Here is a 191142-nt window from a genome sequence, read left to right on the forward strand (position 1 = left end):
TCGGCATGACCGTCGGCTCCAGTTCCTTCTCGTCGTAGTTGGGCTGGAAATCGACGGTTTCCTTGTCGATGTCCGCCATCAGCTCATGCGCCAGACGCGACATGCGCGCTTCGGTGTATCGCATTGCCGCGGCGGAGTCGCCATCGATGGAGCCGAAGTTACCCTGGCCATCGACCAGCATGTAACGCAGCGAGAACGGCTGTGCGAGGCGCACCAGCGTGTCGTACACCGACTGATCGCCATGCGGGTGGTACTTACCGATGACGTCACCGACGATACGCGCCGACTTGAAGTAGGGCTTGTTGCTGTGCGCGTTGAGTTCATTCATCGCGAACAGCACGCGGCGATGCACCGGCTTGAGGCCGTCGCGCGCATCCGGGAGCGCGCGGCCCACGATCACGCTCATGGCGTAATCGAGGTAGCTCTTGCGCATCTCGTCTTCCAGGTTGACCTGGATGATTTCCTTGGCGGTTTCTGCCATTCGGGTTCCGTTGTCTGGTAGCGGTCCAGTCCGGCGCAGCCCCCTGCGGGAGGGGGTCGTGCCGGAACCTCGATTCAACCTGCGGATATTACCACAACAGGCCGTTTTCCGCCTCCCTTTACGGGTATTTTACCTGCACAAATCAGGAACTTAGGGGGTTGCCGGCCCGCGGCCGGCACCACCGGGGGCGGAGGTCACGCGGCCCCTCCCCCCGCGCGTCAGCCGCCGAAGGCGGCGCGCATGTTCTCCGGGGTCGGGTTCAGGATCACGCCGCGCTCGGTCACGATGGCGTCGATCAGCTCACCCGGGGTGACGTCGAATACCGGGTTCCAGGCAGCGATGCCCTCTGCCACCGTGCGGGTGCCGCCCACGCCGTACAGCTCGCCCGGATCGCGCTGCTCGATCTCGATCTGGCTGCCGTCCACGGTCTCCATGTCCACCGTCGAGGACGGCGCCACGACCATGAACTTCACGCCGTGATGGCGGGCGGCGATGGCCAGCTGGTAGGTCCCGATCTTGTTGGCGGTATCGCCGTTGGCGCAGATGCGGTCGGCACCGACGATCACCCACTGCACAGCGCCGGTCTTCATCAGGTGCGAGGCGGCTGAATCGGCGATCAGCGTGGCGTCAATGCCATCCTGCTGCAGCTCCCACACGGTCAGGCGCGCGCCCTGCAGCCACGGACGGGTCTCGCCAGCGAACACGCGGGCAATGCGGTGCTGGGCCATGCCGGCGCGGATCACGCCCAGCGCGGTGCCGAAGCCGGCGGTGGCCAGCGAGCCGGTGTTGCAGTGGGTCAGCACGCCGCTGCCGGCTTCGATCAGGCCTGCGCCCAGCGCGCCCATGTGGCGATTGGCGGCCAGGTCTTCCTCCGCGATGGCCTGCGCTTCGGCCTCCAGCTTCGCCTTCCAGTCAGCACCGGCGGCATTCAGGCAACGGCGCATGCGCGCCAGCGCCCAGGCCAGATTGACAGCGGTCGGACGCGAAGCGTTCAGACGCTGCAGCGCCGGTTCCAGCTGCTGCAGCGCGTGCGCACCGTCTGCGGCCTGCACGTCACGTGCGGCCAGCACCACGCCCCAGGCGGCGGCGATGCCGATGGCCGGCGCACCGCGCACGGTCAACGCGTGGATGGCCGCAGCCACTTCGTCACTGTCATGGCAGACCACATGCTCGACCACGAACGGCAGCTTGCGCTGGTCCAGCAGTTGCAGGGCATCGCCGGTCCACAGGATCGGGCGGATATGGTCGTAACGGGCGTAGTCGATGTCGGAGGCAGTGTTCATGGGCCCATTGTAGGGCCACGCCCCCCGGGGTTGGAGCCCGCCCGGGCTCAATTCACAGAGAACTCGGCGCGGCAGCCACCGTCCACCCAGATGCCGTTGCGGCTCCAGCCCCAAGTACTGCCTTCCTCGCACGGCGTGCTGGACAGCTGCTCGGAGACGGCGGCACCGACCGAGATGCTGGCGCCGCAGAAACGGCGCTTCTTCGACTTCGATTCACAGGTCAGCCGGCGTGGTACGTCAACGAATCGGCCGTCCTCGTCAGCCACTTCGAAATCCCCCTGGCAACCGCGGCTGGTCCAGACTTCATTGCGCTTGTAGCCCCAGCCCTGCCCTTCGCGGCATGGCAGCGCCGACAGCTGGCGCAGCAGGCGCACTGGCGCGCCATCCAGGCGCACCGGGCAGCTCTGCGGGCGACCATTGGATTCACAACGCACCACGCGACGGACCAGGCGCTTGCCCTCGCTGGCTACCGGCACGGCACCCGCAGCGCGGCGTGCGCGGAACTCGGCGCGGCAGCCCAGCGTGACCCACACGCCACTGCGGTCGGTGCCCCATTCGCTGCCACGGATGCAGCTGCTGTTGGAAAGCTGGCGCACCAGGTCGACGCCGTTGCTGACATCGATATCGCAATGCACCCAGCCCATGTCGCGTGATTCGCAGGTCACCACTTCACCGTCGTAGCCGGCCTGCTGGGCAGATGCCGATGACGGCAGCCAGGCACCCCAGAGCGCGATGGAGTAAACCGGTGCAGCGACAACCGCAAACCACTTGACCAAAGCCTTCCCCAGCAGGAATGGATGAACTGCGTGCCAGTGTCCGGCATCTGCCGTGATAAGAGCATCATCCTGCTTACCGAAGCAAGCGCGGAATCGCGGAATTCCGTTCAGTCTTTGACGTTCAGGAACGCACGTCGCTCATGCGTGGGCAAAGTCGTAGGCCAGCACGTCGGCAATGCGCGGCGTGCGGTTCATCGCCATCAGGAGGCGATCGACCCCCACCGCCACGCCCGCGCACGCCGGCATCGATGGCAGTGCGGCCAGCAGCGCCTCGTCCAGCGCCGGCTGCACCTGGCCACGTTCATGGCGTCGCTGCAGGTCACGCTGGAAGCGCGCGCGCTGCTCGTGGGCGTCGTTCAGTTCGTGATAGCCGTTGGCCAGCTCCACCGCGCCCAGATACAACTCGAAACGCTCGGCCAGGGGCGGTGTACCGGCACGGATGCGCGCAAGCGCCGCCTGGCTGGCCGGCCAGTCATGGACCACGGTCATCACCGCGTCATCGAAGTGCGGCTGGATGCGATGGGTCATCAACAGGTCCAGCCAGTCGTCGCGGGTCAACCCGACCGGATCGATGTGCACATCACCCAGCGTGGCCCGCAATCCAGCCTCATCGGCCTTGAACGGGTCAACGCCCACATGCTGCTGGAACAGCTCGCGGTAGCTCAGCACGCGCAGGGTCGCACTGCGCCCGACCAGCGCCAGCGCCTGGCCGACCAGCTCGGCGGTCTCCTGCACCAGGCGATGATGATCCCAGCCAACCCGGTACCACTCCAGCATGGTGAACTCCGGGTTGTGGCGGCCGCCCGCCTCGCCATTGCGGAACACCCGGCCCAGTTCGTAACAGTCACCCACGCCCGCCGCCAACAGGCGCTTGAGCGGATACTCCGGCGAGGTGCGAAGCCAGCGGCGGCGTCCGCCGGCATCGACATGGCCGGTGAAATCGGTATGGAAGCTGTCGATGTTCGGCTCGGTGTTGCCGGCCACCGACAGGATCGGCGTTTCCACTTCCAGCACATCGCGTTCGGCGAAGAAGCGGCGGACCAGCGCATTGAGCGCGGCGCGCTGCTGCAGCGCGCGCAGCAGGGCCTCGCTCACAGGATGCCCTCCGGGCGCGGGTGGTCCAGCGGCAGGGTCAGCAGATCGCGGGTGTCATCGATGTAACCGCTCGCCAGATAGAGGCGACGGGCCAGCTCGTTGTGGTGGTTCACTTCCAGGCGCAGGCGGCTTACGCCACGGCCCCGTGCCCGCTGTTCGCAGATGGCCAGCGCCTGCTTGCCGCGGCCGCGACCACGCGCACGATGGCTCAGGTACAGCTCGTCCAGCAGCATGAAGTGGCCGCCCTGCTCCAGGCTGAAGCCCATCGCGATCACTGCGTAACCGACCACCTCGCCCGCCTCGTCCAGCCACAACAGCACTTCGCCGTTGCGTGGGTCGGCCAGCAGCGCATCCACGCCGCGACGCACGCGCGCGTCGTCGAAGTCGATCCTGTCTTCGGCATAGAACTCGCGCATCAACGCGATCAACAGTTCTTCGTCGGCACGGGTGGCCAGGCGGAAATCCAGTGGGGCAGTCTGCATCGGTATTCCTTTGTGCTTCATGCCGGGTGCCGGGCACCCGGCGGCGTCATCATTCGTGTTCGGCAAGATAGGCCAGCAGGCGGTCCTCATCCCACACCGGCACGCCCAGCGACTGTGCCTTGTCCAGCTTGGAGCCGGCCTCGGTACCGGCCACCACGAAGCTGGTCTTCTTCGACACACTGCCGGAGACCTTGGCACCCAGCGCTTCCAGGCGTTCCTTGGCGGCATCGCGGGTGAGCTGGGCCAGGGTGCCGGTCAGCACCACGGTCTGCCCATCCAGCGGACCCGCCACGATCTCGGCCAGCGCCGGCGCCTTGGCCAGGATCTCCCGCATCGCGTTCTCGGCGGCCAACAGCATCGCACCGTGGCCATCAGCGTCCAGCCATTCGGCCAGACCGCGCGCGGTGTCATCGGGCAGACCGGCGTTGACGAACTGGCCATGCTCGGCATCGAGCACCGCCTGTGCGCCGGGAAGCGCAGCCACCAGCTTTTCGGCGCGCAGGCGGGTGATGCCTGGGATCTCCGACTCGACCAGCAACTGCGCCAGATCCAGCCCTTCGCGCAGCTTGGCACTGGGCGCATGCACATCGGCGATGCGCACCTGGCCGACCTGCAGCAGGTCATCGATGGCCTGCTGGTTGCCCTGCTGCTCGAAGAAGTGGCCAAGCGAACGCGCCACTTCGCCACCGATGTCCGGCACACGCTTGAACAACGGCCACGGCAGGTGGCGGATCAGCTCCAGGTCACCGAACCACTGCGCCAGCGCCTTGGCCGTGCTCTCGCCCACATGCTCGATGCCGAGCGCGAACAGCAGGCGCTCCAGCGTGGCCGCACGACTGGCGTCGATCGCTGCGATCAGGTTGTCGGCCCACTTGGTGGCGATCTTCTTCGTGTTCCATTCGAAGCTGGCCGGCTGCGCCAGCGCCTGCGCGCGCCAGCCCGGATCGTTGCCGTCCAGCTTGAGCACCGCATTGAGCACCGCACCACTGCCCTCGGCGGGAAGGTGCAGCTTCAGCGCCGCTGCCAGCGCCGACGGCTCCTCGGCGTCCAGCACCAGCTTCAAGTGCAGCAGCGTATCGCGGCTGAGCCGGTACAGGTCGGCCACGCTCTTGACGATGCCCGCGTCGACCAGGGTTTCGATGTACTTGTCGCCGAGACCGTCGATGTCCATGGCACGGCGCGAAGCGAAATGGGCAATGGCTTCCTTGCGCTGCGCCGGGCAGGACAGTTCGCCCGAACAACGCCACGCCGCCGCCCCCTCCTCACGCACGATCTCCGAGCCGCACACCGGGCAGCGCGTCGGCATCTGCCACGGCGTGGTGCCCTGCGGGCGGCGGTCGAGAATGACGCTGACCACCTCGGGAATCACGTCGCCAGCGCGGCGCACGATCACGCTGTCGCCAACGCGCACATCGAGGCGCGCGATCTGGTCGGCGTTGTGCAGGGTGGCGTTGGACACGATCACGCCAGCCACAGCCACCGGCGCCAGTCGCGCGACCGGCGTGGCAGCACCGGTGCGGCCGATCTGGATCTCGATCGCCTCCACCGTGGTGCTCTGTTCCTGCGCAGGGAACTTGTGCGCGATGGCCCAGCGCGGCGCACGGGAGACGAAGCCCATCGCCTGCTGACCCGCCCGGTCATCCAGCTTGTAGACCACGCCATCGATATCAAACGGCAGGCCGTCGCGGCGTTCACCGATAGTGCGGTAGTAACCGAGCAGGCCGTCGGTGCCCTCCACCACTTTGCACAGCTCACTGACCGGGAAGCCCCAGGCGCCGAGCTGGGCCAGGGTGCCCGAATGGGTGTCCGGCAGCTCGCCGCCCTGCACTTCGCCGGTGCCGTAGGCGAAGAAACTCAGCCTGCGCTGCGCACTGATCTTCGGGTCGAGCTGGCGCAGCGAACCGGCCGCCGCGTTGCGCGGATTGGCCAGCACCTTGCCGCCCTGCAGGCGCGCACGTTCGTTGTAGGCCTCGAAGTCGGCGCGGGCCATGTAGACCTCGCCGCGCACCTCCAGCACATCCGGCCAGTCCTTGCCGTGCAGGCGCTTGGGAATGTCACCGATTTCGCGCAGGTTGGCGGTCACGTCCTCGCCGGTACTGCCATCGCCACGGGTCGCGCCAAGCACGAAATGACCATCCTCGTAGCGCAGGCTGATCGCCAGGCCGTCCATCTTCGGCTCGGCCGAGAACCGCAGGCTGCGACGCCCCAGGCGCTCATCGATGCGACGCACGAAATCGGCCACTTCCTCGTCGCTGAAGGCATTGGACAGCGACAACATCGGTACCGCGTGGCGCACTTCCGGGAAGCGGCCAGAGGGGCGCGCACCGACCTGCTGGGTCGGGCTGTCGGCACGGGCCAGTTCCGGGTGCTCGCGCTCCAGCGCTTCCAGCTCGCGCACCATCCGGTCGTAGTCGACGTCGGGGATCTCCGGCGCGTCCAGCTCGTGGTAGGCGCGGTTGGCCTGGGCGATCTGCCGGCGAAGGTCTTCGGCGCGTTCGGCGGGGCTGGGGCTCATCGGGATCCGGTGGTTCTGGGATGGCCGGGGATTCTACCGCGCCCGGCCGTCAGGCCCTGTAACGCCCCCGCCTTTGCAGCGTCGAGCGTGCTCGACGGGCACTCCCCGCTCCGGTGCCAACCTTCTCCCTCATTCCAGTAGGTGCCAACCTTGGTTGGCACATCTGCATGGCGCGACGCCACGAAAAGCAGCTTGCCGCCCACCCTCGCCGGCGCTAGCGTGCGACGGTCTGCCCTTCGGAATCCTGCCCGTGCCACTGCCCGCTTCCCGTCGACGCTTCCTGCAACTGGCCGGTGCCGGCCTCGCCGTCGCCGGCAGCGGGCTGCCGCAACTCGGCCATGCCCAACCCGCGACTGCCGCCGCCCCCGCCCCCGCCGAGGGCGCGGTACTGCTGAACTTCAACGAATGCCCCTACGGCCCCTCGCCCGCAGCCCAGCAGGCGGCACGCGACAGCATCGCCGGTTGCGGCCGCTACCGTTTCGCACTGGCCGGTCAGGTGCGCGACGCCTTCATCGAACAGGCGCGCATTCCGGCTGATCACGTGCGGCTCTATCCGGGTTCCAGCGAACCGCTGAACCGTGCCGCCGTGCTGTGGACCGGCCCGCAGGCGGGACTGGTAGTCGCCGACCCGACCTTCGAGACGCTGGGCGAGGTCGCCGCCGCACACGGCGCATACGTGCAGAAGGTGCCGCTGCGCAACGATGGCGCACATGACCTGCGCGCGATGGTGGCCGCCGCACACGCGCGCCCGACCGGCCTGCTGTATGTGTGCAACCCGAACAACCCGACCGGCTCGATCAGCCCGCCGGATGAGCTCGCCTGGCTGCTGGCCCACAAGCCTGCGTCCACCCGCGTACTGGTCGACGAGGCCTACCTGCAGTACAGCGAGCAGCCGAGCCTGATCGCGCAGGTGGCGCAGCGCGATGACCTGATCGTGCTGCGCACGTTCTCCAAGCTTTATGGCATGGCCGGCCTGCGCCTGGGCGTGGCGGCCGCGCATCCCGACCGCCTGCGCGAACTGGCCAGCCTGGGCGACAACCCGCTACCCGTGCCAGCACTGGCCGCGGCACTGGCCAGCCTGCAGGATCCTCAGTTGATCGCGCAGCGGCGCCTGCAGAATGCCAAGGTGCGGCAGGCCACCGTCGCGTGGCTGGGCAAGCGTGGTTTCAGCTGCGTGCCGTCGGAAGCGAACTGCTTCGTGGTGGATGTGCAGCGCGACGGTGCCGCCTTTGCCAAGGCGATGGCAGACAACGGCGTGATCATCGGCCGCAGCTGGCCGATCTGGCCGCAGCGCGTGCGCGTGACCGTCGGCACCGAAGATGAAATGGCCGCGTTCCGCAGGGCATTTGCCAAGGTCGCCGGCGTACCGGCCTGACCCTGTTGGTGGGGGCGAATCTTGGTTCGCCCCATCCACGCATGGCGTGGATCTACTGTTGTGGGTGCCGACTGCTGGTCGGGGTGGGTGCCGACCGTTGGTCGGCACACCATGGCGCTCACCAGCGCGGGGTCTTGGTCAGCGGCGGCGCCTGGTGCTGGCGATCATAGGCACGCAGTTCGTCACGGATGTGCGCGATGCGCTGCCGGCCGAGAGCGTTGCGGCTGTCGTCCAGCACCACGCCGTCGAGCAGCTCGGCCATGCGCTGCACGGTGGGCAGCATCTTCTCCCAGGCATCCAGCGCGGTCAGCGGCGCCGGCAGGGTCAGGAAGAAGGCGATGGCCGGGGTCTCCATGGCGCGGATGTTGGCCATGTCGAAGCTGCCCGGCTTCATGATGCTGGCCATCGAGAAGATCGGGCCGCGCTCGGGGTGGCCTTCCACCAGGCGGTGGAACACGTTCATGTGGCCGAACACCAGGCCGGTCTTCTCCGCCGCCACCACGATGTCTTCACCACGCAGCTGTTCGCCGGCGCGAGCGGCCACGAACAGCGACACGATCTTGTCGAAGTCCTGGGTGGCGCGCTTGCCAAGGTCGCTGGCCGCGCCGGCGTCGGTGTCGGCCAGGCCAAGCTCGGCCTGCTCGCCTTCCGAGCCCATGCCCGGCTCTACGCGGCCATCGGCCACAGTGACGCCATCATCGCCCAGCACCGGCTCGCGACGCTCGCCGCCGGTCGGTTCCGCGCTTTCCACGCGACGCCCCTGGGGCTTCTTCTTCGGACGGCCAAACAGGAAGATCGCAGCGATCAACAGCAGGCCGGCGGCCAGGATGCCGATGCGCAACAGTGCCGTGTCGGACATTCGATAGGTTCTCCGGCTAGTTCATTCAGGTAATTAGGATGGCACGTCAGGCCGCGCCCGCCAATCGTGCGGCTTCTTCCAGGTCCACGCTGACCAGGCGGCTGACGCCCGGTTCGCGCATGGTCACGCCCGACAGCTGGTGCGCAGCCTCCATCGTCGCCTTGTTGTGGCTGACGAACAGGAACTGCACCTTCTCGCTCATTTCCTTGACCATGTTGGCCAGGCGACCGACGTTGGCTTCATCCAGCGGTGCGTCCACCTCGTCCAGCAGGCAGAACGGTGCCGGATTCAACTGGAAGATGGCGAACACCAGCGCAACTGCGGTCATCGCCTTTTCGCCGCCGGACAGCAGCGAGATGCTGGACACGCGCTTGCCCGGTGGGCGCGCCATGATGGTCACGCCGGTGTCCAGCAGGTCTTCACCGGTCAATTCCAGGTAGGCGTGGCCGCCACCGAACAGGCGCGGGTACAGCGCCTGCACGCCGGCGTTGACACGGTCGAAAGTGTCCTTGAAGCGGCCGCGGGTCTCGCGGTCGATCTTGCGGATGGCATCTTCCAGGGTTTCCAGCGCTGTAGTGAGGTCGGCGTGCTGCGAATCCAGGTAGTCCGAGCGCTGCGAGGCCTCGCCATACTCGTGGATGGCGGCCAGGTTGACCGGCTCCAGCCGGCGCATGCGGCCATCGATCTGGTGCACGGCCTGCTCCCAGTCGCCCAGGCGGGCGTCCTCGGGCAGTGCATTGAGCACGTCCTGCAGCACGAAACCGGCCTTTTCCACCGCCGCCTGCAGGGTATCCGCGCTGAGCACCAGCGCCTGCTGGTCAAGCTTGCGCTGCGAAATACGCTCACGCTGGGCCAATGCCTGTTCGTCGCGCTGGTGGCGGGTCTGCTCGTAGTTGCGCAGCTCGGCGTCGATGCCGTCCAGCAGCGTGCGCGCCTCGGTCAGCACGCGATCGGCCCGAACGCGCTCTTCCAGCGCATTCTGGTGCTCGGCCTGCAGCGCTTCGACCGGCGAATCACCTTCGTCCAGCTGCGAATGCAGCTCGCCCAGTCGCGAATCCAGCTGCCCGCGCTGGGTGCCCATGCGCTCCAGCGCCTGGCTCAACGAGGCCAGCTGCGCACGCTGCGATTCCAGGGTCAGGGCCAGCGAGTGCGCGCGCTCGCGTACCGCACGGGCGGCGTCGCGGGCCAGGTCACGCGCCTCTGTCAGCTGGCGGCGCTCGCCCTCCAGCCGCTGCCGGGTCGATTCCAGGTCGCCCATGCTGCTGACCGCGTTCTCCAACCGCGAGCGCGCTTCACGCGCTTGTTCGTTGTTGGCTTCAATGGTTTCCTGCAGCTGCTTCAGCTCGCCTTCGATGCGATCGATGCGCGTGCGCGCTGCCTCCACCTTGCCCTGCTGGCCCTGCAGCTGGCCGGCCAGTTCGGACACCGCACGATGGGCCTGGTACAGCGCGCGCTGCGCGTCTTCGCGCTGCTGTTCGGCAGCCTGCAGCTGCTCTCGGAAGCCGGCCAGCTGTTCTTCCAGTTCGGCCTCGCGGTCCTGCAGCTGCTCGATCTGCTCACGCAGCTCCTGGATCTCACGTTCGCGCAGCAGCGCGCCCTGCGCGGCGGCACCGGAGCGCGATACACGCAGCCAGCCCTGGCCCAGGCGCTCGCCACTCTGGGTGATGATCGAATCGCCTTCCGGAAGGCTGGCCTGCAGCACCTTGGCCTCGGACAGATCCCTGGCACCGTGCAGGTGCGCCAGCAGGCGCCGGATCGCTGCCGGGCCACGCACGCGTGCAGCCAGCGAGGTCGGCGCGACCTTCAGGTCCGCGCCATCGTTGGCGACCAGCGCAATGTGGCCCTCGCCCAGTTCGCCCAGCGCGTCGACCAGGCTGGCCGGGTCATCGACCAGCACGCCTTCGATCAACTGGCCGAGCGCGCTTTCCACCGCGTTTTCCCAACCGGCATCGACATCCAGGCGTTCGCCGACACGCGCCGCCGAGTCCAGCCCACGCGCCTTCAGCCAGGCCACGGCAGCACCCTGCTCCTGGCCCAGCGCGGCCTGCTGCAGGGTTTCCAGCGAAGCCAGGCGACCGCGCAGGCCATTGGCCTGCTTGCGCAGTTCGGCCAGTTCGTTCTGGCCATTGCGCTGCTGTTCCTGCACCGCCGCCACGCCCTGCTTGCGCAGCTCGACGTCTTCGCTCAGTTCATCCAGCGCGGTCTTCTGCGTGTCGTGCTGCAGGTGCAGCTGCTCGAAGGCTTCTTCCAGCGCATCCACGTCCAGCCCGGCGCGCTCGGCGGCCAGGGCTTCACGACGCCGGTCGGCATCGAGGATCTGTTTGTCCAGGTAGTCCACGCGCGTGCGCTCGACGTCGCCGGCGCGCGAGGCTTCCGAACTCTGCGAGGTGTGCTGTTCCCAACGCTGCTGCCAGCTGGCCAGCCGGTCTTCAGCCTCGCGCAGGCTTTCCTGCTTTATCTCGTTTTCTTCCTGCAGTTCTTCCAGCTGCGGGGTGGCGGCCTCTACCGCCTCCCGCAGCACCCTCAGCTTGGCCTCGTCGCCACTGATGTGCTGCCCCAGTTCGGCCAGGGCCTGCTGGGTTTCGTCGCGCGCCTTGTGCAGGCGCTGCGACAGCTCGCGCTGGTGCTGGATCTGCTGCTCCAGGCGGGCCAGGGTGCTGCCGACCTGATAGACCGCCGCCTGCGCGGTGTTGAGCGCATCGGCGGCCTCTTCGCGACGCACTCGCGAGGTTTCGATGCGGGCCTCTGCGTCGCGCTGATCGGCGATCAGCTGCTGCAGCTTGGTCTCTTCCTGCGACAGGCCTTCGCGCAGCTTCGACAGGCGCCCATCGAGGCCACGGAATTCCAGCGCCTTCCACTCGGCATCCTTGATCCGGCGCTCTTCCTGCAGGGCCTGGTACTGCTCGGCCTGTCTGGCCTGGCGCTTGAGGTGTTCGAGCTGCTTGCTGATCTCGTCGCGCAGGTCACCCAGCCGGTCCAGATTCTCACGGGTGTGGCGGATGCGGGTCTCGGTCTCCTTGCGACGCTCCTTGTACTTGGAGATGCCGGCTGCCTCTTCCAGGTACACGCGCAGGTCTTCCGGGCGCGCCTCGATGATCTGGCTGATCATGCCCTGCTCGATGATCGAGTAGCTGCGCGGGCCCAGGCCGGTGCCGAGGAACAGGTCGGTGATGTCGCGGCGACGGCATTTGGTGCCGTTGAGGTAATAGTTGCTGGTGCCGTCGCGGCTGACCGTGCGCTTGACCGAGATCTCGTTGAACGAGGCGTACTCGCCGGAAATCGTGTGGTCGGAGTTGTCGAAGATCAGCTCGACCGTGGCCTGCGACACCGGCTTGCGGGCATTGGACCCGGAGAAGATCACGTCGGTCAGCGAGTCGCCACGCAGGCGGCTGGCCGAACTCTCGCCCATGACCCAGCGCACGGCGTCGATGATGTTCGACTTGCCGCAGCCATTGGGCCCCACCACGCCGGTCATGTTGGTCGGCAGGTGCAGGGTGGTCGGATCGACGAACGACTTGAAGCCGGACAGCTTGATCGTGGAAAGACGCATAGGGGTTCCGGACTGGGGCCGGCAAGCGGCCTGCGTTTACCCTCCAAGCCATTGATCCTGTTGGGATCGATGCCCGTGGAACGGGTGTGACGCCCTGAGTATACCGATGTGGACGTATTCTACGAATGGGCGTGGAACATTGCCCACCCCGTCGGACGGACCTGGCCCGACACCGCGGAACGGCGCCAAAAACAAAACGGGCACCCTTGCGGGCGCCCGTTCTGCGGTGATGCCAAGCCTTGCGGCGTGGGATCAGGCTTCGGCGACGACGACGACCTTGACGGTGGTCTCGACGTCGGCGTGCAGGTGGACCAGCACGTCGTATTCGCCGATGTTGCGGAAGGCGCCTTCGCCCAGGATGACTTCGCTCTTTTCCAGCGGCAGGCCGGCGGCGGTGAAGGCCTCGGCGATGTCGCGCGGGCCAACCGAGCCGTACAGCTTGCCTTCGGTCGAAGCGTTGGCGGCGATGGTCACGCTCGCGCCTTCCAGCTTGGCCTTGCGGCCTTCAGCGTCGGCGTGGATGGCCTGGGCCTTGGCTTCGTATTCGGCGCGCTTGGCTTCGAACTCGGCCTTGTTGCTCTCGGTGGCCGGCACGGCCTTGCCCTGCGGCACGAGGAAGTTACGGCCGTAGCCCGGCTTCACGTCGACCAGGTCGCCCAGGTTGCCGAGGTTGGTGACTTTCTGCAGGAGGATCAGCTGCATGGTATTGCTCCAGATAAGTTATTCGTTAGCGAGGCGATGCCCCGCAACAAAGGCTGTCCGAATAGCTGGCACAGCGGGGGCGGCGCCGGGCCGCCCCGCTGGCATCAGACGTCGTGGTTGTCGGTGTACGGGATCAGGGCCAGGAAGCGAGCGCGCTTGACGGCGGTCGCCAGCTGGCGCTGGTACTTCGACTTGGTACCGGTGACGCGGCTCGGCACGATCTTGCCGTTCTCGGTCAGGTACTGGCGCAGGGTGTTGAGATCCTTGTAGTCGATCTCCTTCACACCTTCAGCAGTGAACTTGCAGAACTTGCGGCGACGGAAGAACTTGGACATGGGAAGGCTCCTTAGGCGGCGGAAGCGGCGTCGTCGCCGGCTTCGTTGTCAGCGGTGTTGTTGGACTCGCCTTCTTCGTCGTCACGACGACGGCGCTCACCGCGCTCCGGCTTGTCACCCTTCTCGTCCTTGCTCTTCATGATCAGCGACTGCTCGGTGTCAGCCTCGTCACGCTTGATGACCAGGTTGCGCAGCACGGCGTCGTTGAAGCGGAAGCTCTCGGTCAGTTCGTTCAGAACGGCCTGGTCGGCTTCGATGTTCATCAGCACGTAGTGGGCCTTCACCAGGTTCTGGATCGGGTACGCCAGCTGGCGGCGGCCCCAGTCTTCCAGACGGTGGATGGTGCCGTTGCCGTTCTCGACCAGCGACTTGTAGCGCTCGATCATGGCCGGGACCTGCTCGCTCTGGTCCGGGTGGACCATGAACACGATTTCGTAATGACGACTCATGTTTTTTTCTACCTTTCGGATGTGGCCTTGCGGCCGGACAGCCCCCCGCCGTTGATACCGCGGTGGGGCAAGGATTCCCGCCGGGGAGGCAGGAAGCCGTGCATTATGGCGCAGATGGGGGTGCCGGGCAACCGGCGGGTCACAGGGCAACCTGAACCGGGGGCGCAGCCCCCATGCCGACCCAGGCTGGCCGCTACCGGAGCCCCGCACAGCCCAAGAATCCGTCTGGATTCACCCCAGGTCGACGTGAAGGCGATGCTGGCCGCATTCCAGGCACTGGAACAGGCAGCCGACCATCATCCCGTCCCGGCTCAGGTGCGCCAAGACCCAGTCGGTGTCGCGTGGATTGACTGCCGCCACATCGGGCCGGACCTGGTCGAGGATGGGCAGCAGATCGTCGCTGCCGGCGAAACCGAGGAGGGCACAGGGCCGTTCACAATGGCTCAGCCAGACCGATTGCTGCCAGGACGGGTAGCCCGGGGTGCGCTCGCAGATCTCAAGCAGCAGCTCACGGGCGATGCTCGGCGGCAGGTCGGCGGGGTCTGGCGAGACCCCTTCGATATCACTCCAGCCGGTGAATTCACCCTCGTAGCTGGCCGCCGCCCTGCCGTCGGCGATACACCAGGGGCAAAGGTAATCCGGACGCAGACGGGTGTAGAACGGCCCGCGGTAGCGCAGTGTGCGCGGCTGGCCGCAGCAGTCACAGATTCCGTCGCCCTCTTCGAAGGAGAGGGCGTAGGCGTTGGGGTGATAGGTAAAAGCCGGTCGTTCCATCCGTGGGGTCCCTGCCGAGCCCCGCGTGCCGACCAAGGTCGGCAGCTACCGGGACGCGCCGGGCCGTCAGGCCTTGTCGGCGTCGGTGGTGAAGCTCTCGCCGCAGCCACACTCGGCGGTGGCATTGGGGTTGCTGAACGTGAAGGTCTCGCTCAGGCCGTGCTTGCCGAAGTCGATCACGGTGCCGTCCACCAGCGCCAGGCTCTTGGCGTCGACATAGATCTTCACGCCGTCCTGCTCGAACACGGTATCGCCCTCGCGCTCGTCGCGTGCCAGGTCGGTGATGTGGCCCCAGCCGGAGCAACCGGTCTTGGTCACGCCGAAACGCAGGCCCAGCGCACCGGGGGTCTGGGCGACAAAGCGCTGCACGCGCTCGAAGGCAATGGGGGTCAGGCTGACGGCCATGGGGCTACTCCAGAGGTACGGGGACATTATAAGGAGCCGTTGCCGCGAAAAATGCCTCGCAAGCAGAACGCTGCAACCGGTAAACTCCCGTGTTCACAGATCGAGTCGATCAGCAGAGGATTCAAGTCATGACGGTGGTCAGCGTTGAACATGCGCTTGCCGGGAAGATCCCGGAAGGCGGCGAAGTCACGGTACGCGGATGGGTGCGCACGGTGCGCGGTTCAGCGAATCTGGCCTTCGTGAATGTGAGCGACGGCTCCTGCTTCGCCCCGATCCAGGTCGTGGCCGGCGACAGCCTGGCCAACTTCGACGAGATCAAGCGCCTGACCAGCGGCTGCTCGGTCATCGCCACCGGCACCCTGGTGAAGTCGCAGGGCAAGGGCCAGTCGTTCGAGATCCAGGCCAGTGCAGTGGAAGTGGTCGGCTGGGTCGAAGACCCGCTCACCTACCCGATCCAGCCCAAGCCGATGTCGCCGGAGTTCCTGCGCGAAGTGGCGCACCTGCGCCCGCGCACCAACCTGTTCGGCGCGGTCACCCGCATCCGCAACTGCCTGGCCCAGGCCGTGCACCGTTTCTTCCACGAGAACGGCTTCAACTGGATCAGCACCCCGATCATCACCACCTCCGACGCCGAAGGCGCCGGCCAGATGTTCCGCGTGTCCACCCTGGACGTGGTGAACCTGCCGCGCGATGAGAAGGGCGCGATCGATTTCAGCCGCGACTTCTTCGGCAAGGAAACCTTCCTGACCGTGTCCGGCCAGCTGAACGTCGAGGCCTACTGCCTGGCGCTGAGCAAGGTCTACACCTTCGGCCCGACCTTCCGCGCCGAGAACAGCCACACCACCCGCCACCTGGCGGAGTTCTGGATGATCGAGCCGGAAATCGCCTTCGCCGACCTGGCCGAAGACGCACGCCTGGCCGAAGAGTTCCTGAAGTACCTGTTCCGTGCGGTGCTGAACGAGCGCAGCGACGACCTGGCCTTCATCGCCGAGCGCGTGGACAAGAACGCGATCACCAAGCTGGAAGACTTCATCAACGCACCGTTCGAGCGCATCGACTACACCGACGCGGTCAGCCTGCTGCAGAAGTCCGGCAGGAAGTTCGACTTCCCGGTCGAATGGGGCCTGGACCTGCAGACCGAGCACGAGCGCTGGCTGACCGAGGAACACGTCGGCCGCCCGGTGGTGGTGACCAACTATCCGGAGCACATCAAGGCCTTCTACATGCGCCTGAACGACGACGGCAAGACCGTTGCCGCGATGGACGTGCTGGCCCCTGGCATCGGCGAGATCATCGGCGGCAGCCAGCGCGAAGAGCGCCTGGACGTGCTGGACGCGCGCATGGCCCAGTTCGGCCTGGATCGCGAGCACTACAGCTGGTACCGCGATTTCCGCCGCTATGGCTCGGTGCCGCACGCCGGCTTCGGCCTGGGCTTCGAGCGCCTGGTGGTGTACGTCTGCGGGCTGTCCAACATCCGCGATGCGATCCCCTACCCGCGCGCCCCGGGCAGCGCGGACTTCTAAGCCCCATACGACCACGGAGGTACTGCCCCCATGACCCTGTTCTTCGCCCTCTGTTTCGTCGGCGTTGCAGTGGCCGGGTTCAGTGCCTTCGTGATCTTCTGGCCGCTGACCCTGGTGCACGTGCGCGACCGCCATCCGGCGCTCGCCGCGCGCTTCGGCAGCGGCGCCTTCCTCAAGCCCGATGCCCTGGCCTGGCTGCTGCGCCGCGACTATCGGCAGCAACCGGACCGCTCGCTGTCCGGGCTGGCGACACCGGCCTGGGTATCGCTGCTGACCCTGCTGGCCGGACTGGGCATGGCCGCCCTGCTCTGGCTGGCCTCGCTCTGGTAATACGCTCATGAACGACATCACCGCCTCGCGCGACAGCTGGTGGCTGGCCAGCCTCGGCAACACCCTGATCTGGGCGCGCCTGCGCGTTCGCCCGGCCGGCACCGCCGAAGTGCTCGACAGCGATGGCAACACGCTGAGCTACGACAGCGAAGACACCGCCCGTTCGCAGTTGTTCGACGCCGAGTTCGTCGAGTACGACGGCCTGGACGAGGAGGACGCACTGGTGCGCGGCTTCAGCCTGCACGAAGTGCAGCCGCCGCAGGCCGACAGCGACGAGGGTCTGCGTGGCCGCATGGTCCAGTCGCTGGGCGGGCGCGCCTGACCCCTGCATGTTCACCCCGCGCGCCTTCGCCGAGACCGACCTGCTCTGGCTGGACCGCCTGCTGGCACGCGACCCGTTCGTCACCGTGCTCACCCCCGGCAGCGATGGCCTGCCGGAGCTGACCCGGATGCCGGTGCTGTACCGGCGTGACGGCGACCAGATCGAACTGCGCGGCCACTGGGCCCGCGCCAACCCGCAGTCGCGCCACAGCGGCGCGGCCAAGGTACTGGTCGATGGCCCACACGGCTACGTCTCGGCCAGCTGGTATCCGGACAAGGAGCCCGCCGCGCGGGTACCCACCTGGAACTACGCCGCTGCCGAGCTGCGTGGCCAGCTGCAGACCTTCGACGACGCTGATGCGCTGGCCGAACTGGTCGGCGCGATCAGCGACCGCTTCGAAGCCAGCGTCGGCCAGGCCTGGCGGTTCGATGCCGCGCGCGCCGAACACGGCCCGGAGCTGCGCGCCATCGTCGGCTTCCGCTTCCAGGTGGAACACGTGCAGCTGAAGCTGAAACTCAGCCAGAACCATCCCGACGCCAACCAGCAGGCCGTGATCGCCGCACTGGAAGCGCTCGCCTCCCCGTCCTCCCATGAGCTGGCGCAGTGGATGCGCTGGCACCGTGAACAGTCCGCCTCCAGCGGCTGATCACCCCAGCTTCCCGCGACGGCGCGACCAGAACGGCCGCGCCTTGCCCCCACCCGACGCCAGGGATACCGCACATGAAAGACATCCACCGCCTGCTGCAGAACAACCGCGACTGGGCCGACCGCATCGCCAAGGAAGACCCTGAGTTCTTCCAGCAGCTGTCCAAGCAGCAGCATCCGGAATACCTGTGGATCGGCTGCTCCGACTCGCGGGTGCCGGCCAACCAGATCATCGGCATGGCCCCGGGTGAAGTGTTCGTGCACCGCAACGTCGCCAACGTGGTCGCGCACACCGACCTGAACTGCCTGAGCGTGGTGCAGTACGCGGTGGACCAGTTGAAGGTGAAGCACATCCTGATCGTCGGCCACTACGGCTGCGGCGGCGTGCACGCCTGCCTGCACAATACCCGCGTCGGCCTGGCCGACAACTGGCTGCGCCATGTCGGCGACGTGGTGCAGAAGCACCAGAGCATCCTCGATGCGATCGAGGATGACGAGCTGAAGCATGCCCGCCTGTGCGAACTGAACGTGATCGAGCAGGTCGCCAACCTGTGCCGTTCGACCATCGTCGAGGACGCCTGGGCGCGCGGGCAGAAGCTGATGGTGCACGGCTGGGTCTACAGCCTGAAGAACGGCCGGGTCAGCGAAATGGGCATCGATGTCGGTGGACCGGAAGAGCTGAAGCCAGCCTATGAAAAGGCACTGTCCTACGTGCCCCGCCAGGGCCGGCGCGACTGACCTCACTACGGACCACGACCATGCTCGCCTCGCCGATCAACCTGCACGCCTGGATCGAAGAAAACCGCCACCTGCTGAAGCCGCCGGTGGGCAACAAGATGATCGACAACGGCGACTTCATCGTGATGGTCGTGGGCGGGCCGAATTCGCGCACCGACTATCACTACGACGAAGGCCCGGAGTGGTTCTACCAGCTCGAGGGCGAGATGGTGCTGAAGGTGCAGGAGGACGGCGCGGTGCGCGACATTCCGATCCGCGCCGGCGAGATCTTCCTGTTGCCGGCCAGGGTGCCGCACTCGCCGCGGCGCCCGCCCGGCGGCATCGGCCTGGTGGTCGAGCGCAAGCGCCTGCCGCACGAGAAGGACGGCGTGATCTGGCATTGCGAACGCTGCAACCACAAGCTGCACGAAGAGTTCTTCCCGCTGCAGAACATCGAGACCGACCTGCCCAAGGTGTTCGCGCGCTATCACGCCAGCCTGGAGCTGCGTACCTGCAGCCAGTGCGGGCACGTGGATCCGCTGCCGGTGCCGGCGGCGGGCTGACGCCCACACCGGTAGGCGCCCACTTTGGTGGGCGCATGGATCCACGCGCGCCAACCAAGGTGGGCCACTACCAGAAAACGCGGCGCTCGAAGCGTGGCCGCGTCTACCGGGCCATGCCCCAGGCGCTACACTGGCGGTCCCGTTGCAGCCTGTTGCCCGACCATGTCCGACCTGCTCAGCCGCACCCACGCCATTGCCCTGGACGCCGCCGATCCGCTGCGCCCGCTGCGTAACGAATTCCTGATTCCGCGCCATGGCGGTGGCGAGCAGACCTACTTCGTCGGCAACTCGCTGGGCCTGCAGCCGCGTGGCGCCCAGGCCGCGGTGCAGGAAGTGATGAAGCAATGGGGCGAGCTGGCGGTGGAAGGCCACTTCACCGGCCCGACGCAGTGGCTGTCCTACCACCGTCTGGTGAGCGCGCAGCTGGCCCGCGTGGTCGGTGCACTGCCCAGCGAAGTGGTGGCGATGAACACGCTGAGCGTGAACCTGCACCTGATGATGGTCAGCTTCTACCGACCGACCGCGCAGCGCCCGGTGATCCTGATGGAAGCCGGTGCGTTCCCGACCGACCGACACGCGGTCGAAGCGCAGATCCGTTTCCACGGGTTCGACCCGGCCGAGTGCCTGGTGGAAGTGCAACCGGACGAAGCCAACGGAACGATCACGCTCACCGCGATCGAGCGCGCCATCGCCGAACACGGTCCGCGCCTTGCACTGGTGCTGTGGCCCGGCGTGCAGTACCGCACCGGCCAGGCCTTCGACCTCGATGCAATCACCCGTGCTGCCCGCCTGCAGGGCGCGCGCATCGGCTTCGACCTGGCGCACTCGGTCGGCAACCTGCCGCTGCGCCTGCATGACGTCGCACCCGATTTCGCCGTGTGGTGCCACTACAAATACCTCAACAGCGGCCCGGGTGCGGTGGCCGGCGCGTTCGTGCACGAGCGCCATCACCGCGACACCACGCTGCCGCGCTTTGCCGGCTGGTGGGGCCATGAGGAAGCCACCCGCTTCCAGATGGCACCGCAGTTCACCCCCGCCATCGGTGCCGAAGGCTGGCAGCTCAGCAATCCGCCGATCCTCGGCCTGGCGCCGCTGCGCGCGTCGCTGGACCTGTTCGAGCGCGCCGGCATGGAGGCACTGCGCAGCAAGTCGCTGGCGTTGACCGGCATGCTCGAAGCGCTTGTACGTGCACGCCTGTCCGGCGTGCTCGACATCATCACCCCGGCCGAGCCGCAGCGCCGCGGCTGCCAGCTGTCATTGCGCGTGATCGGTGGCCGCGAGCGCGGTCGTGCGCTGTTCGAGCACCTGCGCGGCATCGGCGTGCTCGGCGACTGGCGCGAGCCGGACGTGATCCGCATCTCGCCCACCCCGCTCTACAACCGCTACCTGGACGTGCACCACTTCGTCGAGGAAGTGGAAGCCTGGGCCGGCCTCTGAGCCGGTCCCTCCCCTACTGCTGGACAGTTCGTTGATCGCACATGCTTCCCGCTCGTTGAGCATTATCGGTGCCGGCCTCGCCGGGTCGCTGCTGGCCATCCTGCTGTCACGCCAGGGCTGGCGCATCACCCTGTACGAACGCCGTGGCGATCCACGCGTGGCCGACTACGAGAGCGGCCGCTCGATCAACCTGGCGCTGGCCGAGCGTGGGCGCAATGCGCTGCGCCAGGCCGGTGTGGAAGACGAGGTCATGGCGCGCGCGGTGATGATGCGCGGACGCATGGTGCATCCGCGCGAAGGCGAAGCGCAGCTGCAGCGCTATGGCCGCGACGACAGCGAAGTGATCTGGTCGATCCATCGCAGCGACCTCAACACCACGCTGCTGGAACTGGCCGAACAGGCTGGCGCGACCGTACACTTCCACCGCCGCCTGCACACTGTCGATTTCGACGCCGGCTACGCACGCTTCATCGACGACCGCGACGACAGCCCGCATGACATCCGCTTCGACACCCTGATCGGTGCCGATGGTGCAGGCTCGGCCCTGCGCGCGGCGATGAACCGGCGGGCGCCGCTGGGCGAGGACATCGCGTTCCTCGATCACTCCTACAAGGAGCTGGAAATTCCGCCGGCCGACGATGGCAGCTTCCGCATCGAGCGCAACGCGCTGCATATCTGGCCGCGCGGCCATTACATGTGCATCGCCCTGCCCAATCACGAAGGCACCTTCACCGTCACTTTGTTCCTGCCCAACCAGGGCGATCCCAGCTTCGCCACGATCAATACCGGCGCGCAGGCCGAGGCGCTGTTCGCGCGCGAGTTCGCCGACACCCTGCCACTGATCCCGAACCTGCGCGCAGACTGGGAACAGCACCCGCCGGGCCTGCTTGGCACGCTGACGCTCGATCGCTGGCACCAGCAGGGCCGTGCCGTGCTGATCGGCGACGCCGCGCATGCGATGGTGCCGTTCCACGGCCAGGGCATGAACTGCGCGTTCGAGGACTGCGTTGCACTGGCCCGCCACCTGATGGAGGCCGATGATCTGGAAGGTGCGTTCGCCGCGTTCGAAGCCGAGCGCAAGCCGAATGCACGTGCCATCCAGCAGATGGCGCTGGAGAACTACCTGGAAATGCGCGACCGCGTCGCCGACCCTGCATTCCTGCTGCAGCGCGAACTGGAACAGGAACTGCAGCGGCGCTGGCCGACCCGCTTCGTGCCGCACTACACGATGGTCACCTTCCTGCACACGCCGTACGCCGAGGCGCTGCGCCGCACCGAACTGCAACGCGACATGCTGGTGGCCGCCACCGCCGGCCATGATTCACTGGACAACATCGACTGGGCCGCGCTGGAAGCGCAGATCCACGCGCAGCTGCCGGTCCTGGAGGGCGCGCACTGATGGCTGACAGCTTCCTGTTCTACGATCTGGAAACCTTCGGCCAGGACCCGCGGCGCACGCGCATCTCGCAGTTCGCCGCCATCCGAACCGACGCCGATCTCAACGAAATCGACACCCCGGTCAGCTTCTTCGTGCGCCCGGCCGATGATCTGCTGCCCTCGCCGATGGCCACCCTGGTTACCGGCATCACCCCGCAGCAGGCACTGGCCGAGGGCATCAGCGAGGCCGAGGCCTTCGACCGCATCAACGAGCAGCTGTCGCGCCCCGGCACCTGCGCGCTGGGCTACAACACGCTGCGCTTCGACGATGAGTTCGTCCGCTACGGGCTGTTCCGCAACTTCCACGACCCGTACGAACGCGAGTGGCGCAACGGTAATTCGCGCTGGGACCTGCTGGACATGCTGCGGCTGATGCGCGCGATGCGCCCGGACGGCATCCAGTGGCCGCTGCGCGAGGATGGCGCCACCTCGTTCAAGCTCGAACATCTGGCCGAAGCCAACCACGTGCGCGAAGGCGATGCACACGAAGCACTGTCCGACGTGCGCGCCACCATCGGCATGGCGCGGCTGTTCAAGCAGTCGCAACCACGCCTGTGGGACTACGCCCTGAAGCTGCGCGACAAGCGTTTCGTCGGCGGCCTGCTGGACGTGGCCGCGATGAAGCCGGTGCTGCACATTTCCATGCGCTACCCGGCCAGCCGCCTGTGCGCGGCACCGGTGCTGCCGTTGGCCGTGCACCCGACCATCAACAACCGGGTGATCGTGTTCGACCTGGAAGGCGAGATCGACGATCTGCTGGAGCTGCCGGCGGAGGTGATCGCACAGCGCCTGTACATGCGTGCCAGCGAGCTGCCCGAAGGCGTGGCACGGGTACCTCTGAAGGAAGTGCATCTGAACAAGGTGCCGGCGCTGATCGCCTGGAACCACCTGCGCGCCGATGACCACGCGCGCCTCGGCCTGGATGTGGCTGCGATCGAAGCCAAGGTGGAACGCCTGCGCGCGTTCGCCCCGCAGCTGGCCGAGAAGGCCCGGCAGGTCTACAACCAGCCCCGCGCCGCCACCGTGGCCGACGTCGATGCCTCGCTGTACGACGGCTTCCTCGGCAACGGTGACAAGCCGCTGCTTGCGCTTGCACGCACCACTGCGCCCGAGCAGCTGGCCGCGCTGGAAGGTCGCTTCCGCGACCCGCGCCTGCCGGAGCTGCTGTTCCGCTACCGCGCGCGCAATCATCCCGACAGCCTCGCGCCGCCTGAACGCCAGCGCTGGCAGGATTACCGCCGCCAGCGCCTGCTCGGAGACGGCGGCCTGGGCGAACTCAACCTGCCCCAGTACCAGCAGCAGCTGGATGCACTGGCCGCCGAAGCGCCCGATGACACCCGGCGCCAGGCCCTGCTGCAATCGCTGCGCGACTGGGGCCAGCACCTGCAGGAGACGCTGTGAGCACTTATTTCTCGGACGCCAGCTTCAAGTTCCTGCGCAGCCTTGCGCGGCACAACGACAAGGCCTGGTTCAACGATCACCGCCAGCAGTACGAAGACCACGTGCGGCAGCCGTTCCTGCGCCTGCTGGGCGACCTGCAGCCGGCGCTGGCCGAGGTCAGCGAGCACTTCCGCGCCGATACCCGTGGCGTCGGTGGTTCGCTGTTCCGCATCCATCGTGACGCGCGTTTTTCCAACGACAAGTCGCCGTACAAGACCTGGCAGGGTGCACGCCTGTTCCATGAGCGCCGCCGCGAAGTGGCCGCGCCCTCGTTCTACGTGCACCTGCAGCCGGGCGAGAGTTTCGTCGGCGCTGGCCTGTGGCATCCGGAACCGGAAACCCAGCGCCGCGTACGCCACTTCATCCTCGACAATCCGGGCAGCTGGAAGGCCGCCGCGCATGCACCGGCCCTGCGCAAACGCTTCGATTTCGAGGAGAGCGAAAAGCTGGTGCGGCCCCCGCGTGGCTTCCCGGCCGACTTCGAGTTCATCGACGACCTCAAGCACCGCAACTGGGTGATGTGGCGCTCGCTGGACGATGCCACCATGACCGGCCCGCGCCTGCTGTCCACGCTGGGCAAGGACCTGGCTGGGCTCGGCCCGTTCGTTGACTACCTGTGCGCGGCGCTGGACCTGGAGTTCTGAGCCGCATCACCTGCCGTTCACCACTGGCTGCCTCACTTGCGGCAGTCTGGACAGCATGAAGAAGCTCACTGCACTGGCTGTGCTGCTGGTCCTGGCCTTGGCTGCGTGGTGGTTCGGCGGCCCGTACATGGCCGTGCGTGGCCTGTCCAAGGCCATCGAAGAACGCGACACGGCGCGACTGGAACGCTATGTCGATTTCCCTCGCGTGCGCAGCAGCCTGCGCGCCCAGCTCAACGACTATCTGGTACGCCAGGCCGGCCCGGATGTAGCGGCCAGCCCGTTCGGCGCCCTGCTGTACGGCCTCGGCGACCAGCTCGGCGGTGCAGCGGTGGAGACCATGGTGACCCCGACCGGGATCGGCGCAATGCTGCAGGGCCACGTGCTGTGGAAGCGCGGCCGCAATGAACTGCAGGGCGGTGATGCCTTCGGCGCGACCGAGCCGGCACGGCCATTGAAGAACGCCGAGCATCACTTCGAAGCGCTGGACCGCTTCGTGATCGACGTCGATCGCGGCCCCGACCAGCCGCCGATGAAAGTGGTGCTGGAACCGCAGGGCCTGCGCTGGAAGGTGGTGGATCTGCAGTTGGGGATGTCGGCCACCCCGTGACGGGTCATGCCCTTCGACGGTGCTGCTTTCGGTAGATGCCCACCTTGGTGGGCATGGATCCAGGACGGCGCCAACCAAGGTTGGCGACTACCGCGGTACAGCGCTCTGGTAGCTGCCCACCTTGGTGGGCGTCGATGCATGGCAGTGCCAACCAATGGCTGGCACCCACCCGGCATGGTCTCACCCCTCGTTGGCGACACCGTGCGGTACGTGGCCGGCGGCCACGTGTTCGCGCGCACTGTCGATGTTGTGCTGCGAATCATCGAAGAAGATGTCGGCACCGAACGCCTGCAGGAACGGCCCCTTGTGGCGGCCGCCGAGGAACAGCGCTTCGTCGAGGCGCACTCCCCACTCGCGCAGGGTGCGGATTACGCGCTCATGCGCCGGTGCCGAGCGTGCGGTCACCAGCGCAGTGCGGATCGGCGCGCTCTCGCCCGCCGGGAACACTTCCTGCAGCGTATGCAGGGCCGACAGGAAACCGCGGAATGGGCCGCCGCTGAGGGGTTCGCGGGCCCGTTCACGCTCGTGCCGGCCAAACGCCTCCACGCCCTGCTCGCGCGAGATGCGCTCGCTCTCGTCACCGAAGATCACTGCGTCACCGTCGAAGGCGATGCGCAACTGGCCGGCCGGGCGACCGGTATCGATCTGGTCGGCCGCCGCGGCGGCGGTTTCGCCAGGCGGCTTGGGCAGGATGGTCGCCGCGGCGATGCCGTGGCGCAGCGCGCTGCGCACCGATTCCGGGTTGGCTGACAGGAACAGGTCGGTGCCGAACGGCTTCACATACGGCCAGGTCGGCTCGCCGGCGGTGAACGTTGCACGGATGATGCCCAGGCCGTAGTGCTGGATCGAATTGAAGATGCGCAGGCCGGTATCGGCCGAGTTGCGCGACAGCAGGATCACCTCGACGCGAGGATTCTCCGGGCTGGCCCCCTGGTTCAAAGCCAGCAGCTTGCGCACCACCGGGAAGGCCACGCCGGGGCCGAGGATGTCGTCCTCGTGCTGGCGCTGGAATTCGGCATAGGCCGCCACGCCATCGCTCTCGAACAGCGCGTGGCTTTCCTCGAGGTCGAACAGCGCGCGCGAGGTCACCGCGACGGTCAGCAAACGGGGGGAGTTGTCGCCCATCGGTGGGGGTCCTTCAAGCGGTCGGCACGGCCGGCTGCCCATTGTCCTCAAAAAACGAACTGTTCGCTCAGGATCCGGTCTTCCAGGTTGTGCTCCGGGTCGAACAGCAGGGTCACGCGGCGGTCCTTCGACTCACGGATGGTCACCTCGACCACGTCGCGGGTCTCGTGCGAATCGGCAGTCACGCTGACCGGGCGCTTGTACGGATCGAGCACGCGGAAGCGCACTTCGGTATCAGCCTTCAGGATCGCGCCGCGCCAGCGCCGCGGCCGGTACGGGGCCAACGGCGTCAGCGCGATGGTGTGCGAGCCCAGCGGCAGCACCGGACCATGCGCGGAATAGTTGTAGGCGGTACTGCCGGCCGGGGTGGCCACCAGCACGCCGTCGCCGATCAGTTCGGCCACGCGCTCCTGGCCGTTGAGGTCGATGCCAATATGCGCGGCCTGCCGGGTCTGGCGCAGGAGCGAAACGTCGTTGTAGGCCAGCGAGCCGGTACTGGTGCCGGACTCGGTCAGCGCCACCATTTCCAGCGGGCGCAGGTTGGCCGGTTCTGCGCGTGCGATGCGGGCCTGCACGTCGTCGTCTCCACGGTACTGGTTCATCAGGAAGCCGACCGTGCCCAGCTTCATGCCGAACACCGGCTTGCCCAGGTGCCCATGCCGATGCAGGGTCTGCAGCATGAAGCCGTCGCCCCCCAGCGGGCACAGCACGTCGGCCTGCTCCGGCGCGTGATCGCCATAACGCGAGATCATCGCCGCGCGGGCCATCTGCGCGGGCTCGGCGGTGCTGGCCAGGAAAGCGATGCGGGGGGTGTCGCTCATCGGTGGATCCGGGGGGAAGGCATGAGGAAGAGCATAACCGAGCGCCGGGGGTTGAACCCCGCTGGGCGGATGACCGGCCCGTCCGCCGGGACACGCCGTAAACCCATCCATGGGGGCTCGGTCGCGCCATCCATGGCGCTCACGGTCCCGGCGGACGGGCCGGTCATCCACCTGGCAGGTTCACGGCCGGCGTCGGGTCAGATGGTCGCAAAGGTCAAGGGCAGAAACAAAACGGCCCCGCTTTCGCGGGGCCGTTCCGGTTCACGCATGCCAGGCATGGCCTGGCACTACTTCACTTACGCGCCGTGTGCCGCCAGCTGGCCCAGGCGCTGCACCGCGACCGAAACGGTCGGGTAGTCCAGGGTCTTCTGCTCGGCCAGTTCGGCCAGCATCGCCAGGGTGAAGCGCAGGCTGTTGTCGTCACGGCCCATCCAGGCTGCGACCTTGGCTTCCGCGCTGCTGCCCTTGGTGCCCAGCACCTGGCCGGCCAGGTTGCGGTGGTTGGCGGCCAGCTCGTCACGCAGCACGCCACGTGCCACGGCGTGCCAACGACCGTTGACCTCCAGCGCATCGACCTGCTCGAACAGCCACGGCAGCTGCAGGGCATCGCCCAGGCGGAAGTGGACCTTGGACACGTCCACCGGCTTCAGCTTGCGGGTGCGGGCCAGTTCGATGATGTCGAACGCCGGCTCCAGGAAGTGCAGTTCGGCCAGCTGCTGCGCCAGCGCGGACGGCAGGCCCTTTTCCTTCCACTCGGCCACCAGGGCTTCGTAGGTCGGACGCTGCGAATCCGGCAGCACACCCGAGGCAACGCGGATGTCGTTGAACGGACCCTGGTAGCGGTTGACCGCTTCAGTGATGCCCGGCATCGCGCCCGGGCGCGACAGCAGCCAACGCACGAACGAACGCTGCAGCTTCCAGATAACTTCCAGCGCGTCGATCTGCACCGACTCCGGCACCTTGCCGTCGAGTGCATCGATCTGCGCCCACAGCGCGCGCGCATCCAGCGTTTCGCGGCTGATGGTGTAGGCCTTGGCGACTTCGGCGATGGAACGGCCGGTGTCTTCCTGCATGCGCATCAGGAAGGTGGCGCCCATGCGGTTGATGGTCTGGTTGGTCACGGCCGTGGCGATGATTTCGCGCTTCAGGCGGTGACGCTCCATCGCGTCGGCGTACTTCTTCTGCAGCGGGGTCGGGAAGTAACGCTGCAGTTCCTTGGACAGGTACGGATCTTCCGGGATGTCCGATTCCAGCAGCTGGGCGAACGCCACCAGCTTCGAGTAGGACAGCAGCACCGACAGTTCCGGGCGGGTCAGGCCCTGGCCGCGTGCCTTGCGCTGGGACAGCTCGGCGTCGGACGGCAGGAACTCGATCTGGCGATCCAGCAGGCCCTGCTGTTCCAGGGTACGGATGAAGTGCTGCTTGGAACCCAGGCGCTTGACCGCCATCCGCTCCATCAGGCTCAGCGCCTGGTTCTGGCGGTAGTTGTCATTGAGCACCAGCTCGGCGACTTCATCGGTCATCGAGGCCAGCAGCTTGTTGCGCTGCTCGACGGTCAGCTTCTTGGCCCGCACCACATCGTTGAGCAGGATCTTGATGTTGACTTCGTGGTCGGAGGTGTCCACACCGGCCGAGTTGTCGATGAAGTCGGTGTTGAGCAGCACGCCGGCCTGGGCGGCTTCGATGCGGCCCAGCTGGGTCATGCCCAGGTTGCCGCCCTCGCCCACCACCTTGCAGCGCAGCTCGCCACCGTTCACGCGCAGGGCGTTGTTGGCGCGGTCGCCGACATCGCTGTGCTGCTCGCTGGCAGCCTTCACGTAGGTACCGATGCCGCCGTTCCACAGCAGGTCGACCGGTGCCTTCAGGATCGCGCTCATCAGATCGTTCGGCGACAGCGCCTTGACGTTGTCATCCAGGCCCAGCGCTTCACGCACCTGCGGGGTGATCTCGATCGACTTCAGGCTGCGCGGGTACACGCCGCCGCCCTTGCTGATCAGCTTGGCGTCGTAGTCCGCCCAGCTCGAACGCGGCACGGTGAACAGGCGCTCACGTTCGACGAACGTGGTGGCCGCATCCGGGTTCGGGTCCAGGAAGATGTGGCGGTGGTCGAAGGCAGCGACCAGGCGGATGTGGCGCGACAGCAGCATGCCGTTGCCGAACACGTCGCCGGACATGTCGCCGACGCCGACCGCAGTGAAGTCCTGGGTCTGGCTGTCACGGCCCAGCGCACGGAAGTGGCGCTTGACCGATTCCCACGCACCGCGTGCGGTGATGCCCATGCCCTTGTGGTCATAGCCAACCGAACCACCGGAGGCGAACGCATCGCCCATCCAGAAGCCGTGCGCGATGGCCAGGCCGTTGGCGATGTCGGAGAAGGTCGCGGTGCCCTTGTCGGCGGCCACCACCAGGTACGGATCGTCCATGTCGTGGCGCACGACATCCACCGGCGGCACGATCTTGTTGTTGACGATGTTGTCGGTGATGTCCAGCAGGCCCTGGATGAACAGCTTGTAGCAGGCCACGCCGTTGGCGAAGATCGCGTCGCGGTCGCCGTTCACCGGCGGGGTCTTGGCGAAGAAGCCGCCCTTCGCGCCGACCGGCACGATTACGGTGTTCTTGACCATCTGAGCCTTGACCAGGCCCAGCACTTCGGTACGGAAGTCTTCGCGACGGTCCGACCAGCGCAGGCCGCCACGGGCGACCGCGCCGAAGCGCAGGTGGGTACCTTCCACGCGCGGGCCGTAGACGAAGATCTCGCGGTACGGGCGCGGCTTCGGCAGGTCCGGCACCAGCGCCGAATCAAACTTGAAGCTGATGACATGGCCGTGCTGGCCGTTGGCATCGGTCTGGTAGTAGCTGGTGCGCAGGGTCGCGTCGATCACGCCCATGAACGAGCGCAGGATGCGGTCCTCGTCCAGACTGGACACACGGTCCATCAGCTTCAGCAGCGCATCGCGCGCGGCCTGCATCTGCGCGTCGCGGTCACCCTTGCGGGCGTCGACCACGGTCTTGAGCACCTTCAGGGTGGCGTCGTCGCCAGCAGCCAGCACATCGAAGTGGGCCTTCAGCTGGGCCTGGCCGGCGGCGATGTCGTCCTTGCTCTCGTGGCCGGTAGCCGGATCGAAGCGCGCTTCGAACAGCTCGACCAGCAGTCGGGCCAGCAGCGGGTAGCGCGCGAAGGTGCCTTCCACGTAGGCCTGCGAGAACGGCACGCCGGTCTGCAGCAGGTACTTGCAGTAGCCACGCAGCATGGCGACCTGGCGCCAGTGCAGGCCGGCAGCCAGCACCAGGCGGTTGAAGCCGTCGTTCTCGGCATCGCCGTGCCAGACGCGGGCAAAGGTCTCGCCGAAGGCTTCATCGACGCTGGCGGCATCGATCGCGCCGGCGGTCGATTCGACCTCGAAGTCCTGCACGTACACCGGGGCGTTGTCGACCGACAGGCGGTACGGACGCTCGGCGATCACGCGCAGGCCCATGTTTTCCATCATCGGCAGCGCGTCCGACAGCGGGATGTCGTCCAGCTGGCGATACAGCTTCAGGCGCAGGCCATCACCGCTTTCGCGCGGCACGGCCTGCAGGCTCAGGCGCAGGTCGTCCGGGCCGGTCAGGGCATCAAGCTGGCTGACATCGTTGGCTGCAACCGCGGTGCTGTTGTCTTCGATGTAGCCGGCCGGCAGCGCCTTGCCGATACGCGCGGCGATGCGCAGGCCTTCGGTCTCGCCGTGGCGGGCCACCAGCGCTTCGCGCAGGTCGTCCTGCCAGTTGCGCAGCACCTGGGCCAGCTTCTGCTCCAGTTCGGCGGTATCAACGTCGAGCATTTCACCCGGCTTCGGGCGCACGATCAGGTGCACCTGGGCCAGCGGCGATTCGCCCAGCACCACCGAGCTGTCGACGTACTCGCCGTGCAGCGCGTCCTTCAGCATCGCTTCGATGCGCAGGCGCACGTCGGTGTTGAAGCGCTCACGCGGCAGGTAGACCAGCGCGGAGATGAAACGGCTGTACTTGTCGCGGCGCAGGAACAGGCGGCTGCGCACGCGTTCCTGCAGGCCCAGCACGCCCATCGCGGTGCGGAACAGTTCGTCCTCGCTGGACTGGAACAGTTCTTCGCGCGGCAGGGTTTCCAGGATGTGGCGCAGGGCCTTGCCACTGTGGCTGGCCGGGGCCAGGCCCGACTGCTTCATCACGTGCTCGTGGCGCTGGCGCACCAGCGGGATCTCCCACGGGCGACGGTTGTAGGCGCTGGAGGTGAACAGGCCAAGGAAGCGCTGCTCGCCGATGATCTTGCCCTTGGCGTCGAATTCCAGCACGCCGATGTAGTCCATGTAGCCGGCGCGGTGCACGCGCGAGCGGGCATTGGTCTTGGTCAGGATCAGCGCGTCCTTCAGGCCGGACGTGGCGTTCAGGCCCTGCGCGGCCAGGGTCTTGACCGGGCGGGCCGCGGACTTGTCCTTGCCGCGCATCAGGCCCAGGCCGGTGTCGTTCAGCGGCGCCAGTACGTCTTCCTTGCCCTGCTTCTCGACGCGGTACTCGCGGTAGCCGAAGAAGGTGAAGTGGTTGTCGGCGGCCCAGCGCAGGAACTCCTGTGCTTCCTTGCGCGATGCATCGTCGACTGGCAGCTGGCGCTTGCCCAGGTCGTCGGCCAGCGCCAACGCCTTGTCCTTCATCGGCTGCCAGTCGCGCACGATCGCGCGCACTTCGTCCAGCGCCTTGTTGATGGCCTGTTCGATGGCGGCCATGGCTTCGGCCGGCTGGCGGTCGATCTCCAGCAGCATCACCGACTCGGCATCACCCTCGCCGACCTTGACCAGCTTGCCGGCCTTGTCGCGGGTGAAGCGCAGCACCGGGTGGCCCAGCACGTGGACGCCCACGCCCTGCTCGGCCAGCGACATGGTGACCGTATCCACGAGGAACGGCATGTCATCGTTGACGATCTGCAGAACGGTGTGCGGCGATTCCCAACCGTTGGCCTTCGCGGTCGGATTGAACACGCGGACGTTGGCCTTGCCGGCCTTGCGGGCACGCGCGAATTCCAGCGTCTCAGCCGCGAGAGCGGCCCACTCTTCAGCGCTGTGGTGCGGGAACTCGTCCGATTCCATGCGCTTGTAGAAGTCAGTGGCAAAGGCCACTGCTTCGGCCTGTGCGGCCGCGGGGTAGCGCTTGCGCAAGGCCGTGTACACCGGCTCCAGGGAGAAACCAGCGGTCACTGCGACCTCCGACTCTGCTGGTTTCGTCTTGTTCTTCACGGTCTTGGCTGCGGTTTTTTGCGGTTTCATGGCAGAGCGATGCGCTTGCTCAGTTGGGAAAATGAAATTGTAGCCCTACCGCGCGAAAAGGCCTTGCTGCAGGACGGAATAAGCAGATTCGGGTTTGCTGCGGTTCAAACGCCTATTCAGTTCGCACCGGTATGGTGCTGGCGCCTGTTTCAGCACTGCCGACAGGATCGGCAAAACGTGTTACCGGAAGACACACGCGGCGACGCCGATGCGATTCCACAATCCTGAACTGGACGGTATAGTCCACCGCGTGAACCCGGCCTACCTCCCCGTTGCCCTCGATGCACGCGATGAGCGTGTGTTCGACGCCGTACGCGAACTGCTGGCCCAGCAGGGCATGCAGATGAGCATGGAGGCGGTGGCCCAGCACGCCGGCTGCTCCAAGCAGACCCTGTACTCGCGCTACGGCAGCAAGCAGGAACTGCTGCGCCGGGTGATGCAGCGCCACGTCGGCCACGCCACCGGCGCCATGGTTCGTGCACTCCGCACTGACGACCTGCGTGCCAGCCTGCTCCAGTTCGCCACCGACTTCCTGGAGCACTTCAACCAACCGCACGTGGGCCAGGCCTGCCGGCTGATCGCCGCCGACGCGGCCCAGTTTCCCGAAGAGGCGCGTACGCTGTACCGGCACGGAGCCGGCGCACTGACGCTTCATCTTGCTGAATGGATTGAAACCGTTTGCATGCGTGGCCAGCTCCGGCATGACGACCCGCACTTCATGGCCGAACTGCTGCTGAGCATGATTGCCGGTCAGGATTTCGACAAACAGCGTTTCCATACCCCCCATCGTGATGACGCGCGGCTGCGTCGGCGCTGGGCAGAGTTCTCCGTCGACAGCTTCCTGCGCGCCTTCGCGCCTCAGCCGTCGCCGGCCCCGTCTTCAAACCAACCCCGGAGTTCCTCCTGATGACCGCCCCACTCCGCACCCTTGCCTTGACGTGCGCCGTTGCTGTCGCGCTGGCTGCCTGCAAGAAGCCGGAACAGCAGACGCCCCCGCCGCCGGAGGTGGGCGTGATCGACGCCAAGCCGCAGACCCTGCCGCTGCAGCGCGAGCTGGTCGGTCGCCTGTCGCCGTTCCGCAGCGCCGACGTGCGTGCGCGCGTGCCGGGCGTGCTGCTCAAGCGCGTCTACCAGGAAGGCTCGCAGGTCAAGCAGGGCCAGACCCTGTTCCTGATCGACCCGGCGCCGCTGCGTGCCTCGCTCAACGCCTCCGAAGCACAGCTGGCATCGGCCCGCGCGACCTACGCCAACGCCAAGGTGGCCGCCGACCGTGCACGTTCGCTGGCGCCGCAGCAGTTCGTCTCCAAGTCCGACCTGGACAACGCTGAATCGGCCGAGCGTACCGCGCTGGCGGCGGTCAAGCAGGCCGAAGCAGCGGTGACTTCCTCGCGCATCAGCCTGGGCTACACCGAAGTAGCCGCACCGATCAGCGGCGTGGCCAACAAGCAGCAGGTCACCGAAGGCGCGCTGGTCGGCCAGGGCGATGTGACCCTGCTGACCACCGTCGACCAGCTCGACCCGCTGTACGTGAACTTCTCGCTGAGCGTGGACGAGCTGACCCAGCTGCGCGCGCAACAGGCCAAGGGCGCGCTGGCGCTGTCGGGCGACGGCAAGGCCACGGTGAACGTCAAGCTGGCCGATGGCAGCACCTACAGCGAGCCGGGCACCCTGGACTTCTCCTCGACCACGGTCGACCCGGCCACCGGTGCGGTGTCGTTGCGCGCGTTGCTGCCGAACCCACAGCAGATCCTGCTGCCGGGCGCCTTCGTCAGCTTCCAGGCCAACCTGGGCGAACGCAACAATGCCTTCCTGGTACCGCAGCAGGCCCTGCTGCGCGACACCACGGGCGGCTACGTGATGGTGGTCGGCGCCGACGGCAAGGTCGCGCGCAAGAACGTGAAGACCGATGGCGCGCAGAACGGCAACTGGCTGGTCAGCGACGGCCTGGCCGCCGGCGACAAGGTGATCGTGGCCGGCGTGCAGAAGGTCAAGGAAGGTGCACCGGCGGTGGCCAAGCCGTGGACCCCGGGGCAGGACGCCAACGGCAAGCCGGCCGCAGGCGGCGCCGCTCCGGCGGGCACCGCACCGGCTGCTGGCAAGGCACCGGCCGACGCGGCCAAGCCCGAGCAGGCCGATGCGGCCAAGCCGGCCGCCACCGATTCGAACAAGCAGTAACGGGAACCTTCCGTCATGCCTAAATTTTTCATCGAACATCCAGTCTTCGCCTGGGTGGTGGCGATCCTGATCTCGCTCAGCGGCGTGATCGCGATCCTCAACCTGGGCGTGGAGTCCTATCCCAACATCGCCCCACCGCAGGTCACCGTCTCGGCCACCTACCCGGGCGCCAGTGCCGACACCACGGAAAAATCGGTCACCCAGGTGATCGAGCAGCAGCTGACCGGTATCGATCACCTGCTGTACTTCAGCTCTTCCTCGTCGTCCAACGGCCGTGCGCAGATCACCCTGACCTTCGAGACGGGTACCGATCCGGACATCGCCCAGGTGCAGGTGCAGAACAAGGTCTCGCTGGCCACGCCCCGACTGCCTTCGGAAGTGACCCAGCAGGGCGTGGTGGTGGCCAAGGCCAACGCCGGCTTCCTGATGGTGGTGGCGCTGCAGTCCGATACCCCGACCATCAACCGTGATGCGCTGAACGACATCGTTGGTTCGCGCGTGCTCGACCAGGTCTCGCGTATCCCCGGCGTCGGCAGCACCCAGCAGTTCGGTTCCGAGTACGCCATGAACATCTGGCTGAACCCGGAAAAGATGCAGGGTTATGGCCTGTCGGCCAGCCAGGTGCTGGCTGCGGTGCGCGCGCAGAACGTGCAGTTCGCCGCCGGTGCGCTTGGCTCGGATCCGTCGCCGGAAGGCCAGCACTTCACCGCCACGGTCTCGGCCGAAGGCCGCTTCAGTTCGCCGCAGGAGTTCGAGAACATCATCCTGCGCGCCAACGCTGACGGCTCGCGGGTGCTGTTGAAGGACATCGCCCGCGTTGCCTTCGGTGCCAACAACTACGGTTTCGACACCCAGTACAACGGCAAGCCGACCGGTGCCTTCGCCATCCAGCTGCTGCCGGGCGCCAACGCCCTGAACGTGGCCGAGGCGGTGCGCGCCAAGATGGACGAGCTGCAACCCAGCTTCCCGGCCGGCGTGACCTGGTTCTCGCCGTACGACAGCACCACCTTCGTTAAGATCTCGATCCAGGAAGTGGTCAAGACGCTGTTTGAAGCAGTGTTCCTGGTGTTCCTGGTGATGCTGATCTTCCTGCAGAACTTCCGCGCCACGCTGATCCCGACCCTGGTCATCCCGGTGGCGCTGCTCGGTACCTTCCTGGGCATGTGGATGATCGGCTTCACGATCAACCAGCTGACCCTGTTCGCGATGGTGCTGGCGATCGGCATCGTGGTCGATGACGCGATCGTGGTGATCGAGAACGTCGAACGCATCATGACCGAGGAAGGCCTGGCGCCGAAGCCGGCCACGCAGAAGGCGATGACCCAGATCACCGGCGCGGTGGTGGCGATCACCGTCGTGCTGGCTGCGGTGTTCATCCCGTCCGCCCTGCAGGGCGGCGCCGCCGGTGAGATCTACAAGCAGTTCGCCCTGACCATCGCCATTTCGATGGCGTTCTCGGCGTTCCTGGCGCTGGGCTTCACCCCGGCGCTGTGCGCGACCTTCCTGAAGCCGACGCACAACGACAATCCGAACATCGTCTACCGCACCTTCAACAAGTACTACGACAAGATCAGCCACACCTATGTCGGCCACATCACCTCGGCGGTGCGCCATGCGCCGCGCTGGATGATCCTGTTCGTGGTGCTCACCGCACTGTGCGGCTTCCTGTTCACCCGCATGCCGGGCAGCTTCCTGCCGGAAGAAGACCAGGGCTATGCGCTGGCGATCGTACAGCTGCCGCCGGGCTCGACCAAGGGCCAGACCAACGAAGTGTTCGCGCAGATGCGTGGCATCCTGGAAAAGCAGGATGGCTATGAAGGCATGCTGCAGGTGGCCGGCTTCAGCTTCGTCGGTTCCGGCGAGAACGTCGGCATGGGCTTCATCCGCCTGAAGCCGTGGGAGGAACGCAAGTTCACCGCGCCCGAGTTCATCCAGAACATGAACGGCGCGTTCTACGGCATCAAGGAAGCGCAGATCTTCGTGGTCAACCTGCCCACCGTGCAGGGCCTTGGCCAGTTCGGCGGCTTCGACATGTGGCTGCAGGACCGCAGCGGTGCCGGTTACGAGCAGCTGACGCAGGCCCGCAACATCCTGCTCGGCCAGGCCGCGCAGAAGCCGGACCACCTGGTCGGCGTGCGCCCGAACGGCCTGGAAAACGCGCCGCAGCTGCAGCTGCATGTAGACCGCGTGCAGGCGCAGTCGATGGGCATGTCGGTGTCGGACGTGTACAGCACCATCCAGCTGATGCTGGCCCCCGTGTACGTCAACGACTTCTTCTACGAAGGCCGCATCAAGCGCGTGACCATGCAGGCCGATGGTCCGTACCGCACCGGCCAGGAATCGCTGAAGAGCTTCTACAGCCCCTCCAGCCTGACCAAGAACGCCGATGGCACCAATTCGATGATCCCGCTGAACACGGTGGTCAAGTCCGAATGGGTGTCGGCACCGCCGTCGCTGAGCCGCTACAACGGCTACTCGGCGATCAACATCGTCGGCTCGCAGGCCCCGGGTACCAGCTCGGGCGAGGCGATGCAGACCATGGAGAGCATCGTCAACGACGACCTGCCGGCCGGCTTCGGCTACGACTGGTCGGGCATGTCCTACCAGGAAATCCTGGCTGGCAACGCGGCGACGCTGCTGCTGGTGCTGTCGATCGTAGTGGTGTTCCTGTGCCTGGCCGCGCTGTATGAGAGCTGGTCGATCCCGGTGGCAGTGCTGCTGGTGGTGCCGCTGGGCGTGCTCGGTGCCCTCGGCCTGTCGATGCTGCGCGGCCTGCCAAACGATCTGTTCTTCAAGATCGGCCTGATCACCGTGATCGGCCTTGCGGCGAAGAACGCGATCCTGATCGTGGAGTTCGCGGTGGAGCAGCGCGCCGCCGGCAAGAACCTGCGCGATGCCACCATCGAAGCGGCCCGCCTGCGTTTCCGCCCGATCCTGATGACCTCGTTCGCGTTCATCATGGGCGTGATCCCGATGGCGATCTCCACCGGCGCGGGCGCCAACTCCCGCCATGCCATCGGTACCGGCGTGATCGGCGGCATGCTGTTCGCCACCCTGCTCGGCCTGTTGATGATCCCGGTGTTCTTCGTGGTCGTGCGCCGCATGCTGGGCGACAAGCTGGATGAACCGTCCAAGGAGTTCATGGAACGCCAGCGCGACGCGGATGCAGCACACCGTCCGGATCGTTGATCCAGCGGTGAACTGAAACGAGAAAGGCCCCGGAGCGATCCGGGGCCTTTGTTGTTGCCGCTTCTGGATCCATGCCGCCCCAGGTTGGCATCTACCGGGGCAACGGCATACCCGGTAGTCGCCAACCTTGGTGGGCGCTGTCCGGGCAGCGTCTCAGCGTAACACTGCGATCACCACGCATGCCGCCACAATCGCCAGTGCAGGCCATTGCATCGGCAGGAAGAAGAAGTGATGCGGAGCATGCTGCCCAGGTGCACGCGGCTTTCGATTGAGCACGAAACCCAGCACCGTGTTGATTGCCGAGCCAAGGCCGAACGCCAGCAGGACCTGACTGAGTGAAGTATTGCCGCGACCTACCGCTGGATCCGGGAACAGGATGAGGATGAGCAGCACGGCAGCGATCGGTGTGAGCAGGGTCAGCAGCCCTGCGCCTCGATAGATGAGCATGTGGTGGCGTCCATGAACGGTGGAGCATTCTGCGACCAAGGAGCGGGAATGCCAATGGACCGTTGGCATGTCGACTGCCCGGAGACCGGTCGCATACGGCCTGTACTGAAAAGTCCCTTCCACTGCTGCGCCGACAACGAGGCGCTCAAGGCGTCTACCGGTTTCGCATAAGGCCCCCGCTTTGGATTCCTGGGCGCGCAGTAGTGCGGCACGCCCGGATCGTTGCTATCCAGATACCTCCACGGCAATCGATCCGATGCCGCCCAGGAGACAGTTCATGGAAAGAGCACCACTACGACGCTTCAGCCGCCCCGCCCTTCTGCTTGGTGCGCTCTTCGCGGCCAGCAGCGTCCAGGACGCACATGCGGCAGGCGTTCTCGTCTGCGACAACTGTCGCGATCCACGCGCGCTGGCGCTGTCCTCGGGCACGGGGCCCACCATCGTCGCCGACTTCCAGCAGCGCCGGATCCATGGCTTCGATGTGGAATACGATCGCGAGCTGCGTCGCTATCGCGCCACCAGGGCGCAGATTCCCGGGCCAATCAACGCATCCTTCAATCGGATCATGGGGATGCTCGACAACAACGTGCCAACCGTACAGTTCGCGCCGCGGCAGTGGGCCGGAAGAGGAGTCCAGTACGAGGTTCATCCTGATGACCCGCAATACGCCAACAGCATAGGCTTCCCGGAAGAGCACAAGAACCTCAACGCCTACGATGTCGTGCAGATGGCAACCGAGCGATTCAGGCTGGAGAGCGCCATGGGCAAGGCATTCACTGGCGCCACGACATCGTCGAGGGCCTGGAACAGCATGGCGATATTCCTGTCCTCGATCGGCCTGAGCTTCGTCAGCAAGGCCCTCGGAATCGACGGTGCAATCTACAGGATCACCTGGCGCGATGGCTCGAAGACTACGCTGGTCATCGTCTCTTCGTCAGTGGACACCGCCAGATACGTGCAAGGCCAGAGCAAGGACGCCAATGGCAACATGATTCCCGACGGCGCGGCAACCAGCCCCGGCCTGGCCCAACACTTCGCCGGCACCTACAACTTCAACAGCCGGGACGATCTGGATCGATGGATCGACTCCGGTCGCCTCTATGGGGTGAACATGTTCCCCGGTGCTCCACCTGAGTCGCTGCAGATCGTCTGTGAATGGAACGGAACGGATATCGTTTGCCGATTGCCACGTTGATCGCACAAAGGAAACGGGGCGGCAATCGCCGCCCCGTCGCGTCCATCAGCGCAACCCGGTCTCGTTGCGCGCGATCACCAGGCGCTGGATCTCCGAGGTGCCCTCGTAGATCTCGGTGATCTTGGCATCACGGAAGTAACGCTCCAGCGGCATCTCCTTCGAGTACCCCATGCCGCCGTGGATCTGCACCGCCTGGTGCGTGATCCACATCGCTGCTTCCGAAGCGGTCAGTTTGGCCACCGCTGCTTCGGTGCTGAAACGCTTGCCCTGACCCTTCACCCACGCGGCACGCAGGGTCAGCAGCAGCGCTGCGTCCAGCTTGCACTTCATGTCGGCGATCTTGGCCTGGGTCATCTGGAAGGTGCCGATGGCCGCGCCGAAGGCCTTGCGCTCCTTCACGTATTCCAGGGTCGCCTCATAGGCGGCTCGGGCGATGCCGATGGCCTGCGAGGCGATGCCGATGCGGCCAGCATCGAGCACGCTCATGGCGATCTTGAAGCCCTCGCCTTCCTGGCCCAGCACGTCTTCGGCCTGCGCCACGTAATCGTTGAACTCGATCTCGCAGGTGGCCGAAGCGCGGATGCCCAGCTTCGGCTCGGTCTTGCCGCGACCGAAGCCCGCCTTGTCGGTATCGATGAGGAAGGCGGTGATGCCGCGCGCGCCCTTGTCCGGCTCGCTCATCGCGAACAGCACAATGTACCTGGCCACCGGGCCGGAGGTGATCCAGCTCTTCTTGCCGTTGATGACGAAGGTGCCGTCGGCCTGCTTCACCGCGCGGCAGCGCATGGCGGTGGCATCGGAGCCGGACTGCGGCTCGGTCAGCGCGAACGCGCCGATGGCCTCGCCCTCGGCGATGGCACGCACGTAGGTCTGCTTCTGCTGCTCGGTACCGTGGGTGAGGATGCCGTTGCAGAACAGCGAGTTGTTGACCGACATGATGGTCGAATGGGCTGCGTCGGCGGCGGCGACCTCCACCATCGCCAGCACGTACGCAACCGGGTCCATGCCCGCGCCACCGTATTCGGTCGGCACTTCGATGCCCATCAGGCCGTTCTCGCCCAGCAGGCGGATGTTGTCGAGCGGGAACTCGCCGGTACGGTCATGGTGCTCCGCGCTCGGGGCGATCTTCTCCTGCGCGATGCGCCGCGCAACGTCCTGCAGCATCAACTGCTCTTCGGTAAAGCTGAAATCCACAACACCCTCCCGGGTACATGAAGTTATGGGCTACATACGGCGCGCCCAGGTGCCCCGATTGTACCGGGGCCCGGCTGTTTCCGTACGCTGGCGACTTGACCGCGACGGGCCCTTTCAGCGAATATATCTCTATATCGCGATAGGTAGATATTTATGGATCTTGAAGACTGGTCGACCCGCCTGAAGGTGTTCGCCGATGCGACCCGCGTGCGCCTGCTGGCGCTGCTGGAGCAGGAGGAACTGACCGTGGCCGAACTGTCGGCGATCACCCGGCTGGCACAGCCACGCGTGTCCACCCACCTGGCGCGCCTGAAGGAAGCCGGCCTGGTCCGCGACCGCCGTGCGGGCGTATCGGCCTATTACCGCTTCGACGAGGCCCAGCTGGACCCGGCGCAGCGTGCATTGTGGCATGCCTTGAGCAACGGAAGCGATGACCCGCTGCTGCGCCAGGACGCTGAACGCGTCGCTGCCGTGCTGGCCCACCGCGCCTCCGACCAGAACTGGGCCGACAGCGTGGCCGGCGACATGGAACGCCACTACTCCCCGGGGCGCACCTGGGAAGCCCTCGCCCGCACCGCGCTGCCGCTGCTGGAGACCGGCGACGTGCTGGACATCGCCTCTGGTGACGGCGTGCTGGCCGAACTGGTGGCCCCGCATGCCAAGCGCTACATCTGCATCGACACCAGCGCGCGCGTGGTCGCCGCCGCCAGCGAGCGCCTGCGCCGTCTGCCCAACGTGGAAGTGCGCGAGGGCGACATGCATGCGCTGCCCTTCAAGGACAACAGTTTCGATCTGGTAGTGCTGATGCACGCGCTGACCTACGCCAGCAAGCCGGCGCAGGCGGTGACCGAAGGCGCGCGCGTGCTGCGCCCGGGCGGGCGCCTGCTGCTGTGCAGCCTGGCCCGCCACGAACACAAGGCCGCGGTGGAAGCCTACGGCCACGTCAACCTCGGCTTCAGCGACAAGGAGCTGCGCAGGTTCGTCGACAAGGCCGGCCTGCAGGTATCCAGCCTGGAGACGGTCACCCGCGAGAAGCGTCCGCCGCACTTCGAAGTGATTTCGCTGATCGCCCACAAACCCTGAGCCCGAGAACGCCATGCCTGCCCTGCCCTGGTTGCATCCTGAGCGTGCCAACGCCCTGCTCGACGCCCTGCGCGAGCGGATCCTGATCATCGACGGTGCGATGGGCACGATGATCCAGCGCCACGGCCTGCAGGAAGACGATTACCGTGGCGAACGCTTCGCCGGCGGTTACGACCATGCACATGGCCCGGGCTGCGACCACGCGGCACCGGAAGGCCATGACCTGAAGGGCAACAACGATCTGCTGCTGTTGACCCGGCCGCAGATCGTCGCAGACATCCACACCGCCTACCTGGAAGCGGGCGCGGATCTGGTCGAGACCAACACCTTCAACGCCACTTCGGTCAGCCAGGCCGACTACCACCTCGAACACCTGGTGTACGAGTTGAACAAGGCCGGCGCTGCGGTCGCGCGCACCTGTTGTGACGCCGTGGCCGCAACCACCCCGGGGAAGCCGCGCTTCGTGATCGGGGTGATCGGCCCGACCAGCCGCACCGCCTCGATCAGCCCGGACGTGAACGATCCGGGCTTCCGCAACACCAGCTTCGACGAACTGCGCGACACCTACCGCGAAGCCATCGAGGGCCTGATCGACGGCGGCGCCGACACCATCATGGTCGAGACCATCTTCGACACGCTCAACGCCAAGGCCGCGCTGTATGCGCTGGAGGAAGCGTTCGATGCGCGCGGCGCGCGGTTGCCGGTGATGATCTCCGGCACCATCACCGACGCTTCCGGTCGCACCCTGTCCGGGCAGACTGCGGAAGCCTTCCATGCCTCGCTGGCGCATGCTCGGCCGCTGTCGATCGGGCTGAACTGCGCGCTGGGCGCCGATGCGATGCGACCGCACGTGGAAACCCTTGCACAGGTCGCCGACTGCTACGTCAGCGCACACCCCAATGCCGGTCTGCCCAATGCCTTCGGCGAGTACGACGAGACGCCGGAGGACATGGCCAGCACCCTGCGAGGCTTCGCCGAAGATGGCCTGCTGAACCTGGTCGGCGGCTGCTGCGGCTCCACGCCCGACCATATCCGCGCCATTGCCGCGGCTGTGGCCGGGCTGCCGCCGCGCGCACTGCCCGGCACCCGGGAGCAGGCCGCATGAATGTCGCCGCCACCGTTCCGCACTTCCCGCCCTATTGCTGCTGAGCCGACGCCTGCCATGACGCCTGTCCGCCCTACCCGCCTGTCCGGCCTGGAACCCCTGGTCATCACTCCGGACCTGCTGTTCATCAACGTCGGCGAACGCACCAACGTGACCGGCAGCGCGCAGTTCCGCAAGCTGATCAAGGAAGGCCGCTACGAAGAAGCGGTGGACGTGGCCCGCCAGCAGGTGGCAAGCGGCGCGCAGATCCTCGACGTCAACATGGACGAGGGCCTGATCGACTCGGAAGCGGCGATGACCCGCTACCTCAACCTGATCATGTCCGAGCCGGACATCGCCCGCATCCCGGTGATGGTCGACTCCTCCAAGTGGAGCGTGATCGAGGCCGGCCTGAAGTGCCTGCAGGGCAAGAGCGTGGTCAACTCGATCTCGCTGAAGGAAGGCGAGGCACTTTTCCGCGAGCACGCACGCAAGGTGCTGCGCTACGGTGCTGCCGCGGTGGTGATGGCCTTCGATGAAAGCGGGCAGGCCGATACCTGCGCGCGCAAGGTCGAGATCTGCACCCGCGCCTACCGCATCCTGGTCGACGAGATCGGCTTCCCGCCGCAGGACATCATCTTCGACCCGAACATCTTCGCCGTCGCCACCGGCATCGAAGAACATGACAACTATGCAGTGGACTTCATCGAAGCCACCCGCATCATCAAGCAGACGCTGCCGCACTGCCATGTGTCCGGCGGCGTCTCCAATGTCTCGTTCTCGTTCCGCGGCAACGAAACGGTGCGCCAGGCCATCCATTCGGTGTTCCTGTACCACGCCATCGCCGCCGGCATGGACATGGGCATCGTCAATGCCGGTGCCATGCCGATCTACGATGAGCTGGAGCCGGAGCTGCGTGAGCGCGTGGAGGATGTGATCCTCAACCGCCGCAGCGATGCCACCGAGCGCCTGCTGGAGATTGCCGAGCGCTACAAGGGCAGGAAGGGCGCGGCGAAGACCGAAGACCTGGCATGGCGCGACAAGCCGGTGGCGCAGCGCCTGGCGCATGCGCTGGTACACGGCCTGGATGCCTTCGTGGAAGAAGACACCGAGTTGGCTCGACAGGCCTCCAGCCGCCCGCTGGACGTGATCGAAGGCCCGCTGATGGACGGCATGAAAATCGTCGGTGACCTGTTCGGCGCCGGCAAGATGTTCCTGCCGCAGGTGGTGAAATCCGCGCGTGTGATGAAGAAGGCCGTGGCCTACCTGCTGCCGTACATCGAGGCGGAGAAGGCGCGCAGCGGCGACACTGCCAAGAGCAACGGCAAGATCATCATGGCCACGGTGAAGGGCGATGTGCATGACATCGGCAAGAACATCGTCGGCGTGGTCCTGGCCTGCAACAACTTCGAGGTGGTCGACCTTGGCGTGATGGTGCCGGCGCAGAAGATCCTCGATGCCGCGCGCGAGCACAATGCCGACCTGATCGGCCTGTCCGGTCTGATCACTCCCTCGCTGGAGGAGATGAGCCACGTCGCCCGCGAGATGGAGCGCCAGGGTTTCAATCTGCCGCTGCTGATCGGCGGCGCCACCACCTCGCGCGCGCACACCGCGTTGAAGATCGACCCGCACTACAAAGCGCCTACGGTGTGGGTGAAGGACGCCTCGCGCGCGGTCGGCGTGGCCCAGTCGCTGATCTCGCGCGACCTGCGCGAAGCCTTCGTTGCCGCCAACGAGGCCGACTATGCCGAGATCCGGGCACGGCACCGCAATCGTGGCGATGCCAAGCGCCTGGTGTCGCTGGAACATGCACGCGGGCAGAAGTTCCAGGGCGACTGGGGGAACTACACGCCGCCCGCACCGAAGCAGCCAGGCCTGCACGTCTTCGATGACTATCCGCTGGCCGAGCTGGTCGAGTACATCGACTGGACGCCGTTCTTCCAGGCCTGGGAGCTTGCCGGCAAGTTCCCGGCAATCCTCACCGACGAGATCGTCGGCAGCCAGGCCAGCGAGCTGTACCGCGATGCCCGCGCGATGCTCGACCGCATCGTCGGCGAGAAGTGGCTGACCGCCAAGGCCGTGTTCGGCCTGTGGCCGGCCAACAGCGTCGGCGACGACGTGCGCGTGCAGCACCCACAGGGCGAGACCACCCTGCACTTCCTGCGCCAGCAGGTGGACAAGCCGGCCGAGCGTCCGGATTTCTGCCTGGCCGATTTCATCGCGCCGACCGACAGCGGCAGGCAGGACTGGATCGGCGCGTTCGCGGTCACTGCCGGCATCGGCATCGATGCCCACGTGGCGCGCTTCGAAGCCGAGCATGACGACTACAACGCGATCCTGCTGAAGGCCCTGGCCGACCGCTTCGCCGAAGCCCTGGCCGAGCGCCTGCATCAGCGTGTACGCACGGAATTCTGGGGTTATGACCAGGCCGAGACGCTGGACAATGACGCCCTGATCGATGAGCAGTACCGTGGCATCCGCCCCGCTCCCGGCTATCCGGCGTGCCCCGAGCACAGCGAGAAGCGGCGCCTGTTCGATCTGCTGCGGGCCGAGGCCAACGCCGGCATGGAACTGACCGAGAGCTTTGCGATGCTTCCGACCGCCGCGGTATCGGGCTACTACTTCAGCCATCCGCAAAGCCAGTACTTCGTGGTCGGGCGCCTCAGCCGCGAGCAGGTCACCGACTACGCCCGGCGCAAGGGCGTGGAGCGCGCCCAGGCCGAGCGCTGGCTGGCCTCCAACCTCGACTACGATCCCGAATGACCCGAAAAGGGGACGGAGGGGATTAAGTCGTTTGTGCCTCAAACGACTTAATCCCCTCCGTCCCCTTTTTGCTTCATCATTCCGCGATGACCGTTCCCGTTGCCCGTCTTTCCAGCTTCTACCTGTTCTATTACGCGGCGCTGGGCGCGTTCACTCCGTACTGGAGCCTGTTCCTCACTGCACGCGGGATGAGCGTGACCGCCATCAGCGTGATGATGGGGCTGTGGTATGCCACACGCGTGGTTGCACCCAGTGCCTGGACCTCGCTGGCAGCCACCTCACCGCGGCCGATCCGACTGTTGCGCATCGGCTGCGTACTGACCCTGATCAGCTTCGCCGCATTCCTGCTGCCTCTGCCGCAGCCATGGATGTATCCGGCGATGATCGTGTTCTGCTTCTTCTACAACGCGGTGATGCCGCAGTTCGAGTCGATCACCCTCACCCATCTCGGCAGCGACAGCCATCGCTACGGCCTGATCCGGGTCTGGGGTTCGCTTGGCTTCATCGCCATCGTCACCCTGTTCGGCTGGCTGATCGAAGGTGACGGCACCGCCGGCCGCGCCGGGCTGCTGCCCTGGATGATGCTGCCGCTGTTCGTCCTGCTGGTCGCCTCGGCCTTCAGCAACCACTACGCACGCGACATCGGCAGGACCGGCGGCGATGCCAGCGGCTTCTGGCAGATCGTGCGCCGCCCGCCGGTGCTGGCGTTCTTCCTGGCCGCTTTCATGGAGCAGCTCTCGTTCGGCCCGTACTACACCTTCTTCTCGGTCTACATGGACCACCACGGCTATCGCACATCCACGCTCGGCCTGCTCTGGACCATCGGCGTGGTGTTCGAAGTGGGCGTGTTCTTCACCATCGGCCGCTTCTTCCGCCGCTATGACGCCAGCTGGATGCTGCTGATCGCCCTGGTCAGCTCCTGCCTGCGCTGGGCGGTGACCGCGCTGTTCCCGGAAAACCTGCCGGTGATGCTGCTGGCGCAGACCGCGCACGCGCTGGGCTTTGCCGCGTTCTTCGCCGCGGCGATGCAGATGCTGGCGACCTATTTCCCCGGTCGCCTCAATGGCCATGGCCAGGGCCTGCTGTACGGTTTCTCGTCCGGTGTCGGCGGCGTGCTGGGCGCGCTCATCGCCGGCCAACTGTGGAAGATCGACGAGGGACGCACGGCCTTCCTCGCAGGTAGCGGATTCGCTCTGGTCGGCGCACTGCTGTGCTTCTTCGCGCTGAGCCTGCCGTTGATCCGTGCACGCCACAGCACTGCGCGCGTCCGGTAACGAAAACGCCGGGCAATGCCCGGCGTTTTCATCGTGCAGCAGGTGCAGTTACCAGACCAGGTCGTCCGGTACCTGGTACTGCGGGTCTGCGTAGGGATCTTCCTCGGCCGGCGCGTTCGGGTCGACCTTCAGTGCCACCGATGCGGCAAACACCGCTTCGGACTGTGCCAGCACTTCGGCGGTCACCAGCAGGTAACGGCCATTGAGCTGGACCACGCCCAGCTCACCGGCATTGAGCGCGGTCAGCTGTTCGGCGGTCACGTAGATGCGCTTGATCTTGCCGCCATACGGGAAGTGGCGAGCGATATCAGCCGCCTCGGAGTTCAGGCCCTTGTCCTTCAGCAGTTCTTCCAGCTTGGCCTTCGCCTCGCGGCGCACGCGTGCTTCTTCCTGCTTCAGGCGCTCGGTCTCGATGCGCTCTTCCTTCTCACGCTGCGCACGGATGGCATAGGCCTTGGCCAGATCCATCTCTTCGGCGCTGCGCGGCTTGCGCGGGCCCTGCTGGCCCGGGCCACGCGACTGGCCGGGCCTGCCCGGGCCACCGTGGCCATGCCCGCGACGCTCACCGGGCTTGTGCTCGCCCTTGCCAGCGCCCTGCGGCTTTCCATTGCCGTTGCCACCCTTGCCCTGCGGGCGGCCATCACGGCGGGGGCCATCATTCTTGCGCTCGGGCTTGGGCGCGGGCTTGAAGCCCAGGCCCATCAGCTGGTCGCGGAGGGTATCGCTCATAGGATTCGGATCAGTAGTGCGGCGGCGGCGGTTCGCTCGCCGGATCGGAAGAATTCAGTGCGTTGCGGACCTTGCCCAGGTCCTCCAGCAGCACACGCAGCACGTCGGCGTTGCGCATGCCCTGCATGCGGGCATCGGCCAGCGCATCGCTCAATTCGGCAAGCGCCTGTTCCTGGAAGGACACGCGCATTTCCAGTTCGACCAGGCGCGCTTCCAGCGCCTGCTCGCGTTCGGTCGGCAGCAGGTCAGACATGCAGCGAACGCCCCCGGCCAATGCCGTAGTACGCCAGGCCGGCAGCTTCCACTTCGGCAGGATCGTACAGATTGCGCCCATCGAACACCGCCGCGTCCTTCAGCTGCTCGCGCAGCTTCTGGAAGTCGGGGCTGCGGAACTGCTTCCACTCGGTGACCACCACCAGCGCGTCGGCCCCTTCGAGGGCCTCATCAGCACTGCTGCAGAACACCAGGTCATCGCGCTCGCCGAAGATGCGCTGCGATTCATGCATCGCTTCCGGATCATAGGCACGCACCGTGGCACCGCCTTCCCACAGCTGCGCCAGCAGGCGACGGCTGGAGGCTTCACGCATGTCGTCGGTATTCGGCTTGAAGGCCAGGCCCCACACGGCAAAGGTCCTGCCGCGCACGCCTTCGTCCTCGCCCTTGTCGTAATGACGCTGGATGAGGGCGAACAGGTGGCCCTTCTGCGCATCGTTGACCGCTTCCACCGCGTTCAGCAGCTTCGGCTCAAGACCATGCTGCTGGGCGGTGCGGGCCAGCGCCTGCACGTCCTTGGGGAAGCAGGAGCCACCATAGCCGGCGCCCGGGTAGATGAAGTGCCAGCCGATGCGCGGGTCCGAGCCGATACCCTGGCGGACCTGCTCGACGTCGGCACCGACGCGCTCGGCGATGTTTGCGATTTCGTTCATGAACGAAATCTTGGTCGCCAGCATCGCGTTCGCCGCGTACTTGGTCAGCTCGGCCGAGCGCACGTCCATTTCCACCACGCGGTCGTGGTTGCGGTTGAACGGCGCATACAGACGACGCATCACCGCGACCGACTCCTCGCTGGTCGCACCAATGATGATGCGGTCCGGGCGCATGCAGTCGGCGACCGCGTCGCCTTCCTTCAGGAATTCCGGGTTGGACACCACGTCAAAGGTGATGTCCGCGCCACGCGCGGCAAGTTCTTCAGCAATGGCCGCACGCACCTTGTCAGCGGTGCCCACCGGCACCGTCGACTTGTTGACCACCACGGTCGGCACGCTCATGTGCCGGCCAATGGTACGGGCCACGGCCAGTACGTACTGCAGGTCAGCGCTGCCGTCCTCGTCCGGCGGCGTGCCGACGGCGATGAACACCACCTGGCCATGCGCGATCGCGGACGCGGCATCGGTGGTGAATGCCAGCCGCGACGCGGCGTGGTTGGCCTTCACCATCGGCTCCAGGCCGGGCTCATAGATCGGGATGATGCCCTGGTTGAGGCCATCCACCTTGGCCTGGTCGATATCGACGCAGACCACCTGATGACCGACATCGGCCAGGCAGGTACCGGTCACCAGACCTACATAACCGGTACCGAAAATCGCAACGCGCATGTCCGTGCAGGCTCCGTGGTGGCTTACGGCAGGACGCCCAGCAGCTCGACGTCGAACGTCAGAGTCGCGTTCGGGCCGATCGGGCCACCCGGCGTACCGTTCTCGCCATAAGCCAGATTGCCCGGGATCCAGAAGCGGTACTTCGAACCGACCGGCATCAGCGCAACGCCCTCGGTCCAGCCCTTGATCACCTGGTCCAGGCCGAACTCGGCCGGCTGACGACCATAGGAGCTGTCGAACACGGTGCCGTTGAGCAGCTTGCCTTCATAGTTCACGCGCACCTTGCTGCTCGGCAGCGGGCGCTCGCCGCTACCCGGGCGGATCACCTGGTACTGCAGGCCCGAGGCCGTCGTCACGACACCCGGCTGGGTCTTGTTCTTGGCCAGGAAGGCATTGCCTTCTTCGCGGTTGGTCTGCGCAGCAGCGGCAGCCTTGGCCTGCATTTCAGCCTGCTTGCTGCCCATGAAGGCCTGGATGGTGGCGGTCGCGTCAGCTTCCGTCATCTTCGGCTGGCCCTTGGTCAGGCCGGTGCTGATCGCGTCAAACAGCGAGGCAACATCGATGTCGTCCTTCAGCTGCGCCAGCGACGGGCCCACAGAGTAGGAACCGATCATCTGCGACACCTTGACGCGGTCGACCTTCGGCGGCTGCGAACCCGGCGCCATGCCCGGCACCTGCTGGCCGCTGCGGGCCATCACGACCTGGCGCAGGGCCGCGTCGGTGGCCTTGGCCTGTTCCTGGGTGATCTGCGGCTGCAGGCCTTCGAACGAACGCTCCACGGCGGTGCGCAGCGCGGCCACGTCGATCTCATCGGCGATCGGGGTGAACGACTTGGCCACGTCCAGGCCGATGGCGTAGCCGAGCTTCTGCTTGGGGGAATTCAAGGTTGCGGTCTCCTTGGCGGCTGCGGGGGCAGCCGATTGTTGCGACAGAGCGACACCTGAAGTGCCCATCGCCAGAATCAGAACCGACGCCGCGGCGCCGCGCATTCCCATCTTCATTCGCTGCATTCCTGGAAGTGTCTGGGCGCCGACGTCGGCGCGAAAAGAAGCATTGTCGCACGCATGCCGTCGATGTCGAGGCATCCGTGCCGGATATCAATGTGCGGCCGCTGCGGCCAGCGCCTTGTCGATGGCCGCAGTCAGCTGCGGATCATCCGGCGTCACCTTGCTGGCGAACTGGGCGATGACCTTGCCATCGCGGCCGACCAGGTACTTGTGGAAATTCCAGCCCGGTGCCACCCCGGTGGCCGCGGTCAACCGTTGATAGAGCGGCGTCGCCTCCGCACCGACCACGTGCACCTTCTCGAACATCGGGAACTTGACCCCGTAGGTGAGCGTGCAGAAATCCTGGATCTGCTTCTCGTCACCGGGCTCCTGGCCCTTGAAATCGTTGGACGGGAAGCCGAGCACGGCAAAGCCGCGGCCGGCATAGCGCTTCTGCAGCGCCTCCAGGCCTTCGTACTGAGGGGTATAGCCGCACTTGCTTGCGGTATTGACCACCAGCAGCACCTGCCCGTGGTAGCGCTGCTGCAGGTTGACCTGCTGCTTGCTGGCCAGCGGGCGGTAGTCGAGGTCGAGAAGATCGGCCGCCAGCACCTGGGTGGAACCGGCCAGGCCGGCTACCAGCAGGGTCAGCAGGGACAGGCCGCGCAGGCGGCGCGGCATAACGGTCGGCAAGGGCATCGAGAGCAGTCCGCGGTGGCCATTCACAGGGCCGGCCGGTAGCGGCCGGAGTCGGCCGAACTATAGCACCGGGCCCCCTTCCCCCTTGTTGCAAGGGGCGCCTGCGGCTTTGCGCGGCGTGGCGCTTTCCTGCACGACCCGCCAGCAACGGCGCAGTAATGACATAGCATGGACAACACTGAATGGAAGGCGGGCCTGGGTCGGCCCGCGCCAGAACCTGATTTCCCTTCCGAATCAATCGGATAAACGAATATTTCAGCGATTTGACCACCCCTGCCATCAGTTGGGGACGGCAAGGGGTTGCACGTAGGCGTGCCGGTGTTATAGTTGCATACAACACCAGTCACCTGAGACAGGGGGAAGCCATGAACGCCCGGATCCGTCGCAACCTCACCGCACCCGCGGCCGCTGCTGTTTCGACCCTGATCGTGCTGGCCTGGCTGGCCACGCCCACCGCCCCCGCCTCGCCCGACAGTGCGCAGGATGCAATCGCTACACCGGCCGGGAACGCCGATTCCTCCCCCCCTCCCCCGCGTCGGCTGCACAGCTCCCTGTCCATGCCGTATTTCTCGTTCGCCCAGCCGCTGACCCCACGGAGCTGAATATGAGCGACATCCAGTGGAGCGACGGCGCTCCCATCTACCGTCAGTTGAAGGAGCGCGTGATCGCCATGATGCTCGACGGAATCCTCAAGCCGGGCGATGCCCTGCCTTCGGTGCGCCAGGTGGCCGCCGATTACCAACTGAACCCCATCACCGTTTCGCGCGCTTACCAGGAACTGGCCGACGAAGGCCTGGTCGAAAAGCGCCGCGGGCTGGGCATGTTCATGACCGAGCAGGCCGCCACGCAGCTGCGCAGCAGCGAGCGCGAGCGCTTCCTCAATGAAGAATGGCCGGCCGTGCTGGAGCGCATCCAGCGCCTGGGCCTGAGCCTCGACGAATTGCTGCCCCAGGGGAAAGTCTGATGAATAGCACCGCAAGCGAACCGGTCATCACCGCCCGCGGCCTGCGCAAGGCCTACAAGTCCACCGTTGCCCTCGACAGTGCCAGCTTCAGCATTCCGGGCGGGCGCATCGTCGGCCTGATCGGTCCCAATGGCGCCGGCAAGACCACCGCGCTGAAGGCCATTCTTGGCCTCACCTCGGTGGAAGGTGAGTTGAGTGTGCTCGGGCGCGACCCGCGGCTGCACCGCGACGAACTGATGAACGACATCTGCTTCATCGCCGACGTCGCCGTGCTGCCGCGCTGGCTGAAGGTGCGCGAAGCCATCGATTTCGTCGCCGGCGTGCATCCGCGCTTCGACCGCGCCCGCTGCGAGCGCTTCCTGGCCAACACCAAGCTGCAGCCGAAGCAGCGCGTGCGCGAGCTGTCCAAGGGCATGATCGTGCAGCTGCACCTGGCACTGGTGATGGCCATCGATGCCCGCATCCTGGTACTGGACGAGCCCACCCTGGGCCTGGACATCCTGTACCGCAAGGAGTTCTACCAGCGCCTGCTGGAAGACTACTTCGACGAGCAGAAGACCATCATCGTCACCACCCACCAGGTGGAAGAGATCGAGCACATCCTCAGCGACGTCATGTTCATCCGTGATGGCCGCATCGTGCTCGATGCGGAAATGGACGAGGTCGGCCAGCGTTACACCGAACTGCTGGTCAACGCCGACCAGCTGGAGACCGCACGCGCCCTGAAGCCGATCGACGAACGCAGCCTGGCGTTCGGCAAGACCGTGATGCTGTTCGACGGCGTACCGCGCGCCCAGCTTTCCACCCTTGGCGAGACCCGCAGCCCGGGCCTGGCCGACCTGTTCGTCGCCGTCATGAAGGGGACCTACGCATGAATGCCGTCAACCATCCCGTCAGCCCCCTCGGCACGCTGCGCTGGCTGCTCAAGCGCGAGTACTGGGAAAACCGCGGCGGTTTCCTGTATGCCCCGCTGATCGCCGGCCTGATCTCGCTGGTGATGAGCACCGTCGGCATCGCCTTCGGCCTGTTCGCGCTGAACCGCGCGGCGCGCAACGGTGCGCTGCATGTCGATGGCGAGAGCGTGAACGTCAATGGCCTGGACCTGGCGCTGCTCACCCGCAACATCGACGGCAAGGACCTTGCCGACCTCGGTAACGGCCTTGACCTGACCCTGGTGCTCAGCTCGGCATGGCCGTTCCTGGTGCTGGCCTTCGTGGTGTTCTTCTATTGCCTCGGCGCCCTGTACGACGACCGCCGCGACCGCAGCATCCTGTTCTGGAAGTCGTTGCCGCTGTCGGATACCCAGACCGTGCTGTCCAAGGTCATCAGCGCACTGGTCGTGGCACCGCTGATCGCGGTGATTGCCGGCATCATCACCATGTTCGGCTTCATGCTGATCATCAGCATCGTCGCGCTGATGCACGGTGGCAGCCCGATGGCGCTGATCTGGGGGCCCGCCAGCCCGTTGACCCTGGCCGCTGGCCACCTGAGCTGGATTCCGGTCTACGCGCTTTGGGCCCTGCCCACTGCAGGGTGGCTGCTGCTGTGCTCGGCCTGGGCCAAGAGCAAGCCGTTCCTGTGGGCGGTGATGCTGCCACTGTTTGCCGGCGTCATCGTCAGCACCACCAAGATCATGCCGCTGTTCGGCCTGACCACCGGCTGGTTCTGGCAGAACATCGTCGGCCGCCTGCTGCTGGGCGGCGTGCCCGGCATGGACCTGCTGTACCGCCTCGGCGCAGGTGAAGGTTCGCGCCGCGACCTGGATTCGGTGGTCAGCCTGATGTCCCCCGCCTCTCAGCTGAAGTCGCTGGCGATGCCGGAGCTGTGGATCGGTGCGGCCGTCGGGGCACTGTTCATCTTCCTCGCCATCCGCCTGCGCAAGCGCGCCGGCGAGATCTGATTCCATCCACCCGGAGGCACCACCCATGCGTTCTTTGCTCGCCTGTTCTGCGTTGTTGCTGTTGCCGTTGTCGGCGCTGGCCGCCGATGCTCCGAACTGCAAGTTCACTGCCGCCCGCGCGCTGAAGCTGGACGTGGCCGGTGCCAAGACGGTGGTGTTCGAGGTCAACCAGCATGACCTGAAGGTGGTCGCCAGCGCTGGCGGCGGCCAGCTGGACGGCCGCGCCTGCGCGTCCAGCCAGGAATGGCTGGACCAACTGGTACTGGACCAGCGCAAGGTGGGCGACAAGCTGGTGGTGAGCCTGCGCCGCGAAGGCCGCCAAAGCGGCATCAGCCTGGGCAACAGCTACGCCTGGCTGGATATCCGTGGCAGCGTGCCGGACAACCTGCCGCTGCAGTTCAAGGTCGGCTCGGGTGACGCCAGCGTGGAAAACGCACAGTCGCTCAGCGTGGACGTCGGCTCCGGTGACGCGGTGGCCCGCGGTACCCGTGGCAGCATCCACGCTGCAGTGGGTTCCGGCGACCTCAACATCGATGGCGGCAGTTCGCTGAATCTGCTGTCGCTGGGTTCGGGCGACGTCAATGCCCGCAACATCGGCGGCGATGCCATCACCGGCACTGTCGGTTCGGGTGACCTGAAGATCACCGATGTGCGTGGCAACGCACGCCTGGATACGGTCGGCTCCGGCGACATCGAGTTCAAGCGCGTGCAGGGCAGCGTCGAAGTCGGCGTGGTCGGCTCCGGTGGCATCGATCTGGCCGATATCGGCGGCAACGTGCATGTGCGCAGCCACGGCTCGGGCGACATCCAGGTGGACGGCGTACGCGGCAGCCTGACCGTCGATCACAGCGGCAGCGGCGATATCGAACACCGCAACGTCAGCGGCCGGGTCACCCTGCCGCGCAGCAAGTAATCCTCTTCCACACACGTTCAGGGGAACATCATGAACCTGTTGCGCCTGCTGCCCGCCACCCTGCTGTGCCTGCCGCTGATCGCCTGTGGTGGCACGTCCTCCGCCCCCGACAAGAGCGTCGGCAAGAGCGTCGCCGAAGCCACCAGCGGCGTCGGCCAGACCGTCAAGGAAGCCATGGACGATGCCCGCAAGGACATCGCCCAGGGCAACATCAAGATCTCGGCCGACAAGCAGCCGCGTGCGGAGATCACGCCGGATGGCCGCCTGCTGATCGCCGGCAAGGAGGTCGCCGCCAACGACGTCCAGCGCCGCCACCTGCAGGAGTACCGCGGTCACGTGGTCGCCGTTGCGATGGCGGGCATGGATGTCGGGCTGGCCGGCGCCAAGCTCGGCGCCAACGCCGCCGGTGAAGCGCTGAAGGGCATCTTCAGCGGCGACAGCGAAGGGGTGGAGAAGCGCATCAACGCCGAAGCCGCCAAGATCGAGGCCCAGGCCAAGCGCATCTGCGATCGCCTGCCGGCGATGCTGGCCAGCCAGCAGGCACTGGCGCGCGAGCTGCCGGCGTTCAAGCCCTACGCGACGATGGACCAGAGCGACGTGGACGACTGCGGCAAGGACAACTCGGTCACGTTCTCCAACTGAGACAAATCGACGCACCCGACCGGCTGCGGCCTTCCGTTGCCGGTCGGGCACTGTCGGCGGGCTTACAATGGGGGCCCCGGATGCCCCCGAACCGAACGCCATGAAGAAGTTGTTCCTGCTGCTGGCCACCCTGCTCTGCCTGGGTCTGGTCGGCTGCGACAAGGATTACCGCAATCACCGCGCCGAGCGCGGCAAGCCCAAGATTTCCGTCAGCGAAGGCATGGTGACCGTGCGCCGCCCGCCGGCACCGAACATCATCATCCTCGGCGACGGCACGATGAAGGTGGACGAGATCCAGATTCCGCTGGACGACGGGCAGAAGCAGATGCTGCAGACGATGTTCGGCAAGCTGCAGGTGCTGCGCCAGAACACGCTGGTGGCCGCACCGGCCGATCCGAACATGCAGCCGGTGAAGATCCAGCCGCCGGAGGGCATGGAGGTGATCCCGGCCGACCTGATCCAGCGCATCCCCGAGTTCAAGGATTACACCGACACCTTCGGCAACATCGTCGCCGACCGTCGCTGAAGAAAAACGCCGCCCGAGGGCGGCGTTCTTCGTTTCCGTAGAGTCGAGCCATGCCCGACTCCGGAACAACCGTCGAGCGTGGCTCGACTCTGCAACCGGCAGATCACCCCCCGGCGCCACCACCGCCAGCCTGGATGCCACCAGCAGTCAGCGCAGTCGGGTCCAGCAGGCGACGCAGCTCGGCCTCATCAAGCCCGCTGTCTTCCAGCGCCACGTCCAGCACCGGGCGCTGTTCCTTGTAGGCACGCTTGGCAATCGCCGCTGCCTTCTCGTAGCCGATGATCGGGTTCAGCGCGGTGACCAGGATCGGGTTGCGCGCCAGCGCCTCGGCCACGCGATCCTCGCGCACCTTCAGCCCGGCGATCGCGCTGTCGGCCAGCAGCCTGGACACATTGGCCAGCAGGCCGATGCCATCGAGCAGGTTCACCGCGATCAACGGCAGGGTGACGTTGAGCTGGAAGTTGCCGGTCTGCCCGGCCACGGTGATCGCGGTGTGGTGGCCGATCACCTGCGCGCAGGCCATCACCGTGGCTTCCGGAATGACCGGGTTGACCTTGCCCGGCATGATCGAGCTGCCCGGCTGCAGTGCCGGCAGTTCGATCTCGCCCAGCCCGGCCAGCGGACCGGCATTCATCCAGCGCAGGTCATTGGCGATCTTGATCAGTGCCACGGCCAGCGCATTGAGCTGGCCGGACAGTTCCACCGCATCGTCCTGCGCGGCCAGGCCTTCGAACTTGTTCTCGGCGCTGTCGAACTTGAAACCGGTCTGCTGCTTCAGCGCCTTGGCCACCTGCGCGCCGAAGCGCGGGTCGGCGTTGATGCCGGTACCGATGGCGGTGCCGCCCAGCGGCAACCGGCGCACGCGCTTGAGGCTGTCTTCGATGCGCTCCTGCGCCGAGGCCAGCTGCGCCGACCACGCACCGAATTCCTGCTCGAAGGTGAGCGGCATCGCGTCCATCAGGTGGGTACGGCCGGTCTTGACCACCTTGCGCAGGCTGCGGCCCTTCTTGTCCAGGGTCTTGCGCAGGTGCACCAGCGCCGGCAGCAGCTGCTCGTGCGTCGCCAGCACCGCCGACACCCGCAGCGCAGTCGGAATCACGTCATTGGAGCTCTGCCCCTGGTTGACGTGGTCATTGGGATGCACGGTGGTCTTGCCCGCCTTGCCGGCACGGTTGGCCAGGGTGGCGATGACCTCATTGGCATTCATGTTCGACGACGTGCCCGAACCCGTCTGGTAGACGTCGATCGGGAACTGCGCGTCCCAGTTGCCGGCGGCCACTTCGGCAGCAGCGGTCTGGATGGCCTTGGCCACATTCTTCGGCAGGTGGCCCAGCTCGGCGTTGACGCCGGCGGCTGCGCCCTTGACCAGGCCCAGGGCGCGGATGAAACCGCGCGGCATGCGCTGGCCCGACACCGGGAAATTCTGCACGGCGCGCTGGGTCTGGGCGCCCCACAGGGCATCCGCAGGCACCTGCAGCTCGCCCATGCTGTCGTGTTCGATTCTGAAACCCTTGCTTGCAGCTTTGCTCATTGCATCAACTCCGCACTACTTCAGTTGGGGAAAGGGAAGCGGCGGCTGGCAGGGTGTCGCTTCCCGGGCTGGCGGCTGCGGCCACAATACTCCCTTGCCCGCAGCATGGGATGACGAGGGCGGGCCAGATCGTTCCACCTGCACGGCCGTTCTGCGCGCGCAAGGGTAGTGCCGGGCGCTGGCCGGCAACCACGCCCGGCCTACGCCGCCATGGCTTGCCGGCCAGCGGCCGGCACTAGCTGACCGGCACGTCGTAGAATATGGCCCCCGCCGCTCGTCCCAGCCCTGCCGACATGTCCGATTCCGCCCTGCTCGCCCTGTCCCCGCTCGATGGCCGCTACGCCGGCAAGGTCGACGCCCTGCGCCCGATCTTCTCCGAATACGGCCTGATCAAGGCCCGCATCGTGGTCGAGGTGGAATGGCTGCTGGCGCTGGCCGCCGAACCGGGCATCGTCGAACTGGCGCCGTTCTCCGACGCCGCCGTCGCCCGCCTGCGCGAGCTGGCGGCCCGCTTCAGCCCGGCCCAGGCCGCGCGCGTGAAGGAGATCGAGCGCACCACCAACCATGACGTCAAGGCGGTGGAGTACTTCATCAAGGAACAGCTGAAGGACGACGCCGAGCTGGCTCCGGCGCTGGAATTCGTGCATTTCGCCTGCACCAGCGAAGACATCAACAACCTCAGCTACGGCCTGATGCTGGAACAGGCCCGCCGCGAGGTGCTGCTGCCGACCCTGGACGGCATCGCCACCACGCTGCGCAACCTCGCCCACGCCCAGGCCGGCCAGCCGATGCTGTCGCGCACCCATGGCCAGACTGCCTCGCCGACCACGCTGGGCAAGGAGCTGGCCAACGTGGTCGCGCGCCTGGAGCGCCAGCGCAGGCAGATCGCCGCGGTCGAGCTGACCGGCAAGATCAACGGCGCGGTCGGCAACTACAACGCCCACGTGGCCAGCTACCCGGACGTGGACTGGCCGGCCTTCGCCGAGCGCTTCGTGACCGGCCTGGGCCTGGTGTTCAACCCGTACACCACGCAGATCGAACCGCACGACAATGTTGCCGAGATCGGCGATGCCGCACGCCGTGCCAACATCATCCTGATCGACCTGGCCCGCGACATCTGGGGCTACATCTCGCTGGGCTACTTCAAGCAGCGCCTGAAGGAAGGCGAAGTCGGCTCGTCGACGATGCCGCACAAGGTCAATCCGATCGATTTCGAGAATGCGGAAGGCAACTTCGGTATCGCCAACGCGCTGTTCGAGCACTTCAGCGCGAAGCTGCCGATCAGCCGCTGGCAGCGTGACCTGACCGATTCCACCGTTCTGCGCGCACTGGGCACCGCGTTCGGCCACAGCCAGGTGGCGCTGGATTCGCTGGCCAAGGGCCTGGGCAAGCTGGAAGTGAACCCGCAGCGCCTGGATGCCGATCTGGACGCGGCCTGGGAAGTGCTGGCCGAGGCCGTGCAGACGGTGATGCGCCGCCATGGCCTGCCGAACCCGTACGAGCAGCTGAAGGCGCTGACCCGTGGCCAGGGCATCACCGCCGAGTCGATGCGTGCGTTCGTGCAGGGGCTGGGGCTGCCGGCGGATGCGAAGCAGCGCCTGCTGGAGATGACCCCCGGCAGCTACACGGGTCTGGCCGAGGCCCTGGCGAAGAAGATCTAAGGGGTTCCTTTGCGGCGGCGGCCGCGAGCGCTGCCTGCGGCAGGCAACGGCAACAGCAACAGCAACAGCGATCCAGGCTCTGGGTTGCTGGGGGCTGGGCGGGGCGGGAGGGGCCAGCGGGACACGCCGTGAACCCATCCATGGGGGCTCGATGGCGCCATCCATGGCGCCAACGGTCCCGCTGGCCCCTCCCGCCCCACCTCTGACAGATTTCCGGTGACGGATCGAAGAGCGTGGGGTTGTCGGGACGGAATTTGAAAGAGGGACGCGGCTTCGCCGCGTCCCTCTTTTGTTTTGGGATGAGCAAGCGCAGCGCGCGACCCGCTGTTGCCTTTGATCTTCTTCTTTCCATTCCGTGGCGGGCCGCGCAGGAAACTGCCAGGGGCCGGGCGGGGTGGGTTCGCGGGACCGTTGGCGCCATGGATGGCGCCATCGAGCCCCCAGGGACGGGTTCACGGCGTGTCCCGCGAACCCACCCCGCCCGGCCCAGCCCATGAAGCCAGCGCTTTGCGCGACCAACCACCCCGCCACGAGGGGCTCCGCCGTTGGCCGGACACCCCGCGACAATCCCGCGCACGTGCGCAATCCCCACGAACGGCGGACAATGGAACCCTTGGCGGCCCGCTGCGCCGCCCCTCCCGCTTTCCGCTGCAAGGATTCCCCCATGGCCGCCCGCAAGTCCTCCGCCCCCCTCATCGAAGTCACCGCCCGCCCCGGCCAACCGCTGGGCATGGCGCCGGCCACCTTCCTGCGCGACTTCTGGCAGAAGCGCCCGCTGCTGATCCGCAACGCCTTCCCCGACTTCCAGACCCCGGTGCAGCCGGAAGACCTGGCCGGGCTGGCCTGCGAAGAAGGCGTGCTGGCGCGCCTGATCGAGCACGACAAGACCCAGGACGGCTGGCGCGTGCGTACCGGCCCGTTCCAGGAAGACGTGTTCCCCGCCCTGCCCGACCACGACTGGACCCTGCTGGTGCAGGACGTGGACAAGTGGGACCCGGACGTGCGCGCCCTGATCGAGCACTTCAGCTTCCTGCCGCGCTGGCGCATGGATGACGTAATGATCAGCTTCGCCGCCACCGGCGGCTCGGTCGGCGCCCACGTCGACCAGTACGACGTATTCCTGCTGCAGGCCCACGGCCACCGCCGCTGGCAGATCGATGCCAGCGAATCGATCAAGGGCAGGCAGCCGCCGCTGGGCTTCCGCCCGGACGTGGAACTGAAGCTGCTGAAGGTGTTCAAGCCGACCCACGACTGGGTGCTGGCGCCGGGCGACATGCTGTACCTGCCGCCGAACGTGCCGCACCACGGCGTCGCTGAAGACCCCTGCCTGACCTTCTCCTTCGGCATGCGCGCGCCATCGTCGGCCGAACTGATCAGCGACTACCTGGACACCCTGATCGCCGATGCCGACGAGAACATCCGCTACCAGGATGCCGACCTGAAGGTGCCGGCCGACCCGAACGAGATCGACACGGTGGCGATGGCGCGGGTGATCACCGCGCTCAATGCCATCCGCATGAACGATCCGGACAAGCTGGGTGACTGGTTCGGCCGTTTCATCACCACCTACCGCGCGGCCGGCGAAGTGATGGCCCACCAGGCCGCACCGGCACAGGAGGAAGTGGTCCAGGCCCTGGCCTCGGGCCTGCTGCTGCAGCGTCATCCGTGGGCACGCCTGGCCTGGCGCCGGGCCAAGCGCGGCGCCAGCCTGTACGTCAGTGGCCAGGACTTCGCGCTGCCGGTGAAGGACGCGCAGCGCCTGGCCGGCGCCGAGCAGCTCGATGCCGCCGCCTATCGCGGCCTGTCCGACAAGGGCCGCGCGGTGGTCCAGCAGCTGTTGGTCGGTGGCGTGTTCCAGCTGATCGATCCGAACGAGGTGTATGACGCTGAAGATGAGGATGACGGCGAAGACGCCGTGGTGCTCGGCGAAGTGGTCGAAGGCCGTGACCGTGTCGACGCGATCGACGCCGACGCGGTGTCCGACGATGTCCACACCGTGACCGTGCACGACGACGGCATCGAGGTCATCGTCAACTTCGAGGATCACGACGAAGACGACAGCGACGACGGTCGCGCCTGAGCCCTGCCATGGTCCGGGTCCAGCAGGTCAGCCACGCCGACGCCCACGTTGCCATCCACGACGTGCGCCAACGCGTGTTCGTGCAGGAACAGGGCATCGCCGCCGAACTGGAACGCGATGCGCTGGACCCGCTCAGCGCCCATGTGCTGGCGCTGGACAGTGACAACCAGCCGGTCGGCACCGGTCGGCTGGCCCCGGACGGCCGCATCGGCCGCATGGCGGTGTTGGCCAGCCATCGCAGCCACGGGGTCGGTGAGGCCCTGCTGGAGGCACTGGTCGAGGCCGGGCGCAGGCTCGGCCTGGCCGAGCTGCACCTGCACGCCCAGCTGCCCGCCCGCGATTTCTATGCCCGCCAGGGCTTCCTGCCGGAAGGCGAGGTATTCGAGGAGGCCGGCATCGGCCACCAGCAGATGCGCCGCCGGTTGGGCGCGGCCAGTGCCATCGACAGCCGCGAGCAGGCGGTGGCCATCACCACGGCCATCGTCCACCGCGCCCGCCGCCAAGTGTGGCTGCACAGCCGTCAGCTGGACCCGGGACTGCTCGACGCGCCGCCGGTACAGGCCGCCCTGCGCCGCTTCGTCACCGCCCGCCACGACAAGCAGCTCCGGGTGATCGTGCACGACGCCGCCGCCATCGCGTCTGCCGGGGCACCGCTGCTGGCCTTGGCCCAGCGCCTGCCCAGCGTGATCCAGTTCCGCGAGGTCACCGACCCGATCGACCGTGCGTTGGCTTCGGCCTGCCTGCTCAACGACGCCGGCGACTTCTACTTTCGTCTGATCGGTCATCGCCTCGACGGCGAGGCAGGCGTCGCGCTGCCTGCACGTTCGCAGCCGTTCGAGCAGCAATTGCAGCGGGTCTGGGACCGTTCGCGCGATTGCAGCGAACTGCGTGCGCTCGGCATCTGAGTGGGTACCGCCCACTCAACCTGTCTGGAAGCGGCACCGGGGGACCCGGGATGCCCGTTCTGGTGCCCCTTCCTGTCCGGATGGGGGTACAATTTGGCTGTTTGAACGCGCCCGCGCAGGGCTATTCATCTTCCTGCCGGGTCCTTCTGAAGCCATACCCCACAAAGCGAATCAACACCCTCCATCGTGGACAATCAACTGAAGCAGTTTGCGCAATCTTCGCAGCTCGCCGGCGGCAACGCCTCCTATGTCGAGGACCTGTACGAGCAGTACCTGGTCTCCCCGGACAGTGTCGATCCCAAATGGAAGACCTACTTCGACGGCTTCAAGGGCCGCGAAGCAGGCGACATTCCGCACTCGGCCGTCATCTCCCACATTGCGGACGCGGCCAAGGAAGCGCTGAAGGCCGGCACCGGCAACGGTGCGGGCGACGAGCGTGAACGCAATGTCGGTCGTCTGATCACCGCCTACCGCTCGCGCGGCCACCTGGACGCCCGCCTCGATCCGCTGGGCCTGGCCGCGCCGGTCAACACCCCGGACCTGGGCCTGCCGTTCCACAGCCTGTCCGATGCCGACCTCAACAGCGAGTTCAGCACCGGCGGCGTCGGTGGCCAGCCGCGCATGAAGCTGCGCGACCTGCTGGCACGCCTGAAGGCGACCTACACCGGCTCGATCGGTGCGGAGTTCATGCACATCTCCGAGGTCGAGCAGCGCCAGTGGATCTACAAGAAGCTGGAAGCAGCCGGTGGCAACTACCAGCTGGACGCTGACACCCAGCGCCGCACCCTGGAGCGCCTGACCGCGGCCGAAGGCCTGGAGCGCTACCTGCACACCAAGTACGTCGGCCAGAAGCGCTTCTCGCTGGAAGGCGGCGACTCGCTGATCCCGATGATGGACACCATCATCCGCAGCGCCGGCAAGGATGGCGTCAAGGACGTGGTGATCGGCATGGCCCACCGCGGCCGCCTGAACGTGCTGGTCAACACCCTCGGCAAGAACCCGCGCAAGCTGTTCGACGAGTTCGAAGGCAAGTTCGAGCACGACGAGCACGCTTCTGCCGGCGACGTGAAGTACCACATGGGCTTCTCGGCCGACGTGGCTACCGACGGCGGCCCGGTGCACCTGGCGCTGGCGTTCAACCCGTCGCACCTGGAAATCGCCGACCCGGTCGTGGCCGGTTCCGTGCGTTCGCGCCAGGAGCGCCGCAAGGACACCGCACGCAAGCAGGTCATGCCGATCCTGATCCACGGCGATGCGGCCTTCTCTGGCCAGGGCGTGGTCATGGAGCTGTTCCAGATGTCGCAGGCCCGCGGCTTCGCCGTCGGCGGCACCGTGCACATCGTGGTCAACAACCAGGTCGGCTTCACCACCTCCAACCCGCTGGACACGCGCTCCACGCGCTACGCCACCGACGTGGCGAAGATGATCGCCGCCCCGGTGCTGCACGTGAACGGCGATGATCCGGAAGCGGTGGTGTTCGCCGCGCAGCTGGCCTTCGAGTTCCGCCAGAAGTTCGCCAAGGACGTGGTCATCGACCTGATGTGCTACCGCCGTTGGGGCCACAACGAGGCCGACGAGCCGGCGATCACCCAGCCGCTGATGTACCAGGTGATCCGCAAGCACCCGACCACCCGCGAGATGTACGCCGAGCAGCTGGAAAAGTCAGGCGTGATCGCTGCCGGTGCCGGCAAGGCGATGGTCGATGCCTACCGCGAGAAGCTCGATGCCGGTGAAGTGACCACCGAGCTGGCCAAGGTGGAGAAGACCCCGCCGACCAGCCCGCTGTTCGTCGATTGGCCGAAGCTGCTGGAAGGCAAGCTGTCCGACCCGGTCTCGACCAAGGTCGAGAAGAACAAGCTGGTCGAACTGGCCAAGCTGATCAACACCATTCCCGAAGACGTGCAGCTGCACTCGCGCGTGGCCAAGGTCTATGACGACCGCCGCAAGATGGCCGCCGGCGAGATCCCGGGCGACTGGGGCTTTGCCGAGAACCTGGCCTACGCCACCCTGCTCGACGAAGGCCACGCACTGCGCCTGGTCGGCCAGGACGTCGGTCGCGGTACGTTCACCCACCGCCACGCGATCCTGCACGACCAGAAGACCGACAACTACTACATGCCGCTGCGGCAGCTGGTGGATTCGCCGGAGAAGGCCACCGTCATCGATTCGCTGCTGAGCGAAGAAGCGGTGATGGCCTACGAGTACGGCTTCTCCACCACCGATCCGAACACGCTGTGCATCTGGGAGGGCCAGTTCGGCGACTTCGCCAACGGCGCCCAGGTGGTGATCGACCAGTTCATCGCCGCCGGTGAAGCCAAGTGGGGCCGCATTTCCGGCCTGACCCTGCTGCTGCCGCATGGCTATGAAGGGCAAGGCCCGGAGCACAGCTCGGCGCGCCTGGAGCGCTTCCTGCAGCTGTGTGCACTGGAGAACATGCTGGTGGTGGTTCCGTCCACCCCGGCACAGGCCTTCCACATGCTGCGCCGCCAGCTGCACCTGACCACCCGCAAGCCGCTGGTGGTGATGTCGCCGAAGTCGCTGCTGCGCCACAAGCTGGCCGTGTCGACCCTGGACGAACTGGCCAACGGCGAGTTCCAGCACCTGATCGGCGACGCCAGTGCGGACGCCAAGAAGGTCAAGCGCGTGGTGCTGTGCTCGGGCAAGGTCTACTACGACCTGCTGGAAGACCAGACCAAGCGTGGCCAGGACGACGTGGCGATCATCCGCGTGGAGCAGCTGTATCCGTTCCCGCGTGCGCTGCTGGCTGCCGAGCTGAAGAAGTACGGCAAGGCCACCGACGTGGTGTGGACGCAGGAAGAACCGCAGAACCAGGGTGCGTGGTACCAGATCCGCCACCACCTGCAGTTCTGCCTGGCCGACGGCCAGAACCTGCACTACGCCGGTCGCGCACGTTCGGCGTCGCCGGCTGCCGGTCACATGGCTGACCACGTCCGCGAACAGCAGCAGCTGATCGCCGACGCGCTGGTCAACCCGTTCAACGACACGTTCGCTGAATAATCCTCCCCCTATTTAGAAGACAAACCAGGAAGCTCCCGCAATGGCCACCGAAGTCAAAGCCCCGGTACTGCCCGAATCCGTCGCCGACGGCACCATCGCCACCTGGCACAAGAAGGTGGGCGACGCCGTCAAGCGCGACGAAAACCTGCTTGACCTGGAAACCGACAAGGTCGTCCTGGAAGTGCCGTCGCCGGTCGACGGCGTGCTGAAGGAAATCAAGTTCGCCGAAGGCTCGACCGTGACCTCCAGCCAGGTCGTGGCGATCATCGAAGAAGGCGCCGTGGCTGCTGCCCCGGCTCCGGCTGCCGAAGCCGCTCCGGCTGCAGCCGCTGCCCCGGCCGCTGCTGCTCCGGCCGCTGCCGCCGCTCCGGCCCCGGCCGCCAAGTCGGCCGCCGATGCGCTGCCGCCGGGCGCCCGCTTCACCGCCATCACCGAAGGCGTGAACCCGGCCGACGTCGACGGCACCGGCCGTCGCGGCGCGGTGACCAAGGAAGACATCGTCAACTTCGCCCGCAACGGCGGCGCCGGCAAGGCCGGTGGCGCACGTCCGGAAGAACGCGTGCCGATGACCCGCATCCGCAAGCGCATTGCCGAGCGCCTGATGGAGTCGAAGAACTCCACCGCGATGCTGACCACCTTCAACGAAGTCGACCTGTCCAAGGTCTCGGCGGCGCGCAAGGAACTGCAGGACGAGTTCGTCAAGGCACACGGCATCAAGCTGGGCTTCATGAGCTTCTTCGTGAAGGCCGCCGCCAACGCGCTGCAGCGCTTCCCGCTGGTCAACGCCTCGATCGACGGCGACGACATCATCTACCACGGCTACTCGGACATCTCGATCGCCGTCTCGACCGAAAAGGGCCTGGTCACCCCGGTCCTGCGCAATGTCGAGCGCATGTCGTTCGCCGACATCGAGAAGACCATCGCCGACTACGCCAAGAAGGCGCGTGACGGCAAGCTGGGCCTGGATGAACTGCAGGGCGGTACCTTCACCGTGACCAACGGCGGCACCTTCGGTTCGCTGCTGTCGACCCCGATCATCAACCCGCCGCAGAGCGCCATCCTGGGCATGCACGCCATCAAGGAGCGTCCGATCGCCCAGAACGGCCAGGTCGTGATCGCGCCGATGATGTACCTGGCGCTGTCGTACGACCACCGCATCATCGACGGCAAGGATTCGGTGCAGTTCCTGGTGGACATCAAGAACCAGCTGGAAAACCCGGGCCGCATGCTGTTCGGCCTGTAAGACACCTCCCGCCCCTCCGCGCCTGCGCGGAGGGGTTCTGGTAATGCATCAAGGAATAATTCAATGGCTGAACAATTCGACGTCGTCGTCATCGGTGCCGGCCCGGCCGGTTACCACGCTGCCATCCGCGCGGCCCAGCTGGGCCTGAAGACCGCCTGCATCGACGCGGCGCTGGGCAAGGACGGCAAGCCGGCCCTCGGCGGCACCTGCCTGCGCGTGGGCTGCATCCCGTCCAAGGCGCTGCTGGATTCCTCGCGCCAGTTCTGGAACATGGGCCACATCTTTGGCGACCACGGCATCAGCTTCAAGGATGCCAAGATCGACGTCGAGGCGATGGTTGGCCGCAAGGACAAGATCGTCAAGCAGTTCACCGGCGGCATCGGCATGCTGTTCAAGGCCAACAAGGTCGCTGCCTATTATGGTTTTGGCGAACTGCAGCCGGGCAACGTGGTCAAGGTCACCCAGCATGACGGTTCCATCGTCGAGCTGAAGGGCACCAACGTCATCATCGCGGCCGGTTCGGATTCGATCGAACTGCCGTTCGCCAAGTTCGACGGCGAGACCATCGTCGACAACGTCGGCGGCCTGGACTTCACCGAAGTGCCGAACCGCCTGGCGGTGATCGGCGCCGGCGTCATCGGCCTGGAACTGGGCAGCGTGTGGAAGCGCCTGGGCGCGGAAGTCACCATCCTCGAAGCCATGCCGGAGTTCCTGGCGGCTGCCGACGCAGAAGTGGCCAAGACCGCTGCCAAGGAATTCAAGAAGCAGGGCCTGGACATCAAGCTCAATGCCAAGGTTTCCAAGACCGAGATCACCGGCAAGGGCAAGAAGAAGGAAGTCATCGTCACCTACACCGACGCTGAAGGCGAAAAGACCCTGACCGTGGACAAGCTGCTGGTGGCCGTTGGCCGTCGCGCCGCCACCAAGGGCCTGCTGGCCGAAGGCACCGGCGTCAAGATCAACGAGCGCGGCCAGATCGAAGTCGACGCGCACTGCCACACCGGCGTCAACGGCGTGTGGGCGGTCGGCGACTGCGTGCGCGGCCCGATGCTGGCGCACAAGGGCTTCGAGGAAGGCATCGCGGTGGCTGAGCTGATCGCCGGCCTGCCGGGCCACGTCAACTTCGACACCATCCCGTGGGTCATCTACACCGAGCCGGAACTGGCGTGGGTCGGCAAGACCGAAGCCCAGCTGAAGGCCGAAGGCATCCCTTACAAGGCCGGCAGCTTCCCGTTCGCCGCCAACGGCCGTGCCGTGGCGATGATCGAGCCGGCGGGCTTCGTGAAGATCCTGGCCCATGCCGAAACCGATCGCATCCTCGGCATGCACCTGGTCGGCGCCAACGTCTCCGAACTGGTGCACGAAGGCGTGCTGACCATGGAGTTCAGCGGTTCGGCCGATGACCTGGCCCGCATCTGCCACGCCCACCCGTCGCTGTCGGAAGTGATCCACGACGCGGCGATGGCGGTCAGCAAGCGCGCCATCCACAAGGCGAACTGATCGGCATCATGGCAGGTGCCGACCGTTGGTCGGCGCTCACCTGCAGACGAAAAACCCCGCTTCGGCGGGGTTTTTTGTTGCCCGTTTTCCTGCAGAGCCAAGCCCATGCTCGGCTCTCCGGTCGGCAGCCGCGGAGCGTGAAGCCGAGCGTGGGCTCGGCTCTACACCTTTCCAGCCGGCTTCTTCGGCGGATCGTCACAGATGCGGTGCTGGGCCACGGTTTCACCGGCCTTCCACTCCTTCACCACCCGGCAGCGCTCCTTGGGTTTGACCGCCTTGGCCGCTGCCGCATCCGCCTCATCGGCAGCGGCGGTCTGCTGGCGTTCCAGCCATGCGGACGGCGGCACCGGTGTGGCCAGTGTCGGCCCCGCGAGCAATGCCAGCGCGACCAGCAACACAGCCCTCATGCCGCCACCGGGCCGCCGCCGAGCAGGCGCGCGGGCAGCATGAACAGCGCGCGCAGGAACGCAAACAGCGCCGAGAAGGTGATGCCGACCAGGCGGAACGGCAGGCTCAGCAGCCACACGAACGGCCAGGCGATCAGGGCAAGGATCGCCAGCGGCCAGCACAGCACGAACAGCAGGCACCACACACCGAGCGCGAACAGGGTCTTCATCACGGTCTCCTTGTGGCGGCACCTTGCCGCCTGCGGACACCTTGGCGCCCCGCTCTGGCCGCCCGCAAACGGTTTGCGACGAAACCCGGCTCGGGGCGATGAATCCGGTGGTGGGGAAACCGAAGATTGATCAGGTTGCCGGCCAGCGGCCGGCACGACCGAACGGATTCACACCGGCACTGCGCCCGGGCGGCCGTGGGTGACCTGGAAGCGCGCCGCAGTGCGCACCGGCGCATCCGCGTGCAGCACGCTGTCGGCGAAGCGCAGCTCCGCATCCACGGTCTGCCGGTTCAGCTGCAGCTTCCACCAACCACGGCGGTCACCGTCGAAATAGCGGATATGCGGGTTCTGCGGAATCGACGAACCGTAGTACGGGCCATAAGGCGTATCGTCGCCGCCACTGCTGATTGCCGGCGCGATGAACTCGGTGGCCACCACCGGGGCATCGGCCGCGTCGAAATCCAGCTTCAGGTCATTGACGAAAGTGGAATGCCAGTCACCACCGAGCACGATGGCATTGCCCTGCCCGCCTGCCTGCATCGCCTGCAGCAACCGCTTGCGTGCGGCGGGATAGCCGTCCCAGGCATCGTTCCAGAAGCGCTCTCGCGCCGTGCCGCCGTCCAGCCGCAGCTGCGCCATCAGCAGCTGCTGCACCACCACGTTCCAGCGCGTGCCCCGTGCGGCCGCCATCGACTGCGCGAACCAGGCTTCCTGGCCCACGCCCAGCATGCTAATGCGTGGATCCAGCGCAGCGTCGCAGCGCAGCGACTCGCCCACCCCGCAGGGATTGGCCGGACGGAACTGGCGGCAGTCGAGCAGCGCAAGCTGTGCCAGATCGCCGTAACGCAGGCGCCGATGCACGCGCAGGCCACCGTTGCCCGCAGGCGTACTACGCATCGGCAGGTGTTCGTAGAACGCGCGGTAGGCCGCCGCGCGGCGAACGATGAAGTCCTCCGTCGAGACGCCGGGCTTCTCCGGATGGATGCCGGAGTAATCGTTCTGCACTTCGTGGTCGTCCCAGATCACCGCGAACGCGTGGGCGGCGTGCGCGGCCTGCAGATCGGGATCGAGCTTGTACAGCGCGTACTGGTCGCGGTAGCGCTCCAGGCCGACGGTCTCGCCACTGAAGCGTTCCGCATCCAGCGTGAGACCACGCGCGTTCTGCAGTGGGCTGTACTCGTACAGGTAGTCACCGGCATGCAGCACCAGGTCGACATCATTCTTCGCGATATCGCGCAGCACCGGGTAGTAGCCACTGTTCCAGGCCTGGCAGGTGCACAGGGCCAGCCGCAGCTGCTGCAGCTGCGTGTCGGGCAGCGGCGCGGTGCGGAAGTGGCCGACCGCGCTTTCCTCGTCACCGTCGCAGGCAAAACGGTAGTAGTAGTCGCGGCCTGGGCGCAGGCCATTGACCTCCACGTGCACCGAATGCGCCAGCTCGGGCACCGCCGCGGCGACGCCACGCTGCACCAGCCGGCGCATGCCCGGGTCTTCGGCCACGAACCAGCGCACCGGCACCGCCCGCGATGGCATGCCGCCGCCGTTGAGCGGGTCCGGCGCCAGACGCGTCCACAGTACGGCTCCCTGCGGATCCGGATCGCCGGCGGCGACGCCCAGGGTGAACGGATCACGCCCCAACCGCGGGCGCGGGCCGGCCGTGGCCAGCCCCGGCATCGCCGCCAGTGCGATCGCCGCCCCCGTGCCCTGCCACGCCATGCGCAACAGGCGACGACGGCTTTCCGGATCGACGGGGCCGCGCATCAGAAGTGCACGGTGGCGGTGGCCATCACCTGCCGCGGCGCGCCAACCTGCATGGTCGCCAGGCTGCGGGTCGGGTCGGCGGCGTAGGTGCCGTTGGTGTTGATCGAGGACAGGTAGCGCTTGTCGGTCAGGTTGGTCAGGTTCAGCGCCACGGTCAGGTTCTGCGCCGGGCCGAGCGTGCCGAAGTCATAGGCCACCGAAGCGTTGACCAGCCAGTAGCTGGGCACCGACACGTCGTTGGTATAGGTCACGTAACGCTTGCCGACATGGTTGGCGGCCAGGCGCAGGTCCCACGGGCCCGGGGTCCAGGCCAGGGTGCTGGCGAACATCCATTCCGGGGTGTCGACGGTCTTCTTGCCGCGGGTCGGCACCACGCCGTTGTTGACGTAGTCGTTGTCGTAGGTGCTGTCATTCCACGACAGCGCGTTGGACCAGGCCAGGTCCTGCATCGGCTTCAGCTGCAGGGTCGCCTCGGCGCCGCGGCTGGTTACCGAACCGACGTTGGAGAACAGCGCCGGGCAACCGAGGATGCCCACGCACTGCGCGATGGCCAGCAGACGGTTGTCGAACTTGACGTCGTACACCGCTACCGAGGCTTCATAGCCCTGGCCGTAGCCGCGCCAGCCCAGCTCGATGGTGCGCGACTGTTCCGGCTTCAGGTTCTTCGCGCTGGCATCGAAGGCGGCCTGCGGCACGTTGAACGGGCTGCCCACGCCCAGCGCGTAGGCGGCCACGTTCTTGGCGAACGAGCCGAAGATCTCGTTGCCCTCGTTGAGCTTGAAGTTGAAGCCCGCCTGCGGGAGCAGGCCCTTCTTCGAGGTCAGGCTGCTGTTGTTGGCATAGCTGCCCAGCGGCGTGCGCACGCGGGTGCGGGTGTGCGGCGACTTCGCGCCGATGTCGATGGTCAGGCGGTCATCGAACAGGCGGAAGCGGTCCTGCACGTAGAACTGGCGGGTGATGGTGGTGTAGCGCTGGTGCCACACGCGCTGGTCCGGATTGCGCAGGAAGAAGTCGTCAGTGATCGGGCCGTCGATGTAGTAGAAGTTGCGCTGCACGCTGTGGCCGTTGTCTTCGTACCACAGGCCCGCCTCCAGTTCGTGGCCCGCCACGTTCCAGGTGAACGCCGAGGTTACGCCGGTGCGGTCGATCGCATACTCGGTGGTGCGGATCGAGATCGGGATCTCGCGGCTGGTGCCCGGGTTGGACGGATTGGACGGGCTGAACCAGTGGCCCTGGCCACGGTTGCTGTGGTTGTAGACGTTGACCTTCAGGCGCATCGACTCGTTCAGGCCGAAATCACCGGCAATGCTGGACACATCGTCATTGCGCAGGCCGTGGCCGGAGTAATAGGCGTCCCACGGGCTGTTGACGCCACCACTGTACTTTCCGCGTGCAGCAGCCACCGCGCGATCCCAGTCCGGCGCGTAGTTGTCCCAGTCCCAGCCGAGGCGATCGATCATCTCCAGCGACAGGTCCTGGTAGTCGGCCTCGACACGGCGCGAAGCGTTGAACAGCGCGGTGATCCTGCTGTCCGTGCCGAAGTTGTAGGTGGCCTTGCCGTTGAACTGCTTCAGTTCCTGCGAGCCCTTGCCCTTCCACTTGTCGCCTTCGGAATACACGCCGGACAGGTAAGCGGCAAAGCCCTGGTGGTCGCCGGTATCGAGGCGCGCATAGCTGCGGCGCGCATTGTCGCTGCCGAAGCTCTGTGCCAGCACGACCCCATATTCGGTGGACGGATCGATCGAGTAGAACTGGAACACGCCGCCGAGGTTGCTGGTGGACGGCGTACCCAGCGCACCAATGCCGGTGGAGACCTCCGCACCGCCCAGGTTCTCGCTGATCACCGCGCGGCTGATGTGCAGGCCGTTGCTGTTGCCGTAGGCCATGTTGCCCAGCGGGATGCCATCGAGGGTGTAGCCCAGGCGATTCTGGTTGAAGCCACGCAGGCTGATGCTGGTGGACCATTCGTAGGCGCCGGTGGCATCGGCCGATTCGAAATGCACGCCCGGCTTGGCCGCCAGCAGCTTCAGCGGGTTGGCACCGGGCGGCAGGACCTTCATGTCCTCGGCGGTCACGCGCTGCACCTGGCGGGCTTCGCCGCGGCCGATCACCGAGATCGAATCGAGAGTCGTGGCCGACTGCGCGTCGGTCGCCGGGGCGGTTTCAGCGACAGCCAGCGACGGCAGCGAAGCACAGACCAGCAGGGCCAGCAGATTGCGGCGAAGCGGAGCGTGGGACGGCATGGAGGCGGATTCCTTGGGCACGCTGGACGCCGAAGGGCGGCGTCGAAGAGCAGCAGCGGCGGAATCGTAGAAGCCTCGCGTTACATGTCATTTACACGCCACGTACGGAAGATTGGCGTTCTGAATGGTTTGCAAGCCGTGGGGTGGTTGCCGGCCAGCGGCCGGCACTACGGTTATTCGAATGAGCCGACCGAGTCGTGGGCCAGGTTGTCGAAGCGGGTGTACTCACCGAAGAACTTCAGCTTGCACGATCCGGTCGGGCCACCACGGTGCTTGCCGATGATGATCTCGGCCAGGCCCTTGTCCGGCGAATTTTCCTTGTTGTAGTAATCGTCGCGGTAGATGAACACGATCATGTCCGCGTCCTGCTCGATTGCGCCCGATTCGCGAAGGTCGGCCATCACCGGGCGCTTGTCGGTACGTGTTTCCAGCGAGCGGTTGAGCTGCGACAGCGCGATCACCGGCACGTGCAGTTCCTTGGCCAGGCCCTTCAGCGAACGCGAGATCTCCGAGATTTCGGTGGCGCGGTTTTCGCTGTTGCCCGGCACGCTCATCAGCTGCAGGTAGTCGATCACCACCAGGCCCAGGTCGTGCTCGCGCTTGAGGCGGCGGCACTTGGAACGCAGCACTTCCGGCGACACGCCCGGCGTATCGTCGATGAAGATCTTGGTTTCCTTCAGCATCTTGATTGCGCTGGTGACGCGGCTCCAGTCTTCATCTTCCAGCTGGCCGGTACGCAGGCGCTGCGCGTTGATGCGGCCGTTGGAGGAGATCAGGCGCATCGCCAGCTGCGAGGCCGACATTTCCATCGAGAACACCGCCACGCCCTTCTTCGACTTGATCGCCGCGTACTCGGCGATGTTCAGTGCAAAAGTCGTCTTGCCCATGGCCGGGCGCGCGGCGAGGATGATCAGGTCGGTCGGCTGCAGGCCGGCGGTCATCGCATCGAAGTCGTTGTAGCCGGTCGGCAGGCCGGTGATGTTGCCGCCGTTCTCGAAGCGGTTGCGCAGTTCCTCGAAGGCATCCTTCAGCGCGCCAGGCATCGCCACGAAGTCGGTACGGCCGCGTGCACCCTGTTCAGCGATGGCGAACACGCTCTTCTCCGCAGAGGCCAGCAGCTCACTGCTGTCACGGCCCTCAGGCTGGAAGCCATCGTTGACGATGTCGGTGCCGACCTGGATCAGCTGCCGCAGCACGGCCTTGTCACGCACGATCTCGGCATAGGCCACGATGTTGGCCGCCGACGGCGTGGTGCTCGCCAGCTCGATCAGGTAGGCACCATCGCCCACCAGTTCCAGCTTGCCCTGTGATTCGAACCACTCGCCCAGGGTCACCGCGTCGAACGGCCGCTCGCGCTCGGACAGCTCACGGATCGCGCGGTAGATCATCTGGTGATCGCGGCGGTAGAAATCGCCCTCGGTCAGCTGGTCGTTGACCCGGTCGTAGGCCTCCGGCGCCAGCATCAGGCCACCCAGCACCGCCTGCTCGGCTTCCACCGAATGCGGCGGAACGCGCAACTGGTCGATACGCGATTCATCGCGATCACGATCAAAGCCATCACCGCGCTCTCTGCGGTTGGAACGGAAGCCGGAACGAGCGGACATGCTGCGGTGTTTCCTGCAAAAGTGGGCCGGACGAGTGTAGGCATGCGCCGACCCCGGCAGCCATGGACAAGCCTGTGGATAAGCCGTGGAGAAACGGGGGATATCCGCCAGTGCCTGGCCACTCTGGCGCGGGGGCGTCGCAGTGCCTGCGACGGGCGCCGTTGCGGCGCCCGGGTGGGTCATTATCGCAGATCAGGCGGCCAGGGTCGGATTCCGTGCAGCGCACGGACTCCGGTGCTCAGCGGAACGTGGGGCCAGGGCCCGCCGCTGCGCGCCGGGATCCGACCCGCGGCCTGGCTGCTGCCACCCCATCGGTCTCAGTCGCCCTTCACGTGCACCGCGATCAGTGCCAGGAACCGGTCCACGTACCCCTGCAGGAATTTCTGCGTGCCCTCGTTGTGGATCGTGCCGTCGGCGTCGATCAGGCCGTCCTTGAAATGGATGAACGCCTCGGGCTGGCCGAGCACGTGCATGTCCAGGAAGGCCAGGCTGTTGCGCAGGTGCTGCTGGGCCACGGCGGTGCCGATCTGGCCGATGGAGGCGCCGATCACCGCCGCCGGCTTGCCGGCAAACGCACTGTCACCGTAGGGGCGCGAGCCGATGTCGATGGCGTTCTTCAGCACGCCCGGCACCGACCGGTTGTATTCGGGGGTCACGAACAGCACCGCGTCGGCGGCGCGCACCTGATCCTTCAGCCGGGTGCCCTGAGGCGGGTACTGGCCATCGAAATCCTGGTCGTACAGCGGTAGATCACCAATCTGCACGTACTGGAAGCGCGCGCGGTCGCCAGCGATCTTCTCCAGCGCATGGGCCAGCTTGCGGTTGCAGGAATCCTTGCGCAGGCTGCCGACGAACACGGCGATGGTGGGGACGGACATAGGGACATACTCCTCACGGTGCGGGAGGCCCAGCCTAGACGCCGGGCCCGTGCCGTCCGGTGAAGATCAGCCCCCGGTCACGCGGGCCCGCACCTGCCGCCAATGCGCCTGCCAGGCCTGGAACATCAGCACGTTCCACAGGTGGGTATGCCACTTGCGCTGGCCGCCCAGGAACTGCTGCCACAGCGGCTGCACCGCCGCCGCCGACAGCACGCCTTCGCGCTCCAGGCGCGCCGGCTGCAACAGATCCTCGGCCCACGGCCGCAGGTCGCCCTTCAGCCAGTCGCTGACCGGCGCGCCGAACCCGCGCTTGGGCCGGTGCACCATTGACTGCGGCACGTAGCGGCCAAGCACGCGCTTGAGCAGCACCTTGCTGGTGGTTTCGCTGCGCTTGAAGCCCAGCGGCAGCGACCAGGCGAACTCGGCCACGCGCCAGTCCAGCAGCGGCGCGCGTGCCTCCAGGCTGACCGCCATCGAGGTGCGGTCGACCTTGCAGAGCAGGTCATCCGGCAGGTAGGTCACGTAATCGGCCAGCATCATCGCGTCGGCCGGCGTGCCGGCACCGTGCAGCGGATCGGCCAGGTCGTAGAAGCTGCCGGCGGCCTGTGCGCCGGGCACTGCCGCGGCGGGGTCGCGCCAGCGCGAGATGCGGTTGCGGTACACGTCGCCAATGCCACGCGCGCCGGACTCGGCCAACAGCGCGGCCAGTCCGCCGGTCCGCGAGGCCTCGCCCTGGTGCTGCGCGCGCGCGCCCATCCAGCGTCGCAGCGGGCCCGGCACGCGGCCCAGCATCTGCCAGTTGCGCAGCGCGCGCACGTAGCGGGTATAGCCGAAGAACAGCTCATCACCGCCGTCGCCAGACAACGCCACGGTCACGCCCTGCCGCGCCAGCCGGGCGACCAGCGCGGTCGGCACCTGCGAGGCATCGGCAAAGGGTTCGTCGAACATTGCCGGCAGCTGCGGCACGACTGCCAGTGCATCCGCGCCGCTGACGTAGAGCTCGGTGTGGTCGCAGCCCAGATGCGTGGCCAGTTCCCTGGCCAGCGGTGCCTCGTCGTGGCCCGAATCGGTGAAGCCGATGCTGAAGCTGTGCACCGGCTGCCCGCTCTGCGCCTGCATCAGCGCCGCCACCAGCGACGAATCGGTACCGCCGGACAGGAACACGCCCACCGGCACGTCGGCCACCATGCGCAGCGCCACCGCGTCGCGCAGCAGCCCGTCCAGCTGCTCCTCTGCTTCCTCGATGCGGCCCTGGAACGGCGCAGCCAGTGCCGCCTGCATGCGTGCACGCGCATCCCAGTACGGGCGCTGCGCCTGCTCCGGGCGATGCGCCGATGCCCCCGCCGCTACGGCTTCGGCGTCCAGGCGCAGCATGCGGCCGGGCATCAGCTTGTAGCAGCGCTGGTGGATGCTGTGCGGGGCCGGAATGTAATCCAACCGCAGCAACAGGGTCAGCGCGTCGCGGTCGATGTCGTTGTCGAACGCCGGGTGCTGCCACAGCGCTTTCAGTTCGGAACCGAACACCAGGGTGTCACCGGCCCAGCCGTAGTACAGCGGCTTCTTGCCAACGCGGTCGCGTGCCAGCCACAGGCACTGCGCCTGGCGGTCCCACAGCGCGATGGCGAACATGCCGTTGCAACGCTGCAGGGTTTCTTCCATGCCCCACTGCAGGATCGCCGCGAGCAGCACTTCGGTGTCGGAATGGCCACGGAAAGCATGCCCCAGCGGCTCCAGTTCGGCACGCAGGGCGGCGAAGTTGTAGACCTCGCCGTTGTAGGCCATCACGTAGCGGCCATCGGACGAGGCCATCGGCTGGTGGCCCAGCGGCGACAGATCGAGAATGCTCAGCCGACGGTGCGCCAGCGCGATGCCTGCCCCGGCATCGACCCAGCTGCCGCCATCATCCGGCCCGCGGTGGTGCAGCGCCTCGCCCATGGCCAGGACCTGCGCCTGCAGCACCTCGGCCGACGCCACCGGCGCCGGCAACAACATTCCCGCCAATCCACACATGCATCAAGGTTCCTGCGCCAGTTCAAGGGCGGCGCCAATCACCGCATTGTCGCTTGGAAGCCCGAACATTGCTGCCCCTGCCAGCGGGGTATAGGTATCGGCGCCGCAGACCCGGCGCAGCGGCAGGTGGCCGAAACCGGCCTCGACCAGTGCGGTGACCACACCCTCGCCCACCCCTCCACTGTGGCGGCCCTCGTCCAGCACCAGCACACGCCGTGCGCTGGCGGCCTGGCTGGCGATGAAGCCCGCATCCAGCGGCACCAGCCAGCGCAGGTCGACCACCCGTACCTGCCAGCCCAGTTGCTGTTCGATGGCCCGCGCTGCGCGCAGCGCCATCGGCACGCCATTGCCGTAGGTGTAGACCACCAGGTCGCCAGCCTCCGGCCCGTAAACACGGCCTTCGCCCGGCACCAGTGCCCGGCCCTGGGCCGGGTAGTCGAACAGCCACTGGCCATCGCCCGGCTCATGCAGGTCCTTGCTCATGTACAGCGCGATCGGCTCCAGGAACACCGCCACGCGCCCATCCACCCGGGCCAGCGCCGCCAGCGTGCGCAGCATCATCACCGCGTCGTCGCCGCGCGATGGGCAGCCGACCACCAGCCCGGGGATGTCGCGCAGGGCGGTGACCGAGTTGTCGTTGTGGAAATGGCCGCCGAAACCCTTCTGGTAGCCCAGCCCGGCCACCCGCACCAGCATCGGGTTGCGGTACTGGTCGTTGGAGAAGAACTGCAGCGAACAGGCTTCGCCACGCAGCTGGTCGATGGCGTTGTGCAGGTAGGCCAGGTACTGGATCTCCGGGATCGGCAGCATGCCCATGTTGGCCAGGCCCTGCGCCATGCCCAGGATCATGGTCTCGTCCAGCAGGGTGTTGAAGACCCGGCGCGGCCCGAAGCGGCGCAGCAGATCCTTGGTGACGGTGTAGACACCGCCCTTCTGCGCCACGTCCTCGCCGAACAGCAGGCTCTGCGGATACTTGGCCAGCAGCTCCTGCAGACCATGATTGATCTGGATTGCGAGATGCCGCGGCGCCTGTCGTTCCGGCAATGCCTCGGCACCGCCATAGAGTGCCTCGCGTGCTTCGGCAGCGACCTCGCGCTGCGCTTCGGCCTGCACCGCTGCAGGGGTGTACGGTGCCAGCGGCGCCATCACCTCCCGCAGCGACTGCAGCTTCGCACTGCCTTCGGCATCGGCGGCAGCGGCCATGCAACGCGCGCGCATCGTTTCGTAGGCCACTTCGATGGCGGCCGCATCCATCCAGCCTGATTCCAGCGCGATCTGCGCCGAGCGCAGCAGCGGATCCTGCGCCTCGGCCGCGCACAGTTCCGGCAGCGCGCGCCATTCCACTTCAAAGTCGGTGCCGGCATGGCCCATCAGGCGCGTGGTGCGCAGATGCAGGAAGGTCGGCCGCCGCGTGCGCCGGCAGTGTTCCACCGCCGCCTGCACCTGGGCGTGCCCGGTGGCCAGGTCGAGGCCATCGGCAAAGAAATAGTCCAGCCCCGGCTGGTGGCTGAAGCGCTCGGCGATCCAGCCATCGGGGGTCTTCACCGAGATGCCCAGGCCATTGTCCTCGCAGACGAACAGGATCGGCGCCGGTAGTTTCTGGTAGGCCGACCACATCGCGGTATTGAAGGCGGTCTGCGCGGTGGCGTGGTTGGCCGACGCATCGCCGAACGAGCACAGCACGATGCTGTCGGTGGGAATGGGCAGCGCGTGCCCCAGCCGCTTGCCACTCTCGATGGCCAGCGCGGTACCCAGCGCCTTGGGCAGGTGCGACGCAATCGTCGAGGTCTGCGGCAGCACCCACAATGGCTTGCTGCCCCACACCTTGTGGCGGCCACCGCTGGCCGGATCATCCGCGCTGGCGGCGAAGGACAGTGCCGCATCGCGCAGCGGGTCGATGCCCGGCACCTGCCGCGAACGCTCGGCCATGAAGGCGCCGGAACGATAGTGCAGGAAGGCAGGATCGGTGTGCCGGCAGGCCCGCGCCAGCAGCGCGTTGCCTTCATGGCCGGACGAACCGATGGTGTAGAAGACCTTGTTCTGCACGCGCAGCACGCGCGCCATCAGGTCCAGCTGGCGGCTGGCCAGCTGCGAGTCGAACAGTTCATCGAAGGCGGCAGCGGTGAGCGTACTGCCCGGCAGGATCGGAGCATCTGCCGCGGGTCGCGGGCGCGGCGTCCCGCGCCACCCGCGCACCGCCTCAAGGAAATTGACGTCGCACACCTCGGCGCGGTTGAGCCCCCGCATGCGTGCGGGAATCGGATCCGGAACCACAGCGAACATCGAACACCCTCCGTGTCGTTGTTGCGTTCCGCCCGGCAATACCGGGCGCTACCCTGTGGGCATCAAGCCGCCTCGAAGCGCGAGCGCACCTCGGCGGTCACCGCCGGCATCGGCAGGAAGCGCGGCTGCGCACGCACGCGCTGCAGCCAGGCGCGAACTTCCGGGAACGGCTCCAGGCTGATGCCGCCCTCGCCCGCCACATCGGTATAGGCAAACAGGGCGATATCGGCAATGCCGTATCCGCTGCCGGTGAACCACTGCGCTTCGCGCAGGTGCTGCTCCATCACCGCCAACGCGGTGGCGGCACGCTCGTGCAGGCGTGGCAGTTCGGCACGGCGTGGCGAGTCGGGCGCCGTCCAGCCCCGGATGAAGCGCGCTACCGCCACGCACGGCTCGTGCGTGTACTGCTCGAAGAACATCCAGCTCAACGCCTGCGCACGCTCCCAGCCATCGCTGGGCAGGTAGGGCGTGCCTTCGGCCAGCCAGAACAGGATCGCGTTGGACTCGGTCAGCACGCGGCCGTCGTCGCGGACGATCAGCGGCACCTTGGCATTCGGGTTGAGCGCCAGGAATTCGGGCGTGTGGGTCTGGCCATGGGCACTGTCCACTTCCACCCAGCGGTAACGGCTGCCGAGCTGCTCAAGCAGCAGCCGGACCTTGTGGCAATTGCCCGAGACCGACATGCCATGCACCGTCAGCGGGACGCGCTCTTCCACCATTGCCTGCTCCATCGGATCCGGCCGGCGGCCGGCTGCGTGCAGTCTGGCAAGTGCGCCAGGGAATGCCAAGCGCGGATGCAGCATGGCACCCCGGTAGTGCTTGCCGCTGGCCGGCAATCGCACGAATCCTGCTGCAACGAGGTTGCCGGCCAGCGGCCGGCACTACCGGGCCACGTTCAGCGTGCACGCTGCCGCCACTGTTCGCGCGACTGGCCCCAGATCTGCATCGGTTTGTCGTTGTACGGCGGCGGCAGTTCGCCCATCCGCAGCAACGTGCTGCCCAGCTTGCGCGCGACCGCCCGCGAGTTGTCGTTGTTCTCGGCGATGGTATGGATCACCTCGTGCCAACCCAGCGTGTCGAAGGCCCAGTCGATCGCCGCGACCGCCGCTTCCGGCGCATAGCCCCGGCCCCAGCTGGCGCGGCGGATGCCCCAGCCGACCTCGGTACCCGGCCAGTCCTGCGGTTGCCAGGGGCCCATCCGCCCGATCCAGTCCCCGCTGGATTTTTCGATCACGCTGAACATCGAAAAGCCGAACAGCTGCCAGGCGCCAGCCAGGCTGCAGAAGCCGCGCCAGGCTACCGAAGGCGGCTGCACGCCACCGAGCGTGCGCATCGTTTCCTCGTCGGCGCAGAACGCCAGATAGGGTTCGTAGTCCTCGCGCAGCAGCGGACGCAGGATCAGGCGCTCGGTTTCCAGGCGCAGGTCGAAGATGCTCATGCCGACTCCATGTCGAAGGGGCCACCATGATGGTGGATTCCGCCTCCACACGGATGAATGCCCGCGCTCACAACGAAACGGGCCGGCATGCGCCGGCCCGTCGGGTACAGCACGTATTCTGGATTACTGGCGCGTGGCCGCAGTGGCGCCGGCAGCAGCGGTCTGCGTGACCAGCTGGCCATCGACCACCGGCAGGCGATCGCTGGCCGGCTTGTTGTCCATGCGCACGGTCTTCTCGGCGCCGTCGTAGCGGTAGGTCACGTTGTAGCCCTTCACCACGTCATTGGTGCCCATGGCGATGCGGTTGCCCGGCTTGCTGGCCATGCGCATGGTGCCGGTGGTGCCGTCCTCGTTGCGGTAGGTCACGTTGTAGCCGGTAACACGGCTCGACTCGGAGGTGGCGGTCTCGGTGTGGCACTGGCGCTCGGTGCGGTTGACCACGCGGCCACCCACATGGCGCTTGTCGATCTGGTTGCCGATGAAGCCACCGGCCACGGCACCGGCTGCGGTCGCGGCCTTCTTGCCGTTGCCACCGCCGACCTGGTTGCCGAGCAGGCCGCCGACCACCGCGCCGACCACGGTGCCGCCGACGTTGCCGTCACGCTCCGGCAGGCGCTCCTGCACGGTCACGTCCTGGCAGACCTCGTGCGGGGTCTGGGTGGTGGAGGTCTCGCGCACGGGATCGGTGCCGATCACGGTGGCGTAGGCCTTCTGCTTCTCGGTGATCGGGTCGACCTTCAGCACGTCGGCGTATTCCAGCCCGCGCGGTGCAGACGGGTCGAGCTTGTCACCACGCGCGCCATCGTCAACGGCATTGCCGTCAACCAGCCGCGATTCACCGTTGGGGGTTCCGGCGCTGATGGAATCAGGCGACTTGTCGCCACTCTTCATGAAGGCGGCGGTGGCGATGCCACCGACCAGCAGCGCGCCCGCTGCGACCAGGACAGTTGTAGTTGTGCTTTTCATGACCTGCTCCTTGCGGACCATCCGCAACGTTCTCGGCCCAGATTGCAGCATGCACTGCCTGAACGGAATCTCCACATTTCCTGCTCATTCCTGTAACCCATTCAGCATCGGGAAATGCTGGGCCCGTGGTAGCGTTTGCATAGTCCCCACGAGGATCCACGCCATGGCCAACCCGATGCTGCTGCCGGTACTGCAATGGGCCCGCCGGCTGCGCTACCCCACCCTGTTCAAGCTGACCGCCGGCCTGTTCGTGCTGACCCTGTTCATTCCCGACCCGATTCCGTTCGTCGACGAGCTGGTACTGGGCTTCGGCACCCTGCTGCTGGCCAACTGGAAGAGCCGCAATACAGTCCCGGCCCCGCCGCCGCTGGAACAGCGTTGATTCCGCTGGTCGACAGCCACTGCCATCTGGATGCCAGTGAATTCGATGCTGACCGCACGGCGGTGATCGAGCGCGCGGGCGCTGCGGGCGTGCGCGAGCAGGTGGTACCGGCCGTCACGGCCGCCAGCTGGCCGAAGCTGCGCGAGGTCTGCCGGCAGGCACCGGGGCTGTACCCGGCCTACGGCCTGCATCCGATGTTCCTGGCCGAGCACCGGCCCGACCATCTGCCGCTGCTGCGCGAATGGATCGTTCGCGAACGCCCGTGCGCGATCGGCGAATGCGGGCTGGACTTCTTCGTCGAGGGACTGGATGCAGAGGCGCAACAGGCGTACTTCATCGGCCAGCTGCAACTGGCCCGCGAGTTCGAGCTGCCGGTGATCGTGCATGCGCGACGCGCGGTGGATGCGGTCATTGCCGCGATCCGTCGCGTCGGCGGCCTGCGCGGCGTGGTGCACAGCTTTTCCGGCAGCCCGGAACAGGCCGCGCAACTACATCGGCAAGGCTTCCTGCTCGGTCTCGGTGGTCCGCTGACCTACGATCGCGCGCAACGGCTGCAGCGCCTGGTGCGCGGGATGCCGCTGGAACAGCTGCTGCTGGAGACCGACGCGCCCGACCAGCCTGACGCCGGCATCCGCGGCCAGCGCAACGAACCAGCGCGACTGGCAGTCATCGCCCGCCACGTGGCCGCACTGCGCGGGATGGAGCTGGACGCGGTGGCCCAGGCCACGACGGAGAATGCGCGGCGCCTGTTCGCGCTGCCGGCAATGTAACGGGCAGGTGCCGGCCGCTGGCCGGCACGATCCATCACACCTCGCTGGACTCGACCACTTCGGCCTTCACCTTCTTCGGCTCCAGCAGCATTTCAAGCGCCTTGCCGACCGCCGCAAAGGCGAAGGCACCGGTGATGTGGGTTGCCGCACCGAGGCCTGCGCCACAGTCCAGTTTCAATGCAGAATCCGCACCGAGGTTCGGGCGGATGCCGCAGACGCTGCCATCGGCCTGCGGATACTTCACGTTTTCCAGCGAGTACACCGCCGGTACGCCAAAATAGCGCTTGGCATTCTTCGGGAAATTGAACTCGCTGCGCAGCTTCTTGCGGATCAGCGCCAGCATGGCGTCATGCTCGGTGCGCGAGACATCGCGGATGCGCACCAGGGTCGGATCGGTGCGACCACCGGCAGCCCCCACGGTCAGCAGCGGCAGCTTGCGGCGACGGCACCAGGCGATCGTCTCGACCTTCACCCGGAAGCTGTCGCAGGCATCGATCACCAAGTCGAAGCCACGGTCCAGCAACTCGGCCATGTTCGACACGGTCAGGAATGCCTGCACGGCATCCACCTCGATGTCAGGGTTGATCGCACGGCAGCGCTCGGCCATCGCCTCGGCCTTGTTGCGGCCGTAGTTGCCTTCCATCGCCGGCAGCTGCCGGTTGGTGTTGGACACGCAGATGTCATCGGCGTCGATCAGGGTCAGGTGGCCGACCGCCGAACGCGCCAGCGCTTCCACCACCCACGAGCCGACCCCGCCCATGCCCACCACCGCCACGCGGCTGCCCTGCAGGCGCTCGAGCGCACCTACGCCATACAGCCGTTCGATGCCGGCGAAGCGTTGTTTGACCTGTTCGTTCATGCGGCTATTTTAACGTGCAGGCGCCAGCGCCTACAGCGCGCCGGCATCGAACCCAACGTTGCACGCCAGGAGAGCCCGCCATGAACGCCAGCCCGCCCCGCCGCCCGTCCACTGCCCAGCGGTACCTGTTCGTGCTGTGCCTGGGCCTGCTGATCGGCCTGGTCGCCACGGTCATGGTCGGCCGCGCCCTGCAGGCCCGCCGCGACCCGTTCCCGGACAGCCTGATGCAGGTGATGCAGCGGCAAGCGCAGCTGCTGCAGCAGGCCCAGCAGCAGAACCGCTGCAGCCTGGCCGACAGCGTGCCGCGGCTGCAGGCCCTGCGCCTTCTGTCCAACGACCTCGACCTGGCCTTTCCCGGGCTGAAGGACAACGGCCGGTTCCAGCAGCACGCCAGCCAGCTGCGCGGCAACCTCAACGCCGCATTGGCGGCTCCGCCCAGTGACTGCACCGCCCTGGCCAAGGTCGTGGAAACCGTGCAGGCCGACTGCCGCGCCTGCCACCAGGACTTCCGCTGACGCGCATTCATCCTGTAGCCGGGCAAGGCACACCTGGTTGGCACCTTGTTCACGTTCGAAAGGAGAGGATTCGTCCACCCTGCTGCATGACGCAGTACCACCCAACACACCCGCCTTCACGGCCAGGAGACGCTCCATGAAGATCCAGCTCATTGCCGCCAGCGCCATCGCTACCCTCGCCCTGGCTGGCTGTGCCACCTCGCCCGGCTACGGTGGCGGTGGTTACAACAACGGCTACAACAATGGTGGCTACGGCAACAACGGCGGTTACAACCAGGGCCGTTGCGCTGACTGTGGCATCGTCACCCGCATCAACACCGTGCCGTCGGGCCGCACCGCGCCCAGCGCGACCGGCGCCATCCTCGGCGGCATCGTCGGTGCCGTGGCCGGCCATGAGATCTCCGATCACACCGGTGGCAGCCGTGGCAACAAGAACATCGCTGCGGCCGCAGGCGCAGTCGGTGGCGCGCTGGCCGGCAACCAGATCCAGAAGAACGTGACCAGTGATACCTACGACATCAGCGTGCGCATGGACGATGGCCGCACCATCGTGGTCAACCAGCGCGACCTCGGCGGCATCCGCGAAAACACCTACGTGCGCGTGGTCAACGGCAAGGTCATCCTGCGCTGACCTGCGCCGGGCCGGCGGCAAAGAAAAAAGGCCCGCTTGCGCGGGCCTTTTTCATGTGACGGCTTGCAGCGCGATCAGGTCGGCTGCACGGCGTCGGCCTGCAGGCCCTTCTGGCCCTGCACGACGGTGAAGGTGACCTTCTGGCCTTCCTTCAGGCTCTTGAAGCCCTGGGTCTGGATGGCACGGAAGTGCACGAACACGTCTTCGCCGTTTTCACGGCTGATGAAGCCGAAGCCCTTTGCATCGTTGAACCACTTGACGGTACCGGTCTCGCGATCAGACATCTCACTAACTCCCTGGTGACTCTCTCTTGTTGTTGGAAACGCCTGGTGGGCGGCTGACAAGCAAGGGGGAAGCGAGGTGCATCGATGCAGCGGATCGGGAAGATCTTGCTTCATCAGGCCACGATCCACGGTGACCTTGCCAAGCTCAGCGACTGCAACTTAACCCGCCCAAAACGAAAAAGCAACTGGCAAAATCTTTCACTGTCAACCCCAAAACGGCGACCATACGGGACAGCATGGGACTCTCATTCATCTTATATCTGCTAGCGGTCATTTTTGTCCTTGTCGGCATCGCCGGAATCATCCTGCCGGCCCTGCCCGGCATCCCGCTGGTGTTCATCGGACTGCTGCTGGCGGCCTGGGCGGACGGCTTCACCCACGTCGGCTGGCCGACCCTGGTCGCGCTGGGCGTACTGACCGTCCTCTCGCTGCTGGTGGACGTGCTGGCCACGGTGGTGGGTGCGCAGCGGGTCGGTGCCAGCCGCAAGGCACTGTGGGGTACGTTCGTCGGCAGCATCGTCGGCCTGTTCTTCATGCCGATCGGCCTCTTTGCAGGCCCCCTGATCGGCGCCCTGGCCGGCGAGTACTGGCACACCCGCGAACTGGGGCGCTCGACCAAGGTAGGCCTGGCCACCTGGCTCGGTATCCTGCTCGGCCTGGCGCTGAAACTGGCCGTGGTGATCGCGATGCTCGGCCTGTTCGCCTTCGCCTGGTTCCTGTAACCCGCACTGCCTTCACGCCGCGCGCACGCGGTGCCCGTGCATAAACCGTGGGGGCTGGCCGTGAACCGGTGCAGCCGCCACACTGTGCGATTCCCGTATTCACCTAAGGGCCTGCTGCAATGACCCTGTCTCCGCTGCTTCCCCGTCTCGCGCCGCTGGCGCTGGCCCTGGCCAGTGCGCCGCTGGCCGCGCAGGAGTTCGCGCCCAGCGCCGAAGCCTCGCCGGCCGCGTGCGCGGCGATTACCACCGATGCTGCCCGCCTGGCCTGTTATGACCGCCAGTTCGGCCGTACCCCGCAGGCCACTGCCGAGGCCGACGCTGCGGCCGAGGCGGCCGCGCAGGCCCGTCGCGAAGAACGCCAGACTGCACGCGTGAGCCAGGGCGAAGAGAAGCTGCGCGAGCGGGTCAGCGATCTGTTCCGTCCAGCAGCCCCTGACAGCGCACTGGCCAATGCTGGCCGCGGTTCGTTGCTGGACAGCCGCTGGGAACTGGCCGAGGACTCCAAGCTGGGCCCGTTCCAGCTGCGCGCCTACAAGCCGGTGTACCTGCTGCCGGCGTTCTGGACCAGCGATCGCAACACCACGCCGCATTCGCCGAACCCGGCCAACACGGTCACCACGCCGCAGGTGCTGGACAGTGCCGAGCTGAAGTTCCAGATCAGTTTCAAGACCAAGATCGCCGAGAACCTGTTCGGCGACAACGGCGACATCTGGGCCGGCTACACCCAGAGCTCGCGCTGGCAGGCCTACAACGGCGAGGATTCGCGCCCGTTCCGCGAAACCAATTACGAGCCGGAAGTGATGATGGTGTTCCGCAACGGCTACTCGATCGGTGGCTGGCGCGGGCGCATGACCGGCATCGCGCTGAACCACCAATCCAACGGCCGCGCCGACCCGCTTTCGCGCAGCTGGAACCGGGTGATGCTCAACATCGGCCTGGACCGCGAGAACTGGGCGCTGGTACTGCGCCCCTGGTACCGCATTCCCGAGACCCGCAGCGACGACAACAACCCGGACATCGAGGATTACATGGGCCGCGGTGATGCGACCCTGACTTGGAACCGCAACGGCCACGAAGTCTCGCTGATGGCGCGCCATTCGCTGCGCACCGGCAGCCGCTCGCACGGTGCCCTGCAGCTGGATTACGGTTTCCCGATCAGCAACCTGCTGCGCGGGCATGTGCAGGTGTTCGACGGTTACGGCGAAAGCCTGATCGACTACAACCACAAGGCCACCTACGTGGGCGTGGGCGTGTCGCTGCTGGAGTGGTTCTGATGCCCGTGACGATCTGGCACAACCCGGCCTGCAGCAACTCGCGCGGCGCATTGAAGCTGATACGTGATGCCGGCTTTGATCCAGCGGTGATCGAGTATCTCGGCAATCCACCCGATGTGGCTACACTGCGCCAGGTGCTGGCCGAATCAGGATTGAGCGCACGTGATCTGGTGCGCAGCAAGGAGGCGCAGTTCGCCGAACTGGGCCTGGAAGGTGCGGACGAGGCCACGCTGCTGGCCGCGATGGCCGAACACCCGCGACTGATCAACCGCCCCGTGGTGCGCACGGACAAGGGCACACGCCTGTGCCGTCCACCGGAAACAGTGCTGGAGATCCTGTAACCCGCCTCGCCGCCGCGTAGCGGAGCGTGTTGGTAGAGTCGACTGTTGGTAGAGTCGACTGTTAGTCGACTCCCTCCTCACCCTTCATATGCATCCGCGGAAAAGCCCGCACTGCGTGCGATAGTCGACTGACAGTCGACTCTACCCCAGCGCCCTCTTCTACCCGGATGCCCTCCCCCCCGGCTGGCTTACAGCCAGTCGGTGATGCCTTCGCGGCGGTACACCTCGGCGAACGCCGGGCGCGCCTTCATCGACGTGGCGTGCGCCTTCAGTACCGGCCAGGTGTCGGTGGGCCTGGGCATGTTGCGCGACCAGCGCATCAGCATCACCAGCATGTAGTCGACCACGCAGGGCGTGGCGCCCAGCAGGTAGGGGCCATGTGCATGCAGGTGCGCGGCCACATGCTGCCAGGCCGCTTCCAGGCGCTGCCGTGCCATGCCGCGGCTGGCCTCGATATTCGCCTCGCCCGCCATTTCGTGTGGATAGAACCAGGCTCGATAGGCCGGCTGCAGCGTATTGGCACACCAGAACATCCAGCGGTAGGCATCGGCGCGCTGCGGCGTGCCCAGCGCGGGCAGCAGGTTGGCGTCCGGATGGCGATCAGCCAGGTACAACGCAATGGCCGCCGCTTCGGTCAGTACCAGGCCATCGATCAGCAGTGTCGGCACCACACCGGCCGGATTCAGCGCCAGGTACTGCGCCGACTTGTGCTCGCGCGCGTCGAAATCCAGCAGCACCAGTTCATGCTCGATGCCCAGCTCGATCAGCAGCCAGTGCACCACCAGCGCGGCGGTACTGGTCGAACCATACAGCGTGGTGCTCATGCAGAAGATCCTGTACAGGTGGATCAGCCGATTATGCGCCCGCGCGCACGATCGTTGCTCAGCCGCAGCTGCTCATGCAGGAATCCCGGCGTTCGCCACAGGACATCATCGGCGCGCGCATCGTACAGTCATGCGTCTTCAGTTCGCAGGCATGGCGCAGGTCCGGGTTGTCCACGTCCTTGCAGCGCTTGTCCGGCGCCGGCACCATCCGCTGCTCGCAATTGCTCTGGCGGCTGCCGAGAGAGTCATTCTGCGCCATGCAGCTGCGATAGCCGGCCTGGCACTGCACGCGGCACTGCGCCGATGCAGGGAAATCCGCGCCTTCGTACGACGCTGGGGTGTTGCAGCCGGCCAGCGCCAGCAGCATGCCTACCACGATGAATCGATGCAGGGCCATGGACACGTCCTGTGCGAGGGTGTGCCGACCGTAGCAGAGCAAGGGCTACAGGCGCGTTAATCCCCCCCCCCGGATACAACAACGGCGCCACACGGGCGCCGTTGTCTGGACCGAAGCGTGCGGGGAGTTACTCCACCACCACCGGAATCTTGCCGATGCGGGCCTGCCATTCGCGCGGGCCGGTCTTGTGCACCGATTCACCGGTGGAGTCGACTGCCACGGTCACCGGCATGTCCTGCACGGTGAACTCGTAGATCGCCTCCATGCCCAGGTCAGCGAAACCAACCACCTTGGCGGCCTTGATCGCCTTGGACACCAGGTAGGCCGAGCCACCGACGGCCATCAGGTAGGCCGACTTGTGCTTCTTGATCGCCTCGATCGCGGCCGGGCCGCGCTCGGCCTTGCCGACCATGCCCAGCAGGCCGGTCTGTGCCAGCACCTGCTCGGTGAACTTGTCCATGCGGGTGGCGGTGGTCGGGCCGGCCGGGCCCACCACTTCGTCGCGCACCGGATCGACCGGGCCGACGTAGTAGATGAAGCGGCCCTTCAGATCGACCGGCAGTTGCTCGCCCTTGTTGAGCATGTCGACCATGCGCTTGTGCGCGGCATCGCGGCCGGTCAGCAACTTGCCGTTGAGCAGCAGGGTCTGGCCCGGCTTCCAGCTGGCCACGTCTTCCGGCGTGATCGTGTCCAGGTCCACGCGGGTGCCCTTGGACGCGTCGTAGGTCAGCTTCGGCCAGTCTTCCAGCGACGGCGGGTCCAGCATCACCGGGCCGCTGCCATCGAGGGTGAAGTGCGCATGGCGGGTGGCCGCGCAGTTCGGGATCATCGCCACCGGCAGGTTGGCCGCGTGGGTCGGGTAGTCGTTGATCTTGATGTCGAGCACGGTGGTCAGGCCACCCAGGCCCTGCGCACCGATGCCCAGCGCGTTGACCTTCTCGTACAGCTCCAGGCGCAGCTCTTCGATGCGGTTGGACGCACCACGGGCCTGCAGCTCGGTGATGTCGATCGGCTCCATCAGCGCTTCCTTGGCCAGCAGCATCGCCTTCTCGGCGGTGCCACCGATGCCGATGCCGAGCATGCCCGGCGGGCACCAGCCGGCGCCCATGGTCGGCACGGTCTTCAGCACCCAGTCGACGATCGAGTCGGACGGGTTGAGCATGGCGAACTTGGTCTTCGCTTCCGAACCACCGCCCTTGGCGGCGACGATCACGTCGACCTTGTTGCCCGGCACCACCTTGACGTTGACCACGCCCGGGGTGTTGTCCTTGGTGTTGATGCGCTTGCCGGCCGGATCAGCCAGCACCGAAGCGCGCAGCTTGTTGTCCGGGTGCATGTAGGCACGGCGCACGCCTTCATTGGCCATGTCTTCCACGCCCATGGTGGCGTCGTCCCAGCGCACGTCCATGCCGATTTCCAGGAACACGGTGACGATGCCGGTGTCCTGGCAGATCGGACGGTGGCCTTCGGCGCACATCCGCGAATTGATCAGGATCTGGGCCATCGCTTCCTTCGCGGCCGGCGACTCCTCGCGCTCGTAAGCGGCGGCGAGGTTCTTGATGTAGTCGACCGGGTGGTAGTACGAGATGTACTGCAGCGCGTCGGCGATGGACTGGATGAGGTCTTCCTGCTTGATCGATGTCACGTCTTGCTCGCTTGCTCGAGGCTGGCGGGGGTAATCCGCCCATTTTACCCCCTCCCCCGGCCCCGGGGTGGTAGTGCCGGCCGCTGGCCGGCAAGATTCCCCCGACGCTCTGTCACGCCACGCGCCACTGCGGCGTCCTTGCCCACATGAACGCCGAAAACGCTTTCCAGACCCACCGCCCGCGCCTGATGGCCCTGGCCTACCGCCTGCTTGGCAGCCGCGCCGACGCCGAAGACGTGGTCCAGGATGCCTGGCTGCGCTGGTCCGGCGCCGACCCGGCGGCCATCCGCGACCCCGAAGCCTGGCTGGTCACCACCACCACCCGGCTCGGCCTGGACCGGCTGCGCGCGGCCAAGCGCGAGCGCGTGCACTACGTCGGCCCATGGCTGGCCGAGCCGCTGGCGGTCACCCTGGAGCCCGACCCGGCGCCCGGCCCGGCCCAGCTGCATGCCCTGGCCGACGACGTTTCGGTCGCCTTCCTGACCCTGCTTGAACAGCTCGGCCCCGAGGAACGCGCCGCTTTCCTGCTGAAGGAGGCCTTCGACCACGACTACCGCGAGATCGCCGAGCTGATCGGCCACAGCGAGGCCAACTGCCGGCAGCTGGTGCACCGTGCCCGGCAGCGCCTGCAGGCCGGACGGCCGCGCTTCAACGCCGATGCCAGCCAGCACCGGCAGCTGCTGGCGCGCTTCATGGATGCCTCGCAGCGCGGCGACAGCGAGGCGATCCAGGCCCTGCTGCACACCAACGCGTTGCTGGTGTCCGACGGCGGCGGCGTGGTCACCGCAGCGGTGCGCCCGCTGCTGGGCGCCGAGCGCATCGGTCGCCTGTTCTGGGCCATTGCCCGCCGCGGCGCGGTGCATCCGGCGCAGTTGGGCTACGTCAACGGCGAGCCGGCGATCCTGCGCTTTGTGGGTGATCGCTTGCACTCGGTCACCACCATCGAGGTGGTCGATGGCCGCATCGCCAACGTGTACAGCGTGTTGAATCCGGAAAAGTTGCCGAAGGTTGTCACGCGCGGCGACGCTGCGGCGTCCTGGTAGTGAAAGGCGGCCATCGTGGCCGCCGTGGAGCCCCCGATGTCCAATCACACTTCTCCCCGCGTCCCCTACACCCGCCTGGCCGCCGAGGCCTTCAAGGGCCTGCTGGCCACCAGCCAGGCGGTGCATGACAGCTCGATCGATCCGACCCTGATGGAACTGGTGTTCCTGCGCGTGTCGCAGCTCAACGGCTGCGGCTACTGCATGGACATGCACGGCACGGCGCTGCGCAAGGGCGGCATCGAGCCGCGCAAGCTGGACACACTGCCGGCATGGCACGAGAGCCGCTTCTTCGACGAACGCGAGCGCGCGGCGCTGGGCTGGGCCGAGGCACTGACCCGGCTGACCGACGGCGCGCCGTCGCAGGCGGCGTTCGATGCATTGGCGCCGCACTTCGATGAGAAGGGCATCAGTGACCTGAGCATGGGCATCGCGGTGATCAATGCCTGGAACCGCCTCGGTGCGGGGTTGCTGCCGCCGCTGCCGGCCTGACCCACCCCGCCTTCGACAGTTCATCGGTGCTGCTGGTAGGTGTCGACCTTGGTCGACACGGTAGATCCACGCCATGCGTGGATGCGGGAGAGTCGGATCCCTTCGCTTCGCGAAGGGCCCTGACCCGCTGTGGGTCGCTGGGGTCAGAGCCCTTTGCCGCGCAAAGGGATCTGACCCCGGTGCCGGCCACACGCCTGCACTGACCCCCTCTGCACGTATCAGGCGCGCACAATACGCGCATGCCTGCTACCCCCACCGCTGGCGCTGCCGCCGCGAAGAAACCCAGCCTGCGCCAGCGCTTCAGGGCGATGCGCAACCTGCCGCCGTTCCTGCGCATGGTCTGGAAGACCAGTCCCGCGCTCACCCTGGCCAGCCTCGGGCTGCGCCTGATCCGCGCGCTGCTGCCGGTGGCGATGCTGTACGTCGGCAAGCTGATCATCGACAGCGCCCTGCACCTGAGCCAGCACGACGCGGGCTTCCCGCCGCTGGGCGAAGCGCTGTCCAGCGGCGTGCTGAATCCGCTGCTGGGCCTGCTGGCGCTGGAATTCGGCCTGGCCATCGCCTCGGACCTGCTCGGCCGGCTGGTCAGCTACGCCGATGCCCTGCTCTCCGAGCTGTTCGCCAACGTCACCAGCATCCGGCTGATGGAACACGCGGCGACGCTGGATCTGGAGGACTTCGAGGACCCGGACCTGCAGGACAAGCTGGACCGTGCGCGGCGCCAGACCATGGGCCGGATGAACCTGATGAGCCAGCTGTTCGGCCAGGTCCAGGACGCGATCACCGTGGCCAGCCTCGCCGTTGGCCTGCTGGTCTACGCACCGTGGCTGATCCTGCTGCTGGTGCTGGCACTGGTGCCGGCCTTCATCGGTGAATCGCACTTCAATGCGGCCGGTTACAGCCTCAACTTCCAGTGGACGCCCGAGCGCCGCCAGCTCGACTACCTGCGCCAGCTCGGTGCCAGCGTGGAAACGGCCAAGGAAGTGAAGATCTACAACCTGCACCGCTTCCTGGTGGAACGCTACCGGCGGCTGTCGGTGGCGCTGTTCCAGGCCAACCGTGCACTGGCCCGGCGCCGCGCGTTCTGGGGCACGCTGCTGGCTGCGCTGGGCACGCTGGGGTATTACACCGCCTACGCCTACATTGCCTGGCGCACGGTGCGCGGCGACTTTTCGATCGGCGACCTGACCTTCCTTGCCGGCAGCTTCCTGCGCCTGCGCCAGCTGCTGGAAGGCCTGCTGATCGGCTTCTCGCAGGTGGCCAGCCAGGCGCTGTACCTGGACGACCTGTTCTCGTTCTTCCAGATCGAGCCGGAAATCCACTCGCGTGAAGGCGCCATACGCGTGCCGCAGCCGATCCGCCAGGGCTTCGTGTTCGAGAACGTCGGCTTCCGCTATCCCGATGCCGAACAGTGGGCGGTGCGCCACCTCGATTTCCAGCTGCAGGCCGGCGAAGTGCTGGCCCTGGTCGGCGAGAACGGCGCGGGCAAGACCACGCTGGTGAAACTGCTGGCACGGCTGTACGAGCCGGACGAAGGCCGCATCCTGCTCGACGGCCGCGACCTGCGCGACTACGACCTGGACGACCTGCGCGCCAACCTCGGGGTGATCTTCCAGGACTTCGTGCGCTACAACCTCAGCGCCGGCGAGAACATCGGCGTCGGCCAGGTCGAGGCGATGGACGACCAGGCAAGAATCGCCGATGCCGCGCGACGAGGCATGGCCGAGGAAGTGATCGACGACCTGCCCGGCGGCTACGACCAGCTGATCGGGCGCCGCTTCAAGCAGGGCGTGGACCTGTCCGGTGGCCAGTGGCAGAAGATCGCCATTGCCCGCGCGTGGATGCGCAATGCGCAGGTGATGATCCTGGATGAGCCAACGGCAGCGCTGGACGCGCGCAGTGAGTTCGAAGTGTTCCAGCGGTTCAGGGAGCTGGCGGATAATCGTACGGCAGTGCTGATTTCCCACCGTTTCTCTTCGGTACGCATGGCCGATCGCATCCTGGTGCTGGCCGATGGCCGCATCGAGGCCAGCGGCACCCATGCGCAGCTGATGGCCCAGGGAGGACGGTACGCCGAGCTGTTCGAGCTGCAGGCGGCGGGTTACCGCTGAGAACGCCTCTCGTTCCGCCCAATGAGAACCCATCTCATTTGAGATAGAATCAACCCCGACGACTTTCGATAGATACGCCCATGTCCTCCGCTTTCGGCGCCGAAACGGTGCTTGAGGTCCGTCACTGGACCGATGCCTACTTCAGTTTCACCACTACCCGCGACAGCGGCTTCCGCTTCGAGAACGGCCAGTTCGTGATGATCGGCCTGGAAACCGAGGCACGGCCGCTGCTGCGCGCCTATTCCATCGCCAGCGCCAACTGGGAAGAGCACCTGGAGTTCTTCAGCATCAAGGTGCAGGACGGCCCGCTGACCTCGCGCCTGCAGCACATCAAGCCGGGCGACAAGGTGCTGGTCGGCAAGAAGCCCACCGGCACCCTGCTGATCAGCGACCTGCACCCGGGCAGGAACCTGTACCTGCTGGGCACGGGCACCGGCATGGCGCCGTGGCTGTCGGTCATCAAGGACCCGGAGACCTACGAGCGCTTCGAGAAGGTGATCCTCTGCCACGGCGTGCGCTACGAGAAGGATCTGGCCTACCGCGATTACTTCGAGAAGGAACTGCGTGAGCACGAGTTCCTGGGCGAGATGATCGGCGACAAGCTGCTGTACTACCCGGCCGTCACCCGCGAGCCGTTCGCCAACCAGGGCCGCCTGACCCAGCTGATGGAAAGCGGCCAGATGCAGCGCACCCTCGGCCTGCCGGAGCTGAGCCCGGAAAACGACCGCGCGATGATCTGCGGCAGCCCGCAGATGCTGGCTGATCTGCGCAGCGTGCTCGATGCCCGCGGCTTTCAGGTCTCGCCGCGCATCGGCCAGCCGGGTCACTACGTGTTCGAGCGCGCGTTCGTCGAGAAATGATCTGCAACGGCAGCCGGCCGCCGGCCGGCTCTCCGTGCGCTCCGGGATTGCCGGCCAGCGGCCGGCACTCCCCCCCTCACAGCAGCGCTTCGATCGCGCTGCGCAGCTGTTCCGGCCTGGTGGTTGGCGCAAAGCGCGCAGCCACCCGCCCCTGGCGATCGACCAGGAACTTGCTGAAATTCCACTTGATGCGGGCGCTACCCAGCAGGCCGCGCTTCTCGCGTGACAGCCATGCCCACAACGGATCAGCCCCCTCGCCGTTGACCTCGATCTTCTCCGAAAGCGGGAAGCTGACCGGATAATCCAGCGAACAGAACTGGCGGATCTGCGCGGCGTCCCCCGGCTCCTGCGCGCCGAACTGGTTGCATGGGAAGCCGATCACCACCAGGCCACGCTCGCGATACTCCTGCCACAGCTGTTCCAGCCCGGTGTACTGCGGGGTGAAGCCACAGCGGCTGGCGACATTGACCAGCAACAGCGGGTGACCCCGGTACCCGGCGAGGGCCTGTGGCTGGCCGTCGAGGTCGCGGAAGCTGAAATCGTAGGCAGTCGTCATGGCGGTGAACCGTGGGCGGTGAATGCATGGTACCCGCGCCCGGCCGCGGCAACATGCCTTTTGACACAAGTGCGGGCGCCGCCGGCCGGGTTACCCTCGGGCCCTTGTTTGCCTTACCGGAGTTCCTGCCTTGACCACCCGCCTTGCCCTTGCCGTGGCCATGTCCCTCGGCCTTGCCCTGCCCGCCTTCTCGGCCGGCGCCGCCACCCCGGCCGCCAGCAGCACCGCCCAGCAGGCCAATCCGTTCTTCGCCGAAAGCCCGCTGCCGCTGCACTTCCCGCAGTTCGACAAGATCAAGGACAGCGACTTCGCCCCGGCCTTCGACGCCGGCATGGCGCAGCAGCTGAAGGAAGTGGAGGCCATCGCCAACAACAAGGCCAAGCCGACCTTCGACAACACCATCATCGCCCTGGAAAAGAGCGGTGACATCCTCGACCGCGCGACCACCGTGTTCTTCAGCCTGGTCGGTGCCGACACCAACGACACCCGCAAGAAGCTGCAGGCCGACTACTCGGCGAAGTTCGCCGCGCACAGCGATGCGATCGCGCTGAACGGCAAGCTGTTCGCCCGCATCCAGGCGCTGTATGACACCCGCAGCCAGCTGGGCCTGGACGCCGAAGGCGTGCGCCTGGTCGAGAAGTACTACGACAACTACGTGCGCGCAGGCGCCAAGCTGTCCGACGCCGACAAGGCCAAGCTGAAGGAGATGAACGCCGAGCTGGCCAACCTGGGTACCAAGTTCAGCCAGAACGTGCAGTCGGAGGTGAACGCTTCGGCGATCACCGTCGACGACGTCAAGGAACTGGACGGCCTGTCCAAGGAGCAGATCGCCGCCGCCGCCGAAGCCGCCAAGGCCCGCGGCCAGGACGGCAAGTACGTGATCACCCTGCTCAACACCACCGGCCAGCCGCCGCTGACCAACCTGGCCAACCGCGCCCTGCGCCAGAAGATCTACGAAGCATCGGTGAGCCGCGGCAGCCGCGGCGGTGAGTTCGACAACACCGCTCTGGTCTCGCGCATCATGCAGCTGCGCGCCGACAAGGCCAAGCTGATGGGCTTCCCGAACTTCGCCGCCTACAACCTGACCAACCAGACCGCCAAGACCCCCGAAGCGGTCAACGCGATGCTGGGCAAGCTGGCCCCGGCCGCGGTGGCCAACGCCAAGCGTGAAGCCGCCGACCTGCAGGCGATGATCGACCAGGAACAGAAGGCCGCTGGCAAGCCGACGTTCAAGCTGGAACCGTGGGACTGGGCCTTCTACAGCGAGAAGGTGCGCCAGGCCAAGTACAACTTCGACGAGTCGCAGCTGAAGCCGTACTTCGAAATGAAGAACGTGCTGGAGAACGGCGTGTTCTACGCCGCGGGCCAGGAATTCGGCCTGACCTTCAAGCAGCGCACCGACCTGCCGGTCTACCACGATGACGTCACCGTCTACGACGTGTTCGACGCCGACGGCAGCCAGCTGGCGATCTTCATCTTCGACCCGTATGCACGCGCCTCCAAGCGCGGTGGCGCGTGGATGAACTCCTACGTCTCGCAGTCCAAGCTGACCGGCTTCAAGCCGGTGGTCGCCAATCACCTGAACATTCCGAAGCCGCCGGCCGGCCAGCCGACCCTGCTGACCTGGGACGAGGTGAACACCACGTTCCACGAGTTCGGCCACGCCCTGCACGGCATGTTCTCCAACGTGAAGTACCCGTACTTCTCGGGCACCTCGGTGCCGCGTGACTTCGTCGAGTTCCCCTCGCAGGTCAACGAGATGTGGGCCGACAACCCGGTCATCCTGAAGAACTACGCCAAGCACTACCAGAATGGTTCGGCGATGCCGCAGGCACTGCTGGACAAGGTGCTGGCGGCAGCCAAGTTCAACCAGGGCTTCGCTACCACCGAGTACCTGGGTGCGGCCATGCTGGACCAGCGCTGGCACCAGATCGGCGCCGACCAGGTGCCGGCCGCCAAGGACGTGATGGCCTTCGAGCGCGCCGCGCTGGAGAAGGACGGCATCTACTACGCGCCGGTGCCGCCGCGCTACAAGACCCCGTACTTCAGCCACATCATGGGCGGCTATTCGGCCGGTTACTACGCCTACATCTGGTCGGAAGTGCTCGACGCCAACACCCAGAAGTGGTTCAAGGACAACGGCGGCCTGAGCCGCAAGAACGGCGACCACTTCCGCGCCACCCTGCTGTCCAAGGGCGGCAGCGTCGACGCGATGCAGCTGTTCCGCGATTTCGCCGGCCACGAGCCGCAGATCGAACCGCTGCTGGAAAAGCGTGGCCTGACCGGCGCCGGCAACTGATCGCCCGCGCAGTAGCCTGAAACGAAAAACCGCCCGGGAAACCGGGCGGTTTTTTTGTTGGGACATCCACGCATGGCGTGGATCTACTGGTGGGTGCCGACCGTTGGTCGGCACGATCCATTCGCGCCACGAACCCCGGCATCATCGATCCACACATGACGCACTCCAGTAGATCCGCGCCATGCGTGGATGCGCTTCCAGATCAGCGCCGAAACAGTCGCTCCCACCACCGTCGTTTCGGCGCACCGGGCGCGGCAGCGGCAGTCGATGCGATATCCGGGTGCGCTGCCACGAACTCCGCCAGCTGGGCCGCCGCGGCTTCCGCATAAAGGATCGCGCCATCCGGCGCGCAGTTCAGCAGATTGCTCAAGCTGGTCGATGCATTGAGATCCATCGGGTTCGGCTCGACCACCTCGCTGGCCTCCAGCAATCCGCATCCGCTGGCGATCGCTTCATCGACAACACGCCAGAAAACGACCAGGCGTCCATCGGAGAACAGCTCCTCCAGGCGCGCAGCAAGTGCGCTGTCCACTGCATAATCAGCGCGTAATTGCTTCAGCCGGGCATGCGTGATGAACACGCCACCACCATAGTTTTCACGTAGATGGTTGCCGGCGGCAGCATCCGCCCACTGCAACGGCACCAGTTGCCGCCAGTCCGCGAAATACCGGGCGACCACCGGATCGTCGATGAAAAACGAAAGGGCGCTCCCGCGGAGATAGTGATACCGCCGAAGGTGGCCGGCCACGATCGCCAGGTACAAAGCGTGCCCCTTCTCGAAAGGCACGTCGGCGCTGATCGAGCGAGCCTCGTCGATGCGTTCCTGCAACTGCTCCATGTAGAACGGCTCGATCCGGAACCGCTGTTGCAGCGCCTCGACCAGCGTCACGTCCTCCAGAGCACGGAAATAGATGTCACGGATCTCCGAATCCGCGACTGGATGGTAGGTGATGTCCCAACCCATGCTGCAACGCCTTCAGGAATGCGGTAACCCCGCCGACCCAACAGCGTAGCGTCGACGACGCCCACGCGCGGAGCTGACCGTGCAACACACGGATTTGGCGTCAGTAAGTATCGCATCCGGCCTGATCTACCCCTGCGCACCCTCAGCGTGGCGCCACGTACCCACCCGGTACGCCTTCCGGCGACAGCACCAGCTGCCACAGCTGCGCGTGCCGGCAGCGGAAGGTGGCCATCGATCCGGCCAGGTAGAACCGCCACATGCGGCGGAAATGCTCGTCGTAGCGCGCGTCCAGCTGCGGCCACGCCGCTTCCACGTTGCGTCGCCAAGCCTGCAGGGTGAGGTCGTAGTCGGTGCCGAAGTTGTGCCAGTCCTCCAGCACGAAGCGCCCTTCGAACGCCTTGCTGATCTGCACCGCCGACGGCAGCATTGAATTGGGGAAGATGTAGCGCGCGATCCACGGATCGGTGCGATGCCGCGAGATGTTGGTGCCGATGGTGTGCAGCAGCAGCAACCCGCGCGAAGACAGGCAGCGCCTGGCCACCTCGAAGAAACTGGCGTAGTTCTTGTCGCCGACATGCTCGAACATGCCGATCGAGAAGATCGCATCGAACGGCTCATCCAGTTCGCGATAGTCCTGCAGGCGGATCTCGATCGGCAGGCCGGCGCACAGTTCGCGTGCGAACCCGGCCTGTTCCTGCGAAATGGTCACGCCGACGCCGCTGACGCCGTAGCGCTCTGCTGCGAACTTCAGGGCTTCACCCCAGCCACAGCCGATGTCCAGCACACGCTGCCCGGGGCGCAGCCCCAGCTTGCGGCAGACCAGGTCCAGCTTGGCCTCCTGCGCGGCATCGAGATCACCGGCATGGCGCCAGTAGCCGCAGCTGTACACCAGGCGTTGGCCGAGCATGGCCTGGTAGAGGTCGTTGCCAAGATCGTAGTGGCGGCGGCCCACTTCGTAGCTGCCCTGCCCGACCTGCAGGTTGAACAGGCGCGCCTTCAGCGCATCGGCCACTTCGCGCCAACCGTGCACCCGTTCATCCAGGTGTGCCTGCATCAGGTGGACGAGGAATTCATCGAGGACGTTGGCATCCCACCAACCGTCCATGTAGCTCTCGCCGAGGCCAAGCGAGCCGTGCGCCATGACCCGCGCGAAAAAGCGCGGGTCATGCACCTGGATGTCCTGTGGCTGGGTGCCGCCGATGCGGACCCCGGCTTCCTGCAGCAGGCCGGCGACCCGCTCCTGCAACCCTGTATCCACGCCACCTCCTCGACTGCGGTCAACCGCGTGCGAACAGCTCCACGTAGTCCTTGGCCACGTGCGGCAACAGCACCGCCGCCGGTACGTCGGCGGTCTGGGTGCCGTCCGAGTATGGACCCACCTGGTACGGCGGGAAAACAAAGCGCAGCGCGGTGATCTGCCCCTTGTCGTTGGTCAGCGGCTGGAACTGGCTGAAATTGTCGGCCTGGGGGCCGGTACCGTCGGCAATCATGCGCGATGCGTTACGCAGCGATTCCTGCAGCTGGGCCGGGTCCATGTCCTCGCCACTGAGGCGGGTGGCCACGCGTTCGCGCAGCTGGTCGGCGACGAAATCACTGATCGCCTTCCAGCCCTTGGCATCGGCCACCAGCTTGTCGGCACTGAGCATCTGCTGCTGCGCCGGCAGCCACACGAAACGCGCCACCAGCGGCTCGCCGTGGGCGCCACCGGTATAGCGGCTGCCATCGGCACTGACCACCACCAGCTGCGGCGTTTCCAGCAGCTTCTCGAAGCTCAGCGACAGTTCGTAGGGCATGGTCGGCTTGTCATTGCCGAGCCCGTCCAGTGCCTGCTGCAGGTCGCTGCGTGCGCTGGTTGCGTAGTTCTGCAGCGCGCGCGCCAGGCCCGGGTAGCGATCGATGCCGGCCGGGTAGCTGATGCCCACCACTTCGCGCTCGTTGTTCTCGATCACGTCGCGCAGGTCCAGCGGCGCTTCCGTGGCCGGCGTTTCACCTGCGGCAGTGGCCTCGGCGGCGGGGGCCGCGTCGGTCGCCGGTGCCGGCTCGCTTTCACGCTGGCAACCGGCCAGCAACAGCACGCCCACCACGCCGGCCAGCACGCTGCCGTGCAATGGCCGGTTGTTTCCAATCTTCATCGGGATCCCCTGTTCATGTTTGTACATCATCGCCTGCCATGGCTGAAGCGTGGCCCGCTGGCATTCAGCCAGCGAGCAGGTCGTGGTACTCCTCGTGCCGCTGCAGGAAGGCTTCGGCGTAGGAACATGCCGGCACCACCTTGTACTTCTGCTCGCGGGCAAAGCGCAGTGCCACGCGGGTCAGCTCACCTGCGATGCCACGGCCGGCAATCGGCTCGGGTACCTCGGTGTGGGTGATGACCATGCGCCTGCGTTTGATCTGGTAATCGAGCACCGCCAGCTGTCCGCGCACACGGGCGGTGAAGCGATGGTTGGCCAGGTCGTGTTCGACCTCGTAGGCCAGACCGGGGGGCGTGACCGAAGCCATGGAACTGTCTCCTGCGGCGACTGCGTGGATGGTGCGCAGCCGGGCGCCATGATCGCGTGAAGCCTGAACAGGGGCAAGTCCAATCCATTCACGTCAGTTTTCGACCCTCAAGCTGGAGCGAGGACGGCCGCTATCGCCTGTGGAGGGGTACGGCCATGCTGGCACGGCCCTTGCGACCGTTGATCATGCGCACCACCGCGGAGGCTCCGATGCACCCCAGCGATTCCCATTCCGACACCGACCGCGCCCTGCTGGAGGGCCTGCTGCAGCTGGCGGTGGAAGGGCAGACCGAAGATCAGGATTTCCAGCGCATCGGCGAAGAGGTATTCGCCCGCCTGCTGGACACCTACGGCCAGCAGACCCGCGCCTGACCAGGAGCGGGTCCCTGCCCCAGGGGGCGGATCCAGTGGATCCGACCCCGGCCCCTCAACCGCCGCCGAGGCGGAAGGTCGGGTTGGAAAGCTCGCGCAGGAAGTGGGTGAAGATGCTCGGCTGCATGGCCAGCATGAAGATCACACCGAACGCCGCGCCCGCCAGGTGGGCGCTGTGGTTGATGCGATCACCACCGCGCTTGTCCATCCAGATACTGTAGCCCACGTAGAACGCGGCATAGACAATGGCCGGTGCCGGGATGAAGAACACCAGGATGATCGACCACGGCTTGATCAGGATGAAGGCGAACAGCACCGCCGACACCGCACCGGACGCGCCCAGGCTGAGGTAGTTCGGGTTCTTCTGGTTCTTCAGGTAGCTGGGCAGGATCGAGACCAGCAGCGCACCGATGTAGAACGCCGGGTAGGTCAGGTAGCTGCCGGTCAGCTGCACCATCACGCTCTCGATGAATCCCCCGAAGAAGAACAGGGTGATCATGTTGAAGATCAGGTGCGACCAGTCGGCGTGGATGAAGCCATAGGTCACCAGCCGGTCGTACTGGCGGTGACGGTCGATGGCCGGCGGCCACAGGATCAGGCGGTCGGCCAGCTTGCGGTTGTTGAACGCCATCCACGACAGGAGGGCGGTGATGGCGATCAACAGCAGATTGACGGGGGTCATGTCAGGCTCAGGCGCTACGGTAGTTGTCGACCATACGATAGCGTTTCGCGTACCAACCGAAGGCCAACGCCGCGACGAAGGCGAAACCGGCGAAGAAGAACATCAGGAATGCCGCCTCGCTCAGGCCCGTACTGGCGATCTTGTGGGTCACCGCATCGTTGCGCACAGCAGCGTTGGACAGCAGCACCCACAGGTTGCCGATGGTGGTGGTCAGGTTCCAGAAGCTCATCACCACGCCCTTCATCGCCTGCGGCGCCTGGCTGTAGGCGAACTCCAGGCCGGTGGCCGAGACCAGCACCTCACCGAAGGTCAGCAGCGCATACGGCAGCATCTGCCAGAAGATCGACATGGCATTGCCACCATCCATCACCACCTGGATGCCGCCGACCACGATCCAGGCCAGGCCACTGAAGGCGATGCCGGCGGTCATGCGGCGCAGCGCGGTCGGCTCGAAGCCGAAGCGGCGCAGGGCCGGGTACAGCACCAGGTTGTTGAACGGAATCAGGATCATCACCAGCAGCGGGTTCAGCGCCTGCATCTGCGAGGCGGTGAACCAGCTCGGCATCTGCATCTGCTGGCCCTGCAGGACCCAGGTCGAGGCCTTCTGGTCGAACAGCGAGAAGAACGGCGTGGTCAGCGCGAAGATCACCAGCACGCGCAGCACCGAGCGCACGCCTTCAACCGCTTCGGCCGGATGCTGGCCACGGGCGCGATCGAGCTGCAGCCAGGTGCCACCGCCGATGCCCGCCAGGATCGACACCAGCGCCAGGCACAGGCAGATGACGATGCCCAGCGAGCCGACCAGGCCGAACGAGGCCGCTGCCAGCACCAGGCCGAGCACGGCGATCACCAGGCCCGGACGGCCCTGGCCGGCCACGCGCGTGGTCAGTGCGGTACGCACCACGTTGGCGAACGAATGCGGGTCCTTCGGCGGCAGCGGTACCAGCACGTAGCGCTTGCGACCCAGCCAGAACACGAAAGTGGCGATGAACATCAGGATGCCCGGGATGCCGAACGCCCACTGCGGGCCCCAGTTCTTCAGCACCAGCGGGATCAGCAGCGAGGCGAACAGCGAGCCGAAGTTGATGATCCAGTAGAAGGCGTCGAAAACGATCTTGGCCAGGTGCTTGTTGCTCTGGTCGAACTGGTCGCCCATGAACGAGGCCACCAGCGGCTTGATGCCACCGGCACCCAGCGCGATCAGGCCCAGGCCGAGGAAGAAGCCCTCGCGGCTGTTCTCGAACAGCGCCAGGCACAGATGGCCGGCACAGTAGACCAGGCTGAACCAGAGAATGGTGTGGTACTTGCCGAAGAACCTGTCGGCCAGCCAGCCTCCGAGCAGCGGGAAGAAATACACGCCGATCATGAAGCTGTGCATGATGTCCTTGGCTTCACCGGCACGGCCTTCCGCAGTGATTTCCTGCAGCAGCAGCGAGGTGATCAGGAACTGCACCAGGATGTTGCGCATCCCGTAGAAACTGAACCGCTCGCAGGCCTCATTGCCGATGATGTACGGGATCTGGCGCGGCATCTTTCCCTGGCCGGCGATGGGGGCAACTGCGTCGTGGCTCATCCTGTAAGGCAATCCTGCAAAGCGAAAGGCGCAAGGTTACCGGAAGCGGGGCTTGCGAAGCACGCTGCAGGGCTGCATGACAACGGTGCCAATCCGTGGCAGGCAACGTCACTACATGCCGGAAGTCACGGCACCTGCACGACAAAAGCGTAAACTTATCGTTATGCGCCCCCTCGCCCACGCCCGTCTCCTGCTCAGCTGTCTCGTGCTGCTGCTGGCGTTGCAGGCACAGGCGCGGCCGCAGGCACCGGCCGCCGCCAGCGGTGAGGCCGAGCCCCGGCAGCTGACCGTGGCCGCGCTGGAATTGCCCAGCCGCGATGATGCGCAGTGGAAGCAGCGCCGCGAACAGGTGGCGCACCTGCTCACCGAGCTGCAGCCGGACGTGATCTCCGTACAGCAGGTGCTGCAGCAGCAGGGCCGCAATCCGGCCTGCTGGCTGGCCAGCCGGCTGCGCTACAGCTGCGACTTCGTTACCGCCGATCCGCCCAGCCAGCCGTTGCGGCACGGCAACGCGATGCTGACCCGGCTGCCGGTCAGCGAGGATGGCGTGACCCTGCTGCACCCACCCGGCACCTTCAGCGCCGCCGGCATGATGCGGCTGAAGCTGGGCCAGGCGCTGGTAAACATCTATGTGGCACGGCTGCGCCCGGACCCGGACGAGGCCACTGCCCGCCAGCACCAGACCAGCGACCTGATGACCTGGATCGGCGCCACCGCCGAGGGCATGCCCAGCCTGATCGCCGGTGATTTCTCGGCAACCACCGTCGAGCTCGTGCGCAGTACCCCGGGGTTCCAGCCGGCCCGGCGCAATCCGGGTGGCCGCCCCGAGCCGCCGGCGGCCAGCGGCGGTGGCGCCAGTGGTCATGGCCTGGACGTGCTGTTCCAGGTCAAGCACTTCGGCGGCATCCGCCAGCAGCCGATCCTGCTGCCGGCCGACGGCGACCTGCCGGGCCTGCGTCTGGGCGTAATGGCCACCCTGCGCCTGCAGGGCGATGCGGCCACGGCCGAATAGGTAGTGCCGGCCGCTGGCCGGCATTCCAGGGCTGCCGGCCAGCGGCCGGCACTACCAATGCGGAAAACAAAAAGGCCGGGGTTTCCCCCGGCCTTTTCTGTTCATCCTGTTACCACGATCAGGCAATCGCTTCCTGGTAACGGCGCTCGACTTCGTTCCAGTCGATGACGTTGAAGAACGCGCCGATGTATTCCGGGCGGCGGTTCTGGTACTTCAGGTAGTACGCGTGTTCCCACACGTCCAGGCCGAGGATGGGGGTGTTGCCTTCCATCAGCGGGCTGTCCTGGTTGCCGGTGCTCTCGACCACCACCTTCTTGTCCGGAGTCACGCTCAGCCAGGCCCAGCCGCTGCCGAAACGGGTCAGCGCTGCCTTGGTGAAGGCGTCCTTGAACTTGTCGAAGCCGCCCAGGTCCTTGTCGATGGCCTTGGCCACGTCGCCCACCGGGTTGCCGCCCGCGTTCGGTGCCATCACGGTCCAGAACAGCGAGTGGTTGGCATGGCCGCCACCGTTGTTGCGCACCGGACCCTGCAGGTTCTCCGGCAGCGACTTGAGCTTCTTCACCAGTTCTTCGACCGGCAGGTCAGCGTACTCGGTGCCTTCCAGCGCCGCGTTGACGTTGTTGATGTAGGTCTGGTGATGCTTGGTGTGATGGATTTCCATCGTCGCCGCATCGATATGCGGTTCCAGCGCGTCGTAGGCGTAGGACAGCTTGGGCAGGGTATAGGCCATGATGCATCTCCTGATTGCGAGGGCACCCGACGGTGTCGGGCGTTGCGCGGTGAATGATGGGGACAGACCGCCAGATTACCAAGGGGGATGTAAAGGAAATTGCGTCCTGCCGGTGAGCACGACGGCAATTGTTACGCAGCGGTGACGCGGCGCCGTCCTCATGCACCGTGCAGCGCGCAGGCGCTACAGTGCGAGCACCACCCTCGCCCGCTTCCTTGCCCATGCGCAACCCCCGGCTGCTGATCACCGCCATCGCCCTGCTGCTGCTCGGCCTGGTCGTCAACCATTTCATGCAGCGCCCGCCGGCGCCGCAGTTCGCGCCGGACCTGCAGGGTGCGACTGCCGCGCGCGCACCGGCCACGGCCACGCCCGGCAAGGGCAACGGTCTGCCCGCCTTCCTGCCCGCCGAAGCCCTGCAGACGATCGCGCTGATCCAGCGCGGCGGGCCGTTCCCGCACCGCCAGGATGGCAGCACCTTCGGTAACCGCGAACAGCAGCTGCCGCAGCGTCCGCGCGGTTACTACCGCGAATACACCGTGGACACCCCCGGCGCGCGCACCCGTGGCACGCGCCGCATCGTCACCGGCGGCGATCCGCCGGAGGCGTGGTACTACACCGACGACCACTACGAATCGTTCCGCAGCTTCACCGTACCGGCCCAGGGAGCGCAGTGATGAGCCACGATGATTTCGGCCTCGGCCTGCATGACATCAACAATGCCGGCGTCTACGCCATCGACAGCGACGACATCGGCGCACTGGCCGCAGCGATGCGCGATGCCGGCCTGAAGGTGATCCGCATCGACCTGGAAGGCGTCGCCGACAAACGCACCCTGCTCGCCCGGCTGGCGGCGCAGCTGGATTTCCCGGCTGGCTTCGGCGGCAACTGGGATGCACTGTCGGACAACCTTCGTGATCTGCAATGGCTGCCGGCCGACGGTTACGCGCTGTTCCTGGCCGACGTGGATACGTTGCGCGCCTCCACACAGAAGGATTTCGACACGTTGCTGGACGTGATGGACGAAGCCAGCCGCGACTGGGTCGGCCGCGACGTGCCGTTCTGGGTGTTCCTGTCGCAGAGCGCGTAGGGCAATGCCCTGGTAGAGGCCGACCTTGGTCGGCGTTCCTGTGCCAACCAAGGTTGGCACCTACCCAAGCGCGAGCCGGCCAGCGTGTGGCGCGCGCGCCTTGCCTAGCGGCTCCCGTTATCTTCCTGCAGCTCTTTCTTGAACGGAATGTCCGGCGGCGGCCGTGCCACCGCCGGCTGGTCCTGCATGTTCGGATTGGTGAGGCCGCAGCCGCCACCCGCCTGCAGGATCGAGATCACGCAGGAGATCTTCGTACCGGTGCCCGGCAACGGAATCTCCATCGACTTGATGCCCTTGCGCACCCATTCGGCCAGCAGTGATTCCTGCGGCACCCAATACTTGTCGAACGAAGTCGGCGTGTAATCGTACGGCGGTCGCTTCAACCAGGTGCCAGACTGCGCGATGCGCTCCTTGCTCCAGCCATCGTTGGCGCCACCTGGGGCACCACGTTCGGCGTGACCGCCGCCTTCCTGCCCCGGCACGCGCACGCTGCCGTCGGCATTGAACAGGCCATTGCCCTTGCCGGCGGCACTGGCCTGGCTTGCGCCCCTGCTGGCGCCGTCGTGGTTGCGGCTCGACGCGCCCCAGTCGTCGCCCTTGGCAGGCGTAGCCCAGTTGCCCGGGTTGGGAGCCGGACGCGCGCCGGCCTGGGCCGGTGTCGTGCTGGAGGCGGATGGCCGTGGCGTGCTGCTGTTGGCCTGGGTTGCAGTGCTCCTGGCCGCAGGCGCGGGCGTTGCCGCTGGCGCGCTGCCACTGGACGTTGAAGGCGCCGCCGCGGGTGCCGACGCAACTTCGCGCTCGCGCACCTGCAGGTCACGGCCTGCCGGCGCACGCACGGTCGGCTCGCGCCCGGCCACAGCAGCCATCCGTACCTGCGGATCGACCACGGCCTGCACTTCGCGCTCGCGCACCTGCACATCGCGCTGCGGCACACGGACCTGTACATCGGCCGTGCGCAGCGGCTGCGATATCGCCGGTGCATCGACCGTACTGATTTCACGCTCCTGCACCGGGATGTCACGCAGCTGCGGCGTCCGCACCGCGATCTCCGGCGCACGCAGTGCGGCCGGGGCCGGCGGCGCCTGCACCGGCTGCACGCTGCGCTCGCGCACCGTCGGTACCGTGTCGCGCGGCACGATGCTGATCTCCGTGCGCGGCACGCTGACAGGTGGCACCACGAAATCCGTACTGGCCTCGGCTACTTCGGTGGCCTGCACCGGAGACGGCGGCGGTGCCGCGACCGGCGCCGGCTCGGATTCGGCGGGCGGCGGCGGCACGCTGGCCACTGCAGCCGGAGCGGGTGCGGACGCAGCTGCCGACGCGGACGCCGGACGCGGCTCAGGTGCCGTTGCGGCCCCTGCGTTCTGGCCAGCTGCAACCTGGCCCGGCGGTGCAGCGGCCGCCGCTTCCGCACCTGGCTGATCGCCGCCGCCCTCCCGGGTAGCGCGACCGACGAACTCCACCTGCACGCGCTCGCCCTCGGCGCCTTGTTCTTCCGGTGCCGAGGTGCGGATCACTGCCACCCATAGCAGCAGCATGAAGAACAGCAGATGCAGCAGCGCACTGGCCAAGGCCGAGACCCAACGCATCCAGCGCTGGTCGCGCGGCGCAGCATCCCAGTCCTGCCAGAACAGACGGCGCATCGCTTGCCAGGGTGACAACCGGGGCAACTGCCCGGGTGGCCCTGGCAGCGGACGCGGCAGCAGCACCGAGATCAACTCGCTGGCGTGCAGCGGCCGCGGCAACGGACCGAGCGAGCGCAGCCACAGCGCCCAGCCATACGGCAGGCGCGTGGTTTTCTCGAGGACGGCCCTGGGCTGCTGGCGGGCCAGCAGCAGGTCGATGAACTGCTCGGCCCGGGTCAGAGGCACGCGTCAGCGATCAGGCGGCGTTGCCGCGAGGGATATACGGCGCGTGGCCACTGTCGTGGTCGGTCGCGTCGCGCACGGCGGTCACGCCCGGCACGCGGCCCATCAGGGTCTTTTCAATGCCCTGCTTGAGGGTCACGTCGGCCATGCCGCAGCCCTGGCAACCGCCACCGAAGCGCAGCAGCACCACGCCTTCGGCCGAAACTTCCTGCACGGCCACCTTGCCGCCATGCGAGGCCAGCTGCGGATTGATTTCGTTTTCCACCACCCAGTGCACGCGCTCGACCAGCGAGGCGGCATCGCCGGGCGCTTCGCCCTTGATGCGCGGTGCCTTGATGGTCAGCTGCTGGGTACCGGCACTGCCGGCGACGATGTCGATCTCGGCGCCATCGAGCCAACCGACGCTGCCAGCATCAACATAGAGCGTGAAACCGTCGCAGTCCACCGCCCACTCGTCGCCGAGCAGGTCGGTCGGTTCGGCGAACTCCAGCCGGGCGTCGGCGCGCGGGGTGCCGGGATCGACCGCGCTCAAGCGCACACCCATGCCGGGCACGCCCTCGCGTTCGATCAGCTTGCGGAAATGGGTCTGGGCAGTGTCGGAGATCTGGATCATCAGGCTATTCTAGCCAAGTAAGCGTCAGCCGCTCATTCGATTTATACACCGTCCGGCGCATTGTTCAGTCAACACGAGGTGGAGATTCCCATGGCCGACCTGATTCCACTGGCCCAGGCCCGTTGCGTGCCGCGCAAAGGCAGCGACCACAAGCTCGGTGAAGCCCGCCTGGCCGAACTGCTGCCGCAGATTCCCGGCTGGGAGCTGAGCGAGGGCGGACAGGCCCTGACGCGCACCTTCCGCTTCAAGGATTACTACGCCACCATGGCCTTCGTGAACGCGCTGGCCTGGATTGCCCACCGCGAGGACCACCATCCGGACCTGGGCGTGCACTACGACCGCGCTGTGGTGCGCTTTTCCACCCACGACGTGGGCGGCCTGAGCGAGAACGACTTCATCTGCGCTGCGAAGACTTCGGCCCTGACGGAGCAACTGCCATGAACGTACGCTTGCTGAGCCTGTCCCTGATTGCTGCGACCGGCCTGGCCGGTTGTGGCCCGTCGGAACCGCCGGCACCACCGCCGCCGCCGCCGACCGAAGTGGCCGCGGTGAAGACGCCGCCACCGCAGTACCCGCTTGAACTGGCCTGCATGGGCGTAGGCGGCACCAGCACCTTCAAGGTGACCATCGGCACCGACGGCAAGCCAAGCGAGGTCGCCCTGTTGACCGGCGCCGGCAACCCGCAGCTGGACGAACTGGCCAAAACGGCCGTTCAGGGCTGGCAGTTCAAGGCCGCCACCCGCAAGGGCGCTGCCGTGCCGGCCACCATCCAGGTGCCGGTCAGCTTCAACCCGCCGCAGCCGAAGCCCGATCAGTGCTTCGCCATCGAAGAACGCCTGCGCCGCGGCGGCTGATCGCGCGCGCCCCGACGAGGCCAGCCGACGCCCGCCTCGCCCTCCCCGCCCCGGGCTCATCCGGGGCGGCTGTCTGTTGACCAGGACCGCGTCGGTACATGCTGCAGATTCCCCCCGAAAATGTCTGGATCGCACTGGCGGTCACCCTCGCGGCCGGCCTGGCCACTGCCATCGGCAGCCTGCTGGTGCTGTTCTCGCGCCGCCCCAATCCGCGCCTGCTGGCGTTCGGCCTGGCCTTCGCCGGCGGCGCGATGGTCTACGTGTCGCTATCGGAAATCCTCAACAAATCCATCGCATCGTTCGCCCTGGCCTATGGCGAGCGCACCGGCTTCACCTACGGCACGCTGGCCTTCCTGGCCGGCGTGATCGTGATCGTGCTGATCGATCACTTCATTCCCAATCCGCATGACAGCCTGGACAAACAGGACCCTGCGTTCCGCGAGAACAGCCGCGAGTACCTGAAGCGGGTCGCGCTGCTGACCTCGGTGGCGATCACCGCGCACAATTTCCCGGAAGGCCTGGCGACCTTCTTCGCTACGCTGGAAAGCCCATCGGTGGGCATGCCGCTGGCCTTCGCCATCGCCATCCACAACATTCCCGAGGGCATCGCGATCGCGGTGCCGGTGTACTTCGCCACCCAGAACAAGTTCTATGCGTTCAGCGCCAGCCTGCTGTCCGGCCTGGCCGAACCGGTCGGCGCGACACTTGGCTACTGGCTGCTGTCCGGATCACTGTCGCACGCCACCTTCGGCTGGGTGTTCGGACTGATCGCCGGCGTGATGGTATTCCTGGCGCTGGACGAGCTGCTGCCGGCAGCCAAGCGCTATGCCAAGGGCCACGAGACGGTATATGGCCTGGTGGCCGGCATGGGCACCCTGGCGATCAGCCTGGTGCTGTTCAAGTGGTGAGGGGTTCCCGGCCAACGGGCTGAGCCCCCTCGCGGCTGGCACGTTCCGCAGTATCGAGAGGTCACGGGCGGGGCCGGCTTGCAGGGGACGCCGTGAACCCGTCCATGGGGGCTTGTCCGCGGCATCCATGCCGCAGACACCCCTGCAAGCCGGCCCCGCCCGTGCCCCGTCATTCTTCCGTGCACGCCAGCCGCGCGATGAAAAGATTGAAGAGCGAAGCGCGCGCTGCGCGCGTGAGTCGAGTACGACTCGAGTCTACAAAGGCTGCGTGCGGGTATGGGCCTACGCTGCGGATGTCCGGGTCCGCCTTGTAGCGAGCCGAGCACCGCAGGTCCGGCGAGGGCGAAGAGGCGCGGGTGTCTGAGCGCTGCGAATGGCGCCGACCAAGCGCCCGGCGCCGCCGAACTGCCGTCAGCGCAGGCGGTCCAACGCCTCGACCAGCTCATCGGCCAGCGGCGCGTTCAGCACATACGGGCTCTTGCCGTCGTCCAGCGCGAACTCCAGCGAGGCCGCGTGCAGGAACAGACGCTTCAGCCCGATCTGCTCACGAAGCCGCTTGTTGACCGCCGGATCGCCGTATTTGTCGTCGCCGGCCACCGGATGCCCCAGGTGCTGGGCATGCACGCGGATCTGGTGGGTACGGCCGGTCTCGATGCGCACCTCGCAATAGGAATGGCCGCCGCGGCGCTCCAGCACCCGGAAGTGGCTGATCGATTCCTTGCCGATCGCGTTGACCTGCACATGGCGCTCGCCGCCCTGGCGCAGGCCGACATGCAGCGGCGCATCGACCGTCATCACCCCGTCGGGCATGCGCCCGGCCAGCAGGGTCAGGTAGCGCTTGCGGATGCCGGCGCCGTGGTCTTCACGCAGCAGCGCCTGCAGTTCGCTCAGCGCCGAGCGCTTCTTGGCCACGATCAGCAGGCCCGAGGTGTCGCGATCCAGCCGGTGGACCAGCTCCAGGGTCTGCCCCGGGCGCAGCGCGCGCAGGGTCTCGATGGCGCCGAAGCTGATGCCGCTGCCGCCGTGGCTGGCCACGCCGGTGGGCTTGTTCAGGGCCAGCAGGCGCGCGTCCTCGAAGACGATGGCCTGCTCCAGCCGGCGCATGAATGCCTCCGGGGGACCCACCTTGTCTCCCTCTTCGGTGAGACGAACCGGCGGCACGCGCACTTCGTCGCCCGCCTCCAGCTTGCGCTCGGCCTTGGCGCGGCCGCCGTTCACCCGTACCTGGCCACTGCGCACCAGCTTGTAGACAAGGCTGCGCGGGGCACCCTTCAGCTGGCCGAGCAGGAAGTTGTCCAGGCGCTGGCCGGCGCGGTCGGCGGGAACGGTGATCATGCGCACGGAAGGCTTGTCGCCAGCGGGCTTGGTGGGGTCTTGGGCGGTCATCAGGCTGTTTATTCTGTTACACTCGGGGGGCGAGATAAGGGATTGATTTCGTTGGAAGTTACTCAGGGCCAGAAGCCCAGCTTCCGACGAATCCGGCACAGTGCGCGACCACCGCCCGCGGGGCGGCCATGTTAGCGGCTCACCGGCCTTCCCGGCCATCGCCGGATGCCTGACACGCAACCGTGCTGAACATGTCCCGCGTGGCGCTCCAGCCTGGCTGACAGCTGCCTGCGGCCCTGCAACACCCAAAAACCATAAGAGTGAAGCGCTCCCGCGGCCTGCCGTGGTGTCGTAGCGCTGGAAACCCAAGCCGCCCTCCCCGCGCTTGCGCGAATGGGCGGCGAGCCGTGTCCAGAGGCGAAACCCCATGGCGTTCCGCGCGGTAGCCGCTTGCGAGGAACGCAACAATGAAGCGAATGCTGATCAACGCCACGCAGGCTGAAGAGCTGCGTGTTGCCATCGTGGATGGCCAGTCGTTGTATGACATCGACATCGAACAGCCGTCGAAGGAACAGAAGAAGTCCAACATCTACAAGGGCCGGATCTTCCGCATCGAGCCCTCGCTGGAAGCGGCCTTCGTCGAGTACGGCGGTGGCCGCCATGGCTTCCTGCCGCTGAAGGAAATCTCCCGCGACTACTTCCAGGCCGGTGTCGACCACAACAAGGCCGGCATCCGCGAGCTGCTGAAGGAAGGCCAGGAGATCGTCGTCCAGGTCGACAAGGAAGAGCGTGGCAACAAGGGCGCCGCCCTGACCACGTTCATTTCGCTGGCCGGCCGCTACATGGTGCTGATGCCGAACTCGCCCAGCGCCGGCGGTGTGTCGCGCCGCATCGAGGGCGAAGACCGGGCCGCGCTGAAGGACGCCCTGGACAAGCTGAACATCCCCGACGACATGGGCGTGATCATCCGTACCGCCGGCGTCGGCCGCGATGCGGAAGAGCTGCAGTGGGACCTGGACTACCTGCTCAATGTCTGGCGCGCCATTGCCGAAGCGGCACTGAGCAAGCCCGCCCCGTTCCTGATCTACCAGGAATCGCGCCTGATCGTGCGCGCCCTGCGTGACTACCTGCGCGCCGACATCGGCGAGATCCTGGTGGACACCGAGGAGATGTACGAGCACGCCCGCGAATTCATGCAGCAGGTGATGCCGCAGACCCTGCGCAAGCTCAAGCACTACAAGGACGACATTCCGCTGTTCAACCGCTTCCAGATCGAATCGCAGATCGAAGGCGCCTACGAGCGCAACGTGCGCCTGCCGTCGGGCGGCTCGATCGTGGTCGACCAGACTGAAGCGCTGACCGCGGTCGACGTGAACTCCTCGCGTGCCACCAAGGGCAGCGATATCGAGGACACCGCGTTCCAGACCAACCTGGAAGCGGCCGAGGAAGTGGCCCGCCAGCTGCGCCTGCGTGACCTGGGCGGCCTGGTGGTGATCGACTTCATCGACATGGCCTCCAACAAGCACCAGCGCGAAGTCGAGAACCGCCTCGCCAACGCGCTGAAGTACGACCGCGCGCGCGTGCAGGTCGGCCGCATCTCGCGCTTCGGCCTGCTGGAAATGAGCCGCCAGCGCCTGCGCCCGAGCCTGGGCGAGTCCAGCCAGATCGTCTGCCCGCGTTGTGACGGCCACGGCCGCATGCGCAGCGTCGAGTCGCTGTCGCTGTCGATCATCCGCGTGGCTGAAGAGCATGCGATGAAGGAGAACACCGGGCAGGTGCTGGTGCAGGCCCCGGTGGAGATCGCCAATTACCTGCTGAACGAGAAGCGCAGCGCCCTGCGCGAGATCGAACAGCGCCACGAGGCGCCGATCGTGATCGTCGCCGACGAGCAGCTGCACACCCCGCACTACACCGTGACCCGCCTGCGCGAGAACGAGCTGGGTGAAGAAAGCAGCAAGCCCAGCTACCAGCGCGGCACCCCGCGCAAGCTGCCGGTGCACGCGCTGACCAAGGGCCAGCTGAACATCCCGCCGCCGGCGGTGACCCAGGTCAAGCACACTTCCCCGGCCCCGGTGCGCGAGGAAGTGGAGCCGGCCGCGGCCGCTCCGGCCCCGGTCGCTGCAGCGCCGGTTGCGCCGGCCCCGGCGGGCGGCGTGATCGGTTGGCTCAAGCGCGTGTTCGGTGGCGAACCGGCGCCCGCGCCGGCACCGGCCGCCCCGGCTGCACGCCAGCAGCAGGACGGCGGTCGCAAGGACCGCAACAAGGATCGCAACAAGGACCGCAAGGACCGTCGCGACGACAATCGTGGCAATGGCAACGCGCAGCAGCAGAAGGATGGCGGCAACCGCAAGGACCGCGGCGAGCAGCGCAAGGACGGCCGCAACGGCAACAATGGCAATGCGCAGCAGCAGCCGCAGCAGGGCAAGCAGAAGGAGCCGCAGCACAAGGATGGCCAGCAGCCGCCGCAGCAGCAGAACAAGCCGCGCAACGAGCAGCAGGGCCAGAACCAGAACCAGCAACCGAAGCTGAAGCAGCCCAAGCAGCCGCGCCCGCAGCAGCAGGACGGTGACAAGCCGGCCGAGAAGCCGCAGCGCAATGCCGCCGAAGCACCTGCCGAAGCCGCGACCGCAGCTGCAGCCGTAGCCGCTACGGCCGTCGCCGCCAATGGGGTGAACGCGCAGGAAGCCACCGCGCCTGTCGCCCCGGTCGCCCCGGTGGAAGCGGCCGCACCGGTCGACACCGCTGCCAATGCGGCCAGTGCGACCGACGTGGTTGCAGTTGCCGGTGAAGAGGCTGCAACCGACGCCAATGGCGAGCAGGCTGGCGAAGGCGCAACCCGCCGTCGCCGTGGCCGTCGTGGTGGCCGTCGTCGTCGCCGCGGTGGCGCCGAAAACGCCGCCGGCAGCGACGCCCTGGGTGATGACCAGGACGAGGGTGATGACGGTGATGACGCCGACGGCGCCGAGCCGAACATCGACAGCACTGCCGGCACTGCGCCGGTCGCGGCTGTGCAGCCCACGCGTTCGCAGCCGGAGTTCGACTTCGATGACGAAGCCGAGCCGGTCGCTGTCGAAGCCGAGAAGCCAGCCCGTGCTGCCGCCGCTGTTGTCGCCGCGCCGGTTGCCGTGGTGAGCAGCGCTGTGGTCGAAGCCGCCGCCCCGGTCGTGGCTGAAGTGCAGGCACCGGTCGAAGCTGCGAAGACCGAAGCGGTGTCCTCGCCGGTGCAGACCAGCATGCTCGATGCCATCGACGCCGCGACCCCGGTCCAGCCGGTCGCCGCTGCCGCACCGGTCGCCAACGCCACTCCGGTGGTGGACGCTGCTGCGTCGGCCATCGAAGCAAAGCCGGTTGTGGCTGAAGCGGCCGCGGTGGTTGAAGCCGCTCCGGTGATCGAAGCGAAGCCGGTCGCAGTCGAGGCCGCGCCGGTCGTGGAATCGAAGCCGCAGGTGGTTGAAGCAACCCCGGTGGTTGAAACCAAGCCGGTAGCCAGTGAGAGTGCCCCGGTGGTGGAGGCCGCCCCGGCCGTTGAAGCCACGCCGGTCGTCGAGACTGCGCCGATCGTGGAACAGCCGGTCGCTCCGGTAGCGGTCGAAGCCGCACCGATCGAAGCCGCCGCCCCGAGCGCTGATGCGGTGGTGACGCCGTCGATCGATCCGGTCGCCGATGGCCATGCCGACGCTGCAGCCCAGGCTGCAGAAGCCAAGGCTGATGAAGAAGACGAAGAGGCCGCCAAGCGCACGCCGCCGGCGAACTGATCGCTCCTTGATAGCGTGAAAACGAACCGGCGGGGATCAATGATCCCCGCCGTTTTTGTTTGTGCTTCGGGCCGAACCGTGCCAACCAAGGTTGGCACCCACCAGGGCACAACCCGCGCACGGTCACCGCTTTGGTAGAGGCCAACCTTGGTTGGCGCCGTTGATCGAGTGCACGCGGACACGCCCGTGCCAACCAAGGTTGGCACCTACCCAGGCGTGTCCCGTCAGGGTTTCGGCGCGAACTGCAGGCGGGTCCACACGCCGTAGTGGTCCGAGGCCCAGCGACCGCTGTCGTCGGGCTGGTCGAACAGGATCTTCGCCTCGCGCGCGACCATCTCGTCCTGCTGGAAGAAGATGTGGTCGATCCGCGACGGCGCCTGGTAATAGTGGCGGTTGAGCGTACTGACCCCGGACAGATCGGTGTTGACGTGCACGCTGCCGTAACTGTCGCCGTAGTGGCTGCGCAGCTCGCTCAGATCGCCGGCATCCACCAGTGCATTGAAGTCACCTGCGATCACCACCGGCGCGCCCGCCGACGTGGCGCTGATGAAGCGCAGCAGGTCCTCGACCTGGCTGCGACGGATGCGTTGTCCGCTCTCATCACTGCGCTCGTTCAGATGCGTGGCGTAGACGTTTACCGGCGTACCATCGACGTCGATGCGCAGGTGGGCCACGGTGCGGTAGTCGTCCAAGGGCTGCAGCAGATGATCCCCCTGGGCAAGGATCGGCCGCCGGGTCAGAAGCGCATTGCCGTAGCGCTTGGGCGCGCCGACCGCATCGGTGGACACGAACACGTACTTGTAGCCAAGTTGGCTGGCCAGCCATTGCGCCTGGTTTCGCACGTTGCGGCGTTGGATCACCTCCTGCAGGGCAACCGCATCCGGCTGCAGGCGCTTGAGTTCGGCCAGGATGGTGCGGCGCCGGCGTGGCCAGTCCTCGCGGTCATGATGCAGATTGAAGGTGACCATGCTCATGCCTGGCGCGGTGGCGACATCAGCCGCTGCCCCGGCGGCTGGATCGGCCGCCATCGCGGCGCCCGGCAGTGCCAATGCAATGGCCAGCCCCAGGGCGCGCACGATCGTGCGCACTCTTGCCCCCTGCTGCTTCATCGTTACTGCCCCTTGCGCTCGGCGCGGCGCACCGCGCTCGGTACATCGATCTCGACCCGCGCCGGCAGCTGGTGCACGTGCAGTTCCTTGTTGACCCATTCGGCCGCTTCGCCGTTGATGGTCGCCTCACCCGGATCACCGGCGTACGGCCATGGCAACACCACGCCACCGACCGGTGGCACCAGGCCCGGCTGCACCTCCAGCACCAGCTGCTTGTCGCTGCGCTGCAGGCGGTAGTTGAGCTGGCCCTGCGGCGTGCGCAGGCCCTGCACGGCGATGCCCTCGCCCTGCAGCCAGGCGCTCGGAATGCCGGCGGCCAGCACCAGCGCATCGTCCATGTCACGACTGTACGCGAACATGTCCAAGGCCGAGCGCACGAAGTCCGAGGCTACCCAGGCGTGCGGCAGGTCACCGACGAAGAACGGCTTGCGCGGCGTGCGCGAGACCACCTCGGCCCACTGGTTCCAGGCCTGCGGCGCACGGTCCCTGAAGAAGAACTCGGTGGCCTGCCAGGCGCGGTCACGCCAGCCCAGGCGTACGAACGCCGCCACGTTGCGCCACTCGTACGGGGTGTAGTCCTTCCACTCACGCTTGCCGTCACGGCGGGCCACGAACTCCTTCCAGTAGCGCTCGAAGGTCGCCTCCAGTGCCTGCTGCGGCAGTCGGCCCTGCTCGCCGCCCGGCGCCAGCGCGATGGTGGTCGAGGTCGCATCGAAATCGCCCAGCTCGGCCGAGCCCGGCAGGTAGTCGATGTCGTGCTGCTGCATCGCCGACAGCAGCGAGGCCTGCAGGTCATCACGGAACTGGTCACGCGATCCGGCGATCTGCATCGCCTCGACCTTGCCCAGCTGGGCCGCCAGCGATGCCGCGTCCTTGTAGCCGCGCAACGCCCAGAAATTATCCCAGTACGAATGCATCGGCTTGGCCGAATAGCCTTCGTGGCTGATCGAGGCCGGCATCATCCCGTAGAAGGCAGGATTGCGTGCGCGGTTTTCCTCGGTGCGCTCGCTGGCGCGCAGCTGCTCCATGTAGTTGTAGGCGCCCTGCACGTGCGGCCACATCAGCTCGGTGAACGTGCTGTCGCCGGTGTAGCGTCCATACTCGGCAATGCTGTAGATCAGTTCGCCATGGCTGTCGTTCTCCGGTACCGGGTCGCTGCCGCGCGCGTCGACGCAGCACGGCACCTTGCCGTTCTCGAACTGGTACGGCGCATACCAGTTGATGTAGTCACGCACGGCATCGCTGCGCCCCATGCGCAGCAGGCCCTCGGAAATCATCGCGCCATCGCGGATCCAGCTGCGCGCGTACGAGCGCGTGCCCGGCTGCAGGCGTGGGCCAACCCGCGAGATCAGCATGTGCGCGACGGCCGTGCGCAGGGTATCGACCAGTGCCTGGCCCGCAGCCGGCACCTGCAGCGAGACCACGCCCAGCTTCTGCCGCCATTGATCGGCCACCTGCGCCTGCGCCTTGGCCACGTCCAGCGCCTGCGGCGCCCAGCCACCGGTCTGCGGCAGCACCACCGCCACTTCGCGGCTCTGCCCGGGCTCGAGCTTGATCGTGTACATCAGCGCACCCGACGCCATGCCGGTGCTGTCCTTCACTGCGGTCGTGGCCGGGTACTTGCCGCTTTCCAGATGCATCGCATCGAGCTTGCCATCGAACGTACTGGCAAAGCGCGCATCCGGCACCTGCAGCGGATAGATGCGCGGCTCACCGTTGACCCGAACCAGCTGTTCGCCCACATCCAGTGCATCGATGCGGCTGAAGCCACCGACGGTGTTGAGGAACTGGGTGGGCGGGTTGACCTGCCACGGACGGATTGCCAACGCCAGGGTGTACTCGTGGGCGACCTTGTCCGGATTGCTCAGCCGGTAGCGGCCGATCAGCTGCGCGCGCTCGGGCGTGCCCTGCACGAAACTGGTCACCGAAAGCCCGGCCTTCTCATGCACCCAGTCGACGGTGGCGATCGGCAGGTAGTGATCCTGCAGCGACTGGGTGATGGCGACCTTCGACCAGTCCAGCAGCTTGCCATCCAGGCGGATGAACGGCTCGATGCTGAAGCTGCCCTTGGCCGGCTCCAGCGCGCCATCCTCGCTGATCAGCGCCTGCTCCTGGCCACCATCGAGGCCGAGCAGGGTCCAGTACGGCTGTTCGCCCACATAGGCACGCGGCAACGAGCCGCGCGGCAGATCGGCGGCCACCGAGGACAAGAAGGCATTGGGCGTGGCGGCGAAGGCCAGCGGCTTGAGTGCGATGTCACGGATGCCATAGCGCCAGTTCGGGCCATCGCGCAGATCGAAACGCACGTAGCGCGCGTCGGTATCCGGCAGCGCCAGCCAATCGCGCCCCCCCGCACCGCCGGTCACCTCGCGCACAGTGCGCCAGTCCCGGCCATCCTCGGACGTCCGCACGGTGTAGCGATTGGCTTCCAGGTTCGGCAGCCAATCGATCACTACACCGCCGATCTCGCGGCTCTTGTGCAGGTCCAGGCTGATGGTCTGCTGCTTGACGCCACCGCTGATCCAGAACGTGTCGCTCTTGCCGTCGATCATGCGGTCCTGCAGCGCGGTGGCCGTATCGGCAATCACCGATGGCACCAACGCCGAATCATCCTGCGGCGGCAGGCCCTGCAGGGTCAGCTTGTCGAAGCACACCGTGCCGCGGCCACCGACCTTGCTGTAGATCGTGAACTCGACGGCAGCGCTTCGTGCCATCTCCTTCTCGGGCGAGGGACCCCACGCCTTGTCGATCTGGCGGCGGCGGTACTCGACCGGCGTCCACGCCTTGGGGAAGCTGTAGCCGGGCCGGTTGACCCACCAGACATTGTCGCCGCTGGCATCGATCAACTTGAACTGCAGGTCGTTGCCCGGCGATTCGCCACGCAGCTGGAATCCGAAGCGGTAATTGACCGGGTATTCGATGTTCAGCGCGCGGCGGATGCCGACGTAGCCGGAGACATCGTGGAAGTCATAGTCCAGGCACAGCGCGCGGCCACCACCGGCACCACTGACCGGACGCAGCGAACCGCTGACCTGGTCGGACAGCACCAGCGTCCAGGCCGCGATGTCGTCGAAGTCGTCCAGCACCTTCGGTGCCGGCAGCGCCGGTGGTGCGGCGATCGCCAGGGAAGTCCACAACAGGCCCAGTCCAACGGCGATCGCTCGCTTCATCCCTTGACGCTCCCCAGCAACAGACCTTGGATGTAGTACCGCTGCAGCACCAGGAACAGCGCCAGCACCGGGACCACGGTGACCACCGCGCCAGCCATCATCATTTCCACGTCCATGATGTGCTCGCGCGAGAGGGTGGCCAGTGCCACCGGCAAAGTGTAGTGCTCCTGGTCGGTCAGCACGATCAATGGCCACATGAAATCGTTCCATGCGCCCATGAAGGTGAAGATCGCCAGGGTCACCAGCACCGGCTTGAGCATCGGCAGCACAATCTGGAAGAAGATGCGCAGCTCCCCTGCCCCGTCGATGCGCGCCGCTTCCAGCAGTTCGTCCGGGATGGAACGCGCGTACTGGCGTACCAGGAAGATGCCGAACACGCTGGCCAGCGCTGGCACGATCACGCCACCGAAGCTGTTGACCAGGCCCAGCTGCTTCATCAGCAGGAACAGCGGCAGCATCGCCACCTGCGCCGGAATCACCAGCGCAGCCATCAGCACCTGGAACAGGCGCTCGCGGCCGACGAAGTTGAGCTTGGCGAACGCGTAGCCGGCCATGGTGTTGAGCAGCAGCGAACCGACCGTGATGCCGAGCGACACCAGCAGGCTGTTGGCGAAGTTGCCGCCCATGCCAGTGCGCGCGAACAGCTCATGGTAGTTGTGCGTGGTGATGCTGGAAGGCAGCAGCGGCGGCGGGAAATGGCTGGCCTCGCCCTGCGGCATGAACGAGACCGAGAGCATCCACAACAGCGGTGCCAGGCTGACCAGGGCCAGCACCAGCAACGCACCATTGATCAACCACGGGTACCAGCGCGACTGGCCGATTTCACGACTCATACCAACTGCCTCTTGCGGCCGAAACGCAGCATCACGGTGGTCACCGCCAGGATGATCAGGAACAGCAGGAACGCCACGGCGGAGGCGCGTCCCAGGTTCCACCACTTGAAGCCTTCCTCGAACATGAAATACAGCACGCTGACGGTGCTCTGCAGTGGGTCGCCGCGGGTCATCACGTAGGGTTCGGCGAACAGCTGGAAGTAGCCGGACACGGTAATCACGCCGACCACCAGCAGCACCGGGCCGAGCATCGGCAGGGTGATGTGCAGGAACTGCTTCCAGCGCGAGGCACCGTCGATGCGCGCGGCCTCGTACAGGTCATGCGGGATCGCCTGCAGGCCGGCCAGGAAGATCACCATGTTGTAGCCGAAGTTCTTCCACACCGCGAACAGCATGATGGTCGGCATCGCCCAGTTGGGATCGCCCAGCCAGTCGATCGGGCTGATGCCCAGATGGCCCAGGCCGTAGTTCACCAGGCCGTAGCTGGTATGGAACAGGTAGCGCCAGATCACCGCCACCGCCACCAGCGTGGTCACCACCGGCGCGAACAACGCAGTGCGGAACAGCGCCTTGAAGCGCGCAGCCGGCGCATTCAGCAGCATTGCCGCGCCCAGCGATACGCCGATCGACAAGGGCACGCCGATCAACACGAAGTAAGTGGTATTCCACAGCGACTTCCAGAACATCGGTGTCTGCAGCAGATCGATGTAGTTGCCGAGGCCGACAAAGCGCAGGTTGCTGCTGTCAGCCAGGGCATACAGGTCGAAGTCGGTCACGCTCAGCGCCAGCGCCGAAGCCACCGGCAGGCCGAAGAACACGCCCAGCACGATCAGCGAGGGACCGGCGAAAATCCAGCCGGCAAGCGAAGTACGTTTCATTGCGCGCTCCCGGCGGCCACGGCACTGCTCGATTGCGGCGACGGAACGCGCTGCTGCAGGCGTTGTTGTTCATGCATCCAGCGGCGCTTTGCCAGCACCTTGTCCACGCGCTGGTCGAGTTCTTCGACGGCCTTGTCCTGCGGCAGGCCACCGCGCACCACCTTCTCGGTGACGATGCGCATTTCCTGCACGATGCGCTCCCATTCGAGCACCTTCGGCGTCGGCTTGACCCGCTCCAGCTGGTCACGGAACGCTGCGGCCAGCGGATCGTTGGCCAGCGACGGCGCACTCCACGTGCTGCGGCGTGGCGGCAGGTCGCCGATGATCGAATGGAAACGTGCCTGGATCTGCGGGCGCGACAGGAACTCGATCAGCTTCCACGACGCCTCCTTCTGCTGCGACTTGCGGAAGATCACCAGGCTGGTGCCACCGGCGATGCCCGCGCCCGGACCTTCCGGCCCCGGCAGCGCTGCGGTGCCCCACTGCCCTTCCAGTTCCTTCGGCTGCAGCTTCTTGAACTCGCGGATGTTCCATGGGCCGGAAATGTAGAAGACGTTGAAGCCGCGGAAGAACTCATCCCAGACGTTTGAGATCTGCGTCTCGGACATCTTCGGCGCCCAGCCCTGCTCGAACATGTTGGCGTAGAACGCCAGCGTGCGGCGGAAGCCGGGGCTGCTGAAGTTGCCGCGGGTGTCATCATCGCGCAGCAGCGGATCGGGCTGCTGCAGTGCCAGCGACAGCTGCTGCTCGAACTCGTTGATCGGCATCAGCACCGCATAGCGGTTCGGGCCCTGCATGCGCTTGATCGCTGCCATCTGCTCATCCCACTCCTGCCACGTGCGCGGCGGGTGGTCGTAGCCGGCCTTGGCCAGCAGGTCCTTGCGGTAGTAGATCAGGCGCGTATCGACATACCACGGCACGCCGACCAGCTTGCCGTGGATCACGTTGGTGTCCCAGATGCCCTGGAAATAATCCTTCTCATCGACCACGGCAGAGCGATCGACGAACGGCTGCAACGGGGTCAGCGCATCGAGCTCGGCGAACTCCGGCACCCAGGTGTTGCCGAGCTGGCACACGTCCGGCAGGCCGTCGGCGGCGAACGCGGTCAGCAGCTTTTCGTGCGCAGCGGTCCACGGGATGTTCTGCACGTCCACCTTGATGCCCGGGTTCTCGGCTTCGAACTCATGGATCAGTTCGCTGACCACCTCGGCTTCCCGGCCCATTGCCCAGAAGCGCACAGTGGTCGTGTCCGGTTCGGTGCGGGCGCAGCCGGCCACGGCCAGTGCGGCCAGTGCGGCCAGGGCTGGCAGTGTCCAGCGGCGCAGACGGTCGATCCAGTTCGGCATCGGGTTACTTGCCCTGGCCTGTGTTGCGGTTGGCATTGTTCTTCTGTTCCTGCGCGGCAGCCGCGCGTGATTCGGCGATACCCACCGCGCGTGCCGCCGCGGCCTTTTCGTCTTTCTGCAGTTCCAGCGGCTGGAACGAACCTTCCGGCGCCAGCCAGCCACCACTGAACCCCGCCCGCTCCAGGCCCTTGCGGATGTACGGGTTCTTCTTCATCACTTCCCAGACGAAATCATTGCGATAGTTGGCGATCATGGTCAGGATCGGCCCCTGGTCGATGGCGATGTAGTCGCTGGCGACCCAGCCACGATCCGGCACCACGCGGCCGGTCTTGATCGGGATGTCGTAGTTGAAGCTGGGATTGAACGAATCCAGGAAGCCGTAGCTGGAATAGATGTAATCGCCGTAGCGCTTGTGCATTTCCAGCGTGGCCGGGATCACCTGTTCCGGCGCGAACACCACCGACGCGATCGCGGCGGTCGGAGCGATGGTGCCGTCATCGAAGTTCTCGCGCAGGCCAGCGCCGCGCGAAGAGTAATGGCGGAACTGGCGCTGCTCGCCACGGTATTCCTGCGTGGTGTTCTGCGGGCCATCGCTGGCGGTCAGGCCCCAGACGTTCTCGCCGTAATCCTTCCACTGCATCGGGTTGGCGATGGCGTACTCACGCTGGGCAAGTGCAGCCGAGCGGCTGTTGAGGAAGTAGGTACTGCCGCGCTCGCGCATGTAGGCGTCCTGGATGTCGCGGAAGTCGATCCAGACGTGGCTGTACTGGTGGCCGAACAGCGGGCCGAAGGACAGGTATTCCTGGCCCTGGTAGACCCCCCAGTCGTTGTCATAGGTGCGCGTCCACACCGTCCACGCATCCGGGCTGACCGGGTGCGTCGGCGAACCCAGGGCAAGGATGTAGACCATCATGGCCTCGTTGTAGCCCATCCAGTCGTGGTCGATGAAACCGCTCTCGGGGAACCAGCCCATCGAGATCAGCGGCGCACGCTGCTGCAGCCAGGGCCAGTCGACCTTCTTGTACAACGTGTCGGCGATCTGGCGGATTTCCTTCTCACGCGGATCGTCACCGTCGTAGTACGACTGCGCGAACAGCACCCCCATCATCAGCAGCGCGGTATCCACCGAGGACAGTTCGACCCAGCTGTCGTAGCGACGGCCTTCCTGCATGTCCAGGAAGTGGTAATAGAAGCCCTTGTAACCCGCCTTGCCGGTACGCTGCGGGCCCATCGGCACATCGCGGAAGAATTTCAGGGTAGTCAGGGTGCGGTCGATCGCCTGGTTGCGGCTGACCCAGCCGTTCTCGATGCCGATCGGATACGCGGTCAGTGCGAAGCCGACCGAGGCGATGCTGGCGAACGGCCGCGACGGATAGCGGTCCGGGGTCAGGCCATTGATCTCGTTGGTGGTATCCCAGAAGAACTGGAAGGTGCGGCGCTCGATGTCATCGAACAGCGGCGGCAGCTCAGGTTTCATCGGCCGCGGCGGTGCATCGGCCTCGATCAGGATCACCGGCGGGCGCGGCTTGGCAGGCTCCTGCTGGGCCGGCTGGCAGGCGGCCACGGCCAGGCTCAACGCTGCGGCGGACAACAGATGACGTGCCTGCATGGCGCGATTTCTCCGGTGGTCTGATCGATGGGAAAGCATACCGTCCAATGATCTGAAATCGTTTACAAGGTGCGTTCTTAAAAAACCACGAAAAACGTGGTTTGACACCGCGATCATTGCCCATGCCGATGCCCCCTGACCGGCAGCGGCATGGGCAATGGACCGGCACAGGGCCGGCCATTGCTGTTTTCACGCGCCCGATGCCGCCGGCGGAGCGGCGGCATCGGGGTCATGCATCCATCCGGGCTTAGAAGCGGAAGCCCACTTCGGCCTTGACCTGGCGCGGCGTACCGACGATGTCGCCGGTCTCGTTGTAGCTCGCGGTCAACTTGCCATTCTTGTAGTAGTTGTAGTTCGAGAAATTGTCGAAGTTGAACACGTTGATGATGTCGATACGCGCATACAGCTCGGTATCGCCCGGCATCTTGAACGTCTTCGTCGCCTGCAGGTCGACCGAGCGATAACCGAAGATCTTGCCACCCAGCAGGAACTTGCCGTTGCCACCCGGAACCGCCGCCATCGGGGTCGGCAGGTCGAAGCCATTGGCCTGCGGCACGCCGTACCAGTCGTTGATCGCGGTCGGGGTGGCCAGGGTGATCTTGCCACCGAAGGTGATGCCCCAGAAGCCCGCATACGAACCGGTCACCACCAGGCGGTGACGCGGCGCGCCGTTGGAGCGGATGGTCGGGTAGTCACCGATCACGCCACGGTCGAACGCGTAGTGCTCGTTGATGTCACGGTTGTGGCGGGCGGTGGTCCAGGTATAGGCGATGGAGGTGCCCCAACCGCTTTCCTGGGTGAACGGCTTCTGCGCCGACAACAGGATCTGGGTAGCACGGGTCTTGATGCCCTGCTGGCCGATGATCAGGCTGCCGAAGCCCGGTACGTTGCAGCTCCACGCCTGGCCCAGACCGGCTTCGGTGCCACCGCACAGACGCGGATCGTCGAAGAAGTTGCCGGTCGGGTAGCGATTGCCCAGGGTGAAGGCGAAGCCGTCATAGGTGAGCGTGCGCGAGATGGTGGCGTCGGTCAGCCAGTCGCCGATCTGGTTGCTCATGCCCAGGCTGAACTGGTCAGCGTAGGGCACCTTCAGATTGTTGTTCAGCAGGTCGACTTCCAGGCCGGCATTGCTGGTCGAACCGACCAGGCTCTGGAGGTTGCCGATACCGTTGAGCAGGTTCGGGTTCCAGTCATAGCACGCGGCGTTGCCCTGGAAGCACTGACCGGTTGCCGGATTGCGGAAGTAGATCGTCGGCTGCGGCAGGGCCAGCTTGGTGGTTTCCAGCTGCAGGTAGTCGAACAGGTCGCGGTCGTAGGAACGACCGGCACCACCGTGGATCACGTGCTGCTCGTCGGCATTGATGTCATACGAGAAACCCAGACGCGGCTGCCAGGCATTCTTGAATGCCTTGCGGTTGTGGCCGTTGCTGATGTAATCGTTGATGTTCAGGCCGCTCAGCGCCAGCGTGTCGGCGTAGCTCTGGCCAGCGGCGGCACGCGGATCCTGCGCGAACAGCGCATTGACCACTTCCGGCGGGGTCACGAAGTCCAGATAGGACGGGTTCTTCTCGTAGTCCCAGCGCAGGCCGAGGTTCAGCTGCAGGTGGTCGTTGACCTGCCAGTCATCCTGGATGAACAGACCGATCTGCTTCACCTTCGAGCGCACTTCGCCGGACACGCCGGACACGCCGGTGACCGGCTTCACGAACTGGGCCTTGTACGGGATGCTGTCCGGGAAGGTCGGGTTGTCGATGGTGTAGTAGAACTGCGGATTGATCTGCGCCGCATCGGAGGCGTACAGGTCGATCTGCTTGTACTTGGCACCCATCTTGATGGTGTGGTCGCCCGCCCACTGGATGCCATCCAGGGTCAGGTTGTCTTCGATCGACCAGCCCTTCTGGCCCTTCACCTGCGACGACATTGCCGAGGAACCACCGATCGAGACGATGGCGCGCTCCTCGCTCTTGCCGTCCGGCGCGGTGTAGTTGAAACCGTTGCCCATGCTCAGCGGCTTGGGATTGTTGAACGAATCCTCGTGGGTAACCATCAGCTCGTTGTAGTAACGCTCACCGCTGTGGTTCCAGCGCAGCGCGTAACGGCGGTCAGTGTTCTTGGTTTCCTTGCCGTGCATCGGCGCGGTCTGGTCCGAGAACTGCTGCTGGGTTTCATCACGGTCCTGGAAGGTCAGTTCCAGGCGATCGTTGTCGGTCGGCTCGAAGTCGACCTTGGCGAAGATCAGGTCCTGCTGGAACGGCTGGCTGGCCGGGCCCAGGCCGGCCTGGGCATCAGCCGGGACGCGGTTGGCCTTGTTGGTCACCGAACCATGCGGTGCGATGGTCACCGGCAGATCGAAGCGCTTGGCTTCATAGGTCACGAAGAAGTGGGCCTTGTCCTTGACGATCGGGCCGCCCAGGGCGAAGCCGTATTCCTTCTCGGCCGAATCCTCCTTGCCCTTGCCCGGCTGACGCTCGGCCGGGGTCATCGCGCGCATGCTGTCGTTGGTATAACGGTAGAAGGTTTCACCCTTGAACTCGTTGGTACCCGACTTGGTCGCGGCCGTGACCGCTGCACTGGACACCTGGCCGTACTCGGCCTTGTAGTTGCCGGTGATGACCTTGTACTCGCCGATGGCCAGCTGCGGGAACGGGTTACCGGCACTGCCGGACTGACCGGCCACGCCGCCGCCCTTGACGTAGCTCTTCTGGCCCACACCGTCGATGTAGACGTTGGTGCCGTCGGAGTTGGTGGCACCGCCGCGCAGCGAGGTGTTGCCCTTGGCGTCGCGGGTGAAGATCATGCCCGGCACCGCGTCGGCGAACTCCAGGAAGTTGCGCGAGACCTGCGGGGTGGTCTGGATCTGCTGCAGGCTGACGGTCTTGCCGACTTCGGACGTGCGCACTTCCTGCAGCAGGGTCGGCGCGACGACGTTGACAGTGTCCAGGTTGGTGGCTGCGGTCGTACCCGGGGTGCTGCTGGCAGCGCCGGCAAAGTTCAGGGTAGCGGTCGAGGCCACGGTGACGGTGACCTTCTGCGACTGGCCGTTGGCGACCACATCATAGGTGCCCGGGTCCAGGCCCATCAGCGAGTAGCTTCCATCGGCACGGACGGTACCGCGACGGACGGTGCCGGTGGCCACGTTGGTGGCGGTCACCTCGGCGCCGGCCTGCGCGCCGGAAACCTGGCCGCGCAGGCTGGCATTGGCCGACTGCGCCATGACGTTCGGAGCAGCAGCCAGCATCAGGCAGCTGACCAGTGCGGTGCTCAGCAGCCGGCGCGCCGGCGTGCGGAAGGTGGTGTGCATCATCAACTCAATCTCCGGGTGGCGGTAACCGCTTGCGCGGTCCCTGCGATCAATCAAAAAAGAAGGAACGCCTCCGGCTTCAACGGCCGGATGGCGGAGTGGTGGAATCGCGAACTATCAAGCGGGGAACCAGGGTCTGCTTGTCCCCTGTCCCATCCGTGGAGGTGCCGTCCATCAACTGCATCAGGCGCGTCATGGCCCGATCGCCGAGTTCGGCGATGCTGACCTGCATGGTGGTCAGCGACGGGTGGACGAAACGCGCCAGTGGAATGTCATCGAAACCGGCCAGGGCGACGTCGGACGGAACGTGGACACCTGCCTGCGTGAACGCATACAGGCAACCCAGCGCCATCATGTCGTTGGCGGCGAACACGGCATCAGGCAGCGCTCCGGCTGCCAACAACTCCTGACCGGCGCGATGGCCGGAAGCTTCGTCGAAATCACCGGGCAGCTCGATGCCTTCGGCGTCACTGCCGAAAGCCGCCAACGCGTCACGGAAGCCACGCAGGCGCTCGCGCGCGTCGAAGTTGAGGTCCGGGCCAGAAATGAAAGCGATACGGCGGTGACCCGCGTCAAGCAGATGGCGGGTCATCGCCATCGCACCGGCATGGTCATCGATGCTCAGCACCGGGTGGTCCTGCCCGGGCAGATAGGTGTTGATCAACACCGTTGGCAACGACTGCGGCAGGTTGTCGGTCAGGAATCCCGGGCTCTCCGCATAGGGCGAGAGCACCAGCAGGCCGTCGACGCGGCCGCGCATGGCGCGCAGGGCCGCGCCCTGCTGCTCCTGGTCACCGTGGTAACTGGACACCAGCAGGTGCTGGCGGCGGTTGCGGGCGACGTTGTCGATGCCGCGCATCAGCTCGGAGAAGAATTCGCCGTACAGGTCAGGCAGTACCACGCCCACCGTATTGGTGCGACGGCTGCTGAGGCTGCGGGCGGCGGCGTGCGGGGTGTAACGCAGCCGTGCGGCCACCTCCAGCACAAGCTGGCGGACCGGTTCGGCGACATTTTCATGCCCGTTGAGCGCGCGGGAAACCGTGGCCACGGAGACCCGGGCTTCGCGAGCGACGTCTTTGATTGTGATAGCTGCCTTGTTCACGAAGCCGCCCTCCACGGCTTGGACCTACCAGCATTGGCGCGGAATGTAAGCGTTTCCATCTGGGCTTGTAAACAGTCCGTTAGGCGAATGTCCTGAAATGGACATGGAAATCTGTCTGTGGCGGGCCCGCTGACGGACCCGCCAGGACAGTGTGGGACAAGGGCTCAGCCCTGTTCTGACGGGGTCAATGCGCGAATGGACAGCGCGTGGATGTCGGTCTCCATCATCGCGCCCAGCGCGGCATAGACCGCGCGATGCCGGGCCAGTGGACCGAGTCCGGCGAAGCGTTCACTGACCACATGCACGCTGAAATGGCCGCGGCCATCGCGCGCACCGGCGTGGCCTGCATGACGATGACTGTCGTCTTCGATTTCCAGCACGCTCGGGGCCAGCGCCTGCTGCAGTGCGTCACGCATCCGCTCGATCCGCCCCGCGTTCACGGCAGGACCTTGCGGAACGGACGCACCTGTACATGGGTGTAGACGCCCGCGGCTACGTAAGGGTCAGCATCAGCCCAGGCCTGGGCCTGCACGAGCGACTCGAACTGCGCGATCACCACCGAACCACTGAAGCCGGCCGGGCCCGGGTCCTCGCTGTCTACTGCCGGGCACGGTCCGGCCAGCAGCAGGCGGCCTTCGTCGCGCAGCGCGTGCAGGCGCGCCAGGTGTTCCGGACGTGCCTGCAGTCGCTGTGCCAGCACGTCCTGGCCGTCATAGCCTTCAATCACATACCACACGGCATTTCCTCGCTTGCGTTGTCGGGTGCGCAGATTCTAGCCAATGCCGCCCTCGCCCCAGCCCGGCTGGACACTGGCGCGACAAAGGCTTACCCTAGACACCATTGCACGTGGCTGGATGCAGCAGCCCGTCGGTTTCTGAGGCCAACGCAGCCCCCGACGACCGTCCCGCTGCTTCGAACCGGACCACCTGGCCGGGCCACGTAGACGACCTCCCCGTAGTTCCGTCGCTGCCGTTTACTGCGGCGCGTCCTGCTGTTTGATATGTGTGGAATCGCGCCGATCCCGGCGTGTCTGGTGCCGTGGGGCGCCGTGGCGTTGGCCCGGTGAACCCGCTGCCGCGACTGGTCCGATGCAATCCTGATGTCCATTAGATGACTTCCGAACTCGCGCTCGACGCGAACCCGCCAACCCGGCCGCCCGCCCCCCAGCAGCAGGAAATGCCGCTGGCCGTGGTGCATGGGCAACCGGTCCTGCAGATTCCGCAGGACCTGTACATCCCGCCGGACGCGCTGGAAGTCATCCTGGATGCCTTCGAAGGCCCGCTGGACCTGCTGTTGTACCTGATCCGCCGCCAGAACCTGGACGTACTGGACATTCCCGTGGCCGAGATCACCCGGCAGTACGTGGAGTACATCACCGTGATGCGCGAGCTGCGCTTCGAGCTGGCCGCCGAGTACCTGGTCATGGCCGCGATCCTGGCCGAGGTGAAGTCGCGCATGCTGCTGCCGCGCCCGGTCAGCGAGGAAGGCGATGAGGCCGACCCGCGCGCCGAACTGGTGCGCCGCCTGCAGGAGTACGAACGCTTCAAGCAGGCCGCCGAGGACATCGACGCCCTGCCCCGCCAGGACCGCGACACCACGGTGGCACACGCCTTCATGCCCGAACGTGCTGCGGTGAAGCTGCCGCCGCCGGTGGACCTGAAGGAAATGCTGCTGGCCCTGCACGACGTGCTCAAGCGCGCCGAGCTGTTCAGTGGCCACGCCATCAAGCGCGAGGCGCTGAGCGTGCGGCAACGCATGGGCGAAGTGCTGGGCCGGCTTGAAGATGGCAAGTTCTACCGTTTTGAAGGGCTGTTCACTGCAGAAGAAGGCAAGCTGGGCGTGCTGGTCACGTTCCTGGCGGTGCTGGAACTGGCCAAGGAACAGCTGCTGGACATCGTCCAGGAAGAGCCGCTGGCGCCGATCTACGTGAAGTCCCTGGCCGCCGGCAACACCAATGCCCCGCTGCAGTTCAGCAGCGAGTTCGACGACAACGACGCCGCCAACGAGAACGAGTGAGCGCTGACTGCCGATGGACCAAACGCTGATCAACCGCATTGTCGAGGGTGCCCTGCTGGCCTCCAGCCAGCCGCTCACCCTGGCCCAGCTGAAAGACCTGTTCCCGGAAGAGGAGCCGGCACCGCCGGGCAGCATCGAACGTGCGCTTGAGCGCCTGCGCGAAGCCTGCGAAGGCCGTGGCGTGGAACTGGTCGAGGTCGCCTCCGGCTTCCGCTACCAGGTGACCGGCGAAGTGCATGGCTGGATCAGCCGGCTGTGGACCGAACGCAAGACCCGCTATACCCGTGCCACCCTGGAAACCCTGGCGCTGATCGCCTACCGGCAGCCGATCACCCGTGGCGAGATCGAGCAGGTGCGCGGCGTGGCGGTCAGCAGCAACATCATCCAGGCGCTGGAGGAACGCGAGTGGATCCGCGTGGTCGGCCACCGCGACGTGCCCGGCAAGCCTGCCCTGTTCGGCACCACCAAGGGCTTCCTGGACTACTTCGGCCTGAAGCGCCTGGACGAGTTGCCGCCGCTGTCGGAACTGAAGGACCTGGGCGAGCTGGAACCCCAGCTGGCCCTGGACCGCGACGCACCGGCCGCCGCCAGTGCCGAGGGTCCGGACATTTCGGCTGGCGCCGATGGCGCTGCTGCCAACGATGACGCCGGCCTGGCCGGCAGCGACACCCCCGATTCCGCCGACGCAGCGTCTGCGTCGGCTTCCGATGAGCAAGCACCTTCGCCCCTTGATGATGGGCACCCCGATTCCGCGCCGGGCGAGCGCGCGGTGCCCCTGAACGAACGCGAAGACAACGCCGTCGCGATGACGACCGTGGCTGTTGACCAAGCCGATTCCGAACCAGAGGCCGACCCCGAAACCGTCGGCCGGAGCAAAACTGATGAGTGACACCCCCCGTAACAAGCTCTCGCTCAAGCGCGAAGCCACCTCCGAACAGTTCAAGCTGGAAGAGCGCCTGCACAAGGTGCTGGCCCAGGCCGGCCTGGGTTCGCGCCGCGCGCTGGAACAGCGCATCGCCGAAGGCCTGGTCAAGGTCAACGGTGAAGTCGCGCAGACCGGCATGTCGGTCAAGAGCGGCGACAAGATCGAGCTGGATGGCCGCGGCTTCGTCGCCACCGCCCTGGCCGAACCGTCGCGCGTGCTGGTCTACAACAAGCCGGAAGGCGAAGTGACCACCCGCGAAGACCCCGAAGGCCGCCCGACCGTGTTCGAATCGCTGCCGCCGCTGAAGGGCGCGCGCTGGATCGCCATCGGCCGCCTGGACATCAACACCACCGGCCTGCTGCTGGCCACCACCGACGGTGAACTGGCCAACGCCATGATGCACCCGTCGTTCGAGGTCGAGCGCGAGTACGTGGTGCGCGTGCGCGCCCCGGAAGGCGAGGAGAAGGTCTCCGACGCCATCGTCGACCGCCTCGCACGCGGCGTGGCACTGGAAGACGGCCCGGCCAAGTTCGACGAGATCGAACGCATCGGCGGCACCGACTCGCACGACTGGTTCCGCGTCGTGGTGAAGGAAGGCCGCAACCGCGAAGTGCGCCGCCTGTGGGAGTCGCAGGGCTGCCAGGTCAGCCGCCTGAAGCGCACCCGCTACGGCAAGGTGAGCCTGCCGCGCGAACTGGCCCGTGGCCATTCGGTGGAACTGGGCACCGCCCAGGTTGAAGCCCTGCGTGCGCAGCTGAAGCTGGAAGAAGGCGCGCCGTCGGCTCTGACCCTGCAGCCGGTGATCGGCCAGCGCCGCGCCGCCAAGACCACCGTGCGCGTGCGCGAAGGTGGCCGTGGCAATGCCTACGTCAACGGCCATAACACCGCAGACGAAGGCCGCGAGCTGCGTCGCTTCGACAACGTCCGCGAAGACCGCGGCCGTGGCCGCGGCGGCAAGGGCGGCGGTTTCAAGGGTGGCCTGACGGTCAGCGGTGAAGCAGCAGCCAAGCAGTCGCAGAAGCCGTTCAAGCAGCGCACCCAGAAGAATGACCGTTCGCTGCCGGAAGGCAACCCGGCCGCGTTCCGCACCTGGTACGTGCCGGATGGCGTGAGCACGGGCCCGAGCGGCCATCGCAATGCCGGTCCGGGCGCGCGCGGCCCGGGTGCCCGTGGTCCGGGCGCAGGCGGCCAGGGCCGTCCGTACGGCAAGCCGAAGGGTCCGGGCGCCGGTGGCGGACAGGGCCGTGGCGGTTTCGGCGGTGAAGGCCGTGGCGGCGCAGGCGGCCAGGGTCGTCCGGCCGGTGCCGGCAACCGCTCGCAGGGCCAGGGCAACAAGCACCCGTATGGTCATCCGGGCAATGCCCCGAGCTTCCCGTCCGACCACGCCACGCCGGGCTTCAACCCGTATGGCAGCCCGAAGCCGGCGCAGGGCGCCCGTCCGGGCGGTCGCGGGCCGGGTGGTGGCAACCGTGGTCCGGGCGGCAATCGCGGCCCCGGCGGTCCGGGTGGCAACCGTGGCCCGGGTGGCCCCGGCGGCAACCGCGGTCCGGGCGGCCCGCGCCGCAGCGGCCCGCGCGGCGGCTGATCACCGGCACGCCTGAAATGAAAAACCCCGGCGCAGGCCGGGGTTTTTCGTTGAAAAGGGGACGGAGGGGATTAAGTCGTTTTTGCCACGGCCTGTATCAAAGGGGCGAAAGCGACTTAATCCCCTCCGTCCCCTTTTGCGTGGCGCTGGAACGCGGCGGGTGTGGTGCCGGTCATGCCGCGGAAGAAGGCGATGAACGGGCTCTCGGCGGAGAAGCCGGTGTCCTGCGCCACGTGCGCCACGCGTTGGCCCAGCAGCAGCAACTCCATGGCCCGCATCAGTCGCCATTGCTGGCGCCAGGCCTGGTAGCTCATGCCGGTATCACGCTGCATCAACCGGCCGACGGTACGCGCGCTCAGGCCCGTGCGCGCGGCCAGCTCCCCCAGTTCGGGCGGCAGCTGCTCGGCCACCGGGAGGCACCGTGCGATCCGCGGATCACGAGGCAGAGGCAGGTCCATCGGTGCCACCGGTGCAGCAGCGATCTCCAGCACGCACAACGCCAGTTGATGGCGTGCGCGCGGCGACTGCCAGTCGTGGTCGAACGGCGCCTGCGCGATCGGCTCCAGCAAGGCCTGCAGCAGCGGCCCCACGCCGATGATCGCCGGCTGCCGGGGCAGTTGGGCCGACAGCGTGGCGTCGAAGTACAACGAACGGTAGTCGACCGCCTGGCGCATCTGCGCGCGATGGCGCAGCCCACCCGGAATCCACGCGGCGCGCGCGGGCGGCAGCAGGCTGATGCGATCACCGTAGGTCAGGCGCGTGCAGCCCTGCCGGGTGTACAGCAGCTGCGCGCGTGCATGCTGGTGCCAACCCGAGTCGTGATCCGCCAGTGAGGCTGCAATCCCCAGCACCGGAGCGCTCCAGGCATCGGCGTCGAAGTGCGCGTGCGGCTGCAACCAGGCCATGTCTGATTTCATACATTCGATGACAAGATAGACAGAGTGCGCCATTGCGGACGCGACCACAATGCGGGGCCCTGTTCCTGGAGCGCCCGCATGTCGCGCCGCCTGTTGTTGCTCACCATTGCACTGCTGATGTTCCCGCAGTTGGCACAGACCCTGTACAGCCCGGCCCTGGCCGATCTGGCCGAACGCTTCGCCCTGCCGCCGAGTGCCGCCAGCCAGGCCATGAGCCTGTACCTGTTCGGCTTCGCTGCAGGCGTGCTGCTGTGGGGGCGCCTGGCCGATCGTATCGGTCGTCGCCCTGCCCTGCTATGCGGCCTGGCCGTGTTCGCACTGGCCGCCTGCGGCGGCCTGCTGGCCAGCACCTTCGGCCAGGTCCTGCTGGCACAGGCACTGGCCGCGCTGGGTGCGGCGGCGGCCTCGGTGGTAACCCAGACCGTACTACGCGACCACCTGCAGGGACCCGCGTTGGCGCAGGCATTCTCCTGGATCGGCATGGCCCTGGCCCTGAGCCCGGCCATCGGCCTTGCACTGGGCACGCTGCTGGTCGCCGCCCATGGCTATGTCGGCGTACAGTCCGGCCTGCTGCTGATCGCTGCCCTGCTGGCAGTCGCATGCCTGGCGGGCCTGCGCGAAAGCCGCCCTGCACAGATCCCGCACGCGCCCATGCTGCCGCTGCTGCGGGAACTGCTGCGCGATCGCTGGATCTGGTCACACGCGTTGCTGGTGATGGCCTTCAACGTGGCGATGTACAGCTGGTATGTGCTCGGCCCCTTCGTGTTTGCGCGCCTGCACTGGCCAGCCACCTGGTTCGGCGCCAGCGGCGCGGTGCTGGCACTGGGCTCGGCACTGGGCGCGTGGGGCAATGGCCGCCTGCTGCGTGCAGGCGTTGCCGCAACCACGCGTATCCGCATCGCCGCAGTACTGGTTCTGACGGGAGGCCTGCTGGCCGCGCTGCTGCATGATCACCATGCCCTGATCGCGGCGATGGTGCCGGTGGTGACGGGCTTCGGCCTTGCCATTCCCAATGTGCTCGGCCAGGCCCTGCGCGGCTATCCACACTGTCTCGGCAGCGCAGGCGCGCTGTTCGGCCTGCTCTACTACCTGTTGATCGGTGCGGCAATGGCGCTGGTCGGTGCAGTGCAGATGCTGGCACCGACCGTTATCGCGTGTGGCCTGCTGGCCTTGTGGCTGCAACGGCGGCGTCCCGCTGCAGCCTAGGAATTGCTGCAAAAGCAGCGCACTGTGCTGGCCTTCCGGGAACGGCTTTGATTCCCCGGCTATCGTGCGCGCGCTCCCACACAAGGCAGATGCCCATGATCACCATCACCGCCGAACAGGCCCGCGCCAACGTCGATGCCGCCAAGCGCCCGATCGAACTGTTCTACCGCGATCTCGACAACGCCATCCAGATCGGCTCGGAAAATGGCCGCCGCTACATCGTGTTCGGCTTCAGCCAGGTGATGGCCAGCGAGCAGCTCGTCGAAGACGTGGTCGCACAGCTGCTGAAGAATGGTTTCGGTGTCGAACGGTTGTTGAGCGATTCCGAACAGCACTACATCCGCATCAGCTGGGGAACTGCCGCGCCGTCGCGCCTCAGCGCCGGCTGAGGGTGAACGCGGTGCCGTCCACGCCCAGATCCCAGCCCTTGCCGGTACCGGACAGGGCCAGCGAGATGTCGCCCTTGGTCATCACCTGCGCGTTGCTGGACTTCACCGCACCGGCATGCGCGCCCACCGAGGCGTAAGTACCCAGCAGCTCGTTGACGCTGACTGCGCCGGTGAAGCTGCCACGTCCGTTGGTGATCTTCGACTTGCCCACGGTCAGGCCGCCGCCCTTCATCTGGATGCGCACCGGCATGCTGGCGCCATTGCTGCAGGTGACCGTGCCATTGCCGGATGCAGTCTTGTAGATCAGCGACCAGCCAGAGAGGTTGTAGCGCAGCTCACAGTCGAGGTTGCCAGCGGCGTGCGCGGCCGGGGCCAGCGATGCGGCAGACAGGGCAAGCAGCAGGGCGAAGGGCTTGTTCATGGCAGGACTTCCAGTTCGGTCGGACTGCCGGCGAATCTAGCAGCGCGCGCGTGCACGCTGGATGCAGGCGCACGCGCTGGTGCAGCAGTGTTCAGGCCGGTGCTCAGGCCTGTTCGTCCAGGTGGAAGGCATCGGCATCGAGCATCGCCGGGAAACGCGCGCGGTGTGCGGCCAGCGCCTCGGCCGAGATGGTGGTGGTGACCACCTGTTCGCGCTCGCGGATCTCCACCTGCGGCTGGCCGAGGAAATCCAGCACCGCGCTGTCGCCTGCGTAGTGCAGCCCGTTGCCATCGACACCGACGCGGTTCACCGCTGCCACGAAGCACAGGTTCTCGATCGCCCGCGCACGCAGCAGCGTCTTCCACGCATAGGCGCGTGCCGACGGCCAGTTGGCGACGAAGATCTGCAGGTCGAAATCCAGCTGCTGCGGACGCTCCACGTTGTAGCGGTTGCGGCAGAACACCGGGAAACGCAGGTCGTAGCAGACCTGCGGATTGATCCGCCAGCCCTTCCATTCCACGCTCAGGCGGTCGCGACCGGCGGCATAGCGCTCGTGCTCGCCGCCGTAACGGAACAGGTGGCGCTTGTCGTAGTACTGCAGGTCGCCATCGGGCGTGGCGAACAGCAGGCGGTTGTAGACGCCCTCGCCGTCGCGCAGCTGCACGCTGACGATCACCGCCGCGTTCAAGGTCCTGGCCTGTTCGCGCACCCAGGCCACGGTCGGGCCGTCCATGCCTTCGGCCTGGGCAATGGCGTCGTTGGAGAAACCACTGGTGAAGGTCTCCGGCAGGATCACCAGGTCAGTGGTGCCGGCCAGCGGTGCGAGCAGCGCGCCGTAGTAGGCGCGGTTGCCGGCCGGATCGTGCCAGCGGGTGTCGCCCTGGACGAGGGAAATGCGCAGGTCCTGCATGTTCAAGCCTCGCTCAGAGCAGGCGCAGGCGTTCGATCGCCGCGTCCATCGTTGCTTCATTCTTGGCAAAGCACAGGCGCACCAGGCGCTGGCCGGCCGGCGGGTTTTCGTAGAACGGCGACAGCGGGATCGCGGTCACGCCCTTCTCGATGGTCAGCCACTTCACGAACTCATGGTCCGGCAGGTCGCTGATGGCCGAGTAGTCGACCAGCTGGAAGTAGCCGCCGGGGACCGGCAGCGCCTTCAGGCGGGTGCCGGCCAGCTGCTCGCGGAAACGGTCGCGCTTGGCCTGGTAGAACGCGCCCAGCTCCAGGTGGTGTTCGGGTTCGTCGCGGATCATCGCGGCGAAGCCGTACTGCGCCGGGCCGAAGCTGGTGAAGGTGTTGTACTGGTGCACCTTGCGGAACTCGGCGGTCAGTGCCGGCGGTGCGATCGCATAGCCGATCTTCCAGCCGGTGCAGTGATAGGTCTTGCCGAAGCTGGAGATGACGAACGCGCGCTCGCGCAGTTCCGGGTAGCGCAGCGCCGATTCATGGCGGCGGCCGTCGTAGATGATGTGTTCGTACACCTCATCGGAGATCAGGTAGATCTGCGTGCCACGCAGCAGCTCGGCCAGTGCCTGCATGTCCTGCGCCGACAGCATCGCGCCGGACGGGTTGTGCGGGGTGTTGACGATCAGCATGCGGGTGCGCGGGGTGATCGCCGCACGCACGCGGTCCCAGTCGACCGCGAAGGTCTGCGGATCCAGCGACACATGCACGGCCTTGGCACCGGCCAGGTCGATCGCCGGTTCATAGCAGTCATACGCCGGGTCGAGCACGATCACTTCCTCGCCGGCACGCACCACGGCGTGGATGGCGTTGAAGATGGCCTCGGTACCGCCACTGGTGACGGTGATCTCGCTGTCCGCATCGACCTGCGCGCCGTAGCAGTCCAGTGCCTTCTGCGCGATGGCCTGGCGCAGCGGCGCCACGCCGGTCATCGGCGGGTACTGGTTCAGCCCGGCGGCCATCGCCCTGGCGGTCTCGTCGATCAGGCGCTGCGGCGCCGAAAAGTCCGGGAAACCCTGGCCCAGGTTGACTGCGCCGTGTTCGGCGGCGAGCTGGGACATCACGGTGAAGATCGTGGTACCGACCTTGGGCAGCTTGGTGTTCGGTTGCATCGGCCTGGGCTGTGGGGGAACAGGCCTGCGAGTTTACGCAATCCGCGCGTCGGTAGTGCCGGCCGCTGGCCGGCACTCCTGGGACGATCTGCGGCGCCGGGTCGCATCTGCCGGCCAGCGGCCGGCACTACCATCGGCATTCACCGCTACAATTGCCATCGCACTCCGGCATGAAGACCCCTGCCCCTTGAACACCCCTGCATTGCTGGCCGCCAGCGGCCTGAGCTTCTCCCGCAATGACGAGCCGGTGTTCGGCCCGCTGGACTTCCATGTGGACGCCGGCGAAGCCCTGCTGGTGCAGGGCGGCAATGGCGCCGGCAAGACCACCCTGCTGCGCGTGCTGGCCGGCCTGGCCCGGCCCGGCGCCGGCCAGGTGCGGATCGACGGCAAGCCGGCGAGCAATGCCGAACGTGCACGCTACGTGGCCTACCTCAGCCATCTGCCGGCCCTGAAGCCAGACCTGGACACGCTGGAGAACCTGCACTTCCTGTGCGGCCTGCATGGACGGCGTGCGCGGCAGATGCCCGGCAACGCGCTGGCCATCGTGGGCCTGGCCGGTTATGAGGACACCCTCGTTCGGCATCTGTCCGCCGGGCAGAAGCGGCGGCTGGCACTGGCACGCATCTGGCTGTCGCCGGCGCCGCTGTGGCTGCTGGACGAGCCCTATGCCAACCTCGACCTGGAGGGCATCACCCTGGTCAACCGGATGATCTCGGCGCACCTGCGTGCCGGCGGCGCTGCGCTGGTCACCACCCATGGCGCCTATGCCGCACCGCCGGTGCGTACCCGCCAGCTCGACCTCGGCGGTGCCGCATGATCGCGCCGGGTACCGAGCCAGGCCTGTGGCAGACCGCAGGCGCCCTGCTCAAGCGCGACCTGCGCCTGCTCTGGCGCCGCCGCGGCGATGCGCTGCAACCCCTGCTGTTCGCGGTGCTGGTAGTGGTGCTGTTCGCGCTGGCCCAAGGCCGCGAACCACAGCTGCTGGCCGCCACCGCGGGCGCGGTGCTGTGGCTGGCCGTGCTGCTGGCGGGACAGCTGTCGCTGGATTCACTGTTCCGTTCCGACGCCGAAGATGGCTCGCTGGAACAGTGGCTGCTGGCGCCGGTGCCGCTGGCCTGGCTGGTGCTGGTGCGCGTGCTCCTGCACTGGGCGACCACTGCGCTGCCGCTGATCGTGGTCAGCCCGCTGTTGGCCGAAATGCTGCATCTGCCGCATGACCAGCTGCCGATGTTGCTGGCATCGTTGCTGCTGGGAACGCCGTTGCTGAGCCTGATCGGTGGCGTGGTCGCCGCACTGACCGTTGGCATCCGACGCTCTGGTATTCTCGTGGCGCTGCTGTCGCTGCCGCTGTACGTGCCGGTGCTTGTGTTCGGCGCCGGCAGCCTGGCGGCAGCCGGACGCGGGCAGGATCCGGTCGGTGCGCTGCTGATGCTGGGCGCTGGCCTGCTGCTCGCGCTGGTGCTGGCTCCGCTGGCCACTGCCGCTGCAATACGTATTTCTCTGAGTTGACCGAGCTGAGAGCCAATCCACCCCTGCTGGATAGCCGCCACGCATGAATCCGATTGTCCGCTGGTTCCACCAACTCGGTTCGCCTCCCACGTTCGACCGTTTCGCTGCCCGCTGGTCGCGGGTGTTCTACTTCGCGGCGGTGCCGGTGCTGCTGGTCGGCATGTGGCAGGCGCTGCTGGTGGTGCCGCCGGAAGCCAAGCAGCTGGACAGCTTCCGCATCCTTTACATCCACGTGCCCAGTGCCTGGATGAGCCTGTTCGTATTCGCGCTGATGGCGCTGTATGCCGCCATCGCGCTGATCTGGCGGATCAAGGTCTGCGAGATCCTGGCCATGGCCTGCGCGCCGATGGGCGCCGGTTTCACCCTGATCACCCTGCTGACCGGCAGCATCTGGGGCAAGGGCACCTGGGGCACCTGGTGGGACTGGGACCCGCGCATGACCAGCGAGCTTGTGCTGCTGTTCCTGTACCTGGGCGTGATCGGCCTCTACCACGCCATCGAGGACCGCCGCAGCGCCGCACGTGCGGCGGGACTGCTGGCCATCGTCGGCGTCAGCCTGCTGCCGGTGATCCGCTATTCGGTGGACTGGTGGGGCGGCCTGCATCAGCGCCAGTCGATCAACGTGTTCGGTGAATCGGCGATCAGCAGCGCGATGATCGCGCCGCTGTGGTGGATGGTGATCGGCACCAAGTTCTGGTTCGCCGGTTCGGTGCTGGCCAAGGCCCGCGCCGACAATCTCGACCGCGAGGCCGGCAAGGCCTGGGTCGGTGGACGCGTCGGTGCCGAACGCCCGGTCCGGGAGGCCCAGCCATGACCCACCTTCCCTATGTGATCGGCGCCTACGCCGTGTTCGTGCTGGTGCTCGGCGCCGACGCCATCGGTTCGTGGCTGCGCCTGCGCGTGGCACGCCGGCTGGCACTGGCCCGCCAGCAGCGGCAGCAGACCCGCGCCGGCAGGCAGGACGCAGCTGTGCCGCTGTCGACGGAGCTGGAACGATGACCCCGGTACAGCGTCGCCGCTTGGCATGGGTGCTGCTGGCCCTGCTCGCCTCCGGCCTGGCCACGGCGCTGGTGGCGATGGCACTGGAGCGCAACATCGCCTACCTGTACACGCCTTCGGAAGTGCTGCGCGGTGATGTCGATGCGCAGTCGCGCTTCCGCTTGGGCGGCATGGTGGTGAAGGGCTCTTTCAATCGGCCGGTCGGCTCGCTGGAAGCGCGTTTCGAAGTGACCGACGGCGACGCGCAGCTGGCAGTGACCACCTCGCGGATCCTGCCGGACATGTTCGCCGAAGGCACGGCGGTGGTCGCCAGCGGCCGCCTGCAGGACGGCACCTTCGTCGCCGACGAAGTGCTGGCCAAGCACGATGAGAAGTACGTGCCAAAGGAAGTGGCCGACAAGATGGGCGATGCCCACCGCAAGCACGATGTGCCGGTGACGGCCCCCGAGGTGCGCTGAGTGCTGCCCGAACTGGGTCAGATCCTGCTGATGTGCGCATTGCTGGCCTCGCTGCTGCAGGCCGGCCTGCCGCTGGTCGGCGCACATCGCAACAACACGGCATGGATGGCGGTGGCACGGCCAGCCGCGTTCGCGCAGCTGCTGCTGCTCGCCGGCGCGTTCGCGGTGCTGACCGCCGCGTTCGTGCAGCAGGATTTCTCAGTGCGCTACGTGGCCGAGAACTCCAATTCGCTGCTGCCGATGATCTACCGCTATTCGGCGGTCTGGGGCGCGCATGAAGGCTCACTGCTGATGTGGGCGCTGGTGCTGGCATTGTGGACCGGCGCGGTGGCGCTGTTCTCCCGGCACCTGCCGGCACCGGTGCAGGCGCGCGTACTGGCGGTGATGGGCATCGTCAGCGTCGGCTTCCTCGCCTTCCTGATATTCACTTCCAACCCGTTCCTGCGCCTGAACCCGGCGCCGCTGGAAGGGCGCGATCTCAACCCACTGCTGCAGGACCCGGGGCTGATCATCCATCCACCGATGCTGTACATCGGTTACGTGGGTTTCGCCGTTCCGTTCGCATTCGCGGTGGCGGCGCTGCTGGAAGGTCGCGTGGATGCGCGCTGGCTGCGCTGGACGCGGCCGTGGACGAACGTCGCGTGGGGCTTCCTGACCCTGGGCATCGCGCTGGGCAGCTGGTGGGCCTACTACGAGCTGGGCTGGGGTGGCTGGTGGTTCTGGGACCCGGTGGAGAACGCCAGCTTCATGCCATGGCTGGTCGGTGCGGCACTGATCCATTCGCAGGCCGTCACTGAAAAGCGCGGCACGTTCGCCAGTTGGACCCTGCTGCTGGCGATCGCCGCCTTCGCGCTGTCGCTGCTGGGCACCTTCCTGGTCCGCTCCGGTGTGCTGACCAGCGTGCATTCGTTCGCCGCCGATCCCTCGCGTGGCCTGTTCATCCTGGTGTTCCTGTCGGTGCTGGTCGGTGGCAGCCTGCTGCTGTATGCGCTGCGCGCCAGCCAGCTGAGCGTGGACGCCGACGACCCGCGCCGTGGCTTCACTGCCACCTCGCGCGAGACCCTGCTGCTGGCCAACAACCTGCTGCTGGCCACGGCCTGCGCGATGGTGCTGCTCGGCACGCTGTATCCGTTGCTGGCCGATGCGCTGTCGCTGGGCAAGATCTCGGTCGGCCCGCCCTACTTCGGCAGCCTGTTCCTGCTGCTGATGGCGCCAATGATCCTGCTGCTGCCGTTCGGCCCGCTGGTGAAATGGCAGCGTGACCAGCCCTCGCGCGCCTTCGCGCTGCTGGCACCGTGGCTGGGCCTGGCGCTGCTGCTGGGCGCGCTGGCCTGGTGGCAGGCGCCGCAGAACGGCTGGAAGGCCGGCATCGGCGTGGCCGCTGCGGCCTGGGTCGCACTCGGTACCGCACGCTTCGTCTGGCAGCGACTGCGCGGCAACGGCCGCTTCACCGCCGAAATGCTCGGCATGATCGTTGCCCACGCCGGCATCGCCGTGTTCCTGGCCGGCGCGCTGCTGGTGGAAGCCTTGAACGTGCAGCGCGAAGTGGCGCTGGCCCCGGGTCAGCAGCTGGTGGTCGGTCGCTACGAAGTGCGCTTCGAGGGCGTGGACCACCGCGAAGGCCCCAATTTCATCGCCGACCGCGGTCACCTGCGGGTGTTCCGCGACGGCCGCGAACTGGCCCTGCTGCACCCGGAGAAGCGCCAGTACGCCAGCGGCGGCCAAGTGATGACCGAGGCCGGCATCGATGCACGCTTCGACGGCGATGTCTACGTGGCATTGGGCGAGCCGCTGGGCAACAATGCATGGGCGGTACGGGTGCACATCAAGCCGTTCGTGCGCTGGATCTGGCTGGGCGCGCTGTTGATGGCCCTGGGCGGATTCATCGCCGCCGCCGACCGCCGTTTCCGTCGTCCGTAGGAGTTTCCATGTCCGAGTCCCCCGCCCCGCGCCCCTCCCGCCCGCTGCCGCCGGTAGCCATCGTGATCGGCGTGCTGTTTTTCTTCGGCCTGCTCGGGCTGATGATCTACGGGGTTATGAAATCGGGTGATCCGCAGCGCGACGTGCTGCCGTCGGCGCTGATCGACAAGCCGGCGCCAGCGTTCGCGCTGCCGGTGCTGCACGACCCGGAAATGATCGTGCGCAGCGACGAACTGCGTGGCGCGCCGTACCTGTTGAACGTGTGGGGCAGCTGGTGCGCGGCCTGCCGCGAGGAACACCCGGTGCTGACCCGTTTCGCCGAGAGCAAGCGCGTGCGCGTGATCGGCTACAACTGGAAGGATGACCCGACCGATGCCCTGCATTGGCTGGAACAGCTGGGCAACCCGTTCATGGTCGTGCTCAGCGACGTGGAAGGCCGCACCGCGATCGACTGGGGCGTGACCGCTGCACCGGAAACCTTCCTTGTCGACGGCAGCGGCATCGTGCGCTGGAAGTACAGCGGTGCGATGACCCAGCGCGTGGTCGACGAGAAGCTGATCCCGGCGCTGGAGAAGATCGAGAAGGCCCAGGGCAATGCCGGCAGCACGTTGCACACGGCGCCCTGAGCCCATGCGCTGGCTGCTGGCGCTGCTGCTCCTGATGCTGCCGCTGGCCGCGCTGGCACAGCAGCCGCTGCATGATCCGCAGCCGCTGCAGTTCCGCGATGGCGCCGAAGAACGCCGCTTCCACGACCTGGCCGCGCAGCTGCGCTGCGTGCAGTGCCAGAACCAGTCGCTGGCCGATTCCAACGCGCAGATCGCGCAGGACCTGCGCCGCGAGGTGCTGCAGCTGATGCAGCAGGGCCACGACGACGCGCAGATCAAGCAGTTCCTGGTCGCGCGCTACGGTGAGTTCGTGCTCTATCAGCCACCGTTGCAGCCGGGCACCTGGCTGCTGTGGGGAGGTCCCCTGCTGATGCTCGGTGCGGGTGCTCTGGTGGTGCTGGGCATCGTCCGCCGCCGTGGCCGTACGGTTGGCGCCGCAGCGGCCGGCAAGGCCGATGAAGGAGACGGATGGTGAGCCAGTGGCTGCCGATGCTGGCCGGTCTGGTTGCTGCGTTGATGGCAGCGCTGGTGCTGTGGCCGCTGCGCCACTCTGGCCGCCGCGGTTTCATGGTCGGCGTATTCGCACTGGGCGTGGCCGGTGCCTGCCTGTACCTGCTGGTCGGTGATCCACGTGCCGCACAGATGCAACCGACGCCTTCGGTAGCCACCCTGCGCGATGGCGTGCAGGCCCTGCAGGATGCACTGAAGCGTGACCCACAGCGGGCCGATGGCTGGGCGCTGCTGGGCCGGTCGCAAGCCGAACTGGGCAACGCCGCGGCCGCGGCGGACGCCTTCGCACGTGCCGCCGCTCTCGCCCCCGAAGACCCCGGCGTGCTGGTGGAAGCGGCGCAGGCACGTGCGCAGGCCGATGCCGGCAAGCAGTTCGATGACACCGCGATGGCCTGGTTGCAGCAGGCGCGTGCGCTGGCGCCCGATGCCGAGCGTGCCAGCTGGCTGCTGGGTATCGCCCTGCGCCAGCGCGGAAAGAATGCCGAGGCCGCAGATGTGTGGAGCGGCCTGCTGCCACGGCTTGAGCCCGGCGCCGCGCAGGCGCTGCAGGCGCAGATCGCCATCGCCCGTGAAGCCGCCGGTCAGCCGTCCGATGCAGCCGTTGCGGCGCCACCGGCGCTGTTGCAGGTGCGCGTGCAGTTGCCCGCGTTGAAGGGCACCGAGTGGCCGGCCAGCACCCAGGTATTCGTGCTGGCCCGCGCCGTGGGTGGACCGCCGATGCCGGTGGCCGCACGCAAGCTGCCCTTGGCCGGATTCCCGGCCACGGTCGGGCTGGGTGACGCTGACAGCCCGATGCCAACCGCACCGCTGTCGGCCCATCGCGAAGTGGAAGTGCTGGCACGCATCTCGCGCACCGGCAGCGCCAACCGCAGCGAGGATGACCTGCAGAGCGTGCCGGTGAAGGTGAGCCTGCCCCACGACGGTGTTCTGGAGCTGCGCTTCCCGTAACGCGCCGCGGTAGTGCCGGCCGCTGGCCGGCAACCCCACAGCCGCATCACGATTCATGAGGTTGCCGGCCAGCGGCCGGCACTACCTGCATCGCCGATGGAAACCAGCGTGTCGCCAGCTCCACATGCGGCCCCGCTAGAATGCCTGCATGACCGAATTCATCCCGCCCGGCACCCGCTTCCACGCCCTGCCCTCGCCCTTCCCGTTCAAGCGCGGCGGCGCCCTGCACGGCGCGCGCGTGGCCTATGAGACCTGGGGAACACTGGCGGCCGACGCCAGCAACGCGATCCTGATCGTGACCGGCCTCTCGCCGGATGCACACGCGGCAGCCAACGACGCCAACCCGGCAGCGGGCTGGTGGGAAGGCATGGTCGGACCCGGCAAGGCGATCGATACCGACCGCTGGTTCGTGGTCTGCGTGAACTCGCTGGGCAGCTGCAAGGGCTCAACCGGTCCGGCCTCGCTCAACCCGGCCACCGGCCAACCGTATCGTCTCGACTTCCCCGAGCTGTCGATCGAAGACGGCGCGCGCGCCGCGATCGAAGTCGTGCGCGCCCTGGGCATCGAACAGCTGGCCTGCGTGGTCGGCAATTCGATGGGCGGCATGACCGCGTTGGCCGTGCTGATGCTGCACCCGGGCATTGCGCGCAGCCACGTCAACATTTCCGGCAGCGCGCAGGCGCTGCCGTTCTCGATCGCGATCCGCTCGCTGCAGCGCGAAGCGATCCGCCTTGATCCACGCTGGAATGGTGGCCACTACGACGACGACGCGTATCCCGAGTCCGGCATGCGCATGGCGCGCAAGCTGGGCGTGATCACCTACCGTTCGGCACTGGAATGGGATGGCCGCTTTGGCCGCGTGCGGCTGGATTCGGACCAGACCGACGACGATCCGTTCGGCCTCGAATTCCAGGTGGAAAGCTACCTGGAAGGCCACGCACGGCGCTTCGTGCGATTCTTCGACCCCAACTGCTATCTATACCTGAGCCGCTCGATGGACTGGTTCGACCTGGCCGAGTACGCCGATGGCGATGTGCTGGCCGGGCTGGCGAAGATCCGGGTGGAGAAGGCGCTGGCCATCGGCGCCAACACCGACATCCTGTTCCCGGTGCAGCAGCAGCAGCAGGTCGCCGATGGCCTGCGTGCCGGAGGCGCTGACGCCCATTTCATCGGATTGGAGTCACCGCAGGGTCACGACGCCTTCCTGGTCGACTTCGATCGTTTCGGCCCCGCCGTGCGCGGCTTCCTCGACGCGCTGTAGTGGCTTGGCGGCGCAACCTGGCGCTCGCCGCGTTCGGCGCGTTGATCGCGCTGATGGTCAGCGGTGTGCTGCCGCTGTGGCTGGGTGGCTGGTGCATGCTGGCCAGCGCGGTGTCGTTCGCGCTGTACGGCCAGGACAAGCGCGCGGCGCAGCGAAAGCAATGGCGCATTCCCGAACGCACCCTGCAACTGCTGGCCTTTGCCGGTGGCTGGCCGGGCGCGCTGCTGGGCCAGGCGCTGTTCCGACACAAGCACCGCAAGGCCGCATTCCAGTGGGTGTTCTGGTTGTGCGTGCTGGCCAACGTGGCCTCGATCGCGGTGATGCTGCGCGAGTTCTCGCGGTAACCCTCGCAATCGGTAGTGCCGGCCGCTGGCAGCCAATTCCGTGTCCGTATCAAGCGCCATGAGGTTGCCGGCCAGCGGCCGGCACTACCGGTTCACGCTTCGCGGACCAGAGCCCCGTCGCGCAACCGGTACTGCGCATCGACCACGCCTTCGGGCAGGTCATCGTGGGTGATCATCAACAGGCTGCGCCCGTCCAGCAACCCGGAAAGGTCCTGCAACAGCGCGCGTGCGGTATCCACGTCCAGGCCTTCGGTCGGTTCGTCCAGCAGCAGGATCGGCGCATTGCGCAGCAGCGCACGCGCCAGTGCCAACCGCCGCGCCTGCCCGGCCGACATCGTCGCGCCGTTCTCGCCCACCCAGGCCTGCAGGCCGCCGTTGCGCTCGGCCCATTCGCCCAGGCGCACGCGGCGCAGCACCGCCCACAAGGCGGCGTCGCTGGCATCGGGATCACCCAACCGCAGGTTCTCGGCCACGCTGCCGGCAAACACCGGCGCGTTCTGCGGCAGCCACGCCAGTTGCCGGTGCCAGTCGGCCTGGGCGAAATCACGCAGATCGCGGCCACCGTAGGTCAGCCGCCCCTGCTGCGGATCCCACAACCGCAGCAGCAGGCTCGACAGCGTGGTCTTGCCGCTGCCGCTGTCTCCACGGATGGCGATGCGTTCGCCTGGCGCCAGGGTCAGCTGCAGGCCGGACAACACCGGCCGCGCGCCGCCTGGCCACTGGAAATGCACGTCATCCCAATGCACGCGCGCAGCCGGCGGCACCACCTGTGGCGCCTGCGGATCGTCCACCGTCGGCGGTTGCTCGACGATCGCCTGCAGGCGATCGGCGGAAATGCGCCCGGACTGCAGCGACTGCCAGGCCAGGCCCATGCCGGCCCACAGCTCGATCAACGCCACGGTGAGGAACACCAAACCTGCGGCCATTTCCGGTGCGATGCGCCGCTGCTCGGCCGCGTGCAGGGCCAACGCCAGCATCGCCACCAGGCCCAGCCCGGCCACCAGGCCATGCAGGGTCGAGGCCGCGATCAGGCGCCAGCGCCGACGACGATCCCGCGAGGCCAGCTGCTTGGCAGCTACGCGTACCTTCAGCTGCCAGGCCGCATCGGCGTGCAGCGCGGCCAGGTCACCCGCACCTTCCAGCCCTTCGAATGCAGCGGTACGCAATGCGGCACGATGCGCGGCACGGTCGGCCTCTTCGTCGTCATGGCCACGCACGCCCAGCCACGGCACCCCGAAGGCGATCAGCAGCGCCAGCACCGCCAGCAGCACCGCAGCCGACGGCAGGATCAGTGCCGCCGAAACGATCGCGACCAGCGACAATCCGCCCAACGCCAGCAGCGGCCCGATCGCACGCACCAGCAGGCCGTCCACTTCACCGATGTCGCCGAGCAGGCGCGCCAGAAGGTCGCCGGTGCGCGTAGCCCCCAATCGTGCGGGTGCCAGCGGCAACGCGCGGCGGAAGAACCACACGCGCAGGTCGCGGGCGATGCGCAGCGTGGCGTCGTGGCCGACCAGCTTCTCGAAATAGCGCGACACGATGCGCGCCATCGTCAGCCCGCGTATACCCGCGGACGGTGAGAAGAAGTTGAAGCCTTGGCCGAGGCCGGCCGCACCAGCCAACGCGGCGGCGGTGAGGAAGCCACCGGACAGGCCAAGCAAGGCGGTGCCGGCCAGCATGGTGGTCCACAGCAGCAGCACGGTCAGCAGCAGGCGCGGCCGATGGCGCAGGAACACCGCACGCAGCGAATCAGGCGAACGGCTCATGCGCGCACCGCCTGTGCCGGTTCGACCAGGCGCCCTTCCGGCAGCAGCAGGCAGCGGTCGGCCCAGGCGATCACCGCCGGGCTGTGGGTGGCGACCACCACACTGCGGCCCCGCGCATAGGCAGCCAGGCTGCGCAGCAGTGCGGCCTCGGTATCGGCGTCGAGAAACGCGGTGGGTTCGTCCAGCAACAGCACCTGCGGGTCGCGCAGCAACAACCGGGCCAGGCCGATACGACGGGCTTCGCCGCCGGACAGGCCGAAGCCACGTTCGCCGATCACCGTGTCCAGGCCCTGTGGCAGGCGCTGTGCGAACTGCAGCACCTGCGCGGCCTCGGCCACCGCACGAAGACGCGCATCGCTGGCACCGGGATCAGCCAGCCGCAGGTTGTCGGCGATGCTGCCGTGGAACAGGTAGGGGCGCTGGCTGGCATAGGCCACCTGCACGCCAGGCCGCAGCTGCAGCTTGCCGGCGCGCGGCGGCAGCCAGCCGGCCAGCGCTTCCAGCAGGGTGCTTTTACCGGAGCCGCTGGGACCAACCAGGGCCAGGCGCTGGCCCGGCTCCAGCCGCAGGTCCAGATCCTGCAGCACATCCTGCGGCGCGCCCAGCGGACGCAGCACCAGCCCTTGTGCCTGCAGCGGCGGCAAGGCGGCCTCGGCCGGCTCCACCGCCAGCGGTGCAACCTCGTTCTCGACCAGGCCCTGCTCATCGGGCAGCGACTGCAGCAGACGCTCCACTTCGGCGGCGGCGGCCAGTGCATTGGCGCGATCATGGTAGTGCGCGGCCAGCCGTCGCAGCGGCGCATAGAATTCCGGTGCCAGCAGCAGGCAGAACAGCCCCGCACCCAGCGTCGGCACCGCTGCATGCAGCGACATCATGCCCAGATAGCTCAGGCCCAGGTACAGCGCCACCATCGCCACGCTCACCGAGGCGAAGAATTCCAGCACCGTGGACGACAGGAAGGCAATCCGCAGCACTTTCAGCGTGCGCACGCGCACGCCTTCAGCGGCGGCCTCGATACCCTCCAGCTCGGCGTCACCGCGGCCATACAGGCGTAGCAGGCCCAGGCCCTTGATGCGGTCGGCGAAATGGCCGCTCATGCGTGCCAGCTCACCCAGCTGCGCACGGCCGGCCGCTTCGGCGCCCCAGCCCACCAGCATCATGAAAAATGGCACCAGCGGCGCAGTGAACAGCAGGATCAGCGCCACCACCCAGTCGACCCAGGCGACAGCGGCCAGGATCAGCAGCGGCACCACCACCACTTCAGTGCGCACCGGCAGGAAGCCGCTGTAATAGCTCTCTATCGCATCACCGTGATGCAGCATCAGTTCGCCCAGTTCGCCGGTGCGGCGCTGCCGCAGCCACAGTGGGCCGTGGCCCAGCAGGCGTGCGAACACGCGTTCGCGCAATGCCAGGCGTGCGGCGTCGGCCACGTCACCGGCGGCGGCCTGGGTGGCGCTGCCCAGCAGGGTGCGCAGCACCAGGATCACCGCCAATCCCGCCAGCACCGGCAGGCCAGAGGCCAGCGGCACGCGCTCCACCAGCACCTGCTGCACCAGCCAGGCGATGGCGGCAGCCTGGCCGATCAACAGTGCGCCGGACAGGCTGATGCAAAGCGCGGCCAGGCGCTGGCGGCCCCGGGCGGAGCGTGCCAGGTCGGCCAGCCAGGCCGTGCGCACACGCCGCTGGCGGGCGGTTTCAGCTTCCGGGGACAGGCCGTCAGGGGTCGTTTCGGCAGCGCTCAAGAGGTCTTCACGGGCAACGGGGGAGACACGGCATTGTAGGCGCAGGCAATAGCCCGCCCCTGCGGCCGGCGGTCGCAGTCTTCATCAGGTTGGCATACGATCAACCGGGGCACCTGTTCATACATTGATCTGGATCAAGGCTGTTTGAAGTAGTCGGTCACATCATTCACGTCGTAGACCACCCTTCCCGCCACCTGCAACGGCACTATCCAACGAGGTAGCCAGGCCATGATTGATCAGACAGTCGTAGAACTGTCGCGGCTGCAATTCGCGCTGACCGCGATGTACCACTTCCTATTCGTACCGCTCACCCTCGGCCTGTCCTTCATGGTGGCCATCATGGAGAGCGTGTATGTGATGACCGGCAAGGAGATCTGGCGCAGGATGACCCTGTTCTGGGGCGTCCTGTTCGGCATCAACTTCGCCATGGGCGTTGCCACCGGCATCGTCATGGAATTCCAGTTCGGCATGAACTGGTCCTACTACAGCCACTACGTGGGTGACATCTTCGGTGCGCCACTGGCCATCGAAGGCCTGATGGCGTTCTTCCTGGAAGCGACCTTCGTCGGCCTGTTCTTCTTCGGCTGGAACCGCCTGAGCAAGGTCAAGCACCTGATGGTGACCTGGCTGATGGCGCTGGGGACCAACCTGTCGGCGATCTGGATCCTGGTGGCCAATGGCTGGATGCAGAACCCGACCGGTGCGGTGTTCAACCCGGAAACCATGCGCATGGAAGTGGTCGACTTCATGGCGGTGGTGTTCAACCCGGTGGCGCAGGCCAAGTTCGTGCACACCGTCAGCGCCGGCTACGTGACCGGTGCGGTGTTCGTGATGGCGATCAGCGCGCTGTTCCTGCTGCGCAACAAGCACAAGGACCTGGCCCGTCGTTCGTTTGCGGTGGCCGCGGCGTTCGGCCTGCTGTCATCGCTGTCGGTGGTCGTGCTGGGTGACGAGAGCGGTTACGCCGCCAGCGAACACCAGAAGATGAAGCTGGCCGCGATCGAAGCGATGTGGGAGACCGAGCGTGCGCCGGCCGACTTCACCGCCTTCGGCATCCCGAACCAGGAGACCCACCAGAACGACTACGCGGTGAAGATCCCCTACCTGATGGGCCTGATCGCCACCCGCTCGTTGAACCAGCCGATTCCCGGCATCCTGGAACTGGTCGAGCGCGCCGAACACCGCGTGCGTGGCGGCCAGCTGGCCTACGGTGCATTGGAACGCCTGCGCGCCAACAAGAACGACGTTGAAGCGCGCGAGATGTTCGACCGTCACTGGCAGGACCTGGGCCACGGCCTGCTGCTCAAGCGCTATCGCGATGACATCCTCAACGCCACCCCGCAGGAAATCTCGCAGGCGGCGATGGACACGGTGCCGCGCGTGATGCCGTTGTTCTGGACCTTCCGCGTGATGGCCGGCCTCGGCTTCTACCTCATCGCTTTCTTCGCCCTGGCCTTCTACTACTCCTGCCGCAACAATTTCCAGGACAAGCGCTGGTTCCTCAAGCTGGCCCTGTGGACGCTGCCGGCACCGTGGATCGCGATCGAGTGCGGCTGGTTCGTGGCCGAGTATGGTCGCCAGCCGTGGGCGGTCGATGGCGTGCTGCCGACCTTCTATGCAGCATCGGGGCTGGCCCTGCATGAAATCGTGCTGACCCTGGCCGGCTTCACCGCCATCTACACCGCGCTGATCGTGGTCGAGATCAAGCTGATGCTCAAGGCGATCCGCAAGGGTCCGGACGAGGTGCTGCCGTCACTGCAGTCGCCCCAGCCGCATGCTTCCCACAATGCCTCGGCGCCGGCCGCCGGCCAGGCCTGAGGCAGGAGAACCAAGATGGATTTCATTCTTCTGGACTACACCACGCTGCGCGTGATCTGGTGGCTGCTGCTCGGCATCCTGCTGATCGGTTTCGCCGTGATGGATGGTTTCGACCTGGGCGTGGGCACCCTGCTGCCCTTCGTCGCCCGCAACGACGCTGAGCGCCGGCTGGTGATCAATACCATCGGTCCGGTATGGGAAGGCAACCAGGTGTGGCTGATCCTGGGCGGCGGCGCGATCTTCGCCGCATGGCCGCCGCTCTACGCGGTCAGCTTCTCCGGGTTCTACCTGGCGATGTTCGTGATCCTGTTCGCGCTGATCCTGCGACCGGTCGGCTTCAAGTTCCGCAGCAAGATGCCCAGCGAGCGCTGGCGCAACACCTGGGACTGGGCGCTGTTCATCGGTGGCTTCATCCCTGCGCTGATCATGGGCGTGGCGGTGGGCAACGTGGTGCTGGGCGTGCCGTTCCACTTCGATGACAGCATGCGCATCTTCTACACCGGCTCGTTCTTCGGCCTGCTGATGCCCTTCGCGCTGCTGGCCGGCCTGCTCAGCGTGTCGATGCTGGTCGCCCACGGTGCCGCCATGCTGGTGCTGAAGACCGACGGCCCGGTGGCCGAACGTGCGGCCCGTTTCGGCAGCATCGCCGCGATCATCGCCTTCGTGCTGTTCGCGGTGGGCGGTGCCTGGGTGGCCTTCGGCCTGCCGGGTTACCAGATCACCTCGCAGGTGGTCACCGACGGCGCCACCAATCCGCTGCTGAAGACCGCCGAACTCGGCGCCGCCGGTGGCTGGATGCGCAACTACAGCGCCATGCCGGCCACGATCCTGGCGCCGCTGCTGGGCCTGGCCGGACTGCTGGCCAGTGCGGTACTGCTGCGGGCCCGTCGCGGCGGCCTGGCCTTCATCGCCTCGGGGGCCGCCATCGCCGGCATCATCCTGACCGTCGGCTTTGCGATCTTCCCGTTCCTGCTGCCGTCCTCGAGCCAGCCCACCTCCAGCCTGACCGTGTGGGACGCCTCGTCCAGCCACCTGACCCTGTGGATCATGCTGCTGGCCACGGCGGTGTTCCTGCCGATCATCCTCGCCTACACCACCTGGGTGTACCGCGTGCTCAAGGGCAAGACCACCACCGAAGAGATGGGCAACAACCCGAACGCTTACTGATTGACGGTGTGCCGGCCCACGGCCGGCACACCCTTGAACAAAGGAGACTGATCATGTGGTATTTCGCCTGGATTCTCGGTGCCGGCCTCGCCTCGACGGTGGCCATCCTCAACGGCATGTGGTTCGAAGCCCGCGAGCAGAACCGCATCGAGAAGGAAAATCGTCGCTGAGCTGTAAAAAAGCCTTGCCGCCTTGGCCTTCACACGGTATCTTAGGCGGCTCCTTCGGGGTGTAGCTCAGTCTGGTAGAGCGCTACGTTCGGGACGTAGAGGTCGCAGGTTCGAATCCTGTCTCCCCGACCACTTCGGTGGTCGCATTGAAGCCTGGTGAAGTCGTCCAGGCTTTTTTGTTCCCTGAAGTGGCACTGCTTCGGCAGTGTGAAGAAAACAGCATTCACCCCTTGCCGCCATCGGGGTGAATCGCTAGAATAGGCGGCTCCCTTCGGGGTGTAGCTCAGTCTGGTAGAGCGCTACGTTCGGGACGTAGAGGTCGCAGGTTCGAATCCTGTCTCCCCGACCACTTCGGTGGTCACCAAGAAGCCTGGAAGACATCACTGTCCTCCGGGTTTTTTTTGTATCAGGCACCTGGCCTCCCGCATGACGGGACCTTGCCGGAGCCCGCACGTACAATGGCCGCGCTGCCGGCCCGCCAGCAGCCCCTCCCCCACCTGCCGCTTCGGCGTAGACCGATGCCGGCGCTGCATGCCATTGCCCCGGCGTGCGACACCTGCAAGGACCACCGATGAGTTCCTCCACTTCCGATTCGCCGTCGCTGCTGCACGGTCGCGTCCTCGCATTCGCCGCGATCCTGCTGGCAGCGGTCAACCTGCGCACCGCGGTCACCTCGATCACCCCGCTGCTGGACGTGCTCGGCCAGCAGTTCGGTTTCGGTACCACCATGACCGGCGTGCTGGGCATGCTGCCGACCGCCTCGTTCGCGCTGTTCGGCGTGGCCACGCCGGCGCTGGCGCGGCGCCTCGGGCTGGAGCGCACCACGCTGCTGGCGATGGTGATGGCGATGGCCGGCCTGCTGCTGCGCTCCAGTGCCGGCAACGTCGGCACGCTGCTGCTCGGTTCGGTGCTGGCACTGGCCGGCATGGGCATCGGCAACGTGGTGGTGCCGCCGCTGGTGAAGCGCTACTTCGCCAACAAGGTCGGCACCATGAGCACGCTCTACATCAGCGTGCTGCAGCTGGGCACCATGCTGCCCGCATTGTTCGCGGTGCCGATGGCCAACGCCGCTGGCTGGCGCGTGTCGCTGGGCATGTGGGCACTGCTGGCACTGGCCGCAGCATTGCCGTGGCTGGTTCTGGCCAGGCGCGCACCGAAGCCGCAGGCAGATGCCACCGACCCGGCCGCACAGCCGCATGGGAAAGTCTGGCGCACCTCACTGGGCTGGAGCATGACGCTGATGTTCGGCATGACTTCGCTGATGACCTATTCGATGTTCACCTGGCTGCCACGCATCGTGGTCGAGGCCGGCGGCACACCGGCCTTCGGTGGCGTGATGGTGGCGGTGTTCTCGGCGCTGGGGCTGCTGCCGTCGCTGGTCATTCCATCCATGGCAGTTCGCATGCAGAACCCGTTCCCGCTGGTGCTGATCGGCTTCTTCTCGTTCGTGATCGCCTTCACCGGCCTGCTGCTGGCACCGATGACGGCCCCCCTGCTATGGGCGTGCCTGCTCGGCGTCGGTCCATCCACCTTCCCGCTGGCGCTGACCCTGATCAACCTGCGCACGCGCACCCCCACCGGCTCGGCGGCACTGTCCGGCTTCATGCAGGGCGTGGGTTACAGCTTCAGCTGTCTGGGGCCGTTCCTGGTCGGCTGGCTGCATACGGTCAGCAACGGCTGGACGCTCCCGTTCAGCTTCCTGTTCGGCTGCGCCACCCTGATGCTGTGCGCCTCCTGGGTGGCCTGCAAGCCGCGCAAGCTGGAAGACCTCTGGTAAGCCGCGCAGGGCCTCGCAACCGGCCCTACCTACCGCTCGTCAGCCCGTCTGCGCATTTTGACACCGGGCTGACAATTCCGGGCGGATAGTGCCCACGAATGCCCATCCTTGCCGCGTGCCGGCATCGGGCATGGGGGCGGCAGCGCCGCCCAGGCCGCCATTCGGTGTGCGGGGGACTCTCGTTTCAGACAAGACATTGCAGGTCGCTGTCCGGGTTTGTATCCGTCCTTGCTGGACGGGAATGCACGAAGGGAGTGACGCGGGCCACGGCCACGCCAAAAGCTGGCATGTGATGTGCGTCACATTTCTCAGGTTGTCTGGTTCGGAAGCCAAGGGGGTCCCCAATGGTTGTCCACCGCCGGCTGGCGCTCTGCGTCGGCCTTGCCTGTACCGCCCTGGCCTGGGCCAGCAGCGCTGCCTCGCCTGACCGCGAGGCGGCCCTGGCCGAGATCGGCCGCTACCGCGACCAGGCCCGCTGGCTGGATGCCCTCGGCGCGATCGAGCGCGCCAGCCAAGAGCAACCCAACGACGACCTGCTGTTCAAGCTGCGCGTACTGACCCTGGGCGACATCGGCAACGCCTGGCGCGCCTGGGAGCTGTACCAGCAGCGCCCGCAGCTGTTCGACGCTGCACAGAAGCAACGCATCGAAGGCGACTACCTGGCCAAGCTGGTGGTCTGGAGCCTGGCCTACAGCAGCAGCGAAGACAGCCGCCTGGAAGAAGCCGAATCGACCCTGGCGCGCATGCAGCGCTACCTGGGCAGCGAAGGCACCCCGCCCGCGCAGGCGCCGCTTCGCGTCCGCATGGACCGGCTGATCCTGCTCAACCGGCTGGGCCGCCATGCGCAGGTGCGCGAGGAAGCCCGCGCACTGCAGGCCGAAGGCCATGCCCTGCCCGACTATGTGCTGCCTGCGGTCGGCGATTCGCTGATGGGCACCCTGCATCCGGAAGAAGCCATACCGGTGCTGCAGGCGGCAGTGGCCGGCGACCCGACACGCGATGCCTCGCATTCGGAACTGGCCTATGCCTACCTGGAGAGCGAGCAGCAGGAAAAGGCGATCGACCTGCTGCAGGCCTGGCGTGACAAGGAGCCGGCGTGGCGCTGGAGCAACGGCAAGTCACCGTACGCGAACTGGTCACGTTACGAGGCCGACCTGAATCTGGCGATGGTACGCGCCTATAGCGGCGACCTGCGCACCGCACAGCACGACCTGGAATCGATGGTCGACATCGCACCGGGCAACGGCGGCCTGCAGAGCGCGCTGGGCAGCGTGTACATGATGCGCGGATGGCCACGCATGGCACTGCAGCGCCAGCAGATGGCACATGCGCTGGACCCTCGCGACATCGAGCCGCGGCTGGGCATGGAGGAGGCCTACGTCGCCCTGCAGCGCGATGACCTGGCAAGGCCACTGCACGACGATCTTGTCGCACGCTACCCGACCCAACCCGCCGTCGAACGCATGGACCAGGCCTGGCGCGCGCATCGCGGTTGGCAGCTGAAGGCATGGACCGACATTGGTCGCAGCTCCGGCGGTGGCGGCACCTCGCCGCTGGGCAACAACGACCGTCACTACGGCATGGAAGTGCAGACACCGGTGCTCGACGACCGCTGGCGGTTGTTCGCCTTCGCCGACAGGCGCTCGGTCGACTTCCAGGACCAGCGCATCGACCCGCTGTGGCTGGGCGCGGGCGTACGCTACCGCTTTGGCCAGCTGGATGCGGAAGCGGCGGTACTGCGCGCCAACGACCACATTGGCGATACCGGCCTGCGCATCGGCGTGGGTTGGCAGTTCAACGATTACTGGCATGCCGGGCTGGTGGCCGCACGCAATGACCCGGAAGCCTCGATGCAGGCGCGCGTGGCGGGCATCAGCGCTGACAGCGTGAGCGCGCAGGTCGACTACCGGCGCAGCGAGCTGACCCACTGGATGTTCGGCGCCAGCCGCTTCCGCTACGACGACGGCAACCACCGCGAGCTGTTCAGCACCAGCCTCGAACAGCGCCTGCTGACCCGCCCGCGCTGGTTGATCGACGGCCTGGCCAGTGCCTACACCAGCCGGGGCAGCCGCGACGACGCGCCCTACTTCAACCCGAAGCGCGACCGCATGGTCGAGATCGGGCTGCGCATCGACCAGCAGCTGTGGCGGCACTACGAGCGCCACTTCCGGCACCGCCTGACGGTCTCGCTCGGTGACTACTGGCAGGACGGCTTCGGCAGCGCTCTGGTCCCTTCGGTGTCCTACATGCACGAATGGCAGCTGGGCCAGGGCCGCGTGTTCGAGTACGGCGTGCGCTGGTCGCGGCCGGTCTACGACGGCCACCGCGAGCGTCATATCGGCTTCGAAGCCGCACTGCGCTGGGGAGAGTGACATGGCCCGCATCCTGCGACTGATCGTGCTCCTGCTGCTGGCCGCCACGCCGCCGGCGTTCGCGCAGCAGGCCCTGCATCTCGATGCCACTGACAACGGCCTGCTGATCCTCAGCTACCACGACATCCGCGACCGGGTCGCGGCCAAGGGCGACGCCGATACCTACGCGGTGAGCACGCAGAACTTCGCCGCGCACCTGGATTGGCTGGGGGCACACGGCTACCACCCGGTGTCGCTGTCGCAGGTGATCGACGCCTCCCAGGGACGCGCCACGCTGCCACCGAAACCGGTACTGCTGACCTTCGATGATGGCCTGCGCAGCGTCTACGACAAGGCGTTCCCGCTGCTGCAGGCGTACCGCTACCCGGCGCTGGTGGCAGTGATCACCGATTACGTGGACATGGCGCCCGGGCGCACGATCGACTATGGCTACCGGCCGTTCGGCCACGATGACTTCGTTACCTGGGCGCAGCTGAAGCAGATGCACGACAGCGGCCTGATCGAAGTGGCCAGCCATACCGACGACCTGCACCACGGAGTGCTTGCCAATCCGCAGGGCAATTCGACGCCAGCGGTGGTCACCCGCATCTACCGGCCGGCCACGCGCAGCTATGAGAGCGAGGCGCAGTACGAGCAGCGCCTGCGCGCCGATCTCGGCCGCAGCGTGCAGCGCATCCAGCAGCACCTGGGCGTGCGCCCGCGCGCCATCGTCTGGCCGTACGCCGCCTACAACCAGTTGAGCAACGACATCGCCGAACAGCTGGGCATGCCGGTGTCCTTCGATCTGGAAGGCCGCAGCACGCCAGTGGCCAGCGACCTGCATGGGCTGGCGCGCTTCCTGGTCAGCGACAACCCGACCGTGGAGGGCCTGGCCTACGAGCTGCGGCGCGACGTTGCGCTCGACGGCATCCGCGCGTTGCAGGTCGACCTGGATGATGTGTACGACCCGGACCCGGCGCAGCAGGGGCGCAACCTCGATGCGCTGATCGAGCGGGTCAAGCGCATTTCGCCCACCCACGTCTACCTGCAGGCGTTCGCCGATCCGGACGGCAACAACACCGCCGATGCACTGTACTTCCCCAACCGGCACATGCCGATGCGCGCGGACCTGTTCAGCCGGGTCGCCTGGCAGCTGAAGTCGCGCGCGGGGGTGAAGGTTTACGCATGGCTGCCGGTGCTCGGCTTCGAGCTGCCCGACCCCGTGCAGCGCAAGGCACTGGCGATCGACAACGGCGATGCCGACGGCATGTACCGGCTGGACTTCACCAATCCGAAGGCACGCCAGATCATGCTCGACATCTACGAGGATCTGGCCGTCAACTCGTATTTCGAAGGCCTGCTCTTCCATGATGATGGCTACCTGCGCGACACAGAACTGCCCACGCTGGCGGCCGGCGACGATGGCAGCGCTCGCACCCGGGCGCTGATCGACTTCACCCTGGCCCTGCGCGACAGTGCGCAGCGTTGGCGGCCGAAGCTGGCCACAGTGCGCAACCTGTACGCGGAGCCGGTGCTGCGTCCGCAGAGCGAGGCCTGGTTCGCGCAGCGCCTGGACCTGTTCAACAAGGCCTACGACCAGACCGCACTGATGGCGATGCCGTGGATGGAAGGCAGCAGGCATCCGGAACGCTGGCTCGACCAGCTGCTGGCCGCGGTGCGTGCGCACGATCCCCAGTTGCAGCACACCCTGTTCGAACTGCAGACCGTCGATTGGCGCAGCGGGCAACCGATTCCCGCCGAGCGGCTGCGCGCGCAGATCCGCCAGCTGCAGGCGCACGGCGTGCACCACTTCGCCTGGTACCCGGATGACTTCATCGCCGGCCAGCCTTCCACCCATGATGCCCGCGCGGCGATGTCCGCCGGCAACTTCCCGTACCCGGAGAAGTGACATGGACATGCACCCGCTGCTGCAGGTCCTGTTCCAGTTCGCCTTCTACTACCCGATGGTGATGGCGTTCTTCTGGATGTCGGGCGGCCTGTATTACTACTTCCGGCGCGAACGCCATTCGCGCCCACGCAACGACCCGCCGCTGATGGTCGATCCACCGTTCGCGAGCCTGTTGATTCCCTGCCACAACGAGTCCCCGAACCTCGACGACACACTCGGCGCGGCGCTGGCACAGCGCTATCCGGCCGACTACGAGGTGATCGCCATCGACGATGGCAGCAGTGATGACACCGGCGCCCGGCTCGACGTGCTGGCGGCGAAGCATCCGCGGCTGCGCGTGCTGCACCTGGACCGCAACCTCGGCAAGGCCAACGCGCTGCGCATGGGTGCGCTGGCGGCCCGCTCGGAGTACCTGGTGTGCATCGATGGCGATGCCATGCTGGAGGAACACGCCCTGCACTGGATGGTCTGGCACCTGGTCAGCGGCAACCGCGTCGGTGCGGTCACCGGCAACCCGCGCATCCGCAACCGTTCCACCCTGCTTGGACGCCTGCAGGTGGCCGAATTCTCCTCGATCATCGGCATGATCAAGCGCGCGCAGCGCGTGTACGGGCGCATCTTCACCATCTCCGGAGTGATCGCAGGCTTTCGCCGCACCGCCCTGCACCAGGTCGGCTGGTGGTCGGACGACATGGTGACCGAGGACATCGACATCAGCTGGCGCCTGCAGCGTGCGCATTGGGACATCCGCTACGAACCCAACGCGCTGTGCTTCATCCTGATGCCGGAAACGCTGAAGGGTCTGTGGCGGCAACGGCTGCGCTGGGCGCAGGGTGGCGTGGAAGTGATGCTGCGGCATGCGCGTTCACTGCTGCACTGGAAGGAACGGCGCATGTGGGGCGTACTGCTGGAGTACGTGCTGAGCGTGATCTGGGCCTACACCATGTTGTTCATCGTGGTGCTGTGGGTGCTGGGCAAGCTCATCGACGTACCGCCGCAGCTGTACATCGCCAGCCTGCTGCCGCAATGGCATGGCGTGATCCTGGCCCTGGTCTGCCTGATGCAGTTCGCCAGCAGCCTGATCATCGACCGTCGTTACGAAACACAGATTGGACGCAACTACTTCTGGGTCATCTGGTACCCGATGGCGTACTGGCTGATCAGTCTTTCCACCACCCTGGTGGCGTTGCCGAAGACCCTGCTGCGCCGTCGCAGCAAGCGCGCCACCTGGACCAGTCCCGATCGGGGGATCCGATGAACGCACAACGCCCGTCCAACCGCTTCGACTCGCGGATGATTCGCAAGCCGCATCGCCAACCACGCTTCCAGCGCACCGCCTGGGGGTTCGTCACCCTCGCGTTCTGGGGGTTCTACTTCTACCTGTGGGCACCGTTGGTGACCCTGTTCTCGTGGCTGATCGGCGGCCAGCTGGCCTGGCAGCAGCTGTACGAACGGCAAAGCCAGTTCGACCCCTATGTGCTGGTGGCACTGCCGCTGATGCTGCTGTGTGCCAGCGTGCTGCTGATCGGCTGGGCCGAGTACAACCGCGCGCGCTTCCGTGGCCACGAGCGACGCCTGCCGCGACCGCTGGCCAGCCTCAATGAAGTCGCGGCCGATCTGGGTGCCAGCACCGGCCTTGCCGAGCGCCTGCTGGGCTGCAAGGCCGCCACGCTGCACATGGACGATCACGCGCGGCCGATCGGTATCCGCCGCGAGGTGGTGTGACGCCCCGGTAGTCGCCGACCCGGGTCGGCGCTTGCTTGGGTAGCTGCCGACCCTGGTCGGCGCTTGGGCCTGGTGGGCGCCGACCTTGGTCGGCACCGGGGTCTACCGCGAAGGGCATCCGCGCATCGCGTGGATCTACTTGCGCGTCTGCCCTTCACCGCGCACGACGAATCGTTCGACGGTGAGTGCTTCCAGGCCCATTGGGCCGTACGCATGCAGGCGCGTGGTGGAAATGCCGATCTCGCTGCCCAGGCCCAGCTGTCCACCGTCGGAGAAGCGCGACGAGGCATTGACCATCACCACCGCCGAGCGCAGTGCGTTGACGAAGCGCTCGGCATGGCCGGCGTCTTCGGTGACGATCACTTCGGTATGGTCGGAGGTATAGGCACGGATATGCGCGATGGCCGCATCGAGGTCGTCGACCACCCGCACGGCCAGCACCAGGTCGAGGAACTCGGCAGCGTAGTCGTCTTCGCTGGCGGCGGTGCTGCCCGGCAGCAGCGGCTGCGCGTTCGTGTCGGCGCGCAGCTCCACGCCACGCTCACCGAGCGCCTGCGCCACGCGCGGCAGGAAGGCTTCGGCCACATCACGATGCACCAGCAGGGTTTCCAGCGAGTTGCAGGCCGACGGACGGCTGCACTTGCCGTCCACCAGAAGGTCGATGGCTTTGCCGAGGTCGGCGCTGGCGTCCACGAACAGGTGGCAGACACCCTTGTAGTGCTTGATCACCGGCACCCGCGCATGCTCGGAAACGAAGCGGATCAGGCCTTCGCCGCCGCGCGGAATCGCCAGATCGATCAGTTCATGCAGCTGCAGCAGCTCCAGCATTGCTTCGCGGCGCAGGTCGGTCAGCACGGTCACTGCCGCCGCCGGTACGCCATTGGCCTGCAGGGCGACGGCCAGCGCCTGGGCGATGGCGGTGTTGGAGTGGACCGCTTCGGAACCACCGCGCAGGATCACGCCATTGCCGGCCTTCAGGCACAGCGCAGCCGCTTCGGCGGTCACGTTCGGGCGCGCCTCGTAGATCATCGCGATCACGCCCAGCGGCACGCGCACCTTCTGCACGCGGATGCCGTTTGGACGCACATCGTCGCGGGTGATCTGGCCGACGGGATCGGGCAGCGCGGCGACCTCACGCACGGCTTCGGCCATCGCGAACAGGCGTGCCGGGTCCAGCGCCAGGCGGTCGAGCATGGCACTGCCAATGCCTTTCTCGCGCGCAGCGGCAAGGTCGCGCGCATTACCGGCCAGGATCAGCCCGGCATTCACTTCCAGTGCCTGGGCCATTGCCAGCAGCAGCGTGCGGCGCGCCGCATTGTCGAGGCCGGCAACGATCTGGGCCGCGTCACGGCAGGCACGCGCCTGCGCTTCGATTTCGCTCATCGGGGAGTCCTTCAAACCGGTCATGGCAGCACCAGATCGTCGCGATGGACGACACTGCCACCGTAGTTGTAGCCCAGCACGGCCTCGATGTCGCGCGAATGGCGGCCGGCGATCCGGCGCACATCATCGGCCGCGTACTGGCTGACGCCGCGCGCCACGCAGACGCGGCCCTGTGGCGCGTTCCAGCACACCTGCACCATGTCGCCACGGCGGAACATGCCCTCCGCGCCGGTGATGCCGCCGGGCAGCAGCGAGGCGCCCTTCTCGCGCATCGCCTGCGCCGCGCCGGCATCGATCACGATCGCTCCCTCGACCAGCGGCGCGTGCCGCAGCCAGTGCTTGCGGGCCGCCTCACGGCTGCGCGCGGCGTGGATACGGGTACCGAACAGGCGGTCCTGGGCCAGCGCGCGTACCACGTCACCGCTACGGCCATTGAACAGATAGGTTTCGATGCCGAGACGACCCGCCTTCGCTGCCGCTTCCAGCTTGGTCCGCATGCCGCCGGTACCGGCGCGCGAGCCGGCGCCGCCGGCCATCGCCAGCACCTCGTCACTCAGTTCCGGCACGTCGTGCAGCGGCCGCGCGTCGGCCACGGTGCGCGGGTCGGCGCTGTACAGGCCATCGATATCGGTGGCGATGAACAGCGCATCGGCATCGACCAGCGCCGCCACCGTCGCCGCCAGGTTGTCGTTGTCGCCAAGCTTGAGCTCGTCCACCGACACGGTGTCGTTCTCGTTGACCACCGGCAACGCGCCCAGCCGCAGCAGTTCGTTGAGCGTGGCGCGGGCGTTGAGGTAGCGGCGGCGGTTGCGCAGGTCGTCATGGGTCAGCAGCACCTGCGCCACCGGGCGCTCGAAGAAGCGCTGCCAGAGCCCGATCAGCTGGGCCTGGCCGAGCGCAGCCAGCGCCTGCCGCGCCGCCATCGCCGCGCCAGGTTCATCGGCCCGCGGCAGGATCGCGCGCCCGGCAGCGACCGCGCCGGAAGACACGATCACCACCTCGCGCCCGGCCAGGACATTGGCCGAGACGAACTGCGCCAGGCCCAGCGCGTGGCGTGGTGACAGGCCGCCGCCATCGGCTGCCAGCAGGCTGCTGCCGACCTTCAGCACCGCACGCCGCCATGGCGGCAGCGCTTGTTCGGGGAACGGCGAGGCGACGTTGGCAGCGTGCGGGATCATCGGTCAGTGTCTCAGCGGGTGTTCCATTCGTGCACGGTCAGCTCGGAGGCCTGCATCGTCACCAGCGGATCGGTGGCGACGATGGCCTGCGCCTGCGCCAGGCTGTCCACGTTGCACAGCACATAGGCGCCACCACTGCCGTCGGCGAAACCACCAGTCAGCTGCAGCTTGCCCTGCGCCTGCAACGCATCGAGGAAATCGCGGTGCGGCTGCACCGCTGCATCGTTGAAGTCCGGCCGGCGCATCGCCATCACCAGGTAGACAGTGCCCGCCATCAGGACAGCGCCTGCCAGCGCGCGCGCAGTTCGTCCAGGCGCAGGTCGGCGGCCGAACCCGGCGACACGCGCGCGGCGAGGCTGCCTTCCGGGGTACGCCCCTGCCCTGCACTGTCGGCACCGGCCGCAGCGGCCTTGTAAGCCTCACGGAACGGCACGCCGGCCACGGCCGCTTCCACCGCCACGTCGGTGGCATACATGCCCGAATCGATGGCCGAACGCAGCTTGTCGTCACGCCATTCCAGGTTGGCCAGCAGCGCCGGCAGCAGCTCCAGCGCGGCCAGGCCACGGCCGAAGCCGTGGAAGATGGCACCCTTGGACGACTGCAGGTCGCGGTGGTAGCCCGACGGCAGCGACAGCAGCTGCTCGATCTCGGTGCGCGCTGCGGCGACGCTGGCGTGGGTCGCACGCATCAGCTCGATCACGTCCGGGTTGCGCTTGTTGGGCATGATCGAACTGCCGGTGGTGTACTGCGCCGGCAGCGCGACGAAGCCGAACTCGGCGCTGGTGAACAGCGACAGGTCCCAGGCGATGCGGCGCAGGTCCAGCGTGGCACCACCGAGCGCTTCCAGCGCGGCCAGCTCGAACTTGCCGCGCGACAGCTGTGCGTAGATCGGCGAGATCTGCATGCGCGCGAAACCGAGCGCGGCCGTGGTGTGTTCGCGGTCCAGCGGCAGGTTCACGCCGTAGCCGGCAGCCGTGCCGAGCGGATTGGCATCGACCAGCGCATGGGTGTCACGCGCGCGGATGGCATTGTCGATGAAGGCCTCGGCCCAGCCCGCCCACCACATGCCGGCCGAGGACACTACGGCGCGCTGGATGTGGGTGTAGCCGGGAATCGGCAGGTCCTTCTCGGCCTGTGCGCGGTCCAGCGCGACCTTGGCCACTTCGGCGCTGAGCTGTGCCACGCGCTGCAGCTTCTCCTTCAGCCACAGGCGGGTGGCGACCAGGATCTGGTCGTTGCGGCTGCGGCCGGTGTGGATCTTGCGGCCGGCATCGCCGAGGCGTTCGGTCAGGCGCGCTTCGATCGCCGAGTGGCCATCCTCATACTGGGTATCGAGCACGAAGCGGCCTTCGCGGAAGTCCTGCGCCAGCACCTCCAGTTCGCGCAGCAGGCCGTCCAGCTCGTCGGCACTGAGGATGCCGATGTGCTGCAGGCCTTGTGCATGTGCGGCGCTGGCGGCGATGTCATGCAGGAAGAACTCGCGGTCGAGGATCACGTCGTCGCCGGCGAGGAAGGTCTGGATCTGGGCGTCGACAGCGACGCCGGGCTTCTGCCAAAGAAGGTCTGCCATGGGGGCTCCGGAAGGCGTGTTCAGTGCGGGATGGACATCAGTTCATCGATGCCCAGCGCGAGGTTGAGGTTCTGCATGGCCTGGGTGGCCGCGCCCTTGAGCAGGTTGTCCAGGGTCGCCACCACGACGACCCGCTTGCCGCCCGGCGCGAGCGTGAAGCCACCGACCTGGGCACCGTGTCGGCCGGCGATGCGACTGACCCACGGCGCGTCATCCACCACGTCGATCAGGGGTTCGCCGGCATAGGCCTGCTGGAAGCGCTCGACGATCTGTTCGCGGGTCTGCACCCGGTTCAGCCACAGATTGGCGGTGAGCGTGATGCCACGGAAATGCGGCGCGACGTGCGGCATGAACTCGACCGCCACGCCCAGCTGCACGGACACTTCGCGCTCGTGCACGTGGTTGGTCAGCGCATACGGCATCAGGTTGTCGGCCAGCAGTTCAACGTTGTTCTTGTCCGACGGCGTGGTACCGGCACCGGAGTAGCCGGAGACACCGAAGCACTGCGGCGGACCGGCCAGCAGGTCCAGCAGCGGATGCACCGCCAGCTGCATTGCCGTGGCATAGCAGCCCGGGTTGCTGATGTGCTTCTGGCCGTTGTAGCGGCCGCGGGTCAGCTCCGGCAGGCCGTAGTACCAGCCGTTGTCGAAGCGATAGTCGGCCGAGAGATCGACGATGACGGTGTCCGGCTTCGCCGCTTCCAGCGCAGCCACGAACGGTGCGGCCAGGCCATTGGGCAGGGCCAGGATCACTGCGTCCACACCCTTGGCCGCCACCGCGTCGGCGTCCAGGTTCTCGTACTGCAGATCGCCCTGGAATTCCGGGTGATGGTCGGACAGGCGCTGCCCGGCGCGCTCGCGCGAGGAGACGAAAGCCAGTTCCAGCCGCGGATGGGCGGCCACCAGCTTGATCAGCTCGGCACCGGTATGGCCGCGGGCACCGACGATGCCAAGGGTAAAGGTCGAATCGTTCATGCGTGGCTGTCCAGGCGGTACTGCAGGTGGCGCTTCACGCCCTGCCATTCCGCATCGATGATGGAGAAGATGACGGTGTCGCGCGGCGTGCCGTCGGCATGCCGCTTGTGATTGCGCAGCACGCCGTCCTGCTTGGCGCCGAGGCGGGCGATGGCAGTGCGCGAGGTGGCGTTGAACCAGCTGGTTTCCAGCACCACGCTGATGCAGCCCAGCGTTTCGAAGGCGTGCTGCAGCAGCAACAGCTTGGCTTCGGTGTTGGCGCCGGTACGCTGCACGCGCGGCGCATACCAGGTGTAGCCGAGGCTGAGTTTCGGCACACCGGCATCCATGTCATAGAAACGGGTACTGCCGACGATTCCGCCAGCCGCATCACGGATCACGAACGGCAGCACCTTGCCTTCGCTCTGCGCCTGCAGCGCGGCCCGCACATAGGTCTCGGCCTGTTCCGGCGACGGCACCTGGGTGTACCAGAGCTGGTCCAGGCCGCTGCCTTCAAGCGCATCGCGCAGGCCGGGCACGTGTTCCATCTGCAGCGGCTGCAGGGTTACGTGCTGGCCGCGCAGGGTAGGAACCGTGTTCCAGGCATCGAGGTTGCTCATTGCTCAGCCCTGCAGGCTCGGGGTGCGCTGCGCGCAATGATCGACATAGGTCTTGATCCGGTCGATGCCATCGGCACCGAACCAGAATACCTTCCAGTGGTCCTGCTTGTAGCAGCCGTCGGATTCGGCGTAGTAGAAGTGATTGATCGGGTTGCCATGGCGCGAGCGCCAGAACAGCTGCGGCGTCTCTTCCAGCATCACGTTCCAGACCGCACGGCCCAGGCCCTCGCCCTGCGCGTCGTCGAGCACGGCGAACTTGTCCAGGTACACGCCCTCTGCCTCGTCGGTGAGGATGACCGCGGTGCGGTAGTTCTCGCTGACGTAGGCGCGCAACAGCTTGGTCTTCTCGAAATAGTCCGGCACCAGCGCGCGGCCGAAGCTGGATTCGATCAGGCCCTTCAGGCGCGGCAGGTCCAGTTCGTTCCAGGCGGTGGCGCGCAGCACCTTTTCACCCTTGCGCACCAGCGTGCCCGAACCCTTGTGGGTGAACAGTTCCTTGGCCAGGTCGGCCGGGCGCGTGATCGACACCGACGATTCCAGCGGCAGGCGGTCGAGCAGATCCTTGATCTGTTCGATCTTCACCTTCATGCCGCCGTGGATCCACGGCTGCGCGATCAGGTGGTCGTACTCGGTGGACAGGTTGATCGAATCGATCACGTTGCCCGCCTCGTCCAGCAGGCCGCCCGTGCCGGTCAGGAAGATGATCTTGTACGGCTGCAGTTCCTGTACCAGCTCGTTGGCGGCGAAGTCGGCGTTGACGTTGAGGATCTGGCCGCCGGCGGTCTCGCCCAGGCTGGTAATGACCGGGATCGAGCCGGCGCGCAGGCTGGCCTCGATCGGTGCCAGGTTGACCTTCTTCACTTCGCCGACCAGGCCGTAGGTATCCACATCCAGGTACTCGGCTTCGAACACGCCGCCGGTGATCGAGGTGGCGCGCGCGCCGTTCTGCTGCAGCGCCTCGACCAGCCGCAGGTTGGACTGCTGGAACACCCGGCGCACGATCGCCAGCGCTTCCGGCGAGGTCACGCGCAGGCCGTTCACGGTCTGCTTCTCGATGCCGGCGGCCGACAGTTCGGCATCCAGCTGCGGGCCGGCGCCGTGCAGCACGATCGGGGTCAGCCCGACTTCCTGCAGGAACGACAGCGAAGAGGTCAGCGCGTCGAGGTCGTCGCGCAGCACCGCGCCGCCGACCTTGACCACGGCGAAGCGCTTGGCATCCAGCTGCGAGAAGCGCTTGAGGTACTGGCTGATCTCCTTCGCGCTGGCCATGCTGGAAAGCAGGCGCACGATGGTCTGGCGGGTCTGGCGATGGGGCTGGAGGGCAGGAGACATTTCGGTTTCGTCGGAAAGGGAAGAATCAGGCGCCGGCGGCGATGATGCGGTGCACGGCTTCGGTGTAGCGCTGCAACTGCTCCAGCGTCACGAACTCATCGGCGGTGTGGGCCTGGGCGATGTCACCCGGGCCGAACACCAGCGTGGTGTAACCACCGGCCGAGAACAGCGAGGCCTCGGTCCAGAAGTCCACCGCGTTGCCGATCGGCAGTTCCAGCGCATCGGCCACGTCACGTGCCAGCAGGCGGCGGTTCTCGGCTTCGGCGATGTCGCCGGCCGGCAGGCTGGGGCCACGGAAGGTTTCGGTGAATACCGCCGCTTCCGGCTCGGCGAAACCGGCGAAGGTGGCCAGCAACGCGTCGATGTTCATCGACGGCAGCGGACGGAAGCCGAAGCGCACTTCGGCAGCGGGCGCGATCATGTTGGCCTTGATCCCGCCTTCGACGCGGCCGATGTTGAAGCGCAGGCCCGTCAGCCCACCGAAGCGCGCCGATGCCAGCGATTCCACATGGTCCAGCGCGCGGTTGCCCCAGCGCATCGCCTGGTGCAGCGCGCTGGCAGCCGCATCCTGCTTGCCCGAGGCGTGCCCTGCACGACCGGTGAACTGCATCAGCACCGAGCTGATGCCGCGATGCGCCAGCACCGCTTCGCTCATGGTCGGCTCGGCCACCAGCACCGCTTCGTACGGCAGGCCACGGGCCAGGAACGCGGCGATGCAGCGCGGATCGTTGGCTTCTTCATCGCTGGAGAACAGGAACGCGGCATCACCATCGCTGGCATTGGCCGCAGCCACCAGTGCAGCGGCCGCGCCCTTGATGTCACACACGCCCAGGCCGACCACGCGGTCGTCCAGGCGCCGCATCACATGCGGGTCGGCACTCCAGTGCGGCGAGTCCGGCACCGTATCCAGGTGCACGTTGAACAGGTACTTCGGCGTACCACGCACGGCGTATAGGCTGACCGCGCCCGCGCCATGGTCGATCACCTCGACGTTGAAGCCGGGCAGGTTCGCGCGCAGGTAATCGAAGATGCCACCGGTGGTGATCGCACGCGGCGGGTTGCGGGTGTCGAAAGACACCAGGGCCTGCAGGTGATCGAGCGTCTGTTCAAGCATGTGTCTGAATATCCGTAGGGTTCGAAATCGGTAGTGCCGGCCGCTGGCCGGCTCCGCAATGATCCAGCCGTGCCACGAGCCGGCCAGCGGCCGGCACTACCCTCCATCGACGTTGCGAGGCGCCGGCCAGCGGCCGGCACCCCGTCACAGGTCAACCACGATTGACCTGCGCATAGACAGTGGAGCTCATCCCGAACAGCTTGATGAAGCCTTCGGCCTCTTCCACGCCCCAGTCGGCCGACTGCGCGTAGGTGGCGCCCTTGGTGTTGAGCAGGTGCGGCGACTTCACCGCCACTGCATCGACGCGGCCACCGCGGGTTTCCAGCACCACTTCGCCGTTGACCTTGGCCTGCGAGGACTTCAGGAAGGCTTCGATGTCGGTCTTCAGCGGGTCGTGGTAGAAGCCTTCGTACACCAGCTCCACCCACTTGCGCGCCACGTCCGGCTTGAAGCGGTTCTGCTGCTTGGTCAGCACCGCATCTTCCAGCGCGCGGTGTGCGGCCAGCAGCGAGACCAGGCCCGGGGCCTCGAACACGATGCGGCCCTTCAGGCCGATCACGGTGTCGCCGGTGTACACGCCGCGACCGACGCCGTACGGGGCGAACAGCTTGTTGAGCTGGGCCAGGATCTGGTCGCCCGGCAGCGCCTTGCCGTTCAGTTCAACGGCTTCGCCTTCAACGAACTTCAGGGTGACGGTCAGCGCCTGCTCCGGCCACTCGCTGCGCGGTGCGCACCAGCCACGAGCGCCCTCGCCCGGGGCTTCCCAACGGTCGATCTCGCCGCCGGACATGGTCAGGCCCAGCAGGTTCTCGTTGATGGTGTAGGCCTGCTGCTTGGCGCGCACGCCGAAGCCGCGCTCTTCCAGGTACTTCTGCTCGTAGGCGCGGGTCTGGGTGTGTTCCTTCTGGATCTCGCGGATCGGCGCGATGATCTGGTAGTCACCCAGCGCCTTCACGGCCAGGTCGAAGCGGACCTGGTCGTTGCCCATGCCGGTGCAGCCGTGGGCGATGATGTTGGTGCCCAGTTCGGCGGCACGCTTCAGCGCGGCATCGACGATCAGGTAGCGGTCCGAGACCAGCAGCGGGTACTGGCCCTGGTAGCCTTCGCCGGCCCACACGAACGGCTTGACGAAGCCTTCCCAGATGGCCGGGCCACCGTTGACGGTGACGTGGCTGGTCACGCCCAGTTCGGCGGCGCGCTTTTCGATGAAATCGCGCTCTTCATCATCCACGCCGCCGGTGTCGGCGAACACGGTGTGCACGTTGTAGCCGCGCTCCTGCAGGTACGGCACGCAGAAGCTGGTATCCAGGCCGCCGGAGAAGGCGAGAACGACGTCTTTGTTGCTCATGGGAGTCAGGTCCACTTGGGGGATGGGAATTCGGTAGAGCCGACCGTTGGTCGGCTGGAATGTTGGATGCGCCGCTGCGGGAGCAGCCGACCAACGGTCGGCGCTACCCCTTGTTCGATCTAGCGCCCGGCAACCGCCGCCATGATCGCCTTCTGTACGTGCAGGCGGTTCTCGGCTTCGTTGATGGCGATGCACTGCGGCGAATCCATCACCGCGTCGGTGGCCTTCACGTTCCGGCGCAGCGGCAGGCAGTGGCTGAACACACCGTTGTTGGTCAGTGCCATCTTCCGCTCGTCCACGATGAAGTGCTTGAACTGGTCGCGGATCGGCTTCTCCGGCTCCCAGTTGCCGAAGAACGGCAGCGCGCCCCAGCTCTTGGCGTAGACCACGTCGGCGCCGGCGTAGGCGCTGTCGATGTCATGGCTGATCTTCAGCGAACCGCCGCTCTCGGCCACGTTCTGCTCGGCCCAGCCCATGTAGCGATCGTCGAGGATGTAGTCGGCGGTCGGGCACAGCAGGGTCACGTCCATGCCCATGCGGGTGGCGATGGTCAGTGCCGAGTTGGCCACGGCGGTGTTCAGCGGCTTGGGGTGGTAGGTCCAGGTCAGCACGTACTTCTTGCCACGCAGGTCCTGGGTGCCGAAGTGCTCCTGCAGGGCCATGACGTGGGCCAGTTCCTGGCACGGGTGGGTGATGGTCTCCATGTTGATGACCGGCACCGGCGAATACTTGGCGAAGCTGTTGAGGACGATGTCCTGGCGGTCGTAGGCCCAGTCGATGAACTTGGGGAACGCACGCACGGCGATGATGTCGCAGTAACGGCCCAGCACCTTGGCCACTTCCGCAATGTGTTCTTCGGTATCGCCGTCCATCACCGTGCCGAGGTTGAACTCGATCGGCCACGCATCCTTGCCCGGCTGCAGCACCACCGCGTGGGCGCCGAGCTGGAACGCGCCCAGTTCGAAGCTGGTGCGGGTGCGCATGGAGGGGTTGAAGAACACCAGCGCGATCGACTTGCCCTTGAGCTGGTCGCCGAGCTTGTTGCGCTTGAACAGCGCGGCCTGGGTCAGCAGCGCGTCAAGATCACTGCGGCTCCAGTCCTGGGTGTTCAGGAAGTGCTTGGGGGACATCATCTTTCCTTGCGTGGCGGCGCCGGGTTCGACGCGGTGGAAGGGAAAAGCAGGAAGCAAAGGTGGATCGAAAAGGTTGCAGTTGCAGCTTTCAGCACATGCATTTTTGAAGCGCGGAAACGAAAAAACCCAGCCGGCGGGCTGGGTTTTTTTCGGACGAACAGCAGAAAGCTCCGGTTACCCAGCGAGGATGTGGGGTTCCGGTCGACGCGCACGCGAGGTCATGCCCGACGCCTGTCGGGCTGCGCTGCTGTCGTGCTGGAAGTCGGTGAGCTTCATGGCCGCCAATCTTTGCATGCGGCCGGGGCCGACGCAAGGGGCCGGGGTCGCAGAATCAGGGATTACCGGCGGCGCCCTGCTCGGGGCCGACCCAGGGGGTGATCGAAACCCGGATCTTCAGCCGGTTGCCGGGGTCTTCCGGCAGGCGCGACCGGTACTTGGTGCCCTTGTAGACGTAATCCACGTCATAGGCGATCGGCCGGCGGAATTCACGCCCGACCGGCACGATGCGGCAGTCGCGGGTCAGCATCGGGCCGTTGTTGGCCGGTGCCGGGGCAGGCGTCTCGGCGGCGGTCTCCTCGGAGACCTCTTCATCGCTGCGCTTGAACATCGAGCGCACCGAGTCCCAGAAGCGGCTGATCCGGCCCTTGTCCTCGACCGGCTCTTCACCGGTGACGTTGACCGGGGCCAGGGTGCGGGTCGAGATCGGCTCGCAATGCTCCTCGGTGCGGGTCGCGCGCAGGGTCTGGAACACCGGCTCGACGTTCAGCACCTGCGCATAGTCGAACTTCACGTTCTCGACGATCACCACCCGGTTGCGCGGCTCGGCCTCCTGCGCCTGGGCCACGGCGGCCGTCGCCGACAGGCAGGCCAGGGTCAGCAACGCGGTGGATTTCAATGGCGACGGGAGCAAGGACACGGCAATAGTGTAGGCAGTGACGAGCGCAAGGGGCTGAACATTACCCGTCCACGCCGCTCCTGCCCACCCCACCTTGGGTGGAGCCGGCGTCCACCGGTGGCAATCGGCGCCCCAAAGCGGGCCGACACGTTCTAAAATCACAGGCTTGTCCCCCAGCCACAGCCCCATGACCCTGCGCCTGCACAACAACCTGACTCGCCAGCTCGAACCGTTCACCCCGCTCGATCCGGCCTGTCCGACCCTGTATGTGTGCGGCCCCACGGTCTACAACTACGTGCACATCGGCAACGCCCGTGGCCCGGTGGTGTTCGGGGTGCTGGCCGATCTGCTGCGGCGGCGTTTCGGTGGCCTGCGCTACGCGCGCAACATCACCGACGTGGACGACAAGATCAACACCGCTGCACGCGAGCAGGGGGTGCCGATCAGCACCATCACCGACAGGTTCGCCGCCGCCTACCGTGAAGACATGGCCGCGCTGGGCGTGGTGCCGCCGGACATCGAGCCGGAAGTGACTGCGCACATGCCGCAGATCATCACCATGATCGAGCAGCTGATCGCCAATGGTCATGCCTATGCCGCCGAAGGCCACGTGCTGTTCGCGGTGGCCAGCTTCGACGGCTACGGCAAGCTCTCGCGACGCGATCCGGAAGAGATGCTGGCCGGCGCCCGCGTCGATGTCGCCCCCTACAAGCGTGATCCGGGCGATTTCGTGCTGTGGAAGCCGTCCAGCGACGACCTGCCCGGCTGGGAATCGCCATGGGGCCGCGGCCGCCCGGGCTGGCACATCGAATGCTCGGCGATGGCGGCCGCCCATCTGGGCGAGACCATCGACATCCATGCCGGCGGTGTCGACCTGCAGTTCCCGCACCACGAGAACGAGATCGCGCAGAGCGAATGCGCGCATGGCGGCAGGATCTTTGCCCGCTACTGGCTGCACAACGGCATGCTCAACTTCGGCGGCGCCAAGATGAGCAAGTCGCTGGGCAACATCGAGCGCGTACACGACCTGGTGCGCCAGCATCCGCCGGAAGCGCTGCGCCTGGCCCTGCTGTCGGCCCATTACCGGCAGCCGCTGGACTGGTCCGATGGCCTGATCGAGCAGTCGGTGCGCACCCTGGACCGCCTGTACGGCACGCTGCGCGAGCTGGCGTCGATCGAAGCCAGCGCGGTGATCCCGGCCAGCGTCGAGGCGACCCTGGATGACGACCTGAACACCCCGCAGGCGCTGGCCGAAGTGGCCCGCATCGCCGCCGATGCACGCCGCGCCACCGACCCGGCCGAACAGGCACGGCTGAAGGGCGAGCTGCTCGGCGCCGGCCTGGCGCTGGGCCTGCTGCAGGCCGATCCGGCGCAGTGGTTCGGTACCGCTGCGGGCGACGGCGGCGACGATGCCCGCATCCAGGGCCTGATCGACGAGCGTGCTGCGGCCAAGAAAGCGCGTGATTTCGCCCGTTCCGATGCCATCCGCGACCAGCTGGCCGCCGAAGGCATCGTGCTGGAAGACACCCCGCAGGGCGTGCGCTGGTCGCGCAAGCGCGGCTGACCTGCCCTGCCCCGTGGCCGGCCCGCCGGCCACGCCCCCACTGTAGAGACTGTTGTGACCGACTCCCCGTTCCCGCTTGAACCTACCGCCGCCGAGGCCCAGACCGCCATCGCCGAGGAATTCGGCTTCTTCGGCGACTGGTCCGAGCGCTACCAGTACCTGATCGACCTCGGCCGCAAGCTGCCCGCCTTCCCGGACGAATGGAAGACCGAAGAGCACCGCCTGCTCGGCTGCCAGTCGATGGTCTGGATCGTGCCGGAAGGCAACGCGCAGTCGCTGCGCTTCCATGCCATCAGTGATTCGGCCATCGTTTCCGGCCTGATCTTCCTGGCCCTGCGCGTGTACTCCGGGCGCTCGGCACAGGAAATCCTGGACACCGAGCCCAGCTACATCCAGGACATCGGCCTGGCCCGTCACCTCTCCCCCACCCGCAGCAACGGCGTGGCGGCGATGCTGGCCTTCATCCGCGAGACCGCGCAGGCCCAGCTGCAGCGCGACCCGTCGTGAGCGAGCCTGCCACAGCCGAAGACACCGCGCTGGGCCTGCTGTCCCGGCCCGGTTTCGCCAAGCTGCTGGCCTACCGCATCTTCGCGATGCTGTCCTACCAGGTGGTGGCGGTCACCGTCGGCTGGCACATCTACGAAGTCACCCGCAATCCGTTCTCGCTGGGCCTGGTCGGCCTAGCCGAGGTGCTGCCGTTCTTCTGCGTGGCACCGTTCGCCGGCTATCTGGTCGACCACCTGCCGCGCCGCCGGCTGGGCATGGTCGCCTGTTCCGGGCTGATCGCCACGGCGCTGGTGCTGACCGGCGTTGCGACGGGTTGGCTGCCGTTCGAGGGCGTGTGGCCCATCTATGCGGCCATCGCCCTGACCGGCATGGTCCGCGCCTTCCTGTCGCCAATCTACAACGCACTGTTCGCCCGCGTGCTGGCCCGCGACCAGTTCGCGCGTGGCGCCGGACTGGGTGCCGTGGTGTTCCAGGCCGGCATGGTGGCCGGCCCGGCGCTGGGCGGAGTGCTGGTCGGCTTCGGCGGCAAGGGCCTGTCCTACGCGGTGGCTACGGCCTTTGCCCTGGTGGCGATGGCCTGCCTGGCCACGCTGAAAGTGGAGGAGCCGGTGCACACCGGTCCGGCCGCGCCGATCTTCAAGAGCATCGCCGAAGGCGCGCGATTCGTGGTCGGCAACCGGATCATGGTCGGCGCGATGGCGCTGGACATGTTCTCGGTGCTGCTGGGCGGCGTGGTGGCGATGCTGCCGGCCTTCCTGCACGAAATCCTGCACCACGGTCCGGAGGGCCTCGGCATCCTGCGCGCGATGCCGGCGCTCGGTTCGGTGTGCGTGGGCCTGTGGCTGGCCCGCCACCCGCTGCACCGCAATGCCGGCCGCGTGTTGCTGTTCGCGGTGGCGGGGTTCGGCCTGTGCGTGATCGGCTTCGGCCTGTCGCAGCACTTCTGGCTGTCGGCGCTGATCCTGCTGTTCTATGGGGCCTTCGATGGCGTTTCGGTGGTGATCCGCTCGACCATCCTGCAGTTGGCCACGCCGGAAGAAATGCGCGGACGGGTGTCGTCGATCAACGGCATCTTCATCAGTTCGTCCAACGAGCTGGGCGCGTTCTATGCCGGCACGATGGCCCGTCTGCTGGGGCTGGTGCCTGCAGTGGTGCTGGGTGGGTTTGCGGTGCTGAGCGTGGCCGGGATCACCGCGTGGAAGAACCCGACGCTGCGGAAGTTGAATCTTCGCGACCTGCAGTGAGCCTGCGAACAGCGGATTCGGCGGCGCCGGGCGTTTGGCTGGCCACGTCACTTTCCCTCGATGAATGGGTTTGTCACTTTCTTTGCGCGCGCAAAGAAAGTAACCAAAGAAACGCGCCGCCATCCGCGAGCCGGTGCTGCGCACCGGTGCCCTGCGCTCCTCGGTGAATCAGGGGACGGCGCCGAACTCGCTGCGCTCAAACAGCGGCGCCTCTTCGCCCCGATTCCCCTGCGGTGCTCGGCTCGCTACAAGGCGGACCCAAGTCAACGGCCACAACTGCCCGTGCCAGCCACGGTCGCTTACCGACGATCCCCCAACAAAAAACCCGGCCGAAGCCGGGTTTTCTGCATGACCATACAACGAGCGGGAATCAGTCGCCCTGCTGCTTCTGCAGGTGCTCCCAACGCTCCTGGGCGTCGATGGTGCGTTCGGCGGTGAGGCGCGCTTCCAGGCGCTCCAGGCCGATTTCCTCGCCGGTGTCGACGCAGTAACCGTAGTCGCCCGCTTCCAGGCGCTTCAGGGTGCTGTCGATCTTGCCGATCAGCTTGCGATAGCGGTCGCGGGTACGCAGTTCCAGCGAGTTCTCGGTCTCGCGGGTCGCACGCTCGGCTTCGTCGCCGATGTCACGCACTTCCTCGCGCAGGTTCTCGATGGTCTGCTTGGACTCTTCCACCAGGTCCGCGCGCCAGTTCTGCAGGCGCTGGCGGAAGTACTCCTGCTGCAGCGGGCTCATGTATTCCTCTTCCGAGGACGGCTTGTAGCCAGCCGGCAGGATCGGGCGGCCGGTGGCCTCGTCGGTCTTGTACTCGACCACCTTGTACTTGCTGCGCGGGGCCGGTGCCGCCGAGCGGGCGGCGACGGCCACGGCAACCTTGCCGACAGGGCGCGACACGGTCTTCGGGGCGGAATCGGATTTCACGGCGGTTTTGGCAGGCGATTTCGAAACGGGCACGGGATTCTTGGATTGCGGGGCCTTCGAGGCGGCAGGAGCGGCGGCCGGGGCCGGCTTGGAGGCCGGTTGGGCTGCTGCCACTGCCACGGTCTTGGCCGGGACAGGCTTGGCCGGAGCCGGCTTGGCAGCAGGCTTCGGTGCGGACTTCACTACTGGGGCCGGGGTCGGCTTTACGGCCGGCGCGGCAACATTCTTGGCAACCTTCTTTACAGCGGCAGGCGTGGCGACCGGCTTGGCCGCAGCGACCTTCTTTGCTGCGGGCTTGACGACCGGCTTGGCTGCAGCCTTCTTCACCACCGCCTTCGGCGCCGGCTTGGTTGCTGCCTTCTTCGCCACTGGCTTGGCGGCAGCCTTCTTCACCGGGGCAGCCTTGCTGGCGGCCTTCTTCACCACCGGCGCCTTCTTGCTGGCAGCGGCAGGCTTGGCCTTGGCGGGCGCAGCAGCCTTCTTCGCCACCGGCTTAGTTGCCTTGACCGGCGTCTTCTTTGCGGTGGCCTTCCTGGCCGCCGGTTGCGAGGACGCTGCCTTGGTCGCCGGCTTGCTGGCCGGTTTCCTGGCAACGGGCTTTGCCGCCAACTTCTTCACAACAGGCTTGGCGGTTTTCTTGGCGGCCGTTGCGGCCTTCTTTGCAGTTTTTTTAGCAGCCACGAAACGCTCTTCCTTGGATTCCCCGGGGCCCGGGAAAGCGGGCCTTTATAGCCTACCCGACCCGCAGCAGCAACCTCGGCACCCTGCTCCATTCAGTCCTGGAGTCAAGGCGCCCTTGGAGGCAGTCCGACGAACACGGACCGCCTTGCGCGGTACGGAACCTGGCCAGCACCCGCAGGTGCTGGTACCGGTCGCAGGCCATCGGCGACATGCGACCAACGGCCCATCCTGCACAAATGCGGCCTTCATGCCAACTGGCATAAGATGACTGGGTGATCTCGCGCCTGCTCATTGCCCTGCTGCGCTTCTACAAGCGCTTCATCAGCCCCTTGCTTGGGCCACGCTGCCGTTTCGTGCCGAGCTGTTCTGAATACGCGATGGAAGCCATCTCGCGGCACGGCCCGCTGCGCGGCAGCTGGCTGGCTGCACGACGGCTCGGTCGCTGCCACCCGTTCCATCCCGGCGGCTTCGACCCCGTGCCCGAGTCTCCCAACGCCCCCTCTTGCCGTTGCACAGGAAAACACTGACATGTCCTCCACCCTCATCACCAACGCCCGGATGGTCAACGAAGGCCGCACCTTCGACGGCGACCTGCGCATCGAGAACGGCCGCATCGCGCAGATCGGCAGCGGGCTGGCGCCGCGGGACGGCGAGCGGGTGGTGGATGCGGCCGGACGCTGGCTGCTGCCCGGCATGATCGATGACCAGGTGCACTTCCGCGAACCGGGCCTGACCCACAAGGGCGACATCGCCAGCGAATCGGCCGCGGCCGTGGCCGGTGGCCTGACCAGCTTCATGGACATGCCCAACACCAACCCGCCGACGCTGGATTCGACCATCCTGGAAGCCAAGTACGAGCTCGCGCGCGGCCGCGCCTGGGCCAACTATGGCTTCTACCACGGCGCCAGCAATGACAACCTCGACGCGATCCGTGCTCTGGATCCAAAAAAGGCCCCGGGCGTGAAGGTGTTCATGGGTGCTTCGACCGGCAACATGCTGGTGGACAACCCGGAAACGCTGGATGCGATCTTCCGCGAATGCCCGACCCCGATCATCACGCACTGCGAAGACACGCCGATGATCGATGCCAACCTGAAGGCCTTCCAGGAAAAGTACGGCGATGCGCTGACCCCTGACATGCATCCGGACATCCGTTCGCGCGAGGCCTGCATCAAGTCGACCCGGCTGGCGATGTCGCTGGCGCGCAAGCACGGCACCCGCCTGCATGTGCTGCACATCTCCACCGCCGACGAGCTGGCGCTGTTCGAGAAGGGCCCGCTGATCCGCGCCGACGGCAGCCGCAAGCAGATCACCGCCGAGACCTGCGTGCACTTCCTGCACTTCGCGCGCCCGGACTATGCGACCAAGGGCAACCTGATCAAGTGCAACCCGGCCATCAAGGAAGTGTCCGACCGCGAGGCGATCACCGCTGCGCTGGCCGACGACGTGCTGGACGTGCTGGCCACCGACCACGCGCCGCACACCTGGGAAGAGAAGCAGAAGCCGTACGCGCAGGCACCGTCGGGCCTGCCGCTGGTGCAGTACGCGCTGGTGGCCGCGCTGGAGCGCGTGCACGAAGGCAAGCTGACCCGCGAGCAGGTGGTGCAGAAATTCGCCCACGCGCCGGCACAGTTGTTCGACGTGGAAGAGCGCGGCTTCCTGCGCGAAGGCTACTTCGCCGACCTGGTGCTTGTGGAAGACGTGCCGTTCACCGTCAAGCGCGAGGACGTGCTGTCCAAGTGCGGCTGGTCGCCGTTCGAAGGCACGACCTTCCGTTCGCGCGTGGCCTCCACCTGGGTGAACGGCCAGCTGGTGTGGGACGGCAGCAAACTGGTGGGCGAGCCCGCCGGCCAGCGCATGACCTACGACCGCTGATGCGCGCGGCACTATTTACCGGGGCGCTGCTGCTGGCGGCGCCCCTGCTCAGCGTACCGTCGGCTCACGCGCAGGATGGCATCGGCAGCCTGATCGACAGCCGCGTGGTGTTCCCGGCCAGTGCGTCGCAGGGCGCACTGGTGATCGGCAAGGTTCCCGCCGGCAGCCGCGTGCAGTACGCCGGTCGCCAGCTGCGGGTGAGCGGCTACGGCAGCGTGGTGTTCGGCATCGGCCGCGACGAGAAGGGACCATTGCGCGTGCAGGTGCAGCGCCCCGATGGTGGCAGCGAGACCGCGACCATTGCGGTGACGCCGCGCGACTGGCCCACCGAGCGGGTCAACGGCGTGCCGCCGAAGACGGTCAATCCGCCGCCGGCGATTGCCGAGCGGATCAAGCGCGAACAGGCGCAGGTGACCGCCGCGCGTGCTCGCGATGACGACCGCACCGACTTCACCCAGACCTTCATCTGGCCGGTGCAGGGCCGCATCAGCGGTCGCTTCGGCAATGCGCGCGTGTACAACGGGCAGCCCGGTGCCGGTCATTCCGGCATGGACGTCGCGGTACCGACCGGCACCCCGGTGAAGGCACCGGCCGCCGGCATCGTCACCTTCGCCGGGCCGGACCTGTACCTGACCGGCGGTACGCTGCTGCTCGACCACGGTTTCGGGGTCAGCTCCAACTTCCTGCACCTGTCGCGCATCGACGTAAAAGTTGGCGACCGTGTGGAACAAGGCCAGGTGATCGCCGCGGTCGGCGCCACCGGCCGTGCCACCGGCCCGCACCTGCACTGGGGCATGAACTGGTTCGATACCCGTATCGATCCGCTACTGGTACTGGAACGCAAGTAACGCGCGCAATGCGCTTTGGTGGGTGCCAACCTTGGTCGGCACAACCTCACAGAGCGTGCGGACCAAGGTCCGCACCCACCAGAAGCAGTCAACAGCGCGGATCGATCAACCGCGCGCGGCCCACCACACGCGCAACAAGGTGCGCACCGGGGTCGCTTCAATCGGCTTGCCTGCGGCCTGCGCGGCAACGCGGGCGCGCGCCAGGCTGGACCACACACGGCGCGGGCGCGGGCCGGGCACGCGCGTGCCCCAGCCCTTCAACAGATGCTGCGCCCAGCGCTGTGCAGCCGTGCTGGCATCACCGTCCAGCAGGCTGCGCGGCACACCGGCCACGCCGGCATCCTGCAGGCGCTGGGCCAGGGTCTGCAGCTGCACCGCGCGACCGGCACCGGTGCGCGGCTTGTCCGCGAACAAGGCCGCCTCGACCGCGGCCACGGCTTCAGCGTAGTTGGCCAGCGCACGCTCGGCACTGGCGGCGTCCAGCGCGACGGTGCGTGCTTCAACCAGGTCCGGCAGCGCCTCGGCCAACTGCGCCCACGGCGCACGCACCGGCTCCAGCAGGCGGCCCAGTGGATGACGCGAACGATGCCCGGCCCAGCTGCGCAGCTCCTCGCCCCACCATGCCAGCTTGGCATCGGCCGGCAGCGGATCGCCGCCGGTATTGAGCATGTCGTCGAACTCCTGCAGCAGCGCGAACCACGCCACGGCAAGCTCGCGTTGCGATTCGGCCACGAACGGGGCGGCCACCGACCATTCCGGCCAACGGCTGCGCCACTTGTCGAGGAAACTGTCCAGCGCGGTACTGCTCACTACGTGATTCCTTACGGCTGGGCCGGGGCTGCCGGCCGGGTCGGCCAGAGACTGGCCAGTTGCAGAAGTTCGGCGTTCTCGACCAGCACGTCGGCCTGCCAGGCCAGCGGGTCGTCGCTGTGCAGGCGGTAGCCCCACAGCGCCGCCACCGACGGCATGGCGGCAGCGCGTGCGGCGATGATGTCGCGCTCGTCGTCACCCACGTACACGCAGTCTTCGGCGGCAATGCCAATGGCCTGCGCTGCGTGCAGCAGCGGCAGCGGGTGCGGCTTGCGTTCGGCCAGGCTGTCACCGCCGACCAGCACCGCGCAGCGCTGCTGCCAGCCATGCTGCGGCAGGATCAGGCGCGCCAGGTACTCGGGTTTGTTGGTGACGATGCCCCACACCGTACCGGCCTCATCCAGCGCGGCGAGCACGCCGGCCACGCCGTCGAACAGCACTGCGTGCTGGCCGATCAACGCTTCATAGCGCTGCAGGAATTCCGGGATCAGCGCGTCACGTGCGGCGACGTCCAGTTCCGGGAACGCGGCCGAGACCATCGCCCGCGAGCCTTTCGACACCACCGGGCGCAGTGCGGCCGGATCGATGGGGGCACGACCACGTTCGGCCAGCATCGCGTTGCAGGTGGCGACGAAGTCCGGCGCGCTGTCCAGCAACGTGCCATCCAGGTCGAACAGCACCGCGCGCGGGAAGCGGGCGGAGGTCATGCCGGCTTGACCGCGTAGGCCAGGTAGTTGATGTCGGTGCGGCTGCTCAGGCGGGCGTGGTTGCGCCACGGCTCGTAGGCCATGCCGCTGACGTCCACCAGCTGCATGTCGGCCTCGCGCAGCCAGCGCGCCAGCTCGGCCGGCTTGATGAACTCCTGGTAGTGGTGCGTGCCCTTGGGCAGCAGCCGCGCCACGTACTCGGCACCGACAATCGCCACTGCGAAGGCGGTAGCAGTGCGGTTGATGGTCGACAGGAACAGATGGCCGCCGGGCTTCAGCAGGCGCTTGCAGGCCTCGATGATCGCGCCCGGGTCCGGCACGTGCTCCAGCATTTCCATGCAGGTCACCACATCGAAGCTGCCCGGCTGCTCGGCGGCCAGGTCCTCGGCGGCCTGCACCCGGTAATCGACCTTGGCGCCGCTTTCCAGCGCATGCAGGCGCGCGACCTTGACCAACTCCGGGGCCAGGTCGATGGCGGTGACGTCGGCGCCGGCCTGGGCCAGCGCTTCGCTCAACAGGCCGCCACCGCAACCGATGTCGAGCACACGTGCGCCGCGCAGCGGCACGCGGTCGGCCACGTATTTCAGGCGCACCGGGTTCAGCGCATGCAGCGGCTTCTGCGGGCCGTCAGCGTCCCACCAGCGGTTGGCCAGCGCGGCGAACTTGTCCAGCTCGGCCTGATCGAAATTGGAGGAAGCGTGGGGGGCAGTCATGAGGGAGTCCTTGCGGCGCCGGGGTTCAGGCGCGGATATGACGGATGCGCTCGCGCCACTGGCGCGCGTTGGCGATGATGCCCGGCAGGTCCATGCCGACCAGCTCGCGCTGCACCAGCTTCGGCTTGCCGGCGATCCAGACGTCGCTGACCTGCTGGCGGCCGGTGGCGTACACCAGCTGCGACAGCACGTTGTGCAGCGGCTGGGTTTCCAGTGCGGACAGGTCGACGCAGACCAGGTCGGCCTGCTTGCCGACTTCGATCGAACCGATGCGCTCGCCGAAGCCCAGCGCGCGGGCACCGCCCAGGGTGGACGCGCGCAGCGTGGTCGCCGCGTCCAGCGCGGTGGCGTCATCGGCCACGGCCTTGGCCAGAATCGCCGCGGTGCGGTTCTCGCTGAACATGTCCAGGTCGTTGTTGCTGGCGCAGCCGTCGGTGCCGATCGCCAGGTTCACGCCGGCGCGCTGCAGGGCGCAGGCCGGGCAGAAACCGGAGGCGAGCTTCAGGTTCGATTCCGGGCAATGCACCACGCTGACGCCACGCTCGGCGCACAGGTGGATTTCCGCATCGGTCAGCTGGGTCATGTGCACCGCGATCAGGCGGTCGTTGACCAGGCCGAGGCGATCCAGCCGCGCCAGCGGGCGCTGGCCGTGCAGCTTGATCGAATCGTTGATCTCCTGCGCGGTCTCGTGGGTGTGCAGGTGCACCTGCATGTCGAGCTGGTCGGACAGCATCCGCACCCGCTCGAAGTTGGCATCGTTGACCGTATACGGCGCATGCGGCGCGAACGCGGTGCCGATCAGTGGATCGGTGCGCCACTGGTCATGCAGTTCACCGGCCTTGGCGAAGTACTCGTCGTCGGTCTTGGCCCAGGCGGTGGGGAAATCGATGATGACCGCGCCGACCAGCGCGCGGAAACCATGCTTCTTGTAGACGGCGGCCTGCACATCGCCGAAGAAGTAGTTCTCGTTGGCGCAGGTGGTGCCGCCGCGCAGCATCTCGGCGATGGCCAGGGTGGTGCCGTCGGCGACGAATTCGGGGCCGATCACCGCCGCTTCCACCGGCCAGATGTGCTGCTGCAGCCAGGTCATCAGCGGCAGGTCGTCGGCGACGCCGCGCAGCAGGGTCATCGGGTTGTGCGTGTGCGCATTGACCAGGCCCGGCATCAGCGCCGCCTCGGGGCGGCTGACCACCTGGGTGGCGCGGAACCGTGCGCGCGCCTCGGCACGCGACAGGATGGCCACGATCTCGCTGCCACGCACGGCAACGGCATGGTCTTCCAGCACCACCGCATGCGGCTCGATCGGAACGACGTAACCGGCTTCGATGAGCAGGTCGCAGGCTTCGGGGAGGTGCGGGCTATCGCTCATGCGGGCTCACTGGCTGGGGGGCGGCGAGATACTTCTGGGGGACACGCCCCTGAGTCAGGGGCTGCCGCGAAGCGGCGGGGTCTGGAGACCCGTGAAGCGGGGCCCATGATCTGCCGAAGCAGATCATGGGAGCGCCAGCGCGAACGCGATGGCGCGTATCCGGCCAGCGGCCGGCACTATCGTAATCCGGCTGCGCCGGATTACTTGACGCGTGCGGAGTATTCGCCCGAACGGGTGTCGACGCGGATCACTTCGTCCTGGTTCACGAACAGCGGCACGCGGACCACGGCGCCGGTTTCCAGCGTGGCCGGCTTGCCGCCGCCGCCCGAGGTGTCGCCACGGACGCCCGGATCGGTTTCGGTGATCTTCAGCTCGACGAAGTTCGGCGGCTGCACGAAGATCGGCTCACCGTTCCACAGGGTGACCACGCAGGACTCCTCGCCCTTCAGCCACTTCTCGGCGCCGCCCATGCCGGCCTTGGTGGCCTGGACCTGCTCGAAGGATTCCGGGTCCATGAAGTGCCAGTACTCGCCGTCGCTGTACATGAAGTTCATGTCGGTATCGACGACGTCGGCTGCATCCAGCGAGTCGGTCGACTTCATGGTCACTTCCTGGGTACGGCCGTCCTTGATCAGGCGGTACTTCACGCGGGTGAAGGCCTGGCCCTTGCCCGGCTTGACGTATTCGGTGTCGATGATGACGGCCGGTTGGTTGTTGACCAGGATCTTCATCCCGTTCTTGACGTCGTTCATGCCGTAGCTGGCCATGCGTAAACTCCTGAGTGGCAAAAACGCCGCGGGTGCGGCGAGCCGTTAGAATGGAAAGCCCACCGGATGCCGGTGGGCGACTGTTTTTCTGCCCCCATGATAACCGCAGGCCCCCTCTCCATGCAGCTTTCCGCCTTCCCCCGGCCCCAGTCGCCAGGCGCGCCCGCGCGCTGGCAGCAGCTCTGGCGCCAGGCACTGCGCGACCCGCAGGCGCTGCTGGCCCGGCTGCAGCTGGACCCGGCGGCACTGGGCGTCTCCGAAGCGGCCATGGCCCAGTTCGCGCTGCGCGTGCCGGAGGGGTTCGTGGCCCGCATGCGCAAGGGCGATCCGGCCGATCCGCTGCTGCGGCAGGTGCTGCCGATCGACGAGGAAATGCGCCCGGCGCCCGGGTTCAGCTTCGATGCGGTGGGTGATGGTGCCGCCAAGAAGGCCACCGGCGTCATCCAGAAGTACCGTGGCCGCGCCCTGCTGGTGGCGACGGGCAGCTGTGCGATCAACTGCCGCTACTGCTTCCGCCGCCACTTCGACTATGGCGCGGAAAACGCTGCCAAGGGCGGCTGGCAGGAGGCCGTAGCCGCCATCGCCGCCGACCCCGACATCGACGAGGTGATCCTGTCCGGCGGTGACCCGCTGTCGCTGGCCACGCACAAGCTGGTCGAGCTGACCGACGCCCTGCGCGCGATCCCGCATATCCGCCGCCTGCGCATCCATACCCGGCTGCCGATCGTGCTGCCCGAGCGCGTGGACGATGAACTGGTCACCTGGCTGGGCAGCCTGCCGTGGCCGCTGGCGGTCGTGGTCCACGCCAACCATGCCAATGAATTCGATGCCAGCGTGGACGCGGCGATGGCCCGCCTGCGCGGCATCGGCGCCCAGCTGCTGAACCAGGCGGTGCTGCTGCGCGGGGTCAACGACAGCGTGCAGGCCCTGCAGGACCTGAGCGAGCGCAGCTTCGCCGCCGGCGTGCTGCCCTACTACCTGCACCAGCTGGACCGGGTCGAGGGCGTGGCCCACTTCGAAGTGGACGACACCCGGGCCAAGGCATTGATTGCCGGGTTGACCGCGCGCCTGTCCGGCTATCTGGTCCCGAAGCTGGTACGCGAACTGCCTGGCGACCCGAGCAAGCGCCCGGTGTAATTCCGTAGCGGGGGTCATCCCTTTTCCTGCGGAAAAGGGATGACCCCCGGCACAACGTCAATCGGTCAAACGCCCGATTCGATCATCCGCACCACTTCGGTGGCGGTGACCGGGTGGCTCAGCCAGTAGCCCTGCCCCAGATCGCAGCCGCGCTGCGCCAGCAGCTCGAACTGCGCCTGCTGCTCGATGCCCTCGGCCACCACCGTGATGCCCAGCGCGTGGGCCATGGCGATGATCGCCGTGGTCAATGCGAGGTCGTCGGGATCCCGCTGCATGTCGGCCACGAAGCTCTTGTCGATCTTCACGCCGTCCACCGGCACCTGGCGCAGATGACTGAGCCCAGAGAAGCCGGTCCCGAAATCATCCAGCCAGACCTTCACGCCGGTGCGGTGCAGCTTGTCCAGCAGCTGCGCGGCGACCATCTCGTCACCGATCACCGCGGTCTCGGTCAGCTCCAGATGCAGGCGCGACGCTGGCAGCCCGGACTCATGCAGGCACTGCGCGACCAGCGCCGGCAGTTCGCCGCCGCGCAGCTGCCGCGGTGACACGTTGACCGATACGAACAGGTCGTCGCCTGCCACGCCACGTGGCCATTGCGAGGCCTCCATGCAGGCCGCACGCAGGACTTTCGGACCGATGATCTCGATCAGGCCGCTCTGCTCGGCCACCTCGATGAACACCGATGGCGGAATCGTGCCCAAGGTCGGATGCTGCCAGCGCAGCAGCACTTCGACGCCGACCATGCGGCGGTCGCGCATGCGGAAGATCGGCTGGTAGGCCAGGCGCAGTTCGCCGCGCTCCCAGGCCCCGCGCAGCTCCTGTTCCATATGCACGCGACGTTCGACCGCGTGGTCCATCGCCCGGCTGTAGTAGCGATAGCAGTTCTTGCCGGCCATCTTCGCCTGGTACATGGCGATGTCGCCGTTTTTCAACAGGGTGGTCGCATCGGCCGCATCGTCGGGGAACAGGGTCACGCCGATCGAGGTGCCCAGGAACAGCTCCCTGCCCTGCACCACCAGCGGCCTGCCCAGCTCGCGCACCAGCACTTCGGCCAGCAGCCGCGCGTTGGCGGCCACATCACCGTCGCCCACCAGGATCACGAACTCGTCACCGCCGAAGCGGGCCAGCAGGGCCTCGTCGCCGCCTGCCTCCGCAACGGCGCGGCCGATGCGCTGTGCGAACTGCAGCAACGCCTCGTCACCGGCCTCATGGCCAAGCGTGTCGTTGACCCGCTTGAAATCGTCGATGTCGGCGAACAGCAGGCCCAACCGGTGATTGGCGGCACGCGCCGCCATCAGCCGATGGTCCAGCGCTTCGCGGAATGCCAGCCGGTTGGTCAGCCCGGTCAGCGCGTCGGTATAGGCCATGCGCCGCACTTCACGGTCATGGCGGGCGATCGCATCGCGCATGCGGGCGAAGCCGCGCACCAGCTCACCCACTTCGTCGTCACGGGTGTTCTCGGCCAGGGGCGTCTGGTAGTCACCGGCCTCGATGCGGCGCGCGGCCGCGGCCAGATCGCGGATCGGCGCGACCAGCGTGCGCTGCACGTACAGGATCACCACCACGCCGATCACCACCAGCAACCCCAGCATCAGCAGCAACCAACCCAGGTGGCGGCTGCCGACCAGTTGCAGGCGCTCGCCAAGGGTGGCGTTGGCCGCCTGTTCGCGTTGCTGCACTTCGTCCAGCGCCATGCCGACGCGGACGCCGCCGATGCGCTGGTTGCCAACCATGATCGGCATCGTGTTGTCCAGCACCTTCGGCGATTCCTGCACCAGCAAGGCCTGCGCCGCCGCAGCCTTGGGTGCCAGGGGATCGGCCATCGGCTGGCCGAATCCCGGGACCTCGACCGAGCCGTCGTGCACCAGCCGGCCGCGCTCGTCGAACACCAGTACATAGCGCACCACCGGCTGTCGCGCCGTGCTGCGCACCAGCACGCCGACCTGGTCCAGGTCGCGGTAATACAGCGGGTTGGCCAGCGCATCGGACAACTCGCGTGCCATCGCCTCGCCGCGGCTGCGCACGCTGCGGTCGAACAACTCATGGATGACGCCACCGCTGAGGGTGCGCACCTCGCTCTGCATCGCCGTCTGGCGCCCCAGCAGCACCGCCAGGATGGCGACCACCACGACCATCGCTCCGCCCATCGCCAGCAGGAACCGGGCCTGCATCCCCGAGCCGAGCCACTTCATTCCACTTCCATCCGCACGCGCGTCAATCCTTGTTTCAATTCATCCAACCGCTGCTGCGCATGCGCATCGACACGGTGGAAACCGGAAGTGCCAAAAAACCGATGCAACGCACCCTGTGCCTGCGGGTCGCTGGCGGCCTGCAGCAGGACTTCCTGCAGGCGGTCGCGCACCCGGGCATCGAGGTCGGCGCGGACCATCTCCACCGCACGCGGGTAGGGTTCGGTGCGCAGCAGTTCGCGGAAATCGCGCCGGAATGCAGCCGGCACCCGCCGCTCGTCGTTCCAGTCCACGCTGCTCACCGCCCCCACATCCGCCATCCCCTTGTGCACGTACGTCGCGATGTTCAACTCGCTGCGCGCGAACACATACCCCACGCTGTCACGCCCGGGCACGTCCCAGACCCCGGCCAGGATCTGCGGCGACAGGCCATGGTCCAGCAGGGTCATCACCGGCACCAGGTAGGCGCTGGTGGATGCCGTGTTCTGCAGGGCCAGGCGATGGCCGCGCAGATCCTGCACCCGCTGGATGGGACTGTCGCTGCGCACGAAGAACACCGTCTGGTATTCGCGCACCCCGTTGCGCTCGGTCAACAGCAGCGGCCGCGCACCACTGCGCTGGCCCAGTGCCACCGCCGTACCGGAGGTTTCCGTGACCCAGTCGACCCGTCCCCGCCGCAGATAGCTGGCCATCTGCTGCGGGTCGCGGGCCATCAGTACCCGCCCCTCCTGGATGCCGACGTCATGCATGCGCGCCACCACGTAGTCCAGCAGGGGTTGCAGCTGCTCGTAGTGAGCCTGGGGGTCATCGCTGATCCGGCCCAGCACCAGCACCGGATCCGGTGCTGCATGCACGGCTCCGGCCAGCAGGACCATGGCCAGGCTCAGCAGTCCCCCCTGCATTGCCTTTCGCAGACCCGACACAGACGTCATCCCCCCCTGGGTATCCAGACAGACTACCCGAAAAAATGAGAACGTCGTCAGCTGTCCTTGCTGCCGGCCTGGGCCAGACGCGCCATGCGCTGGGTGTCGGCGAGGATGCCACGCAACAGGCGCACTTCCTGCTCGCTCGGCTCGCTGCGCAGGAACAGGCGGCGCAGCTTGCGCATCGCCGATTCCGGCGCGCGGCCCTTGTGGAAATCGATCTCGTCCAGGGTGTCGCCGAGCTGGGCGAAGAAGCTCTCCATCTGCTCATGGCTGGCGGCCTGTTCGCGGAAGCCCGGCTCGGCGTCGGCGGCCGGCTGCGCGCCCAGCAGCTGCATGCGCGTTTCGTACGCCAGCACCTGCACGGCGGCGGCCAGGTTGAGCGAGCTGAACTCCGGGTCTGACGGGATGTGCACTGCGGCGTGGCAGAGCTGCAGCTCCTCGTTGGTCAGGCCGGTGCGCTCGCGGCCGAATACCAGTGCGACCTCGGCACCTTCGCCCGCCTTGGCCACCGCACGGGCAGCGGCATCGGCCGGCAGGTACTCCTCCAGCTGGACGCGGCGGGCACGGGCCGTGCAACCCAGTACCAGGCGGCAATCCGCCACGGCCTCGGCCAGGGTAGCCACCACCGGAGCGTCCCCCAGCACGTCTTCGGCACCGGCCGAGCGGCGGAAGGCCTCCTCGTCCAGCGGCTTTTCGGGGGCGACCAGCACCAGGCGGGCCAGGCCCATGGTCTTCAGGGCGCGGGCGGCAGCCCCCATGTTGCCGGGGTGCTGGGTACCGACCAGGACGAATCGGAGGCGGGTGGCGGCGGGAAACTGGGACATGAACAGGGAAAAGGTCGAGCTGGACGATGACCAATGGTAAACTGTGCGGCCGGCCACTGCGCCGGACCCGCTCTTTTCCCCCGCCAGTCCATCTCTTCTGCCTTTCCGGGAGCCCACGCCATGCAGAAACCCGCCGTCACCGTCATGGTCAAGGCCGCCCGCCTCGCCGGCAACGTCCTGTTGCGCAACATCAACAAGCTCGAGGCACTGAACGTGGTGCAGAAGGGCCGGATGGACTACGCCAGCGAAGTGGATGCGGACGCGGAAAAGGTCATCGTCAAGGAACTCAAGCGCGCCTACCCGGATTACGGCATCTTCGGTGAAGAAGGTGGCGTGCAGGGCGAGCGCCGCCAGATGTGGGTCATCGACCCGCTGGATGGCACCAGCAACTACCTGCGCGGCGTGCCGCACTACTGCGTGTCGATCGCCCTGGTCGAGAACGGCGAGCCGACCGATGCCGTCATCTTCGATCCGCTGCGCAATGAACTGTTCACCGCCAGCCGTGGCGCCGGCGCCGTGCTGAACGACCGCCGCATCCGCGTGGCCGACCGCAAGGATCTGGAAGGCACGATGATCCACACCGGCTTCGCCCCGCGCGAACGCAGCCGCGCCAGCGCGCAGCTGAAGTCGGTCGACACCCTGCTGGTCCAGGCTGAGGACATCCGCCGCACCGGTTCGGCCGCGCTGGACCTGGCCTACGTGGCCTGCGGCCGCGCCGACGCCTATTTCGAAGCCGGCGTGAAGGCGTGGGACATCGCTGCCGGGCTGCTGCTGGTCCGCGAGGCGGGTGGCAAGGTCTGCGACTTCAAGGGCGCGACCCTGGGCCGGATGGACAACCGTGGCCCGGAGACCCACCAGATCGTTGCCGGCAACCTGAAGGTGGCCGAGTCGCTGCAGAAGGTGCTGGTGAACACGGGCTACGCGGCGGAGTTCGACGCGAAGTTCTGAGGTTTCGCGTAAAGCGGTTCATGGAGACGGCACCTGCGAAGGTGCCGTTTTCGTATCCGCAGTGATCGTGCTTGTCACTTTCTTTGCTCGTGCAAAGAAAGTAACCAAAGAAACACGCCGCCAGGGCGCGAGCCGATGCTGCGCATCGGTACCCTGCGCTCCTCGGCCCGCCGAGGGACGGTGCGGGAACTCGCTGCGCTCAGACACCCGCACCTCTTCGCCCTCGCCGGACCTGCGGTGCTCGGCTCGCTCAAGGCGGGTCCCAAGGTCAAATGCCACAGCTGCACCCAGTAGCAACTGTCTTGTCAGGGGCAGCCGAGGGCCACCTCGGCGTCTCGCTTACGGGCGTTGAGGATCACCAGCATTTTGCGCATGACCGCCACGAGCGCCACCTTGCTCGCTTTGCCCTTGGCCTTCAGGCCAGCGTAA

At 66.8% G+C, this 191142-nt stretch carries 172 protein-coding genes, 2 tRNA genes and 1 pseudogene (1 of these 175 only partly in view); 87 read left to right on the top strand and 88 right to left on the bottom strand.

Annotation, left to right across the window (positions count from 1 at the left end; translation table 11 throughout):
• The 6 genes from gyrA to ligA all read right to left on the bottom strand — a co-directional run.
• On the bottom strand, positions 1–481 hold the beginning of the coding sequence (gyrA, locus tag AC5P6S_RS05085) for a DNA gyrase subunit A (protein ID WP_005410218.1). 2240 nt of this gene lie to the left of the window's left edge; only the first 481 of its 2721 coding nucleotides appear in the window; its start codon is at positions 479–481; its stop codon lies beyond the left edge, outside the window.
• Positions 482–699: 218 nt separating this feature from the next.
• A complete protein-coding gene (mtnA, locus tag AC5P6S_RS05090; RefSeq protein WP_005413901.1) occupies positions 700–1764 on the bottom strand; it encodes an S-methyl-5-thioribose-1-phosphate isomerase in 1065 nt (354 codons plus the stop codon).
• A gap of 47 nt (positions 1765–1811) precedes the next feature.
• Entirely contained in the window at positions 1812–2540 is a 729-nt protein-coding gene (locus tag AC5P6S_RS05095; protein ID WP_005410220.1) for a DUF3011 domain-containing protein, read from the bottom strand.
• 138 nt (positions 2541–2678) lie between these two features.
• A complete protein-coding gene (epmA, locus tag AC5P6S_RS05100) occupies positions 2679–3635 on the bottom strand; it encodes an EF-P lysine aminoacylase EpmA (RefSeq protein ID WP_495204502.1) in 957 nt (318 codons plus the stop codon).
• Positions 3632–4117 (bottom strand): GNAT family N-acetyltransferase, encoded by a 486-nt coding sequence (locus tag AC5P6S_RS05105; protein ID WP_010480482.1) that lies wholly within the window; start codon positions 4115–4117, stop codon positions 3632–3634. The genes epmA and AC5P6S_RS05105 overlap by 4 nt, the downstream gene beginning before the upstream one ends.
• A 49-nt stretch (positions 4118–4166) precedes the next feature.
• Complete coding sequence (ligA, locus tag AC5P6S_RS05110) at positions 4167–6638, bottom strand: NAD-dependent DNA ligase LigA (RefSeq protein ID WP_176414797.1); 2472 nt, start codon at positions 6636–6638, stop codon at positions 4167–4169.
• A 244-nt stretch (positions 6639–6882) separates the two neighbouring features.
• Between ligA and AC5P6S_RS05115 the strand changes: the two genes are divergently transcribed.
• The gene (locus AC5P6S_RS05115; RefSeq protein WP_262247726.1) at positions 6883–8007 is read left to right on the top strand and encodes a pyridoxal phosphate-dependent aminotransferase; all 1125 of its coding nucleotides are present in this window, start codon (positions 6883–6885) and stop codon (positions 8005–8007) included.
• Positions 8008–8125: 118 nt separating this feature from the next.
• Here AC5P6S_RS05115 and zipA read toward each other — a convergent pair whose 3' ends face one another.
• The 7 genes from zipA to AC5P6S_RS05150 all read right to left on the bottom strand — a co-directional run bounded on the left by zipA (position 8126) and on the right by AC5P6S_RS05150 (position 15081).
• Complete coding sequence (gene zipA / locus AC5P6S_RS05120) at positions 8126–8866, bottom strand: cell division protein ZipA (RefSeq protein WP_005410225.1); 741 nt, start codon at positions 8864–8866, stop codon at positions 8126–8128.
• A 46-nt stretch (positions 8867–8912) separates the two neighbouring features.
• Complete coding sequence (gene smc, locus AC5P6S_RS05125) at positions 8913–12416, bottom strand: chromosome segregation protein SMC (protein ID WP_099481440.1); 3504 nt, start codon at positions 12414–12416, stop codon at positions 8913–8915.
• A gap of 252 nt (positions 12417–12668) precedes the next feature.
• Positions 12669–13118 carry a 50S ribosomal protein L9 gene (gene rplI / locus AC5P6S_RS05130; protein WP_005410227.1) on the bottom strand — a complete coding sequence of 150 codons (450 nt, stop codon included), beginning with the start codon at positions 13116–13118 and terminating at the stop codon, positions 12669–12671.
• A gap of 104 nt (positions 13119–13222) precedes the next feature.
• Entirely contained in the window at positions 13223–13453 is a 231-nt protein-coding gene (gene rpsR / locus AC5P6S_RS05135) for a 30S ribosomal protein S18 (protein WP_002804494.1), read from the bottom strand.
• Positions 13454–13464: 11 nt separating this feature from the next.
• Positions 13465–13902: a 30S ribosomal protein S6 gene (gene rpsF, locus AC5P6S_RS05140; RefSeq protein ID WP_005410228.1), complete on the bottom strand. Its 438-nt coding sequence runs from the start codon at positions 13900–13902 to the stop codon at positions 13465–13467.
• A gap of 231 nt (positions 13903–14133) precedes the next feature.
• Complete coding sequence (locus AC5P6S_RS05145; protein ID WP_495204503.1) at positions 14134–14676, bottom strand: CbrC family protein; 543 nt, start codon at positions 14674–14676, stop codon at positions 14134–14136.
• Positions 14677–14742: 66 nt separating this feature from the next.
• A complete protein-coding gene (locus AC5P6S_RS05150) occupies positions 14743–15081 on the bottom strand; it encodes a HesB/IscA family protein (RefSeq protein WP_005410230.1) in 339 nt (112 codons plus the stop codon).
• 128 nt (positions 15082–15209) lie between these two features.
• On the opposite strand from AC5P6S_RS05150, the gene asnS reads away from it, so the two are divergent.
• The 11 genes from asnS (at position 15210) to AC5P6S_RS05205 (ending at position 24746) form a co-directional block, all read left to right on the top strand.
• Complete coding sequence (gene asnS, locus AC5P6S_RS05155; RefSeq protein ID WP_495204504.1) at positions 15210–16604, top strand: asparagine--tRNA ligase; 1395 nt, start codon at positions 15210–15212, stop codon at positions 16602–16604.
• A 30-nt stretch (positions 16605–16634) separates the two neighbouring features.
• A complete protein-coding gene (locus AC5P6S_RS05160; RefSeq protein WP_005410232.1) occupies positions 16635–16934 on the top strand; it encodes a hypothetical protein in 300 nt (99 codons plus the stop codon).
• A 7-nt stretch (positions 16935–16941) separates the two neighbouring features.
• A complete protein-coding gene (locus AC5P6S_RS05165) occupies positions 16942–17256 on the top strand; it encodes a hypothetical protein (protein WP_005410233.1) in 315 nt (104 codons plus the stop codon).
• A gap of 7 nt (positions 17257–17263) precedes the next feature.
• Complete coding sequence (locus AC5P6S_RS05170; RefSeq protein ID WP_049448997.1) at positions 17264–17902, top strand: FMN-binding negative transcriptional regulator; 639 nt, start codon at positions 17264–17266, stop codon at positions 17900–17902.
• Positions 17903–17976: 74 nt separating this feature from the next.
• Positions 17977–18639 (top strand): carbonate dehydratase, encoded by a 663-nt coding sequence (can, locus tag AC5P6S_RS05175; RefSeq protein ID WP_005410235.1) that lies wholly within the window; start codon positions 17977–17979, stop codon positions 18637–18639.
• A gap of 20 nt (positions 18640–18659) precedes the next feature.
• On the top strand, positions 18660–19181 hold the full coding sequence (locus AC5P6S_RS05180; protein ID WP_005413911.1) for a 3-hydroxyanthranilate 3,4-dioxygenase: 522 nt from the start codon (positions 18660–18662) through the stop codon (positions 19179–19181).
• Positions 19182–19343: 162 nt separating this feature from the next.
• Entirely contained in the window at positions 19344–20618 is a 1275-nt protein-coding gene (kynU, locus tag AC5P6S_RS05185) for a kynureninase (protein ID WP_062607377.1), read from the top strand.
• Between the two features lie 31 nt (positions 20619–20649).
• Positions 20650–22017: an FAD-dependent oxidoreductase gene (locus tag AC5P6S_RS05190; RefSeq protein ID WP_062607379.1), complete on the top strand. Its 1368-nt coding sequence runs from the start codon at positions 20650–20652 to the stop codon at positions 22015–22017.
• Positions 22017–23456 carry an exodeoxyribonuclease I gene (gene sbcB / locus AC5P6S_RS05195; RefSeq protein ID WP_012480766.1) on the top strand — a complete coding sequence of 480 codons (1440 nt, stop codon included), beginning with the start codon at positions 22017–22019 and terminating at the stop codon, positions 23454–23456. The genes AC5P6S_RS05190 and sbcB overlap by 1 nt, the downstream gene beginning before the upstream one ends.
• Positions 23453–24139, top strand: coding sequence for a DUF2461 domain-containing protein (locus tag AC5P6S_RS05200; RefSeq protein ID WP_005410240.1), 687 nt, complete (start codon positions 23453–23455; stop codon positions 24137–24139). The genes sbcB and AC5P6S_RS05200 overlap by 4 nt, the downstream gene beginning before the upstream one ends.
• A 55-nt stretch (positions 24140–24194) precedes the next feature.
• The gene (locus AC5P6S_RS05205; RefSeq protein ID WP_012480767.1) at positions 24195–24746 is read left to right on the top strand and encodes a DUF2939 domain-containing protein; all 552 of its coding nucleotides are present in this window, start codon (positions 24195–24197) and stop codon (positions 24744–24746) included.
• A gap of 180 nt (positions 24747–24926) precedes the next feature.
• Here AC5P6S_RS05205 and AC5P6S_RS05210 read toward each other — a convergent pair whose 3' ends face one another.
• The 3 genes from AC5P6S_RS05210 to AC5P6S_RS05220 all read right to left on the bottom strand — a co-directional run bounded on the left by AC5P6S_RS05210 (position 24927) and on the right by AC5P6S_RS05220 (position 31965).
• On the bottom strand, positions 24927–25871 hold the full coding sequence (locus tag AC5P6S_RS05210; RefSeq protein WP_005410242.1) for a 5'-nucleotidase: 945 nt from the start codon (positions 25869–25871) through the stop codon (positions 24927–24929).
• A 47-nt stretch (positions 25872–25918) separates the two neighbouring features.
• Positions 25919–26692, bottom strand: coding sequence for an NAD kinase (locus tag AC5P6S_RS05215; protein ID WP_005410243.1), 774 nt, complete (start codon positions 26690–26692; stop codon positions 25919–25921).
• A 296-nt stretch (positions 26693–26988) separates the two neighbouring features.
• Positions 26989–31965, bottom strand: a complete 4977-nt coding sequence (locus AC5P6S_RS05220; RefSeq protein WP_044570577.1) for an NAD-glutamate dehydrogenase — start codon at positions 31963–31965, stop codon at positions 26989–26991.
• Positions 31966–32215: 250 nt separating this feature from the next.
• Between AC5P6S_RS05220 and AC5P6S_RS05225 the strand changes: the two genes are divergently transcribed.
• Genes AC5P6S_RS05225 through AC5P6S_RS05235 form a run of 3 tightly spaced genes read left to right on the top strand, consistent with a single transcriptional unit; the run spans position 32216 to position 37329 of the window.
• Complete coding sequence (locus AC5P6S_RS05225) at positions 32216–32872, top strand: TetR/AcrR family transcriptional regulator (protein WP_005410245.1); 657 nt, start codon at positions 32216–32218, stop codon at positions 32870–32872.
• Positions 32872–34140: an efflux RND transporter periplasmic adaptor subunit gene (locus tag AC5P6S_RS05230; protein WP_495204505.1), complete on the top strand. Its 1269-nt coding sequence runs from the start codon at positions 32872–32874 to the stop codon at positions 34138–34140. Before AC5P6S_RS05225 ends, AC5P6S_RS05230 begins: the two co-directional genes overlap by 1 nt.
• Positions 34141–34155: 15 nt before the next feature.
• Positions 34156–37329: a multidrug efflux RND transporter permease subunit gene (locus AC5P6S_RS05235; protein WP_005413921.1), complete on the top strand. Its 3174-nt coding sequence runs from the start codon at positions 34156–34158 to the stop codon at positions 37327–37329.
• Between the two features lie 153 nt (positions 37330–37482).
• Here AC5P6S_RS05235 and AC5P6S_RS05240 read toward each other — a convergent pair whose 3' ends face one another.
• On the bottom strand, positions 37483–37776 hold the full coding sequence (locus tag AC5P6S_RS05240; RefSeq protein WP_033833585.1) for a hypothetical protein: 294 nt from the start codon (positions 37774–37776) through the stop codon (positions 37483–37485).
• Between the two features lie 277 nt (positions 37777–38053).
• Here AC5P6S_RS05240 and AC5P6S_RS05245 point away from each other — a divergent pair, with 277 nt between their 5' ends.
• Positions 38054–38971 (top strand): hypothetical protein, encoded by a 918-nt coding sequence (locus AC5P6S_RS05245; RefSeq protein WP_049397586.1) that lies wholly within the window; start codon positions 38054–38056, stop codon positions 38969–38971.
• A gap of 45 nt (positions 38972–39016) precedes the next feature.
• On the opposite strand, the gene AC5P6S_RS05250 is transcribed toward AC5P6S_RS05245, so the two are convergent.
• Entirely contained in the window at positions 39017–40165 is a 1149-nt protein-coding gene (locus AC5P6S_RS05250) for an acyl-CoA dehydrogenase family protein (protein ID WP_005410250.1), read from the bottom strand.
• Between the two features lie 153 nt (positions 40166–40318).
• Between AC5P6S_RS05250 and AC5P6S_RS05255 the strand changes: the two genes are divergently transcribed.
• The 4 genes from AC5P6S_RS05255 to AC5P6S_RS05270 all read left to right on the top strand — a co-directional run bounded on the left by AC5P6S_RS05255 (position 40319) and on the right by AC5P6S_RS05270 (position 46369).
• Positions 40319–41248 (top strand): ArsR/SmtB family transcription factor, encoded by a 930-nt coding sequence (locus AC5P6S_RS05255; RefSeq protein ID WP_005410251.1) that lies wholly within the window; start codon positions 40319–40321, stop codon positions 41246–41248.
• A gap of 13 nt (positions 41249–41261) precedes the next feature.
• The gene (locus tag AC5P6S_RS05260) at positions 41262–42353 is read left to right on the top strand and encodes a homocysteine S-methyltransferase family protein (RefSeq protein ID WP_099490774.1); all 1092 of its coding nucleotides are present in this window, start codon (positions 41262–41264) and stop codon (positions 42351–42353) included.
• Between the two features lie 57 nt (positions 42354–42410).
• Positions 42411–45095 (top strand): methionine synthase, encoded by a 2685-nt coding sequence (gene metH / locus AC5P6S_RS05265; protein WP_495204506.1) that lies wholly within the window; start codon positions 42411–42413, stop codon positions 45093–45095.
• A gap of 86 nt (positions 45096–45181) precedes the next feature.
• Positions 45182–46369: an MFS transporter gene (locus AC5P6S_RS05270; RefSeq protein WP_005410254.1), complete on the top strand. Its 1188-nt coding sequence runs from the start codon at positions 45182–45184 to the stop codon at positions 46367–46369.
• A gap of 48 nt (positions 46370–46417) precedes the next feature.
• Here AC5P6S_RS05270 and AC5P6S_RS05275 read toward each other — a convergent pair whose 3' ends face one another.
• The 5 genes from AC5P6S_RS05275 to AC5P6S_RS05295 all read right to left on the bottom strand — a co-directional run bounded on the left by AC5P6S_RS05275 (position 46418) and on the right by AC5P6S_RS05295 (position 50378).
• Positions 46418–47098 (bottom strand): DUF2058 domain-containing protein, encoded by a 681-nt coding sequence (locus AC5P6S_RS05275; protein ID WP_005410255.1) that lies wholly within the window; start codon positions 47096–47098, stop codon positions 46418–46420.
• A 10-nt stretch (positions 47099–47108) separates the two neighbouring features.
• The gene (locus tag AC5P6S_RS05280) at positions 47109–47351 is read right to left on the bottom strand and encodes a SlyX family protein (protein ID WP_005410256.1); all 243 of its coding nucleotides are present in this window, start codon (positions 47349–47351) and stop codon (positions 47109–47111) included.
• Positions 47344–48693 carry a UDP-glucose dehydrogenase family protein gene (locus AC5P6S_RS05285; RefSeq protein ID WP_005410257.1) on the bottom strand — a complete coding sequence of 450 codons (1350 nt, stop codon included), beginning with the start codon at positions 48691–48693 and terminating at the stop codon, positions 47344–47346. Before AC5P6S_RS05285 ends, AC5P6S_RS05280 begins: the two co-directional genes overlap by 8 nt.
• A gap of 23 nt (positions 48694–48716) precedes the next feature.
• Positions 48717–49694, bottom strand: a complete 978-nt coding sequence (locus AC5P6S_RS05290) for an FKBP-type peptidyl-prolyl cis-trans isomerase (protein ID WP_005413927.1) — start codon at positions 49692–49694, stop codon at positions 48717–48719.
• A gap of 96 nt (positions 49695–49790) precedes the next feature.
• The gene (locus AC5P6S_RS05295; protein ID WP_005410259.1) at positions 49791–50378 is read right to left on the bottom strand and encodes a glutathione peroxidase; all 588 of its coding nucleotides are present in this window, start codon (positions 50376–50378) and stop codon (positions 49791–49793) included.
• 365 nt (positions 50379–50743) lie between these two features.
• Here AC5P6S_RS05295 and AC5P6S_RS05300 point away from each other — a divergent pair, with 365 nt between their 5' ends.
• From AC5P6S_RS05300 to AC5P6S_RS05330, 7 genes are all read left to right on the top strand, one after another.
• Positions 50744–50980 carry a hypothetical protein gene (locus AC5P6S_RS05300; RefSeq protein WP_005410260.1) on the top strand — a complete coding sequence of 79 codons (237 nt, stop codon included), beginning with the start codon at positions 50744–50746 and terminating at the stop codon, positions 50978–50980.
• A 2-nt stretch (positions 50981–50982) separates the two neighbouring features.
• Positions 50983–51342 carry a GntR family transcriptional regulator gene (locus tag AC5P6S_RS05305; RefSeq protein WP_005410261.1) on the top strand — a complete coding sequence of 120 codons (360 nt, stop codon included), beginning with the start codon at positions 50983–50985 and terminating at the stop codon, positions 51340–51342.
• On the top strand, positions 51342–52217 hold the full coding sequence (locus AC5P6S_RS05310; protein ID WP_062607394.1) for an ABC transporter ATP-binding protein: 876 nt from the start codon (positions 51342–51344) through the stop codon (positions 52215–52217). Before AC5P6S_RS05305 ends, AC5P6S_RS05310 begins: the two co-directional genes overlap by 1 nt.
• Positions 52214–53242, top strand: a complete 1029-nt coding sequence (locus AC5P6S_RS05315; protein ID WP_005410263.1) for an ABC-2 transporter permease — start codon at positions 52214–52216, stop codon at positions 53240–53242. Before AC5P6S_RS05310 ends, AC5P6S_RS05315 begins: the two co-directional genes overlap by 4 nt.
• Before the next feature lie 25 nt (positions 53243–53267).
• Positions 53268–54155 (top strand): GIN domain-containing protein, encoded by an 888-nt coding sequence (locus AC5P6S_RS05320; protein ID WP_495204507.1) that lies wholly within the window; start codon positions 53268–53270, stop codon positions 54153–54155.
• 30 nt (positions 54156–54185) lie between these two features.
• Positions 54186–54797, top strand: coding sequence for a YggN family protein (locus AC5P6S_RS05325; RefSeq protein ID WP_005413931.1), 612 nt, complete (start codon positions 54186–54188; stop codon positions 54795–54797).
• 100 nt (positions 54798–54897) lie between these two features.
• On the top strand, positions 54898–55323 hold the full coding sequence (locus AC5P6S_RS05330) for a hypothetical protein (protein WP_005413932.1): 426 nt from the start codon (positions 54898–54900) through the stop codon (positions 55321–55323).
• A 103-nt stretch (positions 55324–55426) separates the two neighbouring features.
• On the opposite strand, the gene AC5P6S_RS05335 is transcribed toward AC5P6S_RS05330, so the two are convergent.
• Entirely contained in the window at positions 55427–56854 is a 1428-nt protein-coding gene (locus AC5P6S_RS05335) for a class II fumarate hydratase (RefSeq protein WP_012480781.1), read from the bottom strand.
• Between the two features lie 293 nt (positions 56855–57147).
• Here AC5P6S_RS05335 and purB point away from each other — a divergent pair, with 293 nt between their 5' ends.
• The 6 genes from purB to lpdA all read left to right on the top strand — a co-directional run bounded on the left by purB (position 57148) and on the right by lpdA (position 67261).
• Entirely contained in the window at positions 57148–58515 is a 1368-nt protein-coding gene (gene purB, locus AC5P6S_RS05340) for an adenylosuccinate lyase (RefSeq protein WP_495204508.1), read from the top strand.
• Positions 58516–59179: 664 nt separating this feature from the next.
• Positions 59180–60595 (top strand): ribosomal protein uL16 3-hydroxylase, encoded by a 1416-nt coding sequence (locus tag AC5P6S_RS05345; RefSeq protein WP_088431271.1) that lies wholly within the window; start codon positions 59180–59182, stop codon positions 60593–60595.
• A gap of 8 nt (positions 60596–60603) precedes the next feature.
• Positions 60604–61500, top strand: a complete 897-nt coding sequence (locus AC5P6S_RS05350) for a GNAT family N-acetyltransferase (protein WP_024956655.1) — start codon at positions 60604–60606, stop codon at positions 61498–61500.
• 186 nt (positions 61501–61686) lie between these two features.
• A complete protein-coding gene (locus AC5P6S_RS05355) occupies positions 61687–64518 on the top strand; it encodes a 2-oxoglutarate dehydrogenase E1 component (protein ID WP_076739332.1) in 2832 nt (943 codons plus the stop codon).
• Positions 64519–64558: 40 nt separating this feature from the next.
• Complete coding sequence (gene sucB, locus AC5P6S_RS05360) at positions 64559–65761, top strand: dihydrolipoyllysine-residue succinyltransferase (RefSeq protein WP_005410272.1); 1203 nt, start codon at positions 64559–64561, stop codon at positions 65759–65761.
• A 63-nt stretch (positions 65762–65824) separates the two neighbouring features.
• Positions 65825–67261: a dihydrolipoyl dehydrogenase gene (gene lpdA, locus AC5P6S_RS05365; protein ID WP_005410273.1), complete on the top strand. Its 1437-nt coding sequence runs from the start codon at positions 65825–65827 to the stop codon at positions 67259–67261.
• Positions 67262–67422: 161 nt separating this feature from the next.
• Here the strand turns inward: lpdA and AC5P6S_RS05370 are convergent, their stop codons facing one another.
• The 11 genes from AC5P6S_RS05370 to AC5P6S_RS05420 all read right to left on the bottom strand — a co-directional run bounded on the left by AC5P6S_RS05370 (position 67423) and on the right by AC5P6S_RS05420 (position 81057).
• Positions 67423–67668 (bottom strand): hypothetical protein, encoded by a 246-nt coding sequence (locus tag AC5P6S_RS05370; protein WP_111687477.1) that lies wholly within the window; start codon positions 67666–67668, stop codon positions 67423–67425.
• A complete protein-coding gene (locus tag AC5P6S_RS05375; protein WP_005410275.1) occupies positions 67665–67877 on the bottom strand; it encodes a hypothetical protein in 213 nt (70 codons plus the stop codon). The genes AC5P6S_RS05370 and AC5P6S_RS05375 overlap by 4 nt, the downstream gene beginning before the upstream one ends.
• A gap of 168 nt (positions 67878–68045) precedes the next feature.
• Positions 68046–69635 carry an alkaline phosphatase D family protein gene (locus AC5P6S_RS05380; protein WP_495204509.1) on the bottom strand — a complete coding sequence of 530 codons (1590 nt, stop codon included), beginning with the start codon at positions 69633–69635 and terminating at the stop codon, positions 68046–68048.
• Positions 69635–71878 (bottom strand): TonB-dependent receptor family protein, encoded by a 2244-nt coding sequence (locus AC5P6S_RS05385; protein ID WP_076739330.1) that lies wholly within the window; start codon positions 71876–71878, stop codon positions 69635–69637. The genes AC5P6S_RS05380 and AC5P6S_RS05385 overlap by 1 nt, the downstream gene beginning before the upstream one ends.
• Positions 71879–72051: 173 nt before the next feature.
• Positions 72052–73482, bottom strand: a complete 1431-nt coding sequence (locus AC5P6S_RS05390) for a replicative DNA helicase (RefSeq protein WP_005410278.1) — start codon at positions 73480–73482, stop codon at positions 72052–72054.
• Between the two features lie 317 nt (positions 73483–73799).
• Positions 73800–74360: an NADPH-dependent FMN reductase gene (locus tag AC5P6S_RS05395; protein WP_005410279.1), complete on the bottom strand. Its 561-nt coding sequence runs from the start codon at positions 74358–74360 to the stop codon at positions 73800–73802.
• A gap of 66 nt (positions 74361–74426) precedes the next feature.
• Positions 74427–76370 (bottom strand): asparagine synthase (glutamine-hydrolyzing), encoded by a 1944-nt coding sequence (gene asnB / locus AC5P6S_RS05400; protein WP_024956651.1) that lies wholly within the window; start codon positions 76368–76370, stop codon positions 74427–74429.
• Between the two features lie 3 nt (positions 76371–76373).
• On the bottom strand, positions 76374–78653 hold the full coding sequence (locus AC5P6S_RS05405) for a transketolase C-terminal domain-containing protein (protein WP_005410281.1): 2280 nt from the start codon (positions 78651–78653) through the stop codon (positions 76374–76376).
• A 62-nt stretch (positions 78654–78715) separates the two neighbouring features.
• A complete protein-coding gene (locus AC5P6S_RS05410; RefSeq protein ID WP_005410282.1) occupies positions 78716–79372 on the bottom strand; it encodes a glutathione S-transferase family protein in 657 nt (218 codons plus the stop codon).
• Between the two features lie 176 nt (positions 79373–79548).
• Positions 79549–80091: a GNAT family N-acetyltransferase gene (locus AC5P6S_RS05415; protein ID WP_005410283.1), complete on the bottom strand. Its 543-nt coding sequence runs from the start codon at positions 80089–80091 to the stop codon at positions 79549–79551.
• Positions 80092–80214: 123 nt separating this feature from the next.
• Positions 80215–81057 carry a glycine zipper 2TM domain-containing protein gene (locus AC5P6S_RS05420; protein ID WP_005410284.1) on the bottom strand — a complete coding sequence of 281 codons (843 nt, stop codon included), beginning with the start codon at positions 81055–81057 and terminating at the stop codon, positions 80215–80217.
• A 163-nt stretch (positions 81058–81220) separates the two neighbouring features.
• Here AC5P6S_RS05420 and AC5P6S_RS05425 point away from each other — a divergent pair, with 163 nt between their 5' ends.
• Together AC5P6S_RS05425 and AC5P6S_RS05430 are read left to right on the top strand one after the other, a co-directional pair.
• Complete coding sequence (locus AC5P6S_RS05425; RefSeq protein ID WP_005410285.1) at positions 81221–81439, top strand: DUF6116 family protein; 219 nt, start codon at positions 81221–81223, stop codon at positions 81437–81439.
• Positions 81436–82209 carry a TatD family hydrolase gene (locus tag AC5P6S_RS05430; protein WP_080353398.1) on the top strand — a complete coding sequence of 258 codons (774 nt, stop codon included), beginning with the start codon at positions 81436–81438 and terminating at the stop codon, positions 82207–82209. The genes AC5P6S_RS05425 and AC5P6S_RS05430 overlap by 4 nt, the downstream gene beginning before the upstream one ends.
• A 34-nt stretch (positions 82210–82243) precedes the next feature.
• Here AC5P6S_RS05430 and AC5P6S_RS05435 read toward each other — a convergent pair whose 3' ends face one another.
• Positions 82244–83068, bottom strand: coding sequence for a tRNA threonylcarbamoyladenosine dehydratase (locus tag AC5P6S_RS05435; RefSeq protein ID WP_495204510.1), 825 nt, complete (start codon positions 83066–83068; stop codon positions 82244–82246).
• A gap of 80 nt (positions 83069–83148) precedes the next feature.
• Between AC5P6S_RS05435 and AC5P6S_RS05440 the strand changes: the two genes are divergently transcribed.
• Together AC5P6S_RS05440 and AC5P6S_RS05445 are read left to right on the top strand one after the other, a co-directional pair.
• On the top strand, positions 83149–83583 hold the full coding sequence (locus AC5P6S_RS05440; RefSeq protein WP_012480790.1) for a hypothetical protein: 435 nt from the start codon (positions 83149–83151) through the stop codon (positions 83581–83583).
• A gap of 136 nt (positions 83584–83719) precedes the next feature.
• Positions 83720–84214: a glycine zipper 2TM domain-containing protein gene (locus AC5P6S_RS05445; protein WP_005410289.1), complete on the top strand. Its 495-nt coding sequence runs from the start codon at positions 83720–83722 to the stop codon at positions 84212–84214.
• Between the two features lie 74 nt (positions 84215–84288).
• Here AC5P6S_RS05445 and AC5P6S_RS05450 read toward each other — a convergent pair whose 3' ends face one another.
• Entirely contained in the window at positions 84289–84498 is a 210-nt protein-coding gene (locus AC5P6S_RS05450) for a cold-shock protein (protein WP_005410290.1), read from the bottom strand.
• Between the two features lie 236 nt (positions 84499–84734).
• Between AC5P6S_RS05450 and AC5P6S_RS05455 the strand changes: the two genes are divergently transcribed.
• The 3 genes from AC5P6S_RS05455 (at position 84735) to arsC (ending at position 86835) form a co-directional block, all read left to right on the top strand.
• A complete protein-coding gene (locus AC5P6S_RS05455; RefSeq protein ID WP_033835435.1) occupies positions 84735–85220 on the top strand; it encodes a DUF456 domain-containing protein in 486 nt (161 codons plus the stop codon).
• Between the two features lie 119 nt (positions 85221–85339).
• Positions 85340–86494: a phospholipase A gene (locus AC5P6S_RS05460; protein ID WP_005413953.1), complete on the top strand. Its 1155-nt coding sequence runs from the start codon at positions 85340–85342 to the stop codon at positions 86492–86494.
• Positions 86494–86835 carry an arsenate reductase (glutaredoxin) gene (arsC, locus tag AC5P6S_RS05465; RefSeq protein ID WP_062607409.1) on the top strand — a complete coding sequence of 114 codons (342 nt, stop codon included), beginning with the start codon at positions 86494–86496 and terminating at the stop codon, positions 86833–86835. The genes AC5P6S_RS05460 and arsC overlap by 1 nt, the downstream gene beginning before the upstream one ends.
• A gap of 188 nt (positions 86836–87023) precedes the next feature.
• Here arsC and AC5P6S_RS05470 read toward each other — a convergent pair whose 3' ends face one another.
• The 3 genes from AC5P6S_RS05470 to AC5P6S_RS05480 all read right to left on the bottom strand — a co-directional run bounded on the left by AC5P6S_RS05470 (position 87024) and on the right by AC5P6S_RS05480 (position 89701).
• Positions 87024–87659 (bottom strand): glutathione S-transferase family protein, encoded by a 636-nt coding sequence (locus tag AC5P6S_RS05470; RefSeq protein ID WP_012480793.1) that lies wholly within the window; start codon positions 87657–87659, stop codon positions 87024–87026.
• A gap of 58 nt (positions 87660–87717) precedes the next feature.
• A complete protein-coding gene (locus AC5P6S_RS05475; protein WP_005410295.1) occupies positions 87718–88056 on the bottom strand; it encodes a hypothetical protein in 339 nt (112 codons plus the stop codon).
• Between the two features lie 127 nt (positions 88057–88183).
• Positions 88184–89701 carry a fumarate hydratase gene (locus AC5P6S_RS05480; protein ID WP_005410296.1) on the bottom strand — a complete coding sequence of 506 codons (1518 nt, stop codon included), beginning with the start codon at positions 89699–89701 and terminating at the stop codon, positions 88184–88186.
• 146 nt (positions 89702–89847) lie between these two features.
• Here AC5P6S_RS05480 and AC5P6S_RS05485 point away from each other — a divergent pair, with 146 nt between their 5' ends.
• The 4 genes from AC5P6S_RS05485 to AC5P6S_RS05500 all read left to right on the top strand — a co-directional run bounded on the left by AC5P6S_RS05485 (position 89848) and on the right by AC5P6S_RS05500 (position 94204).
• The gene (locus tag AC5P6S_RS05485; RefSeq protein WP_012480795.1) at positions 89848–90744 is read left to right on the top strand and encodes an RNA polymerase sigma-70 factor; all 897 of its coding nucleotides are present in this window, start codon (positions 89848–89850) and stop codon (positions 90742–90744) included.
• A gap of 36 nt (positions 90745–90780) precedes the next feature.
• Positions 90781–91233: a carboxymuconolactone decarboxylase family protein gene (locus AC5P6S_RS05490; RefSeq protein ID WP_005413960.1), complete on the top strand. Its 453-nt coding sequence runs from the start codon at positions 90781–90783 to the stop codon at positions 91231–91233.
• Positions 91234–91472: 239 nt separating this feature from the next.
• Positions 91473–93344 (top strand): ABC transporter ATP-binding protein, encoded by a 1872-nt coding sequence (locus tag AC5P6S_RS05495; RefSeq protein WP_024956642.1) that lies wholly within the window; start codon positions 91473–91475, stop codon positions 93342–93344.
• Positions 93345–93424: 80 nt separating this feature from the next.
• A complete protein-coding gene (locus AC5P6S_RS05500) occupies positions 93425–94204 on the top strand; it encodes a ferredoxin--NADP reductase (protein WP_005410300.1) in 780 nt (259 codons plus the stop codon).
• Positions 94205–94280: 76 nt separating this feature from the next.
• Here the strand turns inward: AC5P6S_RS05500 and AC5P6S_RS05505 are convergent, their stop codons facing one another.
• The gene (locus AC5P6S_RS05505) at positions 94281–94760 is read right to left on the bottom strand and encodes a glutathione peroxidase (RefSeq protein ID WP_005413962.1); all 480 of its coding nucleotides are present in this window, start codon (positions 94758–94760) and stop codon (positions 94281–94283) included.
• A gap of 130 nt (positions 94761–94890) precedes the next feature.
• Here AC5P6S_RS05505 and AC5P6S_RS05510 point away from each other — a divergent pair, with 130 nt between their 5' ends.
• Positions 94891–97059, top strand: a complete 2169-nt coding sequence (locus AC5P6S_RS05510; RefSeq protein ID WP_005413963.1) for a M3 family metallopeptidase — start codon at positions 94891–94893, stop codon at positions 97057–97059.
• Between the two features lie 202 nt (positions 97060–97261).
• Here the strand turns inward: AC5P6S_RS05510 and AC5P6S_RS05515 are convergent, their stop codons facing one another.
• From AC5P6S_RS05515 to AC5P6S_RS05530, 4 genes are all read right to left on the bottom strand, one after another.
• Entirely contained in the window at positions 97262–98023 is a 762-nt protein-coding gene (locus tag AC5P6S_RS05515) for a hypothetical protein (RefSeq protein WP_012480798.1), read from the bottom strand.
• Between the two features lie 142 nt (positions 98024–98165).
• Complete coding sequence (gene cfa, locus AC5P6S_RS05520) at positions 98166–99281, bottom strand: cyclopropane fatty acyl phospholipid synthase (protein WP_049451468.1); 1116 nt, start codon at positions 99279–99281, stop codon at positions 98166–98168.
• A gap of 19 nt (positions 99282–99300) precedes the next feature.
• Complete coding sequence (locus tag AC5P6S_RS05525; RefSeq protein ID WP_005410304.1) at positions 99301–100182, bottom strand: DUF3298 and DUF4163 domain-containing protein; 882 nt, start codon at positions 100180–100182, stop codon at positions 99301–99303.
• A gap of 37 nt (positions 100183–100219) precedes the next feature.
• Entirely contained in the window at positions 100220–100522 is a 303-nt protein-coding gene (locus AC5P6S_RS05530; RefSeq protein WP_005410305.1) for a GNAT family N-acetyltransferase, read from the bottom strand.
• A gap of 209 nt (positions 100523–100731) precedes the next feature.
• Between AC5P6S_RS05530 and AC5P6S_RS05535 the strand changes: the two genes are divergently transcribed.
• A complete protein-coding gene (locus AC5P6S_RS05535) occupies positions 100732–100893 on the top strand; it encodes a hypothetical protein (RefSeq protein WP_005413966.1) in 162 nt (53 codons plus the stop codon).
• A gap of 55 nt (positions 100894–100948) precedes the next feature.
• Here the strand turns inward: AC5P6S_RS05535 and AC5P6S_RS05540 are convergent, their stop codons facing one another.
• Together AC5P6S_RS05540 and AC5P6S_RS05545 are read right to left on the bottom strand one after the other, a co-directional pair.
• On the bottom strand, positions 100949–101575 hold the full coding sequence (locus tag AC5P6S_RS05540) for a rhomboid family intramembrane serine protease (RefSeq protein WP_005410307.1): 627 nt from the start codon (positions 101573–101575) through the stop codon (positions 100949–100951).
• A 7-nt stretch (positions 101576–101582) separates the two neighbouring features.
• Positions 101583–103148 (bottom strand): POT-type proton-dependent oligopeptide transporter, encoded by a 1566-nt coding sequence (locus AC5P6S_RS05545; protein ID WP_005413967.1) that lies wholly within the window; start codon positions 103146–103148, stop codon positions 101583–101585.
• Between the two features lie 163 nt (positions 103149–103311).
• On the opposite strand from AC5P6S_RS05545, the gene AC5P6S_RS05550 reads away from it, so the two are divergent.
• Entirely contained in the window at positions 103312–104160 is an 849-nt protein-coding gene (locus AC5P6S_RS05550; protein ID WP_043034725.1) for an endonuclease/exonuclease/phosphatase family protein, read from the top strand.
• A gap of 118 nt (positions 104161–104278) precedes the next feature.
• On the opposite strand, the gene AC5P6S_RS05555 is transcribed toward AC5P6S_RS05550, so the two are convergent.
• Positions 104279–104890 (bottom strand): superoxide dismutase, encoded by a 612-nt coding sequence (locus tag AC5P6S_RS05555; protein WP_005410310.1) that lies wholly within the window; start codon positions 104888–104890, stop codon positions 104279–104281.
• Positions 104891–105111: 221 nt separating this feature from the next.
• Between AC5P6S_RS05555 and AC5P6S_RS05560 the strand changes: the two genes are divergently transcribed.
• On the top strand, positions 105112–105564 hold the full coding sequence (locus tag AC5P6S_RS05560) for a guanyl-specific ribonuclease (protein ID WP_005410311.1): 453 nt from the start codon (positions 105112–105114) through the stop codon (positions 105562–105564).
• Positions 105564–105977, top strand: coding sequence for a barstar family protein (locus AC5P6S_RS05565; RefSeq protein WP_005410312.1), 414 nt, complete (start codon positions 105564–105566; stop codon positions 105975–105977). Before AC5P6S_RS05560 ends, AC5P6S_RS05565 begins: the two co-directional genes overlap by 1 nt.
• A 104-nt stretch (positions 105978–106081) precedes the next feature.
• On the opposite strand, the gene AC5P6S_RS05570 is transcribed toward AC5P6S_RS05565, so the two are convergent.
• Together AC5P6S_RS05570 and AC5P6S_RS05575 are read right to left on the bottom strand one after the other, a co-directional pair.
• Positions 106082–107848 (bottom strand): hypothetical protein, encoded by a 1767-nt coding sequence (locus AC5P6S_RS05570; protein ID WP_076739319.1) that lies wholly within the window; start codon positions 107846–107848, stop codon positions 106082–106084.
• A gap of 10 nt (positions 107849–107858) precedes the next feature.
• Entirely contained in the window at positions 107859–108458 is a 600-nt protein-coding gene (locus AC5P6S_RS05575; RefSeq protein ID WP_005410314.1) for an NfuA family Fe-S biogenesis protein, read from the bottom strand.
• 90 nt (positions 108459–108548) lie between these two features.
• On the opposite strand from AC5P6S_RS05575, the gene AC5P6S_RS05580 reads away from it, so the two are divergent.
• The 3 genes from AC5P6S_RS05580 (at position 108549) to zupT (ending at position 110220) form a co-directional block, all read left to right on the top strand.
• Positions 108549–108899: a 4a-hydroxytetrahydrobiopterin dehydratase gene (locus AC5P6S_RS05580; RefSeq protein ID WP_005410315.1), complete on the top strand. Its 351-nt coding sequence runs from the start codon at positions 108549–108551 to the stop codon at positions 108897–108899.
• Entirely contained in the window at positions 108896–109312 is a 417-nt protein-coding gene (locus tag AC5P6S_RS05585; protein WP_024956635.1) for an energy transducer TonB, read from the top strand. Before AC5P6S_RS05580 ends, AC5P6S_RS05585 begins: the two co-directional genes overlap by 4 nt.
• A 98-nt stretch (positions 109313–109410) precedes the next feature.
• Entirely contained in the window at positions 109411–110220 is an 810-nt protein-coding gene (zupT, locus tag AC5P6S_RS05590; RefSeq protein WP_099473675.1) for a zinc transporter ZupT, read from the top strand.
• Between the two features lie 411 nt (positions 110221–110631).
• Here zupT and AC5P6S_RS05595 read toward each other — a convergent pair whose 3' ends face one another.
• Positions 110632–111606: an RluA family pseudouridine synthase gene (locus AC5P6S_RS05595; protein WP_012480803.1), complete on the bottom strand. Its 975-nt coding sequence runs from the start codon at positions 111604–111606 to the stop codon at positions 110632–110634.
• Positions 111607–112013: 407 nt separating this feature from the next.
• Here AC5P6S_RS05595 and AC5P6S_RS05600 point away from each other — a divergent pair, with 407 nt between their 5' ends.
• Positions 112014–115301 (top strand): Rne/Rng family ribonuclease, encoded by a 3288-nt coding sequence (locus AC5P6S_RS05600; RefSeq protein WP_495204511.1) that lies wholly within the window; start codon positions 112014–112016, stop codon positions 115299–115301.
• Between the two features lie 224 nt (positions 115302–115525).
• Here AC5P6S_RS05600 and AC5P6S_RS05605 read toward each other — a convergent pair whose 3' ends face one another.
• From AC5P6S_RS05605 to AC5P6S_RS05650, 10 genes are all read right to left on the bottom strand, one after another.
• The gene (locus AC5P6S_RS05605) at positions 115526–116410 is read right to left on the bottom strand and encodes an endonuclease/exonuclease/phosphatase family protein (RefSeq protein ID WP_111188825.1); all 885 of its coding nucleotides are present in this window, start codon (positions 116408–116410) and stop codon (positions 115526–115528) included.
• A gap of 2 nt (positions 116411–116412) precedes the next feature.
• Positions 116413–119580, bottom strand: coding sequence for a discoidin domain-containing protein (locus AC5P6S_RS05610; RefSeq protein WP_062607426.1), 3168 nt, complete (start codon positions 119578–119580; stop codon positions 116413–116415).
• Positions 119577–120413 carry a carbohydrate ABC transporter permease gene (locus AC5P6S_RS05615; RefSeq protein WP_005410322.1) on the bottom strand — a complete coding sequence of 279 codons (837 nt, stop codon included), beginning with the start codon at positions 120411–120413 and terminating at the stop codon, positions 119577–119579. Before AC5P6S_RS05615 ends, AC5P6S_RS05610 begins: the two co-directional genes overlap by 4 nt.
• A complete protein-coding gene (locus AC5P6S_RS05620) occupies positions 120410–121291 on the bottom strand; it encodes a carbohydrate ABC transporter permease (protein WP_005410323.1) in 882 nt (293 codons plus the stop codon). Before AC5P6S_RS05620 ends, AC5P6S_RS05615 begins: the two co-directional genes overlap by 4 nt.
• Complete coding sequence (locus tag AC5P6S_RS05625) at positions 121288–122637, bottom strand: sugar ABC transporter substrate-binding protein (RefSeq protein ID WP_133050899.1); 1350 nt, start codon at positions 122635–122637, stop codon at positions 121288–121290. The genes AC5P6S_RS05620 and AC5P6S_RS05625 overlap by 4 nt, the downstream gene beginning before the upstream one ends.
• A gap of 4 nt (positions 122638–122641) precedes the next feature.
• Entirely contained in the window at positions 122642–124246 is a 1605-nt protein-coding gene (locus AC5P6S_RS05630) for a glucoamylase family protein (RefSeq protein WP_024956629.1), read from the bottom strand.
• A 247-nt stretch (positions 124247–124493) separates the two neighbouring features.
• Positions 124494–127550, bottom strand: coding sequence for a TonB-dependent receptor (locus AC5P6S_RS05635; protein WP_033832936.1), 3057 nt, complete (start codon positions 127548–127550; stop codon positions 124494–124496).
• Positions 127551–127626: 76 nt separating this feature from the next.
• Positions 127627–128664 (bottom strand): LacI family DNA-binding transcriptional regulator, encoded by a 1038-nt coding sequence (locus AC5P6S_RS05640; RefSeq protein ID WP_012480808.1) that lies wholly within the window; start codon positions 128662–128664, stop codon positions 127627–127629.
• 149 nt (positions 128665–128813) lie between these two features.
• Positions 128814–129065, bottom strand: a complete 252-nt coding sequence (locus tag AC5P6S_RS05645; protein ID WP_005413979.1) for a BolA family protein — start codon at positions 129063–129065, stop codon at positions 128814–128816.
• Between the two features lie 20 nt (positions 129066–129085).
• Positions 129086–129385 (bottom strand): YciI family protein, encoded by a 300-nt coding sequence (locus AC5P6S_RS05650; protein WP_005410329.1) that lies wholly within the window; start codon positions 129383–129385, stop codon positions 129086–129088.
• Positions 129386–129759: 374 nt separating this feature from the next.
• On the opposite strand from AC5P6S_RS05650, the gene AC5P6S_RS05655 reads away from it, so the two are divergent.
• The 3 genes from AC5P6S_RS05655 to AC5P6S_RS05665 are packed head-to-tail and all read left to right on the top strand — an operon-like array spanning position 129760 to position 133175.
• Entirely contained in the window at positions 129760–130665 is a 906-nt protein-coding gene (locus AC5P6S_RS05655; RefSeq protein WP_005410330.1) for a segregation and condensation protein A, read from the top strand.
• A gap of 13 nt (positions 130666–130678) precedes the next feature.
• The gene (gene scpB, locus AC5P6S_RS05660; protein WP_005410331.1) at positions 130679–131554 is read left to right on the top strand and encodes an SMC-Scp complex subunit ScpB; all 876 of its coding nucleotides are present in this window, start codon (positions 130679–130681) and stop codon (positions 131552–131554) included.
• Positions 131547–133175, top strand: a complete 1629-nt coding sequence (locus AC5P6S_RS05665; RefSeq protein ID WP_005413982.1) for a pseudouridine synthase — start codon at positions 131547–131549, stop codon at positions 133173–133175. Before scpB ends, AC5P6S_RS05665 begins: the two co-directional genes overlap by 8 nt.
• Positions 133176–133291: 116 nt before the next feature.
• Here AC5P6S_RS05665 and AC5P6S_RS05670 read toward each other — a convergent pair whose 3' ends face one another.
• The gene (locus AC5P6S_RS05670; RefSeq protein WP_012480810.1) at positions 133292–134080 is read right to left on the bottom strand and encodes an AraC family transcriptional regulator; all 789 of its coding nucleotides are present in this window, start codon (positions 134078–134080) and stop codon (positions 133292–133294) included.
• 90 nt (positions 134081–134170) lie between these two features.
• Between AC5P6S_RS05670 and AC5P6S_RS05675 the strand changes: the two genes are divergently transcribed.
• Both AC5P6S_RS05675 and AC5P6S_RS05680 read left to right on the top strand, forming a co-directional pair.
• Entirely contained in the window at positions 134171–135298 is a 1128-nt protein-coding gene (locus tag AC5P6S_RS05675) for an MFS transporter (protein WP_495204512.1), read from the top strand.
• Positions 135299–135393: 95 nt separating this feature from the next.
• Complete coding sequence (locus AC5P6S_RS05680; RefSeq protein ID WP_005413984.1) at positions 135394–135687, top strand: hypothetical protein; 294 nt, start codon at positions 135394–135396, stop codon at positions 135685–135687.
• Here the strand turns inward: AC5P6S_RS05680 and AC5P6S_RS05685 are convergent.
• The 3 genes from AC5P6S_RS05685 to AC5P6S_RS05695 form a co-directional block, all read right to left on the bottom strand.
• On the bottom strand, positions 135674–136108 hold the full coding sequence (locus AC5P6S_RS05685) for a hypothetical protein (protein WP_005410336.1): 435 nt from the start codon (positions 136106–136108) through the stop codon (positions 135674–135676). The two genes, AC5P6S_RS05680 and AC5P6S_RS05685, sit on opposite strands and share 14 nt — an antisense overlap.
• Before the next feature lie 103 nt (positions 136109–136211).
• Positions 136212–137018: an amidohydrolase gene (locus tag AC5P6S_RS05690; protein WP_495204513.1), complete on the bottom strand. Its 807-nt coding sequence runs from the start codon at positions 137016–137018 to the stop codon at positions 136212–136214.
• Between the two features lie 13 nt (positions 137019–137031).
• On the bottom strand, positions 137032–138180 hold the full coding sequence (locus tag AC5P6S_RS05695; RefSeq protein ID WP_005410338.1) for a pyridoxal phosphate-dependent aminotransferase: 1149 nt from the start codon (positions 138178–138180) through the stop codon (positions 137032–137034).
• 247 nt (positions 138181–138427) lie between these two features.
• Between AC5P6S_RS05695 and ccmA the strand changes: the two genes are divergently transcribed.
• The 11 genes from ccmA (at position 138428) to AC5P6S_RS05750 (ending at position 146734) form a co-directional block, all read left to right on the top strand.
• A complete protein-coding gene (ccmA, locus tag AC5P6S_RS05700) occupies positions 138428–138997 on the top strand; it encodes a heme ABC exporter ATP-binding protein CcmA (protein ID WP_407070841.1) in 570 nt (189 codons plus the stop codon).
• Positions 138994–139689 carry a heme exporter protein CcmB gene (gene ccmB / locus AC5P6S_RS05705; RefSeq protein ID WP_005410340.1) on the top strand — a complete coding sequence of 232 codons (696 nt, stop codon included), beginning with the start codon at positions 138994–138996 and terminating at the stop codon, positions 139687–139689. Before ccmA ends, ccmB begins: the two co-directional genes overlap by 4 nt.
• A 43-nt stretch (positions 139690–139732) precedes the next feature.
• Positions 139733–140503, top strand: coding sequence for a heme ABC transporter permease CcmC (gene ccmC / locus AC5P6S_RS05710; RefSeq protein ID WP_329754552.1), 771 nt, complete (start codon positions 139733–139735; stop codon positions 140501–140503).
• Positions 140500–140688: a heme exporter protein CcmD gene (ccmD, locus tag AC5P6S_RS05715; RefSeq protein ID WP_005413988.1), complete on the top strand. Its 189-nt coding sequence runs from the start codon at positions 140500–140502 to the stop codon at positions 140686–140688. Before ccmC ends, ccmD begins: the two co-directional genes overlap by 4 nt.
• Entirely contained in the window at positions 140685–141146 is a 462-nt protein-coding gene (ccmE, locus tag AC5P6S_RS05720) for a cytochrome c maturation protein CcmE (RefSeq protein ID WP_005410343.1), read from the top strand. Before ccmD ends, ccmE begins: the two co-directional genes overlap by 4 nt.
• Positions 141147–143066, top strand: coding sequence for a heme lyase CcmF/NrfE family subunit (locus AC5P6S_RS05725; protein ID WP_323152734.1), 1920 nt, complete (start codon positions 141147–141149; stop codon positions 143064–143066). It begins immediately after the preceding gene.
• Positions 143067–143074: 8 nt separating this feature from the next.
• A complete protein-coding gene (locus tag AC5P6S_RS05730; RefSeq protein WP_495204514.1) occupies positions 143075–143692 on the top strand; it encodes a DsbE family thiol:disulfide interchange protein in 618 nt (205 codons plus the stop codon).
• 4 nt (positions 143693–143696) lie between these two features.
• The gene (locus AC5P6S_RS05735; RefSeq protein ID WP_005413991.1) at positions 143697–144146 is read left to right on the top strand and encodes a cytochrome c-type biogenesis protein; all 450 of its coding nucleotides are present in this window, start codon (positions 143697–143699) and stop codon (positions 144144–144146) included.
• Positions 144140–145129: a tetratricopeptide repeat protein gene (locus tag AC5P6S_RS05740; RefSeq protein WP_012480817.1), complete on the top strand. Its 990-nt coding sequence runs from the start codon at positions 144140–144142 to the stop codon at positions 145127–145129. The genes AC5P6S_RS05735 and AC5P6S_RS05740 overlap by 7 nt, the downstream gene beginning before the upstream one ends.
• Positions 145130–145277: 148 nt before the next feature.
• Complete coding sequence (gene metX, locus AC5P6S_RS05745) at positions 145278–146390, top strand: homoserine O-acetyltransferase MetX (protein WP_005413993.1); 1113 nt, start codon at positions 145278–145280, stop codon at positions 146388–146390.
• On the top strand, positions 146390–146734 hold the full coding sequence (locus tag AC5P6S_RS05750; protein ID WP_005413994.1) for a DUF1294 domain-containing protein: 345 nt from the start codon (positions 146390–146392) through the stop codon (positions 146732–146734). The genes metX and AC5P6S_RS05750 overlap by 1 nt, the downstream gene beginning before the upstream one ends.
• Before the next feature lie 92 nt (positions 146735–146826).
• Here the strand turns inward: AC5P6S_RS05750 and cydC are convergent, their stop codons facing one another.
• Positions 146827–148500, bottom strand: coding sequence for a thiol reductant ABC exporter subunit CydC (gene cydC, locus AC5P6S_RS05755; RefSeq protein ID WP_495201539.1), 1674 nt, complete (start codon positions 148498–148500; stop codon positions 146827–146829).
• On the bottom strand, positions 148497–150242 hold the full coding sequence (gene cydD / locus AC5P6S_RS05760; protein WP_049397940.1) for a thiol reductant ABC exporter subunit CydD: 1746 nt from the start codon (positions 150240–150242) through the stop codon (positions 148497–148499). The genes cydC and cydD overlap by 4 nt, the downstream gene beginning before the upstream one ends.
• A gap of 228 nt (positions 150243–150470) precedes the next feature.
• On the opposite strand from cydD, the gene AC5P6S_RS05765 reads away from it, so the two are divergent.
• The 10 genes from AC5P6S_RS05765 (at position 150471) to pgaD (ending at position 161159) form a co-directional block, all read left to right on the top strand.
• Complete coding sequence (locus AC5P6S_RS05765; RefSeq protein WP_005410352.1) at positions 150471–152060, top strand: cytochrome ubiquinol oxidase subunit I; 1590 nt, start codon at positions 150471–150473, stop codon at positions 152058–152060.
• Positions 152061–152075: 15 nt separating this feature from the next.
• On the top strand, positions 152076–153227 hold the full coding sequence (gene cydB / locus AC5P6S_RS05770; RefSeq protein ID WP_005410353.1) for a cytochrome d ubiquinol oxidase subunit II: 1152 nt from the start codon (positions 152076–152078) through the stop codon (positions 153225–153227).
• Between the two features lie 53 nt (positions 153228–153280).
• Positions 153281–153397 carry a cytochrome bd-I oxidase subunit CydX gene (gene cydX, locus AC5P6S_RS05775; RefSeq protein WP_005410354.1) on the top strand — a complete coding sequence of 39 codons (117 nt, stop codon included), beginning with the start codon at positions 153281–153283 and terminating at the stop codon, positions 153395–153397.
• A gap of 55 nt (positions 153398–153452) precedes the next feature.
• Positions 153453–153529, top strand: a tRNA-Pro gene (locus AC5P6S_RS05780).
• Positions 153530–153669: 140 nt separating this feature from the next.
• A tRNA-Pro gene (locus AC5P6S_RS05785) sits at positions 153670–153746 on the top strand.
• 222 nt (positions 153747–153968) lie between these two features.
• Entirely contained in the window at positions 153969–155174 is a 1206-nt protein-coding gene (locus AC5P6S_RS05790; protein WP_005410355.1) for a CynX/NimT family MFS transporter, read from the top strand.
• Between the two features lie 344 nt (positions 155175–155518).
• Complete coding sequence (gene pgaA / locus AC5P6S_RS05795; RefSeq protein WP_005410356.1) at positions 155519–157546, top strand: poly-beta-1,6 N-acetyl-D-glucosamine export porin PgaA; 2028 nt, start codon at positions 155519–155521, stop codon at positions 157544–157546.
• Position 157547: 1 nt separating this feature from the next.
• Positions 157548–159434, top strand: a complete 1887-nt coding sequence (gene pgaB, locus AC5P6S_RS05800; protein ID WP_062607436.1) for a poly-beta-1,6-N-acetyl-D-glucosamine N-deacetylase PgaB — start codon at positions 157548–157550, stop codon at positions 159432–159434.
• Between the two features lies 1 nt (position 159435).
• Positions 159436–160692 carry a poly-beta-1,6-N-acetyl-D-glucosamine synthase gene (gene pgaC / locus AC5P6S_RS05805; protein ID WP_062607438.1) on the top strand — a complete coding sequence of 419 codons (1257 nt, stop codon included), beginning with the start codon at positions 159436–159438 and terminating at the stop codon, positions 160690–160692.
• The gene (pgaD, locus tag AC5P6S_RS05810; RefSeq protein ID WP_005410359.1) at positions 160689–161159 is read left to right on the top strand and encodes a poly-beta-1,6-N-acetyl-D-glucosamine biosynthesis protein PgaD; all 471 of its coding nucleotides are present in this window, start codon (positions 160689–160691) and stop codon (positions 161157–161159) included. The genes pgaC and pgaD overlap by 4 nt, the downstream gene beginning before the upstream one ends.
• Before the next feature lie 135 nt (positions 161160–161294).
• Here the strand turns inward: pgaD and AC5P6S_RS05815 are convergent, their stop codons facing one another.
• The 11 genes from AC5P6S_RS05815 to AC5P6S_RS05865 form a co-directional block, all read right to left on the bottom strand.
• Positions 161295–162566 (bottom strand): glutamate-5-semialdehyde dehydrogenase, encoded by a 1272-nt coding sequence (locus AC5P6S_RS05815; protein ID WP_495204515.1) that lies wholly within the window; start codon positions 162564–162566, stop codon positions 161295–161297.
• Entirely contained in the window at positions 162563–163720 is a 1158-nt protein-coding gene (proB, locus tag AC5P6S_RS05820; RefSeq protein ID WP_043035348.1) for a glutamate 5-kinase, read from the bottom strand. Before proB ends, AC5P6S_RS05815 begins: the two co-directional genes overlap by 4 nt.
• Positions 163721–163731: 11 nt before the next feature.
• Complete coding sequence (locus AC5P6S_RS05825; protein ID WP_005414003.1) at positions 163732–163995, bottom strand: YciI family protein; 264 nt, start codon at positions 163993–163995, stop codon at positions 163732–163734.
• Positions 163995–165290, bottom strand: coding sequence for an argininosuccinate lyase (gene argH / locus AC5P6S_RS05830; RefSeq protein ID WP_049460530.1), 1296 nt, complete (start codon positions 165288–165290; stop codon positions 163995–163997). Before argH ends, AC5P6S_RS05825 begins: the two co-directional genes overlap by 1 nt.
• Positions 165291–165310: 20 nt before the next feature.
• A complete protein-coding gene (argC, locus tag AC5P6S_RS05835; RefSeq protein ID WP_495204516.1) occupies positions 165311–166264 on the bottom strand; it encodes an N-acetyl-gamma-glutamyl-phosphate reductase in 954 nt (317 codons plus the stop codon).
• Complete coding sequence (locus AC5P6S_RS05840) at positions 166261–166863, bottom strand: GNAT family N-acetyltransferase (protein ID WP_049418141.1); 603 nt, start codon at positions 166861–166863, stop codon at positions 166261–166263. The genes argC and AC5P6S_RS05840 overlap by 4 nt, the downstream gene beginning before the upstream one ends.
• A 3-nt stretch (positions 166864–166866) precedes the next feature.
• Positions 166867–168195, bottom strand: coding sequence for an acetylglutamate kinase (locus tag AC5P6S_RS05845; RefSeq protein ID WP_005410366.1), 1329 nt, complete (start codon positions 168193–168195; stop codon positions 166867–166869).
• A 25-nt stretch (positions 168196–168220) separates the two neighbouring features.
• Positions 168221–169309: an acetylornithine deacetylase gene (locus AC5P6S_RS05850; RefSeq protein ID WP_242874903.1), complete on the bottom strand. Its 1089-nt coding sequence runs from the start codon at positions 169307–169309 to the stop codon at positions 168221–168223.
• 151 nt (positions 169310–169460) lie between these two features.
• A complete protein-coding gene (locus tag AC5P6S_RS05855; RefSeq protein ID WP_005410368.1) occupies positions 169461–170657 on the bottom strand; it encodes an argininosuccinate synthase in 1197 nt (398 codons plus the stop codon).
• Positions 170658–170776: 119 nt separating this feature from the next.
• The gene (locus AC5P6S_RS05860) at positions 170777–171787 is read right to left on the bottom strand and encodes an N-acetylornithine carbamoyltransferase (protein WP_005410369.1); all 1011 of its coding nucleotides are present in this window, start codon (positions 171785–171787) and stop codon (positions 170777–170779) included.
• A gap of 334 nt (positions 171788–172121) precedes the next feature.
• Positions 172122–172685: a glycine zipper 2TM domain-containing protein gene (locus AC5P6S_RS05865; RefSeq protein ID WP_024958440.1), complete on the bottom strand. Its 564-nt coding sequence runs from the start codon at positions 172683–172685 to the stop codon at positions 172122–172124.
• 187 nt (positions 172686–172872) lie between these two features.
• Here AC5P6S_RS05865 and cysS point away from each other — a divergent pair, with 187 nt between their 5' ends.
• The 3 genes from cysS to AC5P6S_RS05880 are packed head-to-tail and all read left to right on the top strand — an operon-like array spanning position 172873 to position 176000.
• The gene (cysS, locus tag AC5P6S_RS05870; protein ID WP_005414013.1) at positions 172873–174249 is read left to right on the top strand and encodes a cysteine--tRNA ligase; all 1377 of its coding nucleotides are present in this window, start codon (positions 172873–172875) and stop codon (positions 174247–174249) included.
• Positions 174250–174303: 54 nt separating this feature from the next.
• The gene (locus AC5P6S_RS05875; protein WP_005410372.1) at positions 174304–174756 is read left to right on the top strand and encodes a SufE family protein; all 453 of its coding nucleotides are present in this window, start codon (positions 174304–174306) and stop codon (positions 174754–174756) included.
• Positions 174753–176000, top strand: coding sequence for an MFS transporter (locus AC5P6S_RS05880; protein ID WP_005414014.1), 1248 nt, complete (start codon positions 174753–174755; stop codon positions 175998–176000). Before AC5P6S_RS05875 ends, AC5P6S_RS05880 begins: the two co-directional genes overlap by 4 nt.
• A gap of 370 nt (positions 176001–176370) precedes the next feature.
• Here the strand turns inward: AC5P6S_RS05880 and dksA are convergent, their stop codons facing one another.
• Positions 176371–177600: an RNA polymerase-binding protein DksA gene (dksA, locus tag AC5P6S_RS05885; protein ID WP_049397345.1), complete on the bottom strand. Its 1230-nt coding sequence runs from the start codon at positions 177598–177600 to the stop codon at positions 176371–176373.
• 272 nt (positions 177601–177872) lie between these two features.
• On the opposite strand from dksA, the gene yidD reads away from it, so the two are divergent.
• The 3 genes from yidD to AC5P6S_RS05900 are packed head-to-tail and all read left to right on the top strand — an operon-like array spanning position 177873 to position 180323.
• Positions 177873–178127: a membrane protein insertion efficiency factor YidD gene (gene yidD / locus AC5P6S_RS05890; RefSeq protein ID WP_005414016.1), complete on the top strand. Its 255-nt coding sequence runs from the start codon at positions 177873–177875 to the stop codon at positions 178125–178127.
• A 1-nt stretch (position 178128) separates the two neighbouring features.
• Positions 178129–179475 (top strand): dihydroorotase, encoded by a 1347-nt coding sequence (locus AC5P6S_RS05895; protein ID WP_495204517.1) that lies wholly within the window; start codon positions 178129–178131, stop codon positions 179473–179475.
• The gene (locus AC5P6S_RS05900) at positions 179475–180323 is read left to right on the top strand and encodes a M23 family metallopeptidase (RefSeq protein ID WP_242874901.1); all 849 of its coding nucleotides are present in this window, start codon (positions 179475–179477) and stop codon (positions 180321–180323) included. Before AC5P6S_RS05895 ends, AC5P6S_RS05900 begins: the two co-directional genes overlap by 1 nt.
• 105 nt (positions 180324–180428) lie before the next feature.
• Here AC5P6S_RS05900 and AC5P6S_RS05905 read toward each other — a convergent pair whose 3' ends face one another.
• From AC5P6S_RS05905 to efp, 5 genes are all read right to left on the bottom strand, one after another.
• A complete protein-coding gene (locus AC5P6S_RS05905; RefSeq protein ID WP_012480837.1) occupies positions 180429–181133 on the bottom strand; it encodes a squalene/phytoene synthase family protein in 705 nt (234 codons plus the stop codon).
• Positions 181134–181144: 11 nt separating this feature from the next.
• A complete protein-coding gene (locus AC5P6S_RS05910) occupies positions 181145–181840 on the bottom strand; it encodes a phosphoglycolate phosphatase (protein ID WP_099527765.1) in 696 nt (231 codons plus the stop codon).
• Positions 181837–182553, bottom strand: a complete 717-nt coding sequence (gene ubiG / locus AC5P6S_RS05915; protein ID WP_012480839.1) for a bifunctional 2-polyprenyl-6-hydroxyphenol methylase/3-demethylubiquinol 3-O-methyltransferase UbiG — start codon at positions 182551–182553, stop codon at positions 181837–181839. Before ubiG ends, AC5P6S_RS05910 begins: the two co-directional genes overlap by 4 nt.
• 25 nt (positions 182554–182578) lie before the next feature.
• A complete protein-coding gene (locus tag AC5P6S_RS05920; protein ID WP_062607452.1) occupies positions 182579–183922 on the bottom strand; it encodes a TRZ/ATZ family hydrolase in 1344 nt (447 codons plus the stop codon).
• A gap of 200 nt (positions 183923–184122) precedes the next feature.
• Positions 184123–184689 (bottom strand): elongation factor P, encoded by a 567-nt coding sequence (efp, locus tag AC5P6S_RS05925; protein ID WP_005410381.1) that lies wholly within the window; start codon positions 184687–184689, stop codon positions 184123–184125.
• Between the two features lie 120 nt (positions 184690–184809).
• Between efp and epmB the strand changes: the two genes are divergently transcribed.
• Complete coding sequence (epmB, locus tag AC5P6S_RS05930; RefSeq protein ID WP_062607454.1) at positions 184810–185826, top strand: EF-P beta-lysylation protein EpmB; 1017 nt, start codon at positions 184810–184812, stop codon at positions 185824–185826.
• Between the two features lie 65 nt (positions 185827–185891).
• Here epmB and AC5P6S_RS05935 read toward each other — a convergent pair whose 3' ends face one another.
• From AC5P6S_RS05935 to AC5P6S_RS05945, 3 genes are read right to left on the bottom strand one after another with little or no spacing between them, the layout of a single operon-like run.
• A complete protein-coding gene (locus tag AC5P6S_RS05935) occupies positions 185892–188018 on the bottom strand; it encodes a putative bifunctional diguanylate cyclase/phosphodiesterase (RefSeq protein ID WP_049430192.1) in 2127 nt (708 codons plus the stop codon).
• The gene (locus tag AC5P6S_RS05940; protein ID WP_049418769.1) at positions 188015–188947 is read right to left on the bottom strand and encodes a phosphate/phosphite/phosphonate ABC transporter substrate-binding protein; all 933 of its coding nucleotides are present in this window, start codon (positions 188945–188947) and stop codon (positions 188015–188017) included. Before AC5P6S_RS05940 ends, AC5P6S_RS05935 begins: the two co-directional genes overlap by 4 nt.
• Before the next feature lie 47 nt (positions 188948–188994).
• Complete coding sequence (locus AC5P6S_RS05945) at positions 188995–189765, bottom strand: RNA methyltransferase (RefSeq protein WP_005414025.1); 771 nt, start codon at positions 189763–189765, stop codon at positions 188995–188997.
• Between the two features lie 120 nt (positions 189766–189885).
• On the opposite strand from AC5P6S_RS05945, the gene AC5P6S_RS05950 reads away from it, so the two are divergent.
• Positions 189886–190713 carry an inositol monophosphatase family protein gene (locus AC5P6S_RS05950; protein ID WP_005410386.1) on the top strand — a complete coding sequence of 276 codons (828 nt, stop codon included), beginning with the start codon at positions 189886–189888 and terminating at the stop codon, positions 190711–190713.
• Positions 190714–191018: 305 nt separating this feature from the next.
• Here the strand turns inward: AC5P6S_RS05950 and AC5P6S_RS05955 are convergent.
• Positions 191019–191142 (bottom strand): annotated as a pseudogene (locus AC5P6S_RS05955) (IS110 family transposase); the annotation flags it as partial.

The sequence above is a fragment of the Stenotrophomonas sp. YJH_SMC_119 genome, from assembly GCF_059368315.1.

What these genes read in the sequence shown, in the direction of transcription:
- AC5P6S_RS05235 (WP_005413921.1), top strand. Translation starts at nt 34,156, where the DNA reads ATGCCTAAATTTTTCATCGAACATCCAGTCTTCGCCTGGGTGGTGGCG.
- AC5P6S_RS05850 (WP_242874903.1), bottom strand. Translation starts at nt 169,309, where the DNA reads ATGCTTGAACAGACGCTCGATCACCTGCAGGCCCTGGTGTCTTTCGAC.
- ccmC (WP_329754552.1), top strand. Translation starts at nt 139,733, where the DNA reads ATGAATCCGATTGTCCGCTGGTTCCACCAACTCGGTTCGCCTCCCACG.
- AC5P6S_RS05170 (WP_049448997.1), top strand. Translation starts at nt 17,264, where the DNA reads ATGTTCACCCCGCGCGCCTTCGCCGAGACCGACCTGCTCTGGCTGGAC.
- AC5P6S_RS05415 (WP_005410283.1), bottom strand. Translation starts at nt 80,091, where the DNA reads ATGAGCATCTTCGACCTGCGCCTGGAAACCGAGCGCCTGATCCTGCGT.
- asnS (WP_495204504.1), top strand. Translation starts at nt 15,210, where the DNA reads ATGACGGTGGTCAGCGTTGAACATGCGCTTGCCGGGAAGATCCCGGAA.
- argH (WP_049460530.1), bottom strand. Translation starts at nt 165,290, where the DNA reads ATGGCAGACCTTCTTTGGCAGAAGCCCGGCGTCGCTGTCGACGCCCAG.
- AC5P6S_RS05435 (WP_495204510.1), bottom strand. Translation starts at nt 83,068, where the DNA reads ATGAACGAACAGGTCAAACAACGCTTCGCCGGCATCGAACGGCTGTAT.
- AC5P6S_RS05270 (WP_005410254.1), top strand. Translation starts at nt 45,182, where the DNA reads ATGACCGTTCCCGTTGCCCGTCTTTCCAGCTTCTACCTGTTCTATTAC.
- AC5P6S_RS05585 (WP_024956635.1), top strand. Translation starts at nt 108,896, where the DNA reads ATGAACGTACGCTTGCTGAGCCTGTCCCTGATTGCTGCGACCGGCCTG.
- AC5P6S_RS05220 (WP_044570577.1), bottom strand. Translation starts at nt 31,965, where the DNA reads ATGAAACCGCAAAAAACCGCAGCCAAGACCGTGAAGAACAAGACGAAA.
- AC5P6S_RS05300 (WP_005410260.1), top strand. Translation starts at nt 50,744, where the DNA reads ATGAACGCCCGGATCCGTCGCAACCTCACCGCACCCGCGGCCGCTGCT.
- cydB (WP_005410353.1), top strand. Translation starts at nt 152,076, where the DNA reads ATGGATTTCATTCTTCTGGACTACACCACGCTGCGCGTGATCTGGTGG.
- AC5P6S_RS05595 (WP_012480803.1), bottom strand. Translation starts at nt 111,606, where the DNA reads ATGACCGCCCAAGACCCCACCAAGCCCGCTGGCGACAAGCCTTCCGTG.
- AC5P6S_RS05600 (WP_495204511.1), top strand. Translation starts at nt 112,014, where the DNA reads ATGAAGCGAATGCTGATCAACGCCACGCAGGCTGAAGAGCTGCGTGTT.
- pgaA (WP_005410356.1), top strand. Translation starts at nt 155,519, where the DNA reads ATGGTTGTCCACCGCCGGCTGGCGCTCTGCGTCGGCCTTGCCTGTACC.
- can (WP_005410235.1), top strand. Translation starts at nt 17,977, where the DNA reads ATGAAAGACATCCACCGCCTGCTGCAGAACAACCGCGACTGGGCCGAC.
- AC5P6S_RS05395 (WP_005410279.1), bottom strand. Translation starts at nt 74,360, where the DNA reads ATGTCCGTCCCCACCATCGCCGTGTTCGTCGGCAGCCTGCGCAAGGAT.
- AC5P6S_RS05575 (WP_005410314.1), bottom strand. Translation starts at nt 108,458, where the DNA reads ATGATCCAGATCTCCGACACTGCCCAGACCCATTTCCGCAAGCTGATC.
- AC5P6S_RS05305 (WP_005410261.1), top strand. Translation starts at nt 50,983, where the DNA reads ATGAGCGACATCCAGTGGAGCGACGGCGCTCCCATCTACCGTCAGTTG.
- sbcB (WP_012480766.1), top strand. Translation starts at nt 22,017, where the DNA reads ATGGCTGACAGCTTCCTGTTCTACGATCTGGAAACCTTCGGCCAGGAC.
- AC5P6S_RS05565 (WP_005410312.1), top strand. Translation starts at nt 105,564, where the DNA reads ATGAGCCACGATGATTTCGGCCTCGGCCTGCATGACATCAACAATGCC.
- pgaD (WP_005410359.1), top strand. Translation starts at nt 160,689, where the DNA reads ATGAACGCACAACGCCCGTCCAACCGCTTCGACTCGCGGATGATTCGC.
- arsC (WP_062607409.1), top strand. Translation starts at nt 86,494, where the DNA reads ATGCCCGTGACGATCTGGCACAACCCGGCCTGCAGCAACTCGCGCGGC.
- AC5P6S_RS05605 (WP_111188825.1), bottom strand. Translation starts at nt 116,410, where the DNA reads ATGAAGCAGCAGGGGGCAAGAGTGCGCACGATCGTGCGCGCCCTGGGG.
- AC5P6S_RS05735 (WP_005413991.1), top strand. Translation starts at nt 143,697, where the DNA reads ATGCGCTGGCTGCTGGCGCTGCTGCTCCTGATGCTGCCGCTGGCCGCG.
- AC5P6S_RS05665 (WP_005413982.1), top strand. Translation starts at nt 131,547, where the DNA reads ATGAGTGACACCCCCCGTAACAAGCTCTCGCTCAAGCGCGAAGCCACC.
- AC5P6S_RS05275 (WP_005410255.1), bottom strand. Translation starts at nt 47,098, where the DNA reads ATGAGCGATACCCTCCGCGACCAGCTGATGGGCCTGGGCTTCAAGCCC.
- AC5P6S_RS05165 (WP_005410233.1), top strand. Translation starts at nt 16,942, where the DNA reads ATGAACGACATCACCGCCTCGCGCGACAGCTGGTGGCTGGCCAGCCTC.
- metX (WP_005413993.1), top strand. Translation starts at nt 145,278, where the DNA reads ATGACCGAATTCATCCCGCCCGGCACCCGCTTCCACGCCCTGCCCTCG.
- AC5P6S_RS05495 (WP_024956642.1), top strand. Translation starts at nt 91,473, where the DNA reads ATGCCTGCTACCCCCACCGCTGGCGCTGCCGCCGCGAAGAAACCCAGC.
- proB (WP_043035348.1), bottom strand. Translation starts at nt 163,720, where the DNA reads ATGATCCCGCACGCTGCCAACGTCGCCTCGCCGTTCCCCGAACAAGCG.
- AC5P6S_RS05285 (WP_005410257.1), bottom strand. Translation starts at nt 48,693, where the DNA reads ATGCGCGTTGCGATTTTCGGTACCGGTTATGTAGGTCTGGTGACCGGT.
- AC5P6S_RS05515 (WP_012480798.1), bottom strand. Translation starts at nt 98,023, where the DNA reads ATGGGTTGGGACATCACCTACCATCCAGTCGCGGATTCGGAGATCCGT.
- AC5P6S_RS05655 (WP_005410330.1), top strand. Translation starts at nt 129,760, where the DNA reads ATGACTTCCGAACTCGCGCTCGACGCGAACCCGCCAACCCGGCCGCCC.
- AC5P6S_RS05630 (WP_024956629.1), bottom strand. Translation starts at nt 124,246, where the DNA reads ATGCAGGCACGTCATCTGTTGTCCGCCGCAGCGTTGAGCCTGGCCGTG.
- AC5P6S_RS05410 (WP_005410282.1), bottom strand. Translation starts at nt 79,372, where the DNA reads ATGGTGGAAGAGCGCGTCCCGCTGACGGTGCATGGCATGTCGGTCTCG.
- AC5P6S_RS05840 (WP_049418141.1), bottom strand. Translation starts at nt 166,863, where the DNA reads ATGAGCAACCTCGATGCCTGGAACACGGTTCCTACCCTGCGCGGCCAG.
- AC5P6S_RS05385 (WP_076739330.1), bottom strand. Translation starts at nt 71,878, where the DNA reads ATGCCGTCCCACGCTCCGCTTCGCCGCAATCTGCTGGCCCTGCTGGTC.
- AC5P6S_RS05230 (WP_495204505.1), top strand. Translation starts at nt 32,872, where the DNA reads ATGACCGCCCCACTCCGCACCCTTGCCTTGACGTGCGCCGTTGCTGTC.
- scpB (WP_005410331.1), top strand. Translation starts at nt 130,679, where the DNA reads ATGGACCAAACGCTGATCAACCGCATTGTCGAGGGTGCCCTGCTGGCC.
- ubiG (WP_012480839.1), bottom strand. Translation starts at nt 182,553, where the DNA reads ATGACTGCCCCCCACGCTTCCTCCAATTTCGATCAGGCCGAGCTGGAC.
- AC5P6S_RS05255 (WP_005410251.1), top strand. Translation starts at nt 40,319, where the DNA reads ATGGATCTTGAAGACTGGTCGACCCGCCTGAAGGTGTTCGCCGATGCG.
- AC5P6S_RS05380 (WP_495204509.1), bottom strand. Translation starts at nt 69,635, where the DNA reads ATGCGCGGCCCCGTCGATCCGGAAAGCCGTCGTCGCCTGTTGCGCATG.
- AC5P6S_RS05240 (WP_033833585.1), bottom strand. Translation starts at nt 37,776, where the DNA reads ATGCTCATCTATCGAGGCGCAGGGCTGCTGACCCTGCTCACACCGATC.
- ccmB (WP_005410340.1), top strand. Translation starts at nt 138,994, where the DNA reads ATGATCGCGCCGGGTACCGAGCCAGGCCTGTGGCAGACCGCAGGCGCC.
- AC5P6S_RS05245 (WP_049397586.1), top strand. Translation starts at nt 38,054, where the DNA reads ATGGAAAGAGCACCACTACGACGCTTCAGCCGCCCCGCCCTTCTGCTT.
- AC5P6S_RS05550 (WP_043034725.1), top strand. Translation starts at nt 103,312, where the DNA reads ATGCGCCCCCTCGCCCACGCCCGTCTCCTGCTCAGCTGTCTCGTGCTG.
- AC5P6S_RS05325 (WP_005413931.1), top strand. Translation starts at nt 54,186, where the DNA reads ATGAACCTGTTGCGCCTGCTGCCCGCCACCCTGCTGTGCCTGCCGCTG.
- AC5P6S_RS05210 (WP_005410242.1), bottom strand. Translation starts at nt 25,871, where the DNA reads ATGGGCGACAACTCCCCCCGTTTGCTGACCGTCGCGGTGACCTCGCGC.
- AC5P6S_RS05825 (WP_005414003.1), bottom strand. Translation starts at nt 163,995, where the DNA reads ATGGCGGGCACTGTCTACCTGGTGATGGCGATGCGCCGGCCGGACTTC.
- AC5P6S_RS05670 (WP_012480810.1), bottom strand. Translation starts at nt 134,080, where the DNA reads ATGGCCTGGTTGCAGCCGCACGCGCACTTCGACGCCGATGCCTGGAGC.
- AC5P6S_RS05330 (WP_005413932.1), top strand. Translation starts at nt 54,898, where the DNA reads ATGAAGAAGTTGTTCCTGCTGCTGGCCACCCTGCTCTGCCTGGGTCTG.
- AC5P6S_RS05690 (WP_495204513.1), bottom strand. Translation starts at nt 137,018, where the DNA reads ATGCAGGACCTGCGCATTTCCCTCGTCCAGGGCGACACCCGCTGGCAC.
- ccmD (WP_005413988.1), top strand. Translation starts at nt 140,500, where the DNA reads ATGACCCACCTTCCCTATGTGATCGGCGCCTACGCCGTGTTCGTGCTG.
- AC5P6S_RS05310 (WP_062607394.1), top strand. Translation starts at nt 51,342, where the DNA reads ATGAATAGCACCGCAAGCGAACCGGTCATCACCGCCCGCGGCCTGCGC.
- AC5P6S_RS05580 (WP_005410315.1), top strand. Translation starts at nt 108,549, where the DNA reads ATGGCCGACCTGATTCCACTGGCCCAGGCCCGTTGCGTGCCGCGCAAA.
- AC5P6S_RS05180 (WP_005413911.1), top strand. Translation starts at nt 18,660, where the DNA reads ATGCTCGCCTCGCCGATCAACCTGCACGCCTGGATCGAAGAAAACCGC.
- AC5P6S_RS05675 (WP_495204512.1), top strand. Translation starts at nt 134,171, where the DNA reads ATGTCGCGCCGCCTGTTGTTGCTCACCATTGCACTGCTGATGTTCCCG.
- AC5P6S_RS05910 (WP_099527765.1), bottom strand. Translation starts at nt 181,840, where the DNA reads ATGACCTCCGCCCGCTTCCCGCGCGCGGTGCTGTTCGACCTGGATGGC.
- AC5P6S_RS05695 (WP_005410338.1), bottom strand. Translation starts at nt 138,180, where the DNA reads ATGCAACCGAACACCAAGCTGCCCAAGGTCGGTACCACGATCTTCACC.
- AC5P6S_RS05150 (WP_005410230.1), bottom strand. Translation starts at nt 15,081, where the DNA reads ATGGCCGTCAGCCTGACCCCCATTGCCTTCGAGCGCGTGCAGCGCTTT.
- argC (WP_495204516.1), bottom strand. Translation starts at nt 166,264, where the DNA reads ATGAACGATTCGACCTTTACCCTTGGCATCGTCGGTGCCCGCGGCCAT.
- zupT (WP_099473675.1), top strand. Translation starts at nt 109,411, where the DNA reads ATGCTGCAGATTCCCCCCGAAAATGTCTGGATCGCACTGGCGGTCACC.
- ccmE (WP_005410343.1), top strand. Translation starts at nt 140,685, where the DNA reads ATGACCCCGGTACAGCGTCGCCGCTTGGCATGGGTGCTGCTGGCCCTG.
- efp (WP_005410381.1), bottom strand. Translation starts at nt 184,689, where the DNA reads ATGGCCAGCTACGGCATGAACGACGTCAAGAACGGGATGAAGATCCTG.
- AC5P6S_RS05560 (WP_005410311.1), top strand. Translation starts at nt 105,112, where the DNA reads ATGCGCAACCCCCGGCTGCTGATCACCGCCATCGCCCTGCTGCTGCTC.
- AC5P6S_RS05370 (WP_111687477.1), bottom strand. Translation starts at nt 67,668, where the DNA reads ATGAGGGCTGTGTTGCTGGTCGCGCTGGCATTGCTCGCGGGGCCGACA.
- AC5P6S_RS05635 (WP_033832936.1), bottom strand. Translation starts at nt 127,550, where the DNA reads ATGATGCACACCACCTTCCGCACGCCGGCGCGCCGGCTGCTGAGCACC.
- AC5P6S_RS05935 (WP_049430192.1), bottom strand. Translation starts at nt 188,018, where the DNA reads ATGAAGTGGCTCGGCTCGGGGATGCAGGCCCGGTTCCTGCTGGCGATG.
- kynU (WP_062607377.1), top strand. Translation starts at nt 19,344, where the DNA reads ATGTCCGACCTGCTCAGCCGCACCCACGCCATTGCCCTGGACGCCGCC.
- AC5P6S_RS05740 (WP_012480817.1), top strand. Translation starts at nt 144,140, where the DNA reads ATGGTGAGCCAGTGGCTGCCGATGCTGGCCGGTCTGGTTGCTGCGTTG.
- AC5P6S_RS05280 (WP_005410256.1), bottom strand. Translation starts at nt 47,351, where the DNA reads ATGTCTGACCTGCTGCCGACCGAACGCGAGCAGGCGCTGGAAGCGCGC.
- AC5P6S_RS05645 (WP_005413979.1), bottom strand. Translation starts at nt 129,065, where the DNA reads ATGCGTGACGCACTGCAGCAGGCGCTGGCCCCGAGCGTGCTGGAAATC.
- AC5P6S_RS05460 (WP_005413953.1), top strand. Translation starts at nt 85,340, where the DNA reads ATGACCCTGTCTCCGCTGCTTCCCCGTCTCGCGCCGCTGGCGCTGGCC.
- AC5P6S_RS05895 (WP_495204517.1), top strand. Translation starts at nt 178,129, where the DNA reads ATGTCCTCCACCCTCATCACCAACGCCCGGATGGTCAACGAAGGCCGC.
- AC5P6S_RS05855 (WP_005410368.1), bottom strand. Translation starts at nt 170,657, where the DNA reads ATGAGCAACAAAGACGTCGTTCTCGCCTTCTCCGGCGGCCTGGATACC.
- AC5P6S_RS05500 (WP_005410300.1), top strand. Translation starts at nt 93,425, where the DNA reads ATGTCCTCCGCTTTCGGCGCCGAAACGGTGCTTGAGGTCCGTCACTGG.
- asnB (WP_024956651.1), bottom strand. Translation starts at nt 76,370, where the DNA reads ATGTGTGGATTGGCGGGAATGTTGTTGCCGGCGCCGGTGGCGTCGGCC.
- cydC (WP_495201539.1), bottom strand. Translation starts at nt 148,500, where the DNA reads ATGAGCCGTTCGCCTGATTCGCTGCGTGCGGTGTTCCTGCGCCATCGG.
- metH (WP_495204506.1), top strand. Translation starts at nt 42,411, where the DNA reads ATGACGCCTGTCCGCCCTACCCGCCTGTCCGGCCTGGAACCCCTGGTC.
- AC5P6S_RS05620 (WP_005410323.1), bottom strand. Translation starts at nt 121,291, where the DNA reads ATGAAACGTACTTCGCTTGCCGGCTGGATTTTCGCCGGTCCCTCGCTG.
- purB (WP_495204508.1), top strand. Translation starts at nt 57,148, where the DNA reads ATGTCCGATTCCGCCCTGCTCGCCCTGTCCCCGCTCGATGGCCGCTAC.
- AC5P6S_RS05610 (WP_062607426.1), bottom strand. Translation starts at nt 119,580, where the DNA reads ATGAAGCGAGCGATCGCCGTTGGACTGGGCCTGTTGTGGACTTCCCTG.
- AC5P6S_RS05940 (WP_049418769.1), bottom strand. Translation starts at nt 188,947, where the DNA reads ATGACGTCTGTGTCGGGTCTGCGAAAGGCAATGCAGGGGGGACTGCTG.
- pgaB (WP_062607436.1), top strand. Translation starts at nt 157,548, where the DNA reads ATGGCCCGCATCCTGCGACTGATCGTGCTCCTGCTGCTGGCCGCCACG.
- AC5P6S_RS05545 (WP_005413967.1), bottom strand. Translation starts at nt 103,148, where the DNA reads ATGAGCCACGACGCAGTTGCCCCCATCGCCGGCCAGGGAAAGATGCCG.
- sucB (WP_005410272.1), top strand. Translation starts at nt 64,559, where the DNA reads ATGGCCACCGAAGTCAAAGCCCCGGTACTGCCCGAATCCGTCGCCGAC.
- smc (WP_099481440.1), bottom strand. Translation starts at nt 12,416, where the DNA reads ATGCGTCTTTCCACGATCAAGCTGTCCGGCTTCAAGTCGTTCGTCGAT.
- AC5P6S_RS05790 (WP_005410355.1), top strand. Translation starts at nt 153,969, where the DNA reads ATGAGTTCCTCCACTTCCGATTCGCCGTCGCTGCTGCACGGTCGCGTC.
- AC5P6S_RS05525 (WP_005410304.1), bottom strand. Translation starts at nt 100,182, where the DNA reads ATGTACAAACATGAACAGGGGATCCCGATGAAGATTGGAAACAACCGG.
- AC5P6S_RS05505 (WP_005413962.1), bottom strand. Translation starts at nt 94,760, where the DNA reads ATGACGACTGCCTACGATTTCAGCTTCCGCGACCTCGACGGCCAGCCA.
- AC5P6S_RS05345 (WP_088431271.1), top strand. Translation starts at nt 59,180, where the DNA reads ATGGCCGCCCGCAAGTCCTCCGCCCCCCTCATCGAAGTCACCGCCCGC.
- zipA (WP_005410225.1), bottom strand. Translation starts at nt 8,866, where the DNA reads ATGTCCGACACGGCACTGTTGCGCATCGGCATCCTGGCCGCCGGCCTG.
- mtnA (WP_005413901.1), bottom strand. Translation starts at nt 1,764, where the DNA reads ATGAACACTGCCTCCGACATCGACTACGCCCGTTACGACCATATCCGC.
- AC5P6S_RS05450 (WP_005410290.1), bottom strand. Translation starts at nt 84,498, where the DNA reads ATGTCTGATCGCGAGACCGGTACCGTCAAGTGGTTCAACGATGCAAAG.
- AC5P6S_RS05685 (WP_005410336.1), bottom strand. Translation starts at nt 136,108, where the DNA reads ATGAACAAGCCCTTCGCCCTGCTGCTTGCCCTGTCTGCCGCATCGCTG.
- AC5P6S_RS05920 (WP_062607452.1), bottom strand. Translation starts at nt 183,922, where the DNA reads ATGAGCGATAGCCCGCACCTCCCCGAAGCCTGCGACCTGCTCATCGAA.
- rpsR (WP_002804494.1), bottom strand. Translation starts at nt 13,453, where the DNA reads ATGTCCAAGTTCTTCCGTCGCCGCAAGTTCTGCAAGTTCACTGCTGAA.
- AC5P6S_RS05405 (WP_005410281.1), bottom strand. Translation starts at nt 78,653, where the DNA reads ATGTTCGCTGTGGTTCCGGATCCGATTCCCGCACGCATGCGGGGGCTC.
- AC5P6S_RS05215 (WP_005410243.1), bottom strand. Translation starts at nt 26,692, where the DNA reads ATGAGCGACACCCCCCGCATCGCTTTCCTGGCCAGCACCGCCGAGCCC.
- AC5P6S_RS05475 (WP_005410295.1), bottom strand. Translation starts at nt 88,056, where the DNA reads ATGGCCCTGCATCGATTCATCGTGGTAGGCATGCTGCTGGCGCTGGCC.
- rpsF (WP_005410228.1), bottom strand. Translation starts at nt 13,902, where the DNA reads ATGAGTCGTCATTACGAAATCGTGTTCATGGTCCACCCGGACCAGAGC.
- AC5P6S_RS05490 (WP_005413960.1), top strand. Translation starts at nt 90,781, where the DNA reads ATGTCCAATCACACTTCTCCCCGCGTCCCCTACACCCGCCTGGCCGCC.
- AC5P6S_RS05320 (WP_495204507.1), top strand. Translation starts at nt 53,268, where the DNA reads ATGCGTTCTTTGCTCGCCTGTTCTGCGTTGTTGCTGTTGCCGTTGTCG.
- epmB (WP_062607454.1), top strand. Translation starts at nt 184,810, where the DNA reads ATGCAGCTTTCCGCCTTCCCCCGGCCCCAGTCGCCAGGCGCGCCCGCG.
- AC5P6S_RS05485 (WP_012480795.1), top strand. Translation starts at nt 89,848, where the DNA reads ATGAACGCCGAAAACGCTTTCCAGACCCACCGCCCGCGCCTGATGGCC.
- AC5P6S_RS05445 (WP_005410289.1), top strand. Translation starts at nt 83,720, where the DNA reads ATGAAGATCCAGCTCATTGCCGCCAGCGCCATCGCTACCCTCGCCCTG.
- AC5P6S_RS05205 (WP_012480767.1), top strand. Translation starts at nt 24,195, where the DNA reads ATGAAGAAGCTCACTGCACTGGCTGTGCTGCTGGTCCTGGCCTTGGCT.
- AC5P6S_RS05900 (WP_242874901.1), top strand. Translation starts at nt 179,475, where the DNA reads ATGCGCGCGGCACTATTTACCGGGGCGCTGCTGCTGGCGGCGCCCCTG.
- AC5P6S_RS05335 (WP_012480781.1), bottom strand. Translation starts at nt 56,854, where the DNA reads ATGAGCAAAGCTGCAAGCAAGGGTTTCAGAATCGAACACGACAGCATG.
- AC5P6S_RS05530 (WP_005410305.1), bottom strand. Translation starts at nt 100,522, where the DNA reads ATGGCTTCGGTCACGCCCCCCGGTCTGGCCTACGAGGTCGAACACGAC.
- AC5P6S_RS05945 (WP_005414025.1), bottom strand. Translation starts at nt 189,765, where the DNA reads ATGTCCCAGTTTCCCGCCGCCACCCGCCTCCGATTCGTCCTGGTCGGT.
- AC5P6S_RS05425 (WP_005410285.1), top strand. Translation starts at nt 81,221, where the DNA reads ATGGCCAACCCGATGCTGCTGCCGGTACTGCAATGGGCCCGCCGGCTG.
- AC5P6S_RS05845 (WP_005410366.1), bottom strand. Translation starts at nt 168,195, where the DNA reads ATGTCTCCTGCCCTCCAGCCCCATCGCCAGACCCGCCAGACCATCGTG.
- AC5P6S_RS05535 (WP_005413966.1), top strand. Translation starts at nt 100,732, where the DNA reads ATGCACCCCAGCGATTCCCATTCCGACACCGACCGCGCCCTGCTGGAG.
- AC5P6S_RS05315 (WP_005410263.1), top strand. Translation starts at nt 52,214, where the DNA reads ATGAATGCCGTCAACCATCCCGTCAGCCCCCTCGGCACGCTGCGCTGG.
- AC5P6S_RS05440 (WP_012480790.1), top strand. Translation starts at nt 83,149, where the DNA reads ATGAACGCCAGCCCGCCCCGCCGCCCGTCCACTGCCCAGCGGTACCTG.
- pgaC (WP_062607438.1), top strand. Translation starts at nt 159,436, where the DNA reads ATGGACATGCACCCGCTGCTGCAGGTCCTGTTCCAGTTCGCCTTCTAC.
- AC5P6S_RS05375 (WP_005410275.1), bottom strand. Translation starts at nt 67,877, where the DNA reads ATGAAGACCCTGTTCGCGCTCGGTGTGTGGTGCCTGCTGTTCGTGCTG.
- AC5P6S_RS05470 (WP_012480793.1), bottom strand. Translation starts at nt 87,659, where the DNA reads ATGAGCACCACGCTGTATGGTTCGACCAGTACCGCCGCGCTGGTGGTG.
- rplI (WP_005410227.1), bottom strand. Translation starts at nt 13,118, where the DNA reads ATGCAGCTGATCCTCCTGCAGAAAGTCACCAACCTCGGCAACCTGGGC.
- cysS (WP_005414013.1), top strand. Translation starts at nt 172,873, where the DNA reads ATGACCCTGCGCCTGCACAACAACCTGACTCGCCAGCTCGAACCGTTC.
- AC5P6S_RS05730 (WP_495204514.1), top strand. Translation starts at nt 143,075, where the DNA reads ATGTCCGAGTCCCCCGCCCCGCGCCCCTCCCGCCCGCTGCCGCCGGTA.
- AC5P6S_RS05145 (WP_495204503.1), bottom strand. Translation starts at nt 14,676, where the DNA reads ATGGAACGACCGGCTTTTACCTATCACCCCAACGCCTACGCCCTCTCC.
- AC5P6S_RS05625 (WP_133050899.1), bottom strand. Translation starts at nt 122,637, where the DNA reads ATGCCGAACTGGATCGACCGTCTGCGCCGCTGGACACTGCCAGCCCTG.
- AC5P6S_RS05455 (WP_033835435.1), top strand. Translation starts at nt 84,735, where the DNA reads ATGGGACTCTCATTCATCTTATATCTGCTAGCGGTCATTTTTGTCCTT.
- lpdA (WP_005410273.1), top strand. Translation starts at nt 65,825, where the DNA reads ATGGCTGAACAATTCGACGTCGTCGTCATCGGTGCCGGCCCGGCCGGT.
- AC5P6S_RS05680 (WP_005413984.1), top strand. Translation starts at nt 135,394, where the DNA reads ATGATCACCATCACCGCCGAACAGGCCCGCGCCAACGTCGATGCCGCC.
- AC5P6S_RS05815 (WP_495204515.1), bottom strand. Translation starts at nt 162,566, where the DNA reads ATGACCGGTTTGAAGGACTCCCCGATGAGCGAAATCGAAGCGCAGGCG.
- AC5P6S_RS05390 (WP_005410278.1), bottom strand. Translation starts at nt 73,482, where the DNA reads ATGTCCGCTCGTTCCGGCTTCCGTTCCAACCGCAGAGAGCGCGGTGAT.
- cydX (WP_005410354.1), top strand. Translation starts at nt 153,281, where the DNA reads ATGTGGTATTTCGCCTGGATTCTCGGTGCCGGCCTCGCCTCGACGGTG.
- AC5P6S_RS05860 (WP_005410369.1), bottom strand. Translation starts at nt 171,787, where the DNA reads ATGTCCCCCAAGCACTTCCTGAACACCCAGGACTGGAGCCGCAGTGAT.
- AC5P6S_RS05765 (WP_005410352.1), top strand. Translation starts at nt 150,471, where the DNA reads ATGATTGATCAGACAGTCGTAGAACTGTCGCGGCTGCAATTCGCGCTG.
- AC5P6S_RS05290 (WP_005413927.1), bottom strand. Translation starts at nt 49,694, where the DNA reads ATGAAGATGGGAATGCGCGGCGCCGCGGCGTCGGTTCTGATTCTGGCG.
- AC5P6S_RS05350 (WP_024956655.1), top strand. Translation starts at nt 60,604, where the DNA reads ATGGTCCGGGTCCAGCAGGTCAGCCACGCCGACGCCCACGTTGCCATC.
- AC5P6S_RS05615 (WP_005410322.1), bottom strand. Translation starts at nt 120,413, where the DNA reads ATGAGTCGTGAAATCGGCCAGTCGCGCTGGTACCCGTGGTTGATCAAT.
- AC5P6S_RS05420 (WP_005410284.1), bottom strand. Translation starts at nt 81,057, where the DNA reads ATGAAAAGCACAACTACAACTGTCCTGGTCGCAGCGGGCGCGCTGCTG.
- AC5P6S_RS05555 (WP_005410310.1), bottom strand. Translation starts at nt 104,890, where the DNA reads ATGGCCTATACCCTGCCCAAGCTGTCCTACGCCTACGACGCGCTGGAA.
- AC5P6S_RS05260 (WP_099490774.1), top strand. Translation starts at nt 41,262, where the DNA reads ATGCCTGCCCTGCCCTGGTTGCATCCTGAGCGTGCCAACGCCCTGCTC.
- AC5P6S_RS05160 (WP_005410232.1), top strand. Translation starts at nt 16,635, where the DNA reads ATGACCCTGTTCTTCGCCCTCTGTTTCGTCGGCGTTGCAGTGGCCGGG.
- AC5P6S_RS05540 (WP_005410307.1), bottom strand. Translation starts at nt 101,575, where the DNA reads ATGACCCCCGTCAATCTGCTGTTGATCGCCATCACCGCCCTCCTGTCG.
- AC5P6S_RS05105 (WP_010480482.1), bottom strand. Translation starts at nt 4,117, where the DNA reads ATGCAGACTGCCCCACTGGATTTCCGCCTGGCCACCCGTGCCGACGAA.
- AC5P6S_RS05950 (WP_005410386.1), top strand. Translation starts at nt 189,886, where the DNA reads ATGCAGAAACCCGCCGTCACCGTCATGGTCAAGGCCGCCCGCCTCGCC.
- AC5P6S_RS05295 (WP_005410259.1), bottom strand. Translation starts at nt 50,378, where the DNA reads ATGCCCTTGCCGACCGTTATGCCGCGCCGCCTGCGCGGCCTGTCCCTG.